The 221,239-nt window shown below is 70.4% G+C and carries 214 protein-coding genes, 3 tRNA genes, 1 other RNA gene, 4 pseudogenes and 1 riboswitch (1 of these 223 cut by a window edge); of the genes and pseudogenes, 121 read left to right on the top strand and 101 right to left on the bottom strand.

Going from position 1 to position 221,239, the window contains the following annotated elements; translation table 11 throughout:
• A pseudogene (locus ABGB12_RS17720) lies at positions 1–1,031 on the bottom strand (hypothetical protein); the annotation flags it as partial.
• Between the two features lie 158 nt (positions 1,032–1,189).
• Here ABGB12_RS17720 and ABGB12_RS17725 point away from each other — a divergent pair.
• Together ABGB12_RS17725 and ABGB12_RS17730 are read left to right on the top strand one after the other, a co-directional pair.
• Positions 1,190–2,026: a serine hydrolase gene (locus ABGB12_RS17725; RefSeq protein WP_347679216.1), complete on the top strand. Its 837-nt coding sequence runs from the start codon at positions 1,190–1,192 to the stop codon at positions 2,024–2,026.
• Between the two features lie 99 nt (positions 2,027–2,125).
• Positions 2,126–2,674: a barstar family protein gene (locus ABGB12_RS17730; protein WP_347679218.1), complete on the top strand. Its 549-nt coding sequence runs from the start codon at positions 2,126–2,128 to the stop codon at positions 2,672–2,674.
• Here ABGB12_RS17730 and ABGB12_RS17735 read toward each other — a convergent pair.
• Entirely contained in the window at positions 2,657–3,427 is a 771-nt protein-coding gene (locus ABGB12_RS17735) for a deoxyribonuclease IV (protein ID WP_347679220.1), read from the bottom strand. The two genes, ABGB12_RS17730 and ABGB12_RS17735, sit on opposite strands and share 18 nt — an antisense overlap.
• 92 nt (positions 3,428–3,519) lie before the next feature.
• Here ABGB12_RS17735 and ABGB12_RS17740 point away from each other — a divergent pair, with 92 nt between their 5' ends.
• The 6 genes from ABGB12_RS17740 (at position 3,520) to ABGB12_RS17765 (ending at position 6,040) form a co-directional block, all read left to right on the top strand.
• The gene (locus tag ABGB12_RS17740) at positions 3,520–3,657 is read left to right on the top strand and encodes a hypothetical protein (RefSeq protein WP_347679222.1); all 138 of its coding nucleotides are present in this window, start codon (positions 3,520–3,522) and stop codon (positions 3,655–3,657) included.
• Between the two features lie 189 nt (positions 3,658–3,846).
• The gene (gene rpsF, locus ABGB12_RS17745; RefSeq protein ID WP_106396784.1) at positions 3,847–4,137 is read left to right on the top strand and encodes a 30S ribosomal protein S6; all 291 of its coding nucleotides are present in this window, start codon (positions 3,847–3,849) and stop codon (positions 4,135–4,137) included.
• A 42-nt stretch (positions 4,138–4,179) separates the two neighbouring features.
• The gene (locus ABGB12_RS17750) at positions 4,180–4,737 is read left to right on the top strand and encodes a single-stranded DNA-binding protein (protein ID WP_347679224.1); all 558 of its coding nucleotides are present in this window, start codon (positions 4,180–4,182) and stop codon (positions 4,735–4,737) included.
• A gap of 276 nt (positions 4,738–5,013) precedes the next feature.
• On the top strand, positions 5,014–5,250 hold the full coding sequence (gene rpsR / locus ABGB12_RS17755) for a 30S ribosomal protein S18 (protein ID WP_106396786.1): 237 nt from the start codon (positions 5,014–5,016) through the stop codon (positions 5,248–5,250).
• 13 nt (positions 5,251–5,263) lie between these two features.
• A complete protein-coding gene (gene rplI, locus ABGB12_RS17760) occupies positions 5,264–5,704 on the top strand; it encodes a 50S ribosomal protein L9 (RefSeq protein ID WP_347679226.1) in 441 nt (146 codons plus the stop codon).
• A 105-nt stretch (positions 5,705–5,809) separates the two neighbouring features.
• Entirely contained in the window at positions 5,810–6,040 is a 231-nt protein-coding gene (locus ABGB12_RS17765; protein ID WP_347679228.1) for a DUF4190 domain-containing protein, read from the top strand.
• Between the two features lie 32 nt (positions 6,041–6,072).
• On the opposite strand, the gene ABGB12_RS17770 is transcribed toward ABGB12_RS17765, so the two are convergent.
• Both ABGB12_RS17770 and ABGB12_RS17775 read right to left on the bottom strand, forming a co-directional pair.
• Positions 6,073–6,261 carry a hypothetical protein gene (locus tag ABGB12_RS17770; protein ID WP_347679230.1) on the bottom strand — a complete coding sequence of 63 codons (189 nt, stop codon included), beginning with the start codon at positions 6,259–6,261 and terminating at the stop codon, positions 6,073–6,075.
• Between the two features lie 68 nt (positions 6,262–6,329).
• Positions 6,330–7,622, bottom strand: coding sequence for an MATE family efflux transporter (locus ABGB12_RS17775; protein WP_347679232.1), 1,293 nt, complete (start codon positions 7,620–7,622; stop codon positions 6,330–6,332).
• A 227-nt stretch (positions 7,623–7,849) separates the two neighbouring features.
• Here ABGB12_RS17775 and ABGB12_RS17780 point away from each other — a divergent pair, with 227 nt between their 5' ends.
• A complete protein-coding gene (locus ABGB12_RS17780) occupies positions 7,850–10,483 on the top strand; it encodes a replicative DNA helicase (RefSeq protein ID WP_347679234.1) in 2,634 nt (877 codons plus the stop codon).
• A gap of 16 nt (positions 10,484–10,499) precedes the next feature.
• Here the strand turns inward: ABGB12_RS17780 and ABGB12_RS17785 are convergent, their stop codons facing one another.
• Positions 10,500–11,453 carry an immunity 49 family protein gene (locus ABGB12_RS17785; protein WP_347679236.1) on the bottom strand — a complete coding sequence of 318 codons (954 nt, stop codon included), beginning with the start codon at positions 11,451–11,453 and terminating at the stop codon, positions 10,500–10,502.
• A gap of 379 nt (positions 11,454–11,832) precedes the next feature.
• On the opposite strand from ABGB12_RS17785, the gene ABGB12_RS17790 reads away from it, so the two are divergent.
• The 4 genes from ABGB12_RS17790 (at position 11,833) to ABGB12_RS17805 (ending at position 15,363) form a co-directional block, all read left to right on the top strand.
• A complete protein-coding gene (locus tag ABGB12_RS17790) occupies positions 11,833–12,678 on the top strand; it encodes an aldo/keto reductase (protein ID WP_347679238.1) in 846 nt (281 codons plus the stop codon).
• A 79-nt stretch (positions 12,679–12,757) separates the two neighbouring features.
• Positions 12,758–14,146: a DHA2 family efflux MFS transporter permease subunit gene (locus tag ABGB12_RS17795; RefSeq protein WP_347679240.1), complete on the top strand. Its 1,389-nt coding sequence runs from the start codon at positions 12,758–12,760 to the stop codon at positions 14,144–14,146.
• A gap of 99 nt (positions 14,147–14,245) precedes the next feature.
• Positions 14,246–14,725 (top strand): ATP-binding protein, encoded by a 480-nt coding sequence (locus ABGB12_RS17800; RefSeq protein WP_347679242.1) that lies wholly within the window; start codon positions 14,246–14,248, stop codon positions 14,723–14,725.
• A complete protein-coding gene (locus ABGB12_RS17805) occupies positions 14,722–15,363 on the top strand; it encodes a phenylalanine--tRNA ligase beta subunit-related protein (protein WP_347679244.1) in 642 nt (213 codons plus the stop codon). Before ABGB12_RS17800 ends, ABGB12_RS17805 begins: the two co-directional genes overlap by 4 nt.
• 97 nt (positions 15,364–15,460) lie before the next feature.
• Here the strand turns inward: ABGB12_RS17805 and ABGB12_RS17810 are convergent, their stop codons facing one another.
• From ABGB12_RS17810 to upp, 5 genes and pseudogenes are all read right to left on the bottom strand, one after another.
• The gene (locus tag ABGB12_RS17810; RefSeq protein WP_347679245.1) at positions 15,461–16,801 is read right to left on the bottom strand and encodes a helix-turn-helix domain-containing protein; all 1,341 of its coding nucleotides are present in this window, start codon (positions 16,799–16,801) and stop codon (positions 15,461–15,463) included.
• Positions 16,802–17,252: 451 nt separating this feature from the next.
• Positions 17,253–17,762 (bottom strand): annotated as a pseudogene (locus ABGB12_RS17815) (PH domain-containing protein); the annotation flags it as partial.
• Complete coding sequence (locus ABGB12_RS17820) at positions 17,759–17,917, bottom strand: hypothetical protein (protein ID WP_344448297.1); 159 nt, start codon at positions 17,915–17,917, stop codon at positions 17,759–17,761. The gene ABGB12_RS17820 and the pseudogene ABGB12_RS17815, both read right to left, overlap by 4 nt.
• Before the next feature lie 90 nt (positions 17,918–18,007).
• Complete coding sequence (locus tag ABGB12_RS17825; RefSeq protein WP_347679247.1) at positions 18,008–18,235, bottom strand: hypothetical protein; 228 nt, start codon at positions 18,233–18,235, stop codon at positions 18,008–18,010.
• A 134-nt stretch (positions 18,236–18,369) separates the two neighbouring features.
• The gene (gene upp, locus ABGB12_RS17830; protein ID WP_347679249.1) at positions 18,370–19,005 is read right to left on the bottom strand and encodes a uracil phosphoribosyltransferase; all 636 of its coding nucleotides are present in this window, start codon (positions 19,003–19,005) and stop codon (positions 18,370–18,372) included.
• A 51-nt stretch (positions 19,006–19,056) separates the two neighbouring features.
• Here upp and ABGB12_RS17835 point away from each other — a divergent pair, with 51 nt between their 5' ends.
• From ABGB12_RS17835 to ABGB12_RS17855, 5 genes are all read left to right on the top strand, one after another.
• Complete coding sequence (locus ABGB12_RS17835; protein WP_347679251.1) at positions 19,057–19,233, top strand: hypothetical protein; 177 nt, start codon at positions 19,057–19,059, stop codon at positions 19,231–19,233.
• Between the two features lie 133 nt (positions 19,234–19,366).
• Positions 19,367–19,858 (top strand): tRNA adenosine deaminase-associated protein, encoded by a 492-nt coding sequence (locus ABGB12_RS17840; protein WP_347679253.1) that lies wholly within the window; start codon positions 19,367–19,369, stop codon positions 19,856–19,858.
• A 20-nt stretch (positions 19,859–19,878) separates the two neighbouring features.
• The gene (locus ABGB12_RS17845) at positions 19,879–20,337 is read left to right on the top strand and encodes a tRNA adenosine deaminase-associated protein (protein ID WP_347679255.1); all 459 of its coding nucleotides are present in this window, start codon (positions 19,879–19,881) and stop codon (positions 20,335–20,337) included.
• A 74-nt stretch (positions 20,338–20,411) separates the two neighbouring features.
• Positions 20,412–20,843 carry a nucleoside deaminase gene (locus ABGB12_RS17850; RefSeq protein ID WP_347679257.1) on the top strand — a complete coding sequence of 144 codons (432 nt, stop codon included), beginning with the start codon at positions 20,412–20,414 and terminating at the stop codon, positions 20,841–20,843.
• 10 nt (positions 20,844–20,853) lie between these two features.
• Positions 20,854–20,940 (top strand) — tRNA-Ser (locus ABGB12_RS17855).
• 220 nt (positions 20,941–21,160) lie between these two features.
• Here ABGB12_RS17855 and ABGB12_RS17860 read toward each other — a convergent pair.
• Positions 21,161–21,454: a type II toxin-antitoxin system VapB family antitoxin gene (locus tag ABGB12_RS17860; protein WP_347679259.1), complete on the bottom strand. Its 294-nt coding sequence runs from the start codon at positions 21,452–21,454 to the stop codon at positions 21,161–21,163.
• A gap of 138 nt (positions 21,455–21,592) precedes the next feature.
• On the opposite strand from ABGB12_RS17860, the gene ABGB12_RS17865 reads away from it, so the two are divergent.
• Both ABGB12_RS17865 and ABGB12_RS17870 read left to right on the top strand, forming a co-directional pair.
• The gene (locus ABGB12_RS17865) at positions 21,593–22,693 is read left to right on the top strand and encodes a winged helix DNA-binding domain-containing protein (RefSeq protein WP_347679261.1); all 1,101 of its coding nucleotides are present in this window, start codon (positions 21,593–21,595) and stop codon (positions 22,691–22,693) included.
• 368 nt (positions 22,694–23,061) lie between these two features.
• A complete protein-coding gene (locus ABGB12_RS17870) occupies positions 23,062–23,823 on the top strand; it encodes a BTAD domain-containing putative transcriptional regulator (protein ID WP_347680635.1) in 762 nt (253 codons plus the stop codon).
• Between the two features lie 50 nt (positions 23,824–23,873).
• Here ABGB12_RS17870 and ABGB12_RS17875 read toward each other — a convergent pair whose 3' ends face one another.
• Both ABGB12_RS17875 and glyA read right to left on the bottom strand, forming a co-directional pair.
• Positions 23,874–24,662, bottom strand: coding sequence for an SAM-dependent methyltransferase (locus tag ABGB12_RS17875; protein ID WP_347679263.1), 789 nt, complete (start codon positions 24,660–24,662; stop codon positions 23,874–23,876).
• Positions 24,663–24,676: 14 nt separating this feature from the next.
• Entirely contained in the window at positions 24,677–26,014 is a 1,338-nt protein-coding gene (glyA, locus tag ABGB12_RS17880) for a serine hydroxymethyltransferase (RefSeq protein ID WP_347679265.1), read from the bottom strand.
• 145 nt (positions 26,015–26,159) lie between these two features.
• Here glyA and ABGB12_RS17885 point away from each other — a divergent pair, with 145 nt between their 5' ends.
• Positions 26,160–27,533 carry a cytochrome P450 gene (locus ABGB12_RS17885; protein ID WP_347679267.1) on the top strand — a complete coding sequence of 458 codons (1,374 nt, stop codon included), beginning with the start codon at positions 26,160–26,162 and terminating at the stop codon, positions 27,531–27,533.
• On the opposite strand, the gene ABGB12_RS17890 is transcribed toward ABGB12_RS17885, so the two are convergent.
• Complete coding sequence (locus tag ABGB12_RS17890) at positions 27,505–28,254, bottom strand: thioesterase domain-containing protein (RefSeq protein ID WP_347679269.1); 750 nt, start codon at positions 28,252–28,254, stop codon at positions 27,505–27,507. The genes ABGB12_RS17885 and ABGB12_RS17890 overlap by 29 nt on opposite strands.
• 125 nt (positions 28,255–28,379) lie before the next feature.
• On the opposite strand from ABGB12_RS17890, the gene ABGB12_RS17895 reads away from it, so the two are divergent.
• Genes ABGB12_RS17895 through ABGB12_RS17910 form a run of 4 tightly spaced genes read left to right on the top strand, consistent with a single transcriptional unit; the run spans position 28,380 to position 35,249 of the window.
• Positions 28,380–29,048: a flavodoxin family protein gene (locus ABGB12_RS17895; protein ID WP_347679271.1), complete on the top strand. Its 669-nt coding sequence runs from the start codon at positions 28,380–28,382 to the stop codon at positions 29,046–29,048.
• A complete protein-coding gene (locus ABGB12_RS17900) occupies positions 29,045–30,412 on the top strand; it encodes an AMP-binding protein (protein ID WP_347679273.1) in 1,368 nt (455 codons plus the stop codon). The genes ABGB12_RS17895 and ABGB12_RS17900 overlap by 4 nt, the downstream gene beginning before the upstream one ends.
• Positions 30,409–31,845 carry an anthranilate synthase component I family protein gene (locus ABGB12_RS17905; RefSeq protein WP_347679274.1) on the top strand — a complete coding sequence of 479 codons (1,437 nt, stop codon included), beginning with the start codon at positions 30,409–30,411 and terminating at the stop codon, positions 31,843–31,845. The genes ABGB12_RS17900 and ABGB12_RS17905 overlap by 4 nt, the downstream gene beginning before the upstream one ends.
• Positions 31,842–35,249: an amino acid adenylation domain-containing protein gene (locus ABGB12_RS17910; protein ID WP_347679275.1), complete on the top strand. Its 3,408-nt coding sequence runs from the start codon at positions 31,842–31,844 to the stop codon at positions 35,247–35,249. Before ABGB12_RS17905 ends, ABGB12_RS17910 begins: the two co-directional genes overlap by 4 nt.
• A gap of 60 nt (positions 35,250–35,309) precedes the next feature.
• Here ABGB12_RS17910 and ABGB12_RS17915 read toward each other — a convergent pair whose 3' ends face one another.
• The 3 genes from ABGB12_RS17915 to ABGB12_RS17925 are packed head-to-tail and all read right to left on the bottom strand — an operon-like array spanning position 35,310 to position 46,146.
• Positions 35,310–39,062, bottom strand: a complete 3,753-nt coding sequence (locus ABGB12_RS17915; RefSeq protein ID WP_347679277.1) for an amino acid adenylation domain-containing protein — start codon at positions 39,060–39,062, stop codon at positions 35,310–35,312.
• Positions 39,059–42,244, bottom strand: coding sequence for an amino acid adenylation domain-containing protein (locus tag ABGB12_RS17920; protein ID WP_347679279.1), 3,186 nt, complete (start codon positions 42,242–42,244; stop codon positions 39,059–39,061). Before ABGB12_RS17920 ends, ABGB12_RS17915 begins: the two co-directional genes overlap by 4 nt.
• On the bottom strand, positions 42,241–46,146 hold the full coding sequence (locus ABGB12_RS17925; RefSeq protein ID WP_347679281.1) for an amino acid adenylation domain-containing protein: 3,906 nt from the start codon (positions 46,144–46,146) through the stop codon (positions 42,241–42,243). The genes ABGB12_RS17920 and ABGB12_RS17925 overlap by 4 nt, the downstream gene beginning before the upstream one ends.
• 132 nt (positions 46,147–46,278) lie before the next feature.
• Here ABGB12_RS17925 and ABGB12_RS17930 point away from each other — a divergent pair, with 132 nt between their 5' ends.
• Both ABGB12_RS17930 and ABGB12_RS17935 read left to right on the top strand, forming a co-directional pair.
• On the top strand, positions 46,279–47,418 hold the full coding sequence (locus ABGB12_RS17930; RefSeq protein WP_347679283.1) for an NAD(P)/FAD-dependent oxidoreductase: 1,140 nt from the start codon (positions 46,279–46,281) through the stop codon (positions 47,416–47,418).
• Positions 47,419–47,428: 10 nt separating this feature from the next.
• A complete protein-coding gene (locus ABGB12_RS17935) occupies positions 47,429–48,085 on the top strand; it encodes a class I SAM-dependent methyltransferase (protein WP_347679285.1) in 657 nt (218 codons plus the stop codon).
• On the opposite strand, the gene ABGB12_RS17940 is transcribed toward ABGB12_RS17935, so the two are convergent.
• Positions 48,086–49,522, bottom strand: a complete 1,437-nt coding sequence (locus tag ABGB12_RS17940; protein ID WP_347679287.1) for an MFS transporter — start codon at positions 49,520–49,522, stop codon at positions 48,086–48,088.
• A 121-nt stretch (positions 49,523–49,643) separates the two neighbouring features.
• On the opposite strand from ABGB12_RS17940, the gene ABGB12_RS17945 reads away from it, so the two are divergent.
• The 9 genes from ABGB12_RS17945 to ABGB12_RS17985 all read left to right on the top strand — a co-directional run bounded on the left by ABGB12_RS17945 (position 49,644) and on the right by ABGB12_RS17985 (position 58,212).
• The gene (locus ABGB12_RS17945; protein WP_347679289.1) at positions 49,644–50,603 is read left to right on the top strand and encodes a YafY family protein; all 960 of its coding nucleotides are present in this window, start codon (positions 49,644–49,646) and stop codon (positions 50,601–50,603) included.
• 54 nt (positions 50,604–50,657) lie between these two features.
• Positions 50,658–51,878, top strand: coding sequence for a cytochrome P450 (locus tag ABGB12_RS17950; protein WP_347679291.1), 1,221 nt, complete (start codon positions 50,658–50,660; stop codon positions 51,876–51,878).
• 75 nt (positions 51,879–51,953) lie between these two features.
• Entirely contained in the window at positions 51,954–53,096 is a 1,143-nt protein-coding gene (locus ABGB12_RS17955; protein ID WP_347679293.1) for a DUF2157 domain-containing protein, read from the top strand.
• A complete protein-coding gene (locus ABGB12_RS17960; RefSeq protein ID WP_347679295.1) occupies positions 53,093–53,557 on the top strand; it encodes a GDYXXLXY domain-containing protein in 465 nt (154 codons plus the stop codon). The genes ABGB12_RS17955 and ABGB12_RS17960 overlap by 4 nt, the downstream gene beginning before the upstream one ends.
• 132 nt (positions 53,558–53,689) lie before the next feature.
• Positions 53,690–54,109: a ribonuclease domain-containing protein gene (locus ABGB12_RS17965; protein ID WP_347679297.1), complete on the top strand. Its 420-nt coding sequence runs from the start codon at positions 53,690–53,692 to the stop codon at positions 54,107–54,109.
• An 8-nt stretch (positions 54,110–54,117) separates the two neighbouring features.
• Positions 54,118–54,468: a barstar family protein gene (locus tag ABGB12_RS17970; protein ID WP_347679299.1), complete on the top strand. Its 351-nt coding sequence runs from the start codon at positions 54,118–54,120 to the stop codon at positions 54,466–54,468.
• 203 nt (positions 54,469–54,671) lie between these two features.
• On the top strand, positions 54,672–55,292 hold the full coding sequence (locus ABGB12_RS17975; protein WP_347679301.1) for a DedA family protein: 621 nt from the start codon (positions 54,672–54,674) through the stop codon (positions 55,290–55,292).
• Between the two features lie 92 nt (positions 55,293–55,384).
• Positions 55,385–57,430, top strand: a complete 2,046-nt coding sequence (locus ABGB12_RS17980; RefSeq protein ID WP_347679303.1) for a phospholipase C, phosphocholine-specific — start codon at positions 55,385–55,387, stop codon at positions 57,428–57,430.
• 68 nt (positions 57,431–57,498) lie between these two features.
• Positions 57,499–58,212, top strand: a complete 714-nt coding sequence (locus ABGB12_RS17985; RefSeq protein ID WP_347679305.1) for an aspartate/glutamate racemase family protein — start codon at positions 57,499–57,501, stop codon at positions 58,210–58,212.
• A gap of 33 nt (positions 58,213–58,245) precedes the next feature.
• On the opposite strand, the gene ABGB12_RS17990 is transcribed toward ABGB12_RS17985, so the two are convergent.
• Complete coding sequence (locus ABGB12_RS17990) at positions 58,246–60,192, bottom strand: protein kinase (protein WP_347679307.1); 1,947 nt, start codon at positions 60,190–60,192, stop codon at positions 58,246–58,248.
• A gap of 156 nt (positions 60,193–60,348) precedes the next feature.
• Between ABGB12_RS17990 and ABGB12_RS17995 the strand changes: the two genes are divergently transcribed.
• Positions 60,349–60,858 (top strand): hypothetical protein, encoded by a 510-nt coding sequence (locus ABGB12_RS17995; RefSeq protein WP_347679309.1) that lies wholly within the window; start codon positions 60,349–60,351, stop codon positions 60,856–60,858.
• A 22-nt stretch (positions 60,859–60,880) separates the two neighbouring features.
• On the opposite strand, the gene ABGB12_RS18000 is transcribed toward ABGB12_RS17995, so the two are convergent.
• Positions 60,881–61,312 carry a MarR family transcriptional regulator gene (locus ABGB12_RS18000; RefSeq protein WP_347679311.1) on the bottom strand — a complete coding sequence of 144 codons (432 nt, stop codon included), beginning with the start codon at positions 61,310–61,312 and terminating at the stop codon, positions 60,881–60,883.
• Between the two features lie 58 nt (positions 61,313–61,370).
• Between ABGB12_RS18000 and ABGB12_RS18005 the strand changes: the two genes are divergently transcribed.
• Positions 61,371–61,754 carry a PPOX class F420-dependent oxidoreductase gene (locus ABGB12_RS18005; RefSeq protein ID WP_347679313.1) on the top strand — a complete coding sequence of 128 codons (384 nt, stop codon included), beginning with the start codon at positions 61,371–61,373 and terminating at the stop codon, positions 61,752–61,754.
• A gap of 300 nt (positions 61,755–62,054) precedes the next feature.
• Here ABGB12_RS18005 and ABGB12_RS18010 read toward each other — a convergent pair whose 3' ends face one another.
• Together ABGB12_RS18010 and ABGB12_RS18015 are read right to left on the bottom strand one after the other, a co-directional pair.
• The gene (locus tag ABGB12_RS18010) at positions 62,055–62,876 is read right to left on the bottom strand and encodes an SGNH/GDSL hydrolase family protein (RefSeq protein ID WP_347679315.1); all 822 of its coding nucleotides are present in this window, start codon (positions 62,874–62,876) and stop codon (positions 62,055–62,057) included.
• Positions 62,877–62,878: 2 nt separating this feature from the next.
• Entirely contained in the window at positions 62,879–63,505 is a 627-nt protein-coding gene (locus tag ABGB12_RS18015) for an SDR family oxidoreductase (protein ID WP_347679317.1), read from the bottom strand.
• Between the two features lie 83 nt (positions 63,506–63,588).
• Between ABGB12_RS18015 and ABGB12_RS18020 the strand changes: the two genes are divergently transcribed.
• Positions 63,589–64,167, top strand: coding sequence for a helix-turn-helix domain-containing protein (locus ABGB12_RS18020; RefSeq protein ID WP_347679319.1), 579 nt, complete (start codon positions 63,589–63,591; stop codon positions 64,165–64,167).
• A gap of 101 nt (positions 64,168–64,268) precedes the next feature.
• Positions 64,269–67,160 (top strand): condensation domain-containing protein, encoded by a 2,892-nt coding sequence (locus ABGB12_RS18025; protein ID WP_347679321.1) that lies wholly within the window; start codon positions 64,269–64,271, stop codon positions 67,158–67,160.
• A gap of 10 nt (positions 67,161–67,170) precedes the next feature.
• On the opposite strand, the gene ABGB12_RS18030 is transcribed toward ABGB12_RS18025, so the two are convergent.
• Positions 67,171–67,866, bottom strand: coding sequence for a hypothetical protein (locus tag ABGB12_RS18030; protein ID WP_347679323.1), 696 nt, complete (start codon positions 67,864–67,866; stop codon positions 67,171–67,173).
• A 274-nt stretch (positions 67,867–68,140) separates the two neighbouring features.
• Here ABGB12_RS18030 and ABGB12_RS18035 point away from each other — a divergent pair, with 274 nt between their 5' ends.
• A complete protein-coding gene (locus tag ABGB12_RS18035) occupies positions 68,141–68,461 on the top strand; it encodes a hypothetical protein (RefSeq protein ID WP_347679325.1) in 321 nt (106 codons plus the stop codon).
• Complete coding sequence (locus tag ABGB12_RS18040; RefSeq protein WP_347679327.1) at positions 68,455–68,796, top strand: type II toxin-antitoxin system PemK/MazF family toxin; 342 nt, start codon at positions 68,455–68,457, stop codon at positions 68,794–68,796. Before ABGB12_RS18035 ends, ABGB12_RS18040 begins: the two co-directional genes overlap by 7 nt.
• Positions 68,797–68,829: 33 nt before the next feature.
• Here ABGB12_RS18040 and ABGB12_RS18045 read toward each other — a convergent pair whose 3' ends face one another.
• The 3 genes from ABGB12_RS18045 to ABGB12_RS18055 all read right to left on the bottom strand — a co-directional run bounded on the left by ABGB12_RS18045 (position 68,830) and on the right by ABGB12_RS18055 (position 70,069).
• A complete protein-coding gene (locus tag ABGB12_RS18045; protein WP_347679329.1) occupies positions 68,830–69,252 on the bottom strand; it encodes a PIN domain nuclease in 423 nt (140 codons plus the stop codon).
• The gene (locus ABGB12_RS18050; protein WP_347679331.1) at positions 69,249–69,464 is read right to left on the bottom strand and encodes a type II toxin-antitoxin system VapB family antitoxin; all 216 of its coding nucleotides are present in this window, start codon (positions 69,462–69,464) and stop codon (positions 69,249–69,251) included. Before ABGB12_RS18050 ends, ABGB12_RS18045 begins: the two co-directional genes overlap by 4 nt.
• A gap of 74 nt (positions 69,465–69,538) precedes the next feature.
• On the bottom strand, positions 69,539–70,069 hold the full coding sequence (locus ABGB12_RS18055; protein WP_347680637.1) for a dihydrofolate reductase family protein: 531 nt from the start codon (positions 70,067–70,069) through the stop codon (positions 69,539–69,541).
• 522 nt (positions 70,070–70,591) lie between these two features.
• Between ABGB12_RS18055 and grpE the strand changes: the two genes are divergently transcribed.
• The 4 genes from grpE to ABGB12_RS18075 are packed head-to-tail and all read left to right on the top strand — an operon-like array spanning position 70,592 to position 78,005.
• Entirely contained in the window at positions 70,592–71,206 is a 615-nt protein-coding gene (grpE, locus tag ABGB12_RS18060; protein ID WP_347679333.1) for a nucleotide exchange factor GrpE, read from the top strand.
• A complete protein-coding gene (locus ABGB12_RS18065) occupies positions 71,203–72,882 on the top strand; it encodes an Hsp70 family protein (RefSeq protein ID WP_347679335.1) in 1,680 nt (559 codons plus the stop codon). The genes grpE and ABGB12_RS18065 overlap by 4 nt, the downstream gene beginning before the upstream one ends.
• Positions 72,883–72,933: 51 nt before the next feature.
• Positions 72,934–75,003: an Hsp70 family protein gene (locus tag ABGB12_RS18070; protein WP_347679337.1), complete on the top strand. Its 2,070-nt coding sequence runs from the start codon at positions 72,934–72,936 to the stop codon at positions 75,001–75,003.
• Complete coding sequence (locus tag ABGB12_RS18075) at positions 75,000–78,005, top strand: hypothetical protein (protein WP_347679339.1); 3,006 nt, start codon at positions 75,000–75,002, stop codon at positions 78,003–78,005. Before ABGB12_RS18070 ends, ABGB12_RS18075 begins: the two co-directional genes overlap by 4 nt.
• A 25-nt stretch (positions 78,006–78,030) precedes the next feature.
• Here the strand turns inward: ABGB12_RS18075 and ABGB12_RS18080 are convergent, their stop codons facing one another.
• The 6 genes from ABGB12_RS18080 to ABGB12_RS18105 form a co-directional block, all read right to left on the bottom strand.
• Positions 78,031–78,543, bottom strand: a complete 513-nt coding sequence (locus ABGB12_RS18080; protein ID WP_347679341.1) for a hypothetical protein — start codon at positions 78,541–78,543, stop codon at positions 78,031–78,033.
• Between the two features lie 18 nt (positions 78,544–78,561).
• On the bottom strand, positions 78,562–79,980 hold the full coding sequence (locus tag ABGB12_RS18085) for a hypothetical protein (protein ID WP_347679343.1): 1,419 nt from the start codon (positions 79,978–79,980) through the stop codon (positions 78,562–78,564).
• Positions 79,981–80,049: 69 nt separating this feature from the next.
• The gene (gene fxsT / locus ABGB12_RS18090) at positions 80,050–83,694 is read right to left on the bottom strand and encodes an FxSxx-COOH system tetratricopeptide repeat protein (RefSeq protein WP_347679345.1); all 3,645 of its coding nucleotides are present in this window, start codon (positions 83,692–83,694) and stop codon (positions 80,050–80,052) included.
• Complete coding sequence (locus tag ABGB12_RS18095; RefSeq protein WP_347679347.1) at positions 83,691–84,092, bottom strand: hypothetical protein; 402 nt, start codon at positions 84,090–84,092, stop codon at positions 83,691–83,693. Before ABGB12_RS18095 ends, fxsT begins: the two co-directional genes overlap by 4 nt.
• Before the next feature lie 660 nt (positions 84,093–84,752).
• Positions 84,753–84,840: transfer RNA gene (locus ABGB12_RS18100), tRNA-Ser, on the bottom strand.
• Positions 84,841–84,850: 10 nt separating this feature from the next.
• On the bottom strand, positions 84,851–85,174 hold the full coding sequence (locus ABGB12_RS18105; protein ID WP_347679349.1) for a DUF952 domain-containing protein: 324 nt from the start codon (positions 85,172–85,174) through the stop codon (positions 84,851–84,853).
• Positions 85,175–85,219: 45 nt separating this feature from the next.
• On the opposite strand from ABGB12_RS18105, the gene ffs reads away from it, so the two are divergent.
• The 5 genes from ffs to ABGB12_RS18130 all read left to right on the top strand — a co-directional run bounded on the left by ffs (position 85,220) and on the right by ABGB12_RS18130 (position 88,875).
• An RNA gene (gene ffs / locus ABGB12_RS18110) (signal recognition particle sRNA small type) lies at positions 85,220–85,315 on the top strand.
• Between the two features lie 24 nt (positions 85,316–85,339).
• Positions 85,340–87,304 carry a DNA polymerase III subunit gamma and tau gene (locus ABGB12_RS18115; RefSeq protein ID WP_347679351.1) on the top strand — a complete coding sequence of 655 codons (1,965 nt, stop codon included), beginning with the start codon at positions 85,340–85,342 and terminating at the stop codon, positions 87,302–87,304.
• A gap of 73 nt (positions 87,305–87,377) precedes the next feature.
• The gene (locus ABGB12_RS18120) at positions 87,378–87,722 is read left to right on the top strand and encodes a YbaB/EbfC family nucleoid-associated protein (protein WP_347680639.1); all 345 of its coding nucleotides are present in this window, start codon (positions 87,378–87,380) and stop codon (positions 87,720–87,722) included.
• On the top strand, positions 87,723–88,322 hold the full coding sequence (gene recR / locus ABGB12_RS18125) for a recombination mediator RecR (RefSeq protein WP_347679353.1): 600 nt from the start codon (positions 87,723–87,725) through the stop codon (positions 88,320–88,322). It begins immediately after the preceding gene.
• Positions 88,315–88,875: a DUF5063 domain-containing protein gene (locus ABGB12_RS18130; RefSeq protein ID WP_347679355.1), complete on the top strand. Its 561-nt coding sequence runs from the start codon at positions 88,315–88,317 to the stop codon at positions 88,873–88,875. The genes recR and ABGB12_RS18130 overlap by 8 nt, the downstream gene beginning before the upstream one ends.
• Before the next feature lie 60 nt (positions 88,876–88,935).
• On the opposite strand, the gene ABGB12_RS18135 is transcribed toward ABGB12_RS18130, so the two are convergent.
• Positions 88,936–89,367 (bottom strand): nitroreductase family deazaflavin-dependent oxidoreductase, encoded by a 432-nt coding sequence (locus ABGB12_RS18135; RefSeq protein WP_347679357.1) that lies wholly within the window; start codon positions 89,365–89,367, stop codon positions 88,936–88,938.
• Entirely contained in the window at positions 89,364–89,786 is a 423-nt protein-coding gene (locus ABGB12_RS18140) for a DUF6069 family protein (protein ID WP_347679359.1), read from the bottom strand. The genes ABGB12_RS18135 and ABGB12_RS18140 overlap by 4 nt, the downstream gene beginning before the upstream one ends.
• 111 nt (positions 89,787–89,897) lie before the next feature.
• On the opposite strand from ABGB12_RS18140, the gene ABGB12_RS18145 reads away from it, so the two are divergent.
• Complete coding sequence (locus tag ABGB12_RS18145) at positions 89,898–90,353, top strand: MarR family winged helix-turn-helix transcriptional regulator (RefSeq protein WP_347679361.1); 456 nt, start codon at positions 89,898–89,900, stop codon at positions 90,351–90,353.
• 6 nt (positions 90,354–90,359) lie between these two features.
• Here the strand turns inward: ABGB12_RS18145 and ABGB12_RS18150 are convergent, their stop codons facing one another.
• Positions 90,360–91,043: a response regulator transcription factor gene (locus tag ABGB12_RS18150; RefSeq protein WP_347679363.1), complete on the bottom strand. Its 684-nt coding sequence runs from the start codon at positions 91,041–91,043 to the stop codon at positions 90,360–90,362.
• Positions 91,013–92,341, bottom strand: coding sequence for a sensor domain-containing protein (locus ABGB12_RS18155; protein WP_347679365.1), 1,329 nt, complete (start codon positions 92,339–92,341; stop codon positions 91,013–91,015). Before ABGB12_RS18155 ends, ABGB12_RS18150 begins: the two co-directional genes overlap by 31 nt.
• A gap of 127 nt (positions 92,342–92,468) precedes the next feature.
• Between ABGB12_RS18155 and ABGB12_RS18160 the strand changes: the two genes are divergently transcribed.
• The 4 genes from ABGB12_RS18160 (at position 92,469) to ABGB12_RS18175 (ending at position 96,257) form a co-directional block, all read left to right on the top strand.
• Positions 92,469–93,758 (top strand): SGNH/GDSL hydrolase family protein, encoded by a 1,290-nt coding sequence (locus ABGB12_RS18160; RefSeq protein WP_347679367.1) that lies wholly within the window; start codon positions 92,469–92,471, stop codon positions 93,756–93,758.
• Positions 93,759–93,833: 75 nt separating this feature from the next.
• Positions 93,834–94,805, top strand: coding sequence for an EamA family transporter (locus ABGB12_RS18165; protein ID WP_347679369.1), 972 nt, complete (start codon positions 93,834–93,836; stop codon positions 94,803–94,805).
• Between the two features lie 33 nt (positions 94,806–94,838).
• Positions 94,839–95,417 carry a TetR family transcriptional regulator gene (locus ABGB12_RS18170; protein ID WP_347679371.1) on the top strand — a complete coding sequence of 193 codons (579 nt, stop codon included), beginning with the start codon at positions 94,839–94,841 and terminating at the stop codon, positions 95,415–95,417.
• Positions 95,418–95,492: 75 nt separating this feature from the next.
• Positions 95,493–96,257 carry a glucose 1-dehydrogenase gene (locus tag ABGB12_RS18175; protein WP_347679373.1) on the top strand — a complete coding sequence of 255 codons (765 nt, stop codon included), beginning with the start codon at positions 95,493–95,495 and terminating at the stop codon, positions 96,255–96,257.
• Positions 96,258–96,291: 34 nt separating this feature from the next.
• On the opposite strand, the gene ABGB12_RS18180 is transcribed toward ABGB12_RS18175, so the two are convergent.
• The 4 genes from ABGB12_RS18180 to ABGB12_RS18195 all read right to left on the bottom strand — a co-directional run bounded on the left by ABGB12_RS18180 (position 96,292) and on the right by ABGB12_RS18195 (position 98,105).
• Complete coding sequence (locus tag ABGB12_RS18180) at positions 96,292–96,681, bottom strand: VOC family protein (protein ID WP_347679375.1); 390 nt, start codon at positions 96,679–96,681, stop codon at positions 96,292–96,294.
• Entirely contained in the window at positions 96,603–97,130 is a 528-nt protein-coding gene (locus tag ABGB12_RS18185; RefSeq protein WP_347679377.1) for a VOC family protein, read from the bottom strand. The genes ABGB12_RS18180 and ABGB12_RS18185 overlap by 79 nt, the downstream gene beginning before the upstream one ends.
• A gap of 126 nt (positions 97,131–97,256) precedes the next feature.
• Positions 97,257–97,853 (bottom strand): ATP-binding protein, encoded by a 597-nt coding sequence (locus ABGB12_RS18190; protein WP_347679379.1) that lies wholly within the window; start codon positions 97,851–97,853, stop codon positions 97,257–97,259.
• Positions 97,854–97,868: 15 nt separating this feature from the next.
• Positions 97,869–98,105 carry a hypothetical protein gene (locus ABGB12_RS18195; RefSeq protein ID WP_347679381.1) on the bottom strand — a complete coding sequence of 79 codons (237 nt, stop codon included), beginning with the start codon at positions 98,103–98,105 and terminating at the stop codon, positions 97,869–97,871.
• A gap of 145 nt (positions 98,106–98,250) precedes the next feature.
• Between ABGB12_RS18195 and ABGB12_RS18200 the strand changes: the two genes are divergently transcribed.
• The 3 genes from ABGB12_RS18200 to ABGB12_RS18210 are packed head-to-tail and all read left to right on the top strand — an operon-like array spanning position 98,251 to position 99,771.
• Positions 98,251–99,069: a helix-turn-helix transcriptional regulator gene (locus ABGB12_RS18200; protein ID WP_347679382.1), complete on the top strand. Its 819-nt coding sequence runs from the start codon at positions 98,251–98,253 to the stop codon at positions 99,067–99,069.
• Positions 99,054–99,272, top strand: a complete 219-nt coding sequence (locus ABGB12_RS18205) for a DUF397 domain-containing protein (RefSeq protein ID WP_347679384.1) — start codon at positions 99,054–99,056, stop codon at positions 99,270–99,272. The genes ABGB12_RS18200 and ABGB12_RS18205 overlap by 16 nt, the downstream gene beginning before the upstream one ends.
• A gap of 52 nt (positions 99,273–99,324) precedes the next feature.
• Entirely contained in the window at positions 99,325–99,771 is a 447-nt protein-coding gene (locus tag ABGB12_RS18210; RefSeq protein WP_347679386.1) for a VOC family protein, read from the top strand.
• Between the two features lie 37 nt (positions 99,772–99,808).
• Here the strand turns inward: ABGB12_RS18210 and ABGB12_RS18215 are convergent, their stop codons facing one another.
• Positions 99,809–100,405, bottom strand: coding sequence for a Uma2 family endonuclease (locus ABGB12_RS18215; RefSeq protein WP_347679388.1), 597 nt, complete (start codon positions 100,403–100,405; stop codon positions 99,809–99,811).
• Between the two features lie 152 nt (positions 100,406–100,557).
• Complete coding sequence (locus ABGB12_RS18220) at positions 100,558–101,379, bottom strand: VOC family protein (RefSeq protein WP_347679390.1); 822 nt, start codon at positions 101,377–101,379, stop codon at positions 100,558–100,560.
• Positions 101,380–101,939: 560 nt separating this feature from the next.
• Here ABGB12_RS18220 and ABGB12_RS18225 point away from each other — a divergent pair.
• The 6 genes from ABGB12_RS18225 (at position 101,940) to ABGB12_RS18250 (ending at position 110,351) form a co-directional block, all read left to right on the top strand.
• On the top strand, positions 101,940–102,938 hold the full coding sequence (locus ABGB12_RS18225; protein WP_347679392.1) for a Fic family protein: 999 nt from the start codon (positions 101,940–101,942) through the stop codon (positions 102,936–102,938).
• Positions 102,939–103,106: 168 nt separating this feature from the next.
• Positions 103,107–104,375: an aspartate kinase gene (locus ABGB12_RS18230; RefSeq protein WP_347679394.1), complete on the top strand. Its 1,269-nt coding sequence runs from the start codon at positions 103,107–103,109 to the stop codon at positions 104,373–104,375.
• Positions 104,372–105,427, top strand: coding sequence for an aspartate-semialdehyde dehydrogenase (locus tag ABGB12_RS18235; RefSeq protein ID WP_347679396.1), 1,056 nt, complete (start codon positions 104,372–104,374; stop codon positions 105,425–105,427). Before ABGB12_RS18230 ends, ABGB12_RS18235 begins: the two co-directional genes overlap by 4 nt.
• A 120-nt stretch (positions 105,428–105,547) precedes the next feature.
• On the top strand, positions 105,548–106,930 hold the full coding sequence (locus tag ABGB12_RS18240; RefSeq protein ID WP_347679398.1) for a PQQ-binding-like beta-propeller repeat protein: 1,383 nt from the start codon (positions 105,548–105,550) through the stop codon (positions 106,928–106,930).
• 124 nt (positions 106,931–107,054) lie between these two features.
• Positions 107,055–108,482 carry a WGR domain-containing protein gene (locus tag ABGB12_RS18245; RefSeq protein ID WP_347679400.1) on the top strand — a complete coding sequence of 476 codons (1,428 nt, stop codon included), beginning with the start codon at positions 107,055–107,057 and terminating at the stop codon, positions 108,480–108,482.
• Between the two features lie 111 nt (positions 108,483–108,593).
• Positions 108,594–110,351: a prolyl oligopeptidase family serine peptidase gene (locus ABGB12_RS18250; RefSeq protein ID WP_347679402.1), complete on the top strand. Its 1,758-nt coding sequence runs from the start codon at positions 108,594–108,596 to the stop codon at positions 110,349–110,351.
• Positions 110,352–110,358: 7 nt separating this feature from the next.
• On the opposite strand, the gene ABGB12_RS18255 is transcribed toward ABGB12_RS18250, so the two are convergent.
• From ABGB12_RS18255 to ABGB12_RS18280, 6 genes are all read right to left on the bottom strand, one after another.
• A complete protein-coding gene (locus tag ABGB12_RS18255; RefSeq protein WP_347679404.1) occupies positions 110,359–111,033 on the bottom strand; it encodes a TetR family transcriptional regulator in 675 nt (224 codons plus the stop codon).
• An 81-nt stretch (positions 111,034–111,114) separates the two neighbouring features.
• Positions 111,115–112,044, bottom strand: coding sequence for an alpha/beta fold hydrolase (locus ABGB12_RS18260; protein ID WP_347679406.1), 930 nt, complete (start codon positions 112,042–112,044; stop codon positions 111,115–111,117).
• A 148-nt stretch (positions 112,045–112,192) separates the two neighbouring features.
• Entirely contained in the window at positions 112,193–113,140 is a 948-nt protein-coding gene (locus tag ABGB12_RS18265; protein WP_347679408.1) for a serine hydrolase, read from the bottom strand.
• A 31-nt stretch (positions 113,141–113,171) separates the two neighbouring features.
• Positions 113,172–113,927 carry an SDR family oxidoreductase gene (locus ABGB12_RS18270; RefSeq protein ID WP_347679410.1) on the bottom strand — a complete coding sequence of 252 codons (756 nt, stop codon included), beginning with the start codon at positions 113,925–113,927 and terminating at the stop codon, positions 113,172–113,174.
• Positions 113,928–113,974: 47 nt separating this feature from the next.
• Positions 113,975–114,829 carry an RNA polymerase sigma factor SigJ gene (gene sigJ / locus ABGB12_RS18275; protein WP_347679411.1) on the bottom strand — a complete coding sequence of 285 codons (855 nt, stop codon included), beginning with the start codon at positions 114,827–114,829 and terminating at the stop codon, positions 113,975–113,977.
• 82 nt (positions 114,830–114,911) lie between these two features.
• Positions 114,912–115,178, bottom strand: a complete 267-nt coding sequence (locus tag ABGB12_RS18280; RefSeq protein ID WP_347679412.1) for a hypothetical protein — start codon at positions 115,176–115,178, stop codon at positions 114,912–114,914.
• A 138-nt stretch (positions 115,179–115,316) separates the two neighbouring features.
• On the opposite strand from ABGB12_RS18280, the gene ABGB12_RS18285 reads away from it, so the two are divergent.
• Positions 115,317–116,462 (top strand): ATP-binding protein, encoded by a 1,146-nt coding sequence (locus tag ABGB12_RS18285; protein ID WP_347679414.1) that lies wholly within the window; start codon positions 115,317–115,319, stop codon positions 116,460–116,462.
• Between the two features lie 69 nt (positions 116,463–116,531).
• Here ABGB12_RS18285 and ABGB12_RS18290 read toward each other — a convergent pair whose 3' ends face one another.
• Both ABGB12_RS18290 and ABGB12_RS18295 read right to left on the bottom strand, forming a co-directional pair.
• Positions 116,532–117,638: an acyl-CoA desaturase gene (locus ABGB12_RS18290; RefSeq protein ID WP_347679416.1), complete on the bottom strand. Its 1,107-nt coding sequence runs from the start codon at positions 117,636–117,638 to the stop codon at positions 116,532–116,534.
• A gap of 24 nt (positions 117,639–117,662) precedes the next feature.
• A complete protein-coding gene (locus ABGB12_RS18295) occupies positions 117,663–118,640 on the bottom strand; it encodes a ferredoxin reductase (protein ID WP_347679418.1) in 978 nt (325 codons plus the stop codon).
• Positions 118,641–118,748: 108 nt separating this feature from the next.
• Between ABGB12_RS18295 and ABGB12_RS18300 the strand changes: the two genes are divergently transcribed.
• Together ABGB12_RS18300 and ABGB12_RS18305 are read left to right on the top strand one after the other, a co-directional pair.
• Entirely contained in the window at positions 118,749–119,429 is a 681-nt protein-coding gene (locus tag ABGB12_RS18300) for a Pr6Pr family membrane protein (protein WP_347679420.1), read from the top strand.
• A gap of 3 nt (positions 119,430–119,432) precedes the next feature.
• A complete protein-coding gene (locus ABGB12_RS18305) occupies positions 119,433–119,648 on the top strand; it encodes a hypothetical protein (protein ID WP_347679422.1) in 216 nt (71 codons plus the stop codon).
• A gap of 49 nt (positions 119,649–119,697) precedes the next feature.
• Here the strand turns inward: ABGB12_RS18305 and ABGB12_RS18310 are convergent, their stop codons facing one another.
• Positions 119,698–120,969, bottom strand: a complete 1,272-nt coding sequence (locus tag ABGB12_RS18310; RefSeq protein ID WP_347679424.1) for a lipase family protein — start codon at positions 120,967–120,969, stop codon at positions 119,698–119,700.
• Positions 120,970–121,213: 244 nt separating this feature from the next.
• Here ABGB12_RS18310 and ABGB12_RS18315 point away from each other — a divergent pair, with 244 nt between their 5' ends.
• The 5 genes from ABGB12_RS18315 (at position 121,214) to ABGB12_RS18335 (ending at position 126,691) form a co-directional block, all read left to right on the top strand.
• Positions 121,214–122,452: a helix-turn-helix domain-containing protein gene (locus tag ABGB12_RS18315; protein WP_347679426.1), complete on the top strand. Its 1,239-nt coding sequence runs from the start codon at positions 121,214–121,216 to the stop codon at positions 122,450–122,452.
• A gap of 10 nt (positions 122,453–122,462) precedes the next feature.
• Positions 122,463–123,191 carry a hypothetical protein gene (locus ABGB12_RS18320; RefSeq protein WP_347679428.1) on the top strand — a complete coding sequence of 243 codons (729 nt, stop codon included), beginning with the start codon at positions 122,463–122,465 and terminating at the stop codon, positions 123,189–123,191.
• A 4-nt stretch (positions 123,192–123,195) separates the two neighbouring features.
• On the top strand, positions 123,196–123,999 hold the full coding sequence (locus tag ABGB12_RS18325) for a PIG-L family deacetylase (protein WP_347679430.1): 804 nt from the start codon (positions 123,196–123,198) through the stop codon (positions 123,997–123,999).
• A 23-nt stretch (positions 124,000–124,022) separates the two neighbouring features.
• A riboswitch (SAM riboswitch) is annotated at positions 124,023–124,137 on the top strand.
• Positions 124,138–124,182: 45 nt separating this feature from the next.
• The gene (locus tag ABGB12_RS18330) at positions 124,183–125,400 is read left to right on the top strand and encodes an aminotransferase class V-fold PLP-dependent enzyme (protein WP_347679432.1); all 1,218 of its coding nucleotides are present in this window, start codon (positions 124,183–124,185) and stop codon (positions 125,398–125,400) included.
• 100 nt (positions 125,401–125,500) lie between these two features.
• Complete coding sequence (locus tag ABGB12_RS18335; protein ID WP_347679434.1) at positions 125,501–126,691, top strand: hypothetical protein; 1,191 nt, start codon at positions 125,501–125,503, stop codon at positions 126,689–126,691.
• On the opposite strand, the gene ABGB12_RS18340 is transcribed toward ABGB12_RS18335, so the two are convergent.
• Entirely contained in the window at positions 126,688–127,509 is an 822-nt protein-coding gene (locus ABGB12_RS18340; RefSeq protein ID WP_347679436.1) for a metallophosphoesterase, read from the bottom strand. The two genes, ABGB12_RS18335 and ABGB12_RS18340, sit on opposite strands and share 4 nt — an antisense overlap.
• Before the next feature lie 158 nt (positions 127,510–127,667).
• On the opposite strand from ABGB12_RS18340, the gene ABGB12_RS18345 reads away from it, so the two are divergent.
• The gene (locus ABGB12_RS18345; protein WP_347679437.1) at positions 127,668–127,940 is read left to right on the top strand and encodes a hypothetical protein; all 273 of its coding nucleotides are present in this window, start codon (positions 127,668–127,670) and stop codon (positions 127,938–127,940) included.
• Between the two features lie 93 nt (positions 127,941–128,033).
• Here the strand turns inward: ABGB12_RS18345 and ABGB12_RS18350 are convergent, their stop codons facing one another.
• The 8 genes and pseudogenes from ABGB12_RS18350 to ABGB12_RS18385 form a co-directional block, all read right to left on the bottom strand.
• Entirely contained in the window at positions 128,034–128,906 is an 873-nt protein-coding gene (locus ABGB12_RS18350; protein ID WP_347679439.1) for a universal stress protein, read from the bottom strand.
• 371 nt (positions 128,907–129,277) lie between these two features.
• A complete protein-coding gene (locus ABGB12_RS18355; protein WP_347679441.1) occupies positions 129,278–130,366 on the bottom strand; it encodes an FUSC family protein in 1,089 nt (362 codons plus the stop codon).
• Between the two features lie 198 nt (positions 130,367–130,564).
• Positions 130,565–131,338 carry an ABC transporter permease gene (locus ABGB12_RS18360; RefSeq protein ID WP_347679443.1) on the bottom strand — a complete coding sequence of 258 codons (774 nt, stop codon included), beginning with the start codon at positions 131,336–131,338 and terminating at the stop codon, positions 130,565–130,567.
• Positions 131,335–132,282, bottom strand: a complete 948-nt coding sequence (locus tag ABGB12_RS18365) for an ATP-binding cassette domain-containing protein (protein ID WP_347679445.1) — start codon at positions 132,280–132,282, stop codon at positions 131,335–131,337. Before ABGB12_RS18365 ends, ABGB12_RS18360 begins: the two co-directional genes overlap by 4 nt.
• Positions 132,283–132,326: 44 nt before the next feature.
• Positions 132,327–132,989 (bottom strand): DUF4097 family beta strand repeat-containing protein, encoded by a 663-nt coding sequence (locus ABGB12_RS18370; protein WP_347679447.1) that lies wholly within the window; start codon positions 132,987–132,989, stop codon positions 132,327–132,329.
• Positions 132,990–133,118: 129 nt separating this feature from the next.
• Positions 133,119–133,415 carry an ADP-ribosylglycohydrolase family protein gene (locus tag ABGB12_RS18375; RefSeq protein WP_347680641.1) on the bottom strand — a complete coding sequence of 99 codons (297 nt, stop codon included), beginning with the start codon at positions 133,413–133,415 and terminating at the stop codon, positions 133,119–133,121.
• Positions 133,396–133,578 (bottom strand): annotated as a pseudogene (locus ABGB12_RS18380) (ADP-ribosylglycohydrolase family protein); the annotation flags it as partial. The gene ABGB12_RS18375 and the pseudogene ABGB12_RS18380, both read right to left, overlap by 20 nt.
• Before the next feature lie 136 nt (positions 133,579–133,714).
• Positions 133,715–134,197, bottom strand: a complete 483-nt coding sequence (locus tag ABGB12_RS18385; RefSeq protein ID WP_347679449.1) for a gamma-glutamylcyclotransferase family protein — start codon at positions 134,195–134,197, stop codon at positions 133,715–133,717.
• Positions 134,198–134,520: 323 nt separating this feature from the next.
• Here ABGB12_RS18385 and ABGB12_RS18390 point away from each other — a divergent pair, with 323 nt between their 5' ends.
• The gene (locus tag ABGB12_RS18390) at positions 134,521–135,369 is read left to right on the top strand and encodes a DUF817 domain-containing protein (RefSeq protein WP_347679451.1); all 849 of its coding nucleotides are present in this window, start codon (positions 134,521–134,523) and stop codon (positions 135,367–135,369) included.
• 403 nt (positions 135,370–135,772) lie between these two features.
• Here ABGB12_RS18390 and ABGB12_RS18395 read toward each other — a convergent pair.
• Positions 135,773–135,849, bottom strand: a tRNA-Pro gene (locus ABGB12_RS18395).
• A gap of 94 nt (positions 135,850–135,943) precedes the next feature.
• A complete protein-coding gene (locus ABGB12_RS18400; protein WP_347679453.1) occupies positions 135,944–136,846 on the bottom strand; it encodes a metallophosphoesterase in 903 nt (300 codons plus the stop codon).
• Between the two features lie 81 nt (positions 136,847–136,927).
• Between ABGB12_RS18400 and ABGB12_RS18405 the strand changes: the two genes are divergently transcribed.
• A complete protein-coding gene (locus ABGB12_RS18405) occupies positions 136,928–137,374 on the top strand; it encodes a GatB/YqeY domain-containing protein (protein ID WP_347679455.1) in 447 nt (148 codons plus the stop codon).
• Positions 137,375–137,432: 58 nt separating this feature from the next.
• Here the strand turns inward: ABGB12_RS18405 and ABGB12_RS18410 are convergent, their stop codons facing one another.
• Positions 137,433–139,601, bottom strand: a complete 2,169-nt coding sequence (locus ABGB12_RS18410) for a penicillin-binding protein (RefSeq protein WP_347679457.1) — start codon at positions 139,599–139,601, stop codon at positions 137,433–137,435.
• A gap of 168 nt (positions 139,602–139,769) precedes the next feature.
• Complete coding sequence (locus ABGB12_RS18415; protein WP_347679459.1) at positions 139,770–141,959, bottom strand: transglycosylase domain-containing protein; 2,190 nt, start codon at positions 141,957–141,959, stop codon at positions 139,770–139,772.
• Positions 141,960–142,202: 243 nt separating this feature from the next.
• On the opposite strand from ABGB12_RS18415, the gene ABGB12_RS18420 reads away from it, so the two are divergent.
• On the top strand, positions 142,203–142,508 hold the full coding sequence (locus tag ABGB12_RS18420; RefSeq protein WP_106396898.1) for a WhiB family transcriptional regulator: 306 nt from the start codon (positions 142,203–142,205) through the stop codon (positions 142,506–142,508).
• A gap of 60 nt (positions 142,509–142,568) precedes the next feature.
• Here the strand turns inward: ABGB12_RS18420 and ABGB12_RS18425 are convergent, their stop codons facing one another.
• Both ABGB12_RS18425 and ABGB12_RS18430 read right to left on the bottom strand, forming a co-directional pair.
• Positions 142,569–143,702 carry an ArsA family ATPase gene (locus ABGB12_RS18425; protein WP_347679461.1) on the bottom strand — a complete coding sequence of 378 codons (1,134 nt, stop codon included), beginning with the start codon at positions 143,700–143,702 and terminating at the stop codon, positions 142,569–142,571.
• Positions 143,699–144,688 (bottom strand): ArsA-related P-loop ATPase, encoded by a 990-nt coding sequence (locus ABGB12_RS18430; protein WP_347679463.1) that lies wholly within the window; start codon positions 144,686–144,688, stop codon positions 143,699–143,701. The genes ABGB12_RS18425 and ABGB12_RS18430 overlap by 4 nt, the downstream gene beginning before the upstream one ends.
• 146 nt (positions 144,689–144,834) lie before the next feature.
• On the opposite strand from ABGB12_RS18430, the gene ABGB12_RS18435 reads away from it, so the two are divergent.
• The 6 genes from ABGB12_RS18435 to ABGB12_RS18460 all read left to right on the top strand — a co-directional run bounded on the left by ABGB12_RS18435 (position 144,835) and on the right by ABGB12_RS18460 (position 148,712).
• Positions 144,835–145,785 (top strand): SPFH domain-containing protein, encoded by a 951-nt coding sequence (locus tag ABGB12_RS18435; RefSeq protein WP_347679465.1) that lies wholly within the window; start codon positions 144,835–144,837, stop codon positions 145,783–145,785.
• 25 nt (positions 145,786–145,810) lie between these two features.
• A complete protein-coding gene (locus ABGB12_RS18440; protein WP_344448460.1) occupies positions 145,811–145,969 on the top strand; it encodes a DUF4177 domain-containing protein in 159 nt (52 codons plus the stop codon).
• Positions 145,966–146,424 carry a RidA family protein gene (locus tag ABGB12_RS18445; protein WP_347679467.1) on the top strand — a complete coding sequence of 153 codons (459 nt, stop codon included), beginning with the start codon at positions 145,966–145,968 and terminating at the stop codon, positions 146,422–146,424. The genes ABGB12_RS18440 and ABGB12_RS18445 overlap by 4 nt, the downstream gene beginning before the upstream one ends.
• Positions 146,425–146,480: 56 nt before the next feature.
• The gene (locus tag ABGB12_RS18450) at positions 146,481–147,308 is read left to right on the top strand and encodes an NUDIX hydrolase (protein ID WP_347679469.1); all 828 of its coding nucleotides are present in this window, start codon (positions 146,481–146,483) and stop codon (positions 147,306–147,308) included.
• Positions 147,309–147,328: 20 nt separating this feature from the next.
• The gene (locus ABGB12_RS18455) at positions 147,329–148,201 is read left to right on the top strand and encodes an MBL fold metallo-hydrolase (protein ID WP_347679471.1); all 873 of its coding nucleotides are present in this window, start codon (positions 147,329–147,331) and stop codon (positions 148,199–148,201) included.
• Positions 148,202–148,394: 193 nt separating this feature from the next.
• Positions 148,395–148,712 carry a hypothetical protein gene (locus tag ABGB12_RS18460; protein WP_347679473.1) on the top strand — a complete coding sequence of 106 codons (318 nt, stop codon included), beginning with the start codon at positions 148,395–148,397 and terminating at the stop codon, positions 148,710–148,712.
• Between the two features lie 239 nt (positions 148,713–148,951).
• On the opposite strand, the pseudogene ABGB12_RS18465 reads toward ABGB12_RS18460, so the two are convergent.
• The 7 genes and pseudogenes from ABGB12_RS18465 to ABGB12_RS18495 all read right to left on the bottom strand — a co-directional run bounded on the left by ABGB12_RS18465 (position 148,952) and on the right by ABGB12_RS18495 (position 157,603).
• Positions 148,952–149,637 (bottom strand): annotated as a pseudogene (locus tag ABGB12_RS18465) (Crp/Fnr family transcriptional regulator).
• A gap of 154 nt (positions 149,638–149,791) precedes the next feature.
• On the bottom strand, positions 149,792–153,697 hold the full coding sequence (locus ABGB12_RS18470; RefSeq protein ID WP_347679475.1) for a bifunctional nitrate reductase/sulfite reductase flavoprotein subunit alpha: 3,906 nt from the start codon (positions 153,695–153,697) through the stop codon (positions 149,792–149,794).
• A gap of 97 nt (positions 153,698–153,794) precedes the next feature.
• Positions 153,795–154,826 carry an ABC transporter ATP-binding protein gene (locus ABGB12_RS18475; RefSeq protein ID WP_347680643.1) on the bottom strand — a complete coding sequence of 344 codons (1,032 nt, stop codon included), beginning with the start codon at positions 154,824–154,826 and terminating at the stop codon, positions 153,795–153,797.
• Positions 154,827–154,873: 47 nt separating this feature from the next.
• Positions 154,874–155,650, bottom strand: a complete 777-nt coding sequence (gene modB, locus ABGB12_RS18480; protein ID WP_347679477.1) for a molybdate ABC transporter permease subunit — start codon at positions 155,648–155,650, stop codon at positions 154,874–154,876.
• A 3-nt stretch (positions 155,651–155,653) separates the two neighbouring features.
• Entirely contained in the window at positions 155,654–156,364 is a 711-nt protein-coding gene (gene modA, locus ABGB12_RS18485; RefSeq protein ID WP_347680645.1) for a molybdate ABC transporter substrate-binding protein, read from the bottom strand.
• A gap of 41 nt (positions 156,365–156,405) precedes the next feature.
• The gene (locus ABGB12_RS18490; RefSeq protein ID WP_347679479.1) at positions 156,406–156,795 is read right to left on the bottom strand and encodes a helix-turn-helix transcriptional regulator; all 390 of its coding nucleotides are present in this window, start codon (positions 156,793–156,795) and stop codon (positions 156,406–156,408) included.
• A 79-nt stretch (positions 156,796–156,874) separates the two neighbouring features.
• A complete protein-coding gene (locus ABGB12_RS18495) occupies positions 156,875–157,603 on the bottom strand; it encodes a (2Fe-2S)-binding protein (protein WP_347679481.1) in 729 nt (242 codons plus the stop codon).
• Positions 157,604–157,743: 140 nt separating this feature from the next.
• Here ABGB12_RS18495 and ABGB12_RS18500 point away from each other — a divergent pair, with 140 nt between their 5' ends.
• Together ABGB12_RS18500 and ABGB12_RS18505 are read left to right on the top strand one after the other, a co-directional pair.
• Complete coding sequence (locus ABGB12_RS18500; RefSeq protein ID WP_347679483.1) at positions 157,744–158,289, top strand: ferritin-like domain-containing protein; 546 nt, start codon at positions 157,744–157,746, stop codon at positions 158,287–158,289.
• A 3-nt stretch (positions 158,290–158,292) separates the two neighbouring features.
• Positions 158,293–158,859 (top strand): type 1 glutamine amidotransferase domain-containing protein, encoded by a 567-nt coding sequence (locus ABGB12_RS18505; RefSeq protein ID WP_347679485.1) that lies wholly within the window; start codon positions 158,293–158,295, stop codon positions 158,857–158,859.
• 4 nt (positions 158,860–158,863) lie between these two features.
• Here ABGB12_RS18505 and ABGB12_RS18510 read toward each other — a convergent pair whose 3' ends face one another.
• Both ABGB12_RS18510 and ABGB12_RS18515 read right to left on the bottom strand, forming a co-directional pair.
• The gene (locus ABGB12_RS18510) at positions 158,864–159,283 is read right to left on the bottom strand and encodes a hypothetical protein (protein ID WP_347679487.1); all 420 of its coding nucleotides are present in this window, start codon (positions 159,281–159,283) and stop codon (positions 158,864–158,866) included.
• The gene (locus ABGB12_RS18515) at positions 159,283–160,404 is read right to left on the bottom strand and encodes a molybdopterin-dependent oxidoreductase (protein ID WP_347679489.1); all 1,122 of its coding nucleotides are present in this window, start codon (positions 160,402–160,404) and stop codon (positions 159,283–159,285) included. The genes ABGB12_RS18510 and ABGB12_RS18515 overlap by 1 nt, the downstream gene beginning before the upstream one ends.
• Positions 160,405–160,518: 114 nt before the next feature.
• On the opposite strand from ABGB12_RS18515, the gene ABGB12_RS18520 reads away from it, so the two are divergent.
• On the top strand, positions 160,519–161,919 hold the full coding sequence (locus tag ABGB12_RS18520) for a hypothetical protein (protein ID WP_347679491.1): 1,401 nt from the start codon (positions 160,519–160,521) through the stop codon (positions 161,917–161,919).
• Here the strand turns inward: ABGB12_RS18520 and ABGB12_RS18525 are convergent.
• Together ABGB12_RS18525 and ABGB12_RS18530 are read right to left on the bottom strand one after the other, a co-directional pair.
• Positions 161,846–162,529 carry a class I SAM-dependent methyltransferase gene (locus ABGB12_RS18525; RefSeq protein ID WP_347679493.1) on the bottom strand — a complete coding sequence of 228 codons (684 nt, stop codon included), beginning with the start codon at positions 162,527–162,529 and terminating at the stop codon, positions 161,846–161,848. The two genes, ABGB12_RS18520 and ABGB12_RS18525, sit on opposite strands and share 74 nt — an antisense overlap.
• Positions 162,526–163,818, bottom strand: coding sequence for a DUF2064 domain-containing protein (locus tag ABGB12_RS18530; protein ID WP_347679495.1), 1,293 nt, complete (start codon positions 163,816–163,818; stop codon positions 162,526–162,528). Before ABGB12_RS18530 ends, ABGB12_RS18525 begins: the two co-directional genes overlap by 4 nt.
• A gap of 137 nt (positions 163,819–163,955) precedes the next feature.
• Between ABGB12_RS18530 and ABGB12_RS18535 the strand changes: the two genes are divergently transcribed.
• Positions 163,956–164,429, top strand: a complete 474-nt coding sequence (locus tag ABGB12_RS18535; RefSeq protein WP_347679497.1) for a hypothetical protein — start codon at positions 163,956–163,958, stop codon at positions 164,427–164,429.
• 63 nt (positions 164,430–164,492) lie between these two features.
• Here ABGB12_RS18535 and ABGB12_RS18540 read toward each other — a convergent pair whose 3' ends face one another.
• Entirely contained in the window at positions 164,493–165,563 is a 1,071-nt protein-coding gene (locus tag ABGB12_RS18540) for an NAD-dependent epimerase/dehydratase family protein (RefSeq protein WP_347679499.1), read from the bottom strand.
• Positions 165,560–166,375 carry an S-methyl-5'-thioadenosine phosphorylase gene (locus ABGB12_RS18545; protein WP_347679501.1) on the bottom strand — a complete coding sequence of 272 codons (816 nt, stop codon included), beginning with the start codon at positions 166,373–166,375 and terminating at the stop codon, positions 165,560–165,562. Before ABGB12_RS18545 ends, ABGB12_RS18540 begins: the two co-directional genes overlap by 4 nt.
• 156 nt (positions 166,376–166,531) lie before the next feature.
• Between ABGB12_RS18545 and ABGB12_RS18550 the strand changes: the two genes are divergently transcribed.
• Positions 166,532–167,065, top strand: coding sequence for a class I SAM-dependent methyltransferase (locus ABGB12_RS18550; RefSeq protein WP_347679503.1), 534 nt, complete (start codon positions 166,532–166,534; stop codon positions 167,063–167,065).
• 36 nt (positions 167,066–167,101) lie between these two features.
• Here the strand turns inward: ABGB12_RS18550 and ABGB12_RS18555 are convergent, their stop codons facing one another.
• The 3 genes from ABGB12_RS18555 to ABGB12_RS18565 are packed head-to-tail and all read right to left on the bottom strand — an operon-like array spanning position 167,102 to position 169,327.
• A complete protein-coding gene (locus ABGB12_RS18555; RefSeq protein ID WP_347679505.1) occupies positions 167,102–168,073 on the bottom strand; it encodes a L,D-transpeptidase in 972 nt (323 codons plus the stop codon).
• Positions 168,074–168,101: 28 nt separating this feature from the next.
• On the bottom strand, positions 168,102–168,584 hold the full coding sequence (locus tag ABGB12_RS18560) for a sigma-70 family RNA polymerase sigma factor (protein ID WP_347679507.1): 483 nt from the start codon (positions 168,582–168,584) through the stop codon (positions 168,102–168,104).
• Complete coding sequence (locus ABGB12_RS18565; protein WP_347679509.1) at positions 168,581–169,327, bottom strand: hypothetical protein; 747 nt, start codon at positions 169,325–169,327, stop codon at positions 168,581–168,583. Before ABGB12_RS18565 ends, ABGB12_RS18560 begins: the two co-directional genes overlap by 4 nt.
• 211 nt (positions 169,328–169,538) lie before the next feature.
• Here ABGB12_RS18565 and nth point away from each other — a divergent pair, with 211 nt between their 5' ends.
• The 3 genes from nth to ABGB12_RS18580 all read left to right on the top strand — a co-directional run bounded on the left by nth (position 169,539) and on the right by ABGB12_RS18580 (position 172,232).
• On the top strand, positions 169,539–170,279 hold the full coding sequence (gene nth, locus ABGB12_RS18570; protein ID WP_347679511.1) for an endonuclease III: 741 nt from the start codon (positions 169,539–169,541) through the stop codon (positions 170,277–170,279).
• 77 nt (positions 170,280–170,356) lie between these two features.
• Positions 170,357–170,950, top strand: coding sequence for a CoA pyrophosphatase (locus ABGB12_RS18575; protein WP_347680647.1), 594 nt, complete (start codon positions 170,357–170,359; stop codon positions 170,948–170,950).
• A gap of 85 nt (positions 170,951–171,035) precedes the next feature.
• Positions 171,036–172,232 carry a MarP family serine protease gene (locus tag ABGB12_RS18580; RefSeq protein ID WP_347679513.1) on the top strand — a complete coding sequence of 399 codons (1,197 nt, stop codon included), beginning with the start codon at positions 171,036–171,038 and terminating at the stop codon, positions 172,230–172,232.
• 3 nt (positions 172,233–172,235) lie between these two features.
• Here ABGB12_RS18580 and ABGB12_RS18585 read toward each other — a convergent pair whose 3' ends face one another.
• The 4 genes from ABGB12_RS18585 to acs all read right to left on the bottom strand — a co-directional run bounded on the left by ABGB12_RS18585 (position 172,236) and on the right by acs (position 176,143).
• Positions 172,236–172,667 carry a DUF309 domain-containing protein gene (locus tag ABGB12_RS18585; protein WP_347679515.1) on the bottom strand — a complete coding sequence of 144 codons (432 nt, stop codon included), beginning with the start codon at positions 172,665–172,667 and terminating at the stop codon, positions 172,236–172,238.
• Positions 172,664–173,536: an alpha/beta hydrolase gene (locus tag ABGB12_RS18590; protein ID WP_347679517.1), complete on the bottom strand. Its 873-nt coding sequence runs from the start codon at positions 173,534–173,536 to the stop codon at positions 172,664–172,666. The genes ABGB12_RS18585 and ABGB12_RS18590 overlap by 4 nt, the downstream gene beginning before the upstream one ends.
• A complete protein-coding gene (locus ABGB12_RS18595) occupies positions 173,526–173,924 on the bottom strand; it encodes a phage holin family protein (protein WP_347679519.1) in 399 nt (132 codons plus the stop codon). Before ABGB12_RS18595 ends, ABGB12_RS18590 begins: the two co-directional genes overlap by 11 nt.
• 296 nt (positions 173,925–174,220) lie before the next feature.
• The gene (gene acs, locus ABGB12_RS18600) at positions 174,221–176,143 is read right to left on the bottom strand and encodes an acetate--CoA ligase (protein ID WP_347679521.1); all 1,923 of its coding nucleotides are present in this window, start codon (positions 176,141–176,143) and stop codon (positions 174,221–174,223) included.
• Between the two features lie 155 nt (positions 176,144–176,298).
• On the opposite strand from acs, the gene ABGB12_RS18605 reads away from it, so the two are divergent.
• The 6 genes from ABGB12_RS18605 to ABGB12_RS18630 all read left to right on the top strand — a co-directional run bounded on the left by ABGB12_RS18605 (position 176,299) and on the right by ABGB12_RS18630 (position 180,741).
• Entirely contained in the window at positions 176,299–177,060 is a 762-nt protein-coding gene (locus tag ABGB12_RS18605) for an oxidoreductase (RefSeq protein ID WP_347679523.1), read from the top strand.
• Between the two features lie 554 nt (positions 177,061–177,614).
• Positions 177,615–177,788: a DUF4244 domain-containing protein gene (locus tag ABGB12_RS18610; protein ID WP_347679525.1), complete on the top strand. Its 174-nt coding sequence runs from the start codon at positions 177,615–177,617 to the stop codon at positions 177,786–177,788.
• Positions 177,785–178,312 carry a TadE family type IV pilus minor pilin gene (locus ABGB12_RS18615; RefSeq protein WP_347679527.1) on the top strand — a complete coding sequence of 176 codons (528 nt, stop codon included), beginning with the start codon at positions 177,785–177,787 and terminating at the stop codon, positions 178,310–178,312. Before ABGB12_RS18610 ends, ABGB12_RS18615 begins: the two co-directional genes overlap by 4 nt.
• A complete protein-coding gene (locus ABGB12_RS18620; protein WP_347679529.1) occupies positions 178,309–178,821 on the top strand; it encodes an Rv3654c family TadE-like protein in 513 nt (170 codons plus the stop codon). Before ABGB12_RS18615 ends, ABGB12_RS18620 begins: the two co-directional genes overlap by 4 nt.
• Positions 178,822–179,095: 274 nt before the next feature.
• Positions 179,096–179,383, top strand: a complete 288-nt coding sequence (locus ABGB12_RS18625) for a LysE family transporter (RefSeq protein WP_347679530.1) — start codon at positions 179,096–179,098, stop codon at positions 179,381–179,383.
• A gap of 203 nt (positions 179,384–179,586) precedes the next feature.
• On the top strand, positions 179,587–180,741 hold the full coding sequence (locus ABGB12_RS18630; RefSeq protein ID WP_347679531.1) for a transposase: 1,155 nt from the start codon (positions 179,587–179,589) through the stop codon (positions 180,739–180,741).
• Between the two features lie 419 nt (positions 180,742–181,160).
• Here ABGB12_RS18630 and ABGB12_RS18635 read toward each other — a convergent pair whose 3' ends face one another.
• The 4 genes from ABGB12_RS18635 to ssd all read right to left on the bottom strand — a co-directional run bounded on the left by ABGB12_RS18635 (position 181,161) and on the right by ssd (position 185,741).
• The gene (locus tag ABGB12_RS18635) at positions 181,161–181,706 is read right to left on the bottom strand and encodes a type II secretion system F family protein (protein ID WP_347679533.1); all 546 of its coding nucleotides are present in this window, start codon (positions 181,704–181,706) and stop codon (positions 181,161–181,163) included.
• A gap of 313 nt (positions 181,707–182,019) precedes the next feature.
• The gene (locus tag ABGB12_RS18640) at positions 182,020–182,730 is read right to left on the bottom strand and encodes a type II secretion system protein (RefSeq protein ID WP_347679535.1); all 711 of its coding nucleotides are present in this window, start codon (positions 182,728–182,730) and stop codon (positions 182,020–182,022) included.
• Between the two features lie 246 nt (positions 182,731–182,976).
• Positions 182,977–184,116 (bottom strand): TadA family conjugal transfer-associated ATPase, encoded by a 1,140-nt coding sequence (locus tag ABGB12_RS18645; protein ID WP_347679537.1) that lies wholly within the window; start codon positions 184,114–184,116, stop codon positions 182,977–182,979.
• A gap of 632 nt (positions 184,117–184,748) precedes the next feature.
• Positions 184,749–185,741 (bottom strand): septum site-determining protein Ssd, encoded by a 993-nt coding sequence (gene ssd / locus ABGB12_RS18650; RefSeq protein WP_347679539.1) that lies wholly within the window; start codon positions 185,739–185,741, stop codon positions 184,749–184,751.
• Positions 185,742–186,051: 310 nt separating this feature from the next.
• Here ssd and ABGB12_RS18655 point away from each other — a divergent pair, with 310 nt between their 5' ends.
• Positions 186,052–187,605 (top strand): hypothetical protein, encoded by a 1,554-nt coding sequence (locus ABGB12_RS18655; protein ID WP_347679541.1) that lies wholly within the window; start codon positions 186,052–186,054, stop codon positions 187,603–187,605.
• 12 nt (positions 187,606–187,617) lie between these two features.
• Here ABGB12_RS18655 and ABGB12_RS18660 read toward each other — a convergent pair whose 3' ends face one another.
• Positions 187,618–189,891, bottom strand: coding sequence for a DEAD/DEAH box helicase (locus ABGB12_RS18660; protein WP_347679543.1), 2,274 nt, complete (start codon positions 189,889–189,891; stop codon positions 187,618–187,620).
• Positions 189,892–190,061: 170 nt separating this feature from the next.
• Here ABGB12_RS18660 and ABGB12_RS18665 point away from each other — a divergent pair, with 170 nt between their 5' ends.
• From ABGB12_RS18665 to ABGB12_RS18680, 4 genes are all read left to right on the top strand, one after another.
• A complete protein-coding gene (locus ABGB12_RS18665) occupies positions 190,062–190,415 on the top strand; it encodes an STAS domain-containing protein (protein WP_106396935.1) in 354 nt (117 codons plus the stop codon).
• 5 nt (positions 190,416–190,420) lie between these two features.
• The gene (locus tag ABGB12_RS18670; RefSeq protein WP_347679546.1) at positions 190,421–190,786 is read left to right on the top strand and encodes an ATP-binding protein; all 366 of its coding nucleotides are present in this window, start codon (positions 190,421–190,423) and stop codon (positions 190,784–190,786) included.
• Positions 190,787–190,951: 165 nt separating this feature from the next.
• On the top strand, positions 190,952–193,222 hold the full coding sequence (locus ABGB12_RS18675) for a sodium-translocating pyrophosphatase (protein WP_347679548.1): 2,271 nt from the start codon (positions 190,952–190,954) through the stop codon (positions 193,220–193,222).
• 172 nt (positions 193,223–193,394) lie between these two features.
• Entirely contained in the window at positions 193,395–193,865 is a 471-nt protein-coding gene (locus tag ABGB12_RS18680; protein ID WP_347679550.1) for a histidine phosphatase family protein, read from the top strand.
• Between the two features lie 48 nt (positions 193,866–193,913).
• Here ABGB12_RS18680 and serB read toward each other — a convergent pair whose 3' ends face one another.
• Complete coding sequence (gene serB, locus ABGB12_RS18685; protein ID WP_347679552.1) at positions 193,914–195,104, bottom strand: phosphoserine phosphatase SerB; 1,191 nt, start codon at positions 195,102–195,104, stop codon at positions 193,914–193,916.
• Between the two features lie 139 nt (positions 195,105–195,243).
• On the opposite strand from serB, the gene ABGB12_RS18690 reads away from it, so the two are divergent.
• The 5 genes from ABGB12_RS18690 to ABGB12_RS18710 all read left to right on the top strand — a co-directional run bounded on the left by ABGB12_RS18690 (position 195,244) and on the right by ABGB12_RS18710 (position 199,890).
• The gene (locus tag ABGB12_RS18690) at positions 195,244–196,077 is read left to right on the top strand and encodes a hypothetical protein (RefSeq protein WP_347679554.1); all 834 of its coding nucleotides are present in this window, start codon (positions 195,244–195,246) and stop codon (positions 196,075–196,077) included.
• 245 nt (positions 196,078–196,322) lie between these two features.
• The gene (locus ABGB12_RS18695) at positions 196,323–197,090 is read left to right on the top strand and encodes a protein phosphatase 2C domain-containing protein (RefSeq protein WP_347679556.1); all 768 of its coding nucleotides are present in this window, start codon (positions 196,323–196,325) and stop codon (positions 197,088–197,090) included.
• Between the two features lie 101 nt (positions 197,091–197,191).
• The gene (locus tag ABGB12_RS18700) at positions 197,192–197,572 is read left to right on the top strand and encodes a DUF2752 domain-containing protein (RefSeq protein ID WP_347679558.1); all 381 of its coding nucleotides are present in this window, start codon (positions 197,192–197,194) and stop codon (positions 197,570–197,572) included.
• 55 nt (positions 197,573–197,627) lie between these two features.
• A complete protein-coding gene (locus ABGB12_RS18705) occupies positions 197,628–198,311 on the top strand; it encodes an RDD family protein (protein ID WP_347679560.1) in 684 nt (227 codons plus the stop codon).
• A gap of 64 nt (positions 198,312–198,375) precedes the next feature.
• On the top strand, positions 198,376–199,890 hold the full coding sequence (locus tag ABGB12_RS18710) for a protein kinase (protein WP_347679562.1): 1,515 nt from the start codon (positions 198,376–198,378) through the stop codon (positions 199,888–199,890).
• A gap of 6 nt (positions 199,891–199,896) precedes the next feature.
• Here ABGB12_RS18710 and ABGB12_RS18715 read toward each other — a convergent pair whose 3' ends face one another.
• Positions 199,897–200,625, bottom strand: coding sequence for a hypothetical protein (locus tag ABGB12_RS18715; protein WP_347679564.1), 729 nt, complete (start codon positions 200,623–200,625; stop codon positions 199,897–199,899).
• Positions 200,626–200,747: 122 nt separating this feature from the next.
• On the opposite strand from ABGB12_RS18715, the gene ABGB12_RS18720 reads away from it, so the two are divergent.
• From ABGB12_RS18720 to ABGB12_RS18730, 3 genes are read left to right on the top strand one after another with little or no spacing between them, the layout of a single operon-like run.
• A complete protein-coding gene (locus tag ABGB12_RS18720) occupies positions 200,748–201,539 on the top strand; it encodes an ABC transporter ATP-binding protein (RefSeq protein ID WP_347679566.1) in 792 nt (263 codons plus the stop codon).
• 45 nt (positions 201,540–201,584) lie between these two features.
• Entirely contained in the window at positions 201,585–202,340 is a 756-nt protein-coding gene (locus ABGB12_RS18725; protein WP_347679568.1) for a sulfite exporter TauE/SafE family protein, read from the top strand.
• A 29-nt stretch (positions 202,341–202,369) separates the two neighbouring features.
• A complete protein-coding gene (locus ABGB12_RS18730; protein WP_347679570.1) occupies positions 202,370–202,600 on the top strand; it encodes a hypothetical protein in 231 nt (76 codons plus the stop codon).
• A 15-nt stretch (positions 202,601–202,615) separates the two neighbouring features.
• On the opposite strand, the gene ABGB12_RS18735 is transcribed toward ABGB12_RS18730, so the two are convergent.
• From ABGB12_RS18735 to ABGB12_RS18745, 3 genes are all read right to left on the bottom strand, one after another.
• Positions 202,616–203,533, bottom strand: a complete 918-nt coding sequence (locus ABGB12_RS18735) for a Rieske (2Fe-2S) protein (protein ID WP_347679572.1) — start codon at positions 203,531–203,533, stop codon at positions 202,616–202,618.
• A 253-nt stretch (positions 203,534–203,786) separates the two neighbouring features.
• Positions 203,787–205,886: a molybdopterin oxidoreductase family protein gene (locus tag ABGB12_RS18740; protein ID WP_347679574.1), complete on the bottom strand. Its 2,100-nt coding sequence runs from the start codon at positions 205,884–205,886 to the stop codon at positions 203,787–203,789.
• A 16-nt stretch (positions 205,887–205,902) separates the two neighbouring features.
• A complete protein-coding gene (locus ABGB12_RS18745) occupies positions 205,903–206,373 on the bottom strand; it encodes a TIGR00725 family protein (RefSeq protein WP_347679576.1) in 471 nt (156 codons plus the stop codon).
• Between the two features lie 82 nt (positions 206,374–206,455).
• On the opposite strand from ABGB12_RS18745, the gene ABGB12_RS18750 reads away from it, so the two are divergent.
• Complete coding sequence (locus ABGB12_RS18750; protein ID WP_347679578.1) at positions 206,456–207,019, top strand: sigma-70 family RNA polymerase sigma factor; 564 nt, start codon at positions 206,456–206,458, stop codon at positions 207,017–207,019.
• Positions 207,020–207,021: 2 nt separating this feature from the next.
• Complete coding sequence (locus ABGB12_RS18755) at positions 207,022–208,047, top strand: LCP family protein (protein WP_347679580.1); 1,026 nt, start codon at positions 207,022–207,024, stop codon at positions 208,045–208,047.
• A gap of 62 nt (positions 208,048–208,109) precedes the next feature.
• Here ABGB12_RS18755 and ABGB12_RS18760 read toward each other — a convergent pair whose 3' ends face one another.
• Positions 208,110–208,433, bottom strand: a complete 324-nt coding sequence (locus ABGB12_RS18760) for a hypothetical protein (RefSeq protein WP_347679582.1) — start codon at positions 208,431–208,433, stop codon at positions 208,110–208,112.
• 316 nt (positions 208,434–208,749) lie between these two features.
• On the opposite strand from ABGB12_RS18760, the gene ABGB12_RS18765 reads away from it, so the two are divergent.
• The 6 genes from ABGB12_RS18765 to ABGB12_RS18790 all read left to right on the top strand — a co-directional run bounded on the left by ABGB12_RS18765 (position 208,750) and on the right by ABGB12_RS18790 (position 214,107).
• Complete coding sequence (locus ABGB12_RS18765; RefSeq protein WP_347679584.1) at positions 208,750–209,349, top strand: RNA polymerase sigma factor; 600 nt, start codon at positions 208,750–208,752, stop codon at positions 209,347–209,349.
• Positions 209,346–210,386, top strand: a complete 1,041-nt coding sequence (locus ABGB12_RS18770; RefSeq protein ID WP_347679586.1) for a CU044_5270 family protein — start codon at positions 209,346–209,348, stop codon at positions 210,384–210,386. Before ABGB12_RS18765 ends, ABGB12_RS18770 begins: the two co-directional genes overlap by 4 nt.
• A gap of 309 nt (positions 210,387–210,695) precedes the next feature.
• Positions 210,696–211,760 (top strand): alpha/beta hydrolase family protein, encoded by a 1,065-nt coding sequence (locus ABGB12_RS18775; protein ID WP_347679588.1) that lies wholly within the window; start codon positions 210,696–210,698, stop codon positions 211,758–211,760.
• Between the two features lie 130 nt (positions 211,761–211,890).
• A complete protein-coding gene (locus tag ABGB12_RS18780; protein ID WP_347679590.1) occupies positions 211,891–212,511 on the top strand; it encodes a TetR/AcrR family transcriptional regulator in 621 nt (206 codons plus the stop codon).
• Positions 212,512–212,537: 26 nt separating this feature from the next.
• Positions 212,538–213,140, top strand: a complete 603-nt coding sequence (locus ABGB12_RS18785; protein ID WP_347679592.1) for a hypothetical protein — start codon at positions 212,538–212,540, stop codon at positions 213,138–213,140.
• Positions 213,141–213,231: 91 nt separating this feature from the next.
• A complete protein-coding gene (locus ABGB12_RS18790; protein ID WP_347679594.1) occupies positions 213,232–214,107 on the top strand; it encodes a hypothetical protein in 876 nt (291 codons plus the stop codon).
• A 19-nt stretch (positions 214,108–214,126) separates the two neighbouring features.
• Here ABGB12_RS18790 and ABGB12_RS18795 read toward each other — a convergent pair whose 3' ends face one another.
• Positions 214,127–215,293: an aminotransferase class V-fold PLP-dependent enzyme gene (locus ABGB12_RS18795; protein ID WP_347679596.1), complete on the bottom strand. Its 1,167-nt coding sequence runs from the start codon at positions 215,291–215,293 to the stop codon at positions 214,127–214,129.
• Positions 215,294–215,353: 60 nt separating this feature from the next.
• Here ABGB12_RS18795 and ABGB12_RS18800 point away from each other — a divergent pair, with 60 nt between their 5' ends.
• The gene (locus ABGB12_RS18800; protein WP_347679598.1) at positions 215,354–216,388 is read left to right on the top strand and encodes a CapA family protein; all 1,035 of its coding nucleotides are present in this window, start codon (positions 215,354–215,356) and stop codon (positions 216,386–216,388) included.
• Positions 216,389–216,440: 52 nt separating this feature from the next.
• Complete coding sequence (locus tag ABGB12_RS18805; protein ID WP_347679600.1) at positions 216,441–217,526, top strand: CapA family protein; 1,086 nt, start codon at positions 216,441–216,443, stop codon at positions 217,524–217,526.
• Here ABGB12_RS18805 and ABGB12_RS18810 read toward each other — a convergent pair.
• Together ABGB12_RS18810 and ABGB12_RS18815 are read right to left on the bottom strand one after the other, a co-directional pair.
• Positions 217,523–218,434 carry a Gfo/Idh/MocA family oxidoreductase gene (locus ABGB12_RS18810; RefSeq protein WP_347679602.1) on the bottom strand — a complete coding sequence of 304 codons (912 nt, stop codon included), beginning with the start codon at positions 218,432–218,434 and terminating at the stop codon, positions 217,523–217,525. The two genes, ABGB12_RS18805 and ABGB12_RS18810, sit on opposite strands and share 4 nt — an antisense overlap.
• A 100-nt stretch (positions 218,435–218,534) precedes the next feature.
• On the bottom strand, positions 218,535–219,248 hold the full coding sequence (locus tag ABGB12_RS18815; RefSeq protein WP_347679604.1) for a hypothetical protein: 714 nt from the start codon (positions 219,246–219,248) through the stop codon (positions 218,535–218,537).
• A 305-nt stretch (positions 219,249–219,553) separates the two neighbouring features.
• Between ABGB12_RS18815 and ABGB12_RS18820 the strand changes: the two genes are divergently transcribed.
• The gene (locus ABGB12_RS18820; RefSeq protein WP_347679606.1) at positions 219,554–220,702 is read left to right on the top strand and encodes a hypothetical protein; all 1,149 of its coding nucleotides are present in this window, start codon (positions 219,554–219,556) and stop codon (positions 220,700–220,702) included.
• A gap of 70 nt (positions 220,703–220,772) precedes the next feature.
• Here the strand turns inward: ABGB12_RS18820 and ABGB12_RS18825 are convergent, their stop codons facing one another.
• Positions 220,773–221,239, bottom strand: the 3' portion of a protein-coding gene (locus ABGB12_RS18825) for an IclR family transcriptional regulator (protein WP_347679608.1). It continues 271 nt past the right edge of the window; 467 of the gene's 738 nt are visible here — the last part of the coding sequence; its start codon lies beyond the right edge, outside the window; its stop codon occupies positions 220,773–220,775.

Consider the following 221,239-nt stretch of genomic DNA (forward strand, 5'->3'; position numbering starts at 1 on the left):
GGCGGGGGGGGGGGGGGGGGGGGTGGTCGAATCCGCAGAGGGAGTAAGCGGAGGGGGAGGTGGAGGGCGCGTATGCGGCGGGTGAGGGCGGTCAGGTGGGTGGGGGTGGGGGACCAGCCCGACTGGAGGAGGAGGGTCAGCCAGGCGTCGAGGTAGGGGGCGGGGCGGGTGCGGAAGTCGCGGGTGACGGGGAGGATCCGCCAGCCGAGGGCGGCGAGGCGGGCGCGGCGGAAGGCGTCGTGGGAGCGGTTGCGGGGGCCGGTGTGGTGGGCCTCGCCGTCGTATTCGACGGCGCAGCGGTAGCGGGCGTGGCCGAGGTCCAGGCGGTAGGGGGTGGGAGGGGCGGGGAGCTGGCAGGTGGGGCGGGGGAAACCGGTGTCCACGAGGACACCGCGGATCAGGGATTCGCCGGGGGACTGGGCTGCGGGGTCGGCCATCGCGATGACGGCGCGGGACTGGGTGGCGCCGGGGCCGGTGGCGCGGCGGGCGCGGGCCATCAGGGCGGGCCGGGAGACGCATTGGGCCAGGAACTGGTCGACCAGGGCGAGGGCCTCGTAGCGGGGCAGGGAGCGGGCACAGTCGTAGGCGGTGCGTTCCGCGGTGGTGAGGCGGTGACCGTCCAACGTGGTGACGTCCTCGGGGAGTAGATGCAGGACGGGTGGATCACCGCGGCCGAGGCGGGGAAGGACGGGCGGTCCGGGAGGGACCGCGACCGGGGCCCGTGCGGGGGAGATCGGCTTTGGAGCTGCGGGCGCGGAGACGCTCGGCTTTGGAACTGCGGCGGGGGCGGTCGGCTCCGGAGGGTCGGCGGCCGAGGCGGGGCAGGGGACGGCCAGCTCCAGGGGGACGGCGGCCGGGACGCGGCGGGGCAGGGCCAGGCCCCAGAGCAGGGCGGCGGCCCGTGCGGTGAGCACGAAGGGCGCCCTGATCCGCTCCAGGAGGCGGAGCCGGGCTTCGAACGGGCCGGTGCCGTGGGCGACGAGCGGGCGGTGGCCGAGAGGGCCGGTGTCGAAGAGCTGTGGCTGCGTCATGCCTCCACCCTGCGGCGGCACGGAGCCCGCGAAGGAACCGAACCGAATTCTGTGGACAAGCGCTGGTAGGAGGCTGTGCGGGTGTGCGCGGTTTGCGAAGTGTCGCAGGGTGCTGCCAGGGTGTCGGCTGTTCCAGTAGCCCAGGGGCCGGGGGTGCCGTGCGCAAGCTGATCGTGTCCGTCGCTGTGGGAACCACCGTGCTCGTGGGGACGGGGGCGCCCGCGCAGGCGGCGCCGAGCCTGCCGCAGCCCGCGATCAAGGCCAAAGCGGTGGCGCTCAGCCTGAACGGCAAGACCGTCTGGAACGAGGGCGCGGACACCAAACGGCCGATCGCCAGCCTGACCAAGGTGATGACGGCGATCGTGGTGCTGCGGCAGGAGACGAACCTCGACCGCACCCTGAAGATCAAGAAGAAGTACACCACCTACGGCGACAAGTGGAACGCCTCCGAGGCCGGGCTCGTCGTCGGCGACAGGGTCAAGGTCCGCGACCTGCTGTACGGGGCGATGCTCGAATCCGGCGCGGACGCCACCGCGGCCCTCGCGGACGCCTACGGACCCGGCTACAAGAACTTCGTCGCGAAGATGAACGCCACGGCCAAGCGCCTCGGCCTGAAGAAGACGCGCTACGCCAACTTCGACGGCCTGCCCTACCCGTCCCAGACGTCGACGTATTCGACGGCGGCCGAGCAGGTCAAGCTGGCCAGGTACGCCCTGCGCTTCCCCACCATCGAGAAGGCCGCCGCCACCAAGAAGATCACCATCAAGACGGCGAAGAACCGCACCTACACGTTCGAGAACACCAACCGCCTGCTCGGCAAGTACCCCGGCATCTCCGGCATCAAGACGGGCTACACCAACGGAGCCGGCTACTGCTTCATGTTCGCCGCCAAGCGCGGCAAGCGCACGCAGATCGGCGTCATCCTCGGCTCTCCCACGGAGAAGAGGCGCTTCTACGACGCCAAGCGCATGCTCGACTGGGGTTTCAGCGGTTAGAGCCGTCCAGGACGCCCCCGTCACGTCACGGCGTACACGCGGCTACCATCGGCGAGTCCACGGCTTCGGCCGGGCACGTCGAGCACAGTCGAGGAGAGCATGCACGGGCTGGAAGAGCTGATCGCCGGACGGGTGGCGCCGGGCGTCCGCCGTTGGGAGATCTCGCCGGAGGAGCTGTTCCGCACCGCGAGGCGGCCGCAGCGGGCGGGTCTCACCCGCACTCCGGACGGACGGCTCGCGCTTCCCCTGGCGATGGGCGGCGGCCACGCCGACGTCGAGGCGCCCCCGTGGCTGGTGGACGCCGAGGACGCCGGCTGGGAGGTCTTCGGGCTGGGCGAGTCCCGGAACGAGGAGGAGTTCCTCGCCAACGCCGCGGACGTCCTGGAGTTCCCGGAGGACTCCGACGCCGACGATGGGGACGCCTTCTACGACCTGCTGACCGACATGGAGTGGCTTCCGGCGAAAAAGGGCTACCTGATCGTCTGGCCGGCCTGGCGGAGCCTCGCCGAAGCAGCCCCCGAGACGTTCTTCACGGTCATGGACATCTTCCGTGACGCCGTCGACGCCTGGGCGGAGAGCGATACGCCCATGCACGTGCTGCTCCCCGCCTCCGCCGCCGAACTCCAGGAGCTAAAGGGACTCGCGTAGGAAGGCGAGGTCTTCGGCCTGGCCGTCGCCCGGGGTCTCCAGGACGATCGGGGCGTCCGCTTCGCGGCAGACGGCGAGGATGAGGTCGGGGTCGATCTGGCCGTGCTTGAGGTTGGCGTGGCGGTCGGCACCGGAGCCGAAGGCGTCGCGGCTGTCGTTGCAGTGCACGAGGTCGATCCGGCCGGTGATCGCCTTGATCCGGGCGACGGCGTCCAGGAGTTCCTCTCCGGCGGCGTGGGCGTGGCAGGTGTCCAGGCAGAAGCCGACGTTCTTCTCCAGGTCGGCGACGCCGTCCAGCGTCTCCCAGAGCTGGGCGATCCGGTCGAACTTCCGGGCCATGGCGTTGCCGCCGCCCGCGGTGTTCTCGATCAGCACCGGGATCGGGCATTCCAGCCGTTCAAAGACCTTGCGCCAGTTGTCGAAGCCCACCTGCGGGTCGTCGCCGTCGCCGACGTGCCCGCCGTGCACGATCAGCCCCTTGGCGCCCAGTTCCGCGGCGGCCCGCAGGTGCTGCTCCAGCAGCTTGCGGCTGGGGATCCGCACCCGGTTGTTCGTCGTCGCGACGTTGATCCGGTACGGGGCGTGGACGAAGACCTCGACGTCCGAGGCCTTCACCACGTCGGCCAGCCCCTCGGGGAGCACCGGCTTCTTCCAGCCCTGGGGATCACCGATGAAGAACTGCACGACGTCGGCCTTCAGCTCTTCGGCCGCGGCGATGGGGTCGTCGTCTCTGACATGGGCTCCGATGCGCATGCGACCAGGCTAGGGCCTGGTCCCGACAGCGAGCGGGGTTTTGTCGGCGCCACGGGTTAGAGTCGAACACGACTTCGATTCGAGGAGGGTTGATGAACGAGTTCTCCCAGATCGGCGACGCGGAACTGGTCGATGAGCTGTCGCGCTTGACGACCCAGACGGCCAAGCTGAGGGCCCGCATGTTCGATCTCATGGCCGAGCTCGACCGGCGGCGGGCGAGCGCCGCCTGAACGAAGGCGCTCGCAGGCCGGCGGAGCCTGTGGAAGCAGGTCTGACGACCCACGGGTTGTTGGTAGCCTGGTTCGGTCCCGCACTCTGCGCTCGAGGCACTCGCCTGCGAGCCGGGAGCGGGCAGGCAGCTAGCCCTCCTGTCACGGACACGCCGTGACCGCATCAGTCCAAAGGAGGTAGGGACCTCAATGCGTCGCTACGAAGTTATGGTGATCCTCGACCCGTCGCTCGACGAGCGCGCGATCACGCCGACCGTCGACCAGTTCCTCAACGTGGTCAAGACCGGCGGGGGCACCGTGGAGAAGGTCGACGTCTGGGGCCGCAGGCGCCTGTCGTACGACATCCAGAAGAAGTCCGAGGGCATCTACGCCGTCGTCGACCTCACCGCTGAGCCCGCGTTGGTCAAGGAGCTTGACCGCCAGCTCAACCTGAGCGAGTCGGTGCTGCGTACGAAGGTCCTGCGTCCCGAGGTCCACTAGACCTCGTTGTGAGCCCCACACCGGAGTCGGGAGCGTAACCCCATGGCAGCAGGCGACACCACGATCACCCTCGTCGGGAACCTCGTCGAGGACCCCAATCTGCGGTTCACCGCGTCCGGGCAGGCCGTCGCGTCCTTCCGCGTCGCGTCCACCCCGCGGTACCTCGACAAGGCGACCAACGAGTGGAAGGACGGCGAGAGCCTCTTCCTCACCGTCAACGTCTGGCGGCAGGCCGCGGAGAACTGCGCGGAGAGCCTTCAGCGGGGCATGCGGGTGATCGTTCAGGGTCGCCTGAAGCAGCGCTCCTACGAGACCAAAGAGGGCGAGAAGCGCACCGTCTACGAGATCGAGGCCGACGAGGTCGGTCCGTCTCTGAAGAACGCCTCCGCCAAGGTGACCAAGACCAGCCGCCAGGGCGGCGGTTACGGTGGCGGCGGTGGCGGCGGCTACCAGGGCGGTGGCGGTTACCAGGGTGGTGGCGGCGGTGGCTACCAGGGCGGCGGAGGTTACTCCGGCGGCCCGTCCACCCCGCCGGAGGACCCCTGGGCGACCAGCGCCCCGGCCGGCGGTGGCGGCTTCTCCGACGAACCGCCCTTCTGATAAAGCCCGTCGCTGTGGCAGCAGGCTGACTCCTTGTTGTCATACCGGGACGGCAGGAGTCGTGGGGACTGGTTCTCCTCGGCTTCGTCCCCGGGTGTTCGAGTCACGGCTTTCCGGCCGCAGACGGAGGGCCCAGGTTCTCTGGGCGCGAAATCCACGGTCTTCCGGGGTCGCGGGCGAGTAGCCTGCGAGTCCGCTCGGTGCCCCTGGTATCGGGAAATACACTGAAATGTCCATTCCTGCTTCGGCAGGGCTCTGAGTCTGAGGAGCACCACGATGGCCAAGCCACCGCCCCGTAAGCCCAAGAAGAAGGTCTGCCTGTTCTGCCAGGAGAAGATCTCCTACGTCGACTACAAGGACACTCCGCTGCTGCGGAAGTTCATCTCCGACCGGGGCAAGATCCGTGCACGCCGGGTGACCGGCAACTGCACCCAGCACCAGCGCGACGTCGCCACCGCGATCAAGAACGCGCGTGAGATGGCGCTGCTTCCGTACACCTCGACCGCTCGCTAAGGAGGGGATTGATATGAAGCTGATCCTCACCCAGCAGGTTTCCGGTCTCGGTGCTCCGGGCGACGTCGTCGAGGTCAAGGACGGCTACGGCCGCAACTACCTCGTGCCTCGTGGCTTCGCCATCCAGTGGAGCAAGGGCGCCGAGAAGCAGATCACCGTGATCAAGAAGGCGCGTGCCGCCCGCGAGATCGCGACCCTGGAGCAGGCGAAGGAGATCGCCGACTCCCTCAAGGGTCTCAAGGTGGTCGTCAAGGCGCAGTCCGGCAAGAGCGGCCGCCTGTTCGGCGCCGTGACCGCCGGCGACATCGCCGAGGCCGTCAAGACCGCCGGTGGCCCCGACCTCGACAAGCGTCGCATCGAGATCGACCACCCGATCAAGACGACCGGCGCGCACAAGGTCACCGTCCGCCTCCACCCGGAGGTCAGCGGCACGGTCAGCCTGAACGTCGCCTGACCTGGCTCAACGGAGACGGCCCGGATCATCCGATCCGGGCCGTCTTTGTCATGCCGATCGGGGATAAGGATTGTTTTGCTCCCCCACTGGGTGGAGACTGACCGCGTGCGCCGTACCAACCCCTACGCAGTCGCCTCGCTGGTCTGCGGGCTGTTGTGGGCCTGCGGGATCGGCAGCCTCCTGGCCGTGGTCTTCGGTCACCTGGCCCGCCGCCAGATACGAGCCACTGGCGAACGCGGCCGCGTCCCCGCCCTGGCCGGCCTGATCCTCGGTTATGTGGGCCTGCTCTGCCTCGGCCTCTTCCTTCTGCAGGGGAACGTCCTGATCGTCGCCTGAGCCGGGGACGCGGAGGGAAGGGCGCCCCCGGCTCAGTTCTCGATGCGCGTGATGTGCGCGCGGCGGCGGGTGGACTCGGGGTCGATGCCCTCGACCAGGGTGCAGATGTGCGCGACCCGCTCGGCCAACGCGTCCGGCGGCAGGTCGGCCAGGCCGTGTGCCGCCAGCTCGTCGATCGCCTGTGTCAGGCGAGCCAGCCTCTCCCCGTGCGGTGAACGCATGTTCGAATTCTAGCGAACACGGCAGTCCCTTCGAGTAAGTTTTCGAACATCTGTATCAACGATTTCGATCAACGAGCGGCACCGGTGACCAGCCAGGCGCCGGTACGGGCACGCGCTCCCAGGGTGAGCAGCCGGACGGCCATCCACCAGCCGAGGGCCAGCCACAACGCCGCGATCCCGTGCCCCGCGGCCAGCAGGGCGGCGGGCAGGAACGCCGCCAGCGTGAAAACGCCGGCCCAGGCCAGGTACCTCATGTCCCCCGCGCCGATGAGCACCCCGTCCAGGACGAAGGTCAATCCGCCGAGCGGCTGGATCAGCGCCACCACGAGCAGCGCCTGGACGAGCAGTGCGGAGACCACGGGGTCGGCGTCGAACAGCCCCGGCACCCAGGGGCGGACGGCCAGGAGGAGCGCGGCGAAACCGCACGAGGCGTACAGGCCCCACCACGCCATCCGCCGGGTCACTTCGCGGGCCGCCTTCTGGTCCCCGGCGCCGAGGTGGCGTCCGAGCAGAGACTGGCCCGCGATCGCCACGGCGTCCAGCACGAAAGCGGAGAGCAGCCAGATACGCGAACTGATGCCGTACGCCGCGGCGACGTCCGGGCCCTGCCGGGCCGCGACGAGAGTCGCGAGTACGAGGGTGGCCTGGAGCGTGACGGTACGGATGACGAGTGCGAACCCGGACGTGGCCGCGGCGCGCAGACCTCGCCAGTCCGGCAGTACAGAAGCCCCGTGACGTCGTGCCAGGCGCAGCACCGTCACGAGGTAGACGAGTGCGCCTCCGGTCTGCGCGGTGACGGTTCCCCAGGCCGAACCGGCGATTCCCCAGCCGAAGACCAGTACGAACAACGCGTTCAGCACGAGGTTGACGGTGAACATCCCGCCGGAGACGTACAGCGGGACGCGTCCGTTCTGCAGGCCGCGGAGCACACCGGTGCCGGCCAGGACGACGAGCATGGCCGGTGCGCCGAGCAGGCTGATGCGCAGGTATTCGACGGCGTACTCGTTGTGTTCGAAGAAGCCGACGATGGACGGGCTCGCCGGGATGCCGACGGCGATCAGCGCCGCGCCGATGGCGAGGGCGAGCCAGAGCCCGTCGATTCCCTGCCGTGTGGCGTGGCGGAGGTCTCCCGCTCCGACCTGGCGTGCGACCGCGGCCGTGGTCGCGTACGCGAGGAAGACGCAGACGCCGATGAGGGTGGACAGCGCCTGGCCCGCGATGGTGAGGGCCGCCTGTTGTGCCGTGCCGAGCCGTCCGACGATGGCCGCGTCGGAGAGCAGGAAGAGGGGTTCGGCGACGAGCGCGCCGAACGCCGGCACGGCCAGATGCAGGATCTCCTTGTCGTGTTTTCTTTTGTCCACAGGTGTGGACGGACGTTTTCGCAGCTCAAGCCCCTATCTCTGGTTGTGCGAACATGTTTTTCCACAAGTTGTCCCCAGGTTGTCCACAGGCTCTGGGGAGTACTGCACAGGTCATCCACAGGCTCATCCACAGATCAACTTGGGGAGACGCGCGGATGTCCAGAGAATGTCAGAGGGGTGCGTTAGAACTGTGACGTAGGTGCGGTTCGGGGAAGGATGGGCGCCGAGTGAGTATCGCGGAAATCCCTCGGCAGGAGTCCGAGTTCGAACGTGTCCCCCCGCACGATCTGAACGCCGAACAGTGCGTGCTGGGCGGCATGATGTTGTCGCAGGACGCCATCTCGGACGTCATCGAGCAGATCCGCGCGTCCGACTTCTACCGTCCCGCCCACCAGGTCATCTACGACGTCATCCTCGACCTGTACGGCCGCGGTGAGCCCGCCGACGCCGTGACGGTCGGCGCCGAGCTCACCAAGCGCGGCGAGCACACCCGCACCGGCGGCGCCCCCTACCTGTTCACGCTCATCAACTCGGTGCCGACCGCGGCCAACGCCGGCTACTACGCCAAGATCGTCCAGGAGCGCTCGGTGCTGCGCCGCCTCGTGGAGGCCGGCACCCGCATCGTGCAGCTCGGCTACACCGCGGGAGCGGACGCCGACGACCTGCTCGACCAGGCACAGGCCGAGGTCTACGCCATCGCGGACAAGCGCTCCGGCGAGGACTACCTGCCGCTGAGCGAGATCATGCCCGCCGCCCTCGACGAGATCGAGGCCATCGGCAGCCGCGACGGACAGATGGTGGGCGTCCCCACCGGCTTCACCGACCTCGACACCCTCACCAACGGCCTGCACGGCGGCCAGATGATCGTCGTCGCGGCCCGCCCCGCCATGGGAAAGTCCACCCTCGCGCTGGACTTCGTGCGCGCCGCCTCCATCAGGCACGGCCTGACCTCGGCGTTCTTCAGCCTGGAGATGGGGCGCAACGAGATCACCATGCGTCTGCTGTCGGCCGAGGCCCGCGTCGCCCTGCACGCCATGCGCTCGGGCACCATGAACGACGACGACTGGACGCGCCTCGCCCGCCGGATGAGCGAGGTCGCCGAAGCCCCCCTCTTCATCGACGACTCCCCCAACATGTCGATGATGGAGATCCGCGCCAAGTGCCGCCGCCTCAAACAGCAGCACGACCTCCGTCTGGTCGTCATCGACTACCTCCAGCTGATGACGTCCGGCAAACGCGTCGAGAGCCGTCAGGTCGAGGTCTCGGAGTTCTCCCGCTCGCTGAAGCTCCTCGCCAAGGAACTCCAGGTCCCCGTCATCGCGCTCTCCCAGCTCAACCGAGGCCCCGAGCAGCGGACCGACAAACGCCCCATGGTGTCCGACCTGCGTGAGTCCGGCTGCGTCACGGCTTCCACCAGGTTGATGAGGGCGGACTCCAACGAGGAGGTGACCATCGGTGAGCTGTTCGCCAGCGGTGCGCGTGATATCCCCGTTTGGGCGCTGGACGAGCGGTTGAAGTATGTTCCCCGCACTCTGACGCACGCCTTCTCCAGCGGAAGGAAGGAGGCGTTCAGAGTCACGCTCGCCTCGGGCAAAGAGGTGGAGGCGACGGCGAACCATCCGTTCCTCACCTACGAAGGCTGGCAGGAACTGGGGGCTCTCAACGTGGGCGCAAGGGTCGCCGCGCCGCGTCATGTGCCGCCTCCGCTCAACATCGCGCCGATGGACGATGACGAAGTCGTCGTGCTGGCCCACCTGATCGGTGACGGATCCTTCGTGAAGGGCCAGCCGATCCGTTACTGCAGCAAGGACGAGGCCTGCCTCGATGCGGTTGCCGAGTCGGCCGCCCGCAGATTCGGAGTGCGGGTCATCAGAGACGACTACGAGGCCGCCAGAGTGACGACGTTGCGCTTGGCCTCGCCGCATCACCTGACCCACGACATGCGCAACCCAATCGCCGAATGGCTGGACAAGCTGGGGCTCTTCGGGCTGCGCTCTGCGGAGAAATTCGTTCCGCACCAGGTCTTCTCCCTGCCGAAGGAGCAGGTCGCCCTGTTCCTTCGGCACCTGTGGGCGACCGACGGCTGTGTGTGGTGGGATGAGAAGAACGGCATGTGCAGGGTCTACTACGCGTCTACCAGCCGCCGTCTCATTGATGATGTCTCTCGGTTGCTCCTGCGCTTCGGCATCATGTCAAGGATCAAAACCACCCAGAAGCAGGGGTACGGGATCTGCTACCAACTGCATCTCTACGCGGCCCCCAACCAACTCGCCTTCTTCGAGGCCGTCGGAGTCCACGGCGTGCGAGGCGAGATCGCGAAGGAGGCATCCGCACGGCTTCGCCAGAAGACGGCGAACACCAACAGGGACACTGTTCCCAAGGAGGTGTGGAACGACGTGCGCGAGATCCTCGCGGAGAAGAGGATGAGTCACCGGGCCTTCTCCGAGGCCATGGGAAGCAGGTTCTGCGGCAGTGCCATGTGGAAGCGTGCGCCGAGCCGTCATCGCCTGGGTCGTATCGCCTCTGTGCTCGAGAGCACAGAGCTTGAACTCATGGCTTCGAACGACGTCTTCTGGGACGAGATCGTCTCGATCGAGAGCCTCGGTGTCCAGGAGGTCTATGACGCCACCGTGATGGGGCTGAGCAACTTCATCGCCAACGGCGTAGCTCTCCACAACAGCATCGAGCAGGACGCGGACATGGTCATCCTTCTCCACCGAGAAGACGCCTACGAGAAGGAATCCCCACGAGCGGGTGAAGCCGATCTGATCGTCGCCAAGCACCGCAACGGCCCCACCGCCACCGTCACCGTCGCCTTCCAGGGCCACTACAGCCGCTTCGTCGACATGGCCACCGGCTGACCCGGCGGAACAGCGTCTACCTGGCGGACCAAGGGCCCAGGTCGTTCCTGTGGGTGTCCGCCGCCCGCTGCAACGCCTCCGGGGAACCCAGCAGTTCGGGCGGCAGATAGCCGGACCGGACGCGCAACTCCCAGCCGTGCGCCTGGACCGCGAGGGCGGCCAGGGCAAGGGCGTCGAGCGGCAGCAGGGTCCTGGGCGCGGGATCGGGTCCCACGTTCTCCCGGTGTTCGGCGAGCCGGGCCGCGAGGGCCCGCTCGAAGGAATGCCGGTCATCTTCGAGAAGGACGCGAAGGAGACGCTGGTCCGGAGTCAGGGGACCGGCCGCGTCCAGCCGCCGGGCCGCCTCGGCGCGGTCGCCGGCGTCCGGCTTGCACAGGGGAACGGCGGGCCAGTCCCGGGGCAGATGCCCGCTGCTCTGGGTCAGGTAGCAGCACAGGGCGTCCATCGCGGCGAGATCCGCCGGATCCGAGGTCGACTTCAGCTTCGAGTACGGCACCCCGTCGCGGATCGCGGGCGCGTAGTCGTCTCTCAGCAGCAGGCCGATCACCCGCTGCCAGTCCCACACCAGGCGGCTGACCAGGCTTGTCGTGAACGCGTCGACCCACGTTCTGGCCGTGGGAGCCTCTTGGGAGGTGTCGTGGAAGCCGGCTTCCTCAGTACTGATCTTCTCGCCGATGAGGGGGAAGTCGATCTCCTGATCGCCGTCGGGGAAGCAGCCGACGCTCAGCATTCCCAGCGAGCACTCCGCCGCGGTCCGCAGTGCGGAGCGCGGCGGCTCGTCAAGCACGGATCCCTCCACTGTGCGGGCCGCGACATGGTCGAGGAGTTCGTCACGGAGTTCCCGCAGACTCTCCGGGGTCGTGGTGCCGTGGAGCATGTCGTGCCACCGCTGTCGGGTCCGGTGGACGATGTCGTCGAGCGCCCGTGCCATGTACTGTCCGCTGACCTCATGGCGTGTGACTTCCCGCACGGCTGTTGTCCTTCCTGATCTTCTGTCAGGAACGGCACGCTATCAACGGGTTCGGGCATCCTTCCCGGAGACGACCGGGAGGTCCCGACCGGCGGCACTGGTCGGAGGGCCGCGAGGGGCGGGCCGGGAACGGTTCCGGCGCCGTGTGACCGCACCACACGACGCCGGAACGGTGTCTCCCCGACACCTGCCGGAAGCTCCGGCCGCTGGTTCAGTGTGGCTTGCAGGGATAGGTCCGTTATATGCCGGAAAAGACGGAAAACTTTGAGAGTGTCTGCGGCTCGTGACAACTTCGCGGGGGAGCCGCAGGTCAGCGGGCACCCGGAATTGATCTCGCCTGTTTTACGAGCAGGGGAAAGGCAGCGGTAAAGTCACGCACATGTCGTTCGAGATGTTCTTTATCGGCCGTGACCTACCCGTCCACCGGATCGGTCTGGGCACCGGACAGCTGGTCGGCAAGGGCCACTGGGGGGCCCGGGGCGACCGGGAGGACGCCGTCAGGCTGCTGCGCCACGCGGTCATGCGGGGTGTGGACCTCATCGACACCGCGGGTGACTACGGGCCCGGTCTGGCCGAGGAGCTGGTCGCCGAGGCGTTGCACCCCTACCCGGTCGGCCTGGCCGTCGCCACCAAGGGCGGGATCGTCCGCACGTCCGCGACCGAGTGGCACCTGGACGGGCGTCCGGAGTCGCTCAGGGAGATGTGCGAGGCCAGCCTCCGCCGGCTCAAGCTGGACACCATTGACCTCTACCAGCTGCACCGCATCGACCCTCAGGTCCCGCTGGCCGAGCAGCTCGGCGCGCTCACCGAGCTCCGGCGGGAGGGCAAGATCCGTCACATCGGGCTGGACAGCATCTCCGCCGAGCAGTTGCGGGCCGCGATGGAGCTGGCCGAGATCGCCTCGGTCCAGAACCGCTTCCATCTCCTGGACCGCGAGGCCACCCCGCTGCTGGAGCTGTGCGAGGAGCGCCGGGTGGCCTTCCTGCCCTGGGGGCCGCTGAACGAGGGCGCGCTCGCCGCGTCCGGCCAGCCGGTGGTCGACGAGATCGCCCGGGCCCATGACGCCACCCCGGCGCAGGTCGCGTTGTCCTGGCTGCTCCACCGCTCCAAGGTCCTGCTGCCCACGCCGGGCACCACCTCCCCGGCGCACCTGGACGAGAACCTCGCCGCGGGTGATCTCGAACTCACCTCGCAGGAGCTCTCCCGCCTGGCGGAACTCGTCTGAAGTACCCCTGTTTGGTGGGAATTTTCTTTGACCTGTCAGGCTTCCTGTGGTCTGGTGAGAACCGACCCTAAGGAGGGCCATGGCGAGGGTGACGCCGAAGGTCGCGGTCAGCGTGGTCTTCGTCTGCTCGATGTTCATCTCGATCCTGGACACCACCGTCGTCAACGTGGCCCTGCCGAAGATGGCGGAGTCGTTCGGCGTCCCCGTCGGGGGGATCGGGGCGGTCGTCACCGGCTACCTGGTGAGCCTCGCCGTGGTCATCCCGGCCTCGGGCTGGCTGGCCGACAGGTTCGGTTACCGGCGGGTCTTCCTGGTGGCGCTCGGCTTCTTCACCGCGGCCTCGGCGCTGTGCGGGCTGGCCCAGAACGAGGGGCAGCTGATCGCCTTCCGGGTGCTGCAGGGCGCCGGAGGCGGCATGATCACGCCCGTCGGGTTCGCCCTGCTGCTGCGGGAGTACCCGCCGGCCGAGCGGCTGCGGGCCAACCAGATCCTCATGGTGCCGACGGCCCTGGCCCCGGCCTCCGGCCCCGTGGTGGGCGGCCTGCTGGCGGACACGGTCGGCTGGCGCTGGGTGTTCTTCGTCAACGTGCCGATCGGGCTGGCGGCGCTCCTCTTCGGCCTGCTCACCCTCCCCGACCACCGGGGCCGCAGGACGGGGAGATTCGACTTCGCCGGGTTCGTTCTGGCCGGCGCCGGTTTCGCCGGGGTGATGTACGCGCTCAGCGAGGGTTCGGCCCTCGGCTGGGGCTCGCCGGAGACCCTGGTCCCGGCCGCGGGAGGGCTCGTCATGCTGGCGCTGCTCGTGCGGGTCGAGTCCCGCAAGCCGGATCCGATGTTGCGCCTCACCCTCTACGGCGACCGCCTGTTCCGCCGGACGAACAGCGCGTCGGTCCTGTCGACGGCGGGTTTCATGGGCGTGCTGTTCCTGGTGCCGCTCACCCTTCAGGAGGGGCGGGGGCTGAGCGCGCTCCAGGCGGGCCTGTGCACGTTCCCCGAGGCGCTCGGCGTGATGGTCGGCTCCCGGCGGATGACGGGGCTCTACCACCGGTTCGGCCCGCGCCGCCTGATGGCGGGCTCGCTCGCCCTGGTCGCCGCGCTGATCCCGGTGGCGGGCGTGGTGCCCGTCGCGGTCCTGCCCGTGGTGATGTTCGCCATCGGCTACATCATGTCCCACGTGTTCGGCACCGTGACGGCCGCGGCCTTCGCCACGATCTCCACGGAGCAGACGGCGCAGGCGTCCGCGCTCTTCAACGCGACGCGCCAGCTGGGGGCGGCCCTGGGCGTCGCGGCGGCGGCGACCGCCGTGGCCCTGCTGTCCAGTGCCGAGGCCTATCCGTGGGCGTTCGCGGTGGCGGGCGGGTTCTCCCTGCTGGGCGCGCTGCTCGCGCTGCGGATTCCGGACGAGGACGCCGCGTCGACCATGGAGGCTCCGGCCGCGAAGGAGAACGCGGAACCGGCAGCCGCCTGAAGCCCTCCGGGGTCCGGAAACGGTTGCGGCCTTGACCATAAAAGAGCACCATTGTGTCACTAGGTAATCACAAAGCGTTATCGTGGTGGAGGCGGCGCAATGGGTGCTCAAGTACGCAGTCTGCGGCTTCCCGGCCGTCCCGAGCAGGTGCGGACGGCCCGGCGTTTCGTCTCGGACGTCCTGGGGACCGCCCACGCCCACCGGGACGCGGCGGTCCTCCTGGTCAGCGAGACGGCCACCAACGCCGTCGAGCACAGCGGCAGCGGCGGGCCCGGCGGGCATTTCATCGTCACCGTCAGCAACACCGACACCTGGGCCAGGGTCGTGGTCGCCGACGAGGGGTCGGCGAGCGTCCCCTGCTTCTGCCGGGTGGGCGTCGAGTCCACCGAGGGCAGGGGCAGCGAGCTTCTGGACGGCTGCGCCTCGCGCTGGGGCTTCACCCGGGAGCCCGAGGGCACCCGGGTGTGGTTCGACGTCGGGGCCGAGCCGGTGGAGCGCTCCGACCAGCACGGATGTCTCTCCCTCCCCGGCAGGGCCGGGGCGATGGCCGGCGGGGCCCCCGGCATACTGGGTTCATGATCGAGCAAGTCGTCGTGGACGACTCCGTCCGCGCTCTGCGTCCCGATTTCGCGGTCCTGGTGATGGCCGCCCACGGATTGCGCAACGGTCCGGGCGATGCCGAGTCGGCCTCCTGGCTGTCGGCCGCCGCGCACACGGCCAACCCGGATGATCCCCATGTCCTCGCCTGGCGCGAGGCCTACCGGGCGTTCGGCGCCAGACCCAACCGGACCCGTCCGTCGGTGGACGCGCTGCTGCGCCGGGCCGACTCGCTGCCGTCCATCAACCGGGTCGTGGACGCCTACAACGCCGTCAGCGTCGAGTACGCGCTGCCGATCGGCGGGGAGGACCTCGACAGGTACATCGGTCCGGCCCGGCTGACGGTCGCCACCGGCGAGGAGTCGTTCGAGGACGCCGAGCCGCCCGCGCCGGGCGAGGTGATCTGGCGGGACGACGAGGGTGTCACCTGCCGGCGATGGAACTGGCGCCAATGCGTACGGACACGTATCACGGAAGACACGCGTAACGCCCTTTTCCTCCTGGAAAGGTTGGAGCCTTACCCGTTGGAACGGCTGCACGCCGCGGGAGAGGCATTGGCGACACGGCTGCGCGCGATCTCCCCCGAGGTCGAGATCGAAGGACGGCTGCTGAAGGCGTAAAACGTCAGGACATCGCTCAGTCAAAAATGCGGGAATAGCTGGAACAGTAGAAATCGGTCTCGGAAGACACGCCTTCCGAGACCGATTCCCGGATACTTCAGTGGCCGACGAAGGCCTGGGTGGACTGCCGGGTGGGCCGCAGCCCCACCGATTCCAGCGCCCGGCGGTAGGCGGCGGTCGCGTTGGCCCCGTCGCCGGCCGCGTCGAACAGGTCGCCCAGCTCGCGGGAGAGCGAAGCGGTGAGCCGGCTCGCGGGCAGCCGCTCCAGCCGGGCCGCGGTGGCCCGCAGGACGGACAGCGCAGCCTCCCTGCCGGACTGCGCCAGATGCGCCTGGGCCAGGACGAGCTGCGCCTGCGCCATGACCGGGTCGAAGTCCTGGCGGGGCATGCCGTCCAGGGTGCGGCGGACGGTGGCGACGGCCTCGTCGAGCCTGCCCAGGCTGATCAGCGCTCGTGCCGACTCGATGACGCAGGCGGTCGCCTCGTCCCCGCTCAACTCGGGAGCGGCGGCCGTGAGCAGGTCCAGCGCGCGCCGGTTGTCGGTCTCGTCGCCGCGGATCAGCGCCCGGGCTCCGGCGACCCGGAGCCGGGCCTGCGCGGTGGAGCGGGAGCGGGCCGAGGCCGCCTCCAGCGCCTGGTCGGCGAGGTAGATGGCGTCGCCCAGCGCGCCCTCCTCCAGGGCCTTCTCGCTGGCCCTGCGATAGCCGCCGACGACGTCCGCCTCGTCCGGCATGTGCCGGGTGAGGGCCTGGGCCCGCGCGGTGTCGCCCCGGTCCAGGTAGGCCAGCAGCAGCACCCTGGCGACCTCGGCGAGGTCGGAGCCACCGGCCAGCCCGAGCGCGGTGAGCCGGCCGAGTGCCCGTTCGCCGAGTGCCACGGCCTGACCGAGGTCGCCGACCGCGTGGTAGCAGCGGGTCAGCGCGATGACGGGCGGCAGCCAGCTGGTGCGGCCCGCGTCCCGTTCGGCCAGCTCGCGCAGCTCCTCGAACTCCGCGATGGCCTCGCCGACGCGGCCGAGCCGCTCCAGCGCGGCGGCGCGGCCCCAGCGGGCCCGCAGCGTCAGTTCGGGATTGTCGTCCGCGGCGATGACGTCGTCGAAGCCCTCGAGCGCTCCGGCCGCGTTCCCGGCGAGCAGCGCGAGCTCGCAGTGCCGGGCGCGGACCTCGACATGGGCGCGCTGCTCGGGCTCGATGCCCTCGGAGAGGTACTCCGGGGTGCATCCCAGCCGTTCGGCGAGGAGTTTCAGAACGGCCGGGGTGGGGGTGCGCTTGCCCGACTCGATCAGCGAAATGTAACTGTCGGAGAGGTCGTGCCCGGCCAGTTGGGCCTGTGACATACGGCGCGTCAGCCGCAAGTCACGTACGCGCTCTCCGACACTGCCTGGACCCGGCATGACAACTCTCTTAGCGGAAGGTTGGGGTGGAGGGAGTGCCGACATATTTCACACCGAACGATCTGCGGGTGCGAAAAGAACCCACACGGTGCTTTCGCCAGACTAGCCAATCAGGGGCCGCGAGAACCGCGCTGTATCAGACCTGTGACATTGGGCGTCAGGAACACAGTGCGGATGGCTGTAAAGACCGCTGACACGACGACGGCCCGTGCCCTCAGGGGACACGGGCCGTTCGTTCCGGTCGTCAGTCCTCCGGAGTCCCGTCGGGCGCCACGCGCTCGCCGAGCTGCCGGTGGAGCTCGGCGGCCTGCCGGTGCCACTCGCCGGACTCGCCGACGAGCTGGTCGAGCTGGGACTGGACCCCCTCCAGCCGCAGCCTCCGGGTCTCCAGGTCGTGGACGTTGCCGGTGGTCACCTCGGCGGCGAGCTCGGTGCGCATCTTCGGAATGGCGTCGATCATCTCGCGCAGCCTCTCCTCCAGCGACTTCGTCTTGCCGTTGGGGAAGATCATCTCGCAGACCTCGGCGTACAGCTGGTCCGGATAGGGGAGGAAGTCGACCTCGCGCAGCGCCTGGTCCTGGCCGGCGGACTCGGCGATGAACTTGCCGTAGCCCAGCAGCCGTCCCACGGGCGAACGCTCGTAGCTCATGTCCGTCACCTTCGACAGCGGCATCATCGCCACGTCACGGGTGATGAGCCCGGTGGTCAGCAGCATCCTCTGATTGGTGATCACGAAGTAGACGACCGACCACTCGGCGACCTCGTAGACGAACCAGCCGAGCAGGACCAGCCACGCGAGCCAGATGAAGTCGACGACCCGGCCGGCGTCGCCCCCGGCGACGGTGTTGGAGAGCACCCCGGCGAGGATGAGCCCGCCGAGCACGAACAGGACCGGCTTCATCAGCACGGCGGGGTGCTTGCGCACCACGATGACCTGGCGTTCCTGGGGCAGCAGGTAGCGGTTGACCGAGGCGGGAGCCGAGTCTCCCGGGGTGACCAGCCTCATGAGCCCAGGGTGTTCACGAACGTGGCGACGGCCCCGGCCGCGTCACCGAGACCGGAGGCCATGCGGTTGATCAGATCCGCCGCGGCGCCGGGTTGGTTGATCACGTAGAGCGCGGCCAGGATGCCGCCGGCCCACTTGAGGTGTTTCTTGTTCACGAACCGCCTCCCGCAGGGGACTGGAAAACCCATCCCACACTAGCGGTCCTACCCCCGAAAAACCCCTTTCCCACCGGGGGTTTCGCGTTTTCACCCCCCGATGCGGGGTGACCTTTCGGCGGCCACGATCGCCAGCACGCGCAGGTGTCGGCGGGCTATCTTCTCGACGAGATCCGGTTCGTCCGAACCGATCACGTCCTGGGCGCCGTGAAGTGCGGCCGAGACGCACCGGTTGACGGTGGAGACCGGATGGATGGCGGCGAACTCCTTGCGCAGCCGCTCGGTCAGCTCTTCGTAAGCCTGCAGGTCCTGGGCCATCGACGCGTTCCTTGCCTCGCTCGCCGTACCCCGGCGGGTCCCCGAGCGGGCCAGGGCGGCGAGAGGAGCATCACGCTCCGTGCGAGGTTATTACCCGGCGGTGACACCACTCGAACCTGCGCGACACCGTAGTGTCACGCCGTTCCGTACAGTCGGTCACCGGCGTCGCCGAGCCCCGGAATGATGTAGCCGTTCTCGTTGAGCCGCTCGTCGATCGCCGCGGTGACGACCTTGATCGGGGTGCTCTCGGGGAAGGAGTCCTCCAGCACGGCGAGGCCCTCGGGCGCGGCCAGCAGAGTGATCGCGGTGACGTCCCGCGCGCCCCGGTCGAACAGCAGGCTGATCGCCGCGGCCAGGGTGCCGCCGGTGGCGAGCATCGGGTCCAGGACGTAGCACTGGCGGCCCGACAGGTCGTCCGGCAGGCGGGTGGCGTACGTCTGCGCCTGGAGGGTGCCCTCGTCGCGGATCATCCCCAGGAAGCCGACCTCCGCCGTGGGGAGCAGCCGCGTCATGCCGTCCAGCATGCCGAGGCCGGCCCGCAGGATCGGCACCACCAGCGGGACGGGACGCGCCAGCCGCACGCCGGAGGCGGGCTGGAGCGGAGTCTCCACGGTGACGGATGTCACGCGAACGTCCCGGGTCGCCTCGTAGGCCAGCAAGGTGACGAGTTCATCGGCCAAGCGGCGAAATGTCGGCGAATCGGTGCTCACGTCACGCAAAGTAGTCAATTTATGTGCCACCAGCGGGTGGTCGACCGCAAGGATCTCCATGTTCTTCACGCTAACAGGGATGAGTCATGGTAGAGCGGGAAGGAGAGGCACATGGACGGGCGTGAAGAGTGGACGTCGGAGGAGATCCGCGACCGGCTGCGGCGCCGGGCCGCCTTTCTGCGCGACCTCGCCGAGGCGAGGGAACTGCGGCGGAGGGTGGCGCCCCGCCGCTCCCGGCGCGCGGAGATCCATGCCACCCTCCGAAGGCGGACTTTTCGTACTGAGTAGTGTGCAGTACTGATCCATCGTTCCGGCCGGACCGCCGAGCGAAGCGGTCGGCCGGAGAATTAGCCGGCTCACACCGCACCGCGGCCTGGCATCTGGGAACATTCGGGTGGGCACAGGACGCGGCGGTGGGTGAATGATGACGGACAACGAAACGACGGACTTCGCTGTCGTGGTGTTTCGGGAGGAATCCGCCTGGGAGGCCGAACTCCTCCCGGTGGCGCTGACCGAAGACCTCGACGGCCTCATCCACGCGCTCAGGCAGATCCCCGGGCTGGGCGGCACCATCGGCCTCGCCGCGGTCGGCGACGACTTCTTCGTCGCGATCCGCGTGCTCGGCGAGGAGACCATGGTCTTCCTCTCCGACGTCACCGCCTCCCTCGACTGGCCACTGGCCCGGCAGGTCCTGGAGTACCTGGAGATCGACATCCCCGACGAGGACGACGACCTCGACCAGGTGCTGCCCGTCGGCGACATGTCGATCTTCGCGGACCTCGGCATGGACGAGATGGAGCTCGGCGCGATCTCCGGAGACCTCGAGGCCTACCCCGACGAGATGCTGCTGTCGATCGGAGAGAAGATCGGATTCGCCGTCCCCCTGGAGCGGGCCCTCGACAGCCTGGTGTGACGGCAGGTCACAATGGGTGTGTGCCGTACTTCGCCGCCGTGTTCGCGCAGACAGATGAAGGCTGGATGGCCGCCGAGGCCGACCTCGCCGAGAGCGAGACGTCCGAGGACGTCACCGACCTCCTGAGAGAGGCGGCCCTGGAGGCCTCCGGCGAGACCGCCCTGCTCCTCATCGAGGAGAACGACGCCTGGTTCGGCGTCCTGAGGCTCGTCGGAGAGGAAGACCCCCGGGTCTTCCTCTCCGACGGCGCCGCCGCCCACAACAGCGCCATCGGCGGAATACTCTCCGAACTCGTCGGCGACCGGCCCGAACCCGCGGCCGACGGCGACCCCATCGGAGACCCGACCCTCCTCGCCGACCTCGGCACCGACGAAGCCCGACTCCTCCGGCTCGGTGAACGCGCCATCCCCACCGACGCGCTCACCGACATCGCCGAACACGCCGGCTTCACCGAAGAACTCGACTCCCTACGGGTCTGAACCCGCCCATGCCGCAAAACCCAGCACCCGCGAACCCAACACCCGCGAACCCGGTGCCCCGCTACGAGGCCTGGATGCGCGAAGCCCTCACCCAAGCCGAGAACGCCGGTCCCGACGTCCCCATCGGCGCCGTGGTCACCGGCCCCGACGGCACCGTCCTCGCCCGCGCCCACAACGAACGCGAACTCACCGGCGACCCCACCGCCCACGCCGAAATCCTCGCCCTCCGCCGCGCCGCCCACACCCTCGGCCAATGGCGGCTCACCGGCTGCACCCTCACCGTCACCCTCGAACCCTGCACCATGTGCGCCGGAGCAGCGGTCCTCGCCCGCGTCGACCGCATCGTCTACGGCGCCACCGACCTCAAAGCAGGCGCCATCGGCTCCCTCTGGGACGTCGCACGCGACCGCAGACTCAACCACCGACCCGAAGTGATCACCGGAATCCTCGCCGACGAATGCGCCGCCCCCATAACCCGTTTCTTCTCCACTCGAAGATTCGGGTAGGCTCTCCCGCGGTGGTGTCGCCTAGTGGCCGAGGGCGCGCGCCTCGAAAGCGCGTGATGGGGCAACTCATCCGAGGGTTCAAATCCCTCCACCACCGCAGTGCGGGCCCTCCTGCTCGCAGCCCTTCGGGGCTGCTCGCCGGGGGGCCTGCTCCTTTTCCCCGGGGGGACGACCCCCCGAACCCCCCGATGTGGGGGGATTCCCCCCACGCCCCCCGCGCGTGGTGCTGCTGGCGGGGGGCTTTCCGTTCTTGTTCGGCTTGCCTTGGTGAAGCGCTCGGGGGCTTTCTGGCTCTTCTGCGCTTGGGGGCTTGCCGGCTATCTCAGGTCCAGGACTCTGGCGTGGAGGACCGTGCGTTGGTGGAGGGCGGCTCGTAGGGCGCGGTGGAGGCCGTCCTCCAGGTAGTAGGTGCCCTGCCACTGGACCACGTGGGGGAAGAGGTCGCCGTAGAAGGTGGAGTCCTTCGCCAGGAGCGAGTGGAGGTCCAGTTCCCGCTTCGTGGTGACCAGCTCGCTCAGCAGGACCTGGCGGGGCGGGATGGTCGCCCATTCCCGCTGGGTGAACCCGTGCTCGGGATAGGGGCGGCCGTCGCCCACTGCCTTGAAGATCACACATTTGAGTGTATGGGCGGTTTCGGGGTGCCGCCATCCATGCGACCTGCGCCGACCGCGAATACGAGCCATCGGAGTCGACCGGACGGGGGAGGGGAAACCCGGCCGGTCGTCGGTGGCCGTCGTTACAGTGAGGGCGTGACGCGTCCTGAGAAAGTCCTCGACCGCCGCCGACTCAATCGGGCACTCCTGCAGCGCCAGCTACTCAGCGAAAGATCGAAGCTGGGTACGGAGGACGCCCTCCGCCACCTTCTCGGTCTGCAGTCCCAGCAGCCGATCCCGCCCTACTTCGGCCTCTGGTCCCGGGTCGAGGGTTTCGCCCCGGAGGACCTGGCGGGGCCGCTGACCGAACGGAGAGCGGTCCGGGCGACCCTGATGCGCTGCACCGTCCACGTCGTGACCGCCGACGACTGCCTGAGGCTCCGCCAGGTGATGGGGCCGGTCATCGACCGCCAGCTGTACGGCAACCCGGGGAGGGCGGCCGAGCTGAAGAAGATCCCCGACCTGGACCGGCTGGCCGAGGCCGCCCGGGAACTGCTCGCCGAACCGCGAGGGAGCAAGGAGCTCGGTGAACTGCTCGCGGAGCGGTGGCCGCAGTGCAAGCCGGCCGAGCTCGCCCGCATCGCCCAGTTCGTCGTGCCCGTCGTGCAGACGCCGCCCCGCGGGCTCTGGGGGAAGAGCGGCCAGCCCGCCTGGGCGGCCGTGGAGAGCTGGCTGGGCGCCCCCGTGGACCGGGCGGCCGAGACGGGCGAGGTGGTGTGCCGCTACCTGGCGGCCTTCGGCCCCGCGTCCGTCGCGGACATCCAGAAATGGTCGGGCCTCACCGGCCTGAGCGAGATCTGCTCCCGGCTGGACCTACGGACCTTCAGGGACGAGCAGGGCCGTCTCCTCTACGACGTCCCCGACGCGCCCCTGCCGGACGAGGACGCCCCCGCCCCCGTGAGGTTCCTGGCGGAGTACGACAACGCGATCCTGTCCCACGCCGACCGTTCGCGGATCATCGACGACGCCCACGTGGCCAAGGTGATCTCCAAGAACGGCATCGTGAAGGGCACGGTCCTGGTGGACGGCTTCGTCGCCGGAGTCTGGAGACTCCAGAAGGCGGCCCTGACGGTCACGCCGTTCGCCGCCCTGTCCGCAATGGACGCCGAGGAGGTCGAGGCCGAGGGACACCGCCTCGTGGCCTTCGCCGAGCCCGCGGCGCGGACACGGAACGTGAGGATCGCCCCCGTCGAATAGCGGTCATCGGATGACCGCGATGAAGGGTGAACTGCGGTTCTGCTGACAATAAACGTCTGAGACGTTAACTCTCCGGTGTTTCAATTCGGCTACTATCTCACAAACTCAAAGTCAAGGGATCCGATTGGGTGGCCTTTCCTGGACGGAGCCGCCGCCGGATCCCTCTTTTTCCGCCCCCGCCGCCCGGCGGATGTGAACGCCTGCGCCCGTCCGCCGACGACTCCTGCGCGCGCGACCGGCCGGACGTCATTTATTGCGGACATCCTCCCGGTGTGAGGTTGTTAGCATTCGATTTGCGCTGTTCGTCATTGATGAGGGTTTATCTAGGGGCGCGCATGTCTGATGACGCTGACGTTCGAGTCAATCTGATGGGTAGGTTCTCGGTCTCGATCCGGGGCCGTGAGATACATCAGTGGCGGGCCGGTAAAGCAAGGAATCTTTTCCAATACCTCATCGTGAACAGAGGGAGGGTGGTCCCCAAACTCAAGTTGTACGACGCATTGTGGCCGCGCAGGGAGTGGTCCCCCCACTCCAGTTCGCTCAAGGTCGCGGTCCACGCCCTGCGCCGGATCCTCGAGTCGGCGGCGGACGCGGACCTCGCTCTCAGCATCGGCCACCAGGACTTCGGGTACATCCTGCACACGGGCAAGATCTGGGTGGACGTCGACGAGTTCGAGGCGCGGCTCGAGGAGGGCAGGGCCGCGGCCCAGGCCGGGGACAAGGCGGCGGCCCTCGCCGCCTACAGCTCCGCCATGCACCTGTATCAGGACGGTTTCCTGATCGGGGAGAGCGCCGACTGGATAGACGAGCAGAGAGAATGGTGCAAAGCGCTCGCGCTGCCGGCGCTCACCTGGCTGGCGGAAGAGGCATTCGCCCGGGACGACCTCAACGACCTTATTCGCTGGTGCCGGCGGATCATCGAGATAGACCCCTATCACGAACGGGCTTACCAGCTCATGATCATGGCTCATGGAAAGCGCGGAAACCTGGGTTCCGCACGCCGCTGGTACGGAATGTGCATGACTCGGCTGAGAGAGGACTTCGGCGTCGAGCCGAGTGAATTCACCCGGCAGATCTACCAGAGGGTCCTGCGCCGACGCCACCAGACCGGCACCATCGTGGCCCGCTGACGAGAAATCCTCTCCCGGAATCACCGGGAGAGGATTTTTCTTATTTATTATCAGCCGGTCAGGACGCCGACGCCCGCCATCGCCCGGCGGTAGGCGATCTGCTCCTCGGAGACGGGTTCCTCCGGCCGCCAGGCCGGGGTGGGCACCAGGCCGGGCTCGAGCATCCGGTAGCCGGCGAAGAAGGAGGCGACCTGCTCCAGGGTGCGGGGGAACATCGGCTGGGCGAGGACACGGTAGGTCTCCAGGACCTTCTCCGCGGCGACCGGCCAGTGCTCGGCGGTGAGCGCGTGGGAGAGCGCGAGGTGACTGCCCGGCGCGCAGGCGTCCCGGTAGGCGGCGATGATCCCGGCGGGGTCGTCGCTGTCGGGGATGAACGGGAAGACCCCGGTCGCCAGCAGCGCCACCGGCTTCGAGAAGTCGATCAGCCGCCTCGTGTCGGGGTGGGACAGCACCTTGCCGGTGTCCCTGATGTCGGAGTGGACCGCGGCGACCCGGGGCAGGCCGGAGATCAGCTCCCGGGCCCGTTCGACCGCCACCTCCTCGACGTCCACGTAGACGACGGCCGCGTCCGGGGCGAGTTCGTGGACGTTGCCGCCGGCGGGGATCCCCGAGCCGAGGTCGAGGAACTGGGTGATCCCCGCCTCCCGGTACAGGTGGCGCACCGCGCGCTGCATGAAGGAGCGGTTCTCCTTGGCGACGTCGGGGGTGTTGGGCGCGATCTCGAGCAGCCGGTCGATCAGCGGCTGGTCGATCTGCTGGTTGTGGGTGCCTCCGATGAGGAAGTCGTACACGCGGCACGCGTTCGCTCGATCGTCGGACAGTTCCGACAGGTTGCTCATCGCTGTCATCCTTTCTAGGCGGAATAACCGGGAACGGGGAATCGGGTGCAGAGCGCGGCGACCTCGTGCCGCACCGACCGGCGGAGTCCGGCCGGCAGGACGAGGCCCGGCGCCTCCAGGGAGTTCAGGACGCGGTCGGCGAGCACCGCGCAGTGGCGCATCTCGGCGGGTCCCATTCCGCGTTGGGCCAGCACGTTGGTGCCGAAGCGCAGTCCGCTGGTGCGGCCGGGATGCCCGGCGTCGCGGGGGATTCGGTTGCGGTTGGCCAGGATCCCCGCCGATTCCAGGGCCCGTTCTGCGGCGCCGCCGGGGAGCCCGCGGGCCGCCGTGTCGAGCAGGACCATGTGCGTCTCGGTTCCGCCGGTGAGCACCCGCCACCCGAGCCCGGCCAGCGCCGCGGCCAGTTCCCGTGCGTCGAGCGCTATCCGTGCGGCCAGTTCGCGGAACTCCGGGGCGGCCACCAGGGCCAGGGCGCGGGCCTTGGCCGCGATCCCGGCGGGGTGCAGCGTCCCCTGGCTGGCGGGGAAGACGGCCCGGTCGAGCCGCCGGGCCAGCGGAAGCCCGCCCGACGGTCCGCTCGACAGGTGCTCGGCGCCGCTGAGGATCAGGCCGCCGCGTGGCCCGCCGAGCTGCTTGTAGGTGCTGGTCGTGGTGACGTGCGCGTGGTCGATGGGGCTGGGCAGCACCCCTCCGGCCACCAGCCCCGCGATGTGGGAGATGTCCGCGAGCAGGTAGGCGCCGGCCTCGTCGGCGATGGCGCGGAACGCCGGGTAGTCGAAGGCGCGGGGGTAGGCGCTCGCGCCCGCCACGATGACCTTGGGGCGGTGCCGCAGGGCGAGGTCCCGCACCTGGTCGTGGTCGATCAGGCCGTCGGGCCCGAGTCCGTAGGCGACGGCGTTGAAGTAGCGTCCCGTGACCGAGGCGGGCGAGCCGTGGGTGAGGTGGCCGCCGCTGTCGAGGTCGAGCCCGAGCAGGGTGTCCCCGGGGTCGAGCAGGGAGAACAGCACCGCCAGGTTGGCCGAGGAGCAGGAGTGCGGCTGGACGTTGGCGTACCGGGCGCCGAAGGCCGCCTTGGCCCGGGAGACCGCCAGCTCCTCCACCGCGTCCAGACGCTCGCAGCCGGGGTGGTACCGCTGTCCCGGGTATCCCTCGGCGGTCAGGTTCGCCAGCGCCGACGCGCCGCAGGCCAGGACGGACGGTGCGGCGAGGCTGGCGTAGGCCACCATCGCGAGCGTGTCCCGCTGGCCGGCGAGTTCGGCGTCGAGCAGGGCGTTCAGTTCCGGATCCTCGTCAGCCAGGGCCTCGGCCGCGAGTGCGGTGAACGAGGTGCTGCCGACCGCGGTGATGCTCATGCGACCTCCCGGGTGGTCCGTCTCTTCCGGGGAAAGGAAAGGGTCGGGAAGTTAGCCACTGGTTACGAACGGCGCATAACCGGCTTGCAACTGCCCTGCCGTACCGTCCGCGTCGATTCGGACAGAACGAGGCAGGGAGAGGACCATGGCGGAGACCGGAAGACTGTGGCCGAAGCTCGATCGCATCCCCCACCCCCCCAACCGCGTCCCGCTGCTGGGGGACCTGGTGGGCGCCACCCCCAAGACGCCCATGCAGGGGGCCATGACCTGGGCGCGCAGGCTCGGGCCCATCTACACGACCAAGGCACCGGGCTTCGAGATGGTGGTCGTCTCGGGAGCCGACCTGGTGGCCGAACTCGCGGACGAGGAACGGTTCACCAAGCACGTGGGCTTCGGCATCGACGCCTTCCGGCCGGTCACCGGGGACGGCCTGTTCACCGCCTTCAACGACGAACCCAACTGGCGGCTGGCCCACGACATCCTCACCCCCGCGTTCAGCCGGGAGGCGATGGAGCGCTACCACGGGGCGATGCTGACCACCGTCCACCGGCTGCTCGGCCACTGGGACGCCCGGTGCGGCGGGGAGCCCGTCGACGTGGTCGGCGACGCCACGAAGCTGGCCCTGGAGACCATCGGGCGGGCCGGATTCGGCTACGACTTCGGCTCCTTCTCCCGTTCCGACCTGCACCCGCTCGTCGCCGCGATGATGGAGACGCTGCAGTTCTCCATGAAGATGCCGCTGATGAAGCTGTTCGGCGGCAAGGAGAACGACAAGAAGATCAAGTACATGCACGACGTCGTCGACGAGGTCGTGCGCAGGCGCCGCGCGTCGGGCGACACGAGCGCGAACGACCTGCTGGGGGCGATGCTCAACTCCACGGACGCCGACGGCGAGAGCCTGGCGGCGGAGAACATCCGCTTCCAGATCCTGACGTTCCTCATCGCCGGCTACGGCACCTCCGCGGGCATGCTCTCCTTCGCCCTCCACTTCCTGGCCTCCCGCCCGGACGTGCTCAAGCAGGCCGTCGAGGAGGTCGACCAGGTGCTGGGCTCGGGCACCGAGCCCTCCTACGAGCAGGTCGTGAAGCTGCGCTACCTGCGCCGCGTCCTGGACGAGACGCTGCGGCTCTGGCCGCCGACGCCCGCGTTCCTGCGCGAGGCCAGGGAGGACACCGTGCTGGGCGGCGTCCACCCGATGAAGAAGGGCGCGTGGGCGGTGGTGCTCATCCCGATGCTGCACCGGGACCCCGTCTGGGGCGGCGACGTGGAGTCGTTCGACCCCGACCGGTTCCTGCCCGAGGCCAACCGGGCCCGGCCGCCGCACGCCTACAAGCCGTTCGGCACCGGGGCCAGGGCCTGCATCGGCCGTCAGTTCGCCCAGCACGAGGCGACCCTGGCGCTGGCCCTGATCCTGAGCCGGTACCGGCTCCAGGGCCTGCCCGGATACGAGCTGAGGATCCGTGAGGCGGGGTTCTTCATGCCCGACGGGTTCAGGCTCGCGCTGGAACGCCGTCCGTGAGCAGGGAACGCAGCCCGGCCAGCAGCGCCCGGCGGCCCGTCTCGTCGTAGAAGTGGCCGCCGGGCAGCGCCGCGGACCGGAATCCGCCGAGGGTGAGCCCGGCCCAGGCCAGGCAGCCCTCGGCGGTGACGTCCTGGTCGGCCTCGCCCCGGAACGCCGTGACAGGGCAGCCCAGCGGCGGCCCGGCGGCGTGCTCGTAGGTCTCCACCACGGCGAAGTCGGCGCGGATGGAGGGCAGGAAGTGCTCCAGCAGCTCCGGCTCGTCCAGCAGTTCGGGCGGGGTCGCGCCGTAGTGCCGCAGCTTGGCGATGAGCAGCTCGTCGGGCAGCCGGTGCAGGTCGCCCCGGTGCGACCCCAGATGAGGGGCCTCATGCCCGGAGACCACCAGGTGGGCGGGCTCCGGCAGCCTCCGCGCCCGCAGGGCCCGGACCAGCTCGTACCCCAGGAGCGCGCCCATGCTGTGTCCGAACACCACGTAGGGCCCGCGGGTGAGCGGGATCAGCGGGGGCAGGAGGTCGGCGACGACCGCTTCGGCGCCGCGGTGCGCCGGCTCGAACAGGCGGCTTTCCCGGCCCGGCGGCCGGGCCGCCCAGATCGCGACGTCACCGGGCAGGTCCCGAGGCCAGTCGTGGAAGGCGCTCGTCCCTCCGCCGGCGAACGGAAGGCAGACGAGGGTGATCCGGGGAGAGGGCACGGGCCGTATCTCGATCAGAGAGTCCATGCTCCGAGAGCAGTGGGTTGCGGTTAGCGCCCGGTTACGGACATCCCTCCTCCATAACCGTCGGCCAACCGGCCGCTTCTAGCGTTCGCGGCGTTCGTGAGTCGCTCCAGCGAGGAGGCAGCGCAGTGAACATCCGACCGAAGATCGTGGCCGTGAACGGGTCCATCCGCGACGGCAACACCGCGGAGGTCCTGCACGAGGTGGGCCTGATGGCGGCGAGGAGAGGCCTGGACTTCGAGGTCGTCGACGTCCGTGATCTGCGGATGCTGGGCACCGGCACCTGCGGAGACTGCAACTCCCGGACGTCGGCGTGCACCCGGGAGGACGACCTGCCCGCCGCCGTCCGCCGGCTCTCCGAGGCCGCGGGGGTCATCTTCGCCTCGCCGGTCCAGGGCTTCGGCATCTCCGGGCTGATGCAGACCTTCATCGAGCGCGCCGGGGTCTGCCACATGCGCTACGAGCGCCCGCTGACCAACAAGGTCGGCGGGGCGATCGCCGTCGCCCGCCGGTACAGCTCCACCGAGTCGTGGAGCCATCTGGTCGCCAACCTTCTGCTCAACCGGATGATCCTGGTCGGCAGCGGGTTCCCCGCGACCGTGCACGGGCTGCACCCGGGGGAGGCGGTCAAGGACGAGGAGGGCATGGCCAACGTCGAGCGCATGGTCGAGCGGATGATCGACATGATCGAGCTGCTGGCCGCGCACCGCGAGCTCACCGGACGCGACCCGCTGCCGGTCTCCGCGGCCAACGAACGGGCGGGGATCGCCTTCGAGACGCTGCGGGGACGTGGATGAGCGACTTCCTCCGGTCCCACGCGCGGGTCATGGACCGTTTCCAGGCCGGGACCCTCACCGAGGGGGAGCTGGACGGCTGGCGCGAGCACCGGCTGCGGGCGGTGCTCTCCCTGGTGGCGGACAGGTCTCCCTTCTACCGGAGGCGTCTGGCCGGATTCGACCTGGCGACCGTCCCCCTGGCGGAACTGCCGTTCACCACCAAGGCGGACCTGCGGGAAGCCGGATACGACATCCTGTCCGGCCCTCCGTCCGAGGCGATGGTCTTCTACGAGACCACCGGCACCACCGGCCCGCCGACCCCCTGTCCTCGCGGCCGCGCCGACGTCGTGTCGAGCAACGCCTCGGTCGTCGAGGCGTTCCGGCGGCAGATCGAGGCCCGTTTCGGCGGGCGCCGTCCGGTGGTCGGGCTGATGGGGCCGTCCGAGCTGTACGCGTTCGGCGACGTGTTCACCGCCGTCACCGACGCGCTGGGACTCTGCCATGTGAAGATCTGGCCGGAGTCCCCCAGGGTCGGGTTCGCCAAGGCGCTCCGGCTGATCGAGGAGCTGGGGGTCGAGGTCGTGGTGTGCGCGCCCGCGCTCTGCCTCAGCCTCGCCAAGGCGGCGCGGCACCACGGCCACCGGCTGGAGGACCTTCCGCTGAAGCTGTTCCTGGTGCTCGGCGAGATCTGCACTCCCGAGTTCGCCGCGAACGTCTCCTCGCTCTGGCCGGAGGCGACGGCGGCCCCGATCCTCTACGGCTCCCAGGAGGCGCTCTGCCTGGCCACCGGGGATCCCGGAGGCCGGCTCCGGCTCGCCGAGCCGAACTACGTCTTCGAGCTCGTCGACCCCGGGACCGGGCTCCCGGCGCGGGAGGAGGGGGAGCTGGTCGTGACCATGCTCTCCGACGGGATCAAGCCGCTGGTCCGCTACCGGACCGGGGACCTCGTGCGCATCGGCTCCGCCGAGGCTCCGGGGGGCGCGCCGGGCCGGACCGTGACGGTCGTGGGCAGAGCCGCCGACCGAATCCGGATCGGGGAGGCCGAGCTGTGGCCGTCGGACGTGGAGTCGGCCGTGCTCGGAGGGGTCCGCGGCTGCCACGGCTACCAGGTCGTGATCGGCTCCGACGCCGACGGCCGCGACCGGGTGCTGGTCCGCCTCGACCTGCTGGAGGACCCTCCCCGGGACGCGCTCGCCGCGCTGCGCGCCCTGGTCGGGCCCGCGGTCGAGGTGCGGCTGGAGCGGGAGCCGGAGCTGGACCCGGTGACCGCGACGGGGGCGTTCGTGAGCTGGAAGGCCGCCCGGATCCTGGACACCAGGACCCCGGCCGACGAGATCGTGCTGGCCGCCCGTCGGGCGGCACCCGGGCAGGTGATCACCACATGAGGCTCGAGGTGAGGACGGTCCGGCGCACGATCCCCGCGCCGGAGCCGCTGTCGGCCTTCCAGACCCTGGCGGCCCGGTACGGAGCGGACCAGGTGTGCCTGCTGGAGTCCGCCGCGGGCCCGGCGGACGACTGCTCCCAGCACCTCGTGGCGTTCGGGGAGGTCCTGGCCGTCTCGGTCACCCGGGGGCTCGTGGAGATCACCGGCGGCGAACCCCTGCGCGACCTGGTACTCGGCCGGACGGCCGGCCTGGTCGACGGGCTCTCCCGGCTGCGGGACGGCGTCTCGCCGTGGGATCTGGCCAGGTCGGTCCAGGAGTTGTTCGACGCCGAGACCGGCCCCCACGGATTCGACTTCGGTTTCGTCGGCTACTTCGGCTACGACACCGCCCGCTACCTGGAGAACCTCCCGTACCTCATCGAGCAGGAGCCCGACCTGCCGGAGGTGCATCTGGTGCTCTACCGGGGCCTGCTGCGCTGCCCGCTCGGCTCCGGCCGCGCCGAACTGCTGCTGCACGAGTCCGAGGCCTGGCCGGCCCGGGACGATCCCGGCCTGGCGGAGGCACTGGCGGCCGTACCGTCCGGGCATGCCGCATCCGCCGGGCGCGTCCGGGAGGCCGTCGGCGACACGACGCGCGACACCTACGTGGCCAACGTCGAGAAGTGCCTCGGCCACATCGCGGTCGGCGACATCTACCAGGTCGTCGTCGGCCATGAGCTGGCCTTCCGAAGCGAGGCCGATCCGGTGGACGTCTACCGGCGGCTCCGCGAGCGCAACCCCTCTCCTTACATGTACCTCGCCCCGCTGCCGGGGGGCAGGACGCTGGTGGGGGCGAGCCCGGAGCTCTTCGTCCGGGTCGAGGACGGCACGGCGGTGATGCGTCCGCTCGCCGGGACCCTGCAGGCCGGTCCCGACGACGAGACCGCCGCGGCGAGGCTGAGCTCGGACGAGAAGGAGATCGCCGAGCACGTCATGCTCGTCGACCTGTGCCGCAACGACATCAGCCGGATCTGCGCGACCGACACCCTGAACGTGCCGGAACTGCTGGCCGTCGAGCGGTACGGCCGGGTGCTGCACCTGGTCTCGACGGTCGCGGGAGAGGTGCTGCCGGGCAGGGACGGCTACGACGTGATCGCCGCCCTGTTCCCCGCGGGCACCATGACCGGGGCGCCGAAGATCCGGGCGATGGAGATCATCGAGCAGCTGGAGACGAGCCGGCGCGGCATGTACGCGGGCGCGCTCGGGCTCGTCGGCTTCGGCGGCTACCTGAACCTGGCGCTGTGCATCCGCACGCTCGTCCACGACGGCGTCCTCTACCGGACCCGCGCCTCGGCGGGGATCGTGGCGGACTCCGATCCGGGCCGCGAGTGGGCGGAGACCCTGGCCAAGGCGAGCGCCGCCCACTGGGCGGTCACCGGGAGGGAGCTGGCATGAGAGTGCTGGTCGTCGACGCGTTCGACAGTTTCGTCCACACCCTCTGCCAGTACCTGAGGTCGGCGGGGGTGGAGGCGTCCACGATCCGCAACGACGAGGTGTCGCCGGAGTACGTCCGGTCGGTCCGGCCGGACGCGCTCCTGCTCGGGCCGGGGCCGGGCCATCCGGCCGACGCCGGCTACGTGGAGCTCGTCCGGGAACTGGCCGGGCGGCTGCCGATCCTCGGAGTCTGCCTCGGGCACCAGGCGATAGGGCTGGCGTACGGCGCGCAGGTGGTCCCGGCGATGCACCTCGTGCACGGCAAGTCGAGCCAGATCAGCCACGACGGTACCGGGGTGCTGACCGGGCTCGGCGCCGACTTCCGCGCCACCCGCTACCACTCGCTGATCGTCGCGGACGGCTCGGTCCCCGACAGCCTGCGGATCACCGCGCGGTCCCGCGATGACGGCTACGTGATGGGGCTGCGCCATCACGGGCTGCCGGTCGAGTCGGTGCAGTTCCATCCCGAGAGCGTCGGCACGGAGAACGGACTCCTGATGATCGAGAACTTCGTCGAGCAGAGCAAGGGCTACCCGGCCTGGCGGGAGCGGGTCGAGGGGGCGGGACGGCACGTCCTGGAGGCCGTCAACGACACGGCCGCGCCGCTGCCGGAAGGCCACGTCCACGAACTGATCGAGCGGGTCTGCCGGGACACGCCGGACGCGCCCGCGGTGGTCCAGGGCGAGGAGGTGACGACCTTCGGCGAGCTGGACGCCCGGTGCGATCGGCTCGCCCGGCACCTCGCCGGCCTGGGCGTGCGCGACGGCTCCCCGGTGGGGGTGCTGCTGGAGCGCGGCACGGACGCCGTCGTCGCGCAGCTGGCGGTGTTCAAGGCGGGCGGCACCGTCGTGCTGCTCGACCCGCAGTATCCGCCGGACCGGCTGGCGTTCATGGTGCCCGACTCGTCGGCGGTGGCGGTCGTGACCTCCGACGCCTTCCGCGACCGGCTCCCCGAGGGCACTCCTGCGGTGCTGTCGGACTCCGAGGAGTGGGCGGACGGGCCGCCGCTCCCGCCCGTCAGCCGGATCACCGACGACTCCGTCAGCCACATCGCCTACACCTCCGGCTCGACGGGCAGGCCGAAGGCGGTGGCGCTCAGGCACGGCCCGTTCCGCAACACCGTGCACGCCATGCGGACCCAGTGCGGGATCGACCCCGGCTCCCGGGGCAGCTGGTCGTGCTCGCCGGGGGCGGGTCTGGTCGAGGTCGACTTCTTCCCCGTGCTCGCCGCGGGCGCCTGCCTGCACATCCCCGACCAGGAGACCGCGGCCTCGCCCGAGCTGCTGCGGGACTGGCTGGTGGCCGAGCGCATCACGCACACCCTCCAGCCCACGGCGATGGCCGAACGGTTGTGGCGGCTCGCCTGGCCTGAGGACACCGCGTTGAGGTCGATGCGGATCGCGGGCGAGCGGGTGCGGTCCTGGCCTCCGCCCGGCCTGCCGTTCACCGTGCTCAACGTCTACGGCTCGTCCGAGGCGAACGTGGTCGCCACCTGCGATCTGACGGCCCTGGCCGCGGGCCTCACCCCGCGGGAGCGGGAGACCCGCAGGCCGCCCATCGGCCGTCCGGTCGCCAACGTGCGCGTCTACGTGCTGGACGACGGCCTCGGCCTCGTGGAGCCCGGCGAGGTCGGGGAACTCCACGTCTCCGGGAGGAGCCTTTCCCTGGGCTACCTGAACCGGCCCGACGAGAACGAGGCGCGGTTCCGGCCCAACACCCTTCCCGAAGACCCCTATCCCGTTCTGTACCGGACCGGGGACCTCGCCCGGTATGACCGGGACGGACTGGTCGAGGTGGTCGGCCGCACCGACAGCGAGATCAAGATCCGCGGCTACCGGGTGCATCTCGGCGAGATCGAGAGCGTGCTGGCCGGGCGGCCGGGGGTCCGCCAGTGCGCCGTCCTCGCCAGGGACGACGGCGCGGGCGGGCTGCGGCTCGTGGCCTACGTCGAGCCGGACCCGGCGCGTCCCGTGCGGATCCCCGAGGTCAGGGCCGCCCTCGGCCGGGTCCTGCCGCCCTACATGCTGCCGTCGGCCTATGTGGTGATGGAGCTGCCGACCAGTCCGAACGGCAAGATCGACCGGGCGGCGCTGCCCGCTCCGTCCTCCTCCCGGCCCGAGCTGGAGGTGCCCTACCGGGCGCCGGGCACGGAGGCGGAGCGGGAGCTCGTCCGGCTCTGGGAGGAGGTGCTGGGGATCGAGGGGATCGGCGTCGACGACGACTTCCACCAGCTCGGCGGGGACTCGCTGCGCGCCACCCGGCTGCTGGCGGCGGTCCGGGCCAGGTTCGAAGGCGAGATCGGCATGTCCGACCTCTTCGGCGCGCCGAGCGTCGCCGGGCTCGCCGCCCTGGTGGAGGGACGGGGCGAGGTGGCGGGGGCCGACCCGGCGCTGCGCTACGCGCCGTTCCCGCTCACCCCCGCCCAGCGGGACCTGTGGGCCGCCGCGGGGTTCCGGCAGCCCGCCCCGGACGTCTACGAATGGCGGCTCGACTGGCTCGACGAGGAGCGGTTCCTCGAGGCCTGGCGGGCGGTGGCGGCCAGGCACGACGCCCTGCGCACGACGGTCAACCCCGACGGCACCCAGGTGGCGCACCGGGAGGCGGAGGCCCCCGACGTCATCGACCTCGGCGACGTCTCACCGGAGGAGGCGGAGCGGAGGCTGGCCGCGAGCCGGACCCTGCTGCGGGCCGAGGAACGCCCGCACCGGCTGCGCGTCGGCCTGCTGCCCGGCGGCGGGGCCTGCGTGCAGCTGGCGGTGCAGCCCCTCGTCGTGGACGCCGACAGCGTCCACCACGTGGTGCTGCCGGACCTGGCCGCCCACTACGAGGACCCGTCCTCGGCCCGGGTGCTCCCGTCCTTCACCTTCCGGGACCACGTGGGCGCCCTCCGGCCCGAACAGGCGGCGCCGGCACGTCGGGGCGCGGGCGTCGGGCACGGGGACCGGCTTGTCCACGCGTTCGCCGACCTGGGACCGAAGGCCTTCACCAGGCTCCTCGAGCGCACCGGATCCGAGACCGAGGACGTCCTGGCCGACGTGTTGCGCGCCGTGGCTCCGGAGGCGACGCTGCTCGTGCGGTCGAGCCGCCGCGCCCCGCATCTGGCCTTCCTGGCCGGGCACTTCTCCTACATCCGGACGCTTCGGGAGGGAAGCGGGGAGACGGTCCTGCTGACCGTTCAGACCGACGCCGCCGACGCGCCGTCCGCGCCGTCCGTCGTCGTCTCCAGCAGCCCGTTCGCGGACCTGGACGTCCGGGCCGTCCTCGGAGCGGACGGACTGCGCCTGCACGTCGCAGGAGACGACCCCGACCGGGTGAGGGCCCTCCTCGACGCCTACGCGGAGAGGCTCCGGGCCGTCGCGTCCTGAGAGAGCAAGAAGGAGAGCCGGTGGGGGCGACGCCCCCACCGGCTCTCGCCGTTTCCGAGCTCAGTCCTCCAGGTCCCGGAGGATCTCGCACATGGCCAGGACCCGGGCCGCGTCGTCCGGGTCGGCGAGCAGGGCCGCGGCGGTGTCCGCCACCGTCGGCCCGGTGAAGACGACCCGCAGCGACAGCTCCACCCCGAACAGCTCGCGCAGCCGGGCGATGACCCGGGTCGCGATCAGGGAGTTGCCGCCCAGCCGGAAGAAGTGGTCTCCCCGCCCCACGCTCTCCAGCCCCAGCAGTTCGCACCAGAGCAGAGCCACGATCTCCTCCACCGGGCCCTCGGGCGGGCCGCTCTGGACGTCCGGGGCGGCGGTCCCGGCCCGCTCTCCGAGCGCGAGGCGGTCGACCTTGCCGTTGCGGGTCAGGGGCAGCGCGTCCAGCACCTTCACGGTGGCCGGGACCATGTACGCGGGCAGCAGGCCGGCCAGACGGCCGCGGAGCTCCTCCGGGTCGGGGTCGTCGCCGGTGACGAAAGCGACCAGGCGCTGCCCCGCCGCGACCGCCACCGCCCGGTCCACCGAGGGGTGCCCGGCCAGCGCCGCCTCGATCTCGCCGAGTTCGATCCGGTGACCCTGGATCTTCACCTGGAAGTCGGTGCGCCCCAGGATCTCCAGCGAGCCGTCGGGGAGCAGACGGCCGAGGTCGCCGGTGGCGTAGGCGCGCGGCTCCAGACCCGGGACCGGGGAGAACCTCTCGGCGGTGCGCTCGGGGTCGCGCCAGTAGCCGCGGGCCAGGCCCACCTCGCTGGCGACGTACATCTCGCCGGGCACCCAGACGGGCCTGGGCCTGCCGCGGGAGTCCAGCACGTGGTAGCGCTGGTTGGTCATCGGCCGGCCGTAGGGGATGCTCGGCAGCGAGACGTCCTCGCCGTCCTCGCCGTCGAGGGGGTTGACGACCGACCACACGCAGGTCTCCGTCGGCCCGCCCGAGGCCACGACCAGCACCCCGGGGGCGAGAGCACGGAGCCGTCCGGGCAGATCGACGGGAATCCAGTCGCCGGCCAGGATCGCCGTGCGCAGCGAGGGCAGTCCGCCCGTCCCCTCCGCCTGCGCGACCAGAAGCTCCAGCAGCGCGGGCACCGAGTTCCAGAAGGTGACGCCCTCCGCGCGCACCAGGTCGGCCCAGTGCTCGGGGTCGGGATGGTCGGAGGGGGCCGGCATGACCGCGCATCCGCCGGCGGCGATGATGCCGAACACGTCGTACACCGAAAGGTCGAAGTGGAGGTCGGAGACGGCCAGGCAGCGGTCGTCCGGGCCGACGCCGAACCGCTCGTTGACGTCGTCGATGGTGTTGGCCGCGCCCCGGTGCTCGACCATCACGCCCTTGGGCCTGCCGGTGGAACCGGAGGTGTAGATGACGTAGGCGAGGTCGTCGGGGCGCTGCGCCGGGTCGAGGGGCGAGGGGTCGACGTCGTCGAAGTCGACGTCCACGCAGAGGCGGTGGACCCCTTCCGGCCAGTCCAGGGCGTCGTCGAGCACGGATTGGGTGAGCACGACGGAGACCTCGCCGTCCTCCAGCAGGAACCGGAGCCGTTCGGCCGGCACCGCCGGGTCGACCGGCAGGTAGGCCGCTCCGGAGGAGAGGACGCCGTGCGCGGCGACGATCTGCTCCCAGCCTTTGCGCATGACGATCGCGACGAGGCCACCGGGCTCGGCGCCGAGGTCGCGCAGCCGCCTGCCGACCTGGTTGACCCGCCGGTCGAGTTCGGCGTAGGTCAGGCGGACGTCGCCGCTGATGACGGCCGGTGCGGACGGCCGGACCCGGGCGTGCTCGCCGACCGGGGCGTGCAGCAGCCGGTCGGGTTCGGGCCCCGCCGTCGCGTTCATCGCGCGCATGAGCTCCCGCTGGTGCCCGGGGATGAGCGGGACGTACTCCAGCGCGAGGGTCTCCTCGTCGTCCACGAGCCGCTCCAGCAACCCGGTGAAGGCGCCGAACATGTCGGGGAGCACGCCGGGCGGGAAGACCTCGTCCACCGAGTCCCAGCTCAGCCGCAGCTCCCCGGCGACCTCGGCCACCTGCATGTCGAGCGTGACCTGGGGGGTTTGGGTGCTGGTGTACACGGCTTCGCCGAGCGCGGTGTGGAAGTGCCGCGGCGGCTGGCCCAGCAGGATCGTCGCGACCACCGGGAACGCGGCCCGGGAGGCCACACCCCGCCGGGTCGCCAGCTCCCGCATCACCTGGACGCCGCTGAAGTGCCGGTGCTCCAGGTCGGCCCACAGCCGTCCCTGCAGGGCTCTGGCCCGGTCGGCGAAGGTCCCGCCGGTCTCGGTGACGGCCAGCAGCGAGGTCGTGGTGAAGTCGCCGATGACCCGCTCGACGTCGGGGTGGATCGGCGCCCGGTCGAACAGCGGCACGTTGACGGTCAGCTCGTCCTCGGCGCTCCAGGCGCGCAGCACCTCGGCGAACGCCGTCAGCAGCAGCCCCGACGGCGTGACGGACAGCGCCGCGGCCCGCCCCTTCAGCACCGCCCAGCGTCCGGCGTCGAGGGAGAACTCGCGGCGGGTGAACCGGATCTTCTCCGGGACGGGCCCGGGAGCCTGGGGAAGCCGCGGAGCGGGTGGCAGGTCGTCGATCCGGTCGAGCCAGTAGCTCCGCGACGTCCGGTACTCCTCCGAGGTCCGCCGCCACTCCTCCAGGGCCAGCGCGTAGTCGCGGAACCGCAGTCCGGGCGGGGCGGGCTGCCGGTCGGGGTCGCAGTAGGCGGAGACCAGGTCGGGCACGAGGATCTGGAAGTAGCTCCAGGCGTCGATGATCAGCAGGTCGAGGCCGAGGTGCAGCCGCACCCGGCCGCCGGGCAGCAGGGTCACCCGGACGTCCCACAGGGGGAAGCGGTCGGCGGGGATCATCCGGTGGGCGAGCTCCTCCCGGAGTCCGGCGGCCCGCTCCTCGGCCTCCTCCTCGGGCAGCGCGCGCAGGTCCAGGACGGGGATGTCGTACTCGGGAGGGTCCTTCAGCACCTGCTGGAGCCCGTCGGGGAGGATGACCGTGCGCAGCGCGTCGTGCCGCCGCACCACCGTCCGCCAGGCCGCCTCGAACCGCGGCACGTCCAGGCCTTCGCCCTCCCACTCCCAGTAGCCGTGGCAGCCGACGCCGCCCAGCTCGACGGCGTCGCTCCTGCCGATCCAGTACGCCTGCTGGGTGTCGGTGAGGGGGAACGGCTCGAACCGTCCGGGCGACTCGGCCTCCGGGACGATCAGCTCGGGCCTCGGCCTGCCCGCCGGCCAGTGCACCCCGTCGAGCGGCCCGTCCACGACCGCGTGGGTGATCTTCCCGGCGAGCAGCCAGTCCCGCAGCCGCGCGGGCGTCGCCATGGCCGCCGCGTCGGCGACGTGGAGTTCCGCGCCCGCCATGAGGAACGCCGGCCAGAGGAGGGCGCCCGAAGAGCACGCCCAGCCGCCCCTCGCGGTCTCGTCGAGTCGGGCGGCGAGCTCGTCCAGGCCTTCGAAGGAGATCTCCCCTTCGGGGAGAAGGGAGAACTCCTCGACGTCCTCGAGGTCGGACGGGACGGGCAGCGCCCGGATCCGCAACACGGCCAGGACCGTAACCACGGCGTCGACGCTCGGCCGCCGGTCGACGGCCACCCGGTCGCCGGGGCGCGTCCCGCGCGTCCCCAGGTCCCGGGCGAGCCGCTCGACCCGGGCGTCGAGCTCCGCGTACGTCAGTGCCTCCCCCCGGCCGGTGACCGCCCTGCGGTCCGTGACCGGGAGTGTGATCTGAAGGGAGGGCGGGTCCAGCGGCACCAGGAGTTCGGTCATCGCGTTTCCTCTCGTCCGGCGCGGCCGATGAGCCGCGCCACCTCCTCGTCGGTGAGCCGTTCGATCAGGTCCAGCAGGTCGTCGGGGGCCTCCGCCGCCGAGATCCGCTCCGCCAGGGCGGCGATGGTGGGCCTGGTGAAGAAGGCGTCGAGGGGGATCTCCACCCCGTACAGGTCGGCGATCCGGGAGAGCACCCGGACGGCCAGCAGCGAGTGCCCGCCGAGGCTGAAGAAGTCGTCGTGGATCCCGACGCGGGTCCGGCCCAGCGACTCCTCCCAGCGGTCGGCCAGCCACCGCTCGACGGGGGTGCGCGGCGGGTCGTACCCTGCGTCGCCGCCTTCTTCCGGCAGCGGCCTGGCCGCCAGGGCGCGCCGGTCGGTCTTGCCCGCGGTGGTCAGCGGGAAGGAGTCCAGCTCGACGATCGTCCCGGGGACCATGTGGGCGGGCAGCGACGCCCTGAGCGCGGCGGTGAGCTCCCGCGCGGAGACCGGCGAGACGGCGCGCACGTAGGCGACGAGCCTCAGGTCGTCCTCGGCGCGCCGGTGGACGACCGCCGCGGCCTCCGCCACGGCCGGGTGCCGCAGCAGGCAGGCCTCGATCTCGCCCGGCTCGATCCGGAAGCCGCGGAGCTTCACCTGGTCGTCGGCGCGTCCGTGGTACCAGAACACGCCTTCCTCGTCGTACCGGACCAGGTCGCCGGTGCGGTAGAGGCGCAGGCCGCTCGCGTCCGTGATGAAGCGTTCGGCGGTCAGCTCGGGCAGGCCCGGGTAGCCGTCGGCGAGCCCGGCGCCGCCCAGGTAGAGCTCGCCGAGCGCGCCCGGCGGCACGGGGCGGAGCGCGCCGTCCAGGGCCAGCGCGGTCAGGTTCGGCAGCGGTCTGCCGATCGGGACGGGGCCGCCCTCCTCGACCCGGTGGGTCAGGGCCCAGACGGTGGCCTCGGTCGGCCCGAACAGGTTCCACACCTCGCCGGCGCGTTCGGCCAGTTCGGCCGCGAGCCGGGCGGACATGGCCTCCCCGCCGCACAGCGCCGCCCGGATCCGGCCGGGCCGCCAGCCCGCGTCGACCAGCATCCGGAAGGTGGCCGGGGTGCCGTGCAGGACGGTGACGTCCGCGGACTCGGCGAGCGAGAGGAGGGCCGCGCCGTCCCTGGCCTGGGAGCGCCGGGCGATCACGACCCGGGCGCCGACGGTCAGCGGGAGCAGCAGCTCGTCCAGGGAGATGTCGAAGGTGGGGCTGGTCAGGGCGATGAGGGCGTCGTCCGGGCGGACCAGGGGCGCCATCGCGCCCAGGAAGTTGCCCAGCGCCCGATGCCCGACCGCCACTCCCTTGGGCCGTCCGGTGGAGCCGGAGGTGTACATCAGGTAGGCGGTGCCGTCGGGGGACGGCCGGGGAGGGGCGGCGGGCCGCGACCTCTCCTCGAAGTGGAGTTCGCCGGACGTGCTGCCGGAGCGCAGCACCAGGTCGCAGCCGCTGTCGGCGAGGACGAAGTCGAGCCGCTCGGCCGGCAGCTCCGGGTCGAGGGGCAGGTAGACCGCGCCGGACTTGAACACGCCGAGCAGACCGGTGAGCTGCTCCAGCGTGTAGGGGGAGGCGACGGCGACGACGGATCCCGGGCCGCGGCCGAGGTCGCGGACGGCACGGGCGATCCGGTCCGCCTCCTCGTCGAGCTCCCGGTAGGTGAGGGTGCGGGTGCCGTCGACGACGGCGGGCCGGTCGGGGCCGGCGGCCACCCGCGCGGCGAACAGCGGCAGGAACCCCTCGGGGGCGGGGACCCGCGCGATGTCCCGCCAGCGGGCGAGGATCCGCTCGCTCTCCTCGGGCCCGAGCAGGCCGATGGCGCTGAGCGGCAGATCCGGGTCCGAGAGGAAGGCCCGCAGGATCGATACGTAGCCGTCGGCCAGGCGCCGCGCCGTCCGGTGGTCGTACAGGTCGGTGGCGTAGTCGAGGCGCGCCTGGAAGCCGCCGTCCGGGGTCTGGTCGACGTTCAGCTGGAGGTCCAGCCTGGCCGTCCCGTTCGGCAGGCCCCGGATCTCGACGGCGAGTCCGGGGACGAGTTCGCGGGGCGGGTCGGTGATGCCTCCCATGGCGAACAGGACCTGGTAGAGGGGGTTGCGGCCGGGGTCGCGGGCCCGGCCGAGCCCGCGCACCAGCTCGCCGAAGGGGAGTTCCTGGTGGGCCAGGCCGTCCAGGACCCTCGCGGACGTGCGGGCGAGCAGTCCGCTCACGGAGGGGTCGCCGGAGGCGTCGACGCGCAGCGGCAGGGTCGTGGAGAACGGGCCGATCAGCGGCTCCACCTCCGGGCGGACCCGGCCCGACAGGGCCGCTCCGAGCACGGAGTCCTCCTCACCGCCGAACTTCACCAGGAGCGTGTGCAGCGCGGCCAGCAGGACGACGAAGGAAGTGGTTCCGTGCGCGGCGGCGAACTCGGCGACCCCGTCGGGTACCGGGAACTCGACGCTGTCTCCCCGGAAGCCCTGCACGGGCGGCCGTGGCCGGAACGACGGCACGGCCGCCGCCGGGGCGTCGCCGAGGTGCTCCTTCCAGAATTCCAGTGCCTTCGCGGTGGGCCGTTCGCGCTGCCAGGCGCCGAAGTCGGCGTACTGGAGGGGCAGCGGGTCGAGCCGGCGGCCGGCGTACAGCTCCTTCAGTTCGGTGAGGAGCACGGACGCCGACCAGCCGTCGGCGACGGCGTGGTGGGCGATCCACACCAGCACGTGGTCGTCGTCGGACAGGCGCAGCAGCCGGGTGCGGACGACGGGGCCGGAGGCCAGATCGAACCGTTCGGCGGCCAGCGTGCGCGCCCTGCGCCAGAGGGCCTCCTCGTCCGGGACGTCCTCGACCTCCAGGGGGTCGGGGGAGGGTCCGGGCAGCTGCATCAGCCTGCCGTCCTCGGTGACGAGCCGCGACCGGAGCACCTCGTGCCGCCGGACGACCTGGTCGAGCGCCCCGTCCAGCGCCTTCACGTCCAGCGGTCCGCGCAGCCGGAACGCGAACGGCACGACGTAGGTGGCCTCCGCCGAGAGCCGGTCCAGGAACCAGAGCTGGTTCTGGGTGAACGACGCCTCGGCGGGCCCGCCTCCGCGCGCCACCGGACCCGTGTCGGCGGTGCCCCCCGCCTTGGCGTGGAGCGCCGCCCGTTCCTGCGGTGACATCTGCCGCCACCGCGTCATCGCCTTCTTCACCGGTCTCCTCCCAGCAGCCCGAGCACCACCCGGGCGACCTCCCGCGGCTGGTGCTTGCAGAAGTAGTGACCGCCCCCGGCGACGACCGAGAGCGAGGTGCCCGACCCGTACCGGCCCCAGTCGGTGAACCGCCGCTCGTACCCCTCGGTGGCCGGGTCGGCGTCGCCGACCAGGCAGTGCACGGGCCCCGCCAGACGCCTGGGGGGCGTGCCCGCCTCCGCGCGGTAGAGCCCGACCATCTCGGCGAGGTCGTGCCTGACCACCCGGAGGATGGCCTCGACGTCCTCGTCGGCGAGGGCTCCGTCGAACCCGCCGAGCCGCCGCATGTGGGCCAGCAGGTCGTCCTGGTCCCGTTCGGCGAGCATCCGCCAGGACGCCTCGGGGTCCTCGTCGGGCAGGGCCGCGCCCATGAAGACGGCGCTCACCCGGACCCCGAGGTCCTCCAGCGCCCGGCCGAGCAGCAGGGTCGCCGCGGTGCCGGCGCACTGCCCGTACAGGGCGACCGGCCCGGTGACACGGTCGCGCACCTCCTCGGCGCACCGGCGCATGGTCTCGTCGATCCCGGCGAGCGGCCGGGGGTCGGCCAGGTCGTGGCCCGGCAGGTCGACCGACCAGAGCGCGCAGGCCGGGCCGAGCGCGTCGGCCAGCGGCTGGTAGGCGACGGCGTTGCCGCCGCCGTACGGCACGCACACCAGGGTCAGCGGCGCGTCGGCGGACTCCGACAGCAGATGGAGGAGGGGTGGTCCGGCGGTGTGCTCGTCGTTCTCCAGATGGCCGGCGAGGGCGGCCACGGTGGGGTTCTTGAAGATCGTCATCACGGAGAGCCGCTCGTCCAGGAGCCGCGCGGCCCTGACCGCCTTGAACGAGTCGCCGCCCAGGGTGAAGAAGTCCGCGTTCCTGTCGATCTCGTCGAGGCCGAGCACCCGCCGCCAGGCCGCGGCCACACGCTCCTCCCCCGGCCCCTTCGGGGGGCTGTGGACGGGGGAGACCGGACGGTCGTCGCGGGCGGCGAGGGCCTTGCGGTCGACCTTGCCGTTGGGGCTCAGCGGCAGGGCGTCGAGCACGACCAGCCGGGACGGGACCATCGTCGGCGGAAGCGCCCGCCGGGCGTGCCGGTGCACCTCCTCCACGTCCAGGCCGGATCCGGCCACGAGGTAGCCGACCAGCCGCCGGTCGCCGGAGGCGTCGGTGTCGGCCACCACGACCGCCTCCGAGACCGCCTCGTGCCCGCGGAGCACCGCTTCGACCTCGCCCGGCTCGATCCGGACGCCGTTGACCTTGACCATGAAGTCCATCCGGCCGAGGAGTTCGATCACGCCGTCCGGCCGCCACCGCGCCCGGTCCCCGGTCCGGTAGAGCCGCAGGCCGCGCCACTGGATGAACTTCTCGGCGGTCAGCTCCGGCCGTCCCAGGTAGCCCAGGCCGACCCCGATCCCGCCGAGGTGCAGCTCACCGGGTACCCCGACGGGCACCGGCTCCCCCGCCGCGTCGAGGATGTAGGCGGTCTGGCCGGCCATCGGACGCCCGTACGGGAGGGACTTCCAGGACGGGTCCACATCGCCGACGGGGTAGACGATCGAGTGGATCGACGCCTCCGTGGCTCCGCCGAGCACGACGAAGAGCAGCCCGGGGGCCAGGGCCCGCAGCCGGTCCGGCATGGTCACCGGCACCCAGTCGCCGCCGAGGATCGCCAGGCGCAGCGTCTCGGGCCGCGCTTCCACGGACTGCTCGACCTGGTCGAGGAAGAGCTTCAGCAGCGCGGGCGCGGAGTTCCACACGGTGATGCCGTGCTCTTCGACCAGTTCGGCCCAGTGCGCGGGGTCGCGGGCCAGCTCGGGCTCGGGCAGGACGACGGTTCCGCCCGCGCCGGGAACGCCGAGCAGCTCGTACACCGACATGTCGAAGCTGGGGGACGACAGGGCGAGCACGCTGTCGCCCGGCCCGACGCCGAAGCTCCCGTTGAGGTCCAGGAGGTTGTTGACCACGCCCCGGTGGCGCAGGACGACCCCCTTGGGCTCGCCGGTGGAACCCGAGGTGTAGATGACGTAGCACCGGTCGTCCGGGCTCACCGCCACGCCGGGACGGGTCGCCGGGGCGTCCGCCGAGGCCGCCACGTCGGCTTCGGTGACCACGACGGGGGCGCCGGAGTCGGCGAGGATGTAGTCGATCCGGGTGGCGGGGTACTCGGGGTCGATCGGCACGAAAGCCGCCCCCGACTTGAGGACGGCGAGCACCGCCACCAGGTAGTCGACGCCGAGCGGCAGCTTGAGGGCCACGAGCGATCCGGCGGGCACGTCCAGGTGGCGGGCGAGCCGGTTGGACCTCTCCTCGAGCTCCCCGAAGGTGACCTCCCGCCCCGCGCCGACCATCGCGACGGCGTCACGCGGCTGCCGGTCGAACAGGTCGTGCAGGCAGAGTTCGGTGACCTCGGTGGCAGTGTCGTTCCAGGCGCGCAGGATGCGGTCGGCTTCCGCCTCGTCCAGCAGGGGAAGGGCGCGCACGGGGGTGTCCGGCGCGCGGACCGCGGCCTCGATCAGGACCCGGAGGCTCGACAGGAACCGGTCGACGGTCTCCGGGTCGAACAGGTCACGGCTGTACTGGACGTGGATGCGGGCCCCGCGGTCCCAGACGCGGGCGCTGGCCAGCAGGTCGTACTTGGCGGTGCCCGGGTCGAAGTCGTCGACCAGCGAGATGTCGGCTCCGGGCAGGGAGAGCGCGGCGTCCGGGGTGTTGTCCTGCTGGAACATCACCGACACCAGGGGCGGCCTGCTCGCGTCCCGGGCCGGGCGGAGGCGTTCCACGAGCAGGTCGAACGGGAGCTCGGCGTGCTCGTGATCGGCCAGGGTTCCCGCCTTCACCCGGGCCACCAGTTCGCGGAAGGTGGGGTCGCCGGAAACGTCGGTGCGCAGCACGAGGGTGTTGACGAAGAAGCCGATGACGCCCTCGGCCTCCGGCACGTCCCGTCCCGCCGAGGTCGTGCCGATCGCGATGTCGTTCTCGCCGGTGTACCGGGCCAGCAGCGCGGTGAACGCGGAGAGCAGCACCAGGAACGGGGACGCGCCGGTCTCGGACGCCAGCGCGCGCAGTTCCGCCACCAGGTCGGCGGGCAGCCAGAGCGCCGTCTCCCGCCCGGAGTGGCTGGGCAGGGGAGGGCGGGTGCGGTCGGAGGGCAGATCCAGCTCGACCATGCCGTCGAGCCGCTTCCGCCAGTAGTCGAGCAGGTCGCGCTCGACGTCCCCGGTCATCCGTTCGCGCTGCCACAACGTGTAGTCGGCGTAGCTGATCGGCTGTTCCGGCAGCCGCGGCGCGCGCCCCTCCCGCAGGGCGGTGTAGCACTCCTCCAGCTCCCGCACCAGGATGCCCATGGACCACTGGTCCGAGGTGATGTGGTGGATGTTGAGCTGGAGCAGGTGCTCGTCGTCGGAGAGGCTGATCAGGGTGGTCCGCAGGACCGGGCCCCGCACCAGGTCGAACGGGGTGTCGACCTCGGCGTGCAGCGCCGCGAAGGCCGCCTCCTCCCGCGCCTCGGGAGGCAGGTGGTTCACCCGGACCCGCCGGACGACCTCTTCGGGCACCTCGCCGACGACCTGGACGGGTTCCCCGTCCACCTCGGGGAAGACCGTGCGCAGCGCCGCGTGCCGCCCGATCAGCAGGCGGAGCGCCTCGGCGAGGAGACCGCCGTCCAGCTCGCCCCTGACCCGGTAGGTGACCGGCGCGCTGAAAGCCGTACCCCCGCCTCCCATCTCGTGCACGAACCACAACCGGCGCTGGGCGAAGGACAGCGGCTGCGGCCCCTCTCCCGCGCGGCGGACCGGCCGGCGGTCGTCCCTGCGCAACCTCGCGAGCAGCGCCTGGCGTTCCGGTGACAGCCGGGCGATGCGTTCCACCTTGGCTTCGGACATCGGCCACCTCTCCTTTGGGGCGGCACCGTGCCGACCCGCTCGGAAGCTAGGCCGACCAGGTCATCCGGCGGTTACGCCCGCCCGTAACCCTTCGCTAACCGCTCCGGCCAAAGGTCTCGGGCGGGAGGCTCTATGTATGACGCGATCGTGGTGGGCGCCCGGTGCGCGGGAGCCGGGACGGCCCTGCTCCTGGCCGGGGCGGGCCGCCGGGTGCTGGTCCTGGAAAGGGCGCGTCCCGGCACCGACAAGTTGTCGACCCTCTACATCCACTCTCCCGGGGTGGACCGGCTGCGCGCCTGGGGGGTCCTGGACGAGGTGGCCGCGAGCGGCGCGCCGCCGCTGAACCGGCAGAGGTACGAGGTCGCCGACGTGCGGCTGGAGGGGCCGGGCCCGGGCACCGCCTACGCCCCGCGCCGCCACGTGCTCGACACGATCCTGGCGACGGCGGCGCAGAAGGCCGGGGCCGAGGTCAGGCACGGCTGCACGGTCCTGGGCCTGCTGGAGGAGGACGGCAGGGTCACCGGGGTGCGGTACCGCACGCCCGGCGGGAAGACGACCGCCGACCGGTGCCGGCTGGTGGTCGGTGCGGACGGGATGCGCTCGACCGTGGCCCGGCTGGCGGGGGCCGAGGAGTACGCCGTCCATCCCCGGCTCACCTGCGCGTACTACACGTACTGGAGCGGGGTCGAGGCCGGGTTCGAGCAGTACCAGAGGGAAGGCCACTGGATCGGGGCGATCCCCACCAACGAGGGGCGGACGCTCGTCGCCGCGTACTTCCGGCAGCGGCACTTCGACGGGATCAGGGCCGACGCGGAGAACGCCTACCTGGACAACATCCGGACGACGGCGCCCGGCCTGGCCGAGCGGCTCCGCACGGCGTCCCGGGACGGCCGGATCTACGGCACCGGCGACCAGCGGAACTTCCTGCGCACGCCCGCCGGGCCCGGCTGGGTCCTGGTCGGCGACGCCGGCCACCACAAGGACTCGCTCACCGCGCGGGGCATCACCGACGCGTTCCTGCAGGCCGAGCTCCTCGCGGGCCCCGGCGCCCCGGACGACCCCGGCGCCGCGGCCAGGAGGTTCGCCCGGGAACGGGACGGGCTGCTGCTCGCCAACTACCGCTCGACGCTGGCCGTGGCCCGGCTGGACGTCGAACCCGAACGGCTCGAGCTCCTCCGGTCCGTCCAGGCGTCGGACGAGCTCACCGAGAAGTACTTCGCCGCGGCGGCCGGGAGCGTCACCGCGGGGGACCTGTTCGCGCACTTGGCATAGGAGGACAGCAGTGACCCAGGAGACCGTGCTCAGCGGAGACGCCGAGATGTACACCAAGCCGGTGCTGGCGATCTACGACCCGATCGCGCTCGGCATCGTCTGCCCCGTCGCCTGGCGCTGCTCGCGCCGGGTGATGCTCAACCACTACGACCGCAACGTCCGCGACCGGCACCTGGACCTCGGTCCCGGAAGCGGGTACTTCCTCGACCGGTGCAACTTCCCCTCGCCGCGGCCGTCCGTCACGCTGGTGGACCTGAACGAGCTGGTCCTGTCGACCGTCGCGGACAGGATCGCGCGGTACTCCCCCACGACCCTGGTCAGGGACGTGCTGCACCCGCTCGACCTCGGGGAGCGCCGGTTCAACTCGATCGCCGTCCAGAACGTCCTGCACTGCCTGCCGGGGACGCTGGAGGAGAAGGCGGTGGTGTTCGACCACCTCCTGCCCTACGCCGAGCCCGGCGCCCGCATCTTCGGCACCACCGTGATCGGCGACTCGCCCGACCAGCCCGCCCTCACCCGCTGGATGATGCGCTCCTACAACAAGGCCGGGTCGTTCCAGAACCTCCACGACCGGGTGGAGACCCTGGACGCCGAGCTCCGCAAGCGGTTCTCGGCGTCCAGGGTCTGGATGAAGGGCTCGATGGCCTTCTTCGAGATCGACGTCTGATCAGACCTTGACGGGCGCCTCGTCCCCGGCAGCCGGCGCGGCGGCCGGGGACTTCGCGCTGCGCAGAAGGAGGGCGACCACGAGCGAGCCGGCCACCAGGACCGCCCCGGCGATCAGGAAGGCGATCTGGTCGCCCCGGGTGGCCGCCTCGACCGTGTCGCCGCGGTCATGGGCGTAGGCCGTCGCGACGGTCACGATGGTGGCGAGGCCGAGGGCCTGGCCGAGCTGGAGCACGGTGGTGATGACGCCCGAGCCCAGGCCGGCGTCCTGGCCGGACACGTCGGTGAGCGCCGCGACCTGGGTGGCCGGGGTGGCGGCGCCGCCGCCGAGCCCGATCAGCAGCAGCGGCACCAGCAGGTCCACCGGGTAGCTGCCGTCCACCGGGATCCGGGTGAGCAGCAGCATGCCGATCCCGGCCAGGAGCAGCGCGCCCGAGATCAGCCAGCGCGGCCCGATCTTGGGGAGCAGGTTCATGGTGACGGTGAGGCCGACCATGAACGTGGCGATGAAGGGCAGCCAGGCCAGTCCGCTCTGCAGCGGGGTGAAGCCCAGGGTCCGCTGGACGTAGACGACGGTGAGGAAGAACATCGCGGCGGTCGAGCTGGACAGGAAGACCATCGCGACGTTGCCGGTGACGCGCACCCGGTGCCGGAAGAAACCGAGCGGGACGAGAGGGTTGGCGACCTTGGCCTGGAGCACGACGAACGCCGCGACCGCGGCCAGTCCGCCCAGCAGCGGACCGAGGACGTTCACGCTGGTGAACGAGTGCTCGGCGATCGACAGGACGCCCTGGATCACGGCGACCAGGCCGCCGGTGACCAGGATCGCGCTCGCCCAGTCGGGGCGGGCGCCGGAGGGCATCCGGCTCTCCCGCACCAGCCGCGGCACCATGGCGACGGAGAACAGGGCGAGCGGAACGTTCACGTAGAAGATCCAGTGCCAGCTGACCAGGTCGGTGAGGACCCCGCCGAGCAGGACCCCGGCGGTGGAGCCCAGACCCGCCAGGCCGCCCCAGATGCCGAACGCCTTGGCGCGTTCGGCGTCGTCGGAGAAGAGCAGGGCGACGAGGGACATCGCGGAGGGCACCGCCAGCGCCTCGCCGACGCCCTGGGCGAACCGGGCGGCGACCAGGACCTCGGCGCTCGGGGCGAGCGCGGCGGCCAGCGACGCCGCGGCGAAGAGCGTCGCGCCGGCCATGAAGACGGCGCGGCGCCCCGCCAGGTCGGCGAGGCGTCCGCCGAGCAGCAGGAGACCGCCCGCGGCGAGCAGGTAGCCGTTGACGACCCAGGTCAGGGCGCTCTGGTCGAGGTCGAGGTCCTCCTGGATGGAGGGCAGGGCGACGTTGACGATCGTCCCGTCGGTGAAGACGAGGAACTGGACCAGCGCCAGGACGGCGAGGGCCTTCCATCTGAGCGGATTGGGCGGGACTTCGGTCATGGATCTTCTCCCGGGAAGAGATGGGGGTCTCCGGCGCGGGATTCCGCGCCGGTCCAGCCGAGGTCACGCTAAAAGCAATTGAGGACGCACCTTGTCCGCGATTGCACGGAGACTGGAGAACATGTCAGAAACCTCGGCACAACTGCTGCGTCTTCTGCGTCTCCTCCAGGTGCACCGGGACTGGACCGGCACCGAACTGGCGACACGGCTCGGGGTGACCCCCCGGACCGTCCGCCGCTACGTCGACCGGCTCCGGACGATGGGCTACCCGGTGGACGCCGTGCCGGGGGTCGCCGGCGGGTACCGGCTCGGCGCGGGAGCCGTGCTGCCGCCCCTCCTGCTGGACGACGAGGAGGCGGTGGCGATCGCCGTCGGGCTGCGCACCGCCGCGGGCGGGACCGTCGTGGGGCTCGAGGAGACCTCGGTGCGGGTGCTGGCCAAGCTGGAGCAGATCCTGCCGGCGCGGCTGAGGGAGCGGGTCGACGCGCTCGGCTCGGTGACGATGCCGCTGACCGGGCCGGGCGGGCCCGTGGTCGAACCGGAGCTGCTGACCTCGATCGCCGCGGCCTGCAGGGCGAACGAGAAGGTGAAGTTCGACTACCGGACGCACGCCGGGGAGGTCGGCCGCCGGACCGTGGAGCCCTACCGGCTGGTGCACACGGGGCGGCGCTGGTACCTGCTCGGCTACGACCTGGCGCGGGAGGACTGGCGCACGTTCCGGGTCGACCGCATCGGGCGGCCGATCACCCCCGGCTCCCGGTTCCGGCCGCGCACGCCGCCCGCCGAGGACCTCAACGCCTACATCTCGCAGCGGGTCTCCTCCACGCCGTACCGGTACTGGGCCCGGGTGCTGATGTACGCTCCGGCGTCCTTCGTGGCCGAACGGATCCCGCCGACCGCCGGGCGGCTGGAGGCCGTCGGCGAGGACTCGTGCATCCTGCACTCGGGCGCGAACTCCCTGGACGGGCTCGCCCTGCACATCGGCCTGGCGGGCGCGGACTTCAAGGTGCTCGACCCGCCCGAGCTGGCGGAGGAGGTCCGCCGCGTCGCCGAGCGGTTCACGCGCGCAACCCGCGCATAACCGCGTCCGGAGAGACTCGGCTCCGTACCGAACCCCGGCCACGGAGGACATGCCATGACGGAGCGACCGGAACGCGTGGTGCTGAAGACCGAACTGTTCGCCGACCCCGAGGCGCTGCGGGCCGCCCTGGGCTCGGACGGGCCGATCCACCGGGTGGTCCTGCCCGACGGCATGCCGTCCTGGCTGGTCACCGGCAACGAGGCGGTGAAGCAGGCGCTCTCCGACCCCGCCCTCGTGCGCGGCGTGGACGCGGCCGCGCCGGAGCTGCGCCCCTACCTGGGCCTGGCGAGCGACGACTTCGTGCTCACCCGCCACATGCTCTTCGCCGACCCGCCGGACCACACCCGCCTGCGCAAGCTCGTCTCCCAGGCGTTCACGCCCCGGCGGATCGAGCGGCTCCGCCCCCGGGTGGACGAGATCGCCCACGAACTGCTCGACGGGTTCGCCGCCAAGGGCGGTGCCGACCTGGTCGAGTCGCTGGCCCTGCCCCTGCCGATCGCGGTCATCAGCGAACTGCTCGGCGTGCCCGTGGAGGACCGGGAGTACTTCGAGCGGTACGCCGAGATCCTCACGGGCGCCAACTCGTCCTCGGACTTCGAGGACATCGTCGGCGCGGGCCGGTGGTTCGACGAGTACCTCACCGAGCTCGTCTCCCGGCGCCGCGTCGAGCAGGGCGACGACATGATCTCCGCGATGGTCGCCGCGCAGGAGCGCGACGACCGGCTGACCGATTTGGAGGTCAGGTCCAACTCGTTCCTGCTGCTCGCCGCCGGTTTCGAGACCAGCGTCAACCTCATCGCCAACGGGATCCTGGCGCTGCTGCGCCACCCCGACCAGCTGGAGGACCTCCGCTCCGACCGCTCCCTGATGTCGAACGCGGTCGAGGAGCTTCTGCGCTGGGACAGCCCCGTCTCGGGCATCACCTACCGCTTCGCCAGGGAGGACACCGTCCTCGGCGGCGCCGCGATCGCCGCGGGCGAGCACGTGGCGCTCTCCCCGCCGTCGGCCAACCACGACTCCTCGAAGTTCCCCGACCCGGCCCGGCTGGACCTGCGCCGCAGGACCAACGGCCACCTGAGCTTCGGCCACGGCATCCACTTCTGCATCGGGGCCCCGCTGGCCCGCCTCGAAGGCGAGGTGGTCTTCGCCGCGGTCCTGGACCGGCTGGCCGGCCTGGCCCTCGCGGTTCCCGTCGAGACCCTGACCTGGAAGGAGACCTTCCTCGTCCACCGCCTCGACAGCCTGCCCGTCACCTTCGAGCCGGAGGCCTCCTGACCCTCCCGGGCTACTCAGTCCGGTCGGGTGGAGGTACTCAAGATCCGCCCCAGGCCATAGGGCATCCTTGCGCTTATGGACACGGTGCATATTTCGCCCAAAAGGCTGGCCTGGCTGCAAAGAGAGCTGGCCGCCTGGGAGGCGGACGGGCTGATCGACGGCGACACGGCGGCCGGGATCGCGGCCCGGTACACGGCGACGACCCGCCGGTTCGCGCTGGAGCGGCTCGCGATGGTCCTCGGCGCCGCGTTCGTGGGCGTCGGCCTGATCTGGACCGTGGCCTCCAACTACGAGCGGCTTTCGCCGATGACGAGATTCGTCGGGATCGTCGTGATCTGGCTGGCGGCCGTGCTCGCGGCGGAACTGCTCGCCTCCCGGTTCTCCGGCGCGCTGCCGGCCTCCATCCGGGTGATCGCGGTGGCCGCGGCCGGCGGCGTGGTCTTCCAGGCGGCGCAGAGCCTGCAGGTCCCGGCGGGCAGCTCCGAACTCCTCGGGGCGTGGGCGGGAGGGGCGCTCGCCTACGCCTACGCCACCCGCGGGAGGGCACCGCTGGTCATCGCGGCCGGGCTCGGCGTCGGCTGGTACGCCTGGTGGGCGGCCGAGAACGCGGGAAGCCACGGCGTCGTGGCGTGCGCGATGCTCGTCGCGGCGGCCTGCGCGGCGGCCATCGCCCTCCTGCACGAGCGGTGGACGCCCGCCTTCACGATGGTCTGGCGGCCCGTGGGGGTGCTGCTCGCCCTGGTCGGGCTCTACGTCGCCGCCTTCCCCGACCCCGACTTCCGCACGACGAACGCGCTGTGGATCGGAGGCGCCGTCGCCGTGGTCCTCGCGGCCGTCGCCGCCTGGGCGAGCACCGCCCGCGGCGAGGTCGCCGTGATGCTGGGCATCCTGGGGGCGGGCTTCCTGCTGGCCGTCTGGGACCCGGCCGGCTCGATGACGTCGCCGAGCGGCGCGCTGCTCGTCCGCGCCGTCGCCGGGATCGTCGTCTACGTGCTGGCGGCGGCCTGGTTCGCGATCCTGGGGACGTCCCGGGCGCTGCCGGGCGTGGTGTCGCTGGCCGCCGGGGCGCTGGTCGTCTTCGTCACCACCCAGAGTTTCGCGATCTTCGCTCCGCTGTTCTCCGGCGCCGCCCTGTTCCTGGTGCTCGGCGTCGTCTTCCTCGGCACCGGCGTGCTCGCCCACCGGGCCCGCCGCCTGATCACGGAGGTCTCCCGATGAGGTCGCTCTCCCGCCCGGTCGCGGTGGCCGCCGCCGTGCTCGTCCAGGCCGCGCTGACGGCCTGGGCCGTCCAGCCGCAGCTGTCGCCCCGCCTGACCGGCACGGAGTACAGGCTGGCCGTCGCCCCCGTCGATCCGATCGACCCGTTCCGCGGCGCCTACGTCCAGCTGAGCTACCCCGGTCTGCCCGCCGAGGTCTCGGACGAGGGAGGGGCCTACGTCCCCCTCGTCCGGGACGGCTCCCTGTGGAAGGGCGGCACCCCCGTCAAGACCCGTCCCAGGCCCCCTTACCTGGCCTGCGACTCGCACGGCGTCGTCCTCGACTGCGGACTCCACAGCTTCTTCGTCTCCGAGGACCGCGCCCGCTCCATCGAACAGGACATCAACGCCGACCGCCTGGCCGCCGTGATCCGCGTCGACGACCAGGGCAGGTCTGCTCTCGTCCGCCTCGAACCCCGCTGACCGAAGGCTCTTGCGACTGGGATAAGTCGGTGATGTCAGCTTTTAGATAGGAGAAGTTCACAAGATCTTGACTTGCCGGGACGGGACTTACTTTCGTCATACGTGTGACCATGCGGGTGTTTCGTCCTTTCGATGGAGGCCACGTTGCAGACCCAGCACCGTCCCCGCTCGATCCGGATCGCCGTCACCCTCGCCGCCGCGACCGCCTTCTCCGGCACCGTCGCCCTCACCCCGGCCCACGCCTCGGTCTACGGCTCCTGCACGATCTCCCGCTGCTCGGACGCCAAGTCGGCCCGGTCCATCTGGTCCGGCAAGGGCTTCCCCACCACCGCCGGCTGGTACTCCTGGCCCGACGGCAAGTACAACTACACCGGCGGACGCTTCTACAACCGCGAAGGCCAGCTGCCCAGCGGCGCCACCTACTATGAGTACGACGTCTACAGCCGGGCGAAGGGCGCCTCCCGCGACGCCTACCGCATCGTCGTCAACCGCAGCACCGGCGCGTCCTGGTTCTCGCCGAACCACTACACCGACTTCTACAAGATCGCCTAGGGTCCGTGATGCCGTCCGTCGAGCGCCAGCCGCCGTCCTGGCTGACCATCTCCAGCGTCCCGGCGCCCGAGGCGCTCGACGGGCGCGCCTGCCGCACTCGCGTCGGCCTCTTCACCGAGGCCGCGCGGGTCCTGCGCTTCCCCGACTACTTCGGCCGCAACTGGGACGCCTTCTACGACTGCCTCCGAGACGCCGATCCGCCCGTCTTCTCCGTCGACCACGCCGAAGAGCTCCTCGCGGACGAGCCGCCCGAACAGCTCGGCCTGCTGCTGAACCTCCTGTCGGACGCCGGCCCGCGGGTCGTCCTGGCGGCCTCCCACCCGCAGAGTCTCCACGACAGGATCCTCGCCGTCCTCTGAGGGAACCGGGCGGTCCGAACCACTCGGGCCTCACGGGTATCCAACGGTTGGCCCTGTCGAAAGCCAGGGGCGGCGGCTGACCTTTGGGGGAGGCGGAGCACTCTTCGCAACTCATAGATTTGCCGCGAACGGGACAAATCAGTACTTGCGAGAGTCACGGGGGGCGTCATGTCGGACGTACGGGAAGAGACGGGGCGGGCCGGATGACGGACGCCATCCTGGATCTCGCGCACGACATCATCACATCCCCCTGGATCTACCTGCTGGTCCTGGGCATCGCGCTGCTCGACGGGTTCTTCCCGGTGGTGCCGAGCGAGACCCTGGTCATCACGACGGCGGCGTTCGCCGCCTCGACGGGAGAACCCGAAGCCCTCCTGGTGGTCCCGGTGGCCGCCGCCGGCGCGATCTGCGGCGACCACGTCTCCTACTGGCTGGGGCGCAGGGCGGGCGGCGGACTCAAGGACGGCAAGGCGTTCCGGTGGGCGAGGAGCGCGGTCGCCGAACGCGGCGGGCTCATCCTGGTCGTCGCGCGCTACATCCCCGGCGGCCGGACCGCCGTCACCATGACGCTCGGCGCGACCCGCTACCCGTTCCGCCGCTTCATGCTCTTCGACGTCCTCGCGGGGCTGAGCTGGGCCGTCTACTCGGTGCTCGTCGGCTACATCGGCGGTGCGGCCTTCGAGGAGGACCCGCTCAAGGGTCTGGCCCTCGGCCTGGGCATCGCCTGCGGCATCACCGCCGTCGTGGAGACCATCCGCTACGCCCGCAAGAGAAAAGCCGGCGCGCCGCGGAGCGGGGAGGCCCAGGAGAAGGCGACGGTATGACCGCGGGCCGAATTGAAGATCTTTCATATTCGTGACCTGTGAGATGCCGATTCATGGCCTGCCCGTCATATCGGCCTGTCACAACAAGGTTCATGCAGACCACCCGGCGACGCTTCCTCACCGGTGCGGCGGCCACAGCGGCCGCCTCCGCACTTCCGCTCTCCGTCCAGAAGGCCGTGGCCGAAGCCGTGCCGCCCGGCGGGCTCGGGTCGATCGAGCACGTGGTGTTCCTCATGCAGGAGAACCGCAGTTTCGACCACTACTACGGGACGCTCTCGGGGGTCCGCGGCTTCGGCGACCGGAACGCGATCAACCGCCCGAACGGCAAGAGCATCTTCGAGCAGCCCGGGTTCGCCCGGGACGTCCTGCCGTTCTCGATCAGGAACGCGGTCGGCTTCAACCTGCGTCCCAAGTCCGCCCAGCAGTTCGTCGCCGGGCTCCCGCACTCCTGGCCGGACGCCCAAATGGCGCTCAACAAAGGCTGGAACGACCGCTGGGTCTACGCCAAGACCCCGGGCACGATGGCGTACTACGACCGCCAGGACCTCCCGTTCCAGTACGAGCTCGCCGACACCTTCACCATCTGCGACGCGTACCACTGCTCCCTCCCCGGCGGGACGAACCCGAACCGCATGTTCCACTGGGGCGGCAACGTCGGTTACGAGCCCGACGGCAAGCGCACCACCGGCAACGACGCCTACGCCGACGACCACCCCGGCTACAAGATGACCCCCTACGTCGACCGTCTTGAAGCGGCCGGCAAGACCTGGCGCGTCTTCCACGAGTGGGACAACTTCGACGACAACGCGCTCGAGTACTTCGAGTCGTACCGCGAACTCGCCAAGAAGGCCCTGGCCTTCACGACCTACCGCTCCATGAACGCCTTCTACGGCGCTGTAGGCAGGGCTGAAGACCCCACGATCCTCCTGAACCGGCTGGAACAGGGATACGACACCCTGACGGACGCCGAGAAGTCCGCCTTCGACAACGGTCTACGCCGAACGAGCAAAGGCGATCTCGGTAAATTCTTCCGTGAAGAAGCCCACGCCGGACGCCTTCCGAACGTCTCCTACGTCGTCGCACCGGCTGCCGAGAGCGAACACCCGGGCAGTTCCGCCCCCGGACGCGGCGCCGGTATCACCTACGACGTCCTGGACGCCATCGCCTCCGATCCCGAACTCTGGGCGTCCACGGCCGTCTTCATCACCTACGACGAGAACGACGGCTTCTTCGACCACGTCCCGCCGCCCGCCCCGCCCGCCGGCACCCCCGACGAGTTCGTGGACGGCAAGCCCCTGGGCCTGGGCACCCGCGTCCCCATGCTCATCGTCTCGCCGTGGACGGTCGGCGGCTTCGTCTGCTCGGAGGTCTTCGACCACACCTCGACGATCCGCTTCGTGGAGACCTGGCTGGGCGTCCGGGAACCCAACATCGGGCCCTGGCGGCGTCAGGTCGCGGGCGACCTGACCTCGGCGTTCGACTTCGCCCGTCCCCGCTCCCGCAAGGTCGTCGGACGGCCCGCCCCGGACCCCGGCGCACAGACCCTCCTGCCGGCCCTCCCGCCCATCTTCCAGAAGCCGCCCGTCCAGGAGCCGGGCCGCCGCCCGTCCCGTCCCCTCGCCTACCGCACGGAAGCGTCAGCCCGGCTCGACGGCGAGATCCTGAGGCTCACCCTCCGGGACGAAGGCATCCGGGGCTCGCACTTCGCCGCCTACCCCTACGCGGGCGAACTACCGTCCCCACGCCACTACGACGTCCAGGGCACGACCACCGACACGATCCCCGTCACCGGCGGATACTCCGTCACCCTGACCGGTCCCAACGGCTTCCGCAGAGAGTTCACCGGCACGGTCGCGGGCAAGGCCGCGACCGCCGACGTCTCCTCCCGACAGGACCGCCGCACCCTGGTCGTCACCCTCGGGAACCCGACCTCCGAGCCCCTGAGCTTCAAGGTGAAAGCACTCGCCTACAACGCGCTGGAAGAGACCGTCGTCCTGGCCGCCGGAGCCTCCCGAAACCTCCGGTACCGCACGGCGGACGGCTGGTACGACCTCGCCGTCACCACCGCGGAGGACCCCACCTTCAACCGTCGTCTGATGGGGCACCTCGAGAACGGCCGCCCCAGCAGGTCGTCGTAGACCACGTCGGCGGAAGACGGAATGAACCGCCCATGCCCGGTGAACGCGGATCGCGTAGGTTCGACTTCATGAGAAGCGGAGTGGTCGGGCTCATCGGCGGGATGAGCTGGGAGTCCTCGGCGGAGTACTACCGGCTGCTCAACACCGAGGTCCGGCGGAGGCTGGGCGGGCACCACAACGCGCGGAGCCTGATGTTCACCGTCGACTTCGCCGAGATCGAGGAGCTCCAGCGCGCGGGGGACTGGGCCGCCGCCGGACGGGTGCTCGCCGAGGCGGCGCGACGGCTGGAGGCGGGCGGCGCGGACGTGGTCCTGCTGTGCACCAACACGATGCACAAGGTCGCCGACGAGATTGAGGCGGCGGTCGACGTCCCGTTCCTGCACCTGGTGGACGTCACCGCGCGGCGCGTCCGCGAGGCGGGCATGCGCAGGGTCGGCCTGCTCGGCACGAGATACACGATGGAGATGCCGTTCTACGCCGACCGCATGGCCGAATGGCACGGGCTCGAACTCGTCGTCCCCGACGACCCCGGCAGGACACTCGTCCACGACGTCATCTACCGCGAACTCACCCAGGGCCGCATCCGCGACGCCTCACGAGATGCCTACCGCCGGATCATCGAGGACCTGGCCGCTCAGGGCGCCGAGGGGGTCATCCTCGGCTGCACCGAGATCACCCTCCTGATCTCCCCGGAGGACAGCCCCCTCCCGGTCTTCGACTCCACCCGCATCCACGTCGAAGCCGCCCTCGACACCGTGCTGCGCGAGAATCCGCGGATCTGACCGGACTGCCGGTCGTCCCGCAGACCGCCGCGGTCAGCGGGCGAGGCTCCACAGGCGCAAGGTGTTGTCGCGGGAGCCGCTGAGAGCCATCGGGGTGCCGGCCAGGTCGGTGAAAGCGACGGACCAGACGCGGTCGGTGTGGCCGGTGAAGGGGCTCTCGATCTGGTCGCGGGCGGCGAGGTCCCAGACCCGGACGGTCCGGTCCTCGCCGCCGGAGATGACGAGGGTGGTTCCCGCCGCGGCGCCGGCCGTGATGGACCGGACGGAGTCGACGTGGCCGCGCATCGGCTCGCCGACCTGACGGCGGGCCAGCAGATCCCAGACCCGGATCGTCCCGTCCAGGCCTCCGGTGACGGCCACCGGCCTGCCGTCGAGCCTGGTGAGGGCCACCGAACGCACCCAGCCTTCGTGGCCGGTCAGTGACGCCACCTGCCGCCGGGCCGGCAGATCCCAGATCCGGACCGTTCCGTCGTCACCGGCGGACACCGCCGTGAGCACGCCGTCCAGCTCGGTCAGGGCGACGGCCGCGACCGCCCCGCGGTGCCCGGTCAGCCGGGCGATCTCCTGCTGGTCCTCCAGGTCCCAGATCCGGAGTGACGCGTCGGCACTGCCGCTGACCGCGATGGGACGGGAGCCGAGCTCGCCCGTGGCGACGGTCTTCACGTCGCCGTCGTGTCCCTCGAAGACGCCGAGGAGGCTGCGGTCGGCCAGGCTCCAGACCCGGACGGTGTCGTCGTCGGAGGCGCTGACCGCGATCGGAGAGCCGCGCAGGACGCCGAACGCCACCGACTGCACCCAGTAGGTGTGTCCTCGCAGCGGTGCGCCGAGGGTCCGTCCGGTGGCGAGGTCCCAGACCCGGACGGTCTGGTCGTCGGAGCCGGTGACCGCGACGGCGGAGCCGTCGACCGTGCCGACCGCGATCGAGCGGATGTCGTTGCCGTGGTCGATGAGCGGCGGGTGGACGAGCTGCCCGAAGGACGGTCTCGCTGACGGTGAGACCGTGCCGCCGGTCCGCTTCTCCCCGTCCGGCCAGAGGAGGAAGGCCGTGAAGGTCACCGCGGCCAAGCCGGCCGCGACCGGCAATGGCCAGGTTCTCCTGCGCGCCGGTCGTTCCGGAGGGAGGGGCGATGTGGCCGGCCCGGGACGGTCGGCCTCGGCCGGCCGCGTCGGCGCCGGGGCGTGCCCGCTCAGCCGGGCGTGCAGTTCGTCGGCCGTGGGCCGGGAGCGGGGGTCCTTGTCCAGGCAGAGCGCGACGATCCCCGCCAGCGGCTCCGGCAGGCCGGAGACGTCCGGCGGCTGGTGCAGGATCGCGTTGAGCAGGGCCGGCATCGTGTCGCCGGGGAACGGCCTGCGCCCGGTCGCGGCGAACACCATCGTGCCCGCCCAGGCGAAGATGTCCGCGGGCTGGCCGACGGCGCCGTCCGTGAACTGCTCCGGGGCCATGTAGGCGGGCGTGCCCACCGAGCCCGTCCTGGTCCCCGCCTGGTCGAGGGCCCGGGCGATGCCGAAGTCGATGACGACCGGCCCCTCCGGACCGAGGACCACATTGGCGGGCTTGAAGTCCCGGTGCACGATGCCGGCCCGGTGGATGGCGGCCAGGGCGCTGGACGTCGTGACGGCCAGGCGCTGCAGTGCGCCGCCGCGTCGCGGCCCCTCCTCCTGGACGAGCAGCTCCAGCGATCTGCCCGGGACGAACTCGCTGACGATGTAGGGGCGTTCCCCGTGGACGCCCGCGTCCAGCACCCGTGCGGTGCAGAAGGGCGCCACCCGCCGGGCCGCCTCGACCTCGCGGAGGAAGCGCCGCATGGCGTCCTCGCTCCCGGCCGCCCCCTCGTGCAGCACCTTCACCGCGACCGGGCCGCCGTCGGGGGCCTCACCGAGATAGACGGCTCCCTGGCCTCCCCGTCCGAGCAGGCCGGTGAGCCGGTAGGACCCGATCACGCGGGGCGCTCCGGGTCCGAGCGGAAGCGGCTGCGGCACGGGTGCACCCCTCTCCGAGGACGCCTCCGAGATTAGCCGGACCGTTCCCGGGAGAACGGCGCCTCACCAACTGTTCACCTGCCGATCATCGACGCGGATCGGTCGGGTGAGATCGTGTCTTCCACTGGTTCCGTGCCGACGGCGGGAGACGGTTTCGTGGGACGCCGAATGACGGCCGCGCTGTCGGCGGGGGCGGTGGCCCTGGCGGTGGCCGTGGTGTGCGCCGCCGTGCGGTGGGAGCGGGCGGGCGACCTCCCCGAGGTGCGGGTGCCGCCGGGGGCGACGAGCAGCCTGCCGGAGGGGGAGCGGTACGAGACCCGTGTGGACAACATGGCGCTGGCCATGAAGCAGGGGCTGGAGGAGCGGTTCGGCTCTTCGAACTCAAGGATCTACGCGTTGCCCGAGGGGACCGTGCCGGCTGAGGCGGTGGCCTTCGTCGGCCGTTCCCTCGGGGAGGACTGGGCGCCGGTGAACGCCCGCTGCCGGCAGCGCGGGTACCCGGATTCCCCGGGCCGGCGATTCATCACGGCCTGCCGCTGGGTCGAGAAGAGCCGATGGTGGCCGCGGGCGGTGGAAGTGGCGGTGTTCGACCGGCTCGACCGGGTGCCTCCCGCGTACTGGCCGGACATCACCCTGCTCGTGGTCGCCACCGGCCGCGGCCGCTGAAGGGGCACCCCGGGCGCCCGGTTCAGCGGCCGGGGTCGTTCAGGGCCTTGGAGCACCGGGCCAGCAGGGCGCGGAGCTGGTCGCGCTCCTCGGGTGAGAATTCCTCGGACAGCCGCCGCTCGATCGCGACCGCCGCCCGGTCCGCGGTCTCGAACGCCTCCCGGCCCGCCTCGGTCAGCCGGGTCTCCAGCACGTTGCGGTGCCAGGGGTGCGGGGTCCGCTCGACCAGGCCCCGGTCCTCCAGGTTCCGCAGCACGACGGTCATCGCCTGCGGGGTGACGAGGCAGGCGCGGGCGAGTGCCGCGGCCGAGATCCCCGGGGCGTCCGAGAGGGCGAACAGGGCCGCGTACTGCGGGACGGTCAGGGGTTTCAGCGCGGCTTGCTTGGCCGCCATCAGTTCGGTCTCGACCCGTTTCAGGTCCAGGCCGAGCCGTTCGGCCGCGGGCATCGTCATGTCATCAATCCTAGGTCTGATATAAAAGCTTTGATAACCATCAAGGTTTGGAGACGTCATGATTCCCGCCTCCCACGAGGACCTGCTGATCCGCCCGCTCTTCGCCCACCTCGCGACGCTGAACTCCGACGGCGGCCCGCAGGTCACCCCGGTCTGGCAGCTCTGGGACGGAGAGGCCCTGCGGTTCACGACCACGACGGACCGCCGCAAGCACCTCAACGTCGTCCGGGACGCGCGGGTGGCCGTCTCGATCAACGATCCGGAGCAGCCGTACCGCTATCTGGAGGTCCGCGGAGTCATCGAGAGCGTCGACCCCGACCCCTCCGGGGAGTTCTTCGACGTGCTCGCCAAGCGCTACGGCCTGCCCTACGAGCCACCGGTGGGCGACGCCCCGCGCCGCGTCGTCCTGGTGCTGCGCCCCACGCACGCCACCTGGCAGTGAGAAATGCAGATATGAACGAATCCTTACGTCAGCGCCTCGGGACCGACTTCCGGATGATCTGCGGTGTGTACTCCTGGTGACCGAATCGGATCACGAGCAGGAGTCGACATGAAGCTGTTGCGTTCCGCGTTCGCGGTGGTCGCGGCCGCCGCCGCGATCTTCAGCGTCCCCTCCGCCGCCCAGACCTGGACCCAGCACGCCCTCGTCTGAGACGCACTTTTCCCGAGCGGGAACCCGCACCCTGCGAGGGGGAACGCACAGCCCCGGATCCCAGAAGGGACCGGGGTTGTCGTGTTCCCGTCAGGCGGGTTCATCCGAGGCGGTGGTCTGCTCCTCGGACAGCCACCGGGCGACGAGGCCGGTGACGATCGCGCCGCCTCGGTCGTTCAGGTGGAGGTGGTCGACGAGGAGTTCGAGCCCGTTTCCGTGGGAGATGTCGTCCCAACTCCGTCCCAGGAGGTAGTGCTCGGCTCCGGCCGCGAGGGCGACCGCGAAATCGAAGCCGTACGGGGTTCCGGCACCGCCGCTCTTCCGGAGGAAGTCGACCGCCTGCTCGTGTACGGGGATGTAACCGACCTGGGCGCGGGCGGCCGTCTCCTTGATCGCGGCGTTGTAGGCGCCGAGCCTGCGGTTGCGGGATGAGGCGAGGTCCTCGCCGAGCGGGGGGAGGGACAGCAGAGCGATGCGGGCGGTGGTCTTCTCCTTGATCCGGTCGACGATCGCGCCGAGGTCGGCTCGGTACTCCTCCGGCGGCACGCCGTCGAGGACGTCGTTGGCGCCGACCAGGATCGTGACCGCGTCCGGATGACACGCCACGATGTCGGAGTCGACCCGCTTGCGGAGGTCGTCGCTCGTGTCGCCGTTGACACCGGCGTTGACGAACTCGTATTCCCGGTATTCGGGCCGGTCGCGCAGCGCGCCGACCCAGTTCGCGCCGAGTGTGCCCTGCGTCATGCTGGCGCCTGCCGCGACGACCACGGGGCCGGGGCCGCGTTTCCGGCCGCAGGCTTCGGAGGGCGGGTTCTCGGCCGAACGTACGAACGTCAGGTATCCGGCGGTGGCCGTGAGGCCGAGCGCGGTCGCGAGCAGCAGGCCCAGCGCGAGGAGCATCCGCTTCTTCATGGTCAGTACCCCAGGGCGATGGTGTGACCGACGGTGGCGGGGGCGTCCAGCACGTTGAGGATGGCTTGGGCGAGGTCGGTGCGGGCGAGCATGAGGCCGCCGCGCACGTTGCGGTCGACGGCGGTGCGGTAGGGGCGGGGACCGCCGTCGGTGAGGCGTGGCGGGCGCATGATCGTCCAGTCCAGACCGCTGTCGCGGACCACCCGTTCGGTACGGACGAAGTCGGCGAACGCCTCCCGAAGGAAGCGTCGGAGCAGGGGCTTGACCAGGGTGCGGGTGAACGGGCCGTCCCCCTCGTCGACGACGTGTCCGCCGGCGGTGACGACGACCAGGCGGCGTCCGCGAACGGAGCGCATCGCGGTGACGACCGAGCGGGCTCCGTCGGAGCACACGGTCGTCTCGCCCTTGCCGCGGGGGCCCAACGCCGACACGACGGCGTCGCGGTCGGCCACGGACGCGCTGATCGCGGCGGGGTCCATCACGTCGGCGACGACGGTTTCGAGAAGCGGGTGATCCGGCAGGCCGCCGGGATTCCTGACGATCGCGGTGACATGGTGGCCGGCGTCGAGCGCCTGGCGCACGAGGTGCTGCCCGGTTCCGCCGGTCGCGCCGAGGACGGCGATACGCATCAGACCCTCCAGGGGTTAGTGAACACTAGCCTCTACACTGATCTAGTGTTCACTAACCTGTCAAGCGGCGGCGGGAGGACGGCATGAGCACAAGGGAGCGGATCCTCGACGCGGCCGCGGAGCTCCTGCGGACGCGCGGGGTCGCGCAGGCCACGACCAAAGAGATCGCGCAGGCGTCGGAGGTCTCGGAGCCGACGCTCTACAAGTACTTCGGGGACAAGGAACGGCTGCTGTTGGCCGTCCTCGAGGAACGGCTGCCGGGCCCGTCCCGGGTGTCGATCCGGCCGGGAGAGGGCGACGTCGAGGACAACCTCGCTGAACTCGCCCACGCGGCTCTGGAGTTCTACCAGCGCTCGATCCCCATGCTCGGCGCGCTCCTCGCGGATCCGAAGCGCATGCAGGCGCACCGCGAGGCCATGTCCCGACACGGCGCCGGCCCCGACCGCCCCCTCGCGGCCTTCGCCGCCTACCTGCGCGCCGAACGGGACGCCGGCCGAGTCGGCCAGGACGCCGAACCCGACGCCGCCGCGGCTCTTCTCCTGGGCGCCTGCTTCCAGGAGGCCTTCCTGCGCTACTACGCGCACGGCCCGGACGCCCCCACGGCTCCACGGACCTTCGCCGAGTCCCTAGCCCGATCCGTCGTCCGCCCGCTCCTGCCATGACCGGGGCGACGCTATACCACGGTGCACCAGTTCTGACCTTCTGGTCGAAATGGAACAATCCGAGTTCGATGCGCCGCGGAACACGAAGAGTGGGACGACCTATGAGCACCTCGAAGAAGCAGTCCAACCTGGAGGACGTGCTCCCGCTGGCCCCCCTTCAGCAGGGCCTGTACTTCCACGCGCTCTATGACGGCGACTCCGACGTCTACTCCGCCCAGATCGTCCTCGACCTGGCCGGGCCGCTCGACACAGGACGGCTGCGGGCCGCCGCCGAGGCCGTCCTGCGCCGCCACGCCAACCTGAGGGCCTCCTTCCGGCAGCGCAAGCAGGGAGACCCCGTGCAGGTCGTGCACCGGGAGGTCAGGCTGCCGTGGGAGGAAGTCGACCTGTCGGACGACCCTGACGCCCTCGCCGCGCTGGTCGAGCGGGAGAAACGGCGCCGCTGGGACCTCACCCGGCCGCCGCTCATCCGGTTCGTGCTCGCCCGGCTCGGGCCCGGGCAGCACCGGCTGATCTGCACCAACCACCATCTGCTGCTCGACGGCTGGTCCACCCCGATCCTCACCACCGAGCTGTTCGCGCTGTACCTCGGCAAGGGCGACGACGGGCTGCTGCCGCCCGTCACGCCCTACAAGACCTATCTCGCCTGGCTGGCCCGGCAGGACCGGGAGGCCGCCGTCGCGGCCTGGACCGCGGCGCTCGACGGCGTCGAGGAACCGACCCGCATCCGGCCGCGGGCGCAGGGGCCCGCGGTCCCGCCGGAGATGATCGAGCTGCGGCTCGACACCGCGACCAGCGCCGCGCTCACCGCCCGCGCCCGCGTCGAGAGAATCACCCTCAACACGATCCTCCAGCTCGCCTGGGGGCTGGTCCTCGGCTGCGAGACCGGCCGCACCGACGTGATCTTCGGCGGGGTGGTGTCGGGCCGGCCGCCGGAGCTGCCCGGAGTCACCTCCATGATCGGCCTGCTCATCAACACGCTGCCCGTCCGGGTCCGGCTCCGGCCCGCCGACACCGTGCGCGAGGCACTGCGGCGGCTCCAGGAGGAGCAGACCGAGCTGATGCCGCACCAGCACCTGTCGATCTCCGAGATCCAGCGGCTCACCCCCGCGGGCGCCCTGTTCGACACGATCACCGTGCTGGAGAACTACCCCTACGACCCGTCGGCCGAGGCCACCGATCTGGACGGCGTCAAGGTCACGGGCGCGGGCGGCTACGACGCCACCCACTACCCGATCGCGCTGGGCGCCATCCCCGGCGAACGGCTGCTGCTGCGCATGGACTACCGGCCCGACCTGTTCGACGCCGAGCAGGCGCGGCGGCTGCTCCGCCGGCTGGAGCGGGCGTTCCAGCTGATCGCCGATGCGCCGGACACGCTCGTCGGCCGGATCGACCTGCTCGATCCCGAGGAACGGGAGGCGGCCGTCACCGTCCGGCCGCACGACGAGGGCACGAAGGACGAGACCGTCCCTCCGGACGACCGGCGGGCCTACGTGCTGGACCCGGCGCTGCGGCCCGTCCCGGCCGGTGTCGTCGGCGAGCTGTACCTGGCGGGAGACGGCACGGCACGCGGATACACGGGGCGTCCCGGGCCGACCGCGGAGCGGTTCGTCGCCTGCCCGTTCGGGGCGCCCGGCGAGAGGATGTACCGGACCGGCGACCTGGTCCGCCGCACCGCCGACGGGCTGCTGGAGCACGCCGGACGCGACACCGCGCCCGCCCGCAAGGCCCATCCCGACGGCAAGCACCTCGTCGCCTACATCGTGCCCGCGGGCGGCCGGGAGCCGGACCAGGACTTCGTGGAGGAGCTGCGCCGGTTCGCCGCCGAGCACCTCCCGTCGTACATGGTGCCGTCGACGTTCGTGTTCCTGCCGGAGTTCCCGCTCAACTCGAGCGGCAAGATCGACCACAAGGCGCTGCCCGTCCCCGGCTTCGAGCGCGGCTCGGAGGGCCGCGAACCCGAGGGTCCGGAGGAGGAGCAGCTCGCCGCGCTGTTCGCCCAGGTCCTCGGACTGCCTAAGGCGCCGGCCGACGTCAGCTTCTTCCGCCTGGGCGGCGACTCGATCTTCGCGATGCGGCTGAGCGGCCTGGCCCGCGCGGCCGGGCTCGACCTGTCCCCACGGGCGATCTTCGCCCACCAGACCGTGGAGGCGCTGGCCGCCGCCGCACGCGGCGGGCCCGGAGACGAGGAACTCGGCCTCGGCGTGCTCCTGCCGATCCGCACCGGAGGCGGGAGACCCCCGCTGTTCTGCCTGCCCCCCGCGGGCGGCCTGTCCTGGTCCTACTTCGGACTGCTCCCGCACCTGCCCGCCGACCAGCCCGTCTACGGGCTCCAGGCGCGCGGCTTCCCGGACGCCGGCGAGCCCTTGCACGCGTCAGTGGAGGAGGCCGCCCGCGACCACGTGGCGCATCTGCGGAGCGTCCAGCCCCACGGCCCCTACCATCTGGCGGGCTACTCCCTCGGCGGACTCATCGCCTACGAGGCGGCCCGGCAGCTCCAGGCGGCGGGAGAAGAGGTCGCGCTGCTGGCGCTGATCGACTCCTTCCACTCCCAGGACCTCGACATCCCCGGCCGGGAGATCGTCCCCGAGCTGCTGGAGGCCGTCGGGATCTCCGAGGAGATCGCGGGAGACCGGCACGCGCCGGACGTCGCCCGGGTCATGGAGGCGCTCAGGGAGAAGGGCAGCGCCTTCGCCAGCCTCAACGACCACGGTCTCGTCGCCCTGTACCGCAACTACGAGAACGGCCTTCGGATCGCGGCCGAGTACACGCCGGGCCCGATCGACGGGGACATCGTGTTCTTCACAGCCCTGCGCGGCCGCACCGCCGACTCCCTGACGGCCGAAGCCAACTGGGGCCCGTTGATCGGCGGAACGGTCGAGAACCACCACCTGGACGTCGAGCACCGGTTCCTGCTGGACCCGGCGCCGCTCGCCGAGATCGCCGAAGTGATCACGACCAGGATCCACACCCCCGACGGCGAGAACACCTGATCACAAGCGGCTAAAGCAGAGAAAAGGCGAGGGAGGCCAAGCCGGCGCTCAACGGGGCGAGGAAGAGCGAACAAACGAAGCCCCAGCCGCCGGTGAGGCGCTTGGCCGGGTCTCGAAGCGGACGGTCGAAGCTCGCCCAGACGGGCCGTCGTTCCAGGAGGAGATAGAGCATCACCCCCGACAAGCCGGTCGTCATCAGCCAGAACCACGCCCACCTGTTGGCGTAGCGGTTGTGGGGCCGGCTGAGCATGAGCAAGAAAGTCCCCAGCCCGATGAACGGGATCAGGAGCCGCAGCGGCCCGTCGGGGAGCCGTTCAGACCAGGAGCGGCTGTCCGCTCGTGACGGATCTCCTCTGATCACCGACAGGTCGAACTTCGGATCGAGCCATTTGTCGAAGCTCGGTTCGCCGCGGTCTCCGGTGATCGTCCGGGTCAGCCTCGGCAACTGACGGGCCTTCTCAAGCTGAGTCCGTGAGACCTCCCCTCGGAACTCCCACCAGGTCAGCCTGCTGGTGGACCAGCGGAACCAGAAGGTGTTGGTCTCGCGACTCGCCTTGAAATCGGCGGTCACGAGCTCCAGTCGATCGACACGGTGATGATCGAGGTCGTCGTAAAGACGCTCGATGGAACTCGTTCGCTGCGGTCTGTCGTAGGCCAGTGTCGTCACGGCGGCATAGCCGATGATCGCGATCAGCAGGATCCGCAACGGCCGGTCCGACAGGCTGAGCGCCGCCCGGACGCGCCTGGCGGTGACCTGACGATTCACTCAACGCTCCAAGCATCCTCAGTGCAAAACGACCTGAAGACTGTCATAGGCCTTCCGTTGTCATGCACTGCCCGCTGTCCTGCGGAGTCGGGCGGCCATGGGGCACCGAGGCTGTAAATGATCATGGCTGGCCTGCTCGGCCGATTCGATTGACGAGTGCAGGGCGCGGGAACATACTGGCTGTACGACAGTTGTACGACACGAAGGAGGGGCAGTGAGCGCGGAAGCGGTTCCGAGGAAGCCGGATACTCGTCGGCACAAGCGGCCCCAAGGGCGGGGCGCGGGCAAGCTGGCGCAGGTGAGGCTCAGGCCGGATGAGATGGATGCGTTGCGCGAGACGATGCGCACGCTGAACCTGGAGTCGACTTCGGACGCCCTTCGTGAAGGGCTTCGTCTTCTGACTCGTGAGGCCGCGGAGCTCGCGGCGGCCGAAGAGATCCGCTCCTTCTATGAAGGGGCGCAAGCACCGCTTCCGGAGGGTGTGGCGCCTCCCGGCGACGCCGAGTTCGAGGCCGTCGATGAGATGGAATGGTGAGCCCTGGCACGGCTCTGAGAGGGGAGGTGTGGGCCTGTGCCCTGCCCGCGCCGATAGGCCCCCATCCGGTTGTCGTGCTCACCGCCAACCGCGTCGCCGGACCGCTTTCCGCGGTCACGGTCGCAGTGGTCACCGGAACCGCGGGTCCTCCGACGACCCATGTGCCCATCGGCAAAGAAGCAGGGCTGACCAGATACGACGAGTCCTACGTCAACTGCACCGACCTGCACACGGTCGCAAAACCCAGACTGCGACGGAAGCTGGGGACGCTGGCTCTGGGGGAACTCCGAAGCGTGGAGGCGTCGATCCGCTTGATCCTTGGCCTGCAGCCCTGACGAAAGGCCTGCTCTGAGTCCGCCGCGGACCGGCTACTTGCCGGGTTCGGGGCCGTACCACTGCAGAGGCTGGCCGGTGATCCGGGCGATGCATTCGAAGTCGCGGTCGCGGTGCAGGAGAGTGAGCCCTTGGAGTTCCGCTGTGGCGGCGAGGACGAGATCGACGGGGCCGGCGCTGCGGTGCTGTCCTCGCCTGGTGAGGGCTTCCTGGACCTTCCAAGCCCGGTCGTAGGCACGGTCGCCGATCGGGGTCCAGCCGAACAGCGACCGCATGTCCTCGATGCCTTGTTCGCGGTCGGCGAGGGACCGGGCGCTGTAGAAGAACTCCAGCTCGGTGATGGGGCAGACGGCGATGAGTCCGGCTGCTGCCGCCTGGTCCCAGCCGTACTGGCCGGCGTCAGGACGCATGAAGCGGGCGAGAGCGCTGGTGTCGATGAGGTACTGGGCGGCGTTCATCGACGGTAGTCGGTCTTGTCCTCGAAGAGGTCGAGGTCGAAGGCGCCCTCTGCGGCGTGGGCGCGGAGGCGGGTAAGCGCGAGCGCTCGGCGTCGGTTCTCCAGCACCTCGCGGAGGGCGGTGTTGACCGTCTCCTTCTTGGTGCTGGTTCCGAGTGCTTTCGCGACCTCTGTGAGGAGGTCGTCGTCCAGGTCGATCACGGTGCGGCTCATCGAGATACCCCTCTTGATATCAAGGATTCACTTGATGATATCTCGCAGGGTTTCAAGATGCACCTGACGTTGGACTACCGGCTCAGACGGCCTCCTCCGGTGGAGACCACGGTCTGGACCCCGAGCCGGTCGCCGAGCTCCTCCAGGGCCGCTCGCAGGTCGACACGTTGATCGCCGACCATGAGGTAAGGGATGCCCTCGCGTCGCAGGAATGACAGGTACGCCAGTGGTGTGGCCGCCGCGACCAGCACCAGCAGATGCCATCCCTCCCAGTCCGGGCCCGGGAACTGTTTACATGTCCAGCGGACCCGGCCGCGGCTGTCGGGAACGACCAGCCACCCGTTGGCGGCCAGAGCCGTGATGTGGTCCGGCAGGTAGTGCTGCTGCAGCACCTCGGCCGTCTCCGCCGACGGCGGCAGTTCCTCGCCGACGGAGTCGTCGGTGACGAACGACCCGCTGCCCTCCAGGATGGCCTGGGGGTGATGGCGGCGTTTGACGTCGGCGTATCCGGAGTCGGTGAAGACCGGCCAGCGTTCGTCGGTCATCAGCAGCACGCCCGGCGACAAGCTGATCCTCCCATCGACCGAGCTGGAATTGTGTGCGATGACGGCGGGCGTCCTTCACCTGCGTTGACCACGTGCTCATCATCGCACCCGCCACCGACAGCGTCTCACCACGTCGCAGTACCTCGGGGCCGGGGAGTCGACGGACCGTCGTTGGCGCTGAGATCGACCTTGGCCCGCGCGTCCTGGAATCCGTCCCTGCATCAAGCCAGTACTACGTTCGAAGATTCAGCCGGTGTTGAGCAGCCGGTGGTGGCGTTGGGCCGATGTCCCTCGCGTGACCTCCCTGTTCTCCTGCGATCTGCGGTCAGATCCTGGGGAGCCAGGGCGGCGACGGTCGGGTCTGGGGACCCGTCCGGAACCATCCGTAGCGGCAGTGTGAGGACACTTATCCCCAGCGAAGTGGATAAGCGAAGAATGTGGAGTTTGTCCTTATAGGTGGAAATCTTTTCTGAGGGTCTGTGTCTGGCGACCGGCGGATTTCTCTGGATGTGTGGTGAAGTGTGTTGGTAGTTAATAGGGGAGCGGTGGACGGGCTCATCGGACGCTCCAGGACGGACTTATATGAACGAGGACGTTTCCGGTACGGAAAACGACGGGATCGACGCGCCCTTCGTGAACGAGAGGACGAGCGCGGAGTTCGGGCAGGTCGTGACGGAACTGCGCAGACTCCGAGAGGCCTTCGACGCGAAGATCCGCTATGACGAGACCAGGGAGCGGCACGTCCAGGCGATGAGCGAGGAGTTGGCGCAGCACAGGCAGGACCTCTACCGCAGCGTCATGCGGCCGGTGCTGACGGACCTCGTCGCGCTCTACGACGATCTCACCCAGGTCATCGAGGCGACGGACGCCTCCGGCGCGAGCCTTGCGCTGTTCCGCGACTCGGTCGAGCAGATCCTCGAGCGGAACGGTGTTCAAAGGTTCATCGTCGAAGGGGATGGCATCGACAGGTCCCTTCAGCGGGTTCTCAGCACGGTCGCCACGTCCGACCGGGAGCTCGACCGCAAGGTGGCGGTCCGGTTGCGCGCCGGCTTCGCCGACGGTGACCGTGTGCTGCGCCCGGAATGGGTGAGCGCCTACCGCTTCGCCAAACCCCAGCCCGTCCCGGAACTCGTAGCGGATCCGGCCGTCGAAGCGGCGGACTCCGCAGCCCCCGCCGAGGAAGGAGACCTCCGATGACCGCCGACCGCGTGTACGGAATCGACTTGGGAACCACCTACACCTGCATCGCCTACGTGGACGAGTCCAGCGGGAAGCCCGTGGTCGTCTCGAACCTGGAAGGCGAGAACACGACGCCCTCGGTCGTCCTGTTCGATGAGGAGAACACCCGCGTGGTGGGCCGCGAGGCCAAGAACGCCGCGGTCCTCGAAGCCGACAACGTGGTCGAGATGATCAAGAGGGAGATGGGCAGGCCCGGATACCGCAGGGAGTTCTTCGGCAAGGAGACCTCCCCGGAGGAGATCTCCTCCTACATCCTCCGCAAGGTCGTCGTGGACGCCGAGCAGAATGATGGGGTCCGCCCGAGCAAGGTCGTAATCACCTGCCCGGCCTACTTCGACGTCCCGCAGCGCGAGGCGACGGCGGCCGCCGGACGCATCGCGGGCCTCGACGTACTGGAGATCATCAACGAGCCCACCGCCGCCGCGATCACCTACGGGATGCTCGACAAAGGAGACCAGACCGTCCTCGTCTACGACCTCGGCGGCGGCACGTTCGACATCACGGTCATCGACGTCAGAGGCGGCAAGATCCGCGTGGTCGCCACCGGCGGCAACGACGAGCTGGGCGGCCGTGACTGGGACGAGGAGATCGTCAAGTACTGCGCCGCGCAGTGGGAGGCCGAGCACGGCGGAGAGGGCGAGATCCTCGGCACGCCGGAGACTCTTCAGGATCTCTGGGTGAGGGCGGAGAGCGCCAAGAAGACCCTGACGGCCATCCCGCAGACGAAGATCCAGGTCGTCCATCAGGGAAAGCAGACGGCCGTGGCGCTCACCCGAGAGAAGTTCGAGGAGCTGACGGCTCCGCTGCTGGAGAACACCATCACGTTCACCAAGAACGTCATCGCGACGGCCGCCGAGCTGGGCTCGCCCGTCATCGATCGGCTGCTGCTGGTGGGCGGCTCCATCAAGATGCTGCAGGTCGGCGCCCGGCTGCGCAAGGAATTCGGCTTTGAGATCGAGGCGTTCGAGCCGGACTTCGCGGTCGCCAAGGGGGCCGCGATCTACGGGCAGAAGCTCGTGGTGGACGGGAAGATCGCCGAGAAGATCGTGGAGGAGATCGTCCGCAAGACCGATGCGAAGCCGGAGGACGTGGACGTCACGTCCGTGTCCGCCGAGGTGCGGGCCGCGGCCGAGGAGGCCGTCGCGGACGACCTGGGCCTGCGCCTCGGCACCGTCCAGAAATTCACGAAGATGCAGGTGACCAACGTCGCCAGCCACAGCTTCGGGGTGCTCGCGCTGCTGCGCGACGACACCGAGGTCATCGCCAACCTCGTGTTGGCCCAGCAGGCGCTGCCCGCCGAGGCGAAGCAGACGTTCGGGACCCGTGACGACGGCCTCTCCCAGATCGAGATCAAGATTATGGAGAACACCTCACGGGACAAGATCGTCAAGGATCTGAGCCTCGGTGAGGAGGTCACCAAGGCCGTCCTGGAGATGAGCGCGGGTCTCAGGGCGGGCTCGCCGATCGAGGTCTCCTTCCGCCTGGACGGCCAGGGCCGCCTGCACATCACCGGCCAAGACCTCGCCGAGGGCGGCCAGATGGTCGAGGCCGTCTTCCAGACGGACAGGGTGCTGTCCGTCGAGGAAGAGGAGCAGGCCAAGGTGCGGTCGAGCGCGATCCGCGTCGTCGGCTAGCCGGTCAGCCGGCCAAACACCCTTCCGGTCAGTCGGTGAGGAGAGGAACCCATGGAACCGGCCGTCGGCATCGACCTCGGCACCACCTACTCGGCCGTCGCCTGGGTCAACCGCGACGGTGTCCCGGAGATCATCCCGGACGCGCTGGGCGAGGCGCTGACCCCGTCCGTCGTCGGCTTCGACGCCTCGGGGACGCCCATCGTGGGAGCCGGGGCCAAGGTCGCGCAGGCCGAGGGCGAAGAGGCGGTCGCGCACCTCTTCAAGCGCTGGATGGGCGACGCCGCCTTCCGGTTCGGCGGGGGCGGCCGCGAGTGGACGCCGCCCGAGCTGTCCGCACAGGTTCTCGGGCATCTGAAGCGACAGGCAGAGGAGGCGCTGGGCACGGCGGTGCGCCGGGTCGTGGTCACCGTGCCGGAGTACTTCACCCACCCCGAGCGGGAGGCGACGCTCAAAGCGGGCCGTCTCGCGGGCTTGGACGTGCTGCGGTTGATGAGCGAGCCGACGGCCGCGGCCCTGGCCTACGGACTCCGCCCCGCCGCCGAGACCCGTCGCCTGCTCGTCTACGATCTCGGCGGCGGCACTTTCGACATCTCCCTCGTGGAGATCGGCGCGGAGGAGCTGCGGGTGGTCGGCGCGGAAGGCGACCACGAGCTCGGCGGCCGCGACTGGGACGACAGGCTGGTCGGCGAGCTGCTGCGGCAGCTCACCACCGAGGAGTCCGAGCTGCTCGCCGATCGGCCGGGCGCCCTGCTGGTGGAGGCCGAGCGGATCAAGCGGACGCTCTCCGCCCGCCGTGCGGCCGAGCTGCGCATCGCGATCGAGGGCCGGACGATCCGGGCGACCGCGACTCGCGAGGGTTTTGCCGCCGCCAGCCGCGACCTCGTGGAGATGACCGGCCACCTCACCCGGAAGCTCCTGGAAGAGGTTGATCTGACCTGGGACGACATCACGGGTGTCCTCCCGGTCGGTGGCTCCACCCGGATGCCGATGATCCGGGAGTTCATTGAGGAAATCTCCGGCAAACCGCCAATGGCAGGCATTCACCCCGACCACGCGGTAGCCCTCGGCGCGGCTGCGCAGGCCGCGCTGCTGCTGGAGGCCGAGGCAGAGGCGTTGCGGCTGCCCGGCACGGCGGTGGCCGAGCCGATCCTGCGGCTGGGCGGCCCGCGCAAGGTGAGCAACGTGGTCGCGCACAGCCTCGGCATGATCGCCGAGAGCGCGGATCGTGAGCGCTACCTCAACAGCGTCCTTCTTCCGCGCAACCAGCGGATCCCCTCGCAGGCGACCCGTCCGTACAAGTTTCGGCTGAAGGGCGACGGCTCCGACGAGATGGAGATCTTCCTCACCCAGGGGGAGACGGAGAACGTCCAAGACTGTGCCTACTTGGGGCGTTATATCGTCACGGGTTTCCCGGCGAAGGGCGGCCGCCGCGAAGCCGTCGTAGACGTCACCTATTCCTACGACGACAGCGCGCTGGTGGACGTCGCGGCGGTCGACAGGGTCGGCGGCGCCCGCCTCGACGTCAAGGTCGAGCAGCTTCCCGAAGATATCCCGGGGCGGTTCCTGCTTCCGCCGGCGAAGGGCGGAGGCCGCGAGCCCATGACGGTCTACCTGGCATTCGACCTGTCCGGAAGCATGTCGGGCCCACCGCTCTCGGCGGCGAAGGGCGCTGCGCGGGCATTCGTCGGGCAGCTCGATCTGACGACGACGGCCGTCGGGCTGATCGGCTTCTCCGACTCGGTCAAGGTGGAGTTGAAGGCGACGAACAACGGCTCGTCCATCGAGCGGGCCATCCAAAGGCTCCGCGTCGGCTCGACCGGCTACGGCAACGATGCCGACCCCTTCGACAAGATCAAGGAGCTGCTCCGCCGCGATCAGCACCGCAGGTTCGCGGTGGTTCTCGCCGACGGCGTCTGGAGCCATCAGCAGAAGGCGATCTCCCGCGCGCGCGCCTGCCACGGTGTCGGCATCGAGGTCGTCGCGGTCGGATTCGGCGGGGCCGACCACGGATTCCTGCGCGCCGTCGCCTCCTCCGACGAGCAGGCGCTGTTCACCCGGATGGGTGAGCTGAGTGATGTCTTCGGCACCATCGCCCGCGAGCTCACCGAGTCCGGAGCATGACGGAACGCCCCAATTTCTTCCTCCTGCTGGAGCTGGATCCCGCCGCGCCCTGGAACGAAGAGGCGTTCCAGCACGCGCTCGCCGAGAAGCGCAAGCGCTGGACGCGCGACGCGACCGGACCGAAGACCTTCCCCCGGACGGTCGACGCCAAACGGAACCTGAATCTCGTCCGCGACATCCAGCGCGTGATGGGCGACGTGGACGCCCGCGAGGAGGAGCGGAAGAAGGCCGCGAACGAGCGGAGGGCGGCCATGGAGGCGGCCCGCAAGGAGCTGAAGGACCGGCTCGACTTCCTCGAACTGCGTGGCTACCTCCTTGCGCCCGAGCGGGAGAGTCTCCGGACCGGCTTCGCGGACGTCCTCGCCGCGTCCTCCGCGCTGGCTAGGCGGCTTGACGCCGTCGAAGTGCGAGAGGCGGGACCGGCCGCTCCGGCGGACCGGCTGGATGATCATACGGAACGGCAGCTCAGGGACTTGTTGAAGACCGCGCAGATGCGGACGCTCTACGACGTCCTGAAGACCGTGGACGAGAGCGTCACAGAGCGGAGTTCGCTGCCCGTCCTGCTCGACGCGGCCCACAAGCTCTACATGAACGAGCACAACCGCAAGAACAAGTCCGACCCAGCGGTCAAGGCGCGCGAGAACCTCGCCGGAATCGCTAAGACGATCTTCGAGACCGAGGAGAGGCGGCGCAGGCACGACGTCTCCATGCGGCTGGAGAGCCTCAGGGAACTGGTCGCCTGGCACGTCGAGGTGCTCGGATCGGCCCGCGCGATGACCGCCGCGCAGGTGGAGGGCTTCCTGGCGAGGGCCAAGCGGAACGGTGTCCGTGATCTGGACTTCGCGCTCGGCTATCTCCGGGACGTGCTGTTCGCCAAGGGCTGGCCGCTGGAGCTCCCGGCGCCCGAGGCGGCGGCGGGAGTGGACCGGCTCGTGCACTGCCCGAGGTGCGCGGAGCTGAACACGCCGGCGGCCGCGGCCTGCTCGGTCTGCGCGTTCCCGCTGCGTGACCCGTGTCCCTCGTGCGGGCTGGTCGAGCCCAGGCGCGGCGGCTGCCGGTGCGGGTTCCCGCTCGGCCAGCGCGAACGCGTGGAGGACCTCTTGGCGGAGGCCGTCGAGGCCGCCGACGGCGGACGGCGGGACGAGGCCGCCCTCCTGCTGAACCGTGCGTCCCGGATCTGGCGGTTGCCGGCCGGGAGCACCGATCCGCTGGCGGTGCGGCTCAGGACGGAGACGCTCCGGCTGGCCGAGGAGGCCGCGCACCTCAAGCGTCTCGCCGATTCCGTCACGGCCCTCACCGGCGCGCGCAGATATGTCGAGGCCGCCGATCTGCTGCGGACGGCGCCTCTCGGGCTGCCCGATCGGGACATGCTGCTGGTCCGAGCCGAGGAGATCGTCGAACGGGCGCGGCGGCTCTGCGAGGAGGCCAGACGTCCGGGTGTCGGCCAGGTTCGGAGGATCGAACTGCTCACCGAGGCCCTGCGTGTCTGCGATGACTACGTCTCGGCTCGGACGGAACTCAACAGAATCCCGCCGGCATCGCCGCGAAAGGCACGTGCGATCGCGGGTGATCCGGACACGGGCGTCCTGGTGAGCTGGGAGGAGACAGGCGAACCAGGCATCTCTTATGTCGTCGTGCGCGGGACAGGCCCCGCGCCGCCCGAGTCCCCCGAGGATCTGCCCGGCCAGCAGCGGCTCGCCGAGGTCTCGGGGGCGTCTTACCGGGACATGCCGGACGCGGAATCCGTTGGCCTTCCGCTGACGTACGCGGTGTTCGCCGTCCGCTCCGGCACCTTCTCCGCGCCGGAGGTCGCCGCGCCCGTCCTGGTCGCGGCCGATCCGGAGCTGAGCTGCCGGGCGGGCGAGGGCGAGGTGGCGCTGAGCTGGAGTCCGCCGCGCCATGCCGATCGGATCGAGATCGTCAGGGAGCGGATCGGCGGGGACGAGCCGCCCGTCCGGCTGCTTGCCGACGGCACTGAGCATACCGACAGGGACGTCGCGAACGGCGCCGTCTACCGCTACACCGTACGCGCGCGGTACCCGGGACTCGGCGGCGGGCCCGTCTGGTCGCGAGGCAGGACGATCGAGACGTCGCTGAGGAGGAGGCCCGTGCCGCCAGGGTCGCTCTCTCTGACCGGAAGGGCCGGATCATATCTTTATGCCCACAAGGTGGAGCTGCGGATTCCTGAGTCCGATCGGGGTGAGGTGCGGATCATCTCGCAGCGCGGCGCGGGATCGCTGCGCGAAGGCGATGCGGCGGCCGAGGCGGAGTTCCGGCCCGGAGGCCGGATCCTCGCGGGCTCGTCGTCGCCCTTCGTGGACCTGATCACCTCACCGGATGACCGGTTCTTCACCTATGTCCCCATCGTGACCGTTGACGGACATGTCTATGTCGGACGGCCTCGCAGCTACGTCACCGATCCGGATGTCGCCGATCTCGCGGTGGAGTTCGACGGCGACCAGGCCCACGTCGGCTGGACCTGGCCTGAGTCGGGCGGCCGCGCGCTGGTCGGCTGGAACACAGAGGGCGGGCTCCCGGACGTCACCGAGATCCCCGAACCGCACGCCGTCACACGGCCCACGGGCGAGACCTACGGCGGTTGCACGGTGCGGATCCCCGCCGACGCGACCGCACTGCACGTCGTGGTCGCGCTGACCGTGACACACGCTCACACGGAGTTCGCGACCTCGGGCGTCCGAGCCTCACTCATCCGTCCTCTGGTGAGGGCTCGGTACGAGGTGCGCGGCGGCTGGCGGCAGCGGTCCGAACTCGTGTTGACCGCCGAGACCCCGCTCGACCTGCCCGCGCTGACTCTGGTCGCCCGCGCGGGCCGCGCGCCGCTTACCCGCGCGGACGGCGACGTCGTCCTCGCCCTCCCGCCGAGCCGCTTGGCCGGGTCGAAGGCGCACACCATGCCGCGTGCGCACCACCTTCACTACCGCCTCTTCACGGCCGATCCCGCCGACGCGGCGGCTGTCGAGCTGACTCCGGCGACGCACTGACGTCCGGCTTCGCAGCGCCCTGATGTCACTGCTTGAACAGGTAAACGCGCAATTCAAGCGTCGAAGGGGCATTTCCATAGTCGATGTACGGCGTGTACGCGGTGTTGGCGGAGAAAACGAAGGACTCCGTACGGCCGAGAGTCTTGAGTGCCTCGTTCGCCTTGCTCGCGATCTTCATGGCGCGGTCGATGCCGGCCGCGCTGTTGTCGGCGCCACCGAACGCGAGTACGAGCCCGGCGTCGCGTCCTGTGATCCTGGAGTCGGCCTTGACCTTCTTGAGCAGCGCGTCGCGGGCGAGTCTGCTGCCGTTCAGCAGTCCCTGGTAGTCCACGGACACCTTGATCTCGACGGGGACGTTCTCCAAGCCGAGCTGCGCGCTGGGCGTGGGAGTCGGCTTCGTTGGGGTGGACTTCGGATCAGGTGCGGGCATCCCCACGGTCGTGGCGACCAGGAACGCCATCGCCAGCGCGACCATGAGGTCGGCGAACAGCCAGCCGATGGTGCCGAAGACGACGTTTCCGGGATCCTTGCGAGCCACGCGGCGCCGGTGGAGCATCTAGCGCCTGCCGAAGAGTCGCGCGAGGAAGCCCGACGAGGAACCGGTCACGCGGCCGAGTTCGACCGCGGCGGCTTTGAGCTCACGGGCCGCGACGCTGACGTCCGCGGAGACGGTGTGCAGCGCGGTGGTCGTCGGGCCGAGTTGGCGGAGTGCGGCCTCGACGCCGCCGCCGACGTCCGCGGCGCTGCGCGTCAGCGCTTCGAGATCGGCTCGCATCGGGCCGCTCGCCAGCTTGACGACTTCGAGCACGCCCGCCGAGGCGGTGGTGAGCGCTTTGGCGTGCACGGCGACCTCGGCCGACAGCTTCGTCTGCGCGGTCTCAATGAGCTGGAGCTTGGCGTCGATGTCCTCGCCGATCCCGCTGTAGGCGGCCACCCCTGCGGACAGCCCCGACGCAGCCGTTGTCAGATCCTTGACGCCGCCCGCCAGTGAGGCCGCACTGGCGCTGTAGACGGCCTGGTCCTTGCGGTATTCGGTGAGGGAGGCCTTGAACCCGTCGAAGAGCGGGACCATCTGCTGCTCCACGACCTGTCGGTTGGCGTCGGCGGTCTGCTGGAGGAGTGCGACGGCCTCAGAGCCCACGCGGGTGGTGGTCCTCTCGCCCTGGAGTTCGAGCGCCTTGATCACCTCACTCGCCTCCCGGGCGATCCCGACGAGCAGGTTCTCGGCGTGCTCCTGGAGCCTTTCGAGGGTGTCGGCCGCCTCCTTGGCGATCCGCGCGTTGTTGTCCGCGAGCCGCTGGGTGTCGGCGACAGCGGTCTTGATCAGCGTCTGAGTCTCGGTGAGGACCCGCTGAGCCGCCTCCGCCCACTCCTTGGCGTCCTCTGGCGGCCTGATGTCGCTGTTCTCGATCGCCAGGCTGAGCGTGCTGACGGCGTCGTCGGCGAGGCTGTGCAGGCGGGCCAGCGCGCGGTTCGCGTCACTCTCTCGGCGGTGACCGAGCAGCGTGAGTGTGAGGACGACGGAGAGCAGGAGGAACGACCCGATGGAAGTTTCTGCGAAAGTCGGGATGAATGTGTCGAATCTGCTCTGCCAAAGGACCAGGAAGGGCTCGGTGATGAGCTGTGGATTCTGGTGAACCTGGCGGTAATATGCCCAGCTACCCCAGGCCAGCATGAACCACGTGAGGATCAGTGGAAGAATGGCGACCACGTTGCGCAGGCCGACCATGCGGCGGACCGGGATCTGAAGGACGTCCTCGGCCTCGCTGAGCGGGATTCCGGTGCCGACTAGCCGCTGGAGCAGAGGGAAGTCCCGCTGCTCGGCCGCGGTGTCGAGTGCGGTCAGGCGCTCGGCGTCGTTGTGTGCTCCGATGGCCAGCAGTTCGGAGCGCAGTCGTGTCAGCTCGTCCGACGCCTTCGGGCCATATGTCCCCAGAGCGAAAATATTCGGGAAACTGACCTGGTCTGGCGACACACGGTCCTCCGGTCGTGAATTCGCGAAATTGCCCCCCATGTCTACCCTAGACACAATTGCCGCTATCCGTCAGCTGATTCGCAAATCGGGATGTTCTGGTAGGTCAAGCGCGTCGCGGATCCGCTCCGCCGCCGGGTGGCTGGGCAGGAGGCGTCCGGCGACCTCCCGGGCTCTTTCGGCGAGGCTTCTCGCGTGTGCCGCGCCCGGGCCGGACAGCAGCTCGGACATGCCGGACAGGACGTCCAGGACGCAGAACAGCTCGTCGACCACCGCGTCTGCCCGCTCCTCCGTGGGATCGGCCGAGCGGGCGTTCTCCAGGAGGGCGAGGGACCGGAGCCGCAACAGCAGCGAGCCCGCCTCGTCGTCCAGCCGGACGAGGCTGACCGCGAGGTTCTGGAGGAGCAGGAGGAGAGAGGGGTGCTCCACGCCGAAGACTCGTTCGCCCGAAGCGAGGGCCCGTCGCTCGAAAGCCGCCGACTCCTCGAACTGGAACATCATGAAGTGGCAGTGCCCGAGGCCGCTGAGCCGCCAGATGACGTCCGGGTGATCATCCGTCCCGTGCTTTTTCCGGACGATTTCGTATGCTCGCTGACGATACTCGGCCTCCAGGGCGTGATCCTCGGTCTCATAATGAACATCGATGATCTTGTCGAGGAGGGGAAGAAGATCCGCCTCGTCTCCGGACGTCTCGCGCAGGACGATCTCATGGGCGAGCAGCGGCGCGGCCTCGAGGCGGCGGCCCAGCTCCAGATAGGTGGCGGCGAGGTTCGACAGCCGCAGCGGAAGATCGGGGTGGCCGTCGCCGGCCTCCTGCGTCAGCGCCAGCGCCCGCTCCTCCAACGGAGCGGCGGCCGCGTACCTGCCCAGCCGGTAGAACACCGTACCGAGCGCGCCGAGCGAGTCGGCCGTGCGCGGATCGTCCCGGCCGAACCTGCTCTCGGCGATGGCGAGCGTGCGCTTGCGCAGAGGCAGCGCGGCCTCGTAACGCCCCAGCTCTACGTGGCAGCGGGCCAGTACGTCCAGGCAGAGGAGCAGCTTCAGGTCATCCGGATCTGCGGCCTCTGCGATCCGCTGTGCGCGTTCCAGCAGCGGGACGGCCCTCTCCTCATCGCCGCGCAGGCAGTGAGTCCAGGCCAGGTCGGTCAGCCGAGAGACGACTTCGAGGGAGGCGGGGCCGTGTCTGTGCTCGGCTCCTTCCAGCGCGATCGTGCGGAACGTGACCGCGTCGTCCAGCCGGGGCGCGTCCAGCTTCTCGTAGGTGGTGGCGAGCTGGGAGGCGTAGCCCTCGACCTCGGGGTGGAAGCGTCCGTTGAGCTGACGGACGATCTCATACGCCCGGCGGAACTTCGGCGCGGCCTCGGCATGCCGTCCCTGCTCGACCAGCGTCTGCGCCACGCCGCCGAGCATGTCCGCGACGTCGGGGTGCGGGAACTCGTAGACGCGCTCGATGATCGCCTGTGCCCGGCGGCCGGCTCGCAGCGCGAGGTCGAGTTCGCCTCTGCGCCGGTGGATGGAGGCGAGCGTGTTGAGGTGGTATGCGGCGTTCTGGTGGTCGGGCCCGAAGGCCGTCTCGGCGATCCGCAGCCCTCGCTGCGCGACGTCGAGTGCCTCGTCCAGCCGGTCGAGCTCGCGGTAGGCGGATGCGAGCTGCTGCGCCCTGGCTCCGAGCGTCGGATGATCCGGCTCCAGTGGTGCGTCCTCGACGATGCGCGTCGCGCGTAGTTCCAGCTGCAGCCTCCGTTCGTGGTTCTCGAGCGCCGCGTGGCACAGCGCGACCTCCCCGACGAACCTGGCGAGATCTGGATTATCCGGGCGAAGGGTACGTTCGGCGACGGTGAGGGCCTCCTCGGCCAGGGTGAGCGCCTCGTCCAACCGGTAGAGGTCGCGGTAGATGCTCGCCAGATCTGTTGTGTGGGACGCGACGCTGATGTGCTCGTCCCCCCGCGCCGCGCGGATCAGCGCCAGCGCCCGCTCTTGATGCCCGACGGCCTCCGTCGCCTGCCCGAGCAGTCGGTACAGAGAGGCGAGGTTGCCCAGCACCCATGCCCTCAGGTCGTCAGGGGCGTCGGGGCTGCCTTCGGCGATCGCCAGCGCGCGCGTCTGGAGATCGACGGCTTGGTCGTTGCGGCCGAGCGAACTGAGCGTGCTCGCGAGGTTGACCATCGGGATCACCAGCGCGATGTCGTCCGGCGCGCTCACACGCTTCAGGACCGCGAGTGAGTCGCGCTCGAGGTCCTCGGCGTCCTGGTGGCGGCCGAGCGCGTGATAGGCGACGCCGAGATTGCCCTGCAGGGTGGACAGATCCGCGTCTCCGGAAGTCAGCGTCTTCACGCCGATGGAAAGGGCGAGCTCGCAGAACTTCGATGCGACCGGGTAGAGGCCCTGCGCGGACGCGAACAGCCCGGCCTGGTTGAGCAGCAGGCAGAACGGGCCGTCGGAGCTGCCGTCGCCGACGTGGTCGGCCAGCGCGTCCACGTGCGGGAGCAGATCCCACCAGCGCGGCCACCCTGTCATGTCGCTGATCGGATCGGGCGGCACGGCGGCGGCGAGCAGACTGACTGCCGCCGCGCCCGCCGAGGTCAGGCCCGTCTCCATCAGCGGCTCGTCCCGCTCACCGAGGCGCAGAACGGCCTGCACCAGCCGGTGCAGGCTGACGGTCGTCTTGGTGACCGTGATCATGCTGTACGACCTGAGCAGGGACAGCAGCCGGTTGGCCCCGATCTCGTCGCCGCCGAGGTGGGCGATGACGAGATCGCGCGGCAGATGGTCGGGACCGAGCCATGCCATGACGTGCAGGAGGTCCACCGCGCGCGGATCCCGTGCCGTCAGGGCGTCCAGGGTGATGTTCCAGGTGCGTGTGATGGCCCGTTCCTGCGCGACGTCCGGGGCGACCTCGGAGAGGAGGTCGTCGAAGCGTCGGGCCAGCCGGTCAGCGTAGTCCGAGAGGGTCTCCCCGGTGCAGGAGATATAGGCGGCGGCCTGTTCCAGTGCGAGCGGGAGCCGCCCGAGCGCGTCCGCGATCAGCCGGGCGGCGGATCGGTCGCGCGGGCCTTTCTGGCCGGTGCGCTCGACGAGCAGATCGATCGCCGCGTCCAGGCCGAGCGTCTCCAGCCGTACCGGGCGAAGGCCGCGCCGGATCCAATCGACGTCCCGCCTCGTGGTGACCAGGACGCGGCCCCCATGGTCCGCGCCGAGGAACTCCGTGACGGCGTCCGGATCCTCGACGTTGTCCAGGACCAGCAGCCAGTCCCGGTGGAACATCAGCCAGTTGAGGGCCCACTGCCGGGCGAAATCGGGATCGACGGAGCGCAGCGTCGGGTTCAGGATCGCGGCGATCCCGATGAGGCCCTTGGTGATGTTCTCGGCGCTATCGGCTGTGATCCACCAGATCGACCGGTATCTGTTTCGATTGCGGAACGCGTAGTGGAGCGCGAGTTCGGTCTTGCCGACTCCGCCGAGTCCCGCGACCGTCTGGCCGACCAGACCCGCGCCTGTCGACATCACGTCGGACAGCTCTCTTAGCGCGTCCTGGCGGCCGACGAAGACTTGAGAGGGGCGGAGCCTGACGTTCCACACACTGTCGGGCGTGACGTCCCGCACGTCGGGCAGGGCCGCGTCGAAGCGGTAGACGCGGTTGTAGTCGCCGCTGATGGCGGTCCCAGAGAGACTGCCGGCGGCGATCGACCTGTCGCCCGAGGCGGCAGCGTAGGTCACCGGGTGATCTGGTTGCCGTCGCCGGTGACGACCACGCCGGAGATCGTCTGCGCGACGACGGACCTCGTTCCCGCCGAGTCCCGTCCGCCGACCGCGGCCGGCAGCATCTTCTGGATCTCCTGCGCCAGCTCCGCGTCCGCCGCGAGCATCTTCCGGATCTTCAGCCGCAGTGCCGCCCGCCGCTCCTCGTCCTCGGGGTCCTCGGCGAGATCTGCAAGCGACTCGGGTAGCTCTTCCCCTTCTTCCCGCACCCCGAAGATCCGCTGCAGCACCCCCCTTCCCACCCCGATGGTCGCGTCCGCCGCCATCTCCTGCCCCCGTGCCAGCACGGCCCCGCCATAAGCCGTCACCGCTGACAGAACAAACGGCTCCAACCCCGCCACGAGATCAACCACCATTCGAACCCCTCCTCAAGTCGAGAGCCACCACTTTCTTCGACGCTACCGACCAACTCTCCGTTCCCGCAGTATTTCCTCCCATCCCACCTGACCTCCACAATTCCCCCCACCCCTAAGCCTTCAAAGGGAACGCAATAATCACTGGACGCTCCATTCGTCTGCTGAGCCCCGAGGGTGTCCTCACCACTCAAATCGTGACAGTACGGACTAATCACCCAAGGATCTCCGTCTGGTGCCCGGTGCGGTACGAAGGCGAGATCCGGAGCGCGGACTCGTGGCAATCCCTGAAACCGTGGAGACGTCCAGGCGGTGCGGGGCGAAGGGGCCTTTTAAGGAAGTGTTGAAGGAGCATGAGCGGGGTGGCCGAGAGCAATGGGGGCTCGGTGGACATGTACGTCTGCTTGGTGGGCAGTTCGAGGCACTTTCGCAGTCGAACGTCCAGCTCGACCGCCTTGCGGTGCAGATACTCGGCGGGGCCGGACCTTGCGGAGATGCTCGGGCGGCCGGTCGGCGATGATCCAGCTGGCGGCCAGAAGTGAGAACTGTCGCTGTGACCTGCGGATCTATCGTGCGATCGAGACGGGAACCGAGACGTAGAGACGGCGAAGGCCGGTCAACCCCGGAGGGGACCGGCCCGCGTCGAAGTGCCCGGCGAGGCACTGGCGGAGGATACGAGATTCGAACTCGTGAGGGCTTGCACCCAACACGCTTTCCAAGCGTGCGCCCTAGGCCACTAGGCGAATCCTCCGTCGGACAGCTTACCGGGTGTCGGGGAGTGCACGGACCTCTATTACGGCGGACTTGGGGAGGGGGCCGTAGAGGTGGGGGTAGAGGTCGTCGGGGTCGTCGGGGGCGGGCTCGAAGCGGATGTCGAGGTGGCGGGGGTCGATCGTCAGGACGAGGAGGTCGGGGACGCCCTGGTAGTAGCGGGTCAGGACGCGGGCGAGCTGGTCCTGGGTGGCGGAGCAGTGGATGAAGCCCTCCTCCTCCAGCGTCCTGTCGAGGGTGGACATCGTGTAGGGGGTGGTGTCGGTCACACTGTCCCAGGCGGAGCGGGTGGCGACATGGAAGATATGGGACATGGGCGGGACTGTACGCGGCTCGGGGGCGGATGCCATAGACTCTGAGGAGACCCCTCGCGTGGCGTCATCTTGTGAACCTCCCCAGGGCCGGAAGGCAGCAAGGATAAGCAGGCTCTGGCGGGTGCGCGGGGGGTCCTTTTGCTTCAAGGACGGACGGGGCCCGTGATGAGTCTTGCTCTCTACCGCAAGTACCGACCGGCCACCTTCGGAGAGCTGAAGGGCCAGGAGCACGTCGCCGAGCCGCTGCAGCAGGCGCTGCGCAACGGGCGGGTCAACCACGCCTACCTCTTCAGCGGGCCGCGCGGCTGCGGCAAGACGTCCAGCGCGCGGATCCTCGCCCGTTCGCTGAACTGCGTGGAAGGGCCGACGCCCGACCCGTGCGGGGTCTGCGAGTCGTGCGTGGCGCTCGGCCCGGGCGGAGCCGGCCACCTGGACGTGATCGAGATCGACGCCGCCTCGCACGGTGGTGTGGACGACGCCCGCGACCTGCGGGAAAGGGCCTTCTTCGCGCCCGTCTCGTCCCGGTTCAAGGTGTACATCATCGACGAGGCCCACATGGTCACGCGGGAGGGCTTCAACGCCCTGCTGAAACTCGTCGAGGAGCCCCCGCCGCACCTGAAGTTCGTGTTCGCGACGACCGAGCCGGAGAAGGTCATCGGGACGATCAGGTCGCGCACCCACCACTACCCGTTCCGGCTGATCCCGCCCAAGACGTTGCAAGAGCTGCTGGAGGAGATCCTCCAGGCGGAGAAGGTCCCGTACGAGGCGTCGGCGCTGCCGCTGGTCGTCCGGGCGGGGGCCGGGTCGGCGCGTGACTCGTTGTCGATCCTGGACCAGCTGCTCGCCGGGTCCGACGAGGCCGGCATCACCTACACGCGGGCCGTCTCCCTGCTCGGGTACACCGACGCGGCTCTGCTCGACGAGGTCGTGGACGCGTTCGGCCAGAGGAACGGGGCGGCGGTGTTCGCCGCGATCGACCGGGTGATCGAGAGCGGCCAGGACCCGCGCCGGTTCACCGCCGACCTGCTGGGCCGCTTCCGCGACCTGGTGATCATGGCGAACGTTCCGGAGGCGACCAGGAGCGGGCTGATCGACGGTCCGGCGGACGAGCTGGAGCGCATGACGGCGCAGGCCGCGGCGCTCGGCCCCGCCGACCTGACGCGGGCGGCCGACCTGCTGCACACCGGGCTCACCGAGATGCGGGGGGCGACGTCTCCGCGGCTCCTGCTGGAGCTGATCTGCGCCCGGATCCTGCTGCCCGGCGCCTACAACGACGAAGCGGCGCTGCTGGCCCGTCTCGACCGGCTGGAGCGGAGCGGTCCTCCGGCTCCGGTGGCCGCTCCGCGCGCGGAGGCGGCTCCGGCGCCCAGGGCGGCCGAGCCTCGCCCCGTCGTTCCCGAGCCGGCGCCTCGCGTCCCGGAGCCGGCTCAGCGCGCGCCGGAGCCCGTCCAGGCCCGTCCGGCGCCCCGGCAGGAGCCGGGGCCCGCCGCGCGGCCCCCGTCCCGTCCGGCGAACGACGGCTGGGGCGCGCCCGTGGAGTCCCCGGCCCCGGCGGCCCAGGCGGCGCCCTCCTCGGGCGGGGTGGACGTGAACGTCGTCCGGCAGCGCTGGCCGCAGATCCTCGACGCGGTGCAGCAGAAGAGCCGCGTCGCCTGGATGACGATCATGGAGGGCGTCGTCCCGGCGTCCGTGGACGGCAACCTTCTGACGATCGCGTTCGAGAACGACGGCAAGCGCAAGAACTTCACCATGGGCCGGCGCGAGGGCGTGCTCGCCGAGGTGCTGCGCGAGCAGCTCGGCGTGGACTGGCGGATCGACGCGGTCCTGGGCGGCGCGGTCCAGGCCTCGCCGCGTCCGGCGGCCCCGCCCCCGCCCACGTGGGAGCAGCCGAGGCAGGCCCCGCAGCGCCCGGCCCCGGTCGCCGCGCCCGCCCCCGCGGCTCCGCCGCCGTCCGTGCCGCAGCCGTCGGAGCCGCTTCCGCCGCCGCCCGAGGCGCCGATGGGCGGGGCCGAAGAGGACGAGGCGGACGCCGAGGGCGGCGCCCCGGCGGCGGACGAGGCGGTCAGCGGGATGGCGCTGATCCAGCGGGAGCTCGGCGGCCGTGTCATCAGGGAGATCGGCAACTCCTGAGGCGCCCGGGGTCGTATCGCTTTGCTGACCGACGCCGTAGTCTCGTAAGACCGAGTCAGTGGAGGGGATGACCGTGGAACCCGGTGGCCAGCTCGATTTCCAGGCGCTGCTTCAGCAGGCGCAGAAGATGCAGGAACAGCTGTTCGCCGCCCAGGAGGAGCTGGCGCAGACGGAGGTCGAGGGCAGTGCCGGCGGCGGCCTGGTCACGGCGACGGTCAACGGCCAGGGCGAGGTGGTGGAGATCGTCATCGACCCGAAGCTGATCGACGCCGACGATCCGGCGGAGGCGGCCGAGACCGTGGCCGATCTCGTCCTGGCGGCGATCCGCGAGGCGACCCGCACGGCGGCGGAGCTGCAGCAGGAGAAGATGGGTCCGCTCACTCAGATGCCCGGCATGCCGGGATTGCCGGGGTTTTAAATGTACGAAGGTGTGGTCCAGAACCTGATCGACGAGCTGGGGCGGCTCCCGGGCGTCGGGCCCAAGGGCGCCCAGCGCATCGCGTTCCACCTGCTCAACGCCGATCCGGTCGACGTCAACCGGCTCGCCGACGCGCTGCGCGAGGTGAAGGACAAGGTCAGGTTCTGCAGGATCTGCGGGAACGTCGCCGAGGACGCCGAATGCCGGATCTGCCGTGACGTGCGGCGGGATCGGGCGGTCATCTGCGTGGTCGAGGAGTCCAAGGACGTCATCGCGGTCGAGAAGACCCGGGAGTTCCGTGGCACTTATCACGTGCTCGGCGGAGCGATCAGCCCGATCGAGGGGGTAGGTCCGGAAGACCTCCGGATCCGCGAGCTCATGCAGCGGCTCGCGGACGGGGAGGTGACCGAGTTGATCCTGGCCACCGACCCGAACCTGGAGGGCGAGGCCACGGCGACGTACCTGGCCCGGCTGGTGAAACCGATGAACCTCAAGGTGACCCGGCTCGCCAGCGGCCTGCCGGTGGGCGGGGACCTGGAGTACGCCGACGAAGTCACGCTGGGACGCGCTTTCGAAGGACGGAGACTGCTCGATGTCTAGTGAGAACACCCCCAAGGACTGGGCCGACCTCGCGGGTCGGGTCGTCGTGCACGTGGAGAACTACCTGGCCGGCCTGGAGCGCTGCGCCCGAGGCGAGGGAGGCCAGCAGACGGTCTCCCTGCTCCTGCTGGAGGTCTCGCAGATCATGCTGGCCGGCGCGCAGCTCGGCGCCAGCCCCGACGTGGTCCTCCCGGACAACTGGGAGCCCGAGATGGGCGAGGACCCCGACCTGGACGCCGTCCGCCAGGGCCTGGCCGAGCGCCTGGCCGTCGTGGACGAGTACGCCGAGGTCTTCGACCCCTACAAGGAGCCCGAGCTCACGTCCTACCGCCTGTCCGACGACCTGGTCGACATCGCCTCCGACCTCGTCCACGGCCTGCGCCACTACCAGGCGGACCGTCCGCTGGAGGCCCTGTGGTGGTGGCAGTACAGCTACCTCAACCACTGGGGCAACCACGGCGGCGCCTCCCTGCGCGCGCTGCACGCCGTCGTCTCGGGCGTCCGCCTCCAGGTGGCCGACGAGGACGTCAACGAGGTCCTCGTCACCACCTGAGCCCTCCTTTCGACGAGAGGTGCCGTTGCCTGCCACCGGGTGTGAGAGCCCGGTGGCGGCTCAGACCCGTTCCAGCACCACCAGCGGGATCTCCCGCTCGGTCTCGGTCTGGTAGGTGTCGTACATGGGGAAGATCTCGGCCATCAGCTTCCAGAGCTCCGGCTTCTCCCCGGGGGATGCCGTGCGTGCCCGTGCGGCGAACTTCTCCGCCTTCACCTGCACCCTGACATCCGGGTCCTCGCGGAGATTGAGGTACCAGCCGGGGTGTTCGGCCGCCCCGCCGTTCGACGCCACCAGCAGATGGCGGTCGCCGTCCCGCCCGTAGATGAGGGCCGTCCGGCGCAGCAGGCCCGACCTGCGGCCGCGCGTGGTGAGCAGCAGCGTCGGCAGGCCCTGGTAGAGGTGCCCTTTCTCGCCGTCGGTCTCGACGTATTCGCGGATGTGCCCGGCGACCCAGCCCGTCGTGTTGTCGAAGACCTCGTCCGCCGTCATCGGCCCTCCCGGCTGATCGTCCGCCGGAAGCCGGGGATGAGGACGCCGCCGACCGCGAGGTGCGAGAGCGCGAGCACGGCCTTGGAGCCGCCGGTGGCCTCCACGCCGATCAGCGGAAAGAACGACAGCGCCAGGACGGCCAGGGCGACGGCCGTCCAGATCGCCCCGGCGCGGGAGGCCGTCCGTTCCAGGACGGCGAGCAGCGCCCATCCCAGGAACGAGGAGACCAGCGAGAAGGCCACGAAGGCGTCCACGCCGAGGTCCCGCGGTTCCTGTCCGGGCTGTTCGACGACCAGGTCGTGGCCGAGCAGCGGTTCGCCCACCACCCAGACCAGCGCGGCCGCCGCGACCGCCCCCGCCACCGTGAGGGCGCGGTCGCGCCTGCGCGTCCCGGGGCCGCCCGCTCTCAGGTTCGCCATCTGAACTCCTTCAGTTGCTTGATGGTTTAGCTTCTGAACTATTTGCGAGCCTAGACCATTACTTCAGCACCTGAACAATCGAGCTGGTGAAGTTCCCTCTATGCTGGGAGGATGAGCGCGCAGGCCGACCCGACGATGGACGAGCTGACCGACCTGGTCTTCCTGACGGCGGGACGGCTGCGCGGCGGATTCAACACGGCGGCGGCGGAACTGGGGCTTCCCCCCGCGCAGGCCCTCGTGCTGACGAACCTGTCGGCCTCCGCCCCGATGCGCGACCTGGCCGAGTGGTTGTCGTGCGAGCCCTCGAACGTGACGGGCATCGTCGACGGCCTGGAACGCCGGGGCCTGGTCGTCCGCCGCCCCTCACCCACGGACCGCCGCGTCAAGCACGTGGTCCTCACCGAGGAGGGCGAACGCAGGCGCGAGGAGCTCATCTCCCGCAGCCGCGCTCAGGCCCGGGCCCTCTTCGCGCCGATCGACGCGGACAAGCGGCGCCTGCGCGACCTGCTCGCCGCCGTCCTGGCCGGCTCCCCCGACCCTCGGAAGGGCCACGCCTGCGACCGGTGACGGATGTCAGGCCGGGGCTCCTCCGCGCCCGCCCCGGAGGTAGGCGAGGACCGCGAGGACCCTGCGGTGAGTGTCCTCATCCGGTGGGAGGTCGAGTTTGACGAGGATGCCGCGGACGTGTTTGCCGACGGTCGCTTCCGTGACGAACAGGCGCCGGGCGATGGCGGCGTTGGAGTGGCCCTCGGCGATCAAGGCGAGGACCTCGTGCTCCCGGGGGGAGAGCGCGGAGAGCGGGTCGCGCCGGCGGCGGAGCAGCTGGCGGACGACCTGGGGGTCCACCACCGTGCCGCCGTCGACGACCTGGCGCAGCGCGGCGGCGAACTCCTCGACGTCGACGACCCGGTCCTTGAGCAGGTAGCCGACGCGGCGGCCGTCACCGGAGTCGAGGAGGTCGGCGGAGTAGCTGAGCTCGACGTACTGGCTGAGCGCGACGACCGCCAGCTCCGGACGGGCGCGGCGCAGTTCCACGGCGGCGCGCAGACCCTCGTCGGAGAAGTCCGGCGGCATGCGGATGTCGGTCACCACGAGGTCGGGGGCGTGCTCGGCGACCGCCGCGTGCAGGCCGTCCGCGTCGCCCACGGCGGCGACGACCTCGAACCCGAACCTGGCCAGCAGACCGGCGAGCCCCTCCCGGAGGAGGACGCCGTCCTCGGCGAGGACTACGCGGACGGCGGGTCGTTCAGGCTGCACGGAAGCTCCACACGTACGACGGTCGGCCCTCCGGCGGGGCTCGACACCAGTATTCTGCCGCCGATCACCGACACCCGGTCGGCCAGGCCGGTGAGCCCGGTGCCGCGGCCGGGCTCGACGCCGCCGACGCCGTCATCGGTGATCTCCAGAGCGAGAACGCCGCCGTCCCAGTGGGCGTCCACTTCCGCCAGGGCGGCTCCGCTGTGCCTGGCGGCGTTGGCCAGCGCCTCGGCGGCGACGAAGTAGGCGGTGCTCTCGACGTGGCGGGGCGGCCGCGCGGGCAGGTCGGCGCGGACGGTGACGGGCAGCGCGGAGCGGTCGGCCAGCTCGTGCAGCGCGGCCGTGAGCCCCCGGTCGGTGAGCACGCGGGGATGGATGCCCCGGATCAGTTCGCGCAGCTCTTCCATCAGCTGCTTGGCCTCCCGGTGGGCCTCGGCCACGCTTTCGGCCGCGGGGGAGTCCGGCGGCAGGTCCAGGCGGGCGAGGCCGAGCCGCATGGTGAGGCCGAGCAGCCGCTGCTGGGCGCCGTCGTGCAGGTCGCGTTCGATCCGGCGCCGCTCGGCCTCGAAGGCGTCGACCAGCCGCGCCCGGGAGCGGGAGACCTCGACCAGTTCGGCCCGGAGCCGGTCGTCCGGGCCTCCTTCCAGCAGCGCCCGGGCGAGCGCGCCCTGCGCTCCCGCGGCCAGCGTCAGCAGGTAGGGGAAGGCGGGCAGCAGCACCAGGCCCACGAACGCGTACGGCAGAGCCTCCGCCGGAGTACCGACTTCGACCGGGCCCAGCGCCATCGGCCCGTCACCGTCGAGGAGTATCAGCGGGCTCGCGACGCATCCCAGGAGAAACGTCAGGGCGGACAGCAGCACCGCGCACACCATGGGAGCCGAGACGGCGAGGAGGAGGAGATGACCGAGTCCGCGCCAGGTGGACGTCCTCGCGTAGCTGGTGCGCAACCATGCCAAGCGGCTTTGACCCGGCGGCCTGGCATGGTCCGGGCTCACGGGGCGGCCGTCCACCAGACGCAGGCGGCGCTTCTCCAGCCGGACGAGCGGGATCGCCACCAGCGGGCCGAGCCCGGCGATCAGCAGGGCGCCGAGCACGAAAAGGGATGACCGTTCGCCGAAGGACAGGTCCCGGAAGAGGAGGAGCCACGGCAGGCCCAGCACGGCCAGGGGCACACCCGCCGCGAATCCCGTGATCCCGCTCGATGCCAGGTAGCCGGCCGACCTCCAGGGCCAGGACGTCAGCAGGAATCCGCGCCGGCCCATCGCCGCCAGCGCGGTGGACGGCTGGTCTGTCGGCATGGTCGGTACGTTAACCGTCTTCCTTCGGGGCGTCCGCGGCCGACCGGGGAGGTAGTGCCAGGCATACCCCGAAATCGGGGGCTCGCCGTGATGTGGGCGACCGGCCCCGGGCGATGGGATGCGGAGCATGAGATTCACACTCACTGCTCGCACGGCCGTCCCGTTCGCCGTGCTCACCGGGGCGGCGCTGGCCGCCGGGCTTCTGTACACGGCGTCCGGTACGCCGGCGTCCTCGGCAGGGCCGGAGTCCTCGACCGCCGCACGCTGGTCGCAGAGCTGGGGCGCCGCGATGCAGCGGCCTCTCGCCGGTGATGAGGACAGTGGAAAGAACTGGTCGGTGACGGGATTCGAGAACCACACGTTGCGCCAGGTGGTTCGGCTGAGTACGGGCGGGACGAAGATCCGGATCCGGCTCTCCAACGTGTACGGGACCAAGCCTTTGAAGGTGGCCGGGGCCACGGTCGGCCGCTCCCCGGGCGGAGTCAAGGTATGGCCGGGGACCATGAAGGCGCTGACGTTCGGCGGAGAGCGCTCCACCGTCATCGAACCCGGTAAGGAACTGGCCAGCGATCCCGTGCCGCTGTCCACTTCCCCGTTGGAGAAGCTGGCGGTCACCCTGCGCTTCCCCGAGGCGACCGGGCCCGCCACCTTCCACCGTTTCACCACGCAGACGGCCTACCGGGCGTCCGGCGACCATCTGTCCGAGCCCGTGTCCGACGCCTTCGACCGGTCCACGGACGCGTTGTACTACCTGTCGGGAGTGGACGTGGAGGGTGAGGGCTCCGTGGTCCTCTTCGGGGACTCGCTCATCGACGGGGTGGGTGCCACGCACGGGGCCGACGGGCGCCTGCCCGATGTGCTGGCCGAGAGGCTGGCCGCGGCACACCGCCCGATCGGCGTGGTCAACGCGGGGATCGGCGGGAACCGGCTGCGCCACGACTCCCCGTGCAGCGGCGAGAAGGCGACCGCGCGCTTCACCCGGGACGTCCTCGCCCGGCCCGGCGTGCGGGCGGTGATCGTCCACTTGGGCGCCAACGACCTCCGGAACGCGCCGGACGACCCCTGCTTGCGGCCGGGCGGTCCGGCGACCGCCCGGCAGGTCATCGACGCGCATCGGGAGCTCATCCGGGCGGCCCGCGCCCGTGGCGTCACGATCATCGGCGTGACGATCATTCCGATGAAGGGAGCGCTGTTCCCCCTCTGGACGCCGCAGCTCGAGAAGGCCCGAGACGCCGTCAACCACTGGATCCGGACCGGCGGCGAGTACGACGCGGTCGTCGACGCGGACCGCGCACTGGCGGACCCCGTCGAAGAGGACATGCCCGCGCTCGCCTACGTGTATGAGGACGGCCTGCACCCCAACGACGCCGGTTACCAGGCCATCGCTCGGGAGATCGATCTGGGGGCGTTCGGATGACCGCCTCGGCCGGGCGCCGGCCGGAAGCCGGGGGGACATGAGCGAAAGCTCTTTTGGTGCTGTCATCATGGCGGGATGGTCGGGGTAACGGACAGTGCGGTGAAGCGGGACAAGAACGCCATCCTGGGCATCGCCCTGGTCTCGGCGCTCACCTTCGGGAGTTCGGGGATCGCCGCCAAGCCGCTGATCTCGGCCGGGCTGGAGCCGGTGCACGTGGTGTGGCTGCGGATCGCGGGCGCCGCGCTGGTGATGTCGCCGCTGGCCTGGCGGCACCGGGCGCTGGTGCGGGAGCGGCCCGCGCTGCTCGCCGGGTTCGCGCTCCTGGGGATCGTGGGGGTGCAGGCGTTCTACTTCGCCGCGCTGTCCCGGATTCCCGTCGGGGTCGCGCTGCTGGTGGAGTACCTGTCCCCGGTGGTCATCCTCGGCTGGGTGCGGTTCGTGCGCGGCAGGGCGGTGACGGTCCGCGCGGCGCTGGGCGCGGTCCTGGCCGTCGCCGGCCTCGCCTGCGTGGTCGAGGTGTGGGCGGGGCTGGGCTTCGACTCCCTCGGGCTGGCGTTCGCGCTGTGCGCCGCCTGCTGCCAGGCCGGCTACTTCCTCCTGGTCGACCAGGGCCGCCCGGACGGCCGGGGCGAACCCGACCCGATCGGGCTGATCGTCTACGGGTTCCTCATCGGGACGGCCCTGCTGACCGTCCTCGTCCGGCCGTGGAACATGGACTTCGCGGTGCTGAAGGGCTCCGCCGACCTGGGGACGACGCCGGTGCCCGCCCTCCTGCTGCTGGCCTACCTGGTGCTCGTCGCCACGGTCTTCGCCTACGCGACCGGCGTGGTGTCCGTGCGGGGCCTGTCCGCCCCGGTCGCGGGCGTCGTGGCCTGCCTGGAGGCGGTCGTCGCGGTCACGCTCGGCTGGTTCCTGCTGGGCGAGCACCTCTCGGCCCCGCAACTCGTCGGCGGCGCGATGGTCCTGGCCGGGGCCTTCGTCGCGCAGACGACGGCCCCGGCCCGCGCGAAGGATCAGGACGCCGTTGCCATTCCCGACTTATATTGACCGAACGTTCCAGTTATGGATAGGTTCACGGGTATGGCGAGGACGAAGGAGTTCGATCCGGACGCGGTGTTGCGGCGCGCCATGGAGCTCTTCTGGCAGAAGGGCTACGAGGCGACCTCGATGGCCGATCTGGTCGAGCATCTGGGGATCGGCCGGGCGAGCATCTATGCGACGTTCGGCGGCAAACGCGAGCTCTACCTGAAGGCGTACGACCGCTATCTGGAGAGCCGGCCCGACTTCATAGAGCTGCTCTCGCAGCCCGGTCCCGTGCTGCCGGCGGTGCGCACGCTCGTCGAGGGCTACGCGGAGGAAGCGGCGCATGACGAGCTTCGCCGCGGCTGTTTCGTGGTGAACACGGCGGTGGAGCTCGCTCCGCACGACAAGACGCTGGCGCGGCGGGTCGAGGCGAACTGGGACTTCATCGAGACGGCGCTGACCTCCGCGCTGGCGCGGGCGCGAGCCCAGGGCGAGCTGGCGGCGGACAGGGATCCGCGGGCGCTGGCCCGTTTCCTGTTGACCCTGATGCAGGGCATACGCGTGATCGGCAAGAGCTCGGACGACCCCGCCCGGCTGCGGGACGCCGTGGAGCAGGCCCTGTCCGTCCTTTCCTGAGACCCGCCGGCCCCGGTCGGTGTTCTTGCTCGCCCAAATAATGGAATGATCGGTCAATTAAGAGAGGTCGGTTTCATGAACGGCAACCGGTTCCACGGCAAGGTCGTCCTCGTCACCGGCGGCGGCACCGGCATAGGACGTGCCGGCGCCAGAGCCTTCGCCCGTGCGGGAGCAGCGGTCGTGGTGGCAGGGCGGAGGGCCGGTGAACTCGCCCGGACCGTCGAGTTGATCGAGGGGGACGGCGGGCGGGCGAGCTTCGTCACGGCCGACGTCACCGTGGAGGACGATGCCGCGCGGATGGTCGCGACCATCGTGGAGCGGCACGGCGGCCTGGACGTCGCCCACAACAACGCCGGGGTCTTCGGCCAGGCGGCCCCGGTCGCCGAACTCGACACCGACCTGTGGCGGCGGGTCCTGGACGTCAACCTCACCGGGGTCTTCCTCTCGATGAAGCACGAGATCCAGTACATGCGCGCCCACGGCGGAGGGGCGATCGTGAACACCTCCTCGAACATCGGCGCGCACCTGAGGCCGCCCGCGCTGGGCTGCTACGCCGCCTCCAAGGCCGCGGTGAGCGCCCTGACCCGCGCCGCGGCCCGGGACCACATCGGCGACGGCATCCGCATCAACGCCGTCAGCCCGGGTGCCAGCGACGGGCCGATGTCCTCCCTGCCGGGGGAGAGCCGGGAACAGCGCAATGCCCGGCTCGCCCCGACCATCCCGCTCGGGCGGCTCGGCACGCTGGACGAGGTGGCCGCCACCGTGCTCTGGCTCGCCTCCGACGAAGCGGGATTCGCCGTCGGCCACGACCTGGTGATCGACGGGGGCGCCAGCGCCTGACACGGCCGGCGGCCGCGGGCGCCGGGCCGCGAGCTCAGATGACCTCCCAGGGCAGGACGAGGCGGAAGGGGGTACCGAAGGGGTCCTTGACCGCCGCGAGGCGACCCCAGGGGTTTTCCGTCACGCCCTCCTCTTCATGAGCCCAGCCGCCGATGGAGAGGAGGAGGTCCACCGCCTCCTGGGCGTCGGGGACGGCGAAATAGGTCAGCCAGGCGGTGAGGTCGGGGAACTCGATCGAGCCCCGCATTCTCTGCAGGTACTGCTTGTCGTCTTCGTCGTCTTCATCGATTTCCTCGAGGATTCGGGGGAACACGATCGCGGCGACGGTATGGCCGTCGGGGCGCTTCAGATCGCCGTCACGGTTGCTGTAGCCGAAGACCTCCTCGTAGAAGGCCAGGGCACGGTCCTGTTCGGAGGTGTGCAACTCGTTGAAGATGAACGTGTTGTAGCCGTTGACCAGGCGTGTCCCGACGAGTTCACGGCCCTGCCACAGGCCGAAACGCGCCCGAGCACGTCTGCCACCAGAGCCGCTCGGCCGCGTCCCTCGACCTCGTGCGGCTCCCGGAGGATGCGGCCGCCGGCCGCGCTCACCCGCTCGACCGTGCGGTCGCAGTCGTCGGTGGCGAAGAAGACCGTCCACTCCGGCCCGTCGGGCTCACCGGGGCCTTCGCCGAGGAGACGGATGGCCGCGACCGGCAGCCCGTCCAGGAGGCAGAGGTCGTCTTCGAAGGTCCAGCCGAACAACGTTCCGTAGAACTCCCGTGCCCGGTCCGGGTCGGGCACGCTCAGCTCCAGCCAGGAGGGCGTCCCCTCCGGCGGGTCGGCGTCGATTCGTTCTTTCACCCAATCGCTCGTCAGCTCCCACTCGCTCATCAGGCCATGCTCACCGGATGAACGGTTTTCCGTGCCGGTAATCCGGCTCGCGGAAGGAATTCCCGGCCATGACAGGACCGGTGTCCCGGCATGGCCGGGGCACTCTCGCTCAAAACCGCCTCGCCATCACCGGCTGCTTCGCGACGGCTCGTCCTCGATGCGGGACGGCACTTTCCGCAGCCGTCCGGTGGTGTCCTCGATCAGGGTGCAGGCGCACCGTCGCAGCTCCCATCGGATCACCGTGCGGTCCGCCTGCCGCTCGAACTCCAGAGCGCCCGAGCACAGTGCCGCCACGACGGCCAAACCCCGACCGGACTCCGCCAGGCCTTCCACGTCCGTCATGCGCCCCACGGGGGTGCCCAGTAGCCGCTCGATCTCCAGCAGTGCCGGGGCGGAGATCCGCGGGCCGGTGCTTTCCCAAGGGGCCGCACGCTGCACCAGCACGCCTCTCAACCGCCCCGCCCCGTGCGTCACGATCGCCTTCACGGGTCCTCGGCCGCCGTGCTCGGCGGCGTTCGCCAGCAGTTCCGACAGCACCAGTACGCAGTCGTCCCGCAACGGGCAGTCGGACGGCAGCACCTCCCGCAGCCAGGCACGCCCCGTCCGCACCTGCTCCAGATCGGCTAGGAAGACCCGCTCTGCGGCCGAACCGTCTCCCTCGTCCGGCGCACACCACGGCTCCGATGCGGCCGCCGATGGGAAGGCGGTCGTCTCATCCGTCATGCCGCCACCTCGACATCATCGGCTGCTCCGCGACAGTTCGTCCTCGATGTCGGCCTGAAGCGACAGTTCCTCCCGCAGCCGCTCGGCGGTGTCCTCGATCAACGTGCAGGCGAGCCCCCTGCTGTGCTCCTCCTCGCTCAGCCGTCCGCACCCGCGCCGAGTCGCCTTCCACCACCGGGCCGGTCCCGAAAGCCGACTGATGCACCAATTCGGATACTCCTCCGAAAGCCTTTCGACTTCTCGTTCTTCCACATCCGTGTCCTTCGCCTTCTGGTTTCGTTTCCCGCGACCAGACTCACGAAAGCGGCTACGGTGGGCAACGAACCAGTAGCGCACCGGCGTTAACCGGCTCCTTGGTCGGATGAACTCTGTGCCGGTACACCCCGGGGGGCAGCCAGTGACCGCGCAGTCCGAATCCTCGCGAGAGCCTGCGATCAGGGCATTCGCCATCGCCCTCGGCGCCTTCCGCGACAAGGCGGGCATGAGTAAGAAGGAACTCGCCGAGAAGCTCGGGTATACGCCCGCCTACGTCAGTCAGATAGAGGCGGCCAAGAACGTTCCGTCAGCGAAATTCGCCGAGGATCTCAACACCTTGTTCGGCACCGAGGCGTTCGCCGGGCTCTGGCAGAACATCGTTGATGCCAGGAGCAGCGCTCTTCTGCCTCCGGGTTTCGCTGACTATGTTGAGCGCGAAGCCTGTGCATCGCTCATCTATACCTTCGAGTTCAGTGTCATCAAGGGGATATTCCAGACACACGACTACGCTCGTGAGGTTCTGCAATCGGGTAGGACGATGGAGGAGACCGAACAGCTCGTCTCCAAGCGCATGGAGCGCAAGAGCGTCATTTCACGGGAAGGAGCCCCTCAGATCGTAGCCGTGTTCGATGAGGTTGCGATCCGTCGTGTCATCGGTAGCCGTGAGATCATGAAGGCGCAAGTCGGGCACCTTATAGAGGTCGCCGAAATGCCGAATGTTCTTCTACAGGTCGTGGATGCGGACCAGGGCGCGTATCCCGGAATCAACGGATCATTTACGATCATGGAGTTCGATGAGGCATCCGCCGTGGTCTATGTGGAAGGGCATGCCGGTGGGACCCTGACGGATAACTCTGTGGCGGTGCGAGAGCACAGACTAAGCTTTAACTTGATAAGAGCGGCCGCCATGCCTGCTGACGAGTCTCTGAAGTTGCTTCGTACCGTATGGGAGAGCTTGTGAAAGTCTCGGATCTGTCCATCCTTCACTGGCGTAAGAGCACCTACAGCGGAACCACAGGTGGGGATTGCGTTGAGCTCGCGGACCTGGCTCCTGTCATCGCCGTGCGGGATTCCAAGAACCCCGATGCTCCTCACCTGGCGTTCGGGCGGGCGGCGTTCGGCAAAGTTCTGAAGGAAATCCGCTCAGGTCGTCACGACCTGTAGTGCCGGTAGCGTTGCGGCCGGACGGCGATCTCCTACCGGCACGGGGTGATGCATGGACCAGCAGTTGAACCTGGTGACGCTGGGCGTCGGGGACTTGCGGGTCAGCCGCCGGTTCTACAGTCGGGGCCTGGGCTGGACACCGCTGCTCGACCTGGACGAGATCGTCTTCTATCAGGTCGGCAAGGGGCTGGCCCTCGCGCTTTTCCCTCTGGCCGATCTCGGCGCCGACACGGGACACGCGGCGACGGCCGGTACACCGTTCACCCTCGCGCAGAACCTCGGCTCACCCGCCGAAGTGGACGCGGCCATGCGGCGGGCCCGCGAGGCGGGAGCGACCGTCCTCAAAGAGCCGCGACACGCGGCGTTCGGCGGCTACCACGGCTACTTCGCCGACCCCGACGGCCACCGCTGGGAGGTCTGCCACAACCCCGGCTGGTCCGTCGCGGCCGACGGCACCGTGACCTTGGCGGCCATCGAGCCACCGGACACGGAAGACTGACGCTCGTCCCCCGCTCACGACGTGTCGTCGACGCTGATCAGAAGTCCATGAGAACGGCCGGGTCGAAGGTGACGGGAAGGGGCTTGTCGGCTTCGATCTCGGCTGTGACGAGGAAGCCGACACCGGTCGGCAATGCGACGGACGTATAGGTCTCGCCGTGCAGGGCGAGTCTGTGGACCAGCGGCGTCGGCGTGTGCTCGACGATCCAGTACTGCGGGATGCCCGTGGCCGCGTAGTCCGCCACCTTGCGCACCCGATCGGTGCGCTCGCTGCCGCTGCCGGGTGAGATGACCTCGGCCAAGAGCAGCACCTCACGTCCCGGGATCACTTTCGGTGACTCGTCGACGATGGCCGCCCGCGCGACCTCGCGGGGAACCATGAACACATCGGGTTTCCTGATCCCCGCCGGTGTGCTCATCTCCCACTCGCCGCCGTCAAGGACGAGCACGTCGGCCCTGGCCTCACGCACCGCCGCGTCGAGCAGCCGCGCCAGAGCACGCATCACCCAGTTGTGCCGTGCGTCGGCGGCCCTCTCGATCAGCCACCCGTCCTCGAGCTCGAAGCCCTTTCCATCATCGGGAAGCTCACGCAGGTCAAGGACGGTGTACGGCCCGAACCTCTTATCCTGAGCCACGTTCCGCTCGCCCTGTCTTCCTCCTGGCCATCGCGGTGGGCTCTCTGATGGTAACTCTCCGCACACCGGATCGGCTCCGTAGCTCACCGTGCACAGGAAGCCATGAAAGAGGAGAGACTCCTCTGGAAAGGGTCTCTGGCGTCGGCCGGATCTCAGATGACGTCCCAGGGTTCTATGAGGCGGAAGGGGGTGCCGAGGGGGTCCTTGACGGTGGCGATGCTGCCCCAGGGGCATTCCATCGGGCTCTGGGAGTAGGCCCAGCCGCCGGCCTCCTGTAGGCGTTCCACCGCCTTGTGCGCGTCGTCGACCGCGAAGTAGGTCAGCCAGGAGCCGTGGCCGGGCAGGTGGAGGGAGCCGTCCGACTTCACCAGGTGGTTCCGGTCGTTCTCGGTCGGCTCGTCGTCCTCCTCTATGACCTCGTGGGGGATGATCGAGGCCACAGTGTGTCCGTCGAGGCGCACGAGGTCGCTGCTGGAGCTGGAGCCGGACGGGAGGTAGTCGAAGATCTCCTGGTAGAAGGCCAGCGAGCGCTCCCCGTCGGTGGCGGGGAGCTCGTTGAAGATGAAGGTGCCATAGCCGTTGACGAGCCGCGTTCCGGGGAGTTCCCGGCCCTGCCATAGGCCGAAGCGGGCTCCGGTGGGGTCGGCCGCCAGTGCCGCTCTTCCCCGGTCGCCGTCCTCGTAGGGCGGCCGGAGGACCCGCCCCCAGGCCGCGTTCACCCGCTTGGCCGCCTGGTCGCAGTCGTCGACGGCGAAGAAGACCGTCCACTCGGGCCCGGGAACCTCCTCGCTGGGGGTGCGGATGGCCGCCACGGGCAGGCCGTTGAGGAGGCAGAGGTCCTCCTCGAAGGTCCAGCCGAACATCTCTCCGTAGAACTCCCTGGCCCGATCAGGGTCGGGGACCGTCAGCTCAAGCCAGGAAGGGGTGCCTTCCGGGGGGTTGGCGTCGACACGGTCGAAATCTGCTTCGCTCATGGGGCCATGTTCTTCGCCCCGAGCAGTTTTTCGCGGCCTCGACCCGCGTCGCGGGAGGAATTCCCGGTCAGGACGGGACAGGAGTCCCGGACCTTCGGGTTCGCGCAGCTCAGAATGCCATCTCCATCAGCGTGGCGCGGTCAGGGCCGGGCCGTCCGCGGACCCGGCCGATCAGATCGGTCACCGCAGGAGCTCGACCGCACGCGCGACGACTTCGCTCTTCTCGAAGGCGAGGTTCTCGCGAGCAGGCGGCGCGTCGCGGAGGAGATCTGGAAGAACAGGCTGATCACGTTCCTCGACCAGCACCCCGCTGCGGAGGCCGAGCTCACGGCCTGGTCGTCGTCGCCTTCCGCGACGAAGGCGACGAAGGGCGCTGATGGGTGTTCCGCGGCCCGGACAGGGGTGTGGACACCGGCTCCTGGGGAAGTCGGCGGTTCATCGAAGTCACCGCCTTCGGAAGCCCGAACTTGATAAGTTCAATTGGGTGTCGGTTTGGGTTATCAAATTCTGGATGGCGGGGGGCCACCTTGGCGGGGCGGGGGCGACCGAGCAGGAGCACCGTGTACGAGCGGCTGAGCAGGGCGCTCGCGGAGCTTGATGACCGATACGGCGGTCTACCGAATCCACATGAAGCCGAGCAGGTCTGGTCTGAGATCTGGCATGAGGAGGCGCATCACTCGACCGCGCTGGAGGGCAACACCCTGGTTCTCCGCGAGGTGCAGACCCTCCTGGATCAGGGGCGCGCGGTCGGAGCCAAGCCGCTGCGGGAGTACAACGAGGTCCAGGGCTACGCGGAAGCGGCGCGCTGGGTCTACGGACAGGCGCTGGAACCCGATTCCTGGCATGACGGCCGCCTGATCACCATCAACGAGATCCGACACATCCACACCATCTCCATGACGCCTGTCTGGAACATCGCTCCGCCGCCCGAAGCAACAGAGCGGGAGAGCCCCGGGAACTTCCGCGAGCACGACATCGCGCCGTTCGCAGAAGGCATGACACCGCCGGCATGGCCGCTGGTCCCCTCTGAGATCCAGCAGTGGAGCGAAGCCGCCTGCGCCCTGGGCGAGAGGATCGAGTCCGGTGAGGTGGGCGATCGGCCCCTCCCGGAAGAGCTCGCGAAGATCCATAACTGGTTCGAACGCATTCATCCGTTCCTCGACGGTAACGGGCGCACCGGCCGGCTGGTGCTCAACCTGACTCTCGTCCGCCTGGGCTATCCGCCGATCATCATCTTCAAGCGTCAGCGAGCCGGTTACCTGGCGGCGCTGCGCCGGGCCGACGCCGGAGACTTCGGCGCGCTGGGCGAGTTGATCGCCCGCGCGATGGAGGACAACCTCAATCGGTTCATCGTTCCCAACGTGGCAGGGCCGGCACGGCTGGTCCCGCTCACCGCTCTCGTCGATGAGGAGTTCTCGCTCGCGGCATTGCGGCAGGCGGCACAGCGCGGCCGCCTGAACGCGGTTCAAGGAGCCGACGGGATCTGGAGATCCTCGCGGAAGTCGGTCGAGGCCTACCGAGCCACCAAGCACTCTCGTCGCCGGGTGGATCGGTCTTAGATCGGCGAAGCACCTCGGAGTCGTCGGGTGCGTCTGTGCCTTCAGGCCTCCCTCTGCTCGGGCATGCGGCCTCGGCTCGGGGGAATAACCGGATGAAAGGTCATGGGGTGGCCTCGGTAGACTCGACGGGTCAAGCCGCACCCCGATCTACTGAGGAGCGCCCCTACCGTGGCTCTTGTCGTGCAGAAGTACGGCGGCTCCTCCGTCGCCGACGCGGAATGCGTCAAGCGGGTAGCCCAGCGCATCGTTGCCACCAAGAAGGCCGGAAACGACGTCGTGGTCGTCGTCTCCGCGATGGGCGACACGACGGATGAGTTGATCGACCTGGCCCAGGAAGTCTCCCCGCTGCCGCCCGCGCGGGAGCTGGACATGCTGCTCACCGCGGGTGAGCGGATCTCCATGGCGGTGCTCGCCATGGCGATCGCCAACCTGGGGCACGAGGCCAAATCGTTCACCGGCTCGCAGGCCGGTGTGATCACGGACAGCTCCCACGGTAAAGCGAAGATCATCGACGTGACGCCGGGGCGGCTCCGCAACGCCCTCGAGGACGGCTCGATCTGCATCGTGGCGGGGTTCCAGGGGGTGTCGCAGGACACCAAGGACATCACCACGCTGGGGCGGGGCGGGTCCGACACGACGGCCGTCGCGCTGGCCGCGGCGCTGAACGCCGACGTCTGCGAGATCTACACGGACGTCGACGGCGTGTTCACCGCCGACCCGCGGATCGTCCCGGCCGCCCAGAAGATCCCGAGGATCTCCTACGAGGAGATGCTGGAGCTGGCCGCGTCCGGGGCGAAGATCCTGCACCTGCGGTGCGTCGAATACGCGCGCCGCTACAACATTCCGATCCACGTGCGGTCCTCGTTCAGCCAGAAGGAAGGCACGTGGGTCGTCGCGAGCACTGAGGGGACCGAGGTGGAGCACGCGATCATCTCCGGCGTCGCGCACGACCGGAGCGAAGCCAAGATCACGGTGGTGGGGGTTCCGGACCGGATCGGCGAGGCCGCCGCGATCTTCCGGACGCTGGCCGAGGCCGAGATCAACCTGGACATGGTCGTGCAGAACGTGTCGGCGGCCTCGACCGGCAGGACCGACATCTCCTTCACGCTGCCGGGCGCGGACGGGCAGACCGCGCTGTCCTCGCTGAACAAGGCGCAGGAGAAGATCGGCTTCGAGTCGCTGCGGTTCGACGACCGCATCGGCAAGATCTCGCTGGTGGGCGCGGGCATGCGCTCCCACCCCGGCGTCTCCGCCACCTTCTTCGGCGCGATCGCGGACGCGGGCGTCAACATCGAGATGATCTCCACCTCGGAGATCCGGATCTCGGTGATCGTCGGTCAGGACGACGTCGACACCGCGGTCCAGGCAGTGCACAGAGCTTTCGACCTCGACGCCGACCAGGTCGAGGCAGTCGTCTACGGAGGTACCGGCCGATGAGCCGCAAGCCCACTCTGGCCGTCGTCGGCGCGACCGGCGCCGTCGGCACCGTCATGCTCGACATCCTGTCCAAGCGCGAGGACGTCTACGGCGAGATCCGCCTGGTGGCCTCGCCCCGCTCGGCCGGCAAGAAGCTGACCGTCCGCGGCGAGGAGGTCGTCGTCCAGGCGCTGGCCCCCGAGGTCTTCGACGGCGTCGACATCGCGATGTTCGACGTCCCGGACGAGGTGTCCGCGCAGTGGGCGCCGATCGCCGCCGAGCGCGGCGCGGTCGCCGTCGACAACTCCGGGGCCTTCCGGATGGACCCGGACGTCCCGCTGGTCGTGCCCGAGGTGAACCCGGACGCCGCCAAGGCCCGCCCGAAGGGGATCATCTCCAACCCGAACTGCACCACCCTGTCGATGATCGTCGCGATGGGGGCGCTGCACCGCAAGTACGGGCTCGCCGAGCTCGTCGTCGCCTCCTACCAGGCCGCGTCCGGCGCGGGCCAGGAGGGCATCGACACCCTGTACTCGCAGCTGGAGAAGGTCGCGGGCAACCGCTCGCTGGGCCAGCGCGCGGGTGACGTGCGGGCCGTGGTCGGCGAAGAGGGGCCGTTCCCGGCGCCGCTGGCGCTGAACGTCGTGCCGTGGGCGGGCTCCCTCAAGGACGGCGGCTGGTCGTCGGAGGAGCTCAAGGTCCGCAACGAGTCCCGCAAGATCCTGGGCCTGCCGGACCTGCGGGTCAGCGCGACCTGCGTGCGGGTCCCGGTCGTCACCACCCACTCGCTGGCCGTGCACGCGGTCTTCCGGCGGGAGGTCGACCAGGCCGAGGCGCAGGCCGTCCTGGCCTCGGCGCCGGGCGTCGTCCTCAGCGACAACCCCGAGGCGCACGAGTTCCCGACCCCGAACGACGTCGTCGGCACCGACCCCACCTGGGTCGGCCGGGTCCGCCGCTCCCTGGACGACCCCAAGGCCCTCGACCTGTTCCTGTGCGGCGACAACCTGCGCAAGGGCGCGGCGCTGAACACCGCCCAGATCGCCGAGCTCGTCGCCACCGAGTTCACCGCCTGATCCTCGGGTTCTCCGACGGCCCGCTCCCCGCGCACGGGGGCGGGCCGTCGCCATTTCGGGAATGTCGGCGGATCTCCGTAAGCTCGGCTTGCCCCCGCCAGGGTCAGGGAGATCAAAGGAATGAGCAGGCAGACGGACTATCTCGAGCTCTCGAAGCGGGGTACCACCCCGAGGTTCTACGAGGTGGAGCGGTCCGGCGCACGGGTGACGGTGACATACGGGCAGGTCGGGAAGGCCGGACGGACCAGGACCACCGAGTTCGACACCGAGCGGAAGGCGATCGCCGACACCGCGAGCAAGCTCAACGACAGGTTCTACGCGGGGTACGTGCGGGCCGTGCGGGGCATGGGGCCGAAGCCCACGCCGGCTCCCGTCCTCTGGCGGATGTCCGGCATCGCGCGCACGTACGGGCTCTTCGTCGACGACCGGCACTGCTGGGTCGGCGACCAGCGGGGAGAGGTGTCCAAGGTCCGCCACGACGGGACGGTCTCCGACCGGTTCCGGCTGCCCGGCGGAGTGAGGTGCATCGTCGCCGACGGCTTCTGGGTCTACGCGGGCTGCAACGACGGCAGGGTGTACGACCTCGGCGGCAAGGTGCCCCGGGTCGCGTACGAGATCGCCGAGAACACCGAGATCTACTGGCTCGACGTCAACGACGGCATGCTCGGCGTCTCCGACAAGACCGGCCAGGTCACCCTGATCGACCACGAGGACGAGTCCCAGTGGTCCCGTAAGAGCGGCGGCAGCGCGGCCTGGATGGTGCGCTGCGACGAGGAGGGCCTCTACTGCGGCCACTCCCGGGGCGTCAGCCGTTTCCGGATCGAGGACGGTACCCCCGTCTGGAGCACGGCCCTGCCGGGCGGCGTCCTGTTCGGCTGGCAGGAGGGCGCCATGGTCTACGCGGGGACCGAGAACGGCAAGGTCTACCAGCTCGCCAAGGACACCGGCCGGGTGGAGACGATCTACTCGTGTGACGCGTCGGTCTTCTCCTGCTCGACCACGCCCGGCGGCGGCCGCATCTTCGCCGCCGACAACATGTCGTCCGTCTACTGCTTCGACCGGTCCGGCGTCCGCCTGTGGAAGGTCGCCACCGGCTGCGGCTCGGCGTATTCGATGCAGTACTTCGACGGCAGGCTCTACCTGGCCACCACGATGGGCGCCATGGTCTGCGTCGACGTCTCGGAGGAGGCGCTCCAGGCGGCAGGGGCGGGCAGCGTTCCCCAGGTCGTGGACGTCAAGACGGCCGACGCTCCGGCCGTGGTCGAGCCCACCACCGTCCTGGAGAGTGCCGCCTCCGCCGAGGAGGGGGTCGTCCTGGAGTGCTTCGAGGAGGGCTCCCGGTTGCGGGTCCGAGCCGTCTCCTCCGGCTACGACTCCACCTGGAACGTCCAGTTCCCCAAGGACATCCGCGAACCCGGTACCCGCTACCTGGTAGAGGGCGTCCGTCCCGCCCTCCGGGGCGGCTTCTACCGAGCGTACGGCGACATCCGCCGCCTGAGCTGACCGTCCGACGTCCTGTCGCCGACGGCCCGGCCCCTTGTTCACCGGGGGCCGGGCCGCCGGTGTCCGAGGAATGTCAGTGGCTCTTCCTAAGCTCGGGGCACCCCCCGATCAAGGAGAAGCGGAATTGAGCGCGCAGACGGACTACCTGGAGCTCTCGGAGGACGGCGGCAGCGCCCACAAGTTCTACGAAGTGGTGCGGTCCGGCACCCGGGTGACGATCACCTACGGGCGGATCGGCGCCCCCGGCCAGGCCAAGACCACCGAGTTCGCGACCGAGGCCAAGGCGGTCGCCGCCGCCGCGAAGAAGGTGGGCGAGAAAGTCCGCAAGGGGTACGCGCCGGCCGTCCGCGGGGTCCGGCAGGCGCGGTCGGTGACCCGGCGCCCGGTCGCCAGCACCCGCTCCACCGCGCGCCAGGCCCCCGTCCTGTGGCGTTTCGCCAGCGGCGCCCCGGCGTTCGGGATCTTCGTGGACGAGGAGCGCTGCTGGGTCGGCAACGAGAGCGGCGACGTCTTCACGCTGCAGCACGACGGCACGGTCTCGGGCCGGTTCCGGCTGCCCGACGGGGTGAAGTGCATCGTCGCCGACGACTTCTGGATCTACGCCGGCTGCGACGACGGCAGGGTGTACGACCTCAGCGGCAAGGTCCCCCGGGTCGCCTACGAGATCGCCCAGGACGTCGACATCTACTGGATCGACATCCACGACGGCACGCTCGGCGTCTCCGACGTGCAGGGCCGGGTCACCACGATCGACCACGAGGACGAGTTCCAGTGGGCCCGCAACAACGAGGGCGACTCGGCGTGGATGGTCCGCTGCGACACCGACGCCGTCTACTACGGCGACTCGTGGGGCGTCACCCGTTTCGACGCCGGTGACGGCACCCCCCTCTGGCGCAGGGAGCTGCGCGGCTCCGTGCTGTTCGGCTGGCAGGAACGCGACTCGGTCTACGCCGGGACCAGCCGCAACGAGGTCCACCAGCTCGCCAAGGACAGCGGCGCGGTCGAGGCCGTCTACCGGTGCGACGCCACCGTCTACTCCTGCGCCACCGCCCCGGACGGACGCTACGTCTTCGCGGGCGACAGCTCCTCCTCGATCTACTGCTTCGACCAGTCGGGCGACCGCCTGTGGAAGCTCGGCACGGGGTGCGGTTCGGCGTTCTCGATGCAGTACCTCGACGGCCGGCTCTACATCGTCACCACGAACGGCACCCTCGCCTGCATCGACGCCACCGAGCAGGCGATCCTGGCCGCGCAGCAGGGCTCCCTTCCCCAGGCCCGGGACGTCAAGGCGGCGGCCTCGCTTCCCGTGGTCGAGCCCACCGTCGTCCTGGAGACCGCGGATTCGGCCGACGGCGGCATCGTCCTGGAGTGCTACGAGGACGGCTCCCGCCTGAGGGTCCGGGTCGTCTCCTCCGGTTACGACACCACCTGGCGGGTCCAGTTCCCCAAGGAGATCCGCGAGCCCGGCGCCCGCTATCTGGTCGACGGCGTCCGCCCGGCCGGCCGGGGCGGCTTCTACCGCGCCTACGGAGACATCCGCCGCCTCCGCTGATGTTCCACGTGGAACATCGCGCGGCGGCCCGAACAGGGGCCGGGCCGTCGCGCCGGATCAGCCTGTGGCAGAAGACACGATTCACCGTTCGCGGTGGGATAGACAGGAGCCATGAGCGACGAGAGGTGGAAGCAGCGGTTCCGGGCTGCGCGGGTGAGCCTGCCGGGGTGGGCGCGCGAGGCTCCGGAACGGTCGGTCTTCCGTTCCAATGCCAGCGGCACCTGGGAGATCTACACCTGGGACCGGGAGACGGGGGAGCAGCGGCAGGCGACCAGCCGCCCCAACGGGACGCTGATGGGCGGGCTCGACCCGTACGGGCGGGAGCTGTGGTGGTTCGCCGACAGCGACGGCGACGAGTTCGGGGCGTGGATGAGGCAGCCCTTCGAGGGCGGCGAGGCGGTGCCCGCCACCCCGCTGGAGCCGTCCTACCCGGCGGGTCTCGCGCTGGGCCGCAGCGGCCGGGTGCTGGTCGGGCGGAGCGGGCGGCACGGCACGTCGGTGCACCTGCTCGACCCGGGCCGGGAACCCGTGACGATCTACGAGCACGCGGAGAACGCCTATCTGGGCGGTCTCTCCCGCGACGAGAACCTGATCGCGATCGGGCACAGCGAGCACGGTGACAGCCGGCATCCGGCGCTGAAGATCCTGCGCCCGGACGGTTCGGTGGCGGCCGAGCTGTGGGACGGGCCCGGCAAGGGCGTCGGCCCGTCGGGTTTCTCCCCGGTGGAGGGCGACCCGCGGCTGCTGGTCGACCACGAGCGCCGCGGCAAGGAGGAGCTGCTCCTGTGGAACCCGCTCACCGGCGAGGAGCAGGAGCTGGTCTTCGACCTGCCGGGCGAGGTGGGCGCGAGCTGGTTCCCCGACGGGAGGAGCCTGCTGGTCTCGCACGGCTACGAGGCGCGGGACGAGCTGTTCCGCTACGACCTGGAGTCCGGCGAGCTGGAGCGTATCGACACCCCGCGCGGCTGTCTCGGGGGCGCCACCGCCCGTCCGGACGGCACCGTCGAGTACAGCTTCACCTGCGCGGCCGAGCCCCCGGTGATCCGTTCCACCACGGGCGCCGTCGTGCTGACCCCGCCCGGGGATGCGGCCCCGCCGTCCGTCCCGGTGGAGGACCTCTGGGTGGAGGGCCCCGGCGGCAGGATCCACGCGCTGGTGTCCAAGCCGGAGGGCGAGGGGCCGTTCCCCACGGTCTTCGACGTGCACGGCGGCCCGACGGCCCAGGACGTCGACGCGTTCAACCCGGGTACGGCGGCCTGGGTCGACCACGGGTTCGCGGTCGTCCAGGTCAACTACCGGGGTTCCACCGGTTACGGCTCGGCCTGGCGGGACGCGCTGGAGGAGAAGGTCGGCCTGATCGAACTCGAGGACGTCAAGGCGGTCCGGGACAAGGTCGTCGAGACGGGGCTCGCCGACCCGGAGAAGCTGGTGCTGGCCGGCGGTTCCTGGGGCGGCTACCTGACGCTGCTGGGCATCGGCACCCAGCCGGACGACTGGTCCGTCGCGGTCGCCGCGGTCCCGGTCGCCGACTACGTCGCCGCCTACGAGGACGAGATGGAGGCGCTGCAGGCCTTCGACCGCTCCCTGTTCGGCGGCTCCCCCGAGGAGGTGCCGGAGAAGTACCGCGAGTCGTCACCGATCACGTATGTCGAGGCGGTGAAGGTCCCGGTGCTGATCCTCGCAGGGGAGAACGACCCGCGCTGCCCGATCCGTCAGATCGACAACTATCTGGCGCGGCTCGGCGAGCTCGGCGTCCCCCACGACGTCTACCGGTACGACGCGGGCCACGGTTCGCTCGTGGTGGAGGAGCGCATCAAGCAGGTGGAGGCCGAGATCGGCTTCGCCAGGAAGGCGCTGGGCCTGGGCTGAGCGCCGGTCAGGCGCGGACGCTGCGGATGATGTCCACCAGTTCCCGGGTGACCGACCGGAAACCCGGGAGCCGGGACATCCCCACCATCTTGGTGACGAGCGGGACCGTCCGGTCGACCAGCAGGTAGGTCTTGCGGCAGCCGGGCGAGCCGTCGTGCACCCAGTACAGGACGATGCCCATGGAGTACAGCCACAGCAGTTCGGGCAGTTCCTGCTGGAAGTCGGGGTCGAGCCGGAGGTCGGTCGCGCCGTCCACGACGTTGCGGTAGAGCGCGACGGCGGCCTCCCGGGAGGGGCCGGACTCGGAGCTGAACGGGCTGAGCGGGCTGGTCGGCTCGGCCGCGAGCTTGAAGAACTTCCCGGCGAACTCGTGGTACGGGACCATCGTGTCGACGCGGGCGCGCAGCACTCCCAGCAGCCTTCTGGCGAACTCCTTCTCCCGGGCGAGGACGGCCTCGCAGGCGGCGTTGTGCGACTCCTGCAGCTCGTCGTAGTAGGCCTGGACCAGTTCTTCCTTGGAGCCGAAGTAGTAGTAGGCGTTCCCGACGGAGACCCCGGCCTCCTTGGCGATCGCCCGCATGGTCGTCGCGTCGTAGCCGCGTTCCCGGAACAGCCGCAGCGCCGTGTCCACGATCAACTCTCGGGTCTGTTCCGACCGACCGATGGCCTTGGGCTCGCTCACCCCCCCACTTTAGGCGGACCGTCCCCTCCGCCGTCTGCGTCACTTCACGCCGAACGGCCGGGGTGAGGCTTCGTCGAGGGGTCAGGCGCCGCTGGAGGCGCCGGGCGTGCCGGGGCTGCCTTCGCGGAGGGCTTCCTGCCACATGCGCCGGTCGAAGGGGCCGGGGGCGGTGTCGCGGAGGAAGGCGGTGATCAGGTCGGCGAAGCGGGCGGGGTCGTGGTGGTGGGGGAAGTGGCCGGCCCCTTCGAAGATCTCCAGCCTGCTGCCGGGCAGGGCCTGCTGGGCGCGCCGGGCGTGGGCGGCGGGGATGATGGTGTCGCGGGAGCCCCAGATGATGAGGGTGGGGAGGTGGCGGGCCAGGTAGCTGCGGTCGAGCATGGTGATGGCCTGGCCGCCGGGGTCGGCGGCGGCGCGGACGGTGCGGAGGAAGGCCTTGCGGGCGGTGGGGTCGGCGAGTTCGGCGTAGCGGTTCAGGGCGTAGTCCAGGTCGGGGCCGAGGCCGGCGCCGCCGAGCAGGCGCAGCGCGGGGGCGGTCGCCAGGACGGCGTTGCGCAGGGGCGGGGCGGACAGGACCTTCAGGGCGGGGCCCGCCCCCGGAAGGGTCGCCAGCCGGAACACGGCGTGCATCTCGGGGCCGATGCCGGCGCTGGAGACCAGTACGAGGCGTTCGCAGCGTTCGGGGAACTGGTAGGCGAACTGCATGGCGACGCCGCCGCCGAGGGAGTGTCCGACGACGCTGACCCGGTCGACGCCCAGGACGGCGAGGAGGTCGCGCATGCCGCAGGCGTAGGCGGCGACGGCGTAGTCGGCGCGGGGTTTGTCGGACCGGCCGTGGCCGAGCAGGTCGGGGGCGATGACGGTGTGGTGCTCGGCCAGTGCGGGCAGGACGGGCAGCCAGGTCTCGGAACTGTCGGCGATGCCGTGGATCAGCAGCAGGGGCGGCCCGTCGCCGAGCATGCGGAAGGCGCGGCGGTAACCATGGATCTCGCGGAACTGCAGGTCCCCGGTCATGTCCGCAGACTGCTGGGAGCGCGTTTCGTGTCTGCTTCATCCCGGTTATCGGGTTGTGACGGCTGGTCAGAGGACAGGCAGGTTCCGGTCAACCCGCCTTGAAGCCGGCCCTTCGGGCCGGCTTCCCGCTGGATATGCCATCGCCGTTTCAGTCCTCCGCGGGCCGGTCCACGTCGAAGGGGGCGCTGCCGTCGCCGATCTCGGGCGGGTGCGGGGTGGGGATCCAGCGGGCGTTGGACTCGGGGACGAGCGTGCCGTGGACGACCCGCGAGACCCGTTCGATGCTCGTGATCCCGTACTGGAGGGAGGGGTTGTCGTGGGTGAGCACGGCGATCATGTAGTCCCGCCGCTCGTCGCCGAATATCCCCAGGCTGTGGACACGCCATCCGTGGGTGGCGCGGGGAAGCCAGCCGTTCTTCACCCGCACCTTGGTCTTCGAGGAGACCCCGGCGGGGGTACCCCACCGCTGCCCGCGCACCACCTGCGACATGAGCGCCAGCAGGTGGCGGCGGGATTCGCCGGTGAGGACGTCGCCCTTGCGGGTCAGCATGATCAGCAGCCGGAGCTGGTCCACTGCGGTGGTCCGGGTGAGCCCCCAGTGGCCGCCGGGGTCGAGCCGGGTGGCGCGCATGCCCACCGCGTCCAGGAGGCCCTGGACGCGGGCGCGGCCGAGCCGCCGCCACAGCGCGGTGGCGGCGTCGTTGTCCGAACGGGTGATGGCGGCGCGAGCCAGGGACCTCTCCCGCGCGGTCAGTTCGCGCTTCTGCTTCTGGGCGGTGCGCAGCAGCGCGGCGACGATGGTGACCTTGACCGTGCTGGCCGAGTCGTAGTGCCGCCCCGTGCCGTAGTAGCAGCCGATTCTGTGTTCGCGGTCGTACAGCGCGAACGACATGGTGCCCGACCGGCCTCCGACGGCCTTGCGCAGCTTCGTCTCCAGCCGTTCGGCCCGCTTCGGGGAGTGCTCCGAGGAACAGTTGAGCCAGTTGCGCGGCTTGGCGGACGCCTGGCCGGGCACGGCGACGAAGAGTCCCGTCGCAAGGGCTCCGGCGGCGGTCCCGGCGACGGCGGTACGGCTGATGGCGCGGAACACGGGCATCCGCCTCCCCAAGGCAGTCGAGATGATCACTCTATGGCCGCGGAGTCGAAGACAGGAGCCGCTCGGCGAGGAATTCCGGCCAGGTCTGGCTGCCTCCGGGAGCGGAGGCCAGGTGCAGCCCCTCCCGGAAGGCGCGGCCGGTCTTGCCGGGGAGGCGCACCGGGATCAGCGGCCGCCGCTTCCCGGTGATCTCCATGTAGGTGCGGGCCAGGTCCTTGGTGCCGCGGACCTCCGGCCCGCCCAGGTCGGGGACGCGGCCCGCGGGTTCTCCGAGGGCGAGTTCGGCGAGCCGCGCCGCGACCTCGGCCGCGGCGACGGGCCGGCAGGACGTCCGCGACGGCACGATGTAGGCGGGGCCCCTGCTCATGGCGTCGAAGAAGCGGGCGACGAACTCGTGGAACTGGGTGGCGCGCAGGATCGTGTACGGCCGCCCGGAGGACTCGATCATGCGTTCCACGGCCAGCTTGGTGCGGTAGTAGGAGTAGGGGTGGCGGTCGATCCCGACGATCGAGATGTAGACGAGGCGGGCGTCCGGCCGCGCGGCCTTCAGCAGCCCCCGAGCCTGCGCGACGTCCGCTCCCTTCTTGAACGGGTCGCTGGCCAGGTGCACGATCGTGTCGGCCTCCGCCAGGACGGCCGGTCCCTCGGCGAGATCCCCCGCGTGCCAGGTGACGCCTCCTCCTCGCCGGGCTCGACGGCTGAGCCCGTGGACGTCGGCGCCGTCCCGCACCAGCCGCCGCACCAGCGGCGTTCCCAGGGTCCCGGACGCTCCGGTCACGATGATCATCGTGTTCTCCTCTCAGGGGTCTTCGTCAGAGGAGAACCGGACAGGGCTCAGGAATGTGACAGCCGTCGGGCGAGCAGACCGAGTTTTTCGGGATTCAACACCGTCCGAAGCCCGGTGAGGCCCTCTTCGCCCACCTCGAACACCGTGGCGGTGAACGGAGCCCCCTCCCCGAAGGTGATCAGGGCGGGCTCCCCGTTGAGCTCGGTCAGGACCGCCTCGGCCCCGTCGAGCCTGCGCACGAGACCCAGGACGTACCGCAGCACCCTGTCCCGTCCGGTGATCGGGCGCAGCGCGGCGCTGGTCCTGCCTCCGCCGTCGGACCAGGCGGTGGCCTCGGCGGCGAGCAGCGAGGTGAGCCCGTCGACGTCCCCTTCGAGCGCGGCGGCCAGGAACCGCTCGACCAGCCGCCTCTGCTCCTCGGGCGAGGGCGTGAACCGGGCCCCGTCCCCCAGCCGGCGCCGTGCCCTGCTGTGCAGTTGCCGCGTGTTGGCGTCCGTGAGGTCGAGGAATCCCGCGATCTCGTGATGGGAGTACCCGAACGCCTCCTTGAGCACGAACACGGCCCGCTCGGCGGGGGTGAGCCGCTCCATCAGCGTCAGCAGCGCGTACGAGACGCTGTCCCGCAGTTCCACCGGATCATCGTCGGTGAAGACGGGTTCGGGCAGCCATGGCCCGACGTAGGACTCCCGGCGTACCCGGGCCGAGGCCAGCTCGTTCAGGCAGAGGTTGCTCACCACCTTGGTGAGCCAAGCCCGCGGATGCTCGATCTCTCCGGCCCCGGCCCACCGGATGTAGGCCTCCTGCACGAGGTCCTCGGCGTCCTGGCGGGAGCCGAGCATCCTGTACGCCAGCCCGGTCAGCCGAGACCTCTGCCGTTCGAAGGTTTCGTCGACCTCGTCCACGCCGTCCACCCTAAGCTCCGCCGTGTCCCAGGAATCCGGCCACGGCGGCCCGGCCACGAGCCGTTCCGCGCGGCGGGGCCGCTCACCGGATCTCGGCCCGGATCTCGGCTGCGGTCCGCTCGGGGTCCTCGACCTCCACGACCAGCCGTCGGTAGTCCGCGCCCTCCAGGTCGATGACCAGGGAGCCGGCCGGGTCCCGCACGTCCCAGAAGTCCTTGCCGCCGCGCGACCGGTAGGTCCCGGCGGCGATGACGCCGGGAAAGTAGGTGCCGGGCGAACGGAACCCGGCGGGGGTGCGCGGCGCGCCGACCTCGACCCGCCGCACTGCGGCCAGTGTTCCTCGAATCACTCAACTATGATTTAGTCAACTGCGATTGAGTAGGTGCCTGGAGTAGAGGCGCGTGGTGGCGGTCAAGCCAGAGCATGTGTTCGACAGGGCTCGTGCGACGCGATCGGCCACCTGTTCACCGAGGTCCGCGACAGGCCGATGGCCGTGGTCATCGACGAGTTCCCTTTCCTCGTCCGGGCGTCGCCTTCGCTGCCGTCGATCATCCAGCGGGAGCTGGGGCCGGGAGGCTCCGGCCGGTCGAGCCGGGTCAGGTTGATCCTGTGCGGCTCCGCCATGTCGGTCATGGGTGGGCTTCTTTCCGGCCAGGCTCCGTTGCGGGGCAGGGCGAGCCTGGAACTGCTGGTCAAACCGTTCGGTTACCGGGACGCCGCGGTTTTCTGGGGCGTCGAGGATCCGCGTCTCGCGGTCCTGCTGCATGCGGTGGTCGGTGGCACCCCCGCGTACCGGCGGGAGTTCGTGGCCTATGACGCACCTGACGGGCTGGACGACTTCGACGGCTGGGTGACCCGCACGGTCCTGAACCCGCAGAGCCCCCTGTTCAGGGAAGCCCGATATCTCTTGGCGGAGGAGACCGAGATCCGCGATCCGGGTCTGTACCACTCGGTGCTCGCAGCCGTAGCGCAAGGCAACACGACTTACGGCGGGATCGCGAACTATGTGGGACGCAAGACGCCGGAGATCGCCCACCCGCTCAACGTGCTCGAAGATTGCGCCCTGCTGGCCAAGGAGCCCGACGCCTTCCGCAGCGGCAGGAGCACCTATCGGATCATCGAGCCGCTCGTCACCTTCTACCAGGCGATCATGTGGCCTGACTACGCGCGGCTCGAGGCCGGGCGGGAAACGGAAGCGGTGTGGCGCGACCAGCGCGCGACCTTCGACAAGTGTGTGGTGGGCCCGCACTTCGAAGAGCTCTGCCGTGAGTTCGCACTCCAGCCGGAGGCGCGGGAGTTCCTCGCGGAACCGCCAGGTGAGGTGCGTTCCGGCGTTGTCAACGACCCGGCTTCCAAAACGCAGATAGAGATCGACGTGGTGGTGTTCGGGCCCCGGCACGCTGACGCGCCCCGGCGGATCCTGTCGCTCGGCGAGGCCAAGTGGGGCGAGCGGATGGGGCACGGCCACGTCGCGAGGCTCGCCCGGGCCCGTGACCTGCTCGCGGCCAAGGGCTACGACGTGAGCGACACGGTGCTCGCCTGCTACTCGGGCGCGGGATTCACCGAAGAGCTGCGTGCCGACACCCGCTCGGACGCCGTGCTCATAGGGCTCGACCGGATCTACGCGTCCTGAGGTGCGCGGCGAGCCGGCGCCGAGGGGCGCCGGCGCCGGACCCGGTGCGCTCCTCCTGCGACACGCGGGTCAGGGGAGGGACAGGCGGAAGATCTTCTTCCAGGTGGAGGTGATCTGGGCGGCGAGGGTGTCGGTGGTGTAGGGCAGGTCGTACTTGTCGCACAGGTCCCGGACGCGGGGTGCGATCTCCGCGTAGCGGTTGCTGGGCAGGTCGGGGAAGAGGTGGTGCTCGATCTGGTGGCTGAGGTTGCCGGTGGCCAGGTGCATCAGCGGGCTTCCGGAGATGTTGGCCGAGCCGAGGATCTGGCGGACGTACCACTCGCCCTTGGTCTCGTCCTTCAGCTGGCCGGGCGGGAAGACCTCGGCCCCGTCGGGGAAGTGCCCGCAGAAGATGACGAGGTTCGACCAGACGTTGCGGACGATGTTCGCGGTGAAGTTCGCGGCCAGGACGGGCAGGGCGGCGCCGGTCGGCAGGGCCAGCAGCGGGAAGGCCACGTAGTCCTTGAGGACCTGCCTGCGGACCTTGCGGCCGATGGCCTTGAGCTGCTCGCGAGTCTCGGAGAGGGGCTTTTTGCCCCGGCGGACGTTCTCGACCTCCAGGTCGTGCAGCGCGACGCCGTACTCGAAGAACATCGCCAGCAGCGCGGCGTAGACGGGCTGGCCGATCCGCCACGGCGTCCACCGCTGCTCGGGGGTCATGCGCAGGACGGCGTAGCCGATGTCGCGGTCCTTGCCGACGATGTTGGTGTAGGTGTGGTGGATGTAGTTGTGGGAGTGCTTCCACTGCTCGGCGGGCGAGGTGTTGTCCCACTCCCACGTGGTGGAGTGGATCTTCGGGTCGCGCATCCAGTCCCACTGGCCGTGCATGACGTTGTGCCCGATCTCCATGTTCTCCAGGATCTTGGCCGCGGACAGCGCGGCGGTCCCGGCGACCCAGGCGGGCGGGAACCAGCCGGCGAACAGGACGGCCCGCCCGCTGAGCTCCAGGCCCCGCTGGAGCTTGATGACGTTGCGGATGTAGCGGGCGTCCTTCTCTCCGCGGGAGGCCAGCAGCTCCTCACGCAGCGCCTCGAGCTCGGCGCCGATGGCCTCGATGTCCTCGGTGGTGAGGTGCGAGGTGGACGGGCTGAGCGGACGGGTCTTCTTCGACTCGGGGGGCAGGGTGGCGGTGCTCATCGAGGTTCTCCCTCACGGGTGGGTTTACAGGTCGATTTCGCAGGGGCCGGCGGGGGCGGAGACGCAGGTCTGCACGAGGTCGCCCGGATCGCCGTGGACCTGCCCGTTGCGCAGGTCGCGGACCTTGCCCGAGGTCAGCTTCCCGACGCAGCTGAAGCAGATCCCCATGCGGCATCCGCTGGGCAGCAGCGCGCCGGCCGACTCTCCGGCCTCGAGAATCGAGCCGCGGGTCTGCGCGGTGACGCCGCTGCGGGTGAAGGTGACCTCGCCGCCGTCCCCGACGGCCGTCTGGGTGAGACGGAACCGCTCGGTCTTGACGGTCGGATAGCGCTCTTCGAGGGCCCGAAGCATCTCTTCGGGGCCGCAGGCGTAGATCTGGCGTTCGTCCAGGTCGGGGACGAGCGTCTTCAGCGCGGACGGCTCCAGACGTCCTTGTTCGCGGGTGTGCCGTTCGATGTACCGGAGGCCGTCCACGCGCCGCAGTTCGGCGCCGAAGATGACGGACGGGCGTGACGGCGCGCTGTGGATGAGCACCGCGTCGCGCACTCCGGCGCGGAGCATGGCCATGACCGGGGTGATGCCGCTGCCCGCGGTGATGAACAGCGGTTTCACCGGTTCGGGCGGCAGGACGAAGTCGCCTTCGGGTTCGCCCAGGGCCACGATCGTGCCGGGGCGGGTGCGGTGCACCAGGTGGTTCGACACCAGGCCCTGCGCCTTCACGGTGATCTCCACCGTGCCGGGTTTCCCGGAGAGGGAGTAGCTGCGCCAGTGCCGGACGCCGTCGATGTCGACGCCGACGCGCAGCCACTGGCCGGGGCGGTGCTCCTTCCAGCCGAGGCCGGGCTTGATGGTGAGGGTGGCGGCCTCGGCCGTCTCCCGGCGGACGCCCACGATCCGGCCGCGAGTCTCGCTGGTCGACCAGAGCGGGTTGAACAGGCTCAGGTAGTCGTCGGGGAGCAGCGGGGTGGTGAGGGTGGACAGGACGCGGGTCAGGGCGGTCATCGAAGCCTCCGAATAACTTACGCTTACGTAACCGTAACCACTGGATCCCGGGAGCCGTCACCCCCGCGAGCTGTGCGATCCCTCACAGCCGGTCCCTACACTGGCCCGATGCGCAACCGGGTCATCGCGGCTTTCTTCTGGTCGCTGCTCGCACTGCTGGTGCTGCTGGGAGAGATGGCGAGCTTCATCGCCCACGGGCAGAAGGACCAGGTCGTCTATTTCACCAACCAGAGCAACGTCTACCTGGGAATCGTCGCCGCGCTCACCGGATGGCGGCTATGGAGCGGGCGACGAGAGTTGCCCCCGCCGGTACTCACTTCGGCCATACTCTTCATCTGCATCACCGGGCTCATTTACAACGTCGTCCTCGCGCCCACCGCCGAGCCCAAGCACGGATTCGCCGCCTTCAGCAACGCGGTCCTGCACATGGCCACACCCGTCCTGGGGCTGCTCGGCTGGCTGGCGTTCGCGCGGCACGGGGCTCTGCGTTACGTCCATGCGGCCATATGGCTCGTCTACCCGCTGGGCTATTTCGCCTTCGCCATCATCCGTGGGATGTTCGTCACCTCCGGGGACCTGCGCTACCCGTATCCGTTCCTGGACGTGCTGGAACTCGGCTACGCCGGTGTGGTGGTGAACGCCGTCACCTATGCGGCGTTGTTCTTCGTCCTCGGATCGCTCCTGGTGACGATGGACAGGATGCTCGGAAGGATCGGGAGCAGAGTCCCTGGTGAGGGGGGACACGCCGACGTTAACGTTCCCCACGTAACGCCGATACCGAAGAGGTGAAAGATGCGCAGGCTCGCTCTGTCCGTGGTCACGCTCGCGGTGGTCGCGGGTGGTCTCACCGCCTGCTCCGAGAAGGAGCGCTGGTGCGAGCACGACGCCACCGACACCGTCGTGGACAACAGCTACTGTGAGAAGAAGACTTCGGGCTACGAGTGGGAGGAAGAGTCCTCGGGCAGCACGAAGGTGAAGACGAAGAAGTCGAAGAAGGCGAGCAAGTGAGAAGCCCCGCCTCGCCGGACGCGAGGCGGGGGCTCGGAAGGAACGCCCGTCAGAAGAGCGGGCAGTTGCCGATCATCCACTTGCCGGCGAACCGGTCGGAGATCCACGCGGTGACGTCGTTCTTGGCCATGCCGTCGGTCAGCAGGTGCTCACCCGCGTAGTTGTTCTTGAACTGGGTGGGGATCCCGGCCTTGCAGTACAGCCGCCGGGTCTCCTCCTGGGTCTCGACCGGGATGATCTCCTCCAGCGCGCCCCGGTACTGGAACGTGGGGAAGCCGATCTTCCACTTGGCGCCGGACCAGCGGCCGCCGATGTCGACGCCCAGCTTCTGCTCCTCGACCGCCTGGCCCCAGGAGTTGCCGCCGGAGTCCTTCAGCCCGTACAGCTCCTCCAGCGAGTAGCCCTCGGTGGTGAAGCTCTCGACCTTCTTGCCGAGGAACGCGCCGAGCGTGCCGAACAGGCAGTTCTCCTTGACGTCCTTGATGGCCTTGCGGCCCGTGTCGTTCAGCAGCTCGTCGAACGGCAGGGCCGGGTAGGCCTCGTGCAGGCCGACGACCGCGTCGGCGAGGAAGCCGGCGAAGGGGCCGCCGTTCAGCTTCGCCGCCGTCATCTTCAGGTCGCCCGGCACCCCGCCGGCCGCGGCGCCGACGACCTTCAGCTCGGGCGCGTAGGAGGAGGCGACCTGCGCCGCCCACAGGGAGGCCGCGCCGCCCTCGGAGTAACCGGAGATGGCGACCTGCCCTTGGGCGTCGAGCGTGCCGCCGGGGATCCGCCGCGAGGCGCGGACGATGTCGAGCAGGGAGTGCCCGGCGTTCTGGCCGATCATGTAGGTGTGGACGCCGCCGTCGATGTAGCCCATGCCGTCGGTGGCGGCCACGGCGAATCCGGCCTTGAGGAAGGCGGCGATCTGGTCGCCCTCGTAGGCGTCCTGGTAGGCGCCGGTCATCTGCTTGGAGAAGGCGCACTGCGAGCCGGAGCCGAGCGTTCCGGGGTTGAACGCGACGGTCGGACGGTACGCGCTCTTCGTCCAGGACGCCGTAGGGACCGCCACGAAGCCGGTCACGGGGACCTTCTTCCCCCGCAGATCGGAGGAGACATAACGCACCTGATAGGCCTTCATCGGGATGTTGCCCGGTACATGCGGCAGGGTCACCTCGCGGCAGGCGAGCAGCTCCCCGCTCGCGTCGGAGAGCGGCGCGGCGGGGGCGAAGATGTCCCCTTCCGAGGCGGTGCATCCGGTGGGGGCCGCGGCGGCGGCTCCCGGCGCGATCAGTGAGGAAGCCGCTGCCACGGCCGCCGCCAGCAGGGAAAGACGTCTCATCGGGCACTCCATGGGGGGTGGGGGACCTGGAGGGGTTAGGAAGGAATGTCCGCCAGGAGACGTGCGGGCGGTATGCGGTCGACTGAAGAAAACGGGCGGCCGGTTCGTTCCTGATTGAGTGGGGCGTCAGCCTGGAGCCGCGCGAAAATCTTTATCAACTTCTGATAAATGGTGATTTCGCGCACATCATTACGCTGAGTTTCGCTTCGGCGACGGTGAATCTACCGTCGCCAGGGTGTCGGTGATGTATGAGAGCCAAGAGCTGGTGGCCGAACCCTGGCGGAACGTCCCGCGTGAGGAGGCCGAATGGATGCGCCCCCATCTTCCGGCCCTGCTCCGGGTGATGGTGCAGGGGGTGCGGCAACATGTGCCGGAGTACGCCCGCCCCGGCGACCCCGTTTACGAGAAGATCGTGGAACGGGCCGTCGCGTACGCCATGGAGCACTTCGTCGAGCTGATAGCCGACCCGGACATCACCTGGAAGAACGTCTACCAGGTCTATTTCGACGTCGGCTACGGCGAGGCCGTCGAGGGCCGGAGCCTGGAGCACCTGCAGAACGCGATGCGGGTGACATCGCGGATCGCCTGGCGGCACCTTTCGGTCGAGGCCGAACGGCTCGGCAAGTCGCGCGCGCTCATCGCGATACTCGCCGAGGCCAACTTCGCCTTCATCGACGTGCTGGTCTCCGCCGCCGCGCACGGCTACACCAAGGCCAGGGAGAAGACGGCCGGCGAACGGGAACAGCGCAGGAACAGGCTGCTCAGCCTCCTGCTGGCCGATCCGCCGGTGGCCGCCGAGGTGCTCAAGGAGCAGTCGGCGCTGGCGGGCTGGCCGCTGCCGCAGCGGCTGGCGGTGGTCGTGCTGCTGCCCCGCCAGGGCAGCGGCGGCGAGGGCCCCGCCGGGCTGCCGCCGCACCTGCTGAGCGGACACGACCAGGGCACCCTCTGCCTCGTGGTGCCCGACCCGGACGGCCCCGGCCGGGCCGACGAGCTCACCGCCAACCTCAGCGGCTGGACCGGCGCGATGGGCCCGTCCGTGCCGGTCGGGCAGGCCGGGACGTCGCTGCGGTGGGCGCGCAGGACCCTGGACCTCTTCGCGTCCGGGAAGATCTCCGGCCGGGGTCGAGGCAAGGCCGGCTTCCTCGTCCGGGCCGAGGAACACCTGTCCGCGCTGCTGCTGCAGGAGGGCGAGGCGCTGGCCTCGCTGGTGGCCGCGCGCAGGCTCGCGCCCCTGACCAGGGCGGGGGAGAAGCAGGGGCCGCGGCTGGCCGTCACCCTGCTGGAATGCCTGAAGAACGGCTTCAACGCCACCGGGGCCGCCTCCTCGCTGTGCGTGCACCCGCAGACCGTCCGGTACCGGCTGGGGCAGCTGCAGGAGATCTTCGATTTCGATTTCGAGGATCCCGAGCTCAGGCTGGAACTGATGCTGTTGCTCCAGGTGTGGATCAGGGAGGCCACCGGAGGAAATGCGGTCAGCGTTTAGACTCCCCCGCATGCGTACCGTCGCCCCCCTCGCCCTGGCGGTGCTCGCCGCCGTTCTCTCCGTTCCGGCCCCCGTCCAGGCGGAAGGGCCGCTGACCATTCGCGCCATGAAGGCGTACGGGAATCCCGTCATCGTTCCCGGTAAGAAGACGAAAGTTCCGGTGAAAGTCGCGGTCACGGGCACGAGGGTCACCGACGTCGACGTGACCCTCGAACACACCGGAGGCAGGGGATTCGCGCTGATCAGCGATTTGAAGCGGGTCTCGGGAACCGCCGGAGACGGCGTCTGGCGGGGGACCGCCCTGCTCGACGCCAAGGACTGGGGCGGCCGCTACACGATCGAGGTCGCGGCCACGGACGGAACGTCCAAGAACGCCTACTACGCCTTCAAGACCGCCAAGAAGACGGGCGCGCTGACGGTCCGGAGGGCCTCCAAGCTCACCACGACGGTCACGCCGGGGTCCGTCAGCAAGGGCGCCAAGCTCCGCGTCCACGGAACCCTGCGGGGGCTGGGGGCCAAGGGCGCCTACGCCGCGCTGAAGCGACAGAAGATCGAGATCTGGTTCAGGCCGAAGGGCAAGAAGGACGGCATCCGGATCGCGGTGGTCACGACCAATTCCAAGGGCCGTTATTCGCGGCTCTTCACCGCGAAGAAAGACGGAACCGTCGCGGCCCGGTACAAGGGCACCACCGTCTGGCAGAAGAAGGTGACCGGTTGGAAGGCCGTGGACGTACGCTGAGCCCATGCTGACTTTGATGGCCGTACACGCGCACCCGGACGACGAAGTGATCAGTACCGGAGGTGTGCTCGCCAAGGCCGCCGCCTCCGGAATCCGCACGGTGCTCGTGACGTGCACCAACGGCGAGCAGGGGGACGCGCCCGGCGGGGTGAAGCCCGGAGAACCGGGACACGACCCGGCCGAGGTCAGCGCGCTCCGGCTCCAGGAATTGACGAAGTCGGCGGAACTGCTCGGCATCCACCATGTGGAACTGCTCGGCTACGCCGACTCCGGAATGGACGGTTGGGACGCCAACCACGCGGCGGACTCCTTCACCAACGCGGATTTCGACGCGGCGGTCGGCCGGCTCGCGGCCCTGATGGAGCAGTACCGGCCGCAGGTGGTCGTCACCTATGACGAGAACGGCGGTTACGGGCATCCCGACCACATCCAGGCTCACCGCGTGGCGGTCGCCGCCACCGACAGGACGGGGATCCCGGACAGGCTCTACTACACGGCGGTGCCCCAGTCGGGCCTGCAGCTGATGTTCGACTACCTCAAGGCCAGCGGGCTGGCCGAGGAGTGGGGCATGGAGGAGCCGATGGACTTCGGCGTCTCCGACGAGGTGATCACCACGACGGTGGACGTCGCGCCGTACGCGGAGACCAAGGTCAGCGCGCTGAGGGCGCACGCCAGCCAGACGGAGAGCATCTTCCTGCTGCAACTGCCCGAGGACGCCAAGCCGTTCATCTTCGGCGCCGAGTCGTTCATCCGGGTGCGCGGGGAGGGCCCGGAGAAGGAGGACGACCTTTTCGCCGGACTCCGCTGAGTCTTTGCTATATTCGCCGACGAGGTCATGAGTGCCAGCGTCAAGCCCCGGCTAGCTGGCCGCCAACCCTCCTTCCGCGGTGGGGTGGTCCGGGTGACGACCTGGCCGGACGCGCGGTGCGTCCGGCAAGCGCGGATCCCGTCGGGTCGTACTCCGGGATCCCAGGATCCCGGAGGCTGGGTCATGTCCGTTCTCACCCGTATCCCGAAGCTCGTCGGCGCTGACGTCCCCGTTCCCGTCACGACGGGCGTCGTGCCCTACGCGAACTTCGACTACGCGGCTTCGGCTCCGTGCCTGGAGAGCGTGCGGGAGGCCGTCACACGGGCGCTCCCGTACTACAGCAGCGTCCACCGTGGCGCCGGGTACGCCTCGCAGGTCACGACGCGGGCCTACGAGGAGGCCCGCGAGAGCGTCCGCTCGTTCCTCGGCGGGCCGCAGGCCGTCGTCTTCACGCGCAACACCACCGACTCGTTCAACCTGCTGGCGCGTGCGCTTCCCGCGCCGACGTCCGTGGTGGTGTTCGAGTCCGAGCACCACGCGACCCAGCTGCCGTGGCGCGACGCCGTCCGGTTGCCGGTCCCCGCGAGCCCGATCGAGGCGCTGAGGTCCGCCGGCGAGGCGTTGCGGGCCTGCCCGCAGGGGCCGCGCCTGCTCGTCGTCACGGCGGCCTCCAACGTGACGGGCGAGCTGTGGCCCGTCCAGGAGCTGGCCGACCTGGCGCACCGGCACGGGGCGCGGATCGCGGTGGACGCGGCCCAGCTCGCGCCGCACCGTCCGCTGGACGCCCGCGACCTGGACTATGTGGCCTTGTCGGGGCACAAGCTGTACGCGCCGTTCGGGGCCGGTGTCCTGGCGGGGCGCGCGGACTGGCTGCGGGCCGCGGCGCCCTACCTGAAGGGCGGCGGCGCGAGCAGGAACGTCGGCTCCGGCGGCCGCGTGGAGTGGGCGGCGGACGCCGAGCAGCGCCACGAGGCGGGGACGCCGAACGTGCTCGGGGCGATCGCCCTGGCGGCGGCCTGCGAGACGCTCACCGGCTGGGAGGACCTGATCCCGGAGGAGGAGCGGCTGCTCGGCAGGCTCCGGGAGGGGCTCGCGGGGCTCCCCGCCGTACGGGAGCTGTCGCTGTGGGGCCCGGAACATCCGCGTGTCGGCATCGTCTCCTTCACCGTGGCGGGGCATTCGGCGCGTTCCGTGGCGGAATACCTTTCGGCCGAGCACGGCATCGGCGTCAGAGACGGGAAGTTCTGCGCGCACCCGCTGGTCCGCCACCTGCTCGGCGGCGCGGACGGGTGCGAGGAGGCCGAGGGGACGGCGGTGCGGGCCAGTATCGGCCTCGGCACCACGGACGAGCACATCGACCGGCTCATCGCGGCGTTGCGAACGTTCACAGACGCGACCTGACGGATGACCTTGCCCGGGCACGGCCGCCGTACCACTATGAACGGCATTACCAGTCGCTGATCCACGGGCGTCCTCGGACGCCCCGGGGCGGGAGTAGGCCGTGCGCGCTGAAGTGACCGTCGAGTGGCCGGAGGAACCGCTGCCGGCCCTCGGTGCCCCCGGCGGAATGCCCGCGGAACGGCTGATGGGCGAGCTTCCCGCTCTCTGGCCGCTGCTCATGGAGAACATCACGCGGACGGGACCGGGCTTCCTGTGGCCGGGTTCGCTGCGCTGGGGGCCGGAGCACGGATGGCAGATCCTGTGCGTCCCGCCTCACGGGGCGGGGCGGGAACCCGTGCCGGAGACTCCCGGCGCGCGGGCCCGCGACGTCTGGGCGGTGATCCACGGGCTCGTCGCGGTCGCCGTCGGACGGCCTCCGCGCGACCTCACCGACGCGTCGCTGCTGCTGGAACTGCACGCGGGTAAGGCGCCGCACGGGGTGGACGCGGTGGTACGCGCCCTGATCTCGGGGGTCGATCCGGGCGGTGTCGTGGCGGCCGTGACCCGTCCGTGGGAGGAGGGCGTCTCGGTACGGATCGCCGCTGAGACGGCGGTGGGGTCGCGGAAGGCCAAGGGCGACCCCGAGTGGGACAACGAGGACTCCTTCACCGCGGTCCGCAGTACCGACGGCGTGGTCGTGCTGGCCGTCTGCGACGGTGTGACGGGTCCGGGGGACGGTTCGGGAGCGCGGGCCTCGCGGGCCGCCGTCACCGCGCTGAAGGACTACTTCGCCTCCGCGCACGACCTGGAAGGCGCCCTGCGGGCGGCCGAGGAAGCGGTGGTGGGCCAGGGGCGCGGAGCGTCCACGGCGCTGTTCGCGGCGATCCGCCCCGACGGGAGGACGGCTCTGCTCTCGGTGGGGGACAGTCCGGCCTGGCTGGTGCGGATGCTGCCGTTCGGGGGGCGGACGGCCTTCCGCCTCAACCCCGACCAGACGGTGCTCGCCGCCTCCCTGCTCACCGACCCTTCCGCGAACATGGGCGGCTCCATCCTGCTCGGCAACCTCGGCGGGTACGCCGACGAACCGTTCCTGACGGACGTCCAGGTCGTGCCCGGCGACATGCTCGTCCTGCTCAGCGACGGCGCGGCCCTCGGCGAGGAGGACTGGTTCGCCGGCGACCTGGTGGAACTGACGGGCGTGCACCAGTCGGCCGCCGCGCTGGCCGCCGCGCTGGTGTGCAGGGCCGAGCGCCTCGGCGGCCTGGACAACGCCACCGCGCTCGTCGCGGAGATCCGGCCGACGATCCGTTAGAGCACGGCCTTGGGCAGCCGCGGGGGGTGTCGGCGTTTCTGCCACTCCCTGGGGTAGCCCAGCGACACCTCCTCGAAGCGGACCCCGTCGTATCGGGTCTCCCGGGGGATGTGCAGGTGGCCGTAGACCATCGTCTTGACGTTGAAGCGCCGGTGCCAGTCGGCCGTGGCCGTCGTCCCGCACCACTGCGCGAACTCCGGATACCACAGGACGTCCATGGGCTCCCGGACCAGCGGGTAGTGGTTGACCAGGACGAGCGGGACCTCCGGGTCGCAGGCGGTGAGTCGTTTCTCCGTCAGCGCGACGCGTGCTTCGCACCAGGCCTCGCGGCTCGGGTACGGGTCGGGATGCAGCAGCCGTTCGTCGGTGCAGACGACGCCGGTCTCCATCGCGTACGCGAGTCCTTCTTCCTTGGTCGTGCAGCCCGGAGGAAGGAAGGTGTAGTCGTACAGGAGGAAGAGGGGCGCGATGCGCACGGGGCCGCCTTCGCCTTCCCACAACGGGTACGGGTCCTCGGGGGTGAGCACTCCCAGGCGTCGGCACATCTCGACGAGGTGCTCGTAACGCGCCACCCCTCGCAGCCCGTCCGCGCCGTCCTTGACCGTCCACAGCTCGTGGTTTCCGGGCACCCAGACGACCTGCGCGAACTTCTCCGCGAGCAGGGAGAGCGCCCATTCGATGTCCGAGACCTTGTCCGCCACGTCCCCGGCGACGATCAGCCAGTCGTCCGGTGTCGTGGGCGTCAGTTTCGCGGTGACCTCGCGGTTCTCGGCATAGGAGACGTGGAGGTCGCTCACGGCCAGCAGTTTCGGCGTCACCCGTCCATGATGCGGTACGGCGCGGTGTTCCTGACTGACTCCTGGCGTTCTCTGGGTTTGCGTCGTTTTGGCGGGCGGGCTGGCTTACCTGGAAGACCCCTCGGGCACGTCTACGACACATCCAAGATCGACGAAAGGGTCGTAGCATGCTCAAATTGATGCGCAAGAGCGGTATCACCTCGCAGATGCTCTTCACCGCGGGGTTCGCGTCGATCGGACTCGCTTTCGCGTCATGGATGACCTCCAGGAAGGCGGAGGCCGCAGGACTCGACCGGGCCGACCGATGGGGCATCTTCGTAGGTGAATGGGCGCCCACGTTCTTCGCTCTGGGCACGGCCGTGCGCCTGGAGGAGCACTGGAGCGGCGAGGACATGGAAGAGATGTACGAGCGGGAGACCCGGCGGACGGGTACGGCCATGCCGGTCGGCTGAGCCCGTCGGGGCTCGGCGAGCCGAGCACGTGTGCAGGGCCCCGTCCCGGTTCGCCGGGGCGGGGTCCTGTCCGTCCGCGGGGCGCGGGAGCGGTCAGGAGCGGGGCCGGACGATCGCCACGGGCCCCTGCGCCTGCTGCAGGACGGCGTGGCTGACCGAGCCCAGGCGCAGGCCGGGGAAACCTCCGTGGCCCCGGGCGCCGACGACCAGGAGGGACGCGCGGACGGTCGCGCCGGACAGCGCCTCGGCGGGCGAGCGGCCCTGGACGACCTGCTCGACGACGGGGACGGTCGGGTACTTGCTCTTCCACGGGGCCAGGGACTCGGCGAGGACCCGCATGGCCTCCTGCTCGATGGACAGATCGCCGTAGGAGGCGGGCCTCATGGCGGGCGGGTAGGCGGCGTGCTCCCAGACGTGGATGGCGCGCAGGCCGACGCGGCGCAGGGCGGCCTCCTCCATCGCGAATCCGATGGCGTCCATGGACGCCTCGGAGCCGTCGACCCCGACGACGACCTCGGCGGGCCTCGGCTCGGGATCGGGGTGGTGGGGCACCACGACCACAGGGCAGGGGGCGTGTTCGGCCACCTGGCGGCTCACCGAACCGAGCATGATGCCGCTGAACGCGCCGGTCCCCCGGGCGGCGACCACCAGGATGACGGCGTCGGCCGCCTCTTCCAGCAGGACGCGGGGAACGTGGCCGATGCCGAGGCTGGTGCTGACGTCGACGTCGGGGGCATGGGTTCTGGCGTGCTCCTCGGCGAGCTCCAGGACGTTCAGGGCTGCGGCTTCGGGCCGGGACGCCTCCAGGCCGGGTTCCGGCGGAGCGGCGGCGCTGTACTCCCACCGCAGGGCGACATGGACGATCCGCACCGGCAACGCCCGGTGCCGGGCCTCTTCGAGGGCCCAGTCCACGGCCTGGAGGGACTGCGGTGATCCGTCCACGCCCACGACGATGGATGGTGTCACGTCTCCTCCGATCCTCCCGCCGCTGAAGCGCCTTCCGTACCGGGGCCTACCCGGAACTTGGGGATTATCACCTTTTTGAGAGAATCGCCATATTTCAAATGATCTTGATGTGGTGTGCCTGACGTGTTCGTCACCCCGGTGACCGAGCCCGGAAAAGAGGGAACCGGCATCGCGCCGCCTATCACGAGATCGCCGAACTCTTCGAAGGAGTCCTGACCCCCCCGCGGCTCCACGCTGCGGCCTTCCGCGCCGTCGCCAGGATCCCCGGCGTCGAGATGCTGCCCGAGGGCACCGACCCGCTCGGCCGGCCGGTCGTGACCGTCGCCCGGATGGACCAGTACGGCCTCAGATACGAGCGCTCTGTCGGCGTCCTAATCCCTGGGCGGAGGCGGCGGGACGGCGGGTTCGTTCCCTCCGGTGCGCACGGCGGCGAGCGCCTGTTCGGGGTCGATTCCGGTGAACATCATGAGGTCGACGGCGACCATGCGGGCGGCCATGGCGGCGGTGGCGCGGAACGGGTGCGCCGCGGGCGGACCGGCGGCCAGAGAACGGACGGTGTCGAGCGCGAGGTGGACCGCGGCCTGGCGCGACCGCCGGTCGTCCGGGTGGGCGGCCAGCTCGTGGAGCGCCTCGGCCAGCCCCCGGACGACCGGCGCGAACCGTTCACGTTCGGCGGCGGGGAGGGAGAGCGCGGCGCGGGTGAGCATCCGGCAGCTGACGTCGAGGAGGTTGAGGAGACTCGCGTTCTCGCTCTCCGCCCTCACCCGGCCGATCAGGGGACGCCGGACGGGCACCCGCCGGGCTATGCGGCGGCTGAAGACCTGGGCCTGGGCGAGTTCGGCCAGCGGCCCGCTCTCCTGCCACAGCCGGTCCCTCGCCTGGCGGGCGGAGTCCTCGTCGCCGTGCTCCAACGCCCGGCCCGCCGCGGCCAGCCCCGACGCCAGATCGGCGAGCGCCGCGGTCACCGCCCGCCGCAGCAGCCGGACCGGGTCCGGCGGGAACACGACCTGGACGGTCAGCAGCGCGACACCGGCCCCGATCAGCGCGTCGACGAGCCGCTGCCACCCCGCCGCGCCGCCGGCGAAGACGACGGTGAGGATCGCGGACGCGGCCGACTGGACCATGATGATCCGGACGGCCCGCAGCGCGGCGGCGGTCATCATCGCCGTGAACACCGCGACCGGCAGCGTCAACAGGCCCTGGCCCAGTACCAGGAGGACGAGGTCCGCCGCCAGGATCCCCACCACGACCCCGAGCAGCAGCCGCACGGCCGTCGTCCCGCGCTCCCCCAGCGCGGCGGTCAACGCCACGACCGCGGAGATGGGCGCGAAGAACGGCTGAGGATGCCCGACCACCCGCACCGCGACGACCCAGGCCACGGTCGCGGCGAGCGTCGTCTGGAACACGGCCCACACGCTGGCGTCCATCCGCCGCAGCGCCCGCGTCCCCGCGTCCCGCACCCACCGAGGCAACCTCCCCACGCCTCACCCCCGACCCCTCTCGGCTCCCGTACCCGCCCAGAACCGCAAAGGCACGGAACCGAGCCGAGGCCACGGTCTCGGGTAACGCCGCTGCGCCAGCAGGCATGCCTTTCCGGGTCATGCGAACGGGCCGCCAGGCCCGTTGGGGTCTGGCGGCCCTGTCCGGCCGGTTCACGGTCAGGTCTTGTTGAAGATGTTCTTGGCCCACAGGTAGGAGACGACGGTGATGCCGGCGCACCAGGCGGTGGCGATGGCGGCGCCATCGCCGATGGGGGTGCCCAGGAGGAGGCCGCGGACGGTCTCCATGATCGGGGTGAAGGGCTGGTATTCGGCGAACCAGCGCAGGACCGCGGGCATGGAGTCGGTGGGGACGAAGCCACTGCCCAGGAAGGGCAGCAGCATCAGGGGCATCGGGGCGTTGCCGGCGGCCTCGGGGGTCGGGGACTTCAGGCCCAGGGCGACCGACAGCCAGGAGACGGCCAGGGCGAACAGGGCGAGCAGTCCGACGACGGCCAGCCATTCGACGGCGGTGGCGTTGGGGCGGAAACCGATGGCCAGGGCGATGCCCAGGAGGGCGGCCATGCTGAGGAGCTGCTGGAGGAGGCTGGCGACGACGTGGCCGGTGAGGATGGAAGGCCGCCAGATCCGCATCGTCTTGAAGCGGGCGATGATTCCTTCGGTCATGTCGGTGGCGACCATGACGGCGGTCCCGGCCGCGGCCATGGCGGCCGCCATGAGCAGGATGCCCGGGACGACGTAGTCGACGTAGGCGTCGCGGCCGCCACCCAGCCCGCCGCCCAGGGTGCCGCCCAGGACGTAGACGAACAGGAACAGGATGATGACAGGGGTGATGATCAGCTGCACGGTCATGGCCGGGTAGCGGACCAGGCGTTTGAGCTGGCGCCGGACCATGGTGGCCGAATCACGGGCGGCGAAGGTGAGGGCGCTCATCGGTCGGTCTCCTTGTGCTGTCCGGTCAGGGTGAGGAAGACGTCGTCGAGGTCGGGGGTATGGACGCTGAGATCGGCCGGTTCGATACCCGCCGCGTCCAGCCGGGCGAGCAGTTCGCGCAGCGAGGCGACACCGCCGTCGGAGGGGACCTGCAGCGTGAGCCGGTCGTCGTCGGAGGGGTTCACGAAGCCCCGGCCGAGCGCGCCGAGCGCGTCCTTGAGCGCGTCTTCGTCGGCGAACCGCAGCGACACATGGCCGCCGGGGATGAGCCGCTTGAGCTCTTCGGCGGTGCCCTCGGCGATCAGCCGTCCGCCCTCCAGGAGGGCGATGCGGTCGGCGAGCTGGTCGGCTTCCTCGAGGTACTGGGTGGTGAGGAAGATGGTGACGCCGCTCGCGACGAGTTCCCGGACGATCTGCCACATGGCGCGGCGGCTGCGCGGGTCCAGGCCGGTGGTGGGCTCGTCCAGGAAGATCAGGCGGGGGTCGCCGACCAGGGTCATCGCCAGGTCCAGTCGGCGTTGCATACCGCCGGAGTAGGTCCCGGCCGGTTTGCGGGCGGCTTCGACCAGGTCGAACCGCTCGAGCAGCTCCTGGGCCTTGGGCTTGCACTCGCGTTTCGGCAGGTGCTTGAGGTCGGCCATGAGCAGCAGGTTCTCCTCGCCGGTCAGCAGCTTGTCGACCGCCGAGTACTGCCCCGTCACCCCGATCGCGCCGCGCACCTCGTCGGCCTGACGGTTCAGGTCGTGGCCGGCGACCCGGACGGTGCCGCCGTCGGCCGGGATCAGGGTGGACAGGATCTGCACGGTGGTGGTCTTGCCCGCGCCGTTCGGGCCGAGCAGGGAGAAGATCGTCCCTTCCGGGACGGCCAGGTCGACGCCGTCGAGCACGACCTTGTCGCCGTAGGACTTGCGCAGCCCCTGAGCTGCGATGGCCAGATTCGTCATGGGGGGTCGCTCCTCGGTTGATGCCGGGCCGGAGGCCGCAGGGGTCACAGGCTGCGGGCGGTGATGTCGCCGTAGGCGGTGGTCGCGTGGACGGCGAGCCGGGCGTCGCCGTCGTTCCTGAGGCCGTTGCTGATGCGGCCGTGGCCGGTGCCGGCGTCCAGGGAGGCCGAGACGCCGGGGGCGGCGCCGACCGAGATGTCGCCGGCCCGGGTGCTCAGCACGACCGTGCCGCCCGCGGCCTCGCCGATGCGGATGTCGCCCTTGGCGGTGCTGATCTGCGCGGGGCCGCCCAGGCGGCCGACCTCGACGTCGCCCGCGTCGGTGGTGAGGCGGACGCTCGCGGCCTCGTCGATCTTGACCTGGCCGTGCGCGCTCTCGTAGGCGATGTCGCCGAGCCGTCCGACGGCCCGGAACTCGGCGCTGGCCGTCTTGGCCTCGACGCGGGAACCGGCGGGCAGCTGAACGGTCACCTCGAGGGATCCGGAGTGGCCGAGGGCCTGGTTGTTCACCGGGGCCTCGATCCGCAGGACGCCGTCGGCGTATTCGACCCTGGTCTGCTCCGCCGCCTTCACGTCGCGGCCCTTGGAGGCGTCCGCGGGCCGGACCTCGACCACGGTGTCGGCCCGGTCGGCGGCGATGAACCGCACACGCCCCGCGGGGACGTCCAGGACGGTGGCGATCGGGGCGGGGGTGTCGAACTTCTGCATCGTGCTCTCCTGTGCCTCTTTGTTTCCGACAATGGAAACGCTACGTTGCATTCAGAAATCTGGCAACAACCCCGTTGCGTAGAATTTGTATTAACGCAGCTAGAGGCCAGAATATTGTTGCAATAACCCTCAAAGGTAATGCAACGACGGCCAGTCATGCGTTGCAATGGTATGGCGGTGAACGCTAGAGGGCATCAGCAGATCGTGCTGGGGCCGGCCAACGGCCTGCCCTGGGGTCACGGCCTCGGGTAAAGCTGCTCCCAGGCCGGTGACCCAGGGCCGGGGAAGGGCGTCCTGACCGAACCACGTCCCCAGAAGGTTCCCGGTGATGGCGCCGGTCGAGTCGCTGTCCCCGGAGTGGTTGTTTCCGCGACAACCCGCCCTTAGGAGGGCCGGACAGCACCTGAGTGCCGTACCACCGGCGATGCGCCGCGTGCACGGAGCGCGGAACGTCCGTCCCGCGAGAGCGGATCAGCCCCTCCATGGTGAACAAGGCCATCTGGGTGTCATCGGTGACGGCCCCGAGCGCGTCCCCGACCGCCCCACCCAGCACGCATCCCCGCACCCGATCCGAAAGTTCCACCGTCACTCCCAGCGCACCGCTCCGGAAGATCTGGAGGATCGGACCCAACGTAGGCCGGGGGCGGGGCCGGGAAAAGAGCGGGAACCCCGCGGGCGAGAGTCGACTTCACCCGGGTCGCGTCATGGATTCCGGATGTCCGGAGTCAGACGTGCCGCCGGGATGTGTAGCGCTGACGCCAGGCGGTGCAGCGGTCGACGTAGTCCCGCAGGTGGAACCGGGCGAACTCGTCGGCCGACCAGGCTTCGGCGAGGATCTCGGTCCCCGGGGTGCAGACGTAGGCCCAGCCGTGGCGTCCGCCGGTCAGGTCGAGGCGGCACAGGTCGTAGACGGGGTCTTCGAAGGCGTCCAGGAGTTGCCACTCATGCGGGCCGAGGTCGGTGAGGAGGTGGCCGGCCGCCGCGGCGAGGGCGGGGACCAGGCCGGGATAGGCCCGGTTGGGAAGGGCGGTGACCTTCCACCCGGGCGCCTGGGCCGGGGCGTGCGGAGGCACCCTCTCGAACAGGGCGAAGAGCACTTCGGGGAACTGGAGGCTGCCGTAGACGAACAGGGTGTCCGGAGCCGCCGACAGCCGGTTCTTGGGGCCGCGCCGCGGTTCCCGCCGGGGATGGGACTCGGTGTACGACATGGAAGACCTTCTCGATCACCTTGCGTCGGCTTCGGCGAGGACGGCGAATCGATCGACGCCCGCCGGACGGGGTCCACGGACGGAAGCATGGGGCTGGGTCGTGAGGCGGTCGGCGATGATCATATAGCCCCGCCGGGAAAGACAGGACGCGGGCGCGAGGTTCGGACTCCGGTGGCCGATCCCGGCCTTCGAGGGGGAAGGGCACGCCTTCGGCCGGTTCGACGGCCCTCGTCATCCCGCTTGCAGACGTTCGGACGCCAGGGGCTTTCCTCCTGTTCCGGGAAGGGCGAACCGAAGGGGCGGGGCGGAGGTCTCACGGAGGTATGAGGACCTTCGTGGGGCAATTGCTGAGGTTCGCTCTGATCGAGGCGTCGTCGTGCGCGTTCGCCGTGGCGCTGTTCGCGGGGCTGGCCGCCTCGTCGGTCGTCCCGCTGCCGATCCCCCGCTACGACGCCCTGCTGCTCTACGCGGTCGCGGTGACGGTGGTGTTCCGCCTGCTGCGGCTGGAATCGTCCCGGGAACTCCTGGTCATCGCCGGATTCCATGTGGTCGGCCTCGCCTTCGAGATGATCAAGGTCCGGCTCGGTTCGTGGAGCTACCCCGAGGAGGCCTACACCAAGATCGGCGGGGTGCCGCTGTACAGCGGTTTCCTGTACGCCGCGGTCGGCAGCTATGTCTGCCGCGCCTGGCGGCTCTTCGACCTCCGCCTCGTCGCCTACCGGGCCCGCACGACGGCCCTCGTCGCCACCGCCATCTACGTCAACTTCATCACCCAGCACTGGCTGGTCGACCTCCGTGTCCCCCTCGCCTTCGCCCTGCTCCTGGCCACCTGGGGCACCGTCGTGCACTTCACCGTCGGCCGCGAGCGCTACCGCATGCCCCTGGCGCTCTCCCTCACCCTGATCGGCTTCTTCCTGTGGGTCGCCGAGAACCTCGCCACCTACCTCGGCGCCTGGACCTATCCCCACCAGTCGGGGACCTGGCATCTCGTCCACCCCGCCAAGTTCGGCGCCTGGGCCCTCCTCGTGAGCGTCAGCTTCACCCAGGTCGCCGCCTGGAAGTCCCGCCAGGGCCGCCTCCACCACCCCTCCGCCTCCCCACCCCGATGGGCCCTCCCCCTCGCCCGCGTCCCCGCACCCCTCCCCGCGAACCCGACGTCCCCGAGCGCGTGAGCGCGTGAGCGGTTCCCGCCCTGTGCTCGGGTTCCGCCGCCTTCGTTCTCGTCGGTCAGAGGACCTTCCTCCCCGAACGTGCCTTCGACAACCAGCAGCAGACCGCTCTCGGTGACTTCCTCGCCGCACGACGGCATGCGGGAACTTCCTGAGACCGCCTCGGGAGTTCCGGCACGGCTTCGTCTCGATGCCCTCCGACGAGGGCGGGCTGTCGATTGACGAGATCGCAGGATTTGCCGGGCACAGCAGTACGGCGGTGACGGAGACCGTCTACCGGCACTAGGTCCGGCCGGTGATCCAGACCGGCGCGCCGACCATGGATCGGATCTTCGGGGGCTGAACCCCACAGTCACCCAGAGAGACACTCAGGGCCATGATCCGAATCTGGATCATGGCCCTGAACTGGTCGGGGTGGCGGGATTTGAACCCACGGCCTCTTCGTCCCGAACGAAGCGCGCTGCCAAGCTGCGCTACACCCCGGTGTGTGGAGACCGGCTGGTCTCTGGCACCTCGGAGAGTCTACAGGACGTTGGGGGGTGACCGGGAATCGGTTTCGCCGATGCCCGGTCGGAGGTCAGGTGAGGCGGGGGGTGAGGGTGAGGAGGGTGGCCTCGGGGGGGCAGCAGAAGCGGAAGGGGGCCGTGGGGGAGGTGCCCAGGCCGGCGCTGATGTGGAGCCAGGCGTCCTGGTGGAGGTGGAGGCCCTTGACGCGTTCGCGTTCGATGCCGCAGTTGGTGGCGAGGGCGCCGTAGAAGGGGGCGCAGACCTGGCCGCCGTGGGTGTGGCCGGCGAGGAGGAGCTGGTAGCCGTCGTCGGCGAAGCGGTCGAGGTTGCGGGGCTCGGGGCTGTGCATGACGCCGATCGTCAGGTCGGCGCGGGGGTCGACCGGGCCGGCGATCTTGTCGTAGTCGTCCAGGCCGATGTGGGAGTCGTTGATCCCGGCGAACTCGACGTCCAGGCCGGCGATCTTGAGGCGGCCCATGCGGTTGTTGAGGTCGAGCCAGCCGGCGGACTTCAGGGCGGCGCCGAGCTCCTTGTAGGGCAGGTCGGGGGTGCGGTCGCGGCGGGCGTAGTCGGCCTGGGAGGTGCGCCAGACGTAGCGGGCCGGGTTCTTCAGGACGGGGGAGAACAGGTCGTTGGAGCCGTACACGAAGACCCCGGGACGGTCCAGGAGGGGGCCCAGGAGCTCCAGGAACGGGCCGATGGCGTCGCGGTGGGAGATCGAGTCGCCGGTGTTGACGACGAGGTCGGGCTCCAGGGTGTCCAGGGCGCGGACCCAGCGGATCATGCGGGTGCGGGACGGGGTCAGATGGGCGTCCGAGATGTGAAGGATCTTCACTGGGTGGGTTCCGGGCTTCAGCACGGGGACCTCGTGACGCCGCAGGTGGAACCAGTTGCGCTCGATGACCGAGGCGTAGGCGAAGGTGGCCGTGCCGGCGCCGAGGAGGCCCAAGGGGACCGCGAGAAGCTTCCGCATTCTCCCAATGCTGCCAGACGGCCGGACCTGCCCGGGATAAACGAGGTGATCCGTCCTGCCGCGAGGGGCATGATGGGATACATGTTGAAGGAGAAGCTGGAAGCCGACCTCATCGCGGCTCTGAAGTCGCATGACGAGGTGCGCAAGCGGACGCTGCGGATGGCGCTGGCTGCCGTGACGAACGAGGAGAAGGCCGGGAAGTCCGAGCGGGAGCTCGGCGACGACGAGATCGTCAAGGTGCTGGCGCGGGAGGCGAAGAAGCGCCGGGAGGCCGCCGAGGCGTTCGAGGCGGGCGGCCGTGCCGCGCAGGCCGAGGCCGAGCGCGAAGAGGGCGCCGTCCTGGACGACTACCTGCCCAAGCAGCTGACGGACGAGGAACTGGCCGAGCTCGTCAGCGCCGCGATCGCCGAGTCCGGGGCGCAGGGGCCGCGGGCCATGGGCGCCGTCATGAAGATCGTCAACCCGAGGGTCGCCGGACGGGCCGAGGGCGGCAGGGTCGCCGCCGAGGTCAAGAAGCAGCTGGCCTGAGAAGCGCCGAAGGGTCCCTCCCGCTCGGGAGGGACCCTTCGGCGTCGCAGGGGCGGGCTCAGCGTCTGGGGCCGCCGCGTTTGCCCGCGCTCACGTAGATCGTGATCACGGAGCCCTCGTCCGCCGCGCCGCTCGGTGAGGTCCGCGCGACGGTGCCGGGGTGGGCCTTGGAACGGATGGGCTTGGCGGCGACCCGGACGTCGAACCCGGCGGCCCGCAGGATGTTCATCGCGTGGTCGACCGGTTTGCCGATCACGTTCGGGATGCTCTTGCGCTTCACGTCGCCGAAGTCCCGCGTCGGACGCTGGAACTGCAGGACGGGCTTGCCCTCCAGGGCCTTGGCCATCGTCCGCTGCCACACCGGGCCGGGGATCGTCGCGCCGTAGACGCCCGTCACGGGGTACTGCACGCCGCTGCGGTAGTCCCAGTACGCGGTCGCGGAGGCGAGGTCGGGGGTGTATCCGGCGAACACGGCGCAGGCGTAGTTCTCGCAGGTGCCGGTCTTGGCGGCGGCGGGCCGTCCGATGCCGAGGCCGCGGCCGGTGCCGTTCGTCAGCACCCCCTGCAGGATCATGGTGGCGGCGTCCGCGACCTGCTCGTCGACGACCTGGTCGCACTTGGCCGCGGGGATCTCGACCTTGACGCCCTTGGGGTCGACGACGCTGGTGACGACGTTCGGCTCGCAGTACTTGCCGCGCGCCGCGATGCCCGCGTACGCCGCGGCCAGGTGCACCACGTCGATCGGGTTGACGCCGAGCACCTGGGACGGGATGGGATGCAGCGCCTCCCCGTTGGTGCGCTTCATGCCGAACTTCTCGGCCATCTTGACGGCGTTGCAGACGCCGACCGTCTTCTCCAGCTGCGCGTAGTAGGTGTTGACCGACAGCCAGGTGCCGTTCTTCATGTTGAACGTGCCGGCCTCGGAGTCGCTGGCGTTGCTCAGCGTCCAGCTGCCGCCGCCCAGACGGTCGCCTTCGACGCCCGGGTAGGGGCAGGACTCGTAGCCGCTCACCGTCGTGGTCGCCGGCGAGGTGTAGGACGTCGAGATGGGCAGGCCCTGCTTGAGCGCTTCGAGCAGCGTGAACGTCTTGAAGGTCGAGCCCGCGTCCACGCCGTAGATGCTGCCGCCGTGCGCCGCGTCCGCCGGGAGGTTGATGGTCGTCTCGCCGGGCCCGTTGCCGTACTTCTTGCTGGTGGAGATGGCCAGGATCCTGCCGGTGCCGGGCTGCACGACGGCGTTGACGTTCACCCTCGTGCTCTTGGGCGTCGTCGCGTACTTGACGGCGGAGTCAGCGGCCTTCTGCACCTTCGGGTCGAGCGTCGTGTAGATCTTGTAGCCGCCGCGCAGGAGCTGCTTGCGCGCGGCCTCGAAGCGGCTCTGGCGCTCCTCTTTGGTCTCCGGCTTGTCCTCGCCCATGAAGAAGCCGACCATCTCGTAGTACACGTACGCGCAGAAGTACGGGTACCTGCTGCTCTCGCAGCCGCCCTTCGGCTTGTACTCGTTCAGCGTGAGCTTCGTCGCCTTGGCGCCGTCGGCCTCGGCGGCGGAGATGACGCCCAGCTGCTGCATCCGGTCCAGGACGGTGTTGCGCCGGGCGAGGGCGGCCTCCGCGTCGAGCGTGGGGTCGAACGCGTACGGGTTCTTCGTGATGCCCGCGAGCGTCGCGGCCTCCTCCAGCGTGAGGTCGGCGGCGCTCTTGCTGAAGTACCGCTTGGCGGCGGCCTCGATGCCGTAGGCGCCGGCGCCGAAGTAGGCGATGTTCAGGTAGTCCCGCAGGATCTCGTTCTTCGACATCGTCTGCTCCAGCTGGATGGCCAGGCGGAGCTCGCGGAGCTTGCGGGAGACGGTGGGGGCCGTGGCCTCCTTGTAGTCCTCGTCGGTGGTCGCGTTGTTGGCCAGCATGTTCTTGGCGAGCTGCTGGGTCAGCGTCGAACCGCCCTCGACGGTGCCGCCGGAGGAGGCGTTGCGGCTCAGCGCCCGCAGCGTGCCCTTGAGGTCGAGCGGGCCGTGCTGGTAGAACCGCGCGTCCTCGATCGCGATGATCGCCTTCTGCATGATGGGCGTCACCTTGTCGAGGGTGGTGTTCTCCCGGTACTCGTCGAAGAACGTCGCGATGACCTTGCCGTCCGAGCCGTACACGACGGTCTGTTCGGCGGGGTCGCGTGTGATCTTCACGACGTCCATGTTCATGAAGCCGTCGGCGGTGTCACGCGCGGTGAGGCTCACGCTCCCGACGCCTGGAAGTGCTATCAGCGCCACCAGAACTCCGGCTATGAGACTGGCCGCGAGCAGCCTCAACAGTGTTGAGACGGACTTTTTCCGATCGGGTGAGGAAGACAGCACGGAGCCTAAGGTACCCGCAACCGCAGACATGGCCGCCCGGTGAGGAGTCACTCACCCAGAACCTCCATTACTGAGAAATACCGTTACCGTCCCTCCGCGCTCACTGTACGTACTGGGTGACACGTACACGACGCTTCCCTTGGGCAAGTCGGAAGTGACTGGTGTCGTGGAGACCGCGCCTTTGAGACCGGTCTGTTGGAGAGCCGTCATCGCGGTTCCCAGCGACGTCTTGCGTAGTTCGGGCACCGCTACGAGCGGTCGGTACGTCTGGTGCACCGAGCTGAGAGCAGCGGACCAGATCTCGGCCGGTATCCCGGCACCGTAGACGCCGTAGACGGGATATTTGAAACCACCCCGGTAGTCCCAGTAAGCGACGGCGGAAGACAGGTTGCGTGAGATGCCCGCGAACACCGCGCACGAGAAGTTCTCGCATGTCCCCGTCTTGCCGGCGACGCTCCCGGACGGTTTTCCGACCTGCGCGGCGGTGCCTTTCGGCCCGAAGACGGAGCGCATGATGTCGTATGTGGTGTCCGCCGTCTGACGTGAGACGACCTGCCTGCACTCGTTCTTGGGCAGAGGGAGCTTCTTGCCGTTCGGGTCCGTGACTTCCAGAAGCGCGACCGGCGGACAGTAGGCGCCGTGGTTGGCGATGCCCGCGTACGCCGCGGACAGATGCACCACGTCGATTTCGTTGCTGCCCAGGACCTGTGACGGCACCTCCTGCAACGGCCCGCCGTCAGCGCGTTTCATGCCGAAGCGATGAGCCATCTTCACCGCGCTGCAGATGCCTATCCTGTGCTGCAGCTTCGCGTAGAAGGTGTTCACCGACTTCGCCGTGCCGGTACGCAGGTCGAACTTGCCGGACTCGCTCTCGTGGGAGTTCTTCACATTCCAGGGCGGCAGGAGCCTGCCCTTGCAGTCGCGGTAGCCGCTGATCCGGGTCGAGCCGGGTGCGTGGAAGCTCGTCTTGACCGGAAGGCCCTGCTCCAGCGCCGCCAGGAGAGTGAAGATCTTGAAGGTGGAGCCGGCGGACACGCCGACTCCACCGCCGTGCTCCATGTCCGCCGCGAGGTTCAGCGTCGTGTTCGGCTTCTTGAAGCCGAACCGCTTGGACGTGGCCAGTGTTTTCAGATGGCCCGTGCCGACCTCGACGACGGCTTGGGCGGCGACCTTGGCGGAGTCGGGAGATATGTGGGCGTTGATGGCCCGTTGAACGCCCTGCTGGCCCTTCCAGTCGAGGGTCGTCCGGATCTGGTAGCCGCCCCGCTGGAGCATCGCGTTGGCCTCGCGGAACCTTTTGGGATCCCCCTTGGAGAGGAGCTTGACCACCTCACTGCGTACGTACATGCAGTAGAAGGGCGCCTTGCTGGTGCTGCAGCCACCGCGTATGGGTCGTGGTCTCAGACGCAGAGGCGCGACGGAGAGCTTCTCCCTCTCCTGCTCCGTGATGAGTTTCAACTCGGTCATCCGTGCCAGCACGATGTCGCGCCGTTCCCTGGCGGCCCGCGGATGCAGGATCGGGTCGTACGCGTACGGGTTCTTGGTGATGCCGGCCAGCAGCGCGGACTCGGCCAGCGTCAACCGTGCCGCGGGTTTGCTGAAGTACCGCAGGGACGCCGCCTGGACCCCGTACGCTCCGGCGCCGAAGTAGGCGATGTTCAGGTAGCCCTCGAAGATCTGGTCCTTGGACATCGTCTGTTCGAGGTGGAGCGCGTGCCGTAGTTCGCGGATCTTGCGGAAGACGGTGGGCGCCGTGACGCGTCGCCGCTCCTCTTCCGTGCGCGCGTTGGCCAGCAGCAGGTTCTTGGCGTACTGCTGCGTCAGCGATGAGCCGCCTTCCCGTATCTCGCCCGTGGAGGTGTTGCGCATCAGGGCGCGCATGGTGCCCTTCAGGTCCAGGGCTCCGTGCTCGTAGAAGCGGGCGTCCTCGACCGCGAGGATCGTCTTCCTCATGATGGGCGCCACCTGGTCGAGCCGTACGGGTTCGCGGTACTCGTCGAAGAACGTGGCCATCTCACGGCCGTTCGCGGCGTACATGACGGATCGCACCGACGGGCTCTGCGTGATCTTCTGGATGTCCATGTTCTGGAAGTCCGACGCCATCTTCTTGGCACCCAGCCCCAGCATGGCCAGCCCGGGGAGCAGCAGCGCCGCCAGCAGTCCCCCCGCGGTGGCCCCGGCGGCGGCCATCCGCCCCGCCAGATGCAGCCTGTTCTCCCGCCGATCCCCCGATTCGACCATGGTGATCTAGCTACCCAGCGTAGGCTCACGCCACGCGGAGAACCGAGCACTGTAGCAGTGACTAGTCACCATGGCCGCCATGGCCTCTGTGGGCTATATCGAGAATGGGCCCTCTGGGGACTGTTTAAACTCCCCCGGCTTCCGTAAGTTTCTCCCCACGGCTTTTGTTTGGCGGCCTGACGTCCGCGCCCGTCTGGCCAAGGAGCGCACAACTACACAAGACCCTAGGGGAGTGGGGCCAAGATGTGGATCACTGATTGGACCGCCCGTGCCGCCTGCCGTAACGCGGACCCGGACGCGCTGTTCGTTCAGGGCGCGGCTCAGAATCGCGCCAAACTCATCTGCCGGGGATGCCCGGTGCGGACCGAGTGCCTGGCCGACGCGCTGGACAACAAGATCGAGTTCGGTGTCTGGGGCGGCATGACCGAGCGCGAGCGGCGGGCGCTGCTGCGGCGCAAGCCAGGCGTCACCTCGTGGCGCGAGTTGTTGGAGACGGCCAAGGAAGAATACGAGCGCTCGTCCGACGAGGACGAGTTGGTCGCCAGCTGACCGATCGACATGACCACCCCCGGGTACGGATCCGTACCCGGGGGTGTCGTGTCTGAAATGTCAGGCGGCCGGTTGGCCGGATGTGGCCAGGGCGTCGCCGACCAGACGGAGCCCGTCGAGGTCGTGGACGTCCTCCGCCTGGGCCGGGACGGTGGCCACCGGCACGGTCGGGTTGGCCGAGGCGAAGTGGCCGCGCAGCCTCTCCTGGCGGGCGGCGAGCTGCATGCGCTCGGCGTGCAGCCGCAGCAGCGAGGCGGTGAGCGGGTGGTCGCCGCGCTCGTCGAGCGTCTCGGCGGCGGCCAGGCTGCGGGCGGACGAGAGTCCGTTCGCGCTCGACTGGGCCATCCGGTTGACGACCAGCCCGGCCAGCGGCATGCGCTCGGACTTGAGGCGGTCGACGAAGTACGAGGCCTCGCGCAGAGCGTCCGGCTCCGGCGCGGCGACCACCAGGAACGCCGTACCGGGGGACTTCAGCAGCTCGTACGTCTTCTCCGCGCGCTCGCGGAAGCCGCCGAAGACGGTGTCGAAGGCGGTCACGAACGTCGAGACGTCCTTCAGGAGCTGGCCGCCCAGCACCTTGGTGATCGTGTTGGTGACCATGCTGAAGCCGGCGGAGAACACCTTCATGCCCAGCCTGCCGCCCGCCTTGGCAGGGGCGAGCAGCAGCCTGATGAAGCGCCCGTCGAGGAAGCGGCCCATCCGCTCGGGGGCGTCCAGGAAGTCCAGGGCGTTCCGCGACGGAGGGGTGTCGACGATGATGAGGTCCCAGGCGTTCGAGCGGTGCAGCTGGCCGAGTTTCTCCATCGCCATGTACTCCTGCGTCCCGGCGAAGGACGAGGAGAGCGACTGGTAGAAGGGGTTGGCCAGGATCAGCTTGGCCCGGTCGGGGTCGGAGTGCGCCTCGATGATCTCGTCGAAGGTGCGCTTCATGTCGAGCATCATGGCGTGCAGCTCGCCGTCGCCCCGGACGCCCTCGATCTTGCGCGGGCTGTTGTCCAGTTCGCTCAGGCCCATCGACTGGGCCAGGCGCCGAGCCGGGTCGACCGTCAGGACGACGACGTCACGCCCCCGGTCGGCGGCGCGCAGGCCGAGCGAGGCCGCGGTGGTCGTCTTGCCGACGCCGCCGGCGCCGCAGCACACGATGATCCGGGTGCGCCGGTCGTCGATCAGCGCGTCGATGTCGAGTTTCTTCACGCCGCTCCTTGGTCGCGCAGGGCTTGGGCGAGGTCGTACAGGCCCGCGAGGTCCATGCCGTCGGGCAGGAACGGCAGGTCGTAACGGGGCTCGTGGGTGATGCGTGCCTTCTCCCGCTGCTCCAGCGCGGTGCGCCGGGCGTGCTCGGAGGCCTCCGCGGCGAGCGCGGCGGCGTACTCGGCGGCGTGCTGCTCCAGCCCGGACGCCTTGAGCCCGCGGACGATCTCGTCCTGGTCGAGTTCGCCGCGGGCGGCCGCGGCCAGGTCGTCCGGCGACAGGATGGCGGGGCGCTCCATGTTCACGATGACGCCGCCGACGCTGATGCCGGTCTCCTCCAGGTCGTGGATGCCGTCCAGGGTCTCCTGGACGGGCATCTCCTCCAGCAGCGTCACGAAGTGCACGACCGTCTGCGGGGAGCGGATGACGCTCATGACGAGGTCGCCGTGGTTGCGCACGGGGCCGACCTTGGCCAGGTTCGAGACCTCGTCGCTGACGTTGAGGAACTTGCTGATCCGCCCGGTGGGGGGAGCGTCCATGACGATCGCGTCGTACTTGAACCGGCCGTTCTTCTCGCGGCGGCGTACGGACTCGCTCACCTTGCCGGTGAGGATCACGTCCCGCAGGCCGGGTGCGATGGTCGTGACGAAGTCGATGACGCCCAGCTTGGTCAGGGCCTTGCCGGCGCGCCGGAGGTTGTAGAACATCTCGAGGTACTCGATGAGCGCCTCTTCGGTGTCGATGGCCAGGGCGAAGACCTCGCCGCCGTCGGGTGCGACGGCGACCTTGCGTTCCTCGTAGGGCAGCGGGGGCACGTCGAAGAGCTGAGCGATGCCCTGCCTGCCCTCGACCTCCACGAGCAGCACTTTTCCGCCTTCCGCGGCGAGTGCGAGTGCCAGGGCGGCGGCGACCGTGGTCTTGCCGGTGCCGCCCTTGCCCGTGACAACGTGGAGCCGGACGCCGTCCCAATGGGTATCTTTCGCGCTCACACTTCGAGGTTATCGTTCGCCCCGCAAAGAGATCTCGGCCGCCCATAAGTAATTCCTGACATGACTTTCGCGCCTTAGGCTGGAACCAGGACGAGGCATATCAATGTCTGATATGAGGCAGAGTCCGCCAAGGAGAGGTGCTCGTCATGGAAGCGCTCGTCATCCTGCTCGCAGTCTTCATCTTCCTCCTGCTGATCGCGCTGGCCACGGGCGTCCGGATCGTCCAGGAGTGGGAGCGGGGCATCGTCTTCCGGTTCGGCCAGATCCAGCGGCAGGGCCCCCAGGGGCCGGCGCTCATGCGCTCTCCCGGCCTCACCCTGATCGTCCCGCTGGTCGACCGGCTGCAGAAGGTCAACATGCAGACCGTGGCGATGGGCGTGCCGGGCCAGGACGGCATCACCTCCGACAACGTGTCGGTGCGGGTGGACGCGGTCGTCTACTTCCGGGTGATCGATCCCGGCAAGGCGATCGTGAACGTCCAGAACTACGTGTACGCCGTCTCCCAGGTCGCGCAGACGTCGCTCCGCTCGGTGATCGGCAAGGCCGAGATGCAGGACCTCCTGGCCGAACGGGACAAGATCAACACCGAGCTGCGGGCGATCATCGACGAGATGACCGAGGGTCCGTGGGGCGTGCGGATCGAGCGCGTCGAGATCAAGGACGTGTCGCTGCCCGAGGGCATGAAGCGCTCGATGGCCCGGCAGGCCGAGGCCGAGCGGGAGCGCCGCGCCCGGATCATCACCGCCGACGGCGAGTACCAGTCGTCCAAGCGGCTGGCCGCCGCCGCGCACGAGCTGTCCAAGGACCCGGCCTCGCTCCAGCTGCGCCTGCTGCAGACCGTCACCGACGTGGCGGCGGAGAAGAACAGCACGCTGATCATGCCGCTTCCGGTGGAGCTGCTGCGCTTCTTCGACAAGGCGTCGGGCGCCGCGGAGGAGGCCCCGGCCAGGTCGGCGTCGCAGATCGAGGAGCCCCCGGCGCTGGAGGAGGCGATCGAGAGCCTGCCCGAGGTGCCCGCGGTGGACCCCTCCGCCCCCGTCGTGGACCGCGCCGTCGCGGAGGCGGACCCGGCCGTCCACAGGCCGCGGGACCTCTGAGGCGCGGATCTTCTACGCTTGGCCCATGACCAAGTGGGAGTACGCGACAGCACCTCTGCTGATTCACGCGACCAAGCAGATTCTCGACAACTGGGGCCAGGACGGCTGGGAGCTGGTCCAGGTGATCCCGGGCCCGCAGGGCGGCGACACGCTCGTGGCCTACTTCAAGCGGCCGCTGGCATGAGCGCCGTCGAGGCGCGGCTGAGGGAGCTCGGCCTGGAGCTGCCGGAGGTGGCCAAGCCGGTGGCGGCCTACGTCCCGGCCGTGCGGAGCGGGTCGTACGTCTACACCTCCGGCCAGCTTCCCTTCGTGGAGGGGAAGCTGCCGGAGGCCGGCAAGGTCGGCGACGCGGTGAGTCTGGAGCGGGCGGTCGAGTTGGCGGGGATCTGCGCGCTGAACGCGATCGCGGCCCTGGGCACCCAGGTGGACCTCGACGACGTCGTGCGGATCGTCAAGGTCGTCGGGTTCGTGGCGAGCGCCCCGCACTTCACCGCCCAGCCCGCGGTGGTCAACGGGGCGAGCGAGCTGCTGGGCCGGGTGTTCGGCGAGGCCGGGACGCACGCGCGCAGCGCCGTCGGCGTCTCGGTCCTGCCGCTGGACTCGCCGGTCGAGGTGGAGCTGATCGCCGAGGTCCGGTGAAGCCGGTGAGTCAGTGATTCTTGACTTATCAGGTGCATTACGCACACATTGTCCGGATGAACGGACTCAGACTTCCCGAGGAGTTCCTGGAGCGCATCCAGGATTATGAAGCCGGCCGCAGGCAGCCGCCGGTCCCGAGGCACGCCTCCACCGTGGTGCTGCTGCGGGACCGGGACGGGTGCCTGGAGGTCTTCATGCTCCGCAGGGTCTCCTCCATGGCCTTCGCCCCGGGGGCGTACGTGTTCCCCGGCGGCGGGGTGGACCCCAGGGACTCCGAGTACGACCAGCCCGGCGCCGACTGGGAGGCCTGGGGCGGGGTCTTCGGCGCGGACGCCCGGCTGGCGCGGGAACTGGTCTGCGCCGCCGTCCGGGAGACGTTCGAGGAGGCGCACGTCCTGCTGGCGGGCCCCTCCTCGGACGAGATCGTCGAGGACACCGCGCCGTTCGAGGCCGACCGGCTGGCCCTGCTGGACCGCAGCCAGTCCCTCGCGGGCATGCTGGAGAAGCACGGCCTCGTCCTGCGGGCCGATCTGCTGCGCCCGTGGGGGCACTGGATCACGCCGACCGTCGAGACCAAGCGGTACGACACCCGGTTCTTCGTCGCGGCCCTGCCGGAGGGCCAGCGGGCGCTGGACGTCAGCACCGAGGCCGACACCGTGGTGTGGATCCGGCCACAGGACGCGCTGGCCCAGGTGAAGGCCGGCGAGATGTTCATGCTGCCGCCGACGCTGACGACGCTGAACGACCTCCTGCCGTTCGGCTCGGTCGCCGAGGTCCTCGCCCACGAGCGGAAGTTCACCGTGCACGAACCCACTGCCAAGGTCGTCGACGGTGTTCCGTATCTTGTGCTCCCAGAAGAGGCCGCACACCGGTATGGGGCTTGATGGGTATTTCACTGCGTGAGATGAAGCTGGCGAGGAAGTTCCTCGCCGACCCCGCCGCGTCCCTGGTGATGATGGGCTCGCGCGGCGGGGTGGTGGGCCGGCTGGCCGCCCGCAAGCTCCCTCCGGCGGCGGTCGGGGGGACGGAGCGTGCCACCGCCGTGCGCGCCCCCAATCCGTCTCCGATGACCCTGGAGGGGACGAACACCTGGATCCTCGCCGAGCCGGGCGCGCGCCGGGCCGTCGTGGTGGACCCCGGGCCCAACGACGGGCTGCATCTGCGCAAGGTGCTGGGGATGGTCCGGGAGCGCGGGATGGAGGTCGGCCAGGTCCTGCTGACCCACGGCCACCACGACCACGCCGCGGGGGCCAGGAGGTTCGGACGGCTGGCCAAGGCCCCCGTCCGCGCCCTCGACCCGCGGCACCGCCACGGCGGCGAGGGCCTCACCGAGGGCGATGTCGTCGAGGTCGACGGCCTGGAGATCCGCGTCTGGGGCACCCCGGGGCACACCGACGACTCCCTGTCCTTCTGGCTGCCCGGCGACCAGGCCGTCCTCACCGGCGACACCGTCCTGGGCTACGGCACCACCGTCGTCAGCAGTCTCGGCGACTACCTCGGCTCCCTGGACAGGCTCCGCGAACACTCAGCCGAGAACGGGGTGGGCCACATCCTCCCCGGCCACGGCCCCGTCCTGAAGGACCCGGTCAAGGCCCTCGACACCTACATCGACCACCGCCGCACCCGTCTGAAGCAGGTCCAGGACGCGATGGACGCCGGCGCCTCCACCCCCCGCGAGGTCGTGGAGATCGTCTACGCGGCGGTCGACAGGTCTCTTTGGCCCGCCGCGGAATGGTCGGTGCAGGCGCAGATGGAGTACCTCCGCGGCCGCTCCTGAGGCGTCGAGATCTTGAAAATCCGTGTTCTCCTGCCGGGCGGGTGACGGTTCTGTACCGTGCTAAGGCATGTCTTCGCCTTATATGCACCCTTATCAGGCGACTCCTCCGGTCATGCCTGTCCCGCAGTGCAGATTCTGCGGCTGTGTCCCGGCCGCTCCGGTGACCTTCCGGAGCCATCGGGGGCTGCTCGTCATGATGCAGTTCCTGAGCAGCGAGGGACCCTTCTGCAGGTACTGCGGGCTGGCGGTCTTCCGCGACATGACCGCCAAGTCGCTGCTCCTGGGGTGGTACGGAGCGCTGTCGCTCCTGATCAATCCGCTCACGGTGCTCATCAACCTGGTCCTCAGGTCGAAGGTCGCGAACCTGCCGGACCCCGTGCCGCCGAACGACGGGCGGCCCTACGGCCGGCCGTTCGATCCCGGGCCGCCGCTGATGTCCAGGCCCATCGCGATCATCGGGGCCGCCCTGCCCTTCCTGGTCCTCGCCCTGATGGTGATCGTCAATCTCTGAGCCCCGGGCGGCGGGACCGGCCGTGCGGCCGGGGCCATCGGCGAGGCGGACGTCCAGGAGGCGTCGAGCAGGGAGAAGAAGATGCTCGACGCGGTCCGGACGTCCGTGTTCGCCGACGCGCGGGTCCGGGCGGAAGGGCAGGCTGAAGCGGCCTCGGGGGGATGAAGGGCACGAGGCGGGGGTCGGGACGGACCGGACCAGCGGGCTGAGGGGGCGCTGGCCGGACGTCCGTCGGGGAGTTACTTGGAGCGCTTGCGCAGGCGTTCGATGTCGAGGATGACGACGGCGCGGGCCTCGATGCGCAGCCAGCCCCGGGCCGCGAAGTCGGCCAGCGCCTTGTTGACGGTCTCACGGGAGGCGCCGACGAGCTGGGCGAGCTCCTCCTGGGTGAGGTCGTGGTGGACGTGGAGGCCGTTGTCGCCCGGCTGGCCGAAACGCTCGGCCAGGTCGAGCAGCGCCTTGGCGACGCGGCCGGGGACGTCGGTGAAGACCAGGTCGGCCATCACCTCGTTGGTCTTGCGCAGCCGCTCCGACAGCGCCTGGAGGAGGGCGACGCCACCTCCGGGTGCGCGGTGAGGAACGGGCGCAGATCGTCGTGGCCCAGCCCGGCCAGGCGGCACTCGGTCACGGCGATCGCGCCGGCCGTCCGGGGGCGGGGGTCGAAGAGGGACAGTTCGCCGAACATCTCGCCGGGGCCCAGCACGCTGAGCAGGTTCTCCCGGCCGTCCGGGGCCATCCGGGTCAGCTTGATCTTTCCCTCGAGCACGACGTACAGGCGGTCGCCCGTGTCGCCCTCGTGGAACAGGCTCTGGCCGCGGGCCAGACGCACCTCGCTGACATGGGCGCGCAGCGCCTTGGTGGCCTGGTCGTCGAGTGCCTCGAAGAGCGGGGCCTTGTTGAGTACTTCTATGTCGCGGTCCGACACGCCTTTTCTCCTCCCGAACACTTATATGCCCAGTGTGACGCACCTCGCACCGAGCTGGTGAACGTGGGGTCCTGGCGCGCCGGGCCTGACTTTACCGATGAGCCGGCGCGCTTCGACGCCAGCATCCCGCAAATCAGTTTACTAAGGAGTAACTTCAGTACACATCGCGTACGTATCGGTTGTCGGAGCTCATTTTCTTGACAAACTGGGCAGCCGCCTCCGGGGAGAGTCCCCCGTGGAGGGCCGCGATCTCGATCAGGGCCCGCTCGACGTCCTTGGCCATGCGGGCCGCGTCCCCGCAGACATAGAAGTGCGCGCCTTCCCGAAGCCAGTCCCACAGGCGGGCGCCGTGCTCGCGCATCCGGTCCTGGACGTAGACCTTGGCCCTCTGGTCGCGGGAGAAGGCGAGGTCCAGCCGGGTGAGGAAGCCGTCACCGCGGAGTGACTCCAGTTTCTCCCGGTAGTAGAAGTCGGTGGCCTCGCGCTGCTCGCCGAAGAAGAGCCAGTTGCGCCCCCTGGCGCCCCGGGCGAGACGTTCGTCCAGGAAGCCGAGGAAAGGGGCGACCCCGGTGCCGGGCCCCACCATGATCATCGGCGTGGACGGGTCCGCGGGCGGCCGGAAGCGCGGGGAACGCTGGACGGAGACCGAGACGGGGGTGTCCGGGCCGGAGTCGGCGAGGAAAGTGGAGGCCACGCCCTTGCGGATCCTGCCGTGCGGGTTCTCGAACCGGACGACCGAGACGGTCAGGCGGAGCTCGTCCGGGTTCGTCAGGGGGCTGGAGGAGATCGAATAGCTGCGGGGGCTGAGCCGCTTCAGCACCGAGAGCCACTCCTCGGGGGCGGCCTCGACGGGGAACTCCGCCACCACGTCCACGGCCTGGCGTCCCCAGCTCCACTGGGCGAGTTCGTTCTCGTTGCCGGGACGCAGCAGTTTGCGCAGCGTCCGATCGTCCGTACGGTCGGCCAGGAAGCGCAGCAGGGCGGGGGTGATGCGGGTGAGGTCGTACTCCGACAGGTCGACGCCGGGTTCCATGCGGGTGAGCTTCAGCCACTCCTCCACCACGTCCGAGCAGTTCCGGGGGCGGATGCTCAGGGCGTCACCGACCTCGTAGACGAGGCCCGTTCCGGTGAGGTCGAAGGTGAATTCGCGGACCTCTTTGGACGCGCCCGGCAGGCTGAGCAGGCGGTTGCCCTTGAGGAGTGCCGTAACGGGGGCGTTCCTCGGTTTGGACGGGCTTTTGGGGGCGGACGTCACGGACGGTTTGGGAGCCTCGCCTGTCAGGGCTCGGACGACTTCTTCCAGCCACTGCCGGGCCGGGGGCTCGTAGTCGGGTTCGCAGTCGATGCGAGGGGCGAGGCGGACGGCGCCGAGTTCGTCCAGGCGGGCGTCCAAGCGGCGTCCGTGGCCGCAGAAGTCGTCGTAGTTGGAGTCTCCGAGGGCCAGGACGGAGTAGCGGACGCCGTCCAGACGGGGCGCGTCGGGGGAGGCCAAGGACTCCCAGAAGCCGGTGCCGTTGTCGGGGGCGTCGCCGTCTCCGAACGTACTGGTGATCACCAGGACCTCAGACGCCTCTCGCAGGGCCTGGGGGGACGTCTCGTCCATGCTGATCAGCACCGCCTGCCTGCTCGTCTCTGCGAGTCTCTGAGCGGCCGTGACGGCGAACTCCTCGGCGTTGCCCGTTTGGGAGGCCCACAGGATGAGGGTTCCGGGCTCGGCGGAGACGGACGGGGCGGTCTCGGGCCGCGTCCGCGAGTAGATCCCGGCGAGCATCCCGTTGATCCACAGGGTGTGGTCGGGGGAGAAGGGGGCGTCCGGAGGGAGGGCGGGCAGCTCGCCGGGCGCGGGAGGAGCCGCTTTCAGACCGGCCAGGAAGCCGCCCAGGTAGCGCCGTTCCCGCTCGCTCAGCACCGGCGGGGCCGGATCGGCGAGATCGAGGACGTCGGGCGCGGCCGGGACCGCGACCTTGGTGAGGGACACCGCGCAGACCTTCAGCTCGGGCTGGAAGGAGAGCGGGTCCACGGCGTCGCTGGTGACGGCGTTGATGCTCAGGTATTCGCCGAACAGATCGTTCCAGTGGAAGGGCGCGAAACACGAGCCCGGAAGCACGCGGTCGGAGACCACGGCGGGCAGCACGGCGCGGCCTCTACGGGAGCCGATCTCCACCTGGTCGCCCTCGGAGACGCCCAGCGCGGAGGCGTCCGCGGGGTTGATCTCCACGAACGGGCCGGGGTTGAGCTTGTTGAGCTTGTCGACCTTGCCCGTCTTGGTGAGCGTGTGCCACTGGTGCTGGAGACGGCCGGTGTTGAGGACGAACGGATAGTCGTCGTCCGGGAGTTCCGCGGGGTCGACGTGCGGACGGGGGAAGAAGACGGCCTTGCCGCTCGGAGTGGCGAAGCGCAGGCCGTCTCCGTCCAGGTAGCGGATGGGGTTGCGGTCGTCGCCGTCCGCGGAGGGGGCGGGCCACTGGACGGACGTCCGCTTGAGGCGCTCGTACGTGACGCCGCGCAGATCCCAGCCGGTGTCGGGGTTGTGGAAGAGCTTGATCTCCTCGAAGACCTCCTCGGCGCTCTCGTAGGAGAAGGCGTCCGCGTAGCCCATCTCGCAGGCGACCCGGGCGATGATCTGCCAGTCGGGGAGGGCCTGGCCGGGCGGATCGACGGCCTTGCGGGCCAGCGTCAGGTTCCGCTCGGAATTGATCATCACGCCGTCGCCCTCCGTCCACAGGGCCGCGGGCAGGACGAGGTCGGCGTAGGCGTTGGTCTCGGTGTCGGTGAAGGCGTCCTGGACGACGACGAAATCGGCGGTCTCCAGCCCCTCGATGACCGTCCTGCGGTTGGCGACCGAGGCGACCGGGTTGGTGCAGATGATCCAGCAGGCCCTGACCGTGCCGTCGGCGAGCCGCTCGAACATCTCGATCGTGCCCTTGCCGACGTCCGTGCGGAGGGTGCCTTCGGGCAGGCCCCACACGTTCTCGGTGAAGCGGCGGTCGGCCTCGGACAGGACGCTGCGCTGGCCGGGCAGACCGGGGCCCATGTAGCCCATCTCGCGGCCGCCCATGGCGTTGGGCTGGCCGGTGAGGGAGAACGGGCCGCTGCCGGGACGGCAGATCGCGCCGGTGGCCAGGTGCAGGTCGATCAGGGCGTTGGTGTTCCAGGTGCCGTGGGTGGACTGGTTGAGTCCCATCGTCCAGCAGGACATCCATTCGCCGGCCTCGCCGATGAGCCGGGCCGCCTCGCGGAGGTCGGTCTCGGGGATGCCGGTCAGCGCGGAGACCGTCTCGGGGGGATAGTCCGCCAGGAACTCCGGCATCGCCTCCCAGCCCTCGGTGTGCGCGGCGATGAACTCCTCGTCGATCCAGCGGTTTTCCACGAGCAGGTGGAGGAGGCCGTTCAGCAGGGCGAGGTCCGTGCCGGGCTTGACCTGCAGGAACAGGTCGGCCTTGGCCGCGGTGGCGGTGCGGCGGGGGTCGACGACGATCAGTTTCGCGCCCGCCTTGACCCGCTCCATCATGCGCAGGAAGAGGATCGGATGGCAGTCGGCCATGTTCGAACCGATGACCAGGAAGACGTCGGCGTGCTCGAAGTCCTGGTAGGAACCGGGAGGGCCGTCCGAACCCAGCGAGAGCTTGTAGCCGGTGCCCGCGCCGGCCATGCACAGCCGCGAGTTCGACTCGATCCGGCTGGTGCGGACGAAGCCCTTGGCCAGCTTGTTGACCAGGTACTGGGCCTCCAGCGACATCTGACCCGAGACGTAGAAGGCCAGCGCGTCCGGGCCGTGCTCGTCCACGATCGCGCTCAGCCGCCGGGCGGTCTCGGTGATCGCGGCGTCGGCGTCCAGCCGCGCGGGGCCGCCGTCGGTGTGGCGCAGGGCGGTGGTCAGCCTGCCGGGGGCGGCGAGCATCTCGGCGGTGGTCGCGCCCTTGGTGCACAGCCTGCCGGAGTTCGCCGGGTGCGTCTTGTCCCCCGAGGCCCTGACGACCTTGCCGCCCTGGACTTCGAGCACCATCCCGCAGCCGACCCCGCAGTACGCGCAGACCGTCTTCACGCTGGTAGAAGTCACGTCTAGCAAGGTAGGAACGTCTCGTTACCGTCATGTGACATCGGTCGGTAACGAGACGTTACGACTGTCACACAACGGCTTCCGCGGTTCGGTGAGGTCAGGCGGGATAGATGTGGGTCTCGGTGGCCTTCACCGAAGCCCAGACCTCCGTGCCGGGGCCGAGGGCCAGTTCCGCGACGGCCGCCGGGGTGATGTCGGCCATGGCCCGGACCGGCCCGCCCAGCCGCACCCGGACGCGGTCGCCCTGCTGCTCGACGCTCTCGACGACGGAACGCCACAGGTTCCGGGGGCTGCCGTCCGGACGCGTCCGGTAGAGCGCCACGGCCGCCGGGGAGAAGGAGACGAACACCGGGCCCTCGACGCTCTCGGCCACGCTCAGCTCCAGGCCGTCCAGTGCCACCCGGTCGCCGTGCCCGGCGCCCCGGTAGAGGTTCAGGCCGACCAGGCGGGCAACGTAGTCGGTCCTGGGCCGCCGGGCGACCTCGGCGGGGGCGCCCTCCTGGACGATCCGCCCGTCCTCGATCACGATCAGCCGGTCGCAGAGCACCATCGCGTCCAGCGGATCATGGGTGACCAGCACCGCAGTCCCCGGGAAGTCCGCCAGGTGCCGGCGCAGCCCGGACCTGACCTCCAGACGGGTCCGGGCGTCCAGCGCCGCCAGGGGCTCGTCCAGCAGCAGCATCTCCGGCTCCCCGACCAGAGCCCGCGCCAGCGCGACCCGCTGGGCCTGCCCTCCCGACAGTTCCCTCGGCCTCGCCCGCGCGAACCCGGCCAGCCCCACCCTCTCCAGCCACTCCGCGGCGGCCTTCCGGGCCTCCCCGGCGGACCGGCCCCGGCTCCGGGGCCCGAAGGCCACGTTCTCCAGCACTGACAGATGCGGGAACAGGAGGTAGTCCTGAAAGACCATCCCCACCGGCCGCTCCTCGGCCGGCCGCTCTTCCAGCCGCCTCCCGTCCAGCTCGATCCATCCCTCGTCCAGCCGGACCAGCCCCGCGAGCGCCCGCAGCGCCGTCGTCTTCCCCGCCCCGTTGGGTCCCAGCAGCGCGACCACCTCCCCCGCGCCAACCTCGAACTCCACGTCCAGCCGGAACCCGTCCCGCCGCACCCCCAGCCGCGCCGCCAGACCCACGCCGCTCACTCCCTTCTCGCCGGATCTCTCCGCCCGCCGGCCCATGGTCAGGGGATCCAGCGGTCTCGGAGGGCGGCCAGGACGGCGAGGGAGACGGCGAGGAGGACGAGGCTCAGGACCAGGGCGGCGTCCGGGTCGGTCTCCAAGGCCAGGTAGACGGCCAGGGGCATGGTCTGGGTACGGCCGGGGAAGTTGCCGGCGAAGGTGATGGTGGCGCCGAACTCGCCCAGGGCGCGGGCCCAGCACAGGACGGCGCCGGCCAGGACGCCGGGGGCGATGAGGGGGAGGGTGACGCGGCGGAAGACCGTCCACCGGGAGGCGCCGAGGGTGGCGGCGGCCTCCTCGTAGCGGGGGTCGGAGGCGCGGAGGGCGCCCTCGACGCTGATCACCAGGAAGGGTAGGGCCACGAAGATCTGGGCGAGGACGACGCCGGCCGTGGTGAACGGGAAGGTGAGGCCGAACCAGGTGTCCAGATGGCGGCCGATCAGGCCGTTGCGGCCCAGGACCAGCAGCAGGGCGACACCGCCCACGACCGGGGGGAGCACCAGCGGGACGGTGATCAGGGCGCGGACGAGGCGGCGGCCCCGGAACTCGACGCGGGCCAGGACCCAGGCGAGCGGCACGCCGAGGAGCAGGCAGACGGCCGTGGCGGCGGTGGCGGTCCCCAGGGAGAGCCGCAGGGCTTGGAGGACCTGCGGTTCGGCCAGGCGGGCGGGAAGGGTCGACCAGGGCGCGCGGACGAGCAGGCCGGCCAGCGGCAGGACGAGGAAGGCGAATCCCGCCGCGGCGGGCAGCGCCAGCATCCAGGGGACGCGCTTTCGCATGGCCTACGGCACTTCGAATCCGGCTTCGGTGAGCACGGTTCTGCCCTGTTCGGCCAGTACCAGCGTCACGAATTCGGTGGCGAGAGCGGAGGAAGGGGCGTCCTTGAGCGCGGCGACGGGGTAGTCGTTGACCGCCTGGTCCGCTTCGGGGAAGGCGATGCCTTTGACCTTCCCGCCCGCCGCGATGACGTCGGTCCGGTAGACGAGGGCGGCGTCGACCTCGCCGAGGACGACCTTGGTGAGGGCGGCCTTGACGTCCTGTTCCAGGGTGACCGGGGTGACGTCGAGTCCGGCCGCGTCCAGGGCCTTGGCGGCGGCGGCCCCGCACGGCACCTGCTCGGCGCAGAGCGCGACCTTGACCTTCGGGTCGGCGAGGTCGCGGAGTTCGTCGACCCCGCCGGGGTCGGCCGAGGGGACCGCGATTTCCAGCCGGTTGCGCGCGAAGACGGCGGGGTTCCCGGCGAGGGAGGCGTCGGTGACCGTCTTCATGGTGGCGGGGCTGGCCGCGGCGAAGACGTCGGCGGGCGCGCCCCGGACGAGTTGCTGGGCGAGGGTGGCGCTGGAACCGAAGTTGAACCGGACCTTCACGCCGGGATGGCCGTCCTCGAATTCGGCTCCGAGCGTGGTGAAGGCCTCGGTGAGCGAGGCGGCCGCGAACACCGTGACGGTCCGGGATCCGCCGTCGGACGACGAGCAGGAGGGCAGGGCCAGCATCAGGGGGAGCGCCAGCGCGACCAGGCGGCGGAGCGGCGCCCTCACCGGGGGAGCTCCACGACCACGTTCGTGGACTTGATCACCGCGACGGCCAGCACGCCCGGTTCCAGCCCCAGCTCGTCGGCGGCCTGCCTGCTCATCAGGGACACCACCCGGAACGGTCCGGCGGCCAGTTCGACCTGGGCCATCACGTTGTCCTTGCGGACCTCGGTCACGATTCCCCGGAACCGGTTGCGCGCAGACGACCGTCCCTCGCCGTCCCCGGACTCGACCTGGGCCCGCGCGAACGCGGCGAGTTCGGCCCCCGCGATCACCCGGTGTCCCAGCGCGTCCCGCGCGGCGGGGAGCCTTCCGCCGTCCACCCACCGCCGCACGGTGTCCGGGCTGACCCCGAGCAGCTCGGCCGCCTCGCTGATCCGGAAGTTCGTCACCCGACGAAAATACCTCTGCGCAGATACGAGGTTCAAGGCGTATGCAAGCCTGCATCAGCCAATGAAATGTGGGATGTCTCTAGGATTTGCGCGTCCGCTCTTTGGTCCTGCCGGGGAGGAGCGCGCAGTCGGAGCATTTGCCGCTGCCGGGGACGCGGTAGTAGAGGCAGCAGCCGGTGCGGGTGAAGGACGGCCGGCCGGGGGAGGGCTCGAGGAGCCGGTCGGAGGCCTGGAGGTGGCCGAGAGCCAGGACGCGGCGGCCCAGGGAGATCGCGGCCGCGGCGTGGGACGGGCGCCACCAGGCGAGGACCTGGACGGTGCCCGCCAGGGCCGAGGCGGCGTTGTCCCACAGGAGGCGGGGGGAGATCTTGACGGTGCTCCGGAGGAGGTCGGCGAGGGGTTCCAGGAAGGACACGACGTCTCCGTAGAGGGCCTCGGCGAGGTCGACGTCCGTCCGGATCTGCGGATCGGGAAGGCGGAGGGGCATCGGCCCCGAGGGGACATCGCGCCAGAGGAGCCGGTCGGGCGTCCAGGCCGGGACCCGGCCGCACAGGACGGCGGCGCCGAAGACCGGGGACCACAGGCGGGAGGCGAGACCCTGCTGGACGAGGGAGGCCCCGACCCGGGGCTCGTCGATCTCCAGCAGGTCGAGGGTGTGGGCGATGCGCCTCTCCAGCGCGGACACGTCGGTGAGCAGGTCCGTCAGAGGACGCCAGGAGGCGTCGCCGGGGCCCGTGTAGAGGTGGAAGTAGCCGCTGATCGTGGAGATCTCGGCCATGACCTCGTGGAGGTCCGGGGTCGGGGACATCGCGGTGAGGTTCCTCTTTCGTCTTTCTCCGCATCATGGCACGGGGCGGTAGGGGATCCGTTGTTAGGAGGTATCGCGATGGGTAGGGGGAAGGCGTAACGATTCCGCGTACGGGGGTAGTCGTCAGTTCCATCGGGGGGATGTACATGGCGGGGAACAGCTTCAGTCTCGACGTGGCCGCGATCCGCGAACGCGCCAGGCAGAAGATGAGCAGCGGACCGGTGACCGAGTCCTACGACAAGAACACCGAAGACGTCATCGGAGTGCTCAACGACGTGATCGCCACCGAGCTCGTCTGCTGGATGCGCTACAGCCAGCACGCGATCGCGGCGGTGGGGATCGACCGGGCGCAGGTGGTGGCGGAGTTCAGGGAGCACGCCAAGCAGGAGCGGAACCACGCCATGCGCGCCGCGGAACGGATCAGCCAGCTCGGCGGCGACCCCGACTTCGACCCCGCGACGCTGGCCGAGCGCTCCCACACGACCTACGAGACGTTCTCGGACGGCGACCTGAGGGGCATGCTGCAGGAGAACCTCGTGGCCGAGCGGATCGTCATCGAGTCCTACCAGGAGATCATCCGCTGGCTCGGCGACGACGACGTCACCACCCGGCGGATCATGGAAGACATCCTGGCCGAGGAGGAGGAGCACGCCGACGACCTCCTCGACCTGTTGGGAGGGAAGTGACACATGGCGAACGGACTGCGCGGAAAGGTGATCGCCTTCCTGGTGGCGCCCGAGGGCGCCGAGCAGGTGGAGGTGCAGGAGCCCTGGCGGGCGGTGGAGTCCGCGGGCGGCAGGCCGGTGCTCATCTCGCCGGTCGACCGGGCGGGCGCCGAGGCCCAGTTCTTCAAGCACCTCGACAAGGGCGCCAGGCAGCGGGTCGACATGCCGTTGTCCACCGCCGACGTCTCCGAGTACGACGGGCTGGTCCTCCCCGGCGGTGTCGCCAACCCGGACATGCTCCGCATGAACCCGGACGCCGTCCGCTTCGTCCGGCGCTTCTTCACCGACGGCAAGCCGGTGGCGGCCATCTGCCATGCCCCGTGGCTGCTCATCGAGGCCCACGAGGCCAGCGGCCGCACGCTCACCTCGTGGCCGAGCCTCCACACCGACCTGTCGAACGCCGGCGCCGCCTGGGTCGACGAGCCCGTCGTCGTCTGCGAGAAGGGCAACAACACCCTCGTCACCAGTCGTAAGCCCGACGACATCCCGTCCTTCAACGAGACCTTCGTCAAGGTCTTCTCCGCGAACTGAGCGTTCACCGGCCGGTGGTCCGCCCGGCGGACCGCCGGGCCCGGAGCCGTCTGACGGTCCAGGCGGCCCCGGCGGCGACGGCGCAGCCGGCGAGGACGAGCAGGAGGTTGCGCTGGTAGGGCAGGGGGAGCAGGGTCGGGTTGCCGTGGTCGACGTCCTCGCGCAGGACGGCGGGCAGGGCGACCGCGGTGACCGAGGCCGCCACGATCAGCCCGAAGCGGAACGCGGCGTCCCGGGCGAGGAGCGCTCCGCCCAGGCAGACGAGGGGCAGCCAGAGCCCGTCGTGGATGACGACGGCGCTCAGAGCCCACACCAGGACGTCCATGGGCTCGGCGATCTGCGGGTCGTTCACCAGGCCGTGCAGGCCGAAGGCGAGGACGCCGAGGCCCGCGAGGACCATCAGTACCCGGTATGCCCGCATCATCACAGTGCCTCCAGGCGGTTCACCCATTTGGTCTGCAGCACTCCGGGACGGTTCGGCGCGATGATGCGCGCCGGGTAGCCGTGGTCGGGGGCGAGGGCTTCGCCGTTGACCCGCAGAGCGAGCAGCGTGAGCGGGTCGCGGGCATAGGAGGAGGCCATCTCGCTGGTGCGGAAGTAGCCCCGGCGCTCCAAGGACGTGATCTTGACGGTGGCGTCCTCGGGAACGCCGGCCAGGTCGAGCAGGTCGCGCAGCCGCACCCCGGTCCACTCGGCCGAGAAGCTCCAGCCCTCGACGCAGGCGATGGGGAGGCGCGCGGTGTGCTGGGGCATCGCCTCCAACTGGGCGAGCGTCAGCCGGACCCGGTTCGTCCCGTTCACCGTGAGCCGCCAGTCCTGGGGAATCTCGACGGTGCCCGCCTGCTCGGCGGTGCGGTTGACCGGAAGCCCCTGAGGTCCCAGATCCGGGCGGCGCGCGCCGAAGAGGTCGAAGTGGCGCAGCCACGGCACCGTCTGCCCCGCCGTCGTGACCGTCACCAGCCCCACGGACGCGGTGACGGCGGCGAGGAACCCGCGCCTTCCCGGAACCTCGGGGCCTCCACGCCGCCAGTGTTCGGCGATCGTGGGCGCTTTGGCGCCGAGGTGGAGCAGCAGCCCTCCGACCGCGGTCCAGGCGAGCCAGTAGTGCGTCTCCCGGAACGGGAACGGCCACGGATACCACTGGACGGTGTTGAGCAGTCCCGTGAACAGCTCCAGCAGCATCGCGGCGACCAGCAGCGCGATGCCGAGCCGTTCCAGAGCATGCAGCACGCTCCGTATCGGAGGCCATTCGAACAGGCGGGGGTAGACCGTCCACAGCTTGGCGCCCAGCAGCGGGATCATCGCCAGCCCGCTGATGACGTGCAGGCCCTGGGTGACGCGGTAGCCGTCGACGGGCCGGGACGGCAGCCGGCCGCCCCACTCCTGCAGAGCATGGCTGATCAGGCCGGTGACGAAGCAGACCACCAGGGCCGCGCCGAGCCAGCGGCCCAGGACCACGGCCGGCCGGGGCTCGTGCAGCCGCGACGGGAACGCGCCTTCCTGGAAGAGACGGAACGGCCCCTTGCGGAAGAACTCGGTGTTCATGTCCACCAGCGGACCACCGGAGCGGGCGTGGAAGATACCGAAACCTGCTTACAGACCGCGAACGTCTCCCCGCCAGGACGGGGTTCGCGGGAGAGACGCTGCCAGTCTGGCCGGGTGAGTCCTTCCTGGCGACCCAGAATCGCCCTGCTCGTCTGCGTTCCGGCGCTCGCGGCCCTGCCCTGGGCCATGGCCGAGGCGTTCACCTCCGGGGGAACCCTGCGTGACACCGATCCGCTGGACCACTGGTATCCGATCGCCCTGGGGTTCTTCGCGGTCGCCGTCGTGGCCCTGAGGTCCGTCCGGCGGGCGCTCGTCCCGTTCCTGGTGCTCGCGGGGACCGTGGCGGTGCTGGCGACGGGCCTCCTGGAGCCGCCGCGCACCAGCGACGACTCCTACCGCTACCTGTGGGACGGCCGCGTGCAGGCGGAGGGGATCTCGCCCTACGCGCACCCTCCCGCCGCACCCGAACTCGCCGAGCTCAGGGCGCGGGCGCCGGAACTGTTCCCCGTCGGCACTGACTGCAAGGGCTGGGACCTGCGCAAGGCCAAGGCGGGTTTCTGCAGCCACGTCAACCGGCCCACCGTGCCCACGATCTACCCGCCCGTGGCGGAGGGCTATTTCGCGGTCCTCTACAGGCTCGGAGGCGGATACGGCGTCCGGGCCGCGCAGGTCGGGGGAGCCGTGCTCGCGCTCTCGCTGTGCGCGCTGCTGCTGTGGCTGCTCCCCTCGGAACGGCGCTGGCAGGCGGCATTGTGGGGATGGTTCCCCGGCGTCACGGTGTGGGCCGTCAACGACGCCCATGTGGACACCCTGGGTGTGCTGCTGGTGGTCGGCGGCCTCGCCCTGGCCGCCCGGGGCAGGCTCGTCGGAGGCGGCGCGCTGCTGGGCGCGGCCATCGCCACCAAGCTCATCCCGGCGCTGGCCGTCCCTGGGGCGATGTCGGGGATGTTCGCCCGGCGGCCACGGCTCAAGGACCTCGTCCTGCCCGTCACGGCTCTGGCGGTCGTCGCGCTCACCTACGTCCCGCACGTGCTGGCCTCGGGCAGCGGAGTGCTGGGATACCTGCCCGGATACCTGAAGGAAGAGGGGTACGACTCCGAGAAGCTGAAGCGCTTCGCGCTCCTCCGGCAGGTCGTCTCCGAGGACCACGCGGCGATCGCCGCGGCGGTGATGGTGCTGGCGGCGGTCCTCTACGTGCTCCGCTTCGGCGATCCGCTCCGCCCGTGGAGCGGGGCCCTGCTGGTGTTCGGGGTCGCGCTGCTCGCCCTCACCCCCGGCTACCCCTGGTACGGGCTGCTGCTCGTGGGCCTGATCGTCCTGGACGGCCGGTGGGAGTGGCTGGGCGTGCCGATGGCGGGGCAGGTGGTCTACCTGCACGGGCTCGAAGCGCAGGACACCGCCTACGGCCTGGCCCTGGCCGCCGTGGTGGGCGGGCAGGCGCTCAGGACGTCCGTGCCCCGGCTGAGAGCGCGACGAAGCGCCGGTCCCGGTCGTCCCATCGTTCCCGCTCGGTGAGGCCGGCGCGGGCCGCGTGCCGGACGGCGGCGTCCGCGCCGAGCCTGGCCCAGACGAACCGGGCGCCCAGGCGTCCCGCGCCGTCCTCGACCTGAACGGTCAGGCGCTCGTCGACGTCGGTGGCCTCCACCTCCACGAACAGGAGGCCTCCGGGCGCGAGCAGCCCGGCGATCCTGGCGAACAGCCGGACCGGATCCCCGCCGATGCCGAGATTGCCGTCGGCCAGCAGCGCCGCGTTCCAGCGGCCCTCCCCGGGCAGCCGGTCGAACACCGACCGGCAGAGCGCCGCGGCGCCCAGGGACCTGGTGCGGCTGACCGAGGCCTCGGCCAGGTCCACGCCGAGAGCGGGGACGCCCAGGGCGAGCAGTTCGGCCACCAGCCGTCCCGGGCCGCAGCCGACGTCCAGGACCGGGCCGCCGTCCCGCGCGCTCCGCTGGAGCAGCCTCCGGTCGGCGGCGTCCACGGGACCGCACCAGCGTCCGACGTCCAGGCGGTGCCGCCGGCCGTTCTCCTCACGCAGCCAGAGAGGCCCCTTGCCCGCCCTGATCGCCGTGGTGAAGGGGTCGTCGCCGGTCCAGGGGGAGGCGGAGAGCTCCGCGACGTCCATCATCGGGACACCACCGGCAGAGCGGACCAGAGGGCGCCGAACCGGCTGCCGGGGATGAGGAAGGCCACCTGGTCGGCGGTCTCGGCGGTGTCGACGTCGGTGAGCTCCGGCAGGTGGCGGACGCGCAGCCCGGCCGCCTCCATGCGCGACAGCAGCACCTCGCCGGTGCGGTCGGTCGACATGGGGACCCCGGGCAGGAGGCTCGCGGCGAGCTCGGGCCGGGCCAGGCCGAGCGCCCAGAAACCGCCGTCGGCCGCGGGCCCGAACCAGGCGTCCACCCCCCGGCGGGCCGCGGGGGACAGCGGGGAGGCCACCAGCTCACCCGAGATCTGCGGGGTGTCCATGCCGACGAGGAAGGCGGGAACGTCCCGTCTCGCGCGGGCGAAGGCCGCCGCGAGCCGCACATCCAGACCGCCTTCCACCTGCGGCACCACCCGCCAGCCGGACGGCAGCCACGGTCCCGGCCTGCCGTCCAGGACGAGGACGCGCTCGCCGGCGGGGACCGTGTCCAGGGTCGCGAGGGTGTCGGCCAGCGCGGCCTCGGCCAGGGAAGCCGCCTGCTCCGGGGTGCGGGCCGGGGTCAGCCGGGTCTTGACCCGGCCCGGCACCGGCTCCTTGGCGATGACGAGCAGCGTCGGCGGAGGGGCGGCCAGCACCGCGCGCATGTCGGCGATCGCCTGGCGGGTACCGCGCAAGGTCCCGGTGACCTTCGAACGCCCGGCGCGGGGCCGGTAGCCGACTTCCGCCTCCGTGATGCGCAGGCCCGCGGCGGACGCGGCCAGCACCATCTCCAGCGGGTAACCGGACCTGCGGTCCCCCAGCCCGAGCGCCAGCAGCCGCTCGCGCCGCGCGGCGCGCATCGGGCCGAGATCGTGCAGCGGGGCTCCCGTCCGGGCCCGCAGCCGCCGCGCCAGCTCCAGGTTGGCCAGGCGCGCGTGCAGCGGCCAGGCGCCGCGCGCCGTGGGCCGCCTGCGCGCCAGGACCAGATCGGCCTCGCCCGCCGCGACCGGGTCGACGACCCGGTGCAGCTCGGCGGGGTCGAGCGAACCGTCGCAGTCCATGAAGCAGACGATCTCCGCGGTCGCGGCGCGGAGCCCGGCGTGGCAGGCCGCCCCGAACCCCCGCCGGGGCTCCTCGACGACGTGCGCGCCGAGCGCCCGCGCGATCTCCGCGGAACCGTCGGACGACCCGTTGTCCACCACGACCGCCCGCCAGCCGTCCGGCATCCGGCCCAGGACCCAGGGCAGGGCCTCGGCCTCGTCCAGGCAGGGCAACACCACATCGACGCTCATGGACCCACGCTAACGATGTGATCTTCAAGAGGGCCCGGAGAAGTTCTTACGGAACGCCTACGGCCGCGGCCCGACCCGGCCCGGCCCGCGAACCCGTCCCTATCCTCCGGAAACATCGATCATGGAAAGGAGGCCCGATGACGGACCTGGTCGCGGTCACGGGCGTGGCGGCCCTCGGCACGGGCACGACCGGCATTCTGGGATGGGCGGCGACGCGGCTCCTCCTGCGGCGCTTCGAGAACCTGCCGCTGTTCGCGCTCTGGGCCGTCACCCTGCTCGCGACGGCGGCCGGCACTCTCTCCGTCACCCAGGCGATGTACCTGTCCGGGCACGACCTGGCCGTCATGCTCGTGGTCCTCGCCGTCGGCGCCGGCACGTCGCTGCTGACGGCCTGGCTCCTCGGCCGCCAGGCGGCGGCGGACCGCCGCCGGGCCCGAGCCCACGAGGCGGCCCGCCGGGAGCTCGTCGCCTGGGTCTCCCGGGACCTCCAGGCGCCCCTGGCCGGACTCCGCGACGCCCTGGACGCCTCGGACGCCCCGGAGCACCTGCGCTCCCAGGTCGACCGGATCGCGGGCCTCGCCGACGACCTCCTGGAGATCACCCGCTCCTGACGCCCGGCTCGGTTCGGGCCCGTCGGGAAGCCGCGGCGGGGCGTCCCTCTCCGTCCGGGCGGCTCAGCCGCCTCGGAGGGGCTCGACGGCGAACGCTCGCATGCCCTCGGCGAAGGAGACCTCGGGGCGCCAGCCCAGCTCGTCGCGGAGACGGGACGAGTCCGCGGTGATGTGCCGGACGTCGCCCAGCCGGTACTCGCCGGTCACGCGCGGAGCGGGTCCGCCGTGGGCTCGGGCCAGCGCGGCGGCCATCTCCCCGACGGTGTGCGCGTCACCGCTGCCGACGTTGTAGGCCCGGACCTCTCCCTCGGCGAAGCCCCCGACGGCCGCGATGGCGGTCGCGTTCGCGCCCGCCACATCGTCGACATGGACGAAGTCGCGCCGCTGGCCGCCGTCCTCGAACACCCGGGGCGCCTCGCCCCGCGCCAGCGCGGACCTGAACAACGAGGCCACCCCCGCGTACGGGGTGTCCTTCGGCATTCCGGGGCCGTACACGTTGTGGTACCTCAACGTGACCACCCGCCCGCCGGACGCGCGAGCCCACGCCGAGGCCAGATGCTCCTGCGCGACCTTGCTCGCCGCGTAGACGTTGCGCGGATCCAGCGGAGCGTCCTCACCCACGAGCCCCGGCTTCAGGGACGCTCCGCAATGAGGGCAGGGCGGCTCGAACAGGCCCGCGTCGAGATCGGATCTCGATCTGGGGCCCGGCGCCACCTCCCCGTGCCGTTCGCACTCGTACCGGCCCTCGCCGTAGACGACCATCGACCCGGCCAGGACCAGCCGCGTCAAGCCGCGCCGCGCCATCGCCGACAGCAGCACCGCGGTCCCCAGGTCGTTGCAGCCGACGTAATCCGGCGCGTCGTCCAGATTCACTCCCAGCCCGACCATCGCCGCCTGGTGGCACACCACGTCGATCCCGTCGAGCGCGGACTCCACGGCTTCGACGTCCCGCACGTCCCCGACCCGGAACTCGACTCCCTCCGCGTACGCCGCCTCGACGGCCGAGGGCGCTCCGGCGGGATGCGCGGCGGGCAGCAGCGCGTCCAGGACCCGGACGCGGCGTCCTTGCGTGTGCAGCCGTTCCACCACGGCGCCTCCGATGAAACCGGCTCCTCCGGTGACCAGGATGTTCATGCCGTCTCCATTCCGTCCAGGGCGCGGGAGCAGTCGCAGTCCCGTCGCGACGGGAGGTTCTCCAAAGCGGTGAACAGGACGGACCTGAGCCGGTCGACGTTGCGGGAGAACTCCGCGAACACCTCGGCCATCGTCACGCCTTCGCCCCGCTCGACGCCCGCGTCGAGGTCCGTCACCAGGCACAGGGGGGTGTAGCACAGGGCCAGCTCACGGGCCAGGACCGCCTCGGGATGGCCGGTCATCCCCACGACGGCCCAGCCGTTCTCCGCGAACCAGCGGGACTCCGCCCGGGTGGAGAACCTCGGCCCCTCGATCACCACGAGCGTGCCGCCGTCCACCGGCTCCCAGCCGTGGGCGCGGGCCGCGGCGAGCGCGGCCTCCCTGCCGTCCGGGCAGTAGGGGTCGGCGAGCGAGACGTGCACGACGCGCTCCATGGCCTCGGGCAGGCCGGGCCGTCCGTCGTAGAAGGTCTGCGCCCGGCCCGACGTCCGGTCCACGAACTGGTCCGGGACGAGCAGCGTCCCCGGACCGTACTCCGCCCGCAGTCCGCCGACCGCCGACGGCGCGAGGATCCTCCGCGCTCCCAGCGACCGCAGGGCCCACAGGTTGGCGCGGTAGTTGATCCGGTGCGGCGGCACCCGGTGCCCTCGCCCGTGCCTGGGCAGGAACACCACCTCGCGCCCGCCGGCCTCGCCGACGAACAGCGAGTCGCTGGGCTCCCCGAACGGCGTGGAGACCCTCACCTCCTCCACGTCGTCCAGCAGTTCGTACAGCCCGGACCCGCCGATGACACCCCATCTGATCTCAGCCACGGCGTCACCATAGGAGCGCTTCCGCCGGGGAGGCCCCGACCCGACATGATCGTTCGCGATCGGTAAGAACCTCACCGGATCGCGGATCGGCGGGTACCGTCGGCACCTACCTAGAGGGCACGTGAACACGTCCGAATACGGGAGCGAGGACCTGCCTTGAGCGCGAGCATCCCCGAGAGGGCCCGGTGGGCGGTGGAGGTGCTCGATCCCGGAGCGGACGAGCACCTCCTCGAAATCGGTTGCGGGCCGGGCGCGGCCGCCGAACTGGTGTGCGCGCGGCTGGACGCCGGGCGGTTGCTCGCCATCGACAGGTCGGCCGTCGCCGTTCAGCGCACCCTCCGGCGCAACGCCGCCCATATGGACGCCGGCCGGCTCGAGGTCCGCCAGTGCGCGCTCGACGCGTTGGACGTCGCGCCGGGCCGTCTGGACGCGGTCTTCTCCGTCGACGTCAACCTCTTCTGGACCCGCGACCCCGCGGCGGAGCTCGCCGTGCTCGCCCGGGCGCTGCGTCCGGGCGGCCGCCTCCTCATCCTGTACGGGGCATCCGGCCCGACGACCGGCGACCGCGTGATCTCCCCCATCACGGCGGCCCTCGAAGCCCACGGCTTCACCGGCGTCACACCGCTCGACGATCCTCGCGGTGCCGGGCTCTCCTCCACCAAACCGGGTGAGCGCCCGGCCCGTCCGTGACCGACTCGCGAACCTCTTGACGAACGCCGCCGTTCCTCAAGAGGTGACGACGGGGGTCTTGAGCGCGCTTCCGGCCAGCCACCGCTTCCAGGGCATCTGGTGGTAACTCCAGCCGTTGTCCCACGGCAGTTTCCGCTCGGTGCCGGTGATCACGACGGGGTCGCCCCGGTACGACCAGCGGAAGAACCATGCGGCGTCGGAGCGGCTGGAGCGGACGCAACCGTGGCTGCAGTTCTGGCGGCCGAGGCACCACAACTGGCCGTTGCTCTCATGGATGTACTCGCCGCTGGCCGAGATCCGGGTGGCGTAGTCGACCCAGACGTCCCAGTCCTCCTTGTCCTGGGGGCCGGACCGCATGCGTTCCCTTCTCTTGTGGTCCATGACGAGGTGGATGCCGCTGGCCGTCTGCCAGTAGTCGACGCCGTCCGCCCGCCTGTTCCCTCCGGCGCCCATGCTCACGTTCCATTCACGGACGAGCTCGCCGTCGCGATACGCCTTCGCGACGTGAGTCCTGGCACTGGCCTTCACCACATGCTCGTCGCCGATCTTGAAGGAAAGTCTCGCGTCGGCTCCGCCGACCAGGTTCTTTCCGGCCTTCACCCCCTTGAGGCGGGCTTCGAAGACGACTTTCTGGTCGGCGGGCCACCAGCGTTTCGGGCGGAAGATGGCGAGCTGTCGGCCTTGGGCGTTCTTCGTCCAGTGCCAGGCGCCGACCGTCGACTTCGTCGATGAGACGGACAGGACCCGCTCGACGGCCTTCTTGTCCGGTACCGGATGGTTGAACCTGACGATGATCGGCATGCCGACGCCGACCTTCTCACCGGGCCGGGGCGTCAGATCGGTGATCTTGATCAATCCGGTCTGTGCCGCGGCCCGGCGGGCGGTCTCCGCCGGAGGCCCGGCGGAGGGGCGTTCAGCGGAGGGACGTTCGGCGGGAGTCGCGGCGGGGGACGCCGCGCATCCGGCCGAAAAGATCAAAAGGGAGCAGAGCAGGGGGATGCCGCGCATGGGGTTCTCCGGTCTCGACAGGGGCGGGTCAGCCGGCGGGCTGTGGCGACAACTCGTCGCGGAGCCTGGCTCGTGCTCGTGCCAGACGGCTGCGGACGGCTTCGGGCCTGAGCCCGAGCAGATGTGCGATCTCGGGGGCGCTGAGCCCCTCCCAGACGCTGAGGGCGAGCACTTCCCTGTCCTTCTGGGGGAGGCGGGCCAGGGCCTGGCGTACGTGAGATCCGCCGTCGTCGCCTTGGCTCGCCGCCAGATGCTCGCGAAGCCGTTCGGCCAGCCGATGCCGCCGGACGGACCCTCGCCGGTGGTTCGCCAGGACCTTCCTCGCGACGCCGTAGAGCCAGAGCTTGGCCTCTTCGCCTTCCGGCACGGTCGCGATGCGGCGCCACGCGATCGTGAAGACCTCGGTCACCAGGTCGGCGGCGTCCTCGCCGGGCTCGACACGGCGCAGGAAGAAGCCGAGGATCCGGTGGCTGTGGGCGGCGTACAGCTCCTCGAAACGGGCCCCGTTCACTCGACTTCTCCGAAGTAGTAACGGACGTCGCAGAACTCATCGAGCTGTTTCCGGAGGAGACGGTCGTCGTCCTTCTCGAGTTGGTGGAGCATCGTGTCGAACTCGGTCTGGTCAGTCCACTGCCAATCGTGGTAGACGCTCCACTCCCGCGTCCGGACGAGCATCTTCCGGGCGGCCTCGCGGCCGCTGGGGCCGCTGACCTTCCAGTAGCGCATCCATTGGCACCTCGCCTGGGCGGCGATGCCGCGGCGAAGCGAGGTCTCCTGCGTCTGGCCCCGCCAGAGGCCGGGGCGCTGTAGAAAGCTCCAGTCCTGTCCGGGAGGAAGCGGGAACTCGCTGCCGAACTCCTCGATCGCGGCGGGGAGTTCGGGGCTCTCCAGGTTCAGCCACTCGCTGTGGTCCGGCCCGTCTTCGAGCGGTTCGAACCGTCCGGTGCGCAATGGGGGCCCGGCCGGCGTCGATGTCGGCGGCGCGGTGACGACCCTCTGGACGTCCGGTCGTCCGTCCTGCCGGTCGACGATCGCCACCGGGATCGCGATCACCGCCGCCGCGGCGGCCGCGGCGGCGACCACCGACCGCCGGCGGCCGCCACCGCCGAGCAGCCTCAACCGCGGCCGGGCGGCGATCCCCCGGCCGATCTCGGCGAGCAGCGCGCTCACCTGCGGATCCTCGGCGAGCTGCGCATCCGTGACGGGCCGGCTCGCCTCGAGCATCGCGTTCAGCCCGCTGTCCGTGGGGGGCACCGGCGACTCCTTGATCTCTGTACTCACCATCACATGTCCGGCAAGCCGCGTATCGTGACGGGTGTGTGTTAGATCACATTTGCTGCAGTGGTGTCATGGCCGCCCGGCCGGCCCCGGGGCACACCGATGCCACCACCGGGTGTGCCGATGTCGCCGCGGCGGATGGCCGTTGCCCGGGCGGGCACCGGGCCGGAGGTCCTACTCTGGCGCTATGGCGACGCAGGTGCCCTCGCGGCAGAGGACCCGACGGTTCCAGAAGGAGACCAGGCTGGGGCTGGTGCGGCGGGCTCGGCGGATGGACCGGATGCTGGCGGAGACATATCCCGACGCGCACTGCGAGCTGAACTTCGCCGACCCCTTCCAGCTGCTGGTCGCCACCGTGCTGTCCGCGCAGACGACGGACTCCCGGGTCAACCTGACGACCCCGGCGCTCTTCGCGAAGTACCCCACCCCCGAGGACCTGGCGGCGGCGGACCCCCAGGAGGTCGAGGAGCTGATCCGGCCGACCGGGTTCTTCCGGGCGAAGACCAAGTCGATCATCGGGCTGGCCGCGGGGCTGAGGGACCGCTTCGACGGGCAGGTGCCGGGCCGTCTCGAGGACCTCGTGACGCTGCCCGGGGTCGGACGCAAGACGGCGAACGTCGTGCTCGGCAACGCCTTCGGGGTGCCGGGCCTGACGGTGGACACCCACTTCGGACGGGTGGCGCGCCGCTTCGGCTGGACCGCCGAGGAGGACCCGGAGAAGGTCGAGCAGGAGATCGCGAAGCTGTTCGAGAAGCGGGACTGGACGATGCTCTCGCACCGGCTGATCTGGCACGGGCGGCGGCGCTGCCACGCCCGGCGGCCCGCCTGCGGGGCTTGCCCGCTGGCCCCGGACTGCCCGTCGTATGGTGAAGGCCCCACCGATCCCGAGGTCGCCGCCAAGCTGATCAGAGACAGGTCGTTCGCGTGAATAATTCCGTGCCGGGGAACGTTGCCCCGAGCGTGATCCCCTCATGGCTCGACCTGTTCCGTGAACGGGCGCCGAAGCTGGACGTCCCGGCCTTCCTGCGGCCCGCGCCGGCCGCCCGTCCCGCGGCGGTGCTGGTGCTCTTCGGCGAGGGCCCTGAGGGCCCCGACGTCCTGCTGATCGAGCGCGCCGCGACCCTGAGGAAGCACGCGGGCCAGCCGGCCTTCCCCGGTGGCGCGATCGACCCCGAGGACGGCGGCCCGATCGCCGCGGCCCTGCGGGAGGCGGAGGAGGAGACCGGGGTCGATCCCGACGGGGTGACCGTCCTGGACGCGCTGCCGGAGCTGTACCTGTCGCGGAGCAACTTCCGGGTGACGCCCGTCGCGGCCTGGTGGCACGACCCGTCCGACGTCTCCCCGGGGCATCCCGGAGAGGTGGCCGCGGTGGCGCGCGTCCCCATCGGGGAGCTGGTCGCCCCGGAGAACCGGGTCGCGCTGCGTGCTCCGGGCGGTTTCGTCGGCCCCGCCTTCAGGGTGCGCGACATGCTCGTGTGGGGGTTCACCGCGGGCCTGCTGGACCGGCTGCTGGATGCCGGCGGCTGGGCGGTGCCGTGGGACACCGAGCGGATCGAGGACCTGCCTCCGGACGTCCTGAATCTGGCCGCCAGGGGATGAATCACCCTGTACGGTGACACGCTGGGATGTCATCTCCTCCCTCCAGAGGACTGGAAAACCCGCGTTCTCCCTGTACTTTGAAGCGGTGTTGGGCGACCACGTACTCGATCTGATCTTGCTCGCGCTGATCGTGCTCTTCGCGGTCTCGGGGTACCGGCAGGGCTTCATCGTGGGCCTGCTGAGCTTCGTGGGCTTCGTCGGAGGCGGGATCCTCGGCGTCGTCATCGCCCCGCCCCTCGTCGAGTGGGTGGTGGAGGGCGCCGCCCAGCAGGCGCTGCTGGCGATCGTCATAGCCTTCCTCGCCGCGACGTTCGGGCAGCTTCTCGCCTCGTCCGCGGGGGCCATGCTGCGCAACCGCGTCACCGGCGACAACGCCAGGGTCGTGGACGCCGCGGGCGGCGCGGTGGTCAGCGTGATGTCACTGCTGCTGGTCGCCTGGTTCATCGGGATCGTCCTCCTCGATCAGTCGCCCATCCGCGTGGTGGCCAAGCAGGTTCACAACTCGGCCGTGCTCGACGCCGTGGACAACCTCATGCCGTACGCGGCCGACCAGTGGGCCGAGTCGTTCGACAAGTTCGTGGACGGCACCGAGTTCCCCAAGGTCTTCAACGGTCTGGGGGGAGAACCGCTGGTCGATGTGGGTCCGCCCGACAAGTCCGTGGAGACCTCGCCGGCCCTGCGCAGCGCCCGCTACAGCATCGCCAAGATCATCGGCACCGCCCCGGACTGCGGAAAGCGCATCGAGGGCACGGGTTTCGTGTTCGCACCCGAGCGGATCATGACCAACGCCCACGTGGTGGCGGGCACCCGCGGTTCGCTGTCCGTCCAGGTGGCCTCCCGCGAACTCCGCGGACGAGTCGTCCTCTACAACGCCAAGCGCGACATCGCCGTCGTCTACGTTCCGGGGCTGAAGGCCCAGGCCCTGCAGTTCGACCACGAGGCCAAGCGGGGGGACGCCGCGGTCGTGGCGGGCTTCCCGAAGAACCGGCCCTACACGGTGCGGGCCGCAAAGATCAGTGCCCGACAGCGGGCCAACGGGCCCGACATCTACGGCGGATCCCAGGTCACCCGCGAGATCTACGCGCTGCGCGGCAGGGTCGAGCAGGGCAACTCCGGCGGCCCGCTGCTCGCCGAGGACGGACGGGTGTTCGGGGTGATCTTCGCGGCCCGCGAGCACGACTCCGACACCGGGTACGCGCTGACCGCCGAAGAGGTGGCGCCGGACGTCCAGGTGGGCCAGAACGCCGTCCAGCCCGCGTACACCCAGAAGTGCGCCGGGTGACGGTCAGCGGAGCCGGAGTTCCCGGCGCTCCTTCACGCCTCGGATGATCCCCGGTACGTCCAGGCCGTGCCGGGGGCCCGTGTAAGCCCCCAGGACCGCACAGGCGCGGCTGAAGAGCGCTTGGGCGCCCCTCTCGTTGCCGCGGCGCAGGTGGGTGACGCCGACCGCGAGTTGCGCGAGCCCTCGCCACAGCGGGCGTTCCTCTTCGGGACACGCCTTCCAGCGCGCCTCCAACACCTCGTGCGCGTGGAAAGGACGGTCGGCGTCCAGCAGGCGCTGCGCCTCGCCGATGGTCTCCTCCGAGCCGAGTTCCAGCTCGTCCGGCATCGTCGGGACGCCTTCGGCGCCGTACGGGAGAGGGCGACCGTACGCGTCCCTGGGACGGGCGTTACGCGGACGCCCGGACCGGTCGCGGTCGCGGTCGGACGCGGTCATTCACTCAGCCACGACAGAAGGGCGTCGTTGAACGCCTGCGGGCGTTCCTGGTGCGGGAAGTGACCGGCCCCCTCGATCAGCTTCCAGGAGTAGGGCGCCTCGACGTAACGGCCCGACCCCTGAGCCGCGTACGGAGGGATCGCGGGATCGAGCATGCCGTGAAGGTGCAGCGTGGGAGCCAGGACGGGCGCGGCCATACGGTGCCCGTAACGGATGCCGTCCGGACGGGGCGTGGAACGTACCAGCCAGCGGTGGTACTCGAGTGCGCAGTGCGCCGCCCCCGGGATCTGTATGGCGTCCCGTACATTGCGTTCGGTCGTCGAGTCAGGCCAGCCAGGCCCCGACCAGTGGTGCAGGAGGCGTGCGGCCCGCTCCGCGTCGTTCTTGACCAGATCGCGTTCGGGCCACATCGGAAGCTGGTAGAGGGCGGTGTGCGCCATCCAGTTCGTCCAGGGCGACTGCCGCAGGCGCAGCGGGTGCGGGGCGGAGACGGCGACCAGACGCTGCACGACCTTCGGGTGGTACACGGCGGTCGTCCAGGCGATCAGGCCGCCCCAGTCGTGGCCGACGACGACCGCGTTGGCCTCGCCGAGCGCGCGGATCAGCCCGGCTGCGTCTCCGGCGAGGGTGATGAGGTCATAACCGCGAGGGGGCTTGTCGCTTCCCCCATATCCCCGCAGGTCGACGGCCACCGCGCGGTAACCGGCCTCGGCGAGGAAGACCAGCTGGTGGTGCCAGCTCCACCAGGACTCGGGGAAGCCGTGGAGGAGCAGCACCAGCGGCCCCTCGCCCAGCTCGGCGACGTGGAACCGGGTGCCTCGGGCGCTGACGTCGCGGTGAGTCCAGGGACCCTCGATCTCAGTGGTCACGGGAGCGCTTGAGCATCTTCACGCCGTCCTGGAGGGTCTGCCGGGTGCGCCTCGCTCCGTCGATCTTGCGGATCCGCAACCAGCCGATGAAGATCAGGACGGCGGCCAGCAGCAGGTAGAGCCCGGAGACCGTGGCGAACGCCGCCCAGTGCCACATGCCCAGCCCGACCAGCATGTACGCGAACGAGATCGACATCAGGATGACGATCACACCGGCGATCAGGCCGGCGATCGCGAACAGGCCACCGCCGATCGCCGCCTTCTTGGCGTCCGCCTTCAGCTCGAGCTTGGCGAGCTCCAGCTCGGCCCGGACCAGCTTCTGGACGTTGCCGGTCGCCGCCGCGACGAGCTCGCCGAGGCTCTGGTCCTCGACGTTCGGTCGAGTCATGAGAACTCCCTCTCGGTACCGGTGCTCAGGGCGCGTGGTGCCGTACCCGGAAGCGGAACACCCTGACGGCCGTCGCCGAGGCCGTCAGGGCCACTCTCTCGGAATGTTCGGTTTTCGGGTAGTCCAAATCGCCGACGGGCAGCGAAACGGTGACACACGCAGGTGTGAGCCATCCCAAGAACTTATCGAGATCTCGACCGTCCGGTGCATCCAGGGCGAGCCGACCCGGTGGAACCCGCCCGCAGGAGGCTCCGGAGCCGCCACGACACCTCGCGGCGGCTCCGGAGGCCCGGGGCTCAGAGGCCGAGGGCCCGCTTGATGTGCTCCATCACCGTCGGGTCGGCCAGGGTGGTGGCGTCACCGATCTTCCGGCCTTCCGCGATGTCCTGGAGGATCCGGCGGACGATCTTGCCGGAGCGGGTCTTGGGGAGCTCGGGGACGACGAGGATCTGGCGCGGCTTGGCGATCGGGCCGAGGTGCTGGGCGACGTGCGCGCGCAGCTCCTCCACGTCGATCTCGCCGCCGTCACGCGGGATGACGAACGCGGCGATCGCCTGCCCGGTGACCGGGTCGGACGCGCCGACGACGGCCGCCTCCGCGACCTTCGGGTGGCTGACGAGCGCCGACTCGACCTCGGTGGTGGAGATGTTGTGGCCGGAGACGAGCATGACGTCGTCGACCCGTCCGAGGAGCCACAGGTCGCCGTCGATGTCCTTCTTGGCGCCGTCACCGGCGAAGTACAGGCCCGGCCAGCGCGACCAGTACGTCTCCACGAACCGCTCGTCGTCGCCCCAGATCGTGCGGAGCATGGACGGCCACGGCTCCTTGAGCACGAGGAACCCGCCCGAGCCGTCGGGGACGCTCTTGGCCTCGTCGTCCACGACGTCCGCGGAGATGCCGGGCAAGGGCCGCATCGCCGCGCCGGGCTTGCCGTGGGTGACGCCGGGCAGCGGGCTGATCATGATCGAGCCGGTCTCCGTCTGCCACCAGGTGTCGACGACCGGCGTACGGCCGCCTCCGATGCGCTCCCGGTACCAGACGTAGGCCTCCGGGTTGATCGGCTCGCCGACGGACCCCAGGACGCGCAGGCTGGAGAGGTCGAACCGCGCGGGGATGTCGTCGCCCCACTTCATGAACGTGCGGATCGCGGTGGGCGCGGTGTAGAGGATGGTGACGCCGTACTTCTCGACGATCTCCCACCAGCGGCCGCGGTGCGGGGTGTCGGGGGTGCCCTCGTACATGACGGACGTCGCGCCGTTGGAGAGCGGCCCGTACACGATGTAGGAGTGGCCCGTCACCCAGCCGACGTCCGCGGTGCACCAGTAGACGTCCGTCTCGGGCTTGTGGTCGAAGACCGCGTGGTGCGTGAAGGACGTCTGCGTGAGGTAGCCGCCGGTGGTGTGCAGGATGCCCTTCGGCTTCCCCGTGGTACCGGACGTGTAGAGGATGAACAGCGGGTGCTCGGCGTCGTGCGGTTCGGCCCTGTGCTCCTCCGGCTGGCGGTCCACGAGGTCGTGCCACCAGACGTCGCGCTCCGTCCAGGCGACGTCCTGGCCGGTGCGGCGGACGACGAGGACGTTCTCCACGCTCTTGGTGACGGCCTGGTCGACGGTCGGCTTCAGCGCGCTGGGGGCGCCGCGGCGGTAGCCGCCGTCCGCGGTGATGACGAGCTTGGCGTCGGCGTCCTCGATGCGGGCGCGCAGGGCGTCCACGGAGAAGCCGCCGAACACCACGGAGTGGGTGGCGCCGATACGGGCGCACGCGAGCATCGCGACGACCGTCTCGGGGATCATCGGCATGTAGATGGCGACGCGGTCGCCCTTGACGACGCCGAGCTCACCGAGCGCGTTGGCGGCCCTGCAGACCTCCTTCTGAAGGTCCGCGTACGTGATGGTGCGGGTGTCTCCGGGTTCGCCCTCCCAGTGGAAGGCGACCTTCTCGCCCCGGCCGGCCTCCACGTGGCGGTCGACGCAGTTGTAGGCGACGTTGATCTCGCCGCCCACGAACCACTTGGCGAAGGGCGGGTTGCTCCAGTCGAGGACCTCGGTCCAGGGCTCGGCCCAGGTCAGCCGCTCCGCCTGCTCGGCCCAGAAGCCGAGGCGGTCCTCGGCGGCGCGGGCGTAGGCGTCCTCGGTGATGTTCGCGTCGGCTGCGAGGTCGGCCGGGGGAGCGAAGCGGCGGTTCTCCTGTAGCAAGTTCGACAGCGCGTCCTGGCTCACGGGTTGCTCCTTGTCACTGGCTTTCGACTCTCGCGCCCCTGGGGGACATCTCACTTAACCCGTCATCGGGCCTGCGTATCAAGGGTGTGAGTACTTTTAAGTTCCCTCGTGAAATGGTAGGTGACGCAGGTCACGCCCAGGCCCTGTGTACCCTCATGGCCGTGGATGACGCTCTTCTTCAAGTCTCGTTGCTGCCCGGTGTCGAGGAGGCCTGTGACGCGGCGCGCAAGGCCGTGGACAGGCTCCGGGGGCACCGCATGCTGCGAAGGAAGAGCACCGAGGTGTCCACCGAATCGCTGCTGCGTGGAGCACGCGCCTCGGCCGCCCTGGAAGGGGCGGAGGCGCACCTCGAAGAAGTACGTTCGGGGCACGCCCAGCACCCCCTCGTCCAGGGCGCGCTGCGGATCTCGAGCGAGATGGGGCCGCTCGTGGCGACCTGGCACACGGCGCCCCGCCAGGTGCTCGCGCGGCTGCACGTCCTGGGAGCGCGTGACGTCGTCTCCGCCGACCTCCTGGGCCGGCCCAGGGAATCGGGTACGCCCTCTCCGGAGGAGGTCGCCGCACGGCTTGACGCGTTGAGCGCGCTGCTGACGACGCCGTCGAAGGCCCCCGCTCTCGTCGCGGCGGCCATCGTGCACGGCGAACTGCTGGCGTTGAAGCCTTTCGGCTCCGCGGACGGACTGGTGGCGCGGGCCGCCGAGCGGCTGACCCTGATCGACCGGGGGCTGGACCCGAAGTCGCTGGTCTCTCCCGAAGTGGGGCACTTCGAGCGGGCCGCGGAGTACCGGGAGACCTTCGAGGGATACCTGACGGGCACCGCCGAAGGCGTCGCCGGGTGGATCCGGCACTGCGCGGAAGCGGTCATCGCCGGAGCCCGGGACTCGCAGGCGCTCTGCGAGTCGATGCAGCGCGGCTGAGAACGCCGCACAATGATGGGCGGCGTTTCCCCCGAAGGAAAACGCCGCCACTGCTACGTCGGCTTCGGTTATCAAGCGTGCAATTCGGGATCGTCGAAGCGGGTCAAGCCCGAATCGACGCGCCTCTCGCGGCTGGTCGCGCGTGGGTACCGAAGTCGACGTGCCCGGACCTTCGTCCGTACTTCCTGTGTACGCCTTCTGCGCGCCGCTGACAAGTCCTGCGGGACGGGCGTCCGGAGAGGTCAAGACCCTTTCCTCTTGTCTGATATGGGAATTAAGCCCCGTCTTGTCGGATTTTCTGGGAGTGCTCCGAGATGGCCGTCTCGGCGGTTCTGCGGGAACTCGAAAAAGATCTAAGTTTCCTTGTCGGGTATTGGTGATCGTCGCGGCGACAGGAAGAATCCACTCGCCCATCGGGGCTGGGCTGATAGGTGAATTTCCCGGGCGGATACCGGTCGGGGAGTTGTCCACAGGCCGCTAAGCGATCTTGGTGGCCGGTGCGCATGCTGGGGTCGTCGCCGGGCGACCGGCCCGGCCAGAGGACAGGAGGCCCCATGGCCCCGCGACCCCGGAAACGGCACGACGCCGGCATGGCCACCGCCGAGTACGCGGTGGCGACCGTCGCCGCAGCCGCGTTCGCCGGCCTGCTCTTCAAAATCGTCACCAGCGACGAAGTCCGGACCCTGGTGACAGGGATCATCAACCGGGCTCTGCAGCTGGCGGGATGACCTTCCCCGCGCGCCGCGCCGATCGGGGCACGGCCACCGCCGAGGTGGCCGTGGCCCTCCCCGCCCTGGTGGCCGTCGTGGCGATCGCCCTCTGGGGCATCTCCGCGGCGGCCACCAGAGTCGCCTGCCTGGACGCCCTCCACACAGCCGCCCGAGCGGCGGCCCGAGGCGAACCCCTCCCCCAGGTCCGCGCCCGGGCCCTCCAGGCCGCCCCTCCCGGCGCCACCCTCACCGTCACCCGAACCACGGAGTCCGCCCACCTCACCCTGACGGCCCCCTTCCGTCCGCCTTCCCGCCTCCCCCTCCCCACCCTCACCTTCCGCCTCACGGCCGAGACCCCCACCGAACCCACGGCTCCGGCCCTCTCCGGCACCCGACCCCTTCCTCCGGCACACCCCGGCGTCCGACCCCTCCTCCCGGCTCTCCCCGGCGCCCCACCTCCCGAGGTCTCCGCCCTCCCCACCCCCGCATCTCCCGCGCCCCTCACCACCGCACCCCGCCGAACCCCCGAGGAGGCCCCATGACGAGCCTTACCCGCCCCACCCCCGCACCAGAGCGCTCCGAGCCAGGGCGTCCCACACCAGAGCGCTCAGAACCAGGGCGCCCCACACCTGGGCGTCCCGCCCCTGGGCGCTCTGAGCCGGAACCTGCCGCACCTCCCGCGGAGCGGGGCTCGGCCACGATCTGGGTGGCGGCCCTGACCGGCCTCATCTGCCTGTGCTCAGCCACCGCGATGACGATCGGCGGCATTCGATCCACCCGTCATCAGGCCCAGCTGGCAGCCGACATGGCAGCCCTGACAGCCGCCACCCGCCACACCTGGGGCCACCCCGACCCCTGCCCCCACGCCCGCCGAACCGCCCTGAAGGCGGGAGCCCGCCTCACCACCTGCACCCTCACCCCCGCCCCCACCGTCCCCGGCACCATCGCGGAGGTGACCGTCTCCATCCCCCTCTCCGTCCCCCGCTGGCTCACCCCTCTCTCCATCCCCGCCACGGCCAGAGCCGGCCCCGCCTCCCCTCCCCGCCCTTGACCCCACTCCTGCACCAGGCCGAGGACACGGACCCCGCGCTCCTCCCAAGCCCCAGCACGGCAGGCCCGCAACGCAGCCGGACCGAAGACGGAAGCCCTTCGGCACAATCGAGCCGTACGCGGCGGGCCGGGCCGAACGTGACGGGCTTTCGGCCAGGGGATCTCCAACTCGGGGAGGTTCTCGCCCGACGGAGTCCCGCCCTGGAGAGCCCTCGGCTCGGGCGGGCCTCCAGGGCGGGAGAGTCTCCGGCGCCGGGAGCGTACATGATCTTCGCATGGTGGAATTTGCAGCAGTCGCCGGTATCGCGGCGGTCGAGCTGGGCATGGTGCTGACCCCCGGACCGAACATGATCTATCTGGTGTCCCGCTCCATCGCCCAGGGACGGAGAGCGGGCCTGATCTCCCTGGCCGGAGTGGGCGCCGGTTTCCTGGTCTACCTGGCAGCCGTGACGATCGGGATCACCGCGGTCTTCACCCTGGTCCCCGTCCTCTATCTGATGATCAAAATCGCGGGCGCCGCCTACCTGGCCTGGATGGCCTGGCAGGCGTTCAACAGGATCTAGCAAGGAATCCCGGCCGTTCACGGCCGGGAGGAATCGCCCCCCACAGGGCGGGGATCGAGCGCCGCGTCGGTCAGCCGGGGCGTTCCCGCCGTCCGGGACACAACGAACATGCAGGTCGTAGACGAAGTCCCGCCCTCCCCTTGGCGCATGCCGGGAACGGGGAAACACTCTCAGTGCCGAAAAGGAGACGCTACGTTGTGGGTGTGAAGCTCGTGGTGCAGGTGAAACTCCTCCCGGACGAGGCCGCTCGGGCGGCTCTGCGGGAGACGTTGCACGCCTGCAACCGGGCTGCGAATCACGTCTCCCGGTGCGCGTTCGAGGCCGGGGTGGCGGGTAGGCGGCCGCTTCAGCGGCTGGTGTACGGCGAGGTGAAGGCGATGGGCCTGTCGGCCCAGCCCGCGATCCACGCGATCCGCAAAGTCGCCGGGGCCTACGCGACCTTGAAGGCGAATCTGGAGGCCGGGAACTACGGCCGGGAGGGCTCCGAACGGCGCAAGGCCGTGGAGTCCAAGCCGGTCCGGTTCCGCAAGGACGCCGCCCAGCCGTTCGACGACCGGTGCCTGTCCTGGCAGCTGGAGGCCCGTACCGTCTCGATCTGGACCGTATGCGGCCGCCTGCGGGGTATCGGGTTCGAGTGCTCGCCGTCCCAGTGGAGGATGCTCACCGAGCACCGGCGGGGGGAGTCCGATCTGGTGCTGCGGGGCGGGAACTGGTACCTGTACGCGGTCTGCGACGTTTCGGCTCCCGATGTCCGTGAGCCGGTGAACGGTTTTCTCGGCGTCGATCTGGGGATCGTGAACATCGCCACCACCAGCGATGGTCACCGGCACGCCGGCAGGCGCCTCAACCAGGTCCGCCACAAGAACCGGCGGCTGCGCCAGAGGCTGCAGAAGAAGGGCACCAGGTCCGCCAAGCGGCTGCTGCGCAAACTGTCGGGCCGGGAGGCGCGGTTCGCGGCCGACATCGACCACTGCATCGCCAAGCAGTTGGTGACCGAGGCTCAACGCATCTGCCGCGGTATCGCCCTGGAGGATTTGGGCGGTATCCGCGACAGGGTACGGCTGCGCAAGCCCCAGCGGGTCACCCTGCATTCCTGGTCGTTCGCGCAACTGGGTGCGTTCGTCTCCTACAAGGCCGCCCGGGCGGGGGTGCCGGTGGTGTTCGTGGACCCCCGTCACACCTCGCAGGGCTGCTCCGCCTGCGGCCATGTCAGCCGGAGCAACCGGCCTGATCAGTCCACTTTCCATTGCACGTCGTGTGGCTTCGCTGAGCACGCCGATGTGAACGCAGGCCGCACCATCGCCCAGCGCGGTGAAGCGATCTGGGCAGTGAGTCACGCTGCCGACGACGCGGCCTGAACCACACCGGCCAGGTGTGAGGAAGAGCTGCAAGCTCGGCCCTTCAGGGCCGAGAAGCTGACCGGCCTCTTCGTCCTCGCCGCAGGCTCCATCAGTGCTTTCCTCGCCACCCGTCCCACCTGGATGCGCCTCCAACGGCACCTGACCGGCGCCCTCCTGTCCTTCTTCGCCTTCCGCATGGTCACCGATCGCACCCCCGCCCCCGCCTGACGGGGGCTACCGGGCCAGACGGTTCTGGAATCTCCAGAGGCGGGTTTCCCGCTTTGCGCAAGCCGCGTGCTCTCCGTTGCCGCACCGGTCGGCAGGCCGGGCGGTGTTTTGTCGTATCGGTCGGTAGGCGGGCACATGGGCGAGGACGAGCGGATGGCTGCGGAGGCTTTGGACCCGCGTCTCTGCGGGGCGCGGTGAGGTGAACGGGGTCAGGGAAGGGTGATGCTCTGGGCTATGCCGGCGATGGACGGGACTATGCCGAGGAAGAAGAAGGCGGGAAGGAAACAGAGACCCAGGGGGGCCACGGCCTGGATGGCGGCCGAGCGGGCTCGGGCTTCGGCGGCGGCTCTGGCGGTGCGCCGCTGGTCGCGGGCCAGACGGTTGAGGACGGGGGCCAGGGCGGCGCCGCTCTGGGTGGCTCGGGCGGCGGCACGCGCCAGAGGCGCGGTTTCTTGGGTTTCGGTGAGTTTCCGCCAGGCTTCGGGTGGGTCCGCGCCTAGGCGGATCTGGGCCGCGACCTGCTCCAGGTCCGCTCCCAGGGGACCACCGAGGGCTCCTGACACGGCCTCGACGGACTCCGCCCAGGAGACACCGGCGGCCAGGCACGCGGCGAGGAGTTCGACCGCCATCGGCAGGTCCGCCACCACCTGGGCCCGGCGTTTCCTGGACTCGGAGGACTCTCCTCTGCCCGCCCACCACCAGCACCCCCAGCCGGTGAAGGCGCCGGCGGCGACGCCCGGCAGACCTCCCGTCAACGACCCGACCAAGATTCCCGCGCCGGCCGCCAAGAGCAGGCGCCTTCTCCGCGCCTTCTCAGCCGCCTGTTCCTCCACAGGCTTCGCCCGAGCCGGCCGTCTCCCGGTATCGAGCCTGCTCAGCCTTGTCACGGGCGACGGCGCCAACGCGAGAAAACCTGCGGCCGCGGCGAAGAGGACTCCCAGAATCCATGTCATCGTTCAGCACCTCTCGAACCGAGCCCGTACGCGTACCAGTCCCTCCCGCCCAGCCCTTCTCTTCCGGGCGCCCGGGAGGACAGGACGCGGAAGGGCGAGGGGCGGTGGGGAGAGGTCATGGGCGCTCGGCCTTGGTGGCTATGCGTCTGGTCCACAGGAGACCTGCGGCGTCGAGGAGGACGGCCAAGAGGAGGCAGGCCAGACCGGGGAGGGTGGTGAAGAGGAAGGCGAGAGGGTCGGCGCCCAGGGACCAGGACATGGCGAGGCCCAGGCAGGGGAGGACGGCCAGGAGGCGGGCGGTGGCGTGGGTGCCCGCCAGCTGGGCCTTGATCTGCCGGTGGTGGTCGTGGTCGTCGCGTAGTCCTTGGGTGAGGCCGTCTATGACGGGGGCGAAGGTGGCGCCGCGTTCCACTCCGATACGCCAGCAGGCCGCCAGGAGCCGCAGGCCGTGAGCGCCGGGGCGTTCGGAGAGCCGGTGCAGGGCCTGGGGGAGGTCCTGGGCGGGCAGGATGTCCCTCAAGGGCGTCGCCAGAGTCGATGGGAGGGACTCGACGGCGTCCGCCAAGGCGTCTTCGGGGGTGCGGCCCGCGGTGAGCTCCGCCGCCAGCGCGTCGCAGAGCTCGATCACGCCCAGCCTCCATGTCTCCTCCTCGCGGCGGCGGTTCAGGCGTCTTACCAGGGGGTTCTTCCGCAGGGACGTCTGCAGGCGATGTCCCGGGCGCTGGGTTTCGCGGTCCACGGCCGCGAGTCTTCGCACGGGGAGCGAAGGGCCGGTCCAGAGCCAGACCGCCGAGACCGTGAGGAGTGCTCCGAGAAGCAGGGTCATCCCGTCGATCCCTTCTCGGGCGTCACGGCGTCCAGCCTGACCGGTCGGGCCTCGCCTCGGCTGTGACGGTGTTCGTCTGGGCTGTGACGGTGCTCGGTCTGGTCGTTCGAGCTCCCGCTCCGGCCCACGTCATGGTCTCCGCGGCCCGGCTGGTCGAGCCTCGCCTCGGTGTCCGGGCCGGGGGCCGGGTCTCTGCCGCGGGCGGTGGGGCGTGCGGTCCGGGCGGGTCGTTGTTCTGGTTCGGTGTCATGGGGTCCAGCCCAGGCGGTCGAAGAGGGTGGGGGCGGCCGGGGTGGGGGTGAGGCCGGTGGGTGTGAGGTGGACGGCGGGGTGGGCCTCCACCAGGCCGGTGGGGGCGCGGAGGAGGACGGAGACCTCGCGGACCCGGCGGTGGGGGCCGTGGCGTTCCAGGTGGACGATCACGTCCAGGGCGGCGGCCAGTTGGCTGTGCAGGGCTTCGCGGGTCAGGCCGGCGGCGCAGCCCAGGGCTTCCAGGCGGGCCGGGACGTCGGCGGGGGTGTTGGCGTGGAGGGTGCCGCAGCCGCCTTCGTGGCCGGTGTTCAGCGCGCCGAGGAGATCCACCACCTCGGCACCTCGCACCTCACCCACGACCAGGCGGTCCGGACGCATGCGGAGTGCTTGGCGGACCAGGTCGTGCAGGGTCACGCCGCCGGCGCCCTCGATGTTCGGCGGCCGGGCCTCCAGGCGGACCACGTGAGGGTGGTCGGGGCGCAGTTCGGCGGAGTCCTCCACCAGGAGCAGGCGTTCCGAGGGAGAGACCAGGCCCAGCAGGCAACTCAAGAGCGTGGTCTTTCCAGTGCCGGTTCCGCCCGTGACGAGGAAGGCGGCTCGGGAGGCCACCAAAGCGGCCAGCAGGTCGGCTCCCCGAGGGCAGAGGCTTCCTTCCTTCACGAGTTCTCCGAGGGTGAAGGCTCTGCCTCGGGGAGAGCGCAGGGAGAGGCATGTGCCCCCGGGCGCCACGGGGGCGAGTACCGCGTGGAGGCGGACGCCGCCTGGAAGGCGTGCGTCCACGTAGGGGGCGGCGTCGTCAAGCCGGCGCCCCGCCGCCGCGGCGAGGCGTTGGGCGAGCCTGCGGACCGCTCGTTCGTCGGGGAAACGGACGGAGGTGCGCATCAGGCGTCCCTTCGCCTCGACCCACACCTCGTTGGGTCCGTTGACCAGGACGTCCGTCACCGAAGGGTCGTTCAGCAGGGGCTCCAGGAGGCCTGTTCCCACGAGGTCGGCCCTCACCCGGCGGGCCAGGCTGAGCACCTCGGTGTCACCGAGGACCTTCTCCTCGGCTCGCAGCGCCGCCGCCACGGCTCCCGGAGTCGCCGCGCTCCCGGTGTCGGCCAGCCTTCCCCGTACCGCGTCCGCCAGGCTCATCGCTCACCGCCGAGGCCCGTGCCCGGCTCCCGGCCCTCCACGGCCCGACCCGTTCTTCGCGTGCTGCGCTTCCGGTTTTCACGGCGATCTCCTTTGGCCCTCCGTTCCTGCCCTGGCCGGTTTCCCTCCACGGTGTTCCGCCTTCGGTGGTCGTCCTTCGCGGGGGGCGGCTTCCGCTGCGGGGAGTTCTCGTGCGGGGCGCCTTGCTTCGGTGCTCGGAGGGCGCTTTTGAGGGACGCGGCGTTGATGGCGTCCCAGATTCGCTTGAGCGGTGTGAGTAGGGAGGGCAGGCCGCGGGTGGGCTCGGGGCGGAGGGCGGAGGCGGCGTCTTGCGCATGGGGGGCGCTTCCGGGGAAGAGCTCGAAGAACCAGGCGGGGGGCTCTGATGGGGGGAGGCGTCTGCCTTTTCGGTTGGGGGCGGAGCCGGAGGAGAGGGCGCGTTCCAGGTGGGGGAGAGAGGCAAGACGGACGGATGTCAGGGACGGGGAGGGCAGGCGGCCGGTTCGTCCGGGGAGGAGGGAGCGGGTGGAACGGAAGGTGCGGAAGGAGGACATGGTGTGGCTCCTGGTCAGGGTCGTTGGAATGCGAGAGGGGATGGAGCAGGACGGAGCGGGGCCGGTCGTGAGGAGGCGTCAGGGAGGGCCGGGGAGGAGGGTGGCGAGAAGGCGGCCGCAGAGGCGGGCCAGGGGGCCCCGGGTGGGGAGGGCCGCTTGTTCCAGAGCCGGGGGGATGCGGTGGTCGAGGTCGTAGTGGCCGCGCAGCGGCAGGGAGAGGGTTTCCGCTATGGCGGTGGAGGGCAGGCGCGCGGGGGCGGGGCCGCGGGTGATGAGGAGCGGCGGGGCGGGGGCGGTGATGAGGGAGCGCGCGGACAGGACGCTGCGGACTTCGGCCGGTACCAGCAGCAGGGTCTCGTCGGCGGGAGGCAGGACGCCGCGGGGGCAGTCCGCGACGACGAGCTCGTAGGCGCGGCGGGCGGCCGACAGCACCGAGGTGAGGGCTTCGGCGGGCACCTGGGACGGACGGTCGTGCGCGTGGGACAGCACGGCCACCCCGCGGGCCGTCGGCAGCGAGCCGCGCAGGGCGTCGGGGGAGAGGCGTCCGCGCAGCCGGGCGAGGTCGGGCCAGCGGGTGCCCCGGGCCCGTTCCAGGCCGAGTACGACGTCCAGGCCGGCGGACAGGGGGTCGAGGTCCAGGAGCAGGACGCGGAGGTTTCGCCGGGCCGCGACCAGGGCGAGGGTGGTGGCGAGGACGGAGGCTCCCGCGCCGCCGCGGGCTCCGGTGACGGCGACGACACGGCCGGAGGCCGGCGGGCTGCAGGCGCGGAGCAGCCTGTCGGTGAGCCGGGTCTCGTCCTCGGGCAGCACGGCCACCTGTTCGGCGCCCAGTTCGAGGGCCCGCCGGTACACGGTGACGGAGGCCTCCCTGGCCAGCACGACCAGTCCGTCTCTGCGCGGGTGGGGGACCGCGAGCATGTCCGTCCCCAGCAGGATGACGGCCGCCCGGTGCCACCCGGCACGGGCCTCCGCGGGGTGGGAGGCGACCGCGATCTCCACGGAGGCCGCGGCCGCGAGCCGCCGCACGTCGTCGACGAGTTCCGGATCGCCGGAGAGCACCAGAGCGTTCACGGCTCCAAGGTCGCCCACCCCGCCCAAGATCGCTTAGGGCCCTGTGGAAAACCTCCTTCGGAGGGCCGAGGGGCGGTGGACGGGCCGGTGGACGTGTGGTGTCGGGGGGGGGGGGTGTCGTGCCAGGTGAGCGGGGGGTGCGGCGGACCGGGCCGAGAGTCAAGAGGGAAGGGCCGTTGTATTTATCGTCAATAGGGCTAGAGTTCCAGAAGGGCTAACTTGTCGTTCTTCTGTGACTTTCGCTACCGGCGGGTCATATACGCTGCCTCAAGCACTGAGGTACCGGGTGTGGCGGAGGAAAATCTTGCGCGTGTGGCTCAAGGCACTGGTGGCCGTGGCTCCGCTGGCGACGATGCTCGGCGCCGGGGTTCCGGCGCAGGCGAAAGCCGCGGCGGCCCCCCAGATCACGCCGGCCAGCGGTTCTGTCATCACATCTTCGTCGGTCACCATCAGGGTGAAGTCCGCGGTGGGCGGCGGAACCCTGTACGTGGACGGGCGCCCGGTGCGCACCGGGAAGAACACATGGCTCACGCACACGATCAACGGGAAGACCACGCCGAACGGGACCGTCAAGGTCAAGCTGGAAGCCGTGCTGCCGTGGGACGAGGCGTCGAGCACGTTCCGGATGGCGGTGCCCGCGTCCGCGCCCAGCGGGGTGACGGCGTCCGTCACCGGCAACAACAAGGTGACCGTCAGGTGGAACAAGGGCACGGAGCCGGATCTGACCGGCTACACGCTCTCAAGTGACTTCGGCACCAGGAACGTCTCCGCCGCTTCGTGCGGAGCGCAGTGCAGCGTGACGCTGACCGCGCCCGCCACCGCCGGCGGGCAGGCGACGATCCAGGTGGTGGCCAAACGCGCGGGTGCCGCCGCTTCGGGGGCCTCGACGCGGACCGTCAAGCTCAAGGGAACGGGCCAGCCCCCGTCGAACAACGGCAACGCCCCCGCTCCGGCGCCCGCCCCGTCGAACTACACGTGGCCGAACCCGCCGCAGAGCACGGTCTTCCCCACCGTGGCGCCGGACCCCGGCGGTTTCAGCACCGACCCCCCGGAGGTGAGCGTCTACCCGACGCCCACCGACCCCGCCGTCCTCGACCCCTCGGTCGTCAGCCTGAACAGCACGGGGCTGACGGGGACGATGGCGGACGAGAGCCTGCAGTGGGGCAAGAGCATGGCCATAGCGCTCGTCCTGCTGCTGTGCGCGGCCCACTTGGGCACCTGGACGCGTCGCCTGCGCACGGCGCGGGCCATCGGTCCGGGCGGTCCGAGGCTCGTTTCCGGGTCGGCCCATGCCCGGGTCGAGGCCAACCGGATGCACATCGAGGCCGCGCTCGCCGCCGCCCGGGGCGCCGTCGCCACGAAGGACGCGTTCTCGGACGAGGACGGGCAGGACGGGAAGAAGTCCAAGCGCGGCGGCAGGTTCAAGAAGCACAAGGCGTCGGCTCCCGAGCCCGAGGCCGTGGAACTCGGCTCGCTCGTCCGCGAGGCGGACCCGGACCAGGAGTTCCCGGACGAGCTCAACCTCGAGTACACGCCGAAGCGCACACCCGACACGGACTCCACGGACGAGGCCGACCCCGTCGACACCGACGTCACCTCGTTCGACTTGGACGAGCTGAACGTCGACAAGCCGGACCTGGACGAGCCGTCCCCCGGCACGACGGTCCTCGACCGGTCCGAGCAGGACCCCGACGGCGTCCGGAAGGCGGACGAGGAGAAGGCCGACGCGGCTCTCGCAGCCCTGATCGAGCTGGCCAAGTCCGACGTTCCCGAGCCGGCGCAGGAGCCGGCGGAGGAGGACGCGGGCGACCGTACCGAGGTCCTCGAAAGCCCCCGCCGTCGCCGGGGCCTCTTCCGCCGCTGACCCGTACGAGGATCAGGGACGGCTGAGCAGGACGGACAGGAGGGCCAGCGCGTCCTGCTTGTCCAAAGGCTCGTTGCCGTTCCCGCATTTGGGGGACTGGATGCAGGACGGGCATCCGTGTTCGCAGTCGCAGGAGGCGATGGCCTGGCGGGTGGCCTCCAGCCACGGCCGGGCCGAGGTGTAGGCGCGTTCGGCGAAGCCGGCGCCGCCGGGGTGGCCGTCGTAGACGAAGACGGTGAGGCGGCCGGTGTCGGGGTGCAGGGGTGTGGAGACACCGCCGATGTCCCAGCGGTCGCAGGTGGCGAAGAGCGGCAGGAGACCGATGGAGGCGTGTTCGGCGGCGTGGGCGGCGCCGGGGGCGTCGAAGCCGGGTGCGGCGGTCAGCAGGGAGGCCAGGGCCCCGGGCGCGAGGGTCCACCAGACGCTCTTGGTGCGCAGGACGCGTTCGGGCAGGTCGAGGGGCTTCTCGCCGATGATCTCGCCGGTGGCGAGACGGCGCATCTGGTAGGAGACGACCTGGCGTCGGACCTCGACGGTGCCGAAGTGCAGGGTCGCGTGTTCGCCCCAGGAGACGGACTTCTCCTCGTCGAGGATGTGGATGTCGGTGGTGGAGCGGGCCGACGTGGAGTAGTCGGGGGCGGCGGGGACGACCAGGGCGACGCCGTCCTCGAGGTCGAGGAGGTCCACCAGGAAGGATTCGCCCTGGTGGACGTAGACGGCGCCTTCGTGGACGGTGCCGTGCGCCGAGGCCTCGTCGACGGTGCCGAGGAGGCGGCCGGTGTCGGATTCGACGACCTGCACGATGGACGGGCCCGTGCCTCGCAGGTCGGTGGACGGCCGCCCGCGGTGCGTCCAGTACCAGCCGGTGGGGCGGCGGCGGAGCAGTCCCCGGGCGGTGAGGTCGTCCACAGCCTGTGGAGACGTCGGCCCGAACAGCGTGAAATCCTCGTCGGTGAGGGGCAGCTCGGCGGCGGCCGAGCACAGGTGGGGCTCCAGGACGTAGGGGTTGGCCGGGTCGAGGACGGTGGCCTCGACGGGTGTGCCGAAGACCGCCGACGGGTGGTGGACGAGGTAGGTGTCCAGCGGGTCGTCCCGGGCGATGAGGACGGCCAGCGCGTCCTGGCCGCCGCGGCCCGCGCGTCCGGCCTGCTGCCACAGGGAGGCGCGGGTGCCGGGCCAGCCGCAGATCAGCACGGCGTCGAGGCCGGAGACGTCGATGCCGAGTTCCAGGGCGTTGGTGGTGGCCAGCCCCAGCAGGGAGCGGGAGCGCAGGCCCGCCTCCAAGGCGCGGCGCTCCTCCGGCAGGTAGCCGCCGCGGTAGGCGGCGACCTGGTCGGCGAGTTCGGGCGCGACCTCCGACAGGACGCGCCGGGCGGTCAGCGAGACCGTCTCGACGCCGCGCCGGGAGCGGACGAAGGCGAGGGTCTGCGCACCGGCCGCCACGAGGTCGGCCAGCAGGTCGGCGGTCTCGGCGGGGGCGGGCCTGCGGACCTCGTCCTCCAGCAGCGGCGGCTCCCAGAAGGCGAAGGTCATCGCGCCCCTGGGCGAGCCGTCCTCGGTGACCGCCTCGACCGGCAGCCCGGTGAGCACCGCCGCCGAGGCCGCGGGGTCCGACACCGTCGCCGAGGCGAGCACGAAGGTGGGCGAGGACCCGTACCGGGCGCAGATCCGGCGCAGCCGCCGCAGGATCTGCGCGACGTGCGAGCCGAACACGCCCCGGTAGCCGTGTGCCTCGTCGATCACCACATAGCGCAGCCGGCGGAGAAAAGAGGACCACCGGGAGTGTCCGGGAAGCACTCCGTAGTGCAACATGTCTGGATTTGTAAGAACGATGTTCGCGTAGCGCCGAATCCAATCCCGGGATTCCGGTGAAGTGTCCCCGTCGTAGGTCGCCGCCCGCACGGAGGGAATTCCCAGGGCCGACACGAAACGTTCCTGATCATGGGCCAGCGCCTTCGTCGGCGCGAGGTAGAGCGTCGTCTCGTCGTCCAGCGCCGCGCTCAGCGAAGGCAGCAGATAGGCCAGCGACTTGCCCGAGGCGGTGCCTGTGGCGATGATCACAGATCGGCCCTCGTGAGCCAGCGAAGCGGCTCTGACCTGGTGTTTCCACAGCTCGGGGAAGCTCAGGGCGGAGCGCACGGGATCCGGTGCCCAGTCGGGCCACCCGGCCGGAGCGGCGGGCCGGGCGGGCACCGTCTCGACATGGGTCACCCGTCCGCGGCGCCGGGGATCGCGCAGCAGTTGCCGGAGAAGTTCGTGTGCGGACACAGGTTTCCAGTCTGACATCGTGGGAAGGGACCAGGGAACGCCCCGGCCCCCTGACCGCGGTAGCCGGCCCCTGCCGGACCGCTGAACAGAGGATTTCGTGCGAACACGTCTCCGGGGCATGGTTGAATTTCGGCGGGCGAGCGCTGCGACGTCCGATCACATTGCGGCAGGAATGCGCAGGAGGTTCTGTGGACCTGAAGGTGAACGACTACACCACCGACGACGGCCTCACGGTCATCAACGTGGAGGGGGAGATCGACGTCTACACGGCGCCGAAGCTCCGGGAGAAGCTCATCGACCTGGTCAACAAGGGCAAGTTCCACCTCCTCGTGGACATGGAGAAGGTCGAGTTCCTGGACTCGACCGGCCTCGGCGTCCTGGTGGGTGGTCTGAAGAGGGTTCGGGCGCATGACGGTTCGCTGGAACTGGTCTGCACCCAGGAGCGCATTCTCAAGATCTTCCGGATCACGGGTCTGACCAAGGTCTTCGGGATCCACACCTCGCTCGAGGAGGCGCGGGAGAACCGCAAGAGCGCGAAGTAGCTCCCGTGTCTTCTACAGTCGAGGTCGCGTTCAGCGCGCTGCCGATCCATGTGCGCACCGCGCGCATGATCACCAAGGCGGTCGCGCTGCGCAGCGGTGTGGACGACCCGCTGCTGGACGAGGTGCGCCTGGCGGTGGGCGAGGCCTGTTCGCGCGCCGTGGAGGCGCACCAGAAGCACTGCCCCGAGGAGCCGGTGCTGCTGAGCCTGACCGACGGCGGGAGCCGCTTCTCGGTCTCGATCAGCGACCGGGCCCCGGACGAGCCGGAGGACGGCCTGAGCATGGCCGTGATCAAGGGGCTCGCGGACGAGCTCGAGATCGTCTCCTCGGAGGGCGGGACGACGATCAGCATGAGCTGGCCGGCGCGCTAACTCGTCCCCAAAAAGACCTCACGTTCCCCAACGTGAGGTCTTTTGCATGTCTGCCGGACTTGACCGGAAATGAAATTACCTTTCCAGTGAGAATTTAGTACTTTTCCCGGCGCAAAAGCCGTGCATACCTTCCCCGGAACCGCACCGCACGACCGGGGAGGACGGATGGGCGAGGTCGCACTGGGCGGGGGAGACCTCTTCCTCGTCGTCATCGTCGCGGTGATCGCCCTGCTGGCCCTGGCCGTGGCGGCCGGGCTGGTCCGCGAGGTGCTGGCGGCGGGGCAGGGCACACCCCGGATGCAGCAGATCGCTCTGGCCGTGCAGGAGGGGGCGGGCGCCTATCTCAAACGCCAGTTCCGCGCGGTCGGCGTCTTCGTGGTGCTGATCCCCCTTCTCCTCCTGCTGCTGCCCGCGGAGAGCACGGGGACGCGGGTCGGCAGGTCGGTCTTCTTCGTGCTCGGCGCGCTGTTCTCCGGGACCACCGGTTTCGTGGGCATGTGGCTGGCGGTCCGGGGCAACGTCCGGGTGGCCGCCGCGGCCCGAGACACCGGGGAGAGGCAGGCCATGCGCATCGCCTTCCGGACGGGCGGTGTGGCCGGGATGTTCACCGTCGGGCTCGGCCTGTTCGGCGCGGCCCTCGTCGTGCTGATCTACCGGGGCGACGCGCCCGTCGTCCTGGAGGGGTTCGGGTTCGGCGCGGCCCTGCTGGCGATGTTCATGCGGGTCGGCGGCGGCATCTTCACCAAGGCCGCGGACGTCGGCGCGGACCTCGTGGGCAAGGTCGAGCAGGGCATCCCGGAGGACGACCCGCGCAACGCCGCGACGATCGCCGACAACGTGGGGGACAACGTCGGCGACTGCGCGGGGATGGCGGCCGACCTGTTCGAGTCCTACGCGGTGATGCTCGTGGCCGCGCTGATCCTCGGCGGCGCGGCGTTCGGCACGCAGGGGCTGGTCTTCCCGCTGATCGTCCCGATGATCGGCGTGGTCACCGCGGTGATCGGCATCTTCGCCGTCGCACCGAGGGCGAGGGACCGCTCGGGGATGACGGCGATCAACCGCGGCTTCTTCCTGGCCGCGGCGATCTCCGCGGTCGCGGTGGCGGCGGCCGCCTTCCTGTACCTGCCGTCCACCTTCGCGGAACTGGACGGGGGAGTCCGCGAGGGCGGGAACCCGAGGCTCGTGGCGATCGGCGCGGTGCTGATCGGCATCGTCCTGGCGGGCGCGATCCAGCTGCTCACCGGCTACTTCACCGAGATCAACCGCAAACCCGTCCGAGAGGTCACCCAGAGCGCCCGTACGGGCCCGGCGACGGTCATCCTTTCCGGGGTGGCCCTGGGCCTGGAGTCGGCCGTCTACTCCACTCTCCTCATCGCGGGAGCCATCTACGGGGCCTTCCTCCTCGGCTCCGGGAACACCACGGTCGCGTTGTTCGCCGTCGCGCTGGCGGGCACGGGACTGCTCACCACCGTCGGCGTGATCGTCTCGATGGATACGTTCGGTCCCGTCTCCGACAACGCGCAGGGCATCGCCGAGATGTCCGGGGACGTCAACGGCGAGGCCGCCGTCGTCCTCGAGCGTCTGGACGCCGTCGGCAACACCACCAAGGCGATCACCAAGGGCATCGCCATAGCGACGGCGGTCCTGGCCGCGACCGCCCTGTTCGGATCCTTCCGCACGACCGTGGAGGGGGCGCTGGCGGAGACGAGCGGGGAGGCGCGGCGGGCCATCGGCGCCACCTTCCTGGACTTCAACCTCTCGGTGGACCAGCCGAACGTCCTGATCGGCCTGCTCATCGGCGCCTCCGTCGTCTTCCTGTTCTCCGGGCTGGCGATCATGGCGGTGGGGCGGGCGGCGGGCCGGGTCGTCGTCGAGGTCAGGGAGCAGTTCCGCACCAAGCCCGGGATCATGGACTTCTCCGAGCGGCCCGACTACGACCGGGTCGTCGACATCTGCACCCGGGACGCCCAGCGCGAGCTGGTCACCCCCGGCCTGCTGGCGATCATGACCCCGATCGCCGTGGGGTTCGCGCTCGGCTACGCCCCGCTGGGCGCGTTCCTGGCGGGGGCGATCGCCGCGGGCGCCCTGATGGCCGTCTTCCTGGCCAACGCCGGAGGCGCCTGGGACAACGCCAAGAAGGTCGTCGAGGACGGCTGGCTGGGGGGCAAGGGGTCCGAGGCCCACGCCGCCACCGTCATCGGCGACACCGTCGGCGACCCGTTCAAGGACACCGCGGGCCCGGCGATCAACCCGCTGATCAAGGTGATGAACCTGGTCTCCCTGCTGATCGCCCCCGCGGTCGTCACCGCGGCGGGCGACACCGTTCTGCGCGCGTCCGTGACGATCGTGGTGGTGGCCGTCATCGTGGCCGCGGTCGCCGTCTCCGGTCATCGCGGTGCCGTGGGGGCGCCGCTGCCGCGGGCCACCCGCCGCTGAGGCCGGACCGCCCGTCCGAGGGGAGAGGAAGCTCATCCACAGGGTGGTGCTGGAGAGGCTTGTGGGACGCTTACGCTTGGGCCATGAATGGTGCTAAAGGGTTCGCCGTCATCTTTGGCGGCATGCTCGCGATTATGGCGATCTTGTGGTTTGTGGCATGGTCGGTCGCGCCGTGAGCAAAAGGTTGCTGGTGCTGCGCCACGCCAAGGCGGAGGTCGGGCTGGGCCTGGCCGACCACGAGCGTCCGCTGGCGGAGCGGGGGCGGCGGGACGCCGCGGCGATGGGCGACTTCCTGCGCGCGCAAGGCTTGGAGCCGGACCTGGTGCTCTGCTCCACGGCGCTGCGGACCAGGCAGACGCTGGAGGAACTGGGCCTGACCGCCCCGGCGCGGTTCGAGCGGTCCATCTACACCGGCGACGGCTACGACCTGCTGGACCTGGTGCACCTGACCGGAGCGGAGGTCGAGGAGGCCAGGACGATCCTGCTGGTCGGCCACAACCCGGCGGTGCACGAACTGGTGATCGTCGCGGGCGGAGAGCAGGTCGAGGACTTCCCCACCTGCGCGCTCGGCGTGATCGAACTGGCGGACTGGCAGGCGCGCGGCGGCACGCTCCTGGCCTACCGGACGCCCAAGACCATCTGACTCGAAGGGGCGTTCCGCCGGACGGCGGGACACCCGGGGCGGGCTCCCTCAGGAGGCGTTCTCGGCGTCCGCGGCGTCCGCGGCCTCGATCTCGTCCCGGGAGATGCCCAGCAGGAAGAGGATCGTGTCCAGGTAGGGCACGTTGACGGCGGTGTGCGCGGCGCGGCGCACCACCGGCTTGGCGTTGTAGGCCACACCGAGTCCGGCCGCCTGGAGCATGTCCAGGTCGTTGGCGCCGTCGCCCACGGCGACCGTCTGGGTGATCGGGACGCCCGCCTGGGCGGCGAACCGGCGCAGCGCGTCGGCCTTGCCCGCCCGGTCGATGATCGGGCCCACCACCCGTCCGGTGAGCTTGCCGTCGACGATCTCCAGGGTGTTGGCGGCGGTGTAGTCGATGCCCAGGTCGGCGGCGAGGGCGTCGGTGACCTGGGTGAAGCCGCCGCTGACGATGGCGAACCTGTAGTCCAGGCGCTTGAGGGTCCGCACCAGGGTGCGCGCGCCCGAGGCGAGCTCGATCTTGTCGCGGACGGCGTCGATGGCCGAGGCGTCCAGCCCGGCCAGCAGGGCGACGCGCTCGCGCAGGGAGCCGGCGAAGTCCAGTTCGCCGCGCATCGCCGCCTCGGTGATCTCGGCGACCTTGTCGAGCTGCCCGGCGTGCTCGGCCAGCAGTTCGATGACCTCGCCCTGGATGAGGGTGGAGTCGACGTCCATGACGATGAGGCGCTTGGCCTTGCGGTGCAGCCCGGCCCGCTGGACCGCGACGTCCACCTGGGCCTCGGCGGCCTCGGCGGACAGCGCGGCGCGCAGCGAGGCGGGGTCGGCGCCGGAGACCAGCAGCTCGACCGCGGTCACCGGGTAGCTGGCGAGCCGTTCGATGCGGTCGATGTTGGCGCCGTGGCTGGCGATCCGGCCCGCCACGGCGGCCATCGCGGCGGGGGTGAGGGGGCTGCCCAGCACCGTCACGTGCAGCTGGGAGCGTTTGCGCCTGGGGATCTTGGAGCCGCCGGTGGACAGCTCCACCTCCATCTCCAGGTCGTCGGCCACCTTCTTGACCGCGCCCCACAGGGCGTCCACCTCGGAGGTGTGGGTGACGAGCACGCCCAGCACCAGGCGGCCGCGGATCACGACCTGTTCGATGTCGGAGATCTCGACCGGGAAGCCGGCCAGGGTGCCGAAGAGCCGGGAGGTCACCCCGGGGCGATCCTTGCCGGTCAGCGTGATGAGCAGCGTCCGTTCCATACCGATGACCACGGTACCGGTCCGTAGCGGCGGCCCGGGCATCGAGTCCAGCATTCGGACGGGGCCGAGGCCAGGCCCCCTCCCCGGCGGGAATCTGCCGATTCGACCGGATTCGGGCGTGGCCGGCGGAGGGCGGAACATGAGACGCGGACCGGTGCGAACCGCGTTCGCGCTGATCACCGTCCTCGTGATGGCCTGCGTGGCCTCCGCCTCGGCCGTCGAGCCGCTCTGGTGGAAGACCGTCCTGAGGGCGGAAGCGGGCCACGTCCGCTTCTACGCGTTCGCCGCCGCCTCTTCGCGCGCCGCCTGGGTGCTCGGCGAACGCATCGGCCGCCGCGGGTACGCGAGGCCGGTCTCCTACCACTGGGACGGCGAGCGCCGGCGCTCCAGCGCCCTGCCCTCGGAACCGACGTACCCGCGAGGGGAGGACGTGGTCGGCACGAGGCTCAGCGCCTCGGGCGCCCGCAACACCTGGCTCCTTCTGCCGGGCGAGTTCGGGTACGCGGGCGAGGAGCCCGAGGAGTGCGGCCTGACTCCCGTGCCTCCGGAGAAGCGGCGTGCTGACCGGCCCTCCCGGCTGCTGCGCTGGACAGGTTCCGGCTGGGAGGACTCTCTGACGGTCGAGGACGCCGTTCTCATGTCCGTCGTGGCGGTCGGCTCCGGAGGGGCGTGGGCTTTCGGCGAGGACCTCAGGGGCCCGGTCGTCTTCCGGTACGACGGAACGAAGTGGACCAAGAAGAGCGGCCCGGTACGGGTGCACGACGCCGAAGCCCGCGGATCTGAAGCCTGGGTGGTGGGGGAGTCCGCCGTGGCCCGGCGGGCGGGCGCCTGGCGTTTCGACGGTGCCTTCTGGAGGCGTGAACAGGGCGTCGAAGGACGGCAGCTGATCTCCCAGGCCGCCGACGGACAGGACGGCCGATACGCGGTCGGAATGAGGATGTCCCCTCTGGCGACGGCATCGTCGCCAGGATGACCGGCTGAGGTATTCCGCCGTTGTACCGGATCGTCGTCCTGAGAGGTGAGGCGAGGCGAACGGATTGGCTCCCGAGACCGATCCCGGATTGTTCCGGGGCGCAGTAGCTTTGTAAGAGGCACAAAGCAGCCCTGCGGACCGGACTGGAGGACGGTGACCCACTACGCTGACCAAAGGCCGCTCGCAGGGTCGCTAGGCGCGGTGGTGTAATGAACCACCGCAAGGAGATCGTCATCGAAACTGGTATGAACGTCGCAATCAGGTACGCAGCGGGTTCCGACATCGGTTGCAACCGGGAGAACAACGAGGATTCCGGTTATGCCGGTCCTTTCCTGCTGGCCGTGGCGGACGGGATGGGCGGTTACGCAGGCGGCGAGGTCGCCAGTTCCACCGTCATCAACGCGCTGCGCCGGTTCGACGCCCCGGTGGCGGAAGCGGAGCTGCAGGGCACCCTGGCGCGGGCCGTCTCGGAGGTCAACAGCGCACTGGGCCAGGCGATCTCCGCGCACCCCGAGCTCAACCGGATGGGCACCACCCTGACGGCGATGTTGTGGAACGGCACCAGTAAATTCGCGATAGCCCACATCGGCGACTCCCGGGCCTATCTCCTGCGGGACGGCGTGCTCTTCCAGATCACCAGCGACCACACCCTCGCCCAACTCCTGGCCGACGGCGGCGACTCCGGGGAGAACTCGCACCTGTCCCACATGCTCTTCAAGGTGCTGGACGGCGGCCCCGACCGCGACCCCGACCTCGCCCCCCGGGACGCCCGGCTCGGCGACCGCTACCTCCTGTGCTCCGACGGGCTGTCGGGCCCGGTCGGCCCCCAGGAGATCTTCGACATCCTCTCCGCCGAGAAGGAGCGCGAGCAGGCCGTCGCCAGGCTCATCGGGGCCGCGCGCGCCCACGGCGGGCCCGACAACATCACCTGCGTCGTGGCAGATGTGCTCGAGGCAGAACCAGGAGGCCCGATCCAGCGTCCCACCCTGGTGGGAGCGGTCGCGGGAAACTGACCATCACGGTCTGGTTCCGGGGCGATTCCCCGGCTTGACAGTCGCAGTAGTCAGGCCGGTATAAGGGGTCAACAAAGGGACGAGGTCGGGTGGAGGCTTTCATGACGGGGGGCACGGCGTTGAGCCGTCCCGTCGGGATGGCCGCGGGCAGGATCGCGGCGATGGCGGCACTCGCGGTGTCCGTCGCGTTCGCGCACGGGGTCCACGACCCCGGCGTCCTGTGCCCCATCCGAGCGTTGACCGACATCCCTTGCCCTTTCTGCGGCGGCACCACCGTCTTCATCGAGCTCGGGTCCGGGCATCTGCTCCGGGCACTGGCCGCCAATCCCCTGGTGTTCATCGGGGCCATGGTCTTCGCCGTGGCGCCGCTGGGGCTCGGAGCACGATGGCGGACGTGGAAACCGCAGGTGCGTGCCTGGATTCTCGGCACCGCCATAGCGGGTTCCGGGATCTGGCAACTCGTCCGATTCGGAATCCTCTGACAGCGCACGCCGAACCCGGCTGACGCGACGGCACATTCACAAGGAGAGAGTCAACGTGGGAAACCCCCCCTACGACCCCTACGGTCAGCAGCAGCCCGGTTATGGGCAGCAGCCTCCCGCGAACCCCTACGGCGGCCCGCAGACGCCGCCGCCGCAGCCCCCGGCCTACCAGGCCTCCCCGCCTCCGGCCTACCCCGCGCAGCCCGCCTTCCCCGCGGCGGCGCAGCCGCAGTACGGCGTGCCGCAGCAGCAGCCCTACGGCTTCGCGGGCGGCGCGTACGGCGCCTACGCCGGCTGGGGCTCGCGGTTCGCCGCGACCCTGGTCGACGGCCTCATCGCGGGTGTCCCGGCCGGCATCCTGGCGGGCATCGGCGCAGCCATGAGCAGCACCAGCCTCGAGTACGACCCCGTCACGGGATCGTACTCGACCAGCGGTGGCAGCGGCGCCGGCATCCTCCTCACGCTGCTGGGCTACGCGATCGCTTTCGTGATCATGCTCTTCTTCCTCTACCAGCAGGGCACGACCGGCCAGACGCCGGGCAAGAAGCTCACCAACATCCGCGTGATCAGCGAGCAGACCGGCCAGCCGATCGGCTTCGGCATGTCGTTCGTGCGCTACCTCGCGCACATCCTGGACGGGCTCCCCTGCTACATCGGCTACCTGTGGCCGCTGTTCGACGCCAAGAAGCAGACCTTCGCCGACAAGGTCATGAACACGGTCGTCGTCCGCTCGGTCTGACGCCCTCGTCTCGGCGGGGCGTCCCTCAAGGGACGCCCCGCTCATCGTTCCCGGGAGGTCTCCCTTGCGCGAGGGCCTGGTGCTCGCCGATCGGTTCGAGCTGGTCAGGAAGATCGGCCAGGGCGGCATGGGCGCGGTCTGGGAGGGCCGCGACACCATGCTCGGCCGCCGGGTGGCGATCAAGACGCTGGCGGTCACCCCCACCGAGGACGCGGTCCGCCGGTTCCGGGGCGAGGCGCAGATCGGGGCCGGCCTCTCCCACCCGGGGATCATGGTCGTCCATGACATCGGCAAGTACGAGCAGACGCTCTACCTGGTCATGGAGTACCTCGAGGGCCGTGACCTGAAGACCCTCCTGGAGGAGGGGCGCATCCCGCTGGAGCGGTCGCTGGAGATCGCGGCGGAGCTGCTCGGGGCGCTGGGCGCGGCGCACGCCCAGGGCGTCGTCCACCGGGACGTCAAGCCCGGCAACGTGATGGTCCTCGACAAGGGCGGCCTGAAGATCCTGGACTTCGGGATCGCGCGGTTCACCGACGCCACGATGACGGGCTCGGTGGTGGGGACGCCCGCCTACATGGCCCCCGAGCAGTTCACCGGCAACACCGAGGTGGACGGCCGGTGCGACCTGTACTCCTTCGGGATCCTGCTCTATGAGATGGTCACCGGACGGCCGCCGTTCGAGTGCACCACGCTGCCGGAGTTCGTCTACGCCCATCTGCAGAAGGCGCCGGATCCGCCGCGCACGCTCCGTCCCGACCTGCCGGAGTCGCTGAACCGCCTGATCGTCGACCTGCTGGCCAAGGACCCCGCCGACCGGCCCCGGACGGCCGAGGCGGCTCTGAGCCGGCTCGAGTTCGTACGCGAGGAGCTCAAGCGGGCCCCGTCCCAGACGTTCGGCGCGACACCTCCGCCGCAGCACCGGACGCCGCCGCCGTTCGCGGCCCAGGCCCCGGGCCACGCCACCCAGGGGCCCGTCACGCCTCCGCCCTCGGGGCTCCCGTTCTCCCAGCCGTCACGGCCGCCCGTCCACGACCCCGGGTACGGGGCGGCGGCCCACGGCCCGTCGGTGGGTTGGGCCCCCACTCAGCCGCCCTACCGGCAGGCCGCGCCGCAGCAGTTCGCCCCGGCGTACCCGCAGCCCTACCAGCAGCCCTACGGCCTGGGCGCGGATCGGGCCGCCCCCTACTGGCGCAGGGTCGGTGCGTTCGCGGTCGACTGGTGCCTCGGCTTCTTCATCGTGATCATGTTCCTGGTCCTGGTGACCTGGAACGACCCGCCGGAGGCGGATCCCACCGACGCCCAGGCCGCCGCGATGTTCTTCGTCTGGGCGCTCGTGTACTTCGGGTACGGGATGATGGAGGGGCTGCTCGGCTTCAGCCCGGGCAAGGGCCTGTGCGTGCTCCGGGTGGTGGACGCCCGGACGGGGGAACGGATCGGGTTGTTCCGCGGCGTCGCCCGGTCCTACGCCCAGATCGTCAACTGGTGGTCGCTGCTCATCGGCTTCCTCAACCCGCTGTGGGACCCGCAGAAGCAGACCTTCGCCGACAAGGTGTGCGGCACCAGGGTGATCCAGGGCTGAGCGGTGTCATCTCGCCGGTTCGAAGACCGCGCCGTGCGCGGCGACCCGGGCCCGGCGGACCGCCTGGTCCAGCAGGGCCAGCGCGTCGGCCCGGCGGAGCATCTGGCCGGCCGTGAGGTTGTGCCCGGCCGCGGCGTCGGCGAGGTCGAGGATCAGGGTCAGCCGGGTGGCCAGCGCGTCGACCCGGTGGGCTCGGGCGGGGTAGCCGGGGGCGAGCCCGCTGTCGGCGTCGTCGCGCAGCGCCTTGAGGACCCCGGAGCGGTCGCCGCCGATGTCGTCGAGGTCGCTCATGATCTCGGTGACCTCGCGCATCGCCAGGGCGAGCCGGCGTTCGGCGTCGGCCAGCGACGGGACGTCCGGCGGCACGGAGCGGGCCGGGAACAGCTCCCAGCGGGTGCCCTGGTAGGACGAGCCGCGCCGGTCCTCGGCCGGGACCAGGCCCACCGCCGAGCCGTCGAGCAGGACGATGACGCCCTCTCCGGCCTCGACCGCCGCCTGGTTGAACTCGGCGGGGCCGTTCAGGCCCAGCGGATCGCCGGGGGCGGGCAGCGCCAGGCGCAGCCCGGTGAGGCCGCGCGGGCGCAGGTCGGCCAGCCAGGAGCGCAACGGAACCTGCCCCGCCAGGTGCGGGCCGGTGCGCTCGACCACGTCCACGGCCTCGTCGAGGCCGACATGGCCGGTGAGCCAGGCGTTCGCCCAGGCGACCAGAGTGGGAGAGGGACGAGAGCCACGCATGAGAAACACGATAACCGGCTTTCGGAGCGTCTCCTCGGCGGTGCGGCGGGACGTCCCCGCGATTCCCGCGGAACCGGAGCCGGGGTCCCTGCCTGCAATAAGGTTGTCGTTGGAGGATCTTAATGAGCGGTGAGGTACTGAGGCTCGAGGGCGTCGTGATCCGGCGCGAGGGAGCCGTGTTGCTCGACGGCGTCGACTGGACGGTCAACGAGGGCGAGCGCTGGGTGGTCATCGGGCCCAACGGAGCCGGCAAGACGACCCTGCTCCAGGTGGCGGCGACCACCCTCTACCCGACGGAGGGCCGGGTGGAGGTGCTGGGGGAGACCCTGGGCCAGACCGACGTCTTCGAACTGAGGCCCCGGATCGGCTTCGCCAGCGCGGCGGTGGCCGAGAAGGTGCCGGCGGGCGAGACGGTCATGGACCTGGTGCTGACCGCCTCCTACGCCATCCTGGGGCGCTGGCAGGAGGAGTACGACTCGACGGACGTCGGCCGTGCGGTCGCCCTGCTGGAGGCGCTGGGCTGTACCGAGCTGGTGCGCAGGCGCTTTAACACCCTCTCGGAAGGGGAACGCAAGCGTGTCCAGATCGCCAGGGCGCTGATGCCGGACCCGGAGCTGCTCCTGCTGGACGAGCCCGCCGCCGGGCTCGACCTGGGCGCCCGGGAGGAGCTGGTGGCCCGGCTGTCCCGGCTGGCCGAGGACGTGGCGGCCCCCACGATGGCGGTGGTCACGCACCATCTGGAGGAGGTGCCGCCGGGGTTCACCCACGCCCTGCTGCTGCGCAAGGGCAGGGTGGTGGCCGCGGGCAAGGCCGACGAGGTGCTGACCGGGGAGAACCTGAGCTCCTGCTTCGGCATCCCGCTGCGGGTGGAGCACCACGACGACCGGTGGTATGCCCGCTCTGACATGAGATGACCCCGAAGTGGGGGCGATCCTGATCGCTCTCTACGATCGGTCGGCATGACACCGTGGGAAGCGATCGCGATCTTCGCGGCGGGTACGGCAGCGGGCGGGATCAACGCCGTCGTGGGATCGGGTTCGCTGATCACCTTCCCGACGCTGGTGGCGCTGGGTTATCCGCCGGTCCTGGCGAACGTCTCCAACAACATCGGGCTGGTGCCCGGCTCCATCGCCTCCTGCTGGGGCTACCGGCGGGAGCTGGCGGGGCAGGGCGGGCGGCTGCTGAGGCTGGGCGCGGGATCGCTGCTCGGCGCCCTGGTCGGCGGGCTGCTGCTGCTGAAGCTGCCCGAGTCGGCGTTCCAGATGATCGTCCCGGTGCTGATCGCGGTCGCGCTGGTGCTGGTGCTGGTCCAGCCCCGGCTCAACGGGTGGGTGCACAAGCGGCGCAAGGGCGAGGTCGGGCACGGCGGGCCGCTGCTGTGGATCCTGGTCTGCCTGGCCGGGGTCTACGGCGGCTACTTCGGAGCGGCGCAGGGCATCCTGCTGATCTCGCTGCTGGGGATCTTCCTCCCCGACGACATGCAGACCGTCAACGGGATCAAGAACGCGCTGGCCGGGGTCGTCAACGCGACGGCGGCCGTGCTCTTCACCATCATCGCCGAGGTCGACTGGGCGGTGGTGGGCCTGATCGCCCTCGGTGCGACCATCGGCGGCTACACCGGCGCCTCGGTGGGCAGGAGGCTTCCGCCCTGGGCGCTGCGCGGTTTCATTGTCTGTGTCGGTCTTGTGGCGATTGTGAAGCTGCTCGCCGGGTAGAACTCGAATATGAGTTCTAAGGACGGCCCGTGAAGGGCGACAGGGTCGAGATCGTGGTCGAGTCCGGCGGGGAGACGCTCCGGACCTACGACGTCGTCGCCACCAAGGCCGGACGGCGGGTGGAGATCAGCAACCGGCGCGGGGTGATCGAGGTCAGCGAGGTCACCCGCACGGGCACCCCGGTGCGCACCGCGCGGTTCATGGCCAGCCGGGTCGTGGCCCTGGTCGAGCACCCGGTGGACGGCGACGCCGAGGACTGACCGGCCGCCCGGGCCCTAGATCGGGCGGACCTGCACGGTCCCCGTCTCGCTGATCCTGGTGTCGAAGGCCGGCTGGCGGCTGGTGGCGGGCCCGTCGACGACCGAGCCGTCGTCCACCCGGAAGGTGCTGCCGTGCCAGGGGCAGACCACGCAGATCTCGTCCCGCACCCGCACCACCCGGCCCTGGTGCAGCGGGCCCGCCAGATGGGCGCAGGCGTCGGCCAGGACCCGGACCTCGTCCCCCAGACGCAGCACGAAGAGGTCGATGTAGCCCAGGGAGCGGTGCACCGGCCAGCCGTCCGGAAGGTCCTCCAGCCGGCACAGGTCGTGCCAGCCCAGCGGGACGAGATGGGTGATCGAGGGGGCGTGGTTGGCCCCCGCGGCCTGGCGGAAGGCCAGGTGCCCGCCCAGATAGCTGCCCGCCATCATGCTGGTGAGCCCCATGAAGCCCAGCACCCTGCCCGTCGCGTGCTCGCCGCGCATCCGGGCCAGCAGGGAGGCCCCGTACAGCAGGTTGGTGGCGGCCATGCCCAGCGCGTGGGCCAGGCCGACCCGCTGCTGCTCGCGGTGCAGGCTCGACCAGTCGGCCAGGCCGGTGAGCACCGTCGGCACCGTGGAGGCCAGCCCCATGGTGAGCAGGATGCGGGAGGCCCGCTGGGTGCCGGGGAAGAGGTCCAGCAGGGCGGTCGAGCAGTAGGCCCCGATGGGAAGGTCGGTCAGGGGCGCGTGCACGGGATGCCCGAACTGCACTCCGTGCAGGACGTTGCGCAGAGGGCCGGGAGGCAGGGCCTTGCGGAGCGCTTTGGAGAGCACCCGGATCGGACCGTCCAGGGTCGAATCCAGCTCCAGGCGCTCCGCGAGCGCCACCGGGTGGGCCCTGGAAGCGGTCCGGGCCCCGTTCTTGGTGATCCTGCCTGCTCGTTCGCGATTCACTGGCTGACATCCCATCTGCCTGACGCAGGCTCTTCGACGGTCATCCACCTTCTCGAAGACGTTCCCCTTCCGGGCAGAGGGATAACGGTGACAGGCGGGTCAGACGACCGCAGCGAAGCGAGGATCGGTTGACCCGGCATCGCGGGGGTCTGGGGGTCGCCCCCCAGACGGGCAGGTCAGACGACCGCAGCGAAGCGAGGATCGGCTGATCCGGCATCGCGGGGGTCTGGGGGTCGCCCCCCAGACAGGCGGGTCAGCCGATTCGCTCCAGTCGCACAGGAACCCCGTTGAAGACCGCATTACCGGACAGGACGTCGATCTCCTGCTCGTCCGTCAGGGAGTTGACGCTCACCCCGGCGTTGGCGGAGGCCACCTGAGTCCTGGTGCCCGGCCTGGAGTGCCCCCAGCCGTGCGGCAGGCTCACCACGCCCCGCATGATCTCGTCGTTCGGCTCGGCCGGCGCCTCGACCTCGCCCGTCCGGGAGGTGATCCGGACGAGGTCGCCCTTCGCGACGCCCAGCTCCGCGGCGTCCTCGGGGTTCAGCCGCAGCGTGCAGGTGTTGGAACCGCCCACCAGCTCGGAGATGTTGTGCATCCAGCTGTTGTTGGAGCGCAGGTGGCGGCGGCCGATCAGCACGAAACCGTCGGCGGGACGGGCGGCGCGGAGCCGCTCCAGGTCCTTGGCGAACAGTTCGGGGCACAGGTCGATGCGGTCGAGGACCATGACCTCCTCCAGCCGGGGCTGGAGCGGGCCGAGGTCCAGGCCGCCGACCGTCTCCTCCAGGGTGAGGCCGTAGGGGCCGAGACGCAGCATCATGTCCAGCCTGGTCTCGGCGTTCGGCGGGCCCAGCTCGGCCCGCAGGTCCTCCCGGCCCGCCTTCTTCAGGGTGGTCTGGATGACGAACTCGTCCACGTCCTGTGGGCTCATCCCGGTCAGCTCGCCCGCCAGCCGGGCCAGGATCTGCGACTCGGACGGCCGGTCGCCCCGGTCGGCGGCGGGCGGAGAGTAGCGCACGTAGTTGCGGACGGTGAACCCCAGCAGTGCCAGGTCGTAGTGCGGCGTGCGGGTGTGCGGGGGCGGCGGCAGGACGACGTCGGCGTGGCGTGTGGTCTCATTGACGTACGGGTCGACGCTGACCATGAACTCCAGGTTCTCCAGCGCCCGGCCGATCCGGTCGCCGTTCGGCGCGGACAGGACGGGGTTGCCGCCGATCGTGATCAGCGCCTTGATCTGGCCTTCGCCCTCGGTCTCGATCTCCTCGGCGAGGGTGGCGACCGGGAACTCCCCGTTGACCTCCGGCAGCCCGCGGACCCGGCTGTGCCAGCGGCCCGTCCGGTAGGGGCGGGAACGCCTGCCGAACGCGTGGGCGGCCTTGGGGAACATCGCGCCGCCGGGCCGGTCCAGGTTGCCGGTGAGCACGTTCAGCGCGTCGATCAGCCAGCTCGCCAGGGTGCCGAACTCCTGGGTGCAGGTGCCGATCCGGCCGTAGACGACGGCGGGGTCGGCGGCCGCCAGCTCGCGGGCGATCTCCTTGACGGTCTGCGCGGGGACCCCGGTGACCGGCTCGGTGGCCTCGGGGGAGAACTCCCCGGCGAGCTCGCGCAGCTGCTCCAGGCCGTCCACCTCGTGGCGGAGCCGGGTGAGGCCCTCGGCGAACAGGGTGTGGACGAGGGAGAGCAGGAACCAGGCGTCGGCGCCCGGACGGAGCGGGACGTGCCGGTCGGCCAGCTCGGCCGTGCGGGTGCGGCGCGGGTCCACCACGACGAGGCGCCCGCCGCGGCGGCGCAGCGTCTTCAGACGGCCCGGGAAGTCGGGGGCCGAGCAGAGGCTGCCGTTGGACTCCAGCGGGTTGGCGCCCAGCATCAGCAGGTAGGAGGTGCGGTCCAGGTCGGGGACCGGGATGGCCAGCGGGTCGCCGAGCATGTAGCCCGAGCTGACGTGCTTGGGCATCTGGTCGGAGGTGCTGGCGCTGTAGGAGTTCTTCGTGCCGACGCCCTTGATGATCATCGATCCGTAGAGCCCGCCCGCGACGCTGTGCGCGCTGGGGTTGCCCAGATAGACGGCCACGGAGTCCTTGCCGTAGGTCTCGATGATCCGGCGCAGTTCGCGGCCCGCGGTCGCGAAGGCCTCGTCCCAGCCGGCCTCGGCTCCGTCGACGAGCGGTGCCGTCAGTTTGTCGGGGTCGTTGTCGAGGCGCCCGAAACTCGCGCCCTTGGGGCAGATGAAGCCCTTGCTGAACGGGTCGTTCTTGTCACCGCGCACCTTGACGACTTTGTCGTCGCCGTCCATGGTGAGCTCCAGGCCGCACAGGGCCTCACACAGCGGACACGTCCTGAACGCGATTCGGGTCATAGAGGTATGTAACCATTTACCCCCTTCTCTTCAACAGAGCGAGCCGCACGGCCTCCGCCGCGTCCCCGGCCGCCAGAACGCCCTCGACGGGCTCGCCCCACGCGTCCAGCACCCGCCAGCCGCCCAGCGAGACCACCGGGACGTCCATCCGCCGGGCCAGTGCCAGCTCCGACAACGTCCCCCACGAGCCGCCGATGATGATCACCGCCAGCGCCGAACGTACCAGGACCACGTTGCGGGCCTCTCCCATGCCTGTGGATATCTTCACGGTCAGGTAGGGGTTCGCCCCCGTGTCGTCGGCACCCGAGAGCACCCCCACCGTCGTCCCGCCCGCCTCCCAGGCGCCCCGCGCGGCGGCCTCCATGACCCCGCCGTAACCTCCGCACAGGACGGTCGCCCCGTGCCCGGCGAGCAGCCGCCCCGCCTCGAACGCGTGCGTCACGTCCTCGGGCCGCGGATCGGCCGGACCGCAGACGGCGATCTGCATCGTGAACCCCTTTCGTGAGTTGTGGCGAGATACCGGTGGAACCTGCCCCCTACGGAAGGCCGGCGATGGCATGGTGACGTCTGTGCGATCGGACGACTCGGCGCTGATCGCGGAATCGCTGCGGCGGCCCGAGGCGTTCGCGGAACTCTTCGACCGCTACTCGGGCCTGCTCTACCGCTATACCTCACGTCGTCTCGGCCCGGAAAGCGCCGAGGACCTGGTGGGCGACACGTTCGCGATCGCCTTCGCCAAACGGGCCAAGTACGACCCGGACTACACCGACGCCCGTCCGTGGCTGTTCGGCATCCTCACCAAGCTCATCTCCCGCCACCATCGGCGTGAAGCCGCCCGCTACCGGGCTTGGGAGCGCAGCGCCCCGCCCGCCGTCCACGTGGAATCGCCCGCCGACCGCGTCGCCTCGGGCGTGACGGCACAGGCGTCACGCGGCGAACTGGTGCTGGCGCTGGCCTCCCTGTCCGCCGGAGACCGGGACGTGCTGCTGCTCGTGGCCTGGGGCGACTTCACCTACGAGGAGGTCGCGCGGGCGCTGAACATTCCGATCGGGACCGTCCGGTCCCGGCTCAACCGCGCCAGACGCAAGGTCCGCGCCGCGCTGGGCGAGGTCAACCCGCTGGAAGGAGAGTGACGATGGACGACCTGAAGATGCTGCGCGACCTCGGCCGCGATCTGGAACACGAACCCCCCGCTTCGCTCGTCCGGCAACGGGACCGCATGTACGGGAGGCGCCGCGGCAGGCTGTCCGGGCCGAGGGGCTGGCTCGTCCTGGGCGTCGCCGCCGCCGTCACGGCTTCGGCGCTCCTGGTGCCGAGACTGATGCTCACCGGTGAAGTGGACCAGCTGGACAGTCTGGTCGGTACGGATGTCGGCGAGGACCCGAAACCGGCCAAGGACCTGAACATCCTGGTGCTCGGCACGGACCAGCGGTCGGGTGGGCGGAAGGCGCGGTCCCGTTCCGACACGATCATCGTCGCGCACATCCCCGCCGACGGTCGGGAGGTACTGGTGGCCAGTGTCCCGCGCGATGTCGTCGTGGACGTCCCGGACTGCCGGGGCCGAGACGGCGAGACGGTGCCCGGCCGCAGGACGATGATCAACCAGTCCTTCACCGACGGGGGTGTGGAGTGCACTCGTAAGACCGTCGAGAACCTGGCCGGGATCACTCTCGATCACACCGTCGTCTTCGACTTCAAGAGCTTCAAGCGGGTGATCGACGCCTTGGGCGGGGTGGAAGTTCTCATCCAGAAGGACGTGGAGGACCCCAAGGCGAAGCTCCGGCTCCGATCCGGGTTCCAGACGCTGAACGGGGAGCAGGCGCTCGCCTACGCCCGCGCCCGGTATGGTCTCGGTGACGGCTCGGATCTGAAGCGCATCGAACGGCAGCAGCAGGTGATGCAGGCCGCGGTGAAGAAACTGCACGCCTTGCTCGGCGACCCGGCGGCGCTGATGCGGCTGGTCCGGGAAGGGGTCTCCGGGGTGGAGGCGGACAAGAAACTGACGGCCGTCAGGGCTCTGGAGATCCTCCGTGTCCTCAAACGGGACGGGAGCCAGTCGACCGCCTTCCTCACCGTTCCATGGAAGCCGGCCCCCGGCGACCCGAACCGCCTCGTCCTGAAGCAGCCGGAGGCCGAGCGCCTCTGGCAGACCTTCCGCTGAGATAGGGCTCTACGGAAGAACGCCTCCGCAGGTGGCCCTGCGGAGGCGTTCACATGCAAGTCTCATGCGGAGACGGGGGTAGCTGCCGGGGAGACCTGGAGGGAGTACGTTTCGGTGTCCCAGCCGCGGGTGATCCCTCCCAGGGCATGGATGGCCGTGCGGAGCGCGGTGAAGGCGTGCATGGCGGCTTCCCCCTGGTCGGCGGCGGTGACGAGCATGCGGACTTCGATCCAGCCCGCGTGGAGATCGGCACCCAGGTCGACGTCCTCCACGAACGGATCGGCCTCCTCGATGCCGACGAGGGCGTCCATGAGCTGGTCGAAGGCCACGTCGGTGTTCTGCGAGCCGCCAGGGGGGCTGACCTTCAGCAAGGTCGAGTACTTCATCAGTCCTCCACGTTCCAGCAGTCGCAGCGGCCGTCAAGGCCACCTCTTTGGATACCCCCGCCCTGAAGGTTCTATGACAGCCCATCCTCTGGCGCGAGCCTCATTGATCAATTTGTCGTGTTAGCGCTTGTTGGTACCGGTCATCTTAGTGGCATCCGCCCAGGTCATCGCGGTTGTAGAGAGAAGTAAGGCTAGTGAGCGGGATGGCGTCGCGGACCTGATTCACGAACCCGGATGACCTCCTGTCCGGCCGTGCTCTGGCAAGGTTCGCGGTGAAAGCCCGGAACTCTCTTCAGGTAACGGACACAAGGGGAATGTGACCCTTCACGGCAGGACCGATCCCGAGTTGTGGGGCGCGGCCCTGGCGGGGGACGAGCAGGCTTTCGGAGAACTGTTCGCCCGCCACGGCCGCGCCATCTACAACTACTGCTTCCGCCGCACGGCCGACTGGTCGGCGGCGGAGGACCTCGCCTCGGTCGTCTTCCTGGAGACCTGGCGCCGCCGCGGGCAGGTCCGCATGGACGAAGGCTCCCTTCTCCCGTGGCTGTACGGGGTGGCGACCAACGTCCTGCGCAACCACCAGCGCTCGCTCCGCCGGTACGGCGCCGCTCTCTCCCGCCTTCCGGAGCCCGTCCGGCCGGAGGAGGACGCCGACCTGGTGGCCGCCCGCCTGGACGACCAGCGTCGCATGCGCGAGGTCCTCGAGCAGGTCAGACACCTTCCCCGCCGGGACCAGGAGCTCCTGTCCCTGTGCGTCTGGGAGGAACTCACCTACACCGAGGCCGCCACCGCCCTCGGCATTCCCGTGGGCACCGTCCGCTCCCGCCTCAGCCGCATCCGCGCGAAGTTGAAGGAACCGCCTCCGGCACCCGGACACAAAAGGAGAAACAGCGCACTTAGGGAGGAACTGTCATGAGCTCTCTGCCTCCTCGGCGGGACCTGCCTGATCTGCAGACCCGGAGGAACCATCTGATGTCAGAGATCGGCGCCCCGCCGCGCAAGCGCTCCCGGCGCCTCCTTTTCGGCGGTCTCCTCGCCGGTACGGCGGTGGCCGTGGCCGGAGGCGTCGCCGCCACCGTCCTGGTCGCCTCTCCCGGCGACCCGGTCCGCTCCCCTTCCGTCCGGCCGAGTGCCGTACCGCTCCAGTTGATATCCGCCACCGAGGTCCTGGAGCGCGCGTCCCGAGCCGCCTCGGACGAACCCGAACTCGCCCCGAAGCCCGATCATTACCTCTACTTCGAGTCCAAGATCCATGAGGCGAAAGGGCGCGGCACCTTCTACCGCAAGACCTGGTTCGCCGTCGACGCCAAGAGAGCCGGCCTTCTGCGCACGACCGACAAATCCTTCTCTGACCAGCCGCAGCCCGGACATCCCGGCTGGGGGGAGATCTGGCTGTGCAACGGCTTCCCCCAGAAAGTCGATGTGAACAATCCGCCGGATGACGACCCCGGCTGCCGTTCTGACAGCAAGTACCGGTCCGATCTGCCCACCACCCCGGACGCCATGTACCGGTGGCTCTACGACAACAGCCAGGGCGACAACCCTCCGGACGTCCAGGCCTTCGACACGGTGGGCAGCGCCATCCGTGAGAGCTATGTCCCCCCGAAGGCGCGTGCGGCCCTGTTCGCCGCCGCCTCCAGGATCCCCGGAGTCACCGTCACCCGGGACGTCACCGACCTCGCCGGCCGCAAGGGAGTGGCGGTGGGCCAGAGCTGGCACGGCACGCGCCAGGAACTGATCTTCGACGCCGTCACCTACCGTTTCCTCGGCGAACGCACGATCATCGACTACGAGACCTCCTTCGACCCTCCGGGCGGCGAGACCAACCCGGCAGTTCCCGTTCCCTGGACTCCTCCGGCCAAGATGAAGGCCCGCTTCAAGCACGGCGAGGTCACCTACGAATCCACCGAACTCCGCGTCGCCTTGGTCCCGAAGGTCGGCCAGGAGCCCTGACCGGCTCTCCTAACGCCCCCGCCGGATGCTTCCGGTGGGGGCGTTCGTGTGTGCGGGACCGCATTCGGGACGGCGTGTCGCCGGGGACGCCTGTGGCGCTGTTCTCGTTAAGGGGTTCATGTGACGGGATGTGACGGACAAGGGGAGGTGCGAAGAAGAGGTGATTCGTAGGGGAGTGAGGAAAACGAGGTCGGAAGGGTACCGATTTGCAACTTGGTGTGCTTCAAACTGTCCAGGGTGTCCGATATGTTGCGCTCTACTTCCTGGTAACCATGGAAACCGGCTGGTGAGAACGGTGCGTGCTACAAGGTGAAGCTTCGAGAGTTCGGGCGGCTGGTGACCGGCGCGGTGGCGGCCCTGGGGCTGGGGCTGTCGGCGGCGCCGGCGGCCGCGGAGCCCGGGCCTCCGGCGGCCGGGTACACGACGGCCGACAGCGGGGCGAGGATCACGGACGAGCGCTGGGTGGACGAGCGCACCGTCGACATCACGATCGACACGCCAGGGGTCACCGGAATGGACCCGCAGGCGCGGATCCTGGTGCCCGAGGGGTGGAGCAGGGACGCCGCCCGGACGTGGCCGGTGCTCTACGCGCTCTCCGGCGGGCCCGACACCTACACCATCTGGACCGACAAGACCGACATCGAGGAGACCTCCAAGGACGACGACGTCATCGTCGTCATGCCCGACTCGGGCAAGGGCGGGGGCTTCGTCGACTGGTACAACGGCGGCAGGGGCGGCAACCCCAAGTGGGAGACCTTCCACACCAGGGAGCTGACCCAGCTCGTCGAGCGCAACTTCCGGGGCGGCACCGACCGCGCGGTCATGGGACTGTCCTCCGGCGGGTCGGGCGCGCTGATGTACGCCACCCGCAATCCCGGCTTCTACAAGTACGCGGCCTCCTACAGCGGCCTGGCACACATCACGAAGCCGGGCGTCCCCACCATCATGCTGCTGTCGGACATGATCGACGGCTCCACCGAGAACCCCGATCCCTACGGCAAGCTGGGCGACCCGCTCTGGGACCGCTGGAACTGGCTGGAGCACGACCCGTACGTCAACGCCGGCGACCTGCGCGGCACCGGCGTCTACCTCTCCTCCGGCACGACGGGCCTGGTCGGTGAGCTGGACCTCACCCCGGAGGAAGTCTTCGAGCAGAAGGACGGGGACGCCGTCGAGGTCGTCAAGGCCTACGTGGCGGGCTCGATCAGCGAGAAGCTCATCGGCATGACCAACGAGGACCTCGCGGCCCGCCTCAAGGCGATGAACATTCCCGCCACCGTGCACCTGTACGGGGACGGCCTGCACAGCTGGCCCTGGTGGAACCGCGAGTACAAGCTCGCCTGGCCGATGATCATGAAGGCGCTGGGCGCCTGAGGCGCGAGAAGGGCGGGCATCCCCTCGGGGTGCCCGCCCTTCTCGCGTCCTTCGGAAGCCGAGGTGCGAATCGGTATCAAGCCTTTCAGCGGATTGCGCACTCGGGCGGTGACCGGGGGATGATGTGCGGGTGACCGAGACAGGGACGCCACTACGCAGAAGGCCGGCCCAGCGCCGCTCCGCCGAGCGGGTGCAGCGGATGCTGGACGCCTGCGCCGAGATCCTCGACGAGTCGGGCTACGAGGGGCTGTCCACCACCCGGATCGCCCAGCGGGCAGGCGTGGCCATCGGCTCGGTCTACCAGTTCTTCCCCGACAAGCGGGCCGTCGCCCAGGCGCTGGCGCTGCGCAACCTGGAGCAGTTCGGCGAGCGCATCGGCGAGCTGCTGGCGGGCGGCTCGATGGACCGCTGGTCGAAGATCGTCGGGCAGGCGATCGACATCTTCGTCGAGATGCACCGGACGGTGCCCGGTTTCCGGGTCCTGCGCTTCGGCGACGTGGCCGACCTCCACCTGCTGGACGAGTCCGCCGACAACAACGCCGTGGTGGCGCGGCGGTTGCGGGAGCTGATCGTCCAGTCCACCGGGGTGCCCGACACCCCGCGGCTGGAGCGGGCCTTCTCCATCGCGGTGGAGGCGGCGGACGCGCTGATCAAGATGGCCTTCCGCCGGGAGCCGGACGGCGACGACCTGGTGATCGACGAGGTCAAGGAGCTGATCCAGAACTATCTCTCCACCTATCTGGACAGATAGCCAAGGGAGCCATATAGGTTCCTAAAATGGACTTCAACTGGCTTCAGGCGCAGACCCGGTTCCTCGTGCGCCAGCGCGTCACCCTCATGGTGAACAAGTACGAGGTGCACACGCCGGGTCCGGACGGGAGCGAGCAGCACCTCGTCGCGTTCGCCCAGCAGAAGCGGCTGGCGTTCAAGGAGCAGGTGACGCTCTACACCGACGAGAGCAAGCAGTACGTGCTGGCCGGGTTCAAGGCACGCCAGCGCATCGACCTCGGGGCGACCTACGACATCACCGACCACGAGGGCCGGCCGATCGGCAGCTTCCGCAAGGACTTCAAGCGTTCGCTGACCAGCTCGACCTGGCATCTGGAGCAGCCGGGCCTGGGCGTGACGACGGGCACCGAGCGGAACCAGACGGTGGCCATCCTGCGAAGGATCTGGGGTTTCATCCCCTTCCTGGGCGACCTGCCGTTCGCCTGGCCGTACCACTTCGACTTCACCGCGGGGGGAACCCACCCGGTCTTCTCGGTGGTCAAGAAGTTCGGCCTGAGGGACAAGTACGTGGTGGAGGTCCACGACCCGAGGATCGACCGCCGTCTGGTGATCGCCCAGGCGGTCGCGCTGGACGCCCTGCAGAGCCGGTAGGGGGATCGGCGCTCCGCTGCTCCAGGGCTACATTCCCGGACATTACTTCTTTGGCGCGACGTCCCGGCGTGGTGAATGTCACCATGAGGATATGACCGGTGACGAACTGGCACAGGGTGAACCGGCACGGGGGTCGGTGGAAGAGCCGGCATGGCCGTGCAGTGGAACCGTCGGCGGAGTCCCCTTCGTCGCGTTGCCTCCCACCGCGGTGGACGCGCCGACGCGGGACGGCCTCATCGTCTGCTGGCACGCCTTCGACCCGCCCCGCACCGAGGCGGCGATGGCCGCGGCGCTGCCCATGACGGGCGTGCCCGTCTGGCGGGTCTACCTGGGCCTGCGGTCGCCCGACCCGGCCGAACACGACTACCTTCAGCTGCTCGCGAGCACCGTGGAGCGTGCCGCCGCCGAGCTGCCCGAGGTCGTGGCGGCCCTGCGCGAGCCGCTCGGCCTGGGGGACGGGGCGGTCGGGCTGGCCGGGCACGGCGAGGGCGCGATGGCCGCGCTGCTGGTCCTGGCCGAGCAGCGGATCCCGGTGTCGGCGGCGGCGCTGATCGCCCCGGTGTGGCGGCCCGAACGGGTGATCGAGGCGAGGGAGCGCCGCCTCGGCGCCTACTCCTGGACGCCGGAGACCCTGGCGATCGCCGAGCGGCTCGACCTGGCCGACCGGGTCGACGACATCGCCCGGGCCGACCCGAGGCTGCTGCTGGTCGGCGGCGCCAGCGACCTGCTCGTCCCCGTCGATCAGGTCGAGGAGCTGCGTCGGCTGCTCGGTGAGGCCGGGGCCGCCTCCGCCGAGTCGGTGACCTTCCGGATGGGGCACGCGTTGGCCGCGGAACCCGGCGTCGAGCCCAGAGCGCCGCTCACCGCCGCGGTCAGCGTCGACGCCGCGCTGACCGACTGGTTCCGCCGGCATCTCGGCACGAACACCCCCAAGGCGAGCAGACCGCTGGCGGTCAACCTCGGCTGAGGCGGCTCCCCGGGAGCGGTCAAAGGAGCGAGGCCAGGACGTCCACCGTCCGGTCCAGCTCCTCTTCGGTGTTGTAGTAGTGCACCGACGCGCGGACGCGAGCCCGGGGAGCCACTCCCTCGTCATAGCGGTAGGTCTGCTCGGAGACCTTGGCGACGACGCCCGCCGCGGCCAGCCGCTCCACCAGCGTGTGAGCGCTGTGCTGGGCGTGGGTGAAGGTGACGATCCCGCTCTGGTGCAGGCCCCGGTCGCGGACGGTGACGCCGGGCAGGTCGGCCAGGGCCGTGCGCAGCCGGGCCGCCAGCGCCTGCACCCGCTCGGCGATCGCGTCCAGGCCGAGGTCCAGGGCGTATTCGGCGGCCTTGACCAGCCCGAGCTGGCCCGCGACAGAACGTTCCCAGCTCTCGAACCGGCGGGCGTCGGGCCGGAGGGCGAAGCCGTCGGGGCCGGTGAGGTCGGCCGAGCGCAGGTCGACGACCTGCGGCTCCAACTGGGGCAGCACGGAACGGCGGACGTAGAGGAAGCCGGTGCCGCGGGGACCGCGCAGGAACTTGCGGCCGGTGGCCGACAGCAGGTCGACGTTCAGGGCGTCCACGTCGATCGGCAGCTGGCCGACCGACTGGCAGGCGTCGAGCAGGAACAGGGCGCCGTGGGCGCGGGCCAGCGCGCCGACCTCGGCGACGGGGTTGATCAGCCCGTCGTGGGTGGGCATGTGGTTGAGCGAGACCAGCCGCACTCCGCCCCGGGCCAGCTCCCGCTCCAGCGCCTCCAGGTCGATGGTGCCGTTCCCGTCGTCGGGGACCACCTCGACGGACGTCCCGTGCCGCCGGGCGCTCTGGAGGTAGGCCAGCACACTGCTGGAGTACTCGCTGGTCGTGGTGAGAACGCGGTCGCCCGGCTTGAAGGGGACGGCGTAGAAGGCCTGGTCCCAGGCCCGGGTCGCGCTCTCGGTGAAGGCGATCTCGTCGGGGGCCGCGCCGACCAGCCGGCCCGCGATCGTGTACCCCTCCTCCAGCCGGTCGTCGACCTGGCCGGCGGCGTCGTATCCGCCGATCTCGGACTCCAGGGTCAGGTGCCCGACCACCGCGTCGAGGACGGGTCGGGCCGTCAGCGCGGAGCCCGCGGCGTTCAGGTGGACCGCGGTCCTGGTGCCGGGCGTCTCTTCCCTGATCCGTTCGATGTCCACGCTGGTCCTTTCCTGGAGCTCGGTACGAACCAGCATAAAGAGCCCTGCATCCTAGGGGACATGATGCGCAGACTGATCGCCGCCGGAACCGTGCTCGCCCTCGCCGGTTGCGGACTCGCGGGGTGCGGGGGAGACGGCGAGGCGGAGGGGAAGGACCTGGCCCCCATCACGGTGGCGTTCGGCGGCGACGTGAACTTCCAGGACGGGCTGGCCGCCCGGCTGTCCGACCCGTCCAGTGCGCTGGGACCCATCTCCCAGCAGCTCGGCGCGGCCGACCTCACGATGGTCAACCTGGAGACCGCGATCACCGAGGGCGGCACCCCGGCCGCCAAGCAGTTCACCTTCCGCGCCCCCTCCACCGCGTTCGACGCGTTGAAGGCGGCCGGGGTGGACGTGGTGACGATGGCCAACAACCACGGCATGGACTACGGCCCCGAAGGGCTCCAGGACTCCCTGAACGCGGCGAAGGAGAAGGGCTTCCCCGTCGTGGGCATCGGCGCGAACGCGGCCGAGGCGTTCACCCCGCACGTCGCGGACGTCAAGGGCACCAAGGTCGCGGTGTTCGGCGCCACCCAGGTGCTGGACGACAACCTGATCTCCGCGTGGACCGCCACCGACTCCCAGGCCGGTCTCGCCTCGGCGAAGGAGCCGGCGCGGCTCATCGAGGCCGTCAAGAAGGCCAAGGACGAGTACGACACCGTCATCGTCAACCTGCACTGGGGCGTGGAGAAGCAGAGCTGCCCGTCCGATGACCAGAAGGCCCTCGCCGACCAGCTCGTCGACGCGGGCGCGGACGCCGTCGTCGGAAGCCACGCGCACGTCCTCCAGGCGGGTGGCTTCCACGCCCAGAAGAAGGACAAGTACATCCACTACGGGCTGGGCAACTTCGTCTTCTACAGCTTCACCCCGGGCAGCCCGACCAGCCAGAGCGGCGTCCTCACCCTGACGCTCAAGGGCCACAAGGTGCAGAAGGCCGACTGGGCCCCGGCCGTCCTGGAGAGCCCCGGCCTGCCCAGGCCGCTGAACGGCACCGAGGCCCAGAGCGCCTACACCGCCTGGCAGGCCCTGAACGGCTGCGCGGGCCTGGCACAGTGACGGGACGGCGTCTGCCATTCTGTTCCGGACACCCAGGGGCGAGGAGGTCCGGATGCGCGGAAAGGTGATGCTGGCGGCGACGCTGGCCGGTGTACTGGCGGCGTCCGCGTGCAGCAGCGGTGAGGACGTCTCGGAGGCCGCGGGGGACACCACCCCGCCCGTGCCCACGAAGTCCGCCGCGCCCGTCGAGGAGCCGCCCGCCAAGGAGCCGGTCATCCTGGCGTTCGGCGGCGACGTGCACTTCGAGGGCCAGCTGCGGGCCAGGCTGAACAGCCCGAAGACGGCGCTCGGCCCGATCTCCTCGACCCTGCGCAAGGCGGACCTCGCCATGGTCAACCTGGAGACGGCCATCACGACCGGGGGCACCCCGGCCGGCAAGCAGTTCACCTTCCGCGCCCCCCCGACGGCCTTCACCGCGTTGAAGGCGGCCGGCGTGGACGTGGTGAGCATGGCCAACAACCACGGCATGGACTACATGGAGACGGGTCTCGCCGACTCGCTGAAGGCGATCAAGAAGACCGGTTTCCCGACCGTGGGCATCGGCCGCGACGCCAAGGCCGCCTACGCCCCCTACCGGACGACGGTGAAGGGCAACAAGATCGCGATCCTGGGCGCCACCCAGGTGCTGGACGACCACCTCATCCCGGCCTGGACCGCCACCGACACCAAGGGCGGGCTGGCCTCGGCCAAGGAGGTCCCGCGGATGATCCAGGCGGTGAAGCAGGCGCGCAAGGGCTCCGACCTGGTGATCGTGCACCTGCACTGGGGCGAGGAGCTCAACCCCTGCCCGCTGCCCCGGCAGAAGGAACTGGCGCGGCAGCTCGTCGACGCGGGCGCGGACGCCGTGGTCGGCGGGCACGCGCACATCCCGCTCGGCGGCGGCTACCTGGACGACAGCTACATCCACTACGGGATGGGCAACTTCGTCTTCTACTCGGCCAGCGGGCAGACGGCGAACTCCGGCGTCCTGCTGCTCAAAGCCGAGGAAGGGAAGATCACCAAGGCGGTGTGGAAGCCGGCCAGGATCTCGGGCGGGCTTCCGCTCCGGCTCAAGGGCGCCTCGGCCAAGGCCGAGCTGAAGCGCTGGCAGGGCCTGCGCGACTGCGCCGGCCTGGAGCCGAGGAAGGGCTCGTCCTAACCGGCGCTCAGCAGGCGCTCGGCCAGCCGGTGGGCGGGCAGCGCGTGGGAGGCCGACACCTCGCAGGACTCCGGAGAGACGAGGCTGTCGAGCACGTGCTCCAGCAGGGCGGCGAACCCCCTGCGGTGGGCGACGGACTCCCAGGACGCGGCGGGCGGGAGCTGGACCCGTCCGTCGCGGCGCAGCTCCAGCCGCTCCAGGTCGGTGACGGCCGCCGACCGGCCGTCACCGTGCACCTCGAGCCGTTCCAGGTCGATTCCGGACCTGCGGTGCATCGCCAGTGAGCCGCTTCGGCCGTCCCCGCCGAGCAGGGCGGCGCAGGTCGTCATCCGGCCGAGGTGGTCGGTGCGCAGGAGGAGGTTCTCCTCTTCGAACCGCTCGCCCAGGAGCCATATGGCCAGGTCCAGCAGGTGAAGAGCGTCATCGTAGACGGTGTGCCGGGCCGGGGCGTCCTGGAGCGAAGGGCGGTGCTTCTCCAGGGAGAACCACTGCAAGGAGTCGGAGACCCAGTAGCGGGCGGTTCGGTAGGCGGGGGCGAACCGGCGGTTGAACCCGACCGCGAGCAGGACGCCCAGGTCCTCGGAGAGGCCGGTCAGGGTCTCGGCCTCGGCGAGGTCCGCCGACAGCGGCTTGTCCACATAGGTGGGGACGCCGCGCCGCAGGCACTCCCCGACGAGTTCGAAGTGCGCCTCGGTGGCGGCGTGGACCATCACCAGATCGAGGTCGCGTTCCAGCAGCTCCCGGTAGTCGGTGGTGCCGAACGGGATCCGGTAACGCGACAGGACGGAGTCGACGGCGGTGGCCGAACGGCTGGCCACCCCCACGAGCTCGGTCCTGGCATGCCCCGCGACCAGCGGAAGGTAGGCCTTCTCCGCTATGTCGCCGAGCCCGACGAGTCCGATGCGCATGGCTCGAATCTACCGTTCACCGCCGGCCGCGCCGGGTATCGCATGGAGAAAGCCCGAGGCCCGGAACCGCGTGCGGTTCCGGGCCTCGGGAGGCGTCAGATCACTCGCCGTCCGCGAACTGGAAGGCGGCCGGGACCTTGATCTTCGCGTTCTGCTCCGCCGTGCCGTAGACGACGCCGATCTCGCGGTGGTGGCTGAGCTCGATCTCGCTCGGGTCGTCCTGCACCTCCTTGCCGTCCACGTAGAACTTCAGCGTGCGCTCGGCGTCGGTCTTGAACTGACCGACCTGGGTCTTGCTCAGCGGGATCTCCCAGATCTTGAAGAGCTGGTCGAGGGTGAAGACCTTGTCCCTGCTGAAGGACTCCACGTGCAGGACGCCGCGGGTGTCGTGGGTGTGCAGCTCGGCGATGTTGCCGGCGGGGTCGATGCCGAGGTTGGCGGGGATCGGCTGCTGCTCGCCGTTGACGAAGAGGCTGAGGTGGGAGTGCTCGTGCTTGGCGTCGCCCTCCATGCCGAGCTTCACCTCGAGGCCGAGCTGCTTGGCGACCTTGACCGGGTCGGTGGGCAGCGTCCAGGGCGGGCCCGCCTCGATCCGGGCCTGGTTCGCCTTGGCCGCGTTCTTCTCCTTGTCGCGCTCGCTCTTGTCGACCGCCCAGTAGGCGCCGCCGCCCATCGCGCCGATGATCACGGCCACCACCGCGAAGGTGATGATCCAGCGGATCCGCTCGCGCCGCTTCTCCGCCGCGCGCATGGCGGCCACACGCTCCTTGGCGCTCGCCTTCGAAGCATCGTCGCCCTTGCTCTTGGTCGCCACTGCTCTGGTCCTCCGGGGTCGTTCAGGGGCACAGCCAAACATGGCCTTGGTAAAGGGTAGGTAAGAGATTGGCCTGTCCGGGTCGGTCGGCGCCACCCCGGGGTCCCTGGAATCCTGGCGGGTTTCGGGGTGAATGCCGAGGGGTAATGCCAGAAAAATTGGTGGATGCGCAATTTATTTGATCGCTTCAATCGCTCATAATGAATTCGCGAGTCTCCTCAACGGGCCGGGTGAGCTGTACTAACGTCCCCCCACGACGGTGCCGCCGAAGGGGCGGGGACACGAACCGTCCGGGGGGATGAGAAATGAAGAGCACCACCAGGAACCTGATCTGCGCCATGGCGGTCACTCCGGTGGTCGCCCTGCTCGCCGGGGCGCCCGCGGCGGCTGCCGACGACGGCCCGCTGGCCGCGCTGCTGGAGCGGGACGGCACGAAGGGCTCGTCCGCGGACCTGGCCCGTCCTGTTCTGGGCCCCTTTCCCTACCTGGCCCTCGACACGGTGCGGAGCGCGGGCACCTCGCGGATCGAGACCCGCCGCGACGGGGCGCACGAGGCCACCTCTCTGCTCGGCCCGACGTCCAGCGAGAAGTACGGCCTGAAGGCCGAGGGCATCGCCAGCAGGTGCGTCACCCCCTCCAAGGGGAAGACCAGAGGCGGCACCCTCATCGAGGGCGGCAGGCTCCAGGGCAGGAAACTGCCCGAGTACCCCGCCCTCAACCAGCAGATCCCGCTGCGGGACGGCGCCTACGCCTACCTGAACAGGCAGGTGCGCACCGCCGAGGGCTACACCGTCATCGGCGCCCAGCTCGTCGACAAGACGGGCAAGACCACCGACCTGGCGAAGACCCGCTGCGTCACCCCCAGGAAGGCGATGGCCGCCCAGCGCCGGGTGCCGAACGGCACGGCCGAGCAGGCCTCGCCCGCGGACCCGGGCCCGGGCCTGGGCGCCGACGCGGTCGGCAACATACTCGGCGGGCTGCTCGGCGGGCTGCTCGATACCCAGGCGAAGCTCGACAGGCACATGTCCCGCAAGAGCCCGGTCTCCCTGTCCGTGGCCGACGAGCTCGGCGAGAAGGTGGAGAAGGCGGCGGCCCCGTCCCTGCCCGGCGGCCCGAAGGCCGGGCCTCAGGCCGGTCTCCCGGCGGGCCCGCAAACAGCCCCCAAAGCGGCGCCCAAGGCGCAGCCCCGTCAGGCGGCCCCGAAGGGCGGACGCCAGGCGATGGCCGCCGAGCCCGAGCCCAGGCTGCTCGGCAACAAGGTCCTCAACACCCAGACCGGTGACGTCTTCGAAGCGCTCAAGGGCAGCGGCACGAACAGCGGCCTGAAGAGCTCGCTCTTCGATGAGAAGAACAAGGCGGCCAGGCCCACCCAGTCCGGCCTGTTCGGCGGGCTGCCCGGTCTGCCGCAGCTGCCGGCGAACGTGTCGAACCTGCTCCAGGGATACGCGGGCTGACCTGTTCCCCTGCGCTCCGCATGGATCCGCACGGCCCTCGGGCCGCGCGGATCTTTTTCGTTCCCGCGGGTCAGGGCCGGACGAGCCCGGTGACGAAACCGTCGGCGGCGCTCCGCATGACCGGGACGACCGCCTCGATGGCCTCGGGGGTCATCCGGCCGCTGGGTCCCGAGACGGAGAAGGCGGCGAGGGCGGGGACCCCGGTCAGGGGGACCGCCACGCAGCGCACGCCCAGCTCCTGCTCCTCGTCGTCCAGGGCGTAGCCGCGCTCCCGGACGACGGCCAGCTCGGCCATCAGCGCGTCGGGGTCGGTGCGGGTGTGCGGGGTGCGGGCCGGCATGCCGGTACGGGCCAGCAGCGCGCGGACGCCGTCCTCCGGCAGCTGGGCCAGCAGCGCCTTGCCCACCCCGGTGCAGTGCGGCAGGACCCGGCGGCCCACCTCGGTGAACATGCGCATGGAGTGCCGGGAGGGCACCTGCGCGACGTAGACCACCTCGTCGCCCTCCAGGAGCGCCATGTTCGCGGTCTCGCCCAGCC

Source organism: Actinocorallia sp. B10E7 (genome assembly GCF_039871655.1).
Lineage (GTDB): Bacteria > Actinomycetota > Actinomycetes > Streptosporangiales > Streptosporangiaceae > Actinocorallia.

Excerpts from the sequence above, each read along its gene's own strand:
- ABGB12_RS17730 (WP_347679218.1), top strand. The coding sequence starts at position 2,126 with ATGCACGGGCTGGAAGAGCTGATCGCCGGACGGGTGGCGCCGGGCGTC.
- ABGB12_RS17735 (WP_347679220.1), bottom strand. The coding sequence starts at position 3,427 with ATGCGCATCGGAGCCCATGTCAGAGACGACGACCCCATCGCCGCGGCC.
- ABGB12_RS17740 (WP_347679222.1), top strand. The coding sequence starts at position 3,520 with ATGAACGAGTTCTCCCAGATCGGCGACGCGGAACTGGTCGATGAGCTG.
- rpsF (WP_106396784.1), top strand. The coding sequence starts at position 3,847 with ATGCGTCGCTACGAAGTTATGGTGATCCTCGACCCGTCGCTCGACGAG.
- ABGB12_RS17750 (WP_347679224.1), top strand. The coding sequence starts at position 4,180 with ATGGCAGCAGGCGACACCACGATCACCCTCGTCGGGAACCTCGTCGAG.
- rpsR (WP_106396786.1), top strand. The coding sequence starts at position 5,014 with ATGGCCAAGCCACCGCCCCGTAAGCCCAAGAAGAAGGTCTGCCTGTTC.
- rplI (WP_347679226.1), top strand. The coding sequence starts at position 5,264 with ATGAAGCTGATCCTCACCCAGCAGGTTTCCGGTCTCGGTGCTCCGGGC.
- ABGB12_RS17770 (WP_347679230.1), bottom strand. The coding sequence starts at position 6,261 with ATGCGTTCACCGCACGGGGAGAGGCTGGCTCGCCTGACACAGGCGATC.
- ABGB12_RS17790 (WP_347679238.1), top strand. The coding sequence starts at position 11,833 with ATGTCGTTCGAGATGTTCTTTATCGGCCGTGACCTACCCGTCCACCGG.
- ABGB12_RS17795 (WP_347679240.1), top strand. The coding sequence starts at position 12,758 with ATGGCGAGGGTGACGCCGAAGGTCGCGGTCAGCGTGGTCTTCGTCTGC.
- ABGB12_RS17800 (WP_347679242.1), top strand. The coding sequence starts at position 14,246 with ATGGGTGCTCAAGTACGCAGTCTGCGGCTTCCCGGCCGTCCCGAGCAG.
- ABGB12_RS17805 (WP_347679244.1), top strand. The coding sequence starts at position 14,722 with ATGATCGAGCAAGTCGTCGTGGACGACTCCGTCCGCGCTCTGCGTCCC.
- ABGB12_RS17810 (WP_347679245.1), bottom strand. The coding sequence starts at position 16,801 with ATGTCGGCACTCCCTCCACCCCAACCTTCCGCTAAGAGAGTTGTCATG.
- ABGB12_RS17825 (WP_347679247.1), bottom strand. The coding sequence starts at position 18,235 with ATGGCCCAGGACCTGCAGGCTTACGAAGAGCTGACCGAGCGGCTGCGC.
- upp (WP_347679249.1), bottom strand. The coding sequence starts at position 19,005 with ATGGAGATCCTTGCGGTCGACCACCCGCTGGTGGCACATAAATTGACT.
- ABGB12_RS17835 (WP_347679251.1), top strand. The coding sequence starts at position 19,057 with ATGGACGGGCGTGAAGAGTGGACGTCGGAGGAGATCCGCGACCGGCTG.
- ABGB12_RS17840 (WP_347679253.1), top strand. The coding sequence starts at position 19,367 with ATGATGACGGACAACGAAACGACGGACTTCGCTGTCGTGGTGTTTCGG.
- ABGB12_RS17850 (WP_347679257.1), top strand. The coding sequence starts at position 20,412 with ATGCGCGAAGCCCTCACCCAAGCCGAGAACGCCGGTCCCGACGTCCCC.
- ABGB12_RS17870 (WP_347680635.1), top strand. The coding sequence starts at position 23,062 with ATGGGTAGGTTCTCGGTCTCGATCCGGGGCCGTGAGATACATCAGTGG.
- ABGB12_RS17875 (WP_347679263.1), bottom strand. The coding sequence starts at position 24,662 with ATGAGCAACCTGTCGGAACTGTCCGACGATCGAGCGAACGCGTGCCGC.
- glyA (WP_347679265.1), bottom strand. The coding sequence starts at position 26,014 with ATGAGCATCACCGCGGTCGGCAGCACCTCGTTCACCGCACTCGCGGCC.
- ABGB12_RS17885 (WP_347679267.1), top strand. The coding sequence starts at position 26,160 with ATGGCGGAGACCGGAAGACTGTGGCCGAAGCTCGATCGCATCCCCCAC.
- ABGB12_RS17890 (WP_347679269.1), bottom strand. The coding sequence starts at position 28,254 with ATGGACTCTCTGATCGAGATACGGCCCGTGCCCTCTCCCCGGATCACC.
- ABGB12_RS17900 (WP_347679273.1), top strand. The coding sequence starts at position 29,045 with ATGAGCGACTTCCTCCGGTCCCACGCGCGGGTCATGGACCGTTTCCAG.
- ABGB12_RS17905 (WP_347679274.1), top strand. The coding sequence starts at position 30,409 with ATGAGGCTCGAGGTGAGGACGGTCCGGCGCACGATCCCCGCGCCGGAG.
- ABGB12_RS17910 (WP_347679275.1), top strand. The coding sequence starts at position 31,842 with ATGAGAGTGCTGGTCGTCGACGCGTTCGACAGTTTCGTCCACACCCTC.
- ABGB12_RS17915 (WP_347679277.1), bottom strand. The coding sequence starts at position 39,062 with ATGACCGAACTCCTGGTGCCGCTGGACCCGCCCTCCCTTCAGATCACA.
- ABGB12_RS17925 (WP_347679281.1), bottom strand. The coding sequence starts at position 46,146 with ATGTCCGAAGCCAAGGTGGAACGCATCGCCCGGCTGTCACCGGAACGC.
- ABGB12_RS17930 (WP_347679283.1), top strand. The coding sequence starts at position 46,279 with ATGTATGACGCGATCGTGGTGGGCGCCCGGTGCGCGGGAGCCGGGACG.
- ABGB12_RS17940 (WP_347679287.1), bottom strand. The coding sequence starts at position 49,522 with ATGACCGAAGTCCCGCCCAATCCGCTCAGATGGAAGGCCCTCGCCGTC.
- ABGB12_RS17945 (WP_347679289.1), top strand. The coding sequence starts at position 49,644 with ATGTCAGAAACCTCGGCACAACTGCTGCGTCTTCTGCGTCTCCTCCAG.
- ABGB12_RS17950 (WP_347679291.1), top strand. The coding sequence starts at position 50,658 with ATGACGGAGCGACCGGAACGCGTGGTGCTGAAGACCGAACTGTTCGCC.
- ABGB12_RS17955 (WP_347679293.1), top strand. The coding sequence starts at position 51,954 with ATGGACACGGTGCATATTTCGCCCAAAAGGCTGGCCTGGCTGCAAAGA.
- ABGB12_RS17960 (WP_347679295.1), top strand. The coding sequence starts at position 53,093 with ATGAGGTCGCTCTCCCGCCCGGTCGCGGTGGCCGCCGCCGTGCTCGTC.
- ABGB12_RS17965 (WP_347679297.1), top strand. The coding sequence starts at position 53,690 with ATGGAGGCCACGTTGCAGACCCAGCACCGTCCCCGCTCGATCCGGATC.
- ABGB12_RS17970 (WP_347679299.1), top strand. The coding sequence starts at position 54,118 with ATGCCGTCCGTCGAGCGCCAGCCGCCGTCCTGGCTGACCATCTCCAGC.
- ABGB12_RS17975 (WP_347679301.1), top strand. The coding sequence starts at position 54,672 with ATGACGGACGCCATCCTGGATCTCGCGCACGACATCATCACATCCCCC.
- ABGB12_RS17980 (WP_347679303.1), top strand. The coding sequence starts at position 55,385 with ATGCAGACCACCCGGCGACGCTTCCTCACCGGTGCGGCGGCCACAGCG.
- ABGB12_RS17985 (WP_347679305.1), top strand. The coding sequence starts at position 57,499 with ATGAGAAGCGGAGTGGTCGGGCTCATCGGCGGGATGAGCTGGGAGTCC.
- ABGB12_RS18000 (WP_347679311.1), bottom strand. The coding sequence starts at position 61,312 with ATGACGATGCCCGCGGCCGAACGGCTCGGCCTGGACCTGAAACGGGTC.
- ABGB12_RS18005 (WP_347679313.1), top strand. The coding sequence starts at position 61,371 with ATGATTCCCGCCTCCCACGAGGACCTGCTGATCCGCCCGCTCTTCGCC.
- ABGB12_RS18010 (WP_347679315.1), bottom strand. The coding sequence starts at position 62,876 with ATGAAGAAGCGGATGCTCCTCGCGCTGGGCCTGCTGCTCGCGACCGCG.
- ABGB12_RS18015 (WP_347679317.1), bottom strand. The coding sequence starts at position 63,505 with ATGCGTATCGCCGTCCTCGGCGCGACCGGCGGAACCGGGCAGCACCTC.
- ABGB12_RS18020 (WP_347679319.1), top strand. The coding sequence starts at position 63,589 with ATGAGCACAAGGGAGCGGATCCTCGACGCGGCCGCGGAGCTCCTGCGG.
- ABGB12_RS18025 (WP_347679321.1), top strand. The coding sequence starts at position 64,269 with ATGAGCACCTCGAAGAAGCAGTCCAACCTGGAGGACGTGCTCCCGCTG.
- ABGB12_RS18040 (WP_347679327.1), top strand. The coding sequence starts at position 68,455 with ATGGTGAGCCCTGGCACGGCTCTGAGAGGGGAGGTGTGGGCCTGTGCC.
- ABGB12_RS18045 (WP_347679329.1), bottom strand. The coding sequence starts at position 69,252 with ATGAACGCCGCCCAGTACCTCATCGACACCAGCGCTCTCGCCCGCTTC.
- ABGB12_RS18050 (WP_347679331.1), bottom strand. The coding sequence starts at position 69,464 with ATGAGCCGCACCGTGATCGACCTGGACGACGACCTCCTCACAGAGGTC.
- grpE (WP_347679333.1), top strand. The coding sequence starts at position 70,592 with ATGAACGAGGACGTTTCCGGTACGGAAAACGACGGGATCGACGCGCCC.
- ABGB12_RS18065 (WP_347679335.1), top strand. The coding sequence starts at position 71,203 with ATGACCGCCGACCGCGTGTACGGAATCGACTTGGGAACCACCTACACC.
- ABGB12_RS18070 (WP_347679337.1), top strand. The coding sequence starts at position 72,934 with ATGGAACCGGCCGTCGGCATCGACCTCGGCACCACCTACTCGGCCGTC.
- ABGB12_RS18075 (WP_347679339.1), top strand. The coding sequence starts at position 75,000 with ATGACGGAACGCCCCAATTTCTTCCTCCTGCTGGAGCTGGATCCCGCC.
- ABGB12_RS18095 (WP_347679347.1), bottom strand. The coding sequence starts at position 84,092 with ATGGTGGTTGATCTCGTGGCGGGGTTGGAGCCGTTTGTTCTGTCAGCG.
- ABGB12_RS18105 (WP_347679349.1), bottom strand. The coding sequence starts at position 85,174 with ATGTCCCATATCTTCCATGTCGCCACCCGCTCCGCCTGGGACAGTGTG.
- ABGB12_RS18115 (WP_347679351.1), top strand. The coding sequence starts at position 85,340 with ATGAGTCTTGCTCTCTACCGCAAGTACCGACCGGCCACCTTCGGAGAG.
- recR (WP_347679353.1), top strand. The coding sequence starts at position 87,723 with ATGTACGAAGGTGTGGTCCAGAACCTGATCGACGAGCTGGGGCGGCTC.
- ABGB12_RS18130 (WP_347679355.1), top strand. The coding sequence starts at position 88,315 with ATGTCTAGTGAGAACACCCCCAAGGACTGGGCCGACCTCGCGGGTCGG.
- ABGB12_RS18135 (WP_347679357.1), bottom strand. The coding sequence starts at position 89,367 with ATGACGGCGGACGAGGTCTTCGACAACACGACGGGCTGGGTCGCCGGG.
- ABGB12_RS18140 (WP_347679359.1), bottom strand. The coding sequence starts at position 89,786 with ATGGCGAACCTGAGAGCGGGCGGCCCCGGGACGCGCAGGCGCGACCGC.
- ABGB12_RS18145 (WP_347679361.1), top strand. The coding sequence starts at position 89,898 with ATGAGCGCGCAGGCCGACCCGACGATGGACGAGCTGACCGACCTGGTC.
- ABGB12_RS18155 (WP_347679365.1), bottom strand. The coding sequence starts at position 92,341 with ATGCCGACAGACCAGCCGTCCACCGCGCTGGCGGCGATGGGCCGGCGC.
- ABGB12_RS18160 (WP_347679367.1), top strand. The coding sequence starts at position 92,469 with ATGAGATTCACACTCACTGCTCGCACGGCCGTCCCGTTCGCCGTGCTC.
- ABGB12_RS18165 (WP_347679369.1), top strand. The coding sequence starts at position 93,834 with ATGGTCGGGGTAACGGACAGTGCGGTGAAGCGGGACAAGAACGCCATC.
- ABGB12_RS18170 (WP_347679371.1), top strand. The coding sequence starts at position 94,839 with ATGGCGAGGACGAAGGAGTTCGATCCGGACGCGGTGTTGCGGCGCGCC.
- ABGB12_RS18175 (WP_347679373.1), top strand. The coding sequence starts at position 95,493 with ATGAACGGCAACCGGTTCCACGGCAAGGTCGTCCTCGTCACCGGCGGC.
- ABGB12_RS18185 (WP_347679377.1), bottom strand. The coding sequence starts at position 97,130 with ATGAGCGAGTGGGAGCTGACGAGCGATTGGGTGAAAGAACGAATCGAC.
- ABGB12_RS18190 (WP_347679379.1), bottom strand. The coding sequence starts at position 97,853 with ATGACGGATGAGACGACCGCCTTCCCATCGGCGGCCGCATCGGAGCCG.
- ABGB12_RS18205 (WP_347679384.1), top strand. The coding sequence starts at position 99,054 with ATGGGAGAGCTTGTGAAAGTCTCGGATCTGTCCATCCTTCACTGGCGT.
- ABGB12_RS18210 (WP_347679386.1), top strand. The coding sequence starts at position 99,325 with ATGGACCAGCAGTTGAACCTGGTGACGCTGGGCGTCGGGGACTTGCGG.
- ABGB12_RS18220 (WP_347679390.1), bottom strand. The coding sequence starts at position 101,379 with ATGAGCGAAGCAGATTTCGACCGTGTCGACGCCAACCCCCCGGAAGGC.
- ABGB12_RS18235 (WP_347679396.1), top strand. The coding sequence starts at position 104,372 with ATGAGCCGCAAGCCCACTCTGGCCGTCGTCGGCGCGACCGGCGCCGTC.
- ABGB12_RS18240 (WP_347679398.1), top strand. The coding sequence starts at position 105,548 with ATGAGCAGGCAGACGGACTATCTCGAGCTCTCGAAGCGGGGTACCACC.
- ABGB12_RS18250 (WP_347679402.1), top strand. The coding sequence starts at position 108,594 with ATGAGCGACGAGAGGTGGAAGCAGCGGTTCCGGGCTGCGCGGGTGAGC.
- ABGB12_RS18260 (WP_347679406.1), bottom strand. The coding sequence starts at position 112,044 with ATGACCGGGGACCTGCAGTTCCGCGAGATCCATGGTTACCGCCGCGCC.
- ABGB12_RS18265 (WP_347679408.1), bottom strand. The coding sequence starts at position 113,140 with ATGCCCGTGTTCCGCGCCATCAGCCGTACCGCCGTCGCCGGGACCGCC.
- ABGB12_RS18270 (WP_347679410.1), bottom strand. The coding sequence starts at position 113,927 with ATGATCATCGTGACCGGAGCGTCCGGGACCCTGGGAACGCCGCTGGTG.
- ABGB12_RS18285 (WP_347679414.1), top strand. The coding sequence starts at position 115,317 with ATGGCCGTGGTCATCGACGAGTTCCCTTTCCTCGTCCGGGCGTCGCCT.
- ABGB12_RS18290 (WP_347679416.1), bottom strand. The coding sequence starts at position 117,638 with ATGAGCACCGCCACCCTGCCCCCCGAGTCGAAGAAGACCCGTCCGCTC.
- ABGB12_RS18295 (WP_347679418.1), bottom strand. The coding sequence starts at position 118,640 with ATGACCGCCCTGACCCGCGTCCTGTCCACCCTCACCACCCCGCTGCTC.
- ABGB12_RS18300 (WP_347679420.1), top strand. The coding sequence starts at position 118,749 with ATGCGCAACCGGGTCATCGCGGCTTTCTTCTGGTCGCTGCTCGCACTG.
- ABGB12_RS18305 (WP_347679422.1), top strand. The coding sequence starts at position 119,433 with ATGCGCAGGCTCGCTCTGTCCGTGGTCACGCTCGCGGTGGTCGCGGGT.
- ABGB12_RS18310 (WP_347679424.1), bottom strand. The coding sequence starts at position 120,969 with ATGAGACGTCTTTCCCTGCTGGCGGCGGCCGTGGCAGCGGCTTCCTCA.
- ABGB12_RS18315 (WP_347679426.1), top strand. The coding sequence starts at position 121,214 with ATGTATGAGAGCCAAGAGCTGGTGGCCGAACCCTGGCGGAACGTCCCG.
- ABGB12_RS18320 (WP_347679428.1), top strand. The coding sequence starts at position 122,463 with ATGCGTACCGTCGCCCCCCTCGCCCTGGCGGTGCTCGCCGCCGTTCTC.
- ABGB12_RS18325 (WP_347679430.1), top strand. The coding sequence starts at position 123,196 with ATGCTGACTTTGATGGCCGTACACGCGCACCCGGACGACGAAGTGATC.
- ABGB12_RS18330 (WP_347679432.1), top strand. The coding sequence starts at position 124,183 with ATGTCCGTTCTCACCCGTATCCCGAAGCTCGTCGGCGCTGACGTCCCC.
- ABGB12_RS18345 (WP_347679437.1), top strand. The coding sequence starts at position 127,668 with ATGCGCAAGAGCGGTATCACCTCGCAGATGCTCTTCACCGCGGGGTTC.
- ABGB12_RS18360 (WP_347679443.1), bottom strand. The coding sequence starts at position 131,338 with ATGAGCGCCCTCACCTTCGCCGCCCGTGATTCGGCCACCATGGTCCGG.
- ABGB12_RS18365 (WP_347679445.1), bottom strand. The coding sequence starts at position 132,282 with ATGACGAATCTGGCCATCGCAGCTCAGGGGCTGCGCAAGTCCTACGGC.
- ABGB12_RS18370 (WP_347679447.1), bottom strand. The coding sequence starts at position 132,989 with ATGCAGAAGTTCGACACCCCCGCCCCGATCGCCACCGTCCTGGACGTC.
- ABGB12_RS18385 (WP_347679449.1), bottom strand. The coding sequence starts at position 134,197 with ATGTCGTACACCGAGTCCCATCCCCGGCGGGAACCGCGGCGCGGCCCC.
- ABGB12_RS18390 (WP_347679451.1), top strand. The coding sequence starts at position 134,521 with ATGAGGACCTTCGTGGGGCAATTGCTGAGGTTCGCTCTGATCGAGGCG.
- ABGB12_RS18400 (WP_347679453.1), bottom strand. The coding sequence starts at position 136,846 with ATGCGGAAGCTTCTCGCGGTCCCCTTGGGCCTCCTCGGCGCCGGCACG.
- ABGB12_RS18405 (WP_347679455.1), top strand. The coding sequence starts at position 136,928 with ATGTTGAAGGAGAAGCTGGAAGCCGACCTCATCGCGGCTCTGAAGTCG.
- ABGB12_RS18415 (WP_347679459.1), bottom strand. The coding sequence starts at position 141,959 with ATGGTCGAATCGGGGGATCGGCGGGAGAACAGGCTGCATCTGGCGGGG.
- ABGB12_RS18420 (WP_106396898.1), top strand. The coding sequence starts at position 142,203 with ATGTGGATCACTGATTGGACCGCCCGTGCCGCCTGCCGTAACGCGGAC.
- ABGB12_RS18435 (WP_347679465.1), top strand. The coding sequence starts at position 144,835 with ATGGAAGCGCTCGTCATCCTGCTCGCAGTCTTCATCTTCCTCCTGCTG.
- ABGB12_RS18440 (WP_344448460.1), top strand. The coding sequence starts at position 145,811 with ATGACCAAGTGGGAGTACGCGACAGCACCTCTGCTGATTCACGCGACC.
- ABGB12_RS18445 (WP_347679467.1), top strand. The coding sequence starts at position 145,966 with ATGAGCGCCGTCGAGGCGCGGCTGAGGGAGCTCGGCCTGGAGCTGCCG.
- ABGB12_RS18450 (WP_347679469.1), top strand. The coding sequence starts at position 146,481 with ATGAACGGACTCAGACTTCCCGAGGAGTTCCTGGAGCGCATCCAGGAT.
- ABGB12_RS18455 (WP_347679471.1), top strand. The coding sequence starts at position 147,329 with ATGAAGCTGGCGAGGAAGTTCCTCGCCGACCCCGCCGCGTCCCTGGTG.
- ABGB12_RS18460 (WP_347679473.1), top strand. The coding sequence starts at position 148,395 with ATGATGCAGTTCCTGAGCAGCGAGGGACCCTTCTGCAGGTACTGCGGG.
- modB (WP_347679477.1), bottom strand. The coding sequence starts at position 155,650 with ATGCGAAAGCGCGTCCCCTGGATGCTGGCGCTGCCCGCCGCGGCGGGA.
- modA (WP_347680645.1), bottom strand. The coding sequence starts at position 156,364 with ATGCTGGCCCTGCCCTCCTGCTCGTCGTCCGACGGCGGATCCCGGACC.
- ABGB12_RS18495 (WP_347679481.1), bottom strand. The coding sequence starts at position 157,603 with ATGTCCCCGACCCCGGACCTCCACGAGGTCATGGCCGAGATCTCCACG.
- ABGB12_RS18500 (WP_347679483.1), top strand. The coding sequence starts at position 157,744 with ATGTACATGGCGGGGAACAGCTTCAGTCTCGACGTGGCCGCGATCCGC.
- ABGB12_RS18505 (WP_347679485.1), top strand. The coding sequence starts at position 158,293 with ATGGCGAACGGACTGCGCGGAAAGGTGATCGCCTTCCTGGTGGCGCCC.
- ABGB12_RS18510 (WP_347679487.1), bottom strand. The coding sequence starts at position 159,283 with ATGATGCGGGCATACCGGGTACTGATGGTCCTCGCGGGCCTCGGCGTC.
- ABGB12_RS18515 (WP_347679489.1), bottom strand. The coding sequence starts at position 160,404 with ATGAACACCGAGTTCTTCCGCAAGGGGCCGTTCCGTCTCTTCCAGGAA.
- ABGB12_RS18525 (WP_347679493.1), bottom strand. The coding sequence starts at position 162,529 with ATGATGGACGTCGCGGAGCTCTCCGCCTCCCCCTGGACCGGCGACGAC.
- ABGB12_RS18530 (WP_347679495.1), bottom strand. The coding sequence starts at position 163,818 with ATGAGCGTCGATGTGGTGTTGCCCTGCCTGGACGAGGCCGAGGCCCTG.
- ABGB12_RS18535 (WP_347679497.1), top strand. The coding sequence starts at position 163,956 with ATGACGGACCTGGTCGCGGTCACGGGCGTGGCGGCCCTCGGCACGGGC.
- ABGB12_RS18540 (WP_347679499.1), bottom strand. The coding sequence starts at position 165,563 with ATGAACATCCTGGTCACCGGAGGAGCCGGTTTCATCGGAGGCGCCGTG.
- ABGB12_RS18555 (WP_347679505.1), bottom strand. The coding sequence starts at position 168,073 with ATGCGCGGCATCCCCCTGCTCTGCTCCCTTTTGATCTTTTCGGCCGGA.
- nth (WP_347679511.1), top strand. The coding sequence starts at position 169,539 with ATGGCGACGCAGGTGCCCTCGCGGCAGAGGACCCGACGGTTCCAGAAG.
- ABGB12_RS18585 (WP_347679515.1), bottom strand. The coding sequence starts at position 172,667 with ATGACCGCGTCCGACCGCGACCGCGACCGGTCCGGGCGTCCGCGTAAC.
- ABGB12_RS18595 (WP_347679519.1), bottom strand. The coding sequence starts at position 173,924 with ATGACTCGACCGAACGTCGAGGACCAGAGCCTCGGCGAGCTCGTCGCG.
- ABGB12_RS18605 (WP_347679523.1), top strand. The coding sequence starts at position 176,299 with ATGGCCGTGGATGACGCTCTTCTTCAAGTCTCGTTGCTGCCCGGTGTC.
- ABGB12_RS18610 (WP_347679525.1), top strand. The coding sequence starts at position 177,615 with ATGGCCCCGCGACCCCGGAAACGGCACGACGCCGGCATGGCCACCGCC.
- ABGB12_RS18615 (WP_347679527.1), top strand. The coding sequence starts at position 177,785 with ATGACCTTCCCCGCGCGCCGCGCCGATCGGGGCACGGCCACCGCCGAG.
- ABGB12_RS18620 (WP_347679529.1), top strand. The coding sequence starts at position 178,309 with ATGACGAGCCTTACCCGCCCCACCCCCGCACCAGAGCGCTCCGAGCCA.
- ABGB12_RS18625 (WP_347679530.1), top strand. The coding sequence starts at position 179,096 with ATGGTGGAATTTGCAGCAGTCGCCGGTATCGCGGCGGTCGAGCTGGGC.
- ABGB12_RS18640 (WP_347679535.1), bottom strand. The coding sequence starts at position 182,730 with ATGACCCTGCTTCTCGGAGCACTCCTCACGGTCTCGGCGGTCTGGCTC.
- ABGB12_RS18645 (WP_347679537.1), bottom strand. The coding sequence starts at position 184,116 with ATGAGCCTGGCGGACGCGGTACGGGGAAGGCTGGCCGACACCGGGAGC.
- ABGB12_RS18660 (WP_347679543.1), bottom strand. The coding sequence starts at position 189,891 with ATGTCAGACTGGAAACCTGTGTCCGCACACGAACTTCTCCGGCAACTG.
- ABGB12_RS18675 (WP_347679548.1), top strand. The coding sequence starts at position 190,952 with ATGGGCGAGGTCGCACTGGGCGGGGGAGACCTCTTCCTCGTCGTCATC.
- serB (WP_347679552.1), bottom strand. The coding sequence starts at position 195,104 with ATGGAACGGACGCTGCTCATCACGCTGACCGGCAAGGATCGCCCCGGG.
- ABGB12_RS18690 (WP_347679554.1), top strand. The coding sequence starts at position 195,244 with ATGAGACGCGGACCGGTGCGAACCGCGTTCGCGCTGATCACCGTCCTC.
- ABGB12_RS18695 (WP_347679556.1), top strand. The coding sequence starts at position 196,323 with ATGAACGTCGCAATCAGGTACGCAGCGGGTTCCGACATCGGTTGCAAC.
- ABGB12_RS18700 (WP_347679558.1), top strand. The coding sequence starts at position 197,192 with ATGACGGGGGGCACGGCGTTGAGCCGTCCCGTCGGGATGGCCGCGGGC.
- ABGB12_RS18715 (WP_347679564.1), bottom strand. The coding sequence starts at position 200,625 with ATGCGTGGCTCTCGTCCCTCTCCCACTCTGGTCGCCTGGGCGAACGCC.
- ABGB12_RS18720 (WP_347679566.1), top strand. The coding sequence starts at position 200,748 with ATGAGCGGTGAGGTACTGAGGCTCGAGGGCGTCGTGATCCGGCGCGAG.
- ABGB12_RS18725 (WP_347679568.1), top strand. The coding sequence starts at position 201,585 with ATGACACCGTGGGAAGCGATCGCGATCTTCGCGGCGGGTACGGCAGCG.
- ABGB12_RS18740 (WP_347679574.1), bottom strand. The coding sequence starts at position 205,886 with ATGACCCGAATCGCGTTCAGGACGTGTCCGCTGTGTGAGGCCCTGTGC.
- ABGB12_RS18745 (WP_347679576.1), bottom strand. The coding sequence starts at position 206,373 with ATGCAGATCGCCGTCTGCGGTCCGGCCGATCCGCGGCCCGAGGACGTG.
- ABGB12_RS18755 (WP_347679580.1), top strand. The coding sequence starts at position 207,022 with ATGGACGACCTGAAGATGCTGCGCGACCTCGGCCGCGATCTGGAACAC.
- ABGB12_RS18760 (WP_347679582.1), bottom strand. The coding sequence starts at position 208,433 with ATGAAGTACTCGACCTTGCTGAAGGTCAGCCCCCCTGGCGGCTCGCAG.
- ABGB12_RS18770 (WP_347679586.1), top strand. The coding sequence starts at position 209,346 with ATGAGCTCTCTGCCTCCTCGGCGGGACCTGCCTGATCTGCAGACCCGG.
- ABGB12_RS18785 (WP_347679592.1), top strand. The coding sequence starts at position 212,538 with ATGGACTTCAACTGGCTTCAGGCGCAGACCCGGTTCCTCGTGCGCCAG.
- ABGB12_RS18790 (WP_347679594.1), top strand. The coding sequence starts at position 213,232 with ATGACCGGTGACGAACTGGCACAGGGTGAACCGGCACGGGGGTCGGTG.
- ABGB12_RS18800 (WP_347679598.1), top strand. The coding sequence starts at position 215,354 with ATGATGCGCAGACTGATCGCCGCCGGAACCGTGCTCGCCCTCGCCGGT.
- ABGB12_RS18805 (WP_347679600.1), top strand. The coding sequence starts at position 216,441 with ATGCGCGGAAAGGTGATGCTGGCGGCGACGCTGGCCGGTGTACTGGCG.
- ABGB12_RS18810 (WP_347679602.1), bottom strand. The coding sequence starts at position 218,434 with ATGCGCATCGGACTCGTCGGGCTCGGCGACATAGCGGAGAAGGCCTAC.
- ABGB12_RS18820 (WP_347679606.1), top strand. The coding sequence starts at position 219,554 with ATGAAGAGCACCACCAGGAACCTGATCTGCGCCATGGCGGTCACTCCG.